227 protein-coding genes, 5 tRNA genes, 1 other RNA gene, 2 pseudogenes and 1 riboswitch (2 of these 236 cut by a window edge) are annotated in these 230,686 nt (G+C 31.9%); of the genes and pseudogenes, 120 read left to right on the forward strand and 115 right to left on the reverse strand.

What is annotated here, in order from left to right:
* Window positions 1-185, forward strand: the end of a protein-coding gene (locus tag M9Q43_RS03220; RefSeq protein ID WP_262317543.1) for a cysteine desulfurase family protein. It extends 937 nt beyond the left edge of the window; only the last 185 of its 1,122 coding nucleotides appear in the window; its start codon lies beyond the left edge, outside the window; it ends in the stop codon at window positions 183-185.
* Between the two features lie 49 nt (window positions 186-234).
* Here the strand turns inward: M9Q43_RS03220 and M9Q43_RS03225 are convergent, their stop codons facing one another.
* Complete coding sequence (locus M9Q43_RS03225; RefSeq protein WP_026725027.1) at window positions 235-627, reverse strand: hypothetical protein; 393 nt, start codon at window positions 625-627, stop codon at window positions 235-237.
* A 101-nt stretch (window positions 628-728) separates the two neighbouring features.
* On the reverse strand, window positions 729-1,376 hold the full coding sequence (gene pyrE, locus M9Q43_RS03230) for an orotate phosphoribosyltransferase (RefSeq protein WP_262317544.1): 648 nt from the start codon (window positions 1,374-1,376) through the stop codon (window positions 729-731).
* 7 nt (window positions 1,377-1,383) lie between these two features.
* On the opposite strand from pyrE, the gene M9Q43_RS03235 reads away from it, so the two are divergent.
* A complete protein-coding gene (locus M9Q43_RS03235) occupies window positions 1,384-1,983 on the forward strand; it encodes an NUDIX hydrolase (RefSeq protein ID WP_262317545.1) in 600 nt (199 codons plus the stop codon).
* Between the two features lie 20 nt (window positions 1,984-2,003).
* Here M9Q43_RS03235 and M9Q43_RS03240 read toward each other — a convergent pair whose 3' ends face one another.
* Together M9Q43_RS03240 and M9Q43_RS03245 are read right to left on the reverse strand one after the other, a co-directional pair.
* Window positions 2,004-2,657 carry a hypothetical protein gene (locus M9Q43_RS03240; RefSeq protein ID WP_262317546.1) on the reverse strand — a complete coding sequence of 218 codons (654 nt, stop codon included), beginning with the start codon at window positions 2,655-2,657 and terminating at the stop codon, window positions 2,004-2,006.
* A gap of 12 nt (window positions 2,658-2,669) precedes the next feature.
* Window positions 2,670-4,394 carry a M14 family zinc carboxypeptidase gene (locus tag M9Q43_RS03245; RefSeq protein WP_262317547.1) on the reverse strand — a complete coding sequence of 575 codons (1,725 nt, stop codon included), beginning with the start codon at window positions 4,392-4,394 and terminating at the stop codon, window positions 2,670-2,672.
* A gap of 95 nt (window positions 4,395-4,489) precedes the next feature.
* Between M9Q43_RS03245 and M9Q43_RS03250 the strand changes: the two genes are divergently transcribed.
* The 3 genes from M9Q43_RS03250 to M9Q43_RS03260 all read left to right on the forward strand — a co-directional run bounded on the left by M9Q43_RS03250 (window position 4,490) and on the right by M9Q43_RS03260 (window position 7,094).
* On the forward strand, window positions 4,490-5,887 hold the full coding sequence (locus M9Q43_RS03250; RefSeq protein WP_262317548.1) for a DEAD/DEAH box helicase: 1,398 nt from the start codon (window positions 4,490-4,492) through the stop codon (window positions 5,885-5,887).
* A 148-nt stretch (window positions 5,888-6,035) separates the two neighbouring features.
* The gene (locus M9Q43_RS03255) at window positions 6,036-6,440 is read left to right on the forward strand and encodes a hypothetical protein (RefSeq protein WP_262317549.1); all 405 of its coding nucleotides are present in this window, start codon (window positions 6,036-6,038) and stop codon (window positions 6,438-6,440) included.
* A gap of 21 nt (window positions 6,441-6,461) precedes the next feature.
* Window positions 6,462-7,094, forward strand: coding sequence for a class I SAM-dependent methyltransferase (locus tag M9Q43_RS03260; RefSeq protein ID WP_262317550.1), 633 nt, complete (start codon window positions 6,462-6,464; stop codon window positions 7,092-7,094).
* Window position 7,095: 1 nt separating this feature from the next.
* Here the strand turns inward: M9Q43_RS03260 and coaD are convergent, their stop codons facing one another.
* Together coaD and M9Q43_RS03270 are read right to left on the reverse strand one after the other, a co-directional pair.
* A complete protein-coding gene (coaD, locus tag M9Q43_RS03265) occupies window positions 7,096-7,554 on the reverse strand; it encodes a pantetheine-phosphate adenylyltransferase (RefSeq protein WP_262317551.1) in 459 nt (152 codons plus the stop codon).
* Window positions 7,555-7,557: 3 nt separating this feature from the next.
* The gene (locus tag M9Q43_RS03270) at window positions 7,558-8,532 is read right to left on the reverse strand and encodes a D-alanine--D-alanine ligase (protein ID WP_262317552.1); all 975 of its coding nucleotides are present in this window, start codon (window positions 8,530-8,532) and stop codon (window positions 7,558-7,560) included.
* Between the two features lie 179 nt (window positions 8,533-8,711).
* On the opposite strand from M9Q43_RS03270, the gene M9Q43_RS03275 reads away from it, so the two are divergent.
* Window positions 8,712-9,365 (forward strand): PASTA domain-containing protein, encoded by a 654-nt coding sequence (locus M9Q43_RS03275; protein ID WP_262317553.1) that lies wholly within the window; start codon window positions 8,712-8,714, stop codon window positions 9,363-9,365.
* The gene (locus M9Q43_RS03280) at window positions 9,352-10,389 is read left to right on the forward strand and encodes an RluA family pseudouridine synthase (protein WP_262317554.1); all 1,038 of its coding nucleotides are present in this window, start codon (window positions 9,352-9,354) and stop codon (window positions 10,387-10,389) included. The genes M9Q43_RS03275 and M9Q43_RS03280 overlap by 14 nt, the downstream gene beginning before the upstream one ends.
* A gap of 28 nt (window positions 10,390-10,417) precedes the next feature.
* Here M9Q43_RS03280 and M9Q43_RS03285 read toward each other — a convergent pair whose 3' ends face one another.
* Window positions 10,418-10,792 (reverse strand): YchJ family protein, encoded by a 375-nt coding sequence (locus tag M9Q43_RS03285; protein ID WP_262317555.1) that lies wholly within the window; start codon window positions 10,790-10,792, stop codon window positions 10,418-10,420.
* A gap of 3 nt (window positions 10,793-10,795) precedes the next feature.
* On the reverse strand, window positions 10,796-10,936 hold the full coding sequence (locus tag M9Q43_RS03290) for a hypothetical protein (protein WP_262317556.1): 141 nt from the start codon (window positions 10,934-10,936) through the stop codon (window positions 10,796-10,798).
* A gap of 108 nt (window positions 10,937-11,044) precedes the next feature.
* Here M9Q43_RS03290 and M9Q43_RS03295 point away from each other — a divergent pair, with 108 nt between their 5' ends.
* A complete protein-coding gene (locus M9Q43_RS03295) occupies window positions 11,045-11,563 on the forward strand; it encodes a hypothetical protein (RefSeq protein ID WP_262317557.1) in 519 nt (172 codons plus the stop codon).
* A gap of 39 nt (window positions 11,564-11,602) precedes the next feature.
* Here the strand turns inward: M9Q43_RS03295 and M9Q43_RS03300 are convergent, their stop codons facing one another.
* A complete protein-coding gene (locus M9Q43_RS03300) occupies window positions 11,603-12,166 on the reverse strand; it encodes a DUF1543 domain-containing protein (RefSeq protein ID WP_262317558.1) in 564 nt (187 codons plus the stop codon).
* Window positions 12,167-12,287: 121 nt separating this feature from the next.
* Here M9Q43_RS03300 and M9Q43_RS03305 point away from each other — a divergent pair, with 121 nt between their 5' ends.
* Window positions 12,288-14,474 carry a glutamine synthetase III family protein gene (locus M9Q43_RS03305; protein ID WP_133607648.1) on the forward strand — a complete coding sequence of 729 codons (2,187 nt, stop codon included), beginning with the start codon at window positions 12,288-12,290 and terminating at the stop codon, window positions 14,472-14,474.
* A 141-nt stretch (window positions 14,475-14,615) separates the two neighbouring features.
* Window positions 14,616-15,017 carry a hypothetical protein gene (locus M9Q43_RS03310; RefSeq protein ID WP_262317559.1) on the forward strand — a complete coding sequence of 134 codons (402 nt, stop codon included), beginning with the start codon at window positions 14,616-14,618 and terminating at the stop codon, window positions 15,015-15,017.
* Window positions 15,018-15,201: 184 nt separating this feature from the next.
* On the opposite strand, the gene M9Q43_RS03315 is transcribed toward M9Q43_RS03310, so the two are convergent.
* Window positions 15,202-15,762, reverse strand: a complete 561-nt coding sequence (locus M9Q43_RS03315; protein ID WP_262317560.1) for a hypothetical protein — start codon at window positions 15,760-15,762, stop codon at window positions 15,202-15,204.
* 109 nt (window positions 15,763-15,871) lie between these two features.
* Between M9Q43_RS03315 and M9Q43_RS03320 the strand changes: the two genes are divergently transcribed.
* Window positions 15,872-16,753 (forward strand): winged helix-turn-helix domain-containing protein, encoded by an 882-nt coding sequence (locus M9Q43_RS03320; protein WP_262317561.1) that lies wholly within the window; start codon window positions 15,872-15,874, stop codon window positions 16,751-16,753.
* A 33-nt stretch (window positions 16,754-16,786) separates the two neighbouring features.
* Here M9Q43_RS03320 and M9Q43_RS03325 read toward each other — a convergent pair whose 3' ends face one another.
* Window positions 16,787-17,524, reverse strand: coding sequence for a hypothetical protein (locus M9Q43_RS03325; RefSeq protein WP_262317562.1), 738 nt, complete (start codon window positions 17,522-17,524; stop codon window positions 16,787-16,789).
* A gap of 140 nt (window positions 17,525-17,664) precedes the next feature.
* On the opposite strand from M9Q43_RS03325, the gene M9Q43_RS03330 reads away from it, so the two are divergent.
* From M9Q43_RS03330 to proC, 13 genes are all read left to right on the forward strand, one after another.
* A complete protein-coding gene (locus M9Q43_RS03330; protein ID WP_262317563.1) occupies window positions 17,665-18,435 on the forward strand; it encodes an OmpA family protein in 771 nt (256 codons plus the stop codon).
* Between the two features lie 56 nt (window positions 18,436-18,491).
* Window positions 18,492-19,307, forward strand: a complete 816-nt coding sequence (locus M9Q43_RS03335) for an OmpA family protein (RefSeq protein ID WP_262317564.1) — start codon at window positions 18,492-18,494, stop codon at window positions 19,305-19,307.
* A 10-nt stretch (window positions 19,308-19,317) separates the two neighbouring features.
* Window positions 19,318-19,761 (forward strand): hypothetical protein, encoded by a 444-nt coding sequence (locus M9Q43_RS03340; protein WP_262317565.1) that lies wholly within the window; start codon window positions 19,318-19,320, stop codon window positions 19,759-19,761.
* Window positions 19,762-19,836: 75 nt separating this feature from the next.
* Entirely contained in the window at window positions 19,837-21,015 is a 1,179-nt protein-coding gene (locus M9Q43_RS03345; RefSeq protein ID WP_262317566.1) for an AIR synthase related protein, read from the forward strand.
* A 97-nt stretch (window positions 21,016-21,112) separates the two neighbouring features.
* A complete protein-coding gene (gene guaA, locus M9Q43_RS03350) occupies window positions 21,113-22,645 on the forward strand; it encodes a glutamine-hydrolyzing GMP synthase (RefSeq protein ID WP_262317567.1) in 1,533 nt (510 codons plus the stop codon).
* 99 nt (window positions 22,646-22,744) lie between these two features.
* Window positions 22,745-24,643: a PBP1 and LysM peptidoglycan-binding domain-containing protein gene (locus tag M9Q43_RS03355; protein WP_262317568.1), complete on the forward strand. Its 1,899-nt coding sequence runs from the start codon at window positions 22,745-22,747 to the stop codon at window positions 24,641-24,643.
* Window positions 24,643-25,047, forward strand: coding sequence for an OsmC family protein (locus M9Q43_RS03360; protein WP_262317569.1), 405 nt, complete (start codon window positions 24,643-24,645; stop codon window positions 25,045-25,047). The genes M9Q43_RS03355 and M9Q43_RS03360 overlap by 1 nt, the downstream gene beginning before the upstream one ends.
* A 122-nt stretch (window positions 25,048-25,169) precedes the next feature.
* Entirely contained in the window at window positions 25,170-25,676 is a 507-nt protein-coding gene (locus tag M9Q43_RS03365) for a hypothetical protein (RefSeq protein ID WP_262317570.1), read from the forward strand.
* Window positions 25,669-26,052, forward strand: a complete 384-nt coding sequence (locus M9Q43_RS03370; RefSeq protein ID WP_262317571.1) for a hypothetical protein — start codon at window positions 25,669-25,671, stop codon at window positions 26,050-26,052. Before M9Q43_RS03365 ends, M9Q43_RS03370 begins: the two co-directional genes overlap by 8 nt.
* 71 nt (window positions 26,053-26,123) lie before the next feature.
* Window positions 26,124-26,351 carry a DUF3820 family protein gene (locus M9Q43_RS03375; protein ID WP_262317572.1) on the forward strand — a complete coding sequence of 76 codons (228 nt, stop codon included), beginning with the start codon at window positions 26,124-26,126 and terminating at the stop codon, window positions 26,349-26,351.
* A 155-nt stretch (window positions 26,352-26,506) separates the two neighbouring features.
* Window positions 26,507-28,120, forward strand: a complete 1,614-nt coding sequence (locus M9Q43_RS03380; protein ID WP_262317573.1) for a CTP synthase — start codon at window positions 26,507-26,509, stop codon at window positions 28,118-28,120.
* A 40-nt stretch (window positions 28,121-28,160) separates the two neighbouring features.
* Window positions 28,161-30,047 carry a membrane protein insertase YidC gene (gene yidC, locus M9Q43_RS03385; protein ID WP_262317574.1) on the forward strand — a complete coding sequence of 629 codons (1,887 nt, stop codon included), beginning with the start codon at window positions 28,161-28,163 and terminating at the stop codon, window positions 30,045-30,047.
* A gap of 57 nt (window positions 30,048-30,104) precedes the next feature.
* A complete protein-coding gene (gene proC, locus M9Q43_RS03390; RefSeq protein WP_262317575.1) occupies window positions 30,105-30,905 on the forward strand; it encodes a pyrroline-5-carboxylate reductase in 801 nt (266 codons plus the stop codon).
* Window positions 30,906-30,967: 62 nt separating this feature from the next.
* Here proC and M9Q43_RS03395 read toward each other — a convergent pair whose 3' ends face one another.
* Window positions 30,968-31,918 carry a fasciclin domain-containing protein gene (locus M9Q43_RS03395; protein ID WP_262317576.1) on the reverse strand — a complete coding sequence of 317 codons (951 nt, stop codon included), beginning with the start codon at window positions 31,916-31,918 and terminating at the stop codon, window positions 30,968-30,970.
* Between the two features lie 183 nt (window positions 31,919-32,101).
* Between M9Q43_RS03395 and M9Q43_RS03400 the strand changes: the two genes are divergently transcribed.
* From M9Q43_RS03400 to pafA, 6 genes are all read left to right on the forward strand, one after another.
* Window positions 32,102-32,866, forward strand: a complete 765-nt coding sequence (locus tag M9Q43_RS03400) for a toxin-antitoxin system YwqK family antitoxin (RefSeq protein WP_262317577.1) — start codon at window positions 32,102-32,104, stop codon at window positions 32,864-32,866.
* 2 nt (window positions 32,867-32,868) lie between these two features.
* Window positions 32,869-34,056, forward strand: coding sequence for a tRNA 2-thiouridine(34) synthase MnmA (gene mnmA, locus M9Q43_RS03405; RefSeq protein WP_262317578.1), 1,188 nt, complete (start codon window positions 32,869-32,871; stop codon window positions 34,054-34,056).
* Window positions 34,057-34,109: 53 nt separating this feature from the next.
* On the forward strand, window positions 34,110-35,714 hold the full coding sequence (locus M9Q43_RS03410) for a S8 family serine peptidase (protein WP_262317579.1): 1,605 nt from the start codon (window positions 34,110-34,112) through the stop codon (window positions 35,712-35,714).
* Window positions 35,715-36,659, forward strand: a complete 945-nt coding sequence (locus M9Q43_RS03415; protein ID WP_262317580.1) for an NAD(P)H-dependent flavin oxidoreductase — start codon at window positions 35,715-35,717, stop codon at window positions 36,657-36,659. It begins immediately after the preceding gene.
* Window positions 36,660-36,671: 12 nt separating this feature from the next.
* The gene (locus M9Q43_RS03420; protein WP_262317581.1) at window positions 36,672-37,085 is read left to right on the forward strand and encodes a hypothetical protein; all 414 of its coding nucleotides are present in this window, start codon (window positions 36,672-36,674) and stop codon (window positions 37,083-37,085) included.
* 116 nt (window positions 37,086-37,201) lie between these two features.
* Window positions 37,202-38,815 carry an alkaline phosphatase PafA gene (gene pafA / locus M9Q43_RS03425; protein ID WP_262317582.1) on the forward strand — a complete coding sequence of 538 codons (1,614 nt, stop codon included), beginning with the start codon at window positions 37,202-37,204 and terminating at the stop codon, window positions 38,813-38,815.
* Window positions 38,816-38,866: 51 nt separating this feature from the next.
* Here pafA and lysA read toward each other — a convergent pair whose 3' ends face one another.
* A complete protein-coding gene (lysA, locus tag M9Q43_RS03430) occupies window positions 38,867-40,072 on the reverse strand; it encodes a diaminopimelate decarboxylase (protein ID WP_262317583.1) in 1,206 nt (401 codons plus the stop codon).
* A 236-nt stretch (window positions 40,073-40,308) separates the two neighbouring features.
* Between lysA and sucC the strand changes: the two genes are divergently transcribed.
* From sucC to priA, 5 genes are all read left to right on the forward strand, one after another.
* Complete coding sequence (gene sucC / locus M9Q43_RS03435) at window positions 40,309-41,502, forward strand: ADP-forming succinate--CoA ligase subunit beta (protein ID WP_262317584.1); 1,194 nt, start codon at window positions 40,309-40,311, stop codon at window positions 41,500-41,502.
* A 123-nt stretch (window positions 41,503-41,625) separates the two neighbouring features.
* Window positions 41,626-42,483 (forward strand): carboxylating nicotinate-nucleotide diphosphorylase, encoded by an 858-nt coding sequence (nadC, locus tag M9Q43_RS03440; RefSeq protein ID WP_262317585.1) that lies wholly within the window; start codon window positions 41,626-41,628, stop codon window positions 42,481-42,483.
* A 3-nt stretch (window positions 42,484-42,486) separates the two neighbouring features.
* Window positions 42,487-43,410, forward strand: coding sequence for a YihY/virulence factor BrkB family protein (locus M9Q43_RS03445; RefSeq protein ID WP_262317586.1), 924 nt, complete (start codon window positions 42,487-42,489; stop codon window positions 43,408-43,410).
* A gap of 21 nt (window positions 43,411-43,431) precedes the next feature.
* A complete protein-coding gene (locus tag M9Q43_RS03450; protein WP_262317587.1) occupies window positions 43,432-43,995 on the forward strand; it encodes a chalcone isomerase family protein in 564 nt (187 codons plus the stop codon).
* A 118-nt stretch (window positions 43,996-44,113) separates the two neighbouring features.
* On the forward strand, window positions 44,114-46,564 hold the full coding sequence (gene priA / locus M9Q43_RS03455; protein WP_262317588.1) for a replication restart helicase PriA: 2,451 nt from the start codon (window positions 44,114-44,116) through the stop codon (window positions 46,562-46,564).
* Here the strand turns inward: priA and M9Q43_RS03460 are convergent.
* Window positions 46,561-47,256, reverse strand: coding sequence for a LytR/AlgR family response regulator transcription factor (locus M9Q43_RS03460; protein ID WP_262317589.1), 696 nt, complete (start codon window positions 47,254-47,256; stop codon window positions 46,561-46,563). The two genes, priA and M9Q43_RS03460, sit on opposite strands and share 4 nt — an antisense overlap.
* A gap of 150 nt (window positions 47,257-47,406) precedes the next feature.
* Here M9Q43_RS03460 and rpsF point away from each other — a divergent pair, with 150 nt between their 5' ends.
* From rpsF to M9Q43_RS03500, 8 genes and pseudogenes are all read left to right on the forward strand, one after another.
* On the forward strand, window positions 47,407-47,748 hold the full coding sequence (rpsF, locus tag M9Q43_RS03465) for a 30S ribosomal protein S6 (protein WP_166235845.1): 342 nt from the start codon (window positions 47,407-47,409) through the stop codon (window positions 47,746-47,748).
* A 2-nt stretch (window positions 47,749-47,750) separates the two neighbouring features.
* Window positions 47,751-48,047, forward strand: coding sequence for a 30S ribosomal protein S18 (gene rpsR, locus M9Q43_RS03470; RefSeq protein ID WP_008253655.1), 297 nt, complete (start codon window positions 47,751-47,753; stop codon window positions 48,045-48,047).
* Between the two features lie 63 nt (window positions 48,048-48,110).
* Window positions 48,111-48,554, forward strand: a complete 444-nt coding sequence (gene rplI, locus M9Q43_RS03475; RefSeq protein ID WP_262317590.1) for a 50S ribosomal protein L9 — start codon at window positions 48,111-48,113, stop codon at window positions 48,552-48,554.
* A gap of 73 nt (window positions 48,555-48,627) precedes the next feature.
* Window positions 48,628-49,101, forward strand: coding sequence for a DUF6495 family protein (locus M9Q43_RS03480; protein WP_262317591.1), 474 nt, complete (start codon window positions 48,628-48,630; stop codon window positions 49,099-49,101).
* Window positions 49,102-49,103: 2 nt separating this feature from the next.
* Window positions 49,104-51,539: an NAD-dependent DNA ligase LigA gene (ligA, locus tag M9Q43_RS03485; protein ID WP_262317592.1), complete on the forward strand. Its 2,436-nt coding sequence runs from the start codon at window positions 49,104-49,106 to the stop codon at window positions 51,537-51,539.
* A pseudogene (locus M9Q43_RS03490) lies at window positions 51,536-51,979 on the forward strand (exonuclease domain-containing protein); the annotation flags it as partial. The gene ligA and the pseudogene M9Q43_RS03490, both read left to right, overlap by 4 nt.
* A 177-nt stretch (window positions 51,980-52,156) precedes the next feature.
* Window positions 52,157-52,378 (forward strand): annotated as a pseudogene (locus M9Q43_RS03495) (BRCT domain-containing protein); the annotation flags it as partial.
* Window positions 52,371-53,087, forward strand: coding sequence for a hypothetical protein (locus M9Q43_RS03500; protein WP_262317593.1), 717 nt, complete (start codon window positions 52,371-52,373; stop codon window positions 53,085-53,087). The pseudogene M9Q43_RS03495 and the gene M9Q43_RS03500, both read left to right, overlap by 8 nt.
* A 3-nt stretch (window positions 53,088-53,090) precedes the next feature.
* Here the strand turns inward: M9Q43_RS03500 and M9Q43_RS03505 are convergent, their stop codons facing one another.
* Both M9Q43_RS03505 and M9Q43_RS03510 read right to left on the reverse strand, forming a co-directional pair.
* Window positions 53,091-54,005, reverse strand: coding sequence for a bifunctional metallophosphatase/5'-nucleotidase (locus M9Q43_RS03505; RefSeq protein ID WP_262317594.1), 915 nt, complete (start codon window positions 54,003-54,005; stop codon window positions 53,091-53,093).
* Window positions 54,006-54,019: 14 nt separating this feature from the next.
* Window positions 54,020-54,805 (reverse strand): 5'-nucleotidase C-terminal domain-containing protein, encoded by a 786-nt coding sequence (locus M9Q43_RS03510; protein WP_262317595.1) that lies wholly within the window; start codon window positions 54,803-54,805, stop codon window positions 54,020-54,022.
* Window positions 54,806-54,850: 45 nt separating this feature from the next.
* Here M9Q43_RS03510 and M9Q43_RS03515 point away from each other — a divergent pair, with 45 nt between their 5' ends.
* The 13 genes from M9Q43_RS03515 (at window position 54,851) to M9Q43_RS03575 (ending at window position 70,500) form a co-directional block, all read left to right on the forward strand.
* A complete protein-coding gene (locus M9Q43_RS03515; protein WP_262317596.1) occupies window positions 54,851-55,369 on the forward strand; it encodes a DUF6913 domain-containing protein in 519 nt (172 codons plus the stop codon).
* 2 nt (window positions 55,370-55,371) lie between these two features.
* On the forward strand, window positions 55,372-56,250 hold the full coding sequence (gene dapA / locus M9Q43_RS03520; protein ID WP_262317597.1) for a 4-hydroxy-tetrahydrodipicolinate synthase: 879 nt from the start codon (window positions 55,372-55,374) through the stop codon (window positions 56,248-56,250).
* Window positions 56,251-56,346: 96 nt separating this feature from the next.
* Entirely contained in the window at window positions 56,347-57,141 is a 795-nt protein-coding gene (locus M9Q43_RS03525) for an outer membrane protein assembly factor BamD (protein ID WP_262317598.1), read from the forward strand.
* 9 nt (window positions 57,142-57,150) lie between these two features.
* Entirely contained in the window at window positions 57,151-57,465 is a 315-nt protein-coding gene (locus M9Q43_RS03530) for a DNA-directed RNA polymerase subunit omega (RefSeq protein WP_166235835.1), read from the forward strand.
* 6 nt (window positions 57,466-57,471) lie between these two features.
* Window positions 57,472-58,683: a bifunctional phosphopantothenoylcysteine decarboxylase/phosphopantothenate--cysteine ligase CoaBC gene (gene coaBC, locus M9Q43_RS03535; RefSeq protein ID WP_262317599.1), complete on the forward strand. Its 1,212-nt coding sequence runs from the start codon at window positions 57,472-57,474 to the stop codon at window positions 58,681-58,683.
* Window positions 58,673-59,563 carry a type IX secretion system protein PorD gene (porD, locus tag M9Q43_RS03540; RefSeq protein WP_262317600.1) on the forward strand — a complete coding sequence of 297 codons (891 nt, stop codon included), beginning with the start codon at window positions 58,673-58,675 and terminating at the stop codon, window positions 59,561-59,563. The genes coaBC and porD overlap by 11 nt, the downstream gene beginning before the upstream one ends.
* 22 nt (window positions 59,564-59,585) lie before the next feature.
* Complete coding sequence (recN, locus tag M9Q43_RS03545) at window positions 59,586-61,238, forward strand: DNA repair protein RecN (RefSeq protein WP_262317601.1); 1,653 nt, start codon at window positions 59,586-59,588, stop codon at window positions 61,236-61,238.
* Between the two features lie 62 nt (window positions 61,239-61,300).
* Complete coding sequence (gene fabV, locus M9Q43_RS03550; RefSeq protein ID WP_262317602.1) at window positions 61,301-62,491, forward strand: enoyl-ACP reductase FabV; 1,191 nt, start codon at window positions 61,301-61,303, stop codon at window positions 62,489-62,491.
* Window positions 62,492-62,654: 163 nt separating this feature from the next.
* Window positions 62,655-66,458, forward strand: a complete 3,804-nt coding sequence (locus tag M9Q43_RS03555; RefSeq protein ID WP_262317603.1) for a T9SS type A sorting domain-containing protein — start codon at window positions 62,655-62,657, stop codon at window positions 66,456-66,458.
* 80 nt (window positions 66,459-66,538) lie between these two features.
* Complete coding sequence (locus M9Q43_RS03560) at window positions 66,539-67,537, forward strand: glycosyltransferase (RefSeq protein WP_262317604.1); 999 nt, start codon at window positions 66,539-66,541, stop codon at window positions 67,535-67,537.
* A gap of 3 nt (window positions 67,538-67,540) precedes the next feature.
* Complete coding sequence (coaE, locus tag M9Q43_RS03565; protein ID WP_262317605.1) at window positions 67,541-68,128, forward strand: dephospho-CoA kinase; 588 nt, start codon at window positions 67,541-67,543, stop codon at window positions 68,126-68,128.
* A gap of 71 nt (window positions 68,129-68,199) precedes the next feature.
* A complete protein-coding gene (locus M9Q43_RS03570; protein ID WP_262317606.1) occupies window positions 68,200-69,783 on the forward strand; it encodes a sensor histidine kinase in 1,584 nt (527 codons plus the stop codon).
* An 18-nt stretch (window positions 69,784-69,801) separates the two neighbouring features.
* Window positions 69,802-70,500: a response regulator transcription factor gene (locus M9Q43_RS03575; protein WP_262317607.1), complete on the forward strand. Its 699-nt coding sequence runs from the start codon at window positions 69,802-69,804 to the stop codon at window positions 70,498-70,500.
* A gap of 92 nt (window positions 70,501-70,592) precedes the next feature.
* Here the strand turns inward: M9Q43_RS03575 and M9Q43_RS03580 are convergent, their stop codons facing one another.
* From M9Q43_RS03580 to M9Q43_RS03620, 9 genes are all read right to left on the reverse strand, one after another.
* Complete coding sequence (locus tag M9Q43_RS03580; protein WP_262317608.1) at window positions 70,593-71,318, reverse strand: acyl-[acyl-carrier-protein] thioesterase; 726 nt, start codon at window positions 71,316-71,318, stop codon at window positions 70,593-70,595.
* A gap of 2 nt (window positions 71,319-71,320) precedes the next feature.
* Window positions 71,321-72,247, reverse strand: a complete 927-nt coding sequence (gene miaA, locus M9Q43_RS03585) for a tRNA (adenosine(37)-N6)-dimethylallyltransferase MiaA (RefSeq protein ID WP_262317609.1) — start codon at window positions 72,245-72,247, stop codon at window positions 71,321-71,323.
* A gap of 1 nt (window position 72,248) precedes the next feature.
* Window positions 72,249-73,076 (reverse strand): ion transporter, encoded by an 828-nt coding sequence (locus M9Q43_RS03590; protein ID WP_262317610.1) that lies wholly within the window; start codon window positions 73,074-73,076, stop codon window positions 72,249-72,251.
* Window positions 73,077-73,094: 18 nt separating this feature from the next.
* A complete protein-coding gene (locus M9Q43_RS03595; RefSeq protein WP_262317611.1) occupies window positions 73,095-74,456 on the reverse strand; it encodes an exonuclease domain-containing protein in 1,362 nt (453 codons plus the stop codon).
* A 40-nt stretch (window positions 74,457-74,496) separates the two neighbouring features.
* Entirely contained in the window at window positions 74,497-75,153 is a 657-nt protein-coding gene (locus M9Q43_RS03600; RefSeq protein ID WP_262317612.1) for a YggS family pyridoxal phosphate-dependent enzyme, read from the reverse strand.
* Window positions 75,143-75,634: a hypothetical protein gene (locus M9Q43_RS03605; protein ID WP_262317613.1), complete on the reverse strand. Its 492-nt coding sequence runs from the start codon at window positions 75,632-75,634 to the stop codon at window positions 75,143-75,145. The genes M9Q43_RS03600 and M9Q43_RS03605 overlap by 11 nt, the downstream gene beginning before the upstream one ends.
* 66 nt (window positions 75,635-75,700) lie before the next feature.
* The gene (locus M9Q43_RS03610) at window positions 75,701-76,921 is read right to left on the reverse strand and encodes a DUF1015 domain-containing protein (protein WP_262317614.1); all 1,221 of its coding nucleotides are present in this window, start codon (window positions 76,919-76,921) and stop codon (window positions 75,701-75,703) included.
* Window positions 76,922-76,986: 65 nt separating this feature from the next.
* Window positions 76,987-77,877 (reverse strand): 3-hydroxyacyl-CoA dehydrogenase family protein, encoded by an 891-nt coding sequence (locus tag M9Q43_RS03615; protein WP_262317615.1) that lies wholly within the window; start codon window positions 77,875-77,877, stop codon window positions 76,987-76,989.
* 25 nt (window positions 77,878-77,902) lie between these two features.
* Window positions 77,903-78,874, reverse strand: coding sequence for a Gfo/Idh/MocA family protein (locus tag M9Q43_RS03620; protein WP_262317616.1), 972 nt, complete (start codon window positions 78,872-78,874; stop codon window positions 77,903-77,905).
* A gap of 98 nt (window positions 78,875-78,972) precedes the next feature.
* On the opposite strand from M9Q43_RS03620, the gene M9Q43_RS03625 reads away from it, so the two are divergent.
* The gene (locus M9Q43_RS03625) at window positions 78,973-79,614 is read left to right on the forward strand and encodes a protein-L-isoaspartate(D-aspartate) O-methyltransferase (protein WP_262317617.1); all 642 of its coding nucleotides are present in this window, start codon (window positions 78,973-78,975) and stop codon (window positions 79,612-79,614) included.
* Here the strand turns inward: M9Q43_RS03625 and M9Q43_RS03630 are convergent, their stop codons facing one another.
* Complete coding sequence (locus M9Q43_RS03630) at window positions 79,615-79,977, reverse strand: helix-turn-helix domain-containing protein (RefSeq protein ID WP_262317618.1); 363 nt, start codon at window positions 79,975-79,977, stop codon at window positions 79,615-79,617.
* Between the two features lie 10 nt (window positions 79,978-79,987).
* Window positions 79,988-80,440 (reverse strand): SsrA-binding protein SmpB, encoded by a 453-nt coding sequence (gene smpB, locus M9Q43_RS03635; RefSeq protein ID WP_133607514.1) that lies wholly within the window; start codon window positions 80,438-80,440, stop codon window positions 79,988-79,990.
* Between the two features lie 140 nt (window positions 80,441-80,580).
* On the opposite strand from smpB, the gene M9Q43_RS03640 reads away from it, so the two are divergent.
* The 3 genes from M9Q43_RS03640 (at window position 80,581) to M9Q43_RS03650 (ending at window position 82,249) form a co-directional block, all read left to right on the forward strand.
* On the forward strand, window positions 80,581-81,246 hold the full coding sequence (locus M9Q43_RS03640; protein WP_262317619.1) for an OmpW/AlkL family protein: 666 nt from the start codon (window positions 80,581-80,583) through the stop codon (window positions 81,244-81,246).
* A 177-nt stretch (window positions 81,247-81,423) separates the two neighbouring features.
* Window positions 81,424-81,705 carry a hypothetical protein gene (locus M9Q43_RS03645; protein WP_262317620.1) on the forward strand — a complete coding sequence of 94 codons (282 nt, stop codon included), beginning with the start codon at window positions 81,424-81,426 and terminating at the stop codon, window positions 81,703-81,705.
* Between the two features lie 22 nt (window positions 81,706-81,727).
* Window positions 81,728-82,249, forward strand: coding sequence for a hypothetical protein (locus tag M9Q43_RS03650; RefSeq protein ID WP_262317621.1), 522 nt, complete (start codon window positions 81,728-81,730; stop codon window positions 82,247-82,249).
* Window positions 82,250-82,278: 29 nt separating this feature from the next.
* On the opposite strand, the gene M9Q43_RS03655 is transcribed toward M9Q43_RS03650, so the two are convergent.
* From M9Q43_RS03655 to fahA, 9 genes are all read right to left on the reverse strand, one after another.
* Window positions 82,279-83,124 (reverse strand): aldose 1-epimerase family protein, encoded by an 846-nt coding sequence (locus tag M9Q43_RS03655; RefSeq protein ID WP_262317622.1) that lies wholly within the window; start codon window positions 83,122-83,124, stop codon window positions 82,279-82,281.
* Window position 83,125: 1 nt separating this feature from the next.
* A complete protein-coding gene (locus M9Q43_RS03660; RefSeq protein ID WP_262317623.1) occupies window positions 83,126-84,676 on the reverse strand; it encodes a chloride channel protein in 1,551 nt (516 codons plus the stop codon).
* 12 nt (window positions 84,677-84,688) lie between these two features.
* Window positions 84,689-85,831, reverse strand: coding sequence for an ABC transporter ATP-binding protein (locus tag M9Q43_RS03665; RefSeq protein ID WP_262317624.1), 1,143 nt, complete (start codon window positions 85,829-85,831; stop codon window positions 84,689-84,691).
* A gap of 5 nt (window positions 85,832-85,836) precedes the next feature.
* Window positions 85,837-86,397: a GNAT family N-acetyltransferase gene (locus M9Q43_RS03670; RefSeq protein WP_262317625.1), complete on the reverse strand. Its 561-nt coding sequence runs from the start codon at window positions 86,395-86,397 to the stop codon at window positions 85,837-85,839.
* A 12-nt stretch (window positions 86,398-86,409) separates the two neighbouring features.
* A complete protein-coding gene (locus tag M9Q43_RS03675; protein WP_262317626.1) occupies window positions 86,410-87,012 on the reverse strand; it encodes a DUF2238 domain-containing protein in 603 nt (200 codons plus the stop codon).
* A gap of 8 nt (window positions 87,013-87,020) precedes the next feature.
* Window positions 87,021-87,515, reverse strand: coding sequence for a DUF4199 domain-containing protein (locus M9Q43_RS03680; protein ID WP_262317627.1), 495 nt, complete (start codon window positions 87,513-87,515; stop codon window positions 87,021-87,023).
* A 102-nt stretch (window positions 87,516-87,617) separates the two neighbouring features.
* Window positions 87,618-90,221: an ATP-dependent chaperone ClpB gene (clpB, locus tag M9Q43_RS03685; protein WP_262317628.1), complete on the reverse strand. Its 2,604-nt coding sequence runs from the start codon at window positions 90,219-90,221 to the stop codon at window positions 87,618-87,620.
* Between the two features lie 214 nt (window positions 90,222-90,435).
* Window positions 90,436-91,617, reverse strand: a complete 1,182-nt coding sequence (locus M9Q43_RS03690; protein ID WP_262317629.1) for a hypothetical protein — start codon at window positions 91,615-91,617, stop codon at window positions 90,436-90,438.
* A 169-nt stretch (window positions 91,618-91,786) separates the two neighbouring features.
* Entirely contained in the window at window positions 91,787-93,073 is a 1,287-nt protein-coding gene (gene fahA, locus M9Q43_RS03695) for a fumarylacetoacetase (RefSeq protein ID WP_262317630.1), read from the reverse strand.
* A 112-nt stretch (window positions 93,074-93,185) separates the two neighbouring features.
* On the opposite strand from fahA, the gene glyA reads away from it, so the two are divergent.
* Window positions 93,186-94,460 carry a serine hydroxymethyltransferase gene (gene glyA, locus M9Q43_RS03700; protein WP_262317631.1) on the forward strand — a complete coding sequence of 425 codons (1,275 nt, stop codon included), beginning with the start codon at window positions 93,186-93,188 and terminating at the stop codon, window positions 94,458-94,460.
* 70 nt (window positions 94,461-94,530) lie between these two features.
* Here the strand turns inward: glyA and M9Q43_RS03705 are convergent, their stop codons facing one another.
* A complete protein-coding gene (locus tag M9Q43_RS03705) occupies window positions 94,531-95,550 on the reverse strand; it encodes a M28 family metallopeptidase (RefSeq protein WP_262317632.1) in 1,020 nt (339 codons plus the stop codon).
* A 162-nt stretch (window positions 95,551-95,712) separates the two neighbouring features.
* Here M9Q43_RS03705 and M9Q43_RS03710 point away from each other — a divergent pair, with 162 nt between their 5' ends.
* Both M9Q43_RS03710 and ytxJ read left to right on the forward strand, forming a co-directional pair.
* A complete protein-coding gene (locus M9Q43_RS03710; protein WP_262317773.1) occupies window positions 95,713-97,275 on the forward strand; it encodes a protein adenylyltransferase SelO in 1,563 nt (520 codons plus the stop codon).
* A 165-nt stretch (window positions 97,276-97,440) separates the two neighbouring features.
* Complete coding sequence (gene ytxJ / locus M9Q43_RS03715) at window positions 97,441-97,776, forward strand: bacillithiol system redox-active protein YtxJ (RefSeq protein ID WP_262317633.1); 336 nt, start codon at window positions 97,441-97,443, stop codon at window positions 97,774-97,776.
* Window positions 97,777-97,809: 33 nt separating this feature from the next.
* Here the strand turns inward: ytxJ and M9Q43_RS03720 are convergent, their stop codons facing one another.
* The 6 genes from M9Q43_RS03720 to M9Q43_RS03745 all read right to left on the reverse strand — a co-directional run bounded on the left by M9Q43_RS03720 (window position 97,810) and on the right by M9Q43_RS03745 (window position 106,653).
* Window positions 97,810-98,358 (reverse strand): PepSY-associated TM helix domain-containing protein, encoded by a 549-nt coding sequence (locus M9Q43_RS03720; RefSeq protein ID WP_262317634.1) that lies wholly within the window; start codon window positions 98,356-98,358, stop codon window positions 97,810-97,812.
* Between the two features lie 21 nt (window positions 98,359-98,379).
* A complete protein-coding gene (locus tag M9Q43_RS03725; RefSeq protein WP_316044623.1) occupies window positions 98,380-100,569 on the reverse strand; it encodes a TonB-dependent siderophore receptor in 2,190 nt (729 codons plus the stop codon).
* Window positions 100,570-100,968: 399 nt separating this feature from the next.
* On the reverse strand, window positions 100,969-102,726 hold the full coding sequence (locus M9Q43_RS03730; RefSeq protein WP_262317636.1) for an RNA-directed DNA polymerase: 1,758 nt from the start codon (window positions 102,724-102,726) through the stop codon (window positions 100,969-100,971).
* Window positions 102,727-102,920: 194 nt separating this feature from the next.
* Window positions 102,921-103,268: a DUF6686 family protein gene (locus M9Q43_RS03735; protein WP_073583815.1), complete on the reverse strand. Its 348-nt coding sequence runs from the start codon at window positions 103,266-103,268 to the stop codon at window positions 102,921-102,923.
* Between the two features lie 4 nt (window positions 103,269-103,272).
* Window positions 103,273-104,445 (reverse strand): PepSY-associated TM helix domain-containing protein, encoded by a 1,173-nt coding sequence (locus M9Q43_RS03740; RefSeq protein WP_262317637.1) that lies wholly within the window; start codon window positions 104,443-104,445, stop codon window positions 103,273-103,275.
* A gap of 63 nt (window positions 104,446-104,508) precedes the next feature.
* Entirely contained in the window at window positions 104,509-106,653 is a 2,145-nt protein-coding gene (locus M9Q43_RS03745) for a TonB-dependent siderophore receptor (RefSeq protein ID WP_262317638.1), read from the reverse strand.
* Between the two features lie 198 nt (window positions 106,654-106,851).
* Between M9Q43_RS03745 and prfA the strand changes: the two genes are divergently transcribed.
* Window positions 106,852-107,925 carry a peptide chain release factor 1 gene (gene prfA / locus M9Q43_RS03750; protein WP_262317639.1) on the forward strand — a complete coding sequence of 358 codons (1,074 nt, stop codon included), beginning with the start codon at window positions 106,852-106,854 and terminating at the stop codon, window positions 107,923-107,925.
* A gap of 48 nt (window positions 107,926-107,973) precedes the next feature.
* Here prfA and M9Q43_RS03755 read toward each other — a convergent pair whose 3' ends face one another.
* The 6 genes from M9Q43_RS03755 to M9Q43_RS03780 form a co-directional block, all read right to left on the reverse strand.
* A complete protein-coding gene (locus M9Q43_RS03755) occupies window positions 107,974-110,001 on the reverse strand; it encodes an FG-GAP-like repeat-containing protein (protein WP_262317640.1) in 2,028 nt (675 codons plus the stop codon).
* Window positions 110,002-110,029: 28 nt separating this feature from the next.
* The gene (locus M9Q43_RS03760) at window positions 110,030-111,112 is read right to left on the reverse strand and encodes a hypothetical protein (protein WP_262317641.1); all 1,083 of its coding nucleotides are present in this window, start codon (window positions 111,110-111,112) and stop codon (window positions 110,030-110,032) included.
* A gap of 78 nt (window positions 111,113-111,190) precedes the next feature.
* A complete protein-coding gene (locus M9Q43_RS03765) occupies window positions 111,191-111,748 on the reverse strand; it encodes an acyl-CoA thioesterase (RefSeq protein ID WP_262317642.1) in 558 nt (185 codons plus the stop codon).
* Entirely contained in the window at window positions 111,749-112,126 is a 378-nt protein-coding gene (locus M9Q43_RS03770; protein WP_262317643.1) for a 6-phosphogluconate dehydrogenase, read from the reverse strand.
* A gap of 3 nt (window positions 112,127-112,129) precedes the next feature.
* Entirely contained in the window at window positions 112,130-113,509 is a 1,380-nt protein-coding gene (gene rmuC / locus M9Q43_RS03775) for a DNA recombination protein RmuC (protein WP_262317644.1), read from the reverse strand.
* Window positions 113,510-113,558: 49 nt separating this feature from the next.
* Window positions 113,559-115,760 (reverse strand): TonB-dependent receptor, encoded by a 2,202-nt coding sequence (locus M9Q43_RS03780; protein WP_262317645.1) that lies wholly within the window; start codon window positions 115,758-115,760, stop codon window positions 113,559-113,561.
* Window positions 115,761-115,851: 91 nt separating this feature from the next.
* Between M9Q43_RS03780 and M9Q43_RS03785 the strand changes: the two genes are divergently transcribed.
* Entirely contained in the window at window positions 115,852-116,418 is a 567-nt protein-coding gene (locus M9Q43_RS03785) for a pseudouridine synthase (RefSeq protein WP_262317774.1), read from the forward strand.
* Here M9Q43_RS03785 and M9Q43_RS03790 read toward each other — a convergent pair whose 3' ends face one another.
* From M9Q43_RS03790 to M9Q43_RS03805, 4 genes are all read right to left on the reverse strand, one after another.
* The gene (locus tag M9Q43_RS03790; RefSeq protein WP_262317646.1) at window positions 116,419-117,204 is read right to left on the reverse strand and encodes an ABC transporter ATP-binding protein; all 786 of its coding nucleotides are present in this window, start codon (window positions 117,202-117,204) and stop codon (window positions 116,419-116,421) included.
* Window positions 117,205-117,206: 2 nt separating this feature from the next.
* Window positions 117,207-118,232 carry a FecCD family ABC transporter permease gene (locus M9Q43_RS03795; RefSeq protein WP_262317647.1) on the reverse strand — a complete coding sequence of 342 codons (1,026 nt, stop codon included), beginning with the start codon at window positions 118,230-118,232 and terminating at the stop codon, window positions 117,207-117,209.
* A 25-nt stretch (window positions 118,233-118,257) separates the two neighbouring features.
* Window positions 118,258-119,388: an ABC transporter substrate-binding protein gene (locus tag M9Q43_RS03800; protein ID WP_262317648.1), complete on the reverse strand. Its 1,131-nt coding sequence runs from the start codon at window positions 119,386-119,388 to the stop codon at window positions 118,258-118,260.
* A 281-nt stretch (window positions 119,389-119,669) separates the two neighbouring features.
* Window positions 119,670-120,173 carry an energy transducer TonB gene (locus tag M9Q43_RS03805; RefSeq protein WP_262317649.1) on the reverse strand — a complete coding sequence of 168 codons (504 nt, stop codon included), beginning with the start codon at window positions 120,171-120,173 and terminating at the stop codon, window positions 119,670-119,672.
* A 69-nt stretch (window positions 120,174-120,242) separates the two neighbouring features.
* A riboswitch (cobalamin riboswitch) is annotated at window positions 120,243-120,444 on the forward strand.
* 82 nt (window positions 120,445-120,526) lie between these two features.
* Here M9Q43_RS03805 and M9Q43_RS03810 point away from each other — a divergent pair.
* From M9Q43_RS03810 to M9Q43_RS03830, 5 genes are all read left to right on the forward strand, one after another.
* A complete protein-coding gene (locus tag M9Q43_RS03810; protein ID WP_262317650.1) occupies window positions 120,527-122,467 on the forward strand; it encodes a TonB-dependent receptor plug domain-containing protein in 1,941 nt (646 codons plus the stop codon).
* Window positions 122,468-122,580: 113 nt separating this feature from the next.
* A complete protein-coding gene (locus M9Q43_RS03815) occupies window positions 122,581-123,096 on the forward strand; it encodes an RNA polymerase sigma factor (RefSeq protein ID WP_262317651.1) in 516 nt (171 codons plus the stop codon).
* Window positions 123,077-123,520, forward strand: a complete 444-nt coding sequence (locus M9Q43_RS03820; RefSeq protein ID WP_262317652.1) for a hypothetical protein — start codon at window positions 123,077-123,079, stop codon at window positions 123,518-123,520. The genes M9Q43_RS03815 and M9Q43_RS03820 overlap by 20 nt, the downstream gene beginning before the upstream one ends.
* A 7-nt stretch (window positions 123,521-123,527) precedes the next feature.
* Entirely contained in the window at window positions 123,528-124,055 is a 528-nt protein-coding gene (locus M9Q43_RS03825; RefSeq protein ID WP_262317653.1) for a DUF4252 domain-containing protein, read from the forward strand.
* 4 nt (window positions 124,056-124,059) lie between these two features.
* Window positions 124,060-124,593, forward strand: a complete 534-nt coding sequence (locus tag M9Q43_RS03830) for a DUF4252 domain-containing protein (protein ID WP_262317654.1) — start codon at window positions 124,060-124,062, stop codon at window positions 124,591-124,593.
* A 25-nt stretch (window positions 124,594-124,618) separates the two neighbouring features.
* Here M9Q43_RS03830 and M9Q43_RS03835 read toward each other — a convergent pair whose 3' ends face one another.
* From M9Q43_RS03835 to M9Q43_RS03870, 8 genes are all read right to left on the reverse strand, one after another.
* A complete protein-coding gene (locus tag M9Q43_RS03835; protein ID WP_262317655.1) occupies window positions 124,619-125,062 on the reverse strand; it encodes a sterol desaturase family protein in 444 nt (147 codons plus the stop codon).
* Window positions 125,063-125,077: 15 nt separating this feature from the next.
* Entirely contained in the window at window positions 125,078-125,917 is an 840-nt protein-coding gene (locus M9Q43_RS03840; protein WP_262317656.1) for a phytoene/squalene synthase family protein, read from the reverse strand.
* A gap of 1 nt (window position 125,918) precedes the next feature.
* Window positions 125,919-127,379, reverse strand: a complete 1,461-nt coding sequence (locus M9Q43_RS03845; protein ID WP_262317657.1) for a phytoene desaturase family protein — start codon at window positions 127,377-127,379, stop codon at window positions 125,919-125,921.
* A 55-nt stretch (window positions 127,380-127,434) separates the two neighbouring features.
* The gene (locus M9Q43_RS03850) at window positions 127,435-128,334 is read right to left on the reverse strand and encodes a MerR family transcriptional regulator (RefSeq protein ID WP_262317658.1); all 900 of its coding nucleotides are present in this window, start codon (window positions 128,332-128,334) and stop codon (window positions 127,435-127,437) included.
* A gap of 144 nt (window positions 128,335-128,478) precedes the next feature.
* Window positions 128,479-128,561 (reverse strand) — tRNA-Leu (locus M9Q43_RS03855).
* 45 nt (window positions 128,562-128,606) lie between these two features.
* A tRNA-Lys gene (locus tag M9Q43_RS03860) sits at window positions 128,607-128,679 on the reverse strand.
* 31 nt (window positions 128,680-128,710) lie between these two features.
* Window positions 128,711-128,783 (reverse strand) — tRNA-Lys (locus tag M9Q43_RS03865).
* A 31-nt stretch (window positions 128,784-128,814) separates the two neighbouring features.
* A tRNA-Lys gene (locus M9Q43_RS03870) sits at window positions 128,815-128,887 on the reverse strand.
* 129 nt (window positions 128,888-129,016) lie between these two features.
* Between M9Q43_RS03870 and M9Q43_RS03875 the strand changes: the two genes are divergently transcribed.
* Window positions 129,017-129,532, forward strand: a complete 516-nt coding sequence (locus tag M9Q43_RS03875) for a shikimate kinase (RefSeq protein ID WP_262317659.1) — start codon at window positions 129,017-129,019, stop codon at window positions 129,530-129,532.
* On the opposite strand, the gene M9Q43_RS03880 is transcribed toward M9Q43_RS03875, so the two are convergent.
* From M9Q43_RS03880 to M9Q43_RS03890, 3 genes are read right to left on the reverse strand one after another with little or no spacing between them, the layout of a single operon-like run.
* Window positions 129,524-130,018, reverse strand: a complete 495-nt coding sequence (locus tag M9Q43_RS03880) for a phosphoribosyltransferase family protein (protein WP_262317660.1) — start codon at window positions 130,016-130,018, stop codon at window positions 129,524-129,526. The genes M9Q43_RS03875 and M9Q43_RS03880 overlap by 9 nt on opposite strands.
* Window positions 130,019-130,027: 9 nt before the next feature.
* On the reverse strand, window positions 130,028-130,594 hold the full coding sequence (locus tag M9Q43_RS03885; protein ID WP_262317661.1) for a TPMT family class I SAM-dependent methyltransferase: 567 nt from the start codon (window positions 130,592-130,594) through the stop codon (window positions 130,028-130,030).
* Window positions 130,595-130,993 (reverse strand): RNA-binding S4 domain-containing protein, encoded by a 399-nt coding sequence (locus M9Q43_RS03890; protein WP_262317662.1) that lies wholly within the window; start codon window positions 130,991-130,993, stop codon window positions 130,595-130,597.
* Between the two features lie 80 nt (window positions 130,994-131,073).
* Here M9Q43_RS03890 and M9Q43_RS03895 point away from each other — a divergent pair, with 80 nt between their 5' ends.
* Both M9Q43_RS03895 and M9Q43_RS03900 read left to right on the forward strand, forming a co-directional pair.
* Window positions 131,074-132,141, forward strand: coding sequence for an FKBP-type peptidyl-prolyl cis-trans isomerase (locus M9Q43_RS03895; RefSeq protein WP_262317663.1), 1,068 nt, complete (start codon window positions 131,074-131,076; stop codon window positions 132,139-132,141).
* A 63-nt stretch (window positions 132,142-132,204) separates the two neighbouring features.
* The gene (locus tag M9Q43_RS03900) at window positions 132,205-132,663 is read left to right on the forward strand and encodes a DUF1569 domain-containing protein (RefSeq protein WP_262317664.1); all 459 of its coding nucleotides are present in this window, start codon (window positions 132,205-132,207) and stop codon (window positions 132,661-132,663) included.
* Window positions 132,664-132,679: 16 nt separating this feature from the next.
* On the opposite strand, the gene M9Q43_RS03905 is transcribed toward M9Q43_RS03900, so the two are convergent.
* From M9Q43_RS03905 to tgt, 10 genes are all read right to left on the reverse strand, one after another.
* Entirely contained in the window at window positions 132,680-133,027 is a 348-nt protein-coding gene (locus M9Q43_RS03905) for a hypothetical protein (RefSeq protein ID WP_262317665.1), read from the reverse strand.
* Between the two features lie 336 nt (window positions 133,028-133,363).
* Window positions 133,364-134,641, reverse strand: a complete 1,278-nt coding sequence (locus M9Q43_RS03910; protein WP_262317666.1) for an asparagine synthetase B — start codon at window positions 134,639-134,641, stop codon at window positions 133,364-133,366.
* Between the two features lie 345 nt (window positions 134,642-134,986).
* Entirely contained in the window at window positions 134,987-135,670 is a 684-nt protein-coding gene (locus M9Q43_RS03915; RefSeq protein WP_262317667.1) for a response regulator transcription factor, read from the reverse strand.
* Window positions 135,671-136,465, reverse strand: a complete 795-nt coding sequence (locus tag M9Q43_RS03920) for a sensor histidine kinase (RefSeq protein WP_262317668.1) — start codon at window positions 136,463-136,465, stop codon at window positions 135,671-135,673.
* Window positions 136,466-137,086: 621 nt separating this feature from the next.
* On the reverse strand, window positions 137,087-137,395 hold the full coding sequence (locus M9Q43_RS03925) for a hypothetical protein (protein WP_262317669.1): 309 nt from the start codon (window positions 137,393-137,395) through the stop codon (window positions 137,087-137,089).
* Window positions 137,396-137,490: 95 nt separating this feature from the next.
* Window positions 137,491-139,041, reverse strand: a complete 1,551-nt coding sequence (dnaB, locus tag M9Q43_RS03930) for a replicative DNA helicase (protein WP_262317670.1) — start codon at window positions 139,039-139,041, stop codon at window positions 137,491-137,493.
* Window positions 139,042-139,183: 142 nt separating this feature from the next.
* The gene (locus M9Q43_RS03935) at window positions 139,184-140,137 is read right to left on the reverse strand and encodes an acetyl-CoA carboxylase carboxyltransferase subunit alpha (protein WP_262317671.1); all 954 of its coding nucleotides are present in this window, start codon (window positions 140,135-140,137) and stop codon (window positions 139,184-139,186) included.
* A gap of 70 nt (window positions 140,138-140,207) precedes the next feature.
* Window positions 140,208-141,095, reverse strand: coding sequence for a DMT family transporter (locus tag M9Q43_RS03940; RefSeq protein WP_262317672.1), 888 nt, complete (start codon window positions 141,093-141,095; stop codon window positions 140,208-140,210).
* Complete coding sequence (locus tag M9Q43_RS03945; protein ID WP_262317673.1) at window positions 141,082-142,170, reverse strand: LptF/LptG family permease; 1,089 nt, start codon at window positions 142,168-142,170, stop codon at window positions 141,082-141,084. The genes M9Q43_RS03940 and M9Q43_RS03945 overlap by 14 nt, the downstream gene beginning before the upstream one ends.
* A gap of 93 nt (window positions 142,171-142,263) precedes the next feature.
* Window positions 142,264-143,394: a tRNA guanosine(34) transglycosylase Tgt gene (gene tgt / locus M9Q43_RS03950; protein WP_133610747.1), complete on the reverse strand. Its 1,131-nt coding sequence runs from the start codon at window positions 143,392-143,394 to the stop codon at window positions 142,264-142,266.
* A 261-nt stretch (window positions 143,395-143,655) separates the two neighbouring features.
* Between tgt and M9Q43_RS03955 the strand changes: the two genes are divergently transcribed.
* From M9Q43_RS03955 to M9Q43_RS03965, 3 genes are read left to right on the forward strand one after another with little or no spacing between them, the layout of a single operon-like run.
* Window positions 143,656-144,501, forward strand: coding sequence for a transketolase (locus tag M9Q43_RS03955; RefSeq protein ID WP_262317674.1), 846 nt, complete (start codon window positions 143,656-143,658; stop codon window positions 144,499-144,501).
* Between the two features lie 4 nt (window positions 144,502-144,505).
* Window positions 144,506-145,150 carry a hypothetical protein gene (locus tag M9Q43_RS03960; RefSeq protein ID WP_262317675.1) on the forward strand — a complete coding sequence of 215 codons (645 nt, stop codon included), beginning with the start codon at window positions 144,506-144,508 and terminating at the stop codon, window positions 145,148-145,150.
* A 23-nt stretch (window positions 145,151-145,173) separates the two neighbouring features.
* Complete coding sequence (locus M9Q43_RS03965; RefSeq protein WP_133610751.1) at window positions 145,174-146,127, forward strand: transketolase family protein; 954 nt, start codon at window positions 145,174-145,176, stop codon at window positions 146,125-146,127.
* A 67-nt stretch (window positions 146,128-146,194) separates the two neighbouring features.
* Here M9Q43_RS03965 and M9Q43_RS03970 read toward each other — a convergent pair whose 3' ends face one another.
* Both M9Q43_RS03970 and M9Q43_RS03975 read right to left on the reverse strand, forming a co-directional pair.
* Entirely contained in the window at window positions 146,195-146,569 is a 375-nt protein-coding gene (locus M9Q43_RS03970) for a PUR family DNA/RNA-binding protein (RefSeq protein ID WP_262317676.1), read from the reverse strand.
* 67 nt (window positions 146,570-146,636) lie between these two features.
* The gene (locus M9Q43_RS03975) at window positions 146,637-148,403 is read right to left on the reverse strand and encodes an ABC transporter ATP-binding protein (RefSeq protein ID WP_262317677.1); all 1,767 of its coding nucleotides are present in this window, start codon (window positions 148,401-148,403) and stop codon (window positions 146,637-146,639) included.
* Between the two features lie 193 nt (window positions 148,404-148,596).
* On the opposite strand from M9Q43_RS03975, the gene M9Q43_RS03980 reads away from it, so the two are divergent.
* From M9Q43_RS03980 to yajC, 4 genes are all read left to right on the forward strand, one after another.
* Entirely contained in the window at window positions 148,597-149,700 is a 1,104-nt protein-coding gene (locus tag M9Q43_RS03980) for a Glu/Leu/Phe/Val family dehydrogenase (RefSeq protein WP_262317678.1), read from the forward strand.
* An 83-nt stretch (window positions 149,701-149,783) separates the two neighbouring features.
* The gene (nusB, locus tag M9Q43_RS03985; protein ID WP_262317679.1) at window positions 149,784-150,725 is read left to right on the forward strand and encodes a transcription antitermination factor NusB; all 942 of its coding nucleotides are present in this window, start codon (window positions 149,784-149,786) and stop codon (window positions 150,723-150,725) included.
* A gap of 11 nt (window positions 150,726-150,736) precedes the next feature.
* Window positions 150,737-151,213, forward strand: a complete 477-nt coding sequence (locus M9Q43_RS03990) for a DUF1573 domain-containing protein (RefSeq protein ID WP_262317680.1) — start codon at window positions 150,737-150,739, stop codon at window positions 151,211-151,213.
* A 5-nt stretch (window positions 151,214-151,218) separates the two neighbouring features.
* Window positions 151,219-151,488: a preprotein translocase subunit YajC gene (yajC, locus tag M9Q43_RS03995; RefSeq protein WP_262317681.1), complete on the forward strand. Its 270-nt coding sequence runs from the start codon at window positions 151,219-151,221 to the stop codon at window positions 151,486-151,488.
* Window positions 151,489-151,539: 51 nt separating this feature from the next.
* Here the strand turns inward: yajC and M9Q43_RS04000 are convergent, their stop codons facing one another.
* From M9Q43_RS04000 to M9Q43_RS04020, 5 genes are all read right to left on the reverse strand, one after another.
* A complete protein-coding gene (locus M9Q43_RS04000; RefSeq protein ID WP_262317682.1) occupies window positions 151,540-152,115 on the reverse strand; it encodes a YdeI/OmpD-associated family protein in 576 nt (191 codons plus the stop codon).
* 74 nt (window positions 152,116-152,189) lie between these two features.
* Window positions 152,190-154,430 carry a M20/M25/M40 family metallo-hydrolase gene (locus M9Q43_RS04005; RefSeq protein ID WP_262317683.1) on the reverse strand — a complete coding sequence of 747 codons (2,241 nt, stop codon included), beginning with the start codon at window positions 154,428-154,430 and terminating at the stop codon, window positions 152,190-152,192.
* A gap of 105 nt (window positions 154,431-154,535) precedes the next feature.
* On the reverse strand, window positions 154,536-155,777 hold the full coding sequence (gene pepT / locus M9Q43_RS04010) for a peptidase T (protein ID WP_262317684.1): 1,242 nt from the start codon (window positions 155,775-155,777) through the stop codon (window positions 154,536-154,538).
* Window positions 155,778-155,872: 95 nt separating this feature from the next.
* Window positions 155,873-155,954: transfer RNA gene (locus M9Q43_RS04015), tRNA-Tyr, on the reverse strand.
* Between the two features lie 165 nt (window positions 155,955-156,119).
* The gene (locus M9Q43_RS04020; protein ID WP_262317685.1) at window positions 156,120-157,244 is read right to left on the reverse strand and encodes a TlpA disulfide reductase family protein; all 1,125 of its coding nucleotides are present in this window, start codon (window positions 157,242-157,244) and stop codon (window positions 156,120-156,122) included.
* A 244-nt stretch (window positions 157,245-157,488) separates the two neighbouring features.
* Here M9Q43_RS04020 and rpsA point away from each other — a divergent pair, with 244 nt between their 5' ends.
* The 6 genes from rpsA (at window position 157,489) to arsB (ending at window position 162,462) form a co-directional block, all read left to right on the forward strand.
* Window positions 157,489-159,255, forward strand: a complete 1,767-nt coding sequence (rpsA, locus tag M9Q43_RS04025; RefSeq protein WP_262317686.1) for a 30S ribosomal protein S1 — start codon at window positions 157,489-157,491, stop codon at window positions 159,253-159,255.
* 105 nt (window positions 159,256-159,360) lie between these two features.
* Window positions 159,361-159,684: an ArsR/SmtB family transcription factor gene (locus M9Q43_RS04030; RefSeq protein WP_262317687.1), complete on the forward strand. Its 324-nt coding sequence runs from the start codon at window positions 159,361-159,363 to the stop codon at window positions 159,682-159,684.
* A 36-nt stretch (window positions 159,685-159,720) separates the two neighbouring features.
* The gene (locus M9Q43_RS04035; RefSeq protein ID WP_262317688.1) at window positions 159,721-160,197 is read left to right on the forward strand and encodes a DUF6428 family protein; all 477 of its coding nucleotides are present in this window, start codon (window positions 159,721-159,723) and stop codon (window positions 160,195-160,197) included.
* A gap of 1 nt (window position 160,198) precedes the next feature.
* Window positions 160,199-160,816 carry a class I SAM-dependent methyltransferase gene (locus M9Q43_RS04040; protein WP_262317689.1) on the forward strand — a complete coding sequence of 206 codons (618 nt, stop codon included), beginning with the start codon at window positions 160,199-160,201 and terminating at the stop codon, window positions 160,814-160,816.
* A gap of 1 nt (window position 160,817) precedes the next feature.
* Window positions 160,818-161,426, forward strand: coding sequence for an arsenate-mycothiol transferase ArsC (locus tag M9Q43_RS04045; RefSeq protein ID WP_262317690.1), 609 nt, complete (start codon window positions 160,818-160,820; stop codon window positions 161,424-161,426).
* Between the two features lie 4 nt (window positions 161,427-161,430).
* Window positions 161,431-162,462 (forward strand): ACR3 family arsenite efflux transporter, encoded by a 1,032-nt coding sequence (gene arsB / locus M9Q43_RS04050; RefSeq protein ID WP_262317691.1) that lies wholly within the window; start codon window positions 161,431-161,433, stop codon window positions 162,460-162,462.
* On the opposite strand, the gene M9Q43_RS04055 is transcribed toward arsB, so the two are convergent.
* The 7 genes from M9Q43_RS04055 to M9Q43_RS04085 all read right to left on the reverse strand — a co-directional run bounded on the left by M9Q43_RS04055 (window position 162,459) and on the right by M9Q43_RS04085 (window position 169,628).
* The gene (locus tag M9Q43_RS04055; protein WP_262317692.1) at window positions 162,459-162,959 is read right to left on the reverse strand and encodes a hypothetical protein; all 501 of its coding nucleotides are present in this window, start codon (window positions 162,957-162,959) and stop codon (window positions 162,459-162,461) included. The two genes, arsB and M9Q43_RS04055, sit on opposite strands and share 4 nt — an antisense overlap.
* 43 nt (window positions 162,960-163,002) lie before the next feature.
* On the reverse strand, window positions 163,003-163,260 hold the full coding sequence (locus M9Q43_RS04060) for a DUF6952 family protein (RefSeq protein WP_133606430.1): 258 nt from the start codon (window positions 163,258-163,260) through the stop codon (window positions 163,003-163,005).
* Window positions 163,261-163,262: 2 nt separating this feature from the next.
* Window positions 163,263-163,571, reverse strand: coding sequence for a thioredoxin family protein (locus M9Q43_RS04065; RefSeq protein WP_262317693.1), 309 nt, complete (start codon window positions 163,569-163,571; stop codon window positions 163,263-163,265).
* A gap of 74 nt (window positions 163,572-163,645) precedes the next feature.
* On the reverse strand, window positions 163,646-164,281 hold the full coding sequence (locus tag M9Q43_RS04070; protein WP_262317694.1) for a peroxiredoxin: 636 nt from the start codon (window positions 164,279-164,281) through the stop codon (window positions 163,646-163,648).
* A gap of 252 nt (window positions 164,282-164,533) precedes the next feature.
* Window positions 164,534-166,714 carry a catalase/peroxidase HPI gene (gene katG / locus M9Q43_RS04075; protein ID WP_262317695.1) on the reverse strand — a complete coding sequence of 727 codons (2,181 nt, stop codon included), beginning with the start codon at window positions 166,712-166,714 and terminating at the stop codon, window positions 164,534-164,536.
* A gap of 137 nt (window positions 166,715-166,851) precedes the next feature.
* On the reverse strand, window positions 166,852-168,309 hold the full coding sequence (gene nhaC, locus M9Q43_RS04080) for a Na+/H+ antiporter NhaC (RefSeq protein WP_262317696.1): 1,458 nt from the start codon (window positions 168,307-168,309) through the stop codon (window positions 166,852-166,854).
* A 116-nt stretch (window positions 168,310-168,425) separates the two neighbouring features.
* Window positions 168,426-169,628: an aminotransferase class I/II-fold pyridoxal phosphate-dependent enzyme gene (locus M9Q43_RS04085; protein ID WP_262317697.1), complete on the reverse strand. Its 1,203-nt coding sequence runs from the start codon at window positions 169,626-169,628 to the stop codon at window positions 168,426-168,428.
* Between the two features lie 183 nt (window positions 169,629-169,811).
* Here M9Q43_RS04085 and M9Q43_RS04090 point away from each other — a divergent pair, with 183 nt between their 5' ends.
* Complete coding sequence (locus M9Q43_RS04090; RefSeq protein WP_262317698.1) at window positions 169,812-170,267, forward strand: Lrp/AsnC family transcriptional regulator; 456 nt, start codon at window positions 169,812-169,814, stop codon at window positions 170,265-170,267.
* Window positions 170,268-170,364: 97 nt separating this feature from the next.
* Window positions 170,365-171,768 carry a dihydrolipoyl dehydrogenase gene (lpdA, locus tag M9Q43_RS04095; RefSeq protein ID WP_111567049.1) on the forward strand — a complete coding sequence of 468 codons (1,404 nt, stop codon included), beginning with the start codon at window positions 170,365-170,367 and terminating at the stop codon, window positions 171,766-171,768.
* Between the two features lie 73 nt (window positions 171,769-171,841).
* Here lpdA and M9Q43_RS04100 read toward each other — a convergent pair whose 3' ends face one another.
* The 3 genes from M9Q43_RS04100 to M9Q43_RS04110 are packed head-to-tail and all read right to left on the reverse strand — an operon-like array spanning window position 171,842 to window position 174,086.
* On the reverse strand, window positions 171,842-172,219 hold the full coding sequence (locus M9Q43_RS04100; protein ID WP_262317699.1) for a DoxX family membrane protein: 378 nt from the start codon (window positions 172,217-172,219) through the stop codon (window positions 171,842-171,844).
* Window positions 172,220-172,266: 47 nt separating this feature from the next.
* Window positions 172,267-173,133, reverse strand: coding sequence for a tetratricopeptide repeat protein (locus M9Q43_RS04105; protein ID WP_262317700.1), 867 nt, complete (start codon window positions 173,131-173,133; stop codon window positions 172,267-172,269).
* Between the two features lie 59 nt (window positions 173,134-173,192).
* Complete coding sequence (locus M9Q43_RS04110; RefSeq protein ID WP_262317701.1) at window positions 173,193-174,086, reverse strand: DUF4349 domain-containing protein; 894 nt, start codon at window positions 174,084-174,086, stop codon at window positions 173,193-173,195.
* A gap of 182 nt (window positions 174,087-174,268) precedes the next feature.
* On the opposite strand from M9Q43_RS04110, the gene M9Q43_RS04115 reads away from it, so the two are divergent.
* From M9Q43_RS04115 to M9Q43_RS04135, 5 genes are all read left to right on the forward strand, one after another.
* Window positions 174,269-175,552, forward strand: a complete 1,284-nt coding sequence (locus M9Q43_RS04115) for an anthranilate synthase component I family protein (protein ID WP_262317702.1) — start codon at window positions 174,269-174,271, stop codon at window positions 175,550-175,552.
* A 42-nt stretch (window positions 175,553-175,594) separates the two neighbouring features.
* Window positions 175,595-175,951: a four helix bundle protein gene (locus M9Q43_RS04120; RefSeq protein ID WP_262317703.1), complete on the forward strand. Its 357-nt coding sequence runs from the start codon at window positions 175,595-175,597 to the stop codon at window positions 175,949-175,951.
* Between the two features lie 33 nt (window positions 175,952-175,984).
* A complete protein-coding gene (tilS, locus tag M9Q43_RS04125) occupies window positions 175,985-177,289 on the forward strand; it encodes a tRNA lysidine(34) synthetase TilS (RefSeq protein ID WP_262317704.1) in 1,305 nt (434 codons plus the stop codon).
* Window positions 177,289-179,316, forward strand: coding sequence for a protein-disulfide reductase DsbD family protein (locus tag M9Q43_RS04130; protein ID WP_262317705.1), 2,028 nt, complete (start codon window positions 177,289-177,291; stop codon window positions 179,314-179,316). The genes tilS and M9Q43_RS04130 overlap by 1 nt, the downstream gene beginning before the upstream one ends.
* Window positions 179,317-179,400: 84 nt before the next feature.
* Window positions 179,401-180,936, forward strand: coding sequence for a YifB family Mg chelatase-like AAA ATPase (locus tag M9Q43_RS04135; protein ID WP_262317706.1), 1,536 nt, complete (start codon window positions 179,401-179,403; stop codon window positions 180,934-180,936).
* 54 nt (window positions 180,937-180,990) lie between these two features.
* On the opposite strand, the gene M9Q43_RS04140 is transcribed toward M9Q43_RS04135, so the two are convergent.
* The 7 genes from M9Q43_RS04140 to panB form a co-directional block, all read right to left on the reverse strand.
* A complete protein-coding gene (locus M9Q43_RS04140; RefSeq protein ID WP_262317707.1) occupies window positions 180,991-181,407 on the reverse strand; it encodes a DUF2452 domain-containing protein in 417 nt (138 codons plus the stop codon).
* A gap of 1 nt (window position 181,408) precedes the next feature.
* Window positions 181,409-181,699 carry a TIGR03643 family protein gene (locus M9Q43_RS04145; protein ID WP_262317708.1) on the reverse strand — a complete coding sequence of 97 codons (291 nt, stop codon included), beginning with the start codon at window positions 181,697-181,699 and terminating at the stop codon, window positions 181,409-181,411.
* Between the two features lie 72 nt (window positions 181,700-181,771).
* Entirely contained in the window at window positions 181,772-182,179 is a 408-nt protein-coding gene (locus M9Q43_RS04150; protein WP_262317709.1) for an SET domain-containing protein-lysine N-methyltransferase, read from the reverse strand.
* Between the two features lie 5 nt (window positions 182,180-182,184).
* Complete coding sequence (gene ypfJ / locus M9Q43_RS04155) at window positions 182,185-183,039, reverse strand: KPN_02809 family neutral zinc metallopeptidase (protein WP_262317710.1); 855 nt, start codon at window positions 183,037-183,039, stop codon at window positions 182,185-182,187.
* 38 nt (window positions 183,040-183,077) lie between these two features.
* Window positions 183,078-183,848 (reverse strand): DUF2189 domain-containing protein, encoded by a 771-nt coding sequence (locus M9Q43_RS04160; RefSeq protein ID WP_262317711.1) that lies wholly within the window; start codon window positions 183,846-183,848, stop codon window positions 183,078-183,080.
* A gap of 9 nt (window positions 183,849-183,857) precedes the next feature.
* Window positions 183,858-184,553 carry an RluA family pseudouridine synthase gene (locus M9Q43_RS04165; protein ID WP_262317712.1) on the reverse strand — a complete coding sequence of 232 codons (696 nt, stop codon included), beginning with the start codon at window positions 184,551-184,553 and terminating at the stop codon, window positions 183,858-183,860.
* 2 nt (window positions 184,554-184,555) lie between these two features.
* Window positions 184,556-185,374, reverse strand: coding sequence for a 3-methyl-2-oxobutanoate hydroxymethyltransferase (gene panB, locus M9Q43_RS04170; protein WP_262317713.1), 819 nt, complete (start codon window positions 185,372-185,374; stop codon window positions 184,556-184,558).
* A gap of 133 nt (window positions 185,375-185,507) precedes the next feature.
* Between panB and nhaD the strand changes: the two genes are divergently transcribed.
* The 7 genes from nhaD to M9Q43_RS04205 all read left to right on the forward strand — a co-directional run bounded on the left by nhaD (window position 185,508) and on the right by M9Q43_RS04205 (window position 191,743).
* Window positions 185,508-186,794 carry a sodium:proton antiporter NhaD gene (gene nhaD, locus M9Q43_RS04175; protein WP_262317714.1) on the forward strand — a complete coding sequence of 429 codons (1,287 nt, stop codon included), beginning with the start codon at window positions 185,508-185,510 and terminating at the stop codon, window positions 186,792-186,794.
* A 15-nt stretch (window positions 186,795-186,809) separates the two neighbouring features.
* A complete protein-coding gene (locus tag M9Q43_RS04180; RefSeq protein ID WP_262317715.1) occupies window positions 186,810-187,250 on the forward strand; it encodes a nuclear transport factor 2 family protein in 441 nt (146 codons plus the stop codon).
* 90 nt (window positions 187,251-187,340) lie between these two features.
* Entirely contained in the window at window positions 187,341-188,411 is a 1,071-nt protein-coding gene (locus tag M9Q43_RS04185; RefSeq protein ID WP_262317716.1) for a sensor histidine kinase, read from the forward strand.
* On the forward strand, window positions 188,404-189,087 hold the full coding sequence (locus M9Q43_RS04190) for a response regulator (protein WP_262317717.1): 684 nt from the start codon (window positions 188,404-188,406) through the stop codon (window positions 189,085-189,087). Before M9Q43_RS04185 ends, M9Q43_RS04190 begins: the two co-directional genes overlap by 8 nt.
* A gap of 13 nt (window positions 189,088-189,100) precedes the next feature.
* Window positions 189,101-189,361 (forward strand): hypothetical protein, encoded by a 261-nt coding sequence (locus M9Q43_RS04195; RefSeq protein WP_262317718.1) that lies wholly within the window; start codon window positions 189,101-189,103, stop codon window positions 189,359-189,361.
* Window positions 189,362-189,363: 2 nt separating this feature from the next.
* Entirely contained in the window at window positions 189,364-190,716 is a 1,353-nt protein-coding gene (locus M9Q43_RS04200) for a TrkH family potassium uptake protein (protein WP_262317719.1), read from the forward strand.
* Window positions 190,694-191,743: a porin gene (locus tag M9Q43_RS04205; protein WP_262317720.1), complete on the forward strand. Its 1,050-nt coding sequence runs from the start codon at window positions 190,694-190,696 to the stop codon at window positions 191,741-191,743. The genes M9Q43_RS04200 and M9Q43_RS04205 overlap by 23 nt, the downstream gene beginning before the upstream one ends.
* Here the strand turns inward: M9Q43_RS04205 and M9Q43_RS04210 are convergent.
* Both M9Q43_RS04210 and M9Q43_RS04215 read right to left on the reverse strand, forming a co-directional pair.
* Window positions 191,715-192,098 carry a ribosomal maturation YjgA family protein gene (locus M9Q43_RS04210; protein ID WP_262317721.1) on the reverse strand — a complete coding sequence of 128 codons (384 nt, stop codon included), beginning with the start codon at window positions 192,096-192,098 and terminating at the stop codon, window positions 191,715-191,717. The genes M9Q43_RS04205 and M9Q43_RS04210 overlap by 29 nt on opposite strands.
* Complete coding sequence (locus M9Q43_RS04215) at window positions 192,098-193,513, reverse strand: L-serine ammonia-lyase (protein WP_262317722.1); 1,416 nt, start codon at window positions 193,511-193,513, stop codon at window positions 192,098-192,100. The genes M9Q43_RS04210 and M9Q43_RS04215 overlap by 1 nt, the downstream gene beginning before the upstream one ends.
* Before the next feature lie 148 nt (window positions 193,514-193,661).
* On the opposite strand from M9Q43_RS04215, the gene M9Q43_RS04220 reads away from it, so the two are divergent.
* From M9Q43_RS04220 to M9Q43_RS04245, 6 genes are all read left to right on the forward strand, one after another.
* Window positions 193,662-194,570 carry an EamA family transporter gene (locus M9Q43_RS04220; protein WP_262317723.1) on the forward strand — a complete coding sequence of 303 codons (909 nt, stop codon included), beginning with the start codon at window positions 193,662-193,664 and terminating at the stop codon, window positions 194,568-194,570.
* A gap of 135 nt (window positions 194,571-194,705) precedes the next feature.
* On the forward strand, window positions 194,706-196,589 hold the full coding sequence (dnaK, locus tag M9Q43_RS04225; protein WP_111567106.1) for a molecular chaperone DnaK: 1,884 nt from the start codon (window positions 194,706-194,708) through the stop codon (window positions 196,587-196,589).
* A gap of 116 nt (window positions 196,590-196,705) precedes the next feature.
* Complete coding sequence (locus M9Q43_RS04230; protein ID WP_262317724.1) at window positions 196,706-197,338, forward strand: hypothetical protein; 633 nt, start codon at window positions 196,706-196,708, stop codon at window positions 197,336-197,338.
* A gap of 55 nt (window positions 197,339-197,393) precedes the next feature.
* Window positions 197,394-198,344 carry an NAD(P)H-dependent flavin oxidoreductase gene (locus tag M9Q43_RS04235; RefSeq protein WP_262317725.1) on the forward strand — a complete coding sequence of 317 codons (951 nt, stop codon included), beginning with the start codon at window positions 197,394-197,396 and terminating at the stop codon, window positions 198,342-198,344.
* Between the two features lie 34 nt (window positions 198,345-198,378).
* Window positions 198,379-198,759 carry a hypothetical protein gene (locus tag M9Q43_RS04240; protein ID WP_262317726.1) on the forward strand — a complete coding sequence of 127 codons (381 nt, stop codon included), beginning with the start codon at window positions 198,379-198,381 and terminating at the stop codon, window positions 198,757-198,759.
* An 84-nt stretch (window positions 198,760-198,843) separates the two neighbouring features.
* Window positions 198,844-199,314, forward strand: a complete 471-nt coding sequence (locus tag M9Q43_RS04245) for a hypothetical protein (RefSeq protein ID WP_262317727.1) — start codon at window positions 198,844-198,846, stop codon at window positions 199,312-199,314.
* A gap of 48 nt (window positions 199,315-199,362) precedes the next feature.
* On the opposite strand, the gene M9Q43_RS04250 is transcribed toward M9Q43_RS04245, so the two are convergent.
* A complete protein-coding gene (locus M9Q43_RS04250; protein ID WP_262317728.1) occupies window positions 199,363-200,406 on the reverse strand; it encodes a glutaminyl-peptide cyclotransferase in 1,044 nt (347 codons plus the stop codon).
* Window positions 200,407-200,494: 88 nt separating this feature from the next.
* Here M9Q43_RS04250 and ffs point away from each other — a divergent pair.
* The 4 genes from ffs (at window position 200,495) to fsa (ending at window position 203,310) form a co-directional block, all read left to right on the forward strand.
* Window positions 200,495-200,592: signal recognition particle sRNA small type (ffs, locus tag M9Q43_RS04255), an RNA gene on the forward strand.
* Between the two features lie 68 nt (window positions 200,593-200,660).
* Window positions 200,661-201,659, forward strand: a complete 999-nt coding sequence (locus M9Q43_RS04260) for an enolase C-terminal domain-like protein (RefSeq protein ID WP_262317729.1) — start codon at window positions 200,661-200,663, stop codon at window positions 201,657-201,659.
* Between the two features lie 37 nt (window positions 201,660-201,696).
* Window positions 201,697-202,500 carry an SDR family oxidoreductase gene (locus M9Q43_RS04265; RefSeq protein WP_262317730.1) on the forward strand — a complete coding sequence of 268 codons (804 nt, stop codon included), beginning with the start codon at window positions 201,697-201,699 and terminating at the stop codon, window positions 202,498-202,500.
* 153 nt (window positions 202,501-202,653) lie between these two features.
* Window positions 202,654-203,310, forward strand: a complete 657-nt coding sequence (gene fsa, locus M9Q43_RS04270) for a fructose-6-phosphate aldolase (protein ID WP_026726663.1) — start codon at window positions 202,654-202,656, stop codon at window positions 203,308-203,310.
* Window positions 203,311-203,432: 122 nt separating this feature from the next.
* Here the strand turns inward: fsa and M9Q43_RS04275 are convergent, their stop codons facing one another.
* The gene (locus M9Q43_RS04275) at window positions 203,433-204,836 is read right to left on the reverse strand and encodes a TlpA family protein disulfide reductase (protein WP_262317731.1); all 1,404 of its coding nucleotides are present in this window, start codon (window positions 204,834-204,836) and stop codon (window positions 203,433-203,435) included.
* A 155-nt stretch (window positions 204,837-204,991) separates the two neighbouring features.
* Between M9Q43_RS04275 and M9Q43_RS04280 the strand changes: the two genes are divergently transcribed.
* From M9Q43_RS04280 to M9Q43_RS04305, 6 genes are all read left to right on the forward strand, one after another.
* Window positions 204,992-206,611, forward strand: coding sequence for an ABC-F family ATP-binding cassette domain-containing protein (locus M9Q43_RS04280; RefSeq protein ID WP_262317732.1), 1,620 nt, complete (start codon window positions 204,992-204,994; stop codon window positions 206,609-206,611).
* A 94-nt stretch (window positions 206,612-206,705) separates the two neighbouring features.
* Window positions 206,706-207,245, forward strand: a complete 540-nt coding sequence (gene pyrR / locus M9Q43_RS04285; protein ID WP_166236036.1) for a bifunctional pyr operon transcriptional regulator/uracil phosphoribosyltransferase PyrR — start codon at window positions 206,706-206,708, stop codon at window positions 207,243-207,245.
* 29 nt (window positions 207,246-207,274) lie between these two features.
* The gene (locus tag M9Q43_RS04290) at window positions 207,275-208,204 is read left to right on the forward strand and encodes an aspartate carbamoyltransferase catalytic subunit (RefSeq protein ID WP_262317733.1); all 930 of its coding nucleotides are present in this window, start codon (window positions 207,275-207,277) and stop codon (window positions 208,202-208,204) included.
* 37 nt (window positions 208,205-208,241) lie between these two features.
* Window positions 208,242-208,574: a ribonuclease Z gene (locus M9Q43_RS04295; RefSeq protein WP_262317734.1), complete on the forward strand. Its 333-nt coding sequence runs from the start codon at window positions 208,242-208,244 to the stop codon at window positions 208,572-208,574.
* 66 nt (window positions 208,575-208,640) lie between these two features.
* Window positions 208,641-209,546: a ribonuclease Z gene (locus M9Q43_RS04300; protein ID WP_262317735.1), complete on the forward strand. Its 906-nt coding sequence runs from the start codon at window positions 208,641-208,643 to the stop codon at window positions 209,544-209,546.
* A gap of 110 nt (window positions 209,547-209,656) precedes the next feature.
* Complete coding sequence (locus M9Q43_RS04305; protein ID WP_262317736.1) at window positions 209,657-210,313, forward strand: HAD family hydrolase; 657 nt, start codon at window positions 209,657-209,659, stop codon at window positions 210,311-210,313.
* On the opposite strand, the gene M9Q43_RS04310 is transcribed toward M9Q43_RS04305, so the two are convergent.
* The 4 genes from M9Q43_RS04310 to M9Q43_RS04325 are packed head-to-tail and all read right to left on the reverse strand — an operon-like array spanning window position 210,310 to window position 214,277.
* Window positions 210,310-211,770, reverse strand: coding sequence for an FAD-binding domain-containing protein (locus M9Q43_RS04310; RefSeq protein ID WP_262317737.1), 1,461 nt, complete (start codon window positions 211,768-211,770; stop codon window positions 210,310-210,312). The two genes, M9Q43_RS04305 and M9Q43_RS04310, sit on opposite strands and share 4 nt — an antisense overlap.
* Window positions 211,771-211,808: 38 nt before the next feature.
* On the reverse strand, window positions 211,809-213,095 hold the full coding sequence (locus tag M9Q43_RS04315; protein WP_262317738.1) for a cryptochrome/photolyase family protein: 1,287 nt from the start codon (window positions 213,093-213,095) through the stop codon (window positions 211,809-211,811).
* Window positions 213,096-213,106: 11 nt separating this feature from the next.
* Complete coding sequence (locus M9Q43_RS04320; protein ID WP_262317739.1) at window positions 213,107-213,805, reverse strand: SDR family NAD(P)-dependent oxidoreductase; 699 nt, start codon at window positions 213,803-213,805, stop codon at window positions 213,107-213,109.
* A gap of 4 nt (window positions 213,806-213,809) precedes the next feature.
* Window positions 213,810-214,277 carry an SRPBCC family protein gene (locus tag M9Q43_RS04325; protein ID WP_262317740.1) on the reverse strand — a complete coding sequence of 156 codons (468 nt, stop codon included), beginning with the start codon at window positions 214,275-214,277 and terminating at the stop codon, window positions 213,810-213,812.
* 134 nt (window positions 214,278-214,411) lie between these two features.
* On the opposite strand from M9Q43_RS04325, the gene M9Q43_RS04330 reads away from it, so the two are divergent.
* A complete protein-coding gene (locus tag M9Q43_RS04330; protein ID WP_262317741.1) occupies window positions 214,412-215,263 on the forward strand; it encodes a DUF2911 domain-containing protein in 852 nt (283 codons plus the stop codon).
* A gap of 50 nt (window positions 215,264-215,313) precedes the next feature.
* Here M9Q43_RS04330 and M9Q43_RS04335 read toward each other — a convergent pair whose 3' ends face one another.
* The 7 genes from M9Q43_RS04335 to M9Q43_RS04365 form a co-directional block, all read right to left on the reverse strand.
* A complete protein-coding gene (locus M9Q43_RS04335) occupies window positions 215,314-216,999 on the reverse strand; it encodes a sodium:solute symporter (protein WP_262317742.1) in 1,686 nt (561 codons plus the stop codon).
* A gap of 113 nt (window positions 217,000-217,112) precedes the next feature.
* Entirely contained in the window at window positions 217,113-219,560 is a 2,448-nt protein-coding gene (locus M9Q43_RS04340; protein ID WP_262317743.1) for a PIG-L family deacetylase, read from the reverse strand.
* An 85-nt stretch (window positions 219,561-219,645) separates the two neighbouring features.
* A complete protein-coding gene (locus M9Q43_RS04345; RefSeq protein ID WP_262317744.1) occupies window positions 219,646-220,182 on the reverse strand; it encodes a mechanosensitive ion channel domain-containing protein in 537 nt (178 codons plus the stop codon).
* Complete coding sequence (locus tag M9Q43_RS04350; protein ID WP_262317745.1) at window positions 220,175-220,759, reverse strand: Maf family nucleotide pyrophosphatase; 585 nt, start codon at window positions 220,757-220,759, stop codon at window positions 220,175-220,177. Before M9Q43_RS04350 ends, M9Q43_RS04345 begins: the two co-directional genes overlap by 8 nt.
* Window positions 220,752-221,675, reverse strand: coding sequence for a geranylgeranylglycerol-phosphate geranylgeranyltransferase (locus M9Q43_RS04355; protein ID WP_262317746.1), 924 nt, complete (start codon window positions 221,673-221,675; stop codon window positions 220,752-220,754). The genes M9Q43_RS04350 and M9Q43_RS04355 overlap by 8 nt, the downstream gene beginning before the upstream one ends.
* 267 nt (window positions 221,676-221,942) lie before the next feature.
* Window positions 221,943-222,470 (reverse strand): KdsC family phosphatase, encoded by a 528-nt coding sequence (locus M9Q43_RS04360; protein ID WP_262317747.1) that lies wholly within the window; start codon window positions 222,468-222,470, stop codon window positions 221,943-221,945.
* Window positions 222,454-223,212 (reverse strand): Rossmann-like and DUF2520 domain-containing protein, encoded by a 759-nt coding sequence (locus tag M9Q43_RS04365; RefSeq protein WP_262317748.1) that lies wholly within the window; start codon window positions 223,210-223,212, stop codon window positions 222,454-222,456. Before M9Q43_RS04365 ends, M9Q43_RS04360 begins: the two co-directional genes overlap by 17 nt.
* Before the next feature lie 107 nt (window positions 223,213-223,319).
* On the opposite strand from M9Q43_RS04365, the gene M9Q43_RS04370 reads away from it, so the two are divergent.
* Entirely contained in the window at window positions 223,320-225,398 is a 2,079-nt protein-coding gene (locus M9Q43_RS04370; protein WP_262317749.1) for a T9SS type A sorting domain-containing protein, read from the forward strand.
* A gap of 89 nt (window positions 225,399-225,487) precedes the next feature.
* Here the strand turns inward: M9Q43_RS04370 and pheT are convergent, their stop codons facing one another.
* Window positions 225,488-227,917, reverse strand: coding sequence for a phenylalanine--tRNA ligase subunit beta (gene pheT / locus M9Q43_RS04375; RefSeq protein ID WP_262317750.1), 2,430 nt, complete (start codon window positions 227,915-227,917; stop codon window positions 225,488-225,490).
* A gap of 268 nt (window positions 227,918-228,185) precedes the next feature.
* Here pheT and M9Q43_RS04380 point away from each other — a divergent pair, with 268 nt between their 5' ends.
* Window positions 228,186-229,691 (forward strand): aldehyde dehydrogenase family protein, encoded by a 1,506-nt coding sequence (locus M9Q43_RS04380; RefSeq protein WP_262317751.1) that lies wholly within the window; start codon window positions 228,186-228,188, stop codon window positions 229,689-229,691.
* 76 nt (window positions 229,692-229,767) lie between these two features.
* Window positions 229,768-230,148, forward strand: a complete 381-nt coding sequence (locus tag M9Q43_RS04385) for a DUF779 domain-containing protein (RefSeq protein ID WP_262317752.1) — start codon at window positions 229,768-229,770, stop codon at window positions 230,146-230,148.
* A gap of 21 nt (window positions 230,149-230,169) precedes the next feature.
* Here the strand turns inward: M9Q43_RS04385 and M9Q43_RS04390 are convergent, their stop codons facing one another.
* Window positions 230,170-230,686: the 3' portion of an AraC family transcriptional regulator gene (locus tag M9Q43_RS04390; protein ID WP_262317753.1), read on the reverse strand. It continues 407 nt past the right edge of the window; the window shows 517 of its 924 coding nt (coding positions 408-924); the start codon falls outside the window, past its right edge; the stop codon is at window positions 230,170-230,172.

Raw genomic sequence — 230,686 nt, forward strand, 5'->3', positions numbered from 1 at the left:
ATATGAAAGGAATTGCCGTTTCTCGCGGAAGTGCTTGCCAAAGCGGAAGCATCAAACCATCTCACGTTTTAGCCGAGTTTTTATCACCAGAAGAAGCTAAAAAACCAAGTTTAAGAATATCATTCAGTCATTTTAATACGAAAGAAGATATTGATTTGTTAGTTGAAGCTTTGAAAACAGCATAAAAAAAAGTCCATTTTAAAACGGACTTTCATTTTTATTTAAATCAGAGAATTACAATTTCCCCATATTCTGAGCCAATGTCTCAATGAATTTGGTAATAGGTCCTTTGATCATCATTGCCATCATTGGGTTGAAATCACCTTCAAAAGCTAATTGAACTTCTGTGTTGTCAGCGTCAATTGCGTTTAAGTTTCCAGTTAAGGTAAAAGGTAATTTGCTTGAAGCCGCTCCTAAAACAATTTGTGAGTTTGGAGTTCCACCTTTTTTTACCAATTTAATTTCTGGCATACCTTTTAATCCGAATTCAAAGCAATTTTCGTCGATTACTTCAAATTTTGCGATATTTTCAGGCATTAATTTCTCGAAATTCTTTACGTCGTTCAAAGCGTTGAATAAATATTCAGCCGATTTTGCTACGTTTACTTTTGGACTTTCTAAGTTCATATTTTTTTGTTTATAAGTTTATAAGGTTAAGAGTTTAAAAGGTTATAGGAACAAGTTTAAAAGTTAGTTTTTACTTCCAACTCCCAACTTCCATCTCCCAACTAAACTTCCACGTTCCACTCCGCTGGATTCGCGTTCCAAGCGCTTAATGTTTCCATTTCATTTTCTGAAACATATTGTTTGTCTACCGCTTTTTGTAATAAGTTTTCGTAATTACTTAACGTGAAAACATCCAAATTAGCTGCTTCAAAACGTTCTTTTGAAACTGGAAAACCATACGTAAAAATTGCTGCCATTCCTTTGATGTTTGCGCCTTCGTTTCGTAAAGCTTCAACTGCTAATAAACTGCTTCCTCCAGTTGAAATCAAATCTTCTACGACTACCACGTTTTGTCCTTTTTGCAAGAAACCTTCCACTTGATTTTGTCTTCCGTGTTTTTTTGGTTCAGGTCTAACGTATACAAAAGGCAGTCCCATTGCTTCTGCAACAAGTATACCAATTCCAATTGCACCAGTTGCAACGCCTGCAATTACGTCGGGTTTGCCAAATTTCTCTTCAATATGTTTGGCAAATTCATCGCGAATATAATTTCTAACCGCTGGAAATGAAAGGATTATGCGGTTATCACAATAAATCGGAGACTTCCAGCCTGAAGCCCACGTAAAAGGATTTTTAGAATTTAATTTAATTGCGTTTATTTGTAAAAGCAATTCGGCTGTTTGTTGTGCTGTGTTGTTGTTAAAAATCATATTGCAAATGTATAAAGTTTTTGTGAACGATAAGCCACTTTTTTTGACAAATCAAGTTCAAAAGGAGACCGATTTCAAACTTTTTTTATTGGAAAGTGTTGATATCAAGAAGTTGATTGTTAAAATTTTTCAGAATAAAATTCAGAAAGCTTTTCTGTATCATCCCGATGAAAAGTTAATCATGAAAACACTTCGTGCCAAATTACCTGTGGAAAAAGCAGGTGGTGGATTGGTTTACAACAAAGACGGCGATGTGCTTTTTATTTTCAGAAACGGCAAATGGGATTTACCAAAAGGTGGCACTGAAAAAAATGAAACCATTGAAGAAACCGCCATGCGCGAAGTAGAAGAAGAAACAGGCGTAACGGGTTTAGTCATCACCGAAAAACTACAAAGAACCTACCATATTTTCAAACGCAACGGTCGCTACAAACTAAAAATTACACAATGGTTTGAAATGCGCACCAAATACAAAGGCACACCACAAGGCCAAGCCGATGAAGGTATTGAACGTGTAGAATGGGTGAATCCAAAGGATATTAAGTTTTTATTAGAGAACTCATACGAGAATATTAAGTTGTTGTTTGAAGCGGAGAAGGTGGTTTGAAAAATTAATTAAGTTTTTTATTATTCTTCTAAAACATAATATGTTTTAATTTCCTGTTTTATTGCTTCTTTTCTTTTTTTTCTATCTTTAATTAATGATCTGTCATCTACTAAAAAATAACCTGTTCCACTCGTATTTCTAACTATGAAAATGATAAGTCTTTTTTCTCCTTTTACTTTTTCAAAAGTAAATTCCCATATTTCATTGTTCTCGAATTCTAAGCATTTATAAAAATTAAACATATTTAATTTATCGTAGTTTGCAAATTTTATTTTTTCAATTCTGCAAGGAGTATTAATACTATCTTTATTGTAAAAAATAACTGTACTATCTGTGATTTCTATATATTCATAATTATAGTCATTGAATTTTAATTGTTTTAGTTTCCATTTTCCTTTCCATTTTTCTTTTTCAATTGCTTGATAGATTGGTAACAAAGAATCTACTTTTGTTCTTGCATATTTTTCATATTCAGTCATTGGTTCATTATCAAAGTTAAAGTTTGTTGCAAAATAAAAGGAATAAAGGGCATTTAATCCTTTAGATTTTGAAAGAAACTTATTACCTGAATTAATATATTCTAATTGATATGATTCTATGCTTTTTTCTTCTTTTTCTTGGGCAAAAAATGTGATTGAAAAAAATAATATAAAAAATGTAATTTTTGATTTCATGATTTCAAGTATTTAATTCACTCGATAAACCGGATACTGCAAATGCACTTTCTCATAGTAAGGCGATTGTCTGTACACCCAATCCAATTGCGCTGCACCATTTTCAGCGAAAGCTTTGTCGTTTTGTTTCTTTTGTTCTAATTCGGCTTTTATTTTTGGATTTTTATCTAAGAATTCTTTCGCCAAATCTTCAAAAACATAACTCGAAAAATATTCTTTTTGTTGTAAAATTGGGTCGAAGAAGTTCCAATTGAAATAACTATCAACTGCCTCTGGTTCTAATGTTTCTACTAAATATTTCACGCCTGGCTGATTCGTGTAAAATACATAATCACCATAATGAAACTGTACTTTTTGAGTTGATTTAGATACTTTCGTATTGTAATGTCCGTAATGTCCTTCGTATGGCGACTTTGAAGTTTGATAACTTTCAATTTTATACGATTCTACTTCAATAATTGTGTCATTTTGAAGACGATGCGCATTGATATTGTTCAATTTTAATATATCCAACACTTGCCATTGCGATTGCGGAATAATATACGCTTTCGGAATACTCACGAATTTCGTAGGTTTATAATTTCCATAAAACGGGATTTTCTTGGTAAACGGTTTGCTTTTGTCGTAAAACAATCGATCTTTTCCTGAAATAGTACTTGGTTTGTAACCGCCTTGATAGCCTTTAAAATCAATATAAGACACTTTCGTTGAGTCAATTGCCCAATCCAACGGGTATTGCATTCCAACTTGATATTCGTTCAAAGCTTCTTTTCGCATTTGCTTGATTTTTTGCCAATTCGTATCAGCGAAATTAATCGTGCTGACCATAAATTCGTAAGTCACTTTCACACGTTCTTTGTATACTTTCAACATGTGTGTTTCGGGAACAAATCCTAAAGTGTGGAATAAAGTCGAATAACCTGTCGCATATCTTGGTGTATCAGTAAATTGTTCAAAACCTTTGTCAGGTGTAGTACTGTGTACATTTACATACGGAACCACATCGATTTTCTTTTTGTTCATGTCTTTCACCACCGAAGGATACAATTCGTTGATGAAATAATTGCCTAATTTGTTTCCCAATCGTTCATGTTGGGTCGCAATGCAAGTAAACGTATACTGATAATCAGCACCGTTGGAAACGTGATTATCTAAGAAAATATCCGGATTTAATTCGGTAAATAACTTTTGAAAACTTCTCGAGTTTTTAGTATCTGATTTAATGAAATCACGATTCAAATCATAATTGCGAGCATTTCCTCTAAAACCATATTCTTCAGGACCGTTTTGATTGGCTCTGGAATGTGAATTTCTATTCAACATCCCACCAACACTATACACCGGAATAGCAGCAATTAAAGTGTTTTTAGCCGTTTTGATTTTTCCCATGGCTAAATCACGCATCAACATCATGGTAGCGTCAATTCCGTCAGGTTCACCGGCATGAATTCCGTTATTGATTAAAATCACAGCTTTATTCTTAGTAAAATATTCGTCAAAATCAAATTTTCCTTCGCTTGAAAAAAGTACCAAATGCAGAGGTTTTCCGCTATCGGTAGTTCCTTTGTGAATCATTTGGATGTTGGTAAAACTTTCGTCTAATTTTTCATAAAACGTAATACATTCTTCATAAGTAGTGGATTGATTGCCGTTGCCACGTTCAAATGGTGTGGTGAAATTGTTTTGCGAAAACACAGAAATCGAAAAGAAAAGCAAACTTATTTTTAAAAAACGCATAGGAGAATTGTATTTGATTTTCAAAAATAAAGAATCTTTTTGAGGTAGAATTTTATAATTCGTAATTTTTAATTAATTGGCTTTATCTTTGCCACATGAGTCAAAATCCATATTCCAACAATGTACTATTGAATCTTGGTATTCAAAGTTTAAACAAAATGCAAGAAGTAGCGCAACATGCTATTTTGAATGAAGATAATATTTTATTGCTTTCTCCAACGGGTTCGGGGAAAACATTAGCGTTTTTGTTGCCTATTTACCAATTATTAGAAGAAGATGTAAAAGGTGTGCAATGCTTAATTTTAGTGCCTTCGCGCGAATTAGGTTTGCAAATTGAACAAGTTTGGAAAAAAATGGGCACGCATTACAAAGTCAATACGTGTTATGGAGGCCATTCGATTGATATCGAAATTAATAATTTGAGTAATCCTCCAGCACTATTAATTGGAACACCTGGAAGAATTGCCGATCATTTAGACCGAGGAAGTTTTTCTACCGATAACATCAAAACATATGTTTTAGACGAATTTGACAAATCGTTGCAATTGGGTTTTCACGAGGAAATGTCCTATATCATTGGAAAAATTACCCGAGCCAATAAACGAATTTTAGTTTCTGCGACTTCTGGTGTGGAAATTCCGAAATACACCAAAGTAATTGATCCGAAAGTAATCGATTTTATTCCGAACCAAAAACAGAATGATAATTTAGATGTTCGTATCGTATTTTCAAAATCGAAAGATAAAATTGATTCGCTTTTTCAGTTGATTTGTTCTTTAAATTCAGAAGCTGCCATTATTTTTTGTAATCACAGAGAAGCGGTAGAACGCATTCATGAAATGTTAACTCAAAAAGGCATTATTTCCACTTATTATCACGGCGGATTAGACCAAGACGAGCGCGAACGTGCTTTAATTCAGTTTAGAAATGGAAGTGTTTCCTATTTGATTACGACCGATTTAGGGGCACGTGGTTTGGATATTCCAGAAATGAAACACGTAATTCATTACCATTTACCCGCAAAAGAAGACGAATTCACTCACAGAAATGGAAGAACCGCACGTATGTTAGCAACCGGAACCGCTTATGTGCTAATTCACGAAACCGAAAAGAAATCCGATTATTTTGATTATGGCAAACGTCGATTAGATGTTTCCAATGCGAAATCATTGCCGAAAGCGCCTTTATATCAAACGCTTTACATCAGCGGAGGAAAGAAAAATAAGTTGAATAAAATTGACATTGTAGGTTTCTTTTCGCAAAAAGGAAAACTAGAAAAAGATGATATTGGATTAATCGAAGTCAAAGATTTTATTTCGTTTGTAGCGGTGAAATATCCAAAAGTGAAATCGTTATTACAAAACATCAAAGAGGAGAAAATGAAAGGGAAGAAATATAAAATTGAAGTAGCGAGAAAGGTGATTAAGAAAGAGGAAGAAGAGGAAGAAAACCATCCAAAATTTACGTTACGTAAAGAGAATAATAGGAAATAGTGCTTTATTTTAATTAAAAATGAGATGAATTAGTTTTTTTGTCATTCCGACGCAAGGAGGAATCACATAATGTAGATTGAATTATGAGATTTCTCCTTAGGTCGAAATGACAATGTATTCATAAAATAATTGATTTATTAAAAATGTTATGAAGTATAATTATTTAGATGCTTTGATATTAAATTCAATAGTTAGTTCCGAAAAAGAAGATTGCGGAGCAGAATTAAGCAATATTATAGCTTATGCAGATTATGTAGATCATGCCATAATAACATTATCAGAATTGAATAATTCGATTGAAAAATTATATTTAGATGGTTTGGTAGAAACGTTAGACAATAAAAACTTATTTGTTAATGTAATCTACAAAAGTTGGTTAAATAAAAAGTTAGAAGGAAAATCAAAATTTTCAATTCTTAAAATAGTTGAAGAAACTGAAAAGTTTTTAATCAATTATAAAAATGAGAATAAATCTAATAATGAATTAAAAAAAGTAGTTCTATTCCAAGAATCTGAATATATTAAAGCAGTAGAAAGATATTTAAGTAGATAGTAAATTTGTGATTTTATATTTATGAACATGACCTGCCCATTATGTAATTCCACAGCAACGGTTTTTTGCGAAAAACCAAAGCATTTGTTTTATAAATGTACCAATTGCGAAGGCATTTTTAGACCCAAGCACACTTTTTTAACCGCTGAAGAAGAGAAAGAACACTACGAAAAACACAATAATGATGTTTTTGATGAACGCTACCAAGCGTTTGTTTCACCAATAGTCAACGCTGTATTGCACGATTTTACTGCAGAAGCTAAAGGTCTGGATTTCGGATCAGGAACGGGTCCAGTTATTGCTAAAATGTTGACTGATAAAGGTTTTCAGGTGCAGAATTACGATTTGTTTTTTGCGAATGAACTATCGCTTTTGAAAGAAAAATACGATTATGTTTCCTGTTGCGAAGTAATGGAACATTTTCATTATCCGTATCAAGAATTTGAATTACTGAAAAGCTTATTGCTTCCAAAAGGAAAATTATATTGCAAAACTGAGGTTTATACCAACCAAAAGCCTTTTGAAAATTGGTATTACAAAGATGATTTTACCCATGTTTTCATTTACCAACCCAAAACATTGGAATGGATAAAAAACGAATTTCACTTTTCGAAATTAGTAATTAAAGAGAAGTTGTTAGTTTTTGAAAACTAATCTATTTTTTATCCAAAACCGATTCTGGAACTAACTGCGAAATATCGCCGCCATTTCGCAATACATCACGCACAATACTTGACGAGATAAACGAAGTTCGAGCAGCTGTTAATAAGAAAACCGTTTCAATTTTTGACATCATTCGATTGGTGTGTGCGATGGCTTTTTCAAATTCAAAGTCGGCCGGATTTCTTAGTCCGCGTAATATGAATTCAGCATTTTCTTTTTTACACAAATCAATGGTTAAACCAGAATAAGTAATCACTCTAACTTTTGGTTCGTCTTTGAAAGCTTCTTCTATAAAACGTTTTCTTTCATCTAATGAAAACATGTATTTTTTTTCGGCATTCACACCAATGGCTACAATGACTTCATCAAATAAAGAAACGCCTCGTTTGATAATATCGAAATGTCCATTAGTAATTGGGTCAAATGAACCTGGAAATATTGCTTTTTTCATCTTTTACTTCTTTAAAGCCAATTCAATAGCGTTTTCAAATAATTCGGGTAACGAAATTCCAGCTTCACGAGCTTGTTGTGGTAAAATACTTTCGGTAGTTAAACCTGGAATCGTATTCATTTCTAACATGTGTGGTTCATTGTTTACAATAATGAATTCACTTCTCGAAAAGCCTTTCATTTTCAATACTTCGTAGGCTCTTTTGGCAACTGTTTCGATTTTTACTTTCAATTCTTCTGAAATTCTTGCTGGCGTAATTTCTTTCGATTTGCCTAAATATTTCGCTTCGTAATCAAAAAAGTCGTTTTCAGATACGATTTCGGTAATGGGTAAAACGGTAACCGTTCCTTTATAATTAATCACACCCACTGAAACTTCTGTTCCGTCCAAGAAACTTTCAATAATGATTTCGTCGTCTTCTTTATATGCGTTTTCAATAGCTGGAAGAAATTCTCCTGCCGTTTTTACTTTCGAAATTCCGAAACTTGAACCTGATTTATTTGGTTTTACGAAACAAGGTAAACCTACTTTAGCTAAAATGGTGTCTACGTTAATTTTGTCTCCCAAATTCAAATAATATGATTCAGCTGTTTTGATTCCGTAAGGTTTTAAAACCGACAACATATCTCGTTTGTTGAACGTTAACGCTGCTTGGTAATAATCGCACGAAGTTTGAGGAATATTTAATAATTCGAAATACGCTTGCATCAAACCATCTTCGCCAGGTGTTCCGTGAATGGCATTAAAAACGACATCAAAATTGATTTTTGAACCATTTACAGTTACTGAAAAATCGTTTTTATCAATAGGAAATTCGGTATCATTTTCATCCACATACACCCATTTTTCCTTGAAAATATGAATGCGATACGGATTAAATTTTGAACGATTAATGTTGTTAAACACTACATTTCCGCTAGTTAACGAAATTTTGTACTCGCTAGAGTAACCTCCCATGATAATGGCTACGTTTTTCATTGTAAATTTCAAATTGATATACACAAAATTACATTATTTATTGAGATTTTACGTTCTTTTATTTGTTTACCAAAGAAATATTTTTGCAATTCATTCGTTTTAAATGTGTGAAGAAATCAAAAAGAATTGCATCGTTATTTCTTTTTGAATTTTATATCTTTGTCAAAATATCATATTCTATGAGTTTATTTAAGTTTTTAACAAGTCGAACTTTTTTTATTCAAGCTTTTTTAGCATTGGCTATTGTAGTGGGTTTTACTTTTTTAGTAATTCAATTTTTAGATTTTAGAACCAATCATGGTCAGGAAATTAAGGTACCTGATTTATCTAAAATGAAATTGGAAATCGCGGAAGAGAAACTAAACGAATTGGATTTAGAAGTGTTTTTATTAGATACAGTAGAATTTAATGCCGATTTTCCTCCTTTTACTATTTTAGAACAAGATCCTAAAGCAGGAAGTTTAGTAAAAGACGGTAGAAAAGTCTATGTAAAATTGAATGCTGGTGAATTTACGGATATTACCATTCCAGAATTCAAAGACAAAACGTTCCGACAAATTTCGGCTACTATAAAATCATTAACCTTAAAAGAAGGTAAAATTACTTATAAACCGCATATTGCTAAAGATGTGGTATTACAAATCTATCAAGATGGTAGAAGATTAAGAGCAGGAGATAAGGTGAAAAAGAATTCTACTTTAGATTTTGTTTTAGGAGATGGAAAAGAAGTTTATAACGAAGAAACGTTTAGTTCAGAAGAACCATCAGATACATTGCCTCCAACTGAAGAGGTACAACCAGAAGAATTTAAAGAAGAAAATGGCGGAATATAAGGTTGAAAACGAACTCGAAGACGAGTTATATGAACATCATCGTTTTGAAGCAAGCAAAGGACAATCAGCTTTGCGTGTGGATAAATTTTTGATGAATATGATTGAAAATACTACTCGAAATAAAATACAGCAAGCAGCAGAAAATGGTTCTATTTTAGTGAACGATGTTGCGGTAAAATCAAATTACAAAGTAAAAGCAGGCGATGTCGTACGTTTAGTATTGGCACACCCAACTTATGAGCAATTGTTAACGCCTGAAAATATTCCGTTGGATATTGTGTATGAAGACGATCAGTTGTTGGTTATCAATAAACCAGCAGGAATGGTTGTGCATCCAGGTCATGGAAATTATTCAGGAACTTTAGTGAATGCGTTAGCCTATCATTTTAAGAATTTACCAATGAATAGTTCGGAAAGACCAGGTTTGGTTCACCGAATTGATAAAGACACTACAGGCTTACTAGTAGTTGCAAAGACAGAACATGCGATGGCTTATTTGACAAAGCAGTTTGCTGAGAAAACTTCGGAAAGAGAATATGTTGCTTTAGTTTGGGGAAATATCGAAGAAGATGAAGGAACTGTTGAAGGAAATATTGGACGACACGATACCAACCGAATGCGAATGGCAGTTCATGAAAGTGATGAAAAAGGAAAACCAGCAGTAACGCATTATAAAGTTTTAGAGCGATTTGGGTATGTAACCTTAGTTTCTTGTCAATTAGAGACAGGAAGAACACACCAAATACGTGTACATATGAAACATATTGGTCACACCCTTTTTAATGATGAGCGTTATGGTGGCGATTCCATTTTGAAAGGAACTACTTTTACCAAATACAAACAGTTTGTAGATAATTGTTTTAAAGTATTACCTAGACAAGCGCTTCACGCGAAAACTTTGGGTTTTGAACATCCTGTCACAAAAGAATTTTTACGTTTTGATACGCCAATTCCTCAAGATTTACAGGAATGTATCGAAAAATGGCGTGTGTATTCAAAAGCACAGACGTTTACAGAGGAATAAAAAAAAGCGAAAATTAATTTTCGCTTTTTTAGTTGTATTCACCATCTACATAAAACCAATTTCCATTTTCAAATTTAAAAGTAGAATGTTCATAATGAACTTGAGCCTTTAAATTTTCGTCTAAAAAATACGCTTTAAAAGTAACGGTCGTTTCAGTTGAAGTTATAACTTCTAATTTTAACCATTTATTATTTTTGGACCAAATTAATATGTCGGCTTTTTTATACAATTTTCGGGTTGTAAGGTGTGTAGTTGCTACCAAATAATCGACTTCAGTGGTAGCATAAGCGCTATATCTCGAACGCATTAATGCTTCACACGTTGGTGCTTTTTTGGTTCCTTTAATGTAAGGTTCACAACAATCTTGAAAAGAAAGTGAATTTCCGCAGTAGCAACCCGACATAGATTACGATTTAGATTCGTTGAATTTTCGTTGAATTTCTTTTAATTTTTCGGCACGAGCATTCTTTTTAGCTTTTTCTTTCGATTGCTCTTTGTGTAATTTATCGTTGTGCGCTTTAATATTTTTTGGATTATTTCTTCCCATTTTACAAGCTTTTTTAAAGTTTCAAAGATACGAAAATATAATTGGATAATTTTTGGCACAACAATTGGATAATGCATAAGTAAGTAAATAATTTAAAACTTTAAGATTATGAAAAAAATTACTTTATTGTTGGTTTTTATCGGGATGATAACACTACAAAGTTGTACAGTTAATGAGGTAAGAGATGAATATGATAACGATACTATTAGCGAAGTTTTTGAATACTCAAATGTCGATTTAACTTCTGGAAACGGATACAATCAAATTTTAGATTTTCCTCATACCATTTATTCATCTGATATGGTTTTAGTATATCGATTAGTTGGTGGCGGAAGCGCTGGTGATGTTTGGAAATTATTGCCAGAAACCTACTATTTTGATGATGGAACTTTAGATTTTGGTTATGATAGTGATTTTACTCAATATGATGCACAAGTAAGTTTATTTGGGTATGATTTACCAGGATTAAGCAATGCTAACAAATTAGACCAAGTATTTAGAGTAGTAGTTATTCCAGCTTATTTTGGAAATAAATCAGCTACTGATAAATTAGATTTTAAAGATTATAATGCAGTAAAAGAACATTACAAATTAGATACTGCTAAAGTAACTAAGGTTGAAATGTAATAATAACTAAAAGAGCTATCTAACCCGATAGCTCTTTTTTTATACCGATATTTTATCTATTTTTAAATAACCAATATGTTTTTCATCTTCTGAAATTGCATTGGTTTTTGTTATTTTTAAACGATACTGCGATTTGAATTTATCCGAAAGTATATCTTCAATATTGTGAATATCATCAACATCAATACCATATTTATCATCAATGTGCGATTCGGCTCCTTTGAAACCACAATGTTTGTAGAAAGTCGTTTGTTTTGCTTTTTTAATAGCTTCGGCTTTCGTTTTGGCAACCACTAATACTTTATAATGGTATTCTTCAAATTCTCCTTCTTTATAACCTCCCAAATTCAAAAAGAATAATTGCTCTTTTTGATTTAAACTTTCATTATTGGCAACTACTTCAATTGTAAATCCGTCAACAAAAGTAACTTTTTGCCAAGCATCAATATGAATTCTTCCTTTCGCTTCGGGCCAAAATGCATTCATGTCGGGAACTAATTCTTTCAAACTATTTCCAATACCAAAAAAGATATCATGTTGTTCGGTAAAACGTCCTTTTGGGGTACAACCCAACATAATCATATGTAAATTTACTGTTTTCATAGTGTAAATATAATAAAAAATATTTTTACCCCTAAAAAAATAGGGGTATGTGTAAAATTATTTAAAAAATTTATATATTTGCATAACTTTTCAAGGGTATAACTTTAAACACACACAACTTATGTCAACATTTCGTTTTCAAGCTTTAAGAAAAGCAACCGACAGAAAACCAGTTCATGTAGAAGAATTGGACAGAAAATCAGCTATTTTTGGTAGTAATGTTTTTGGCGATAAAGCCATGCGACAGTTTTTAACATCGGAAGCTTATAAAGCAGTTAAAGCGGCAGCTGAAGGCGTAAAAATCGACAGAAAAATTGCCGATTATATTGCTTTGGGAATGAAAGAGTGGGCATTATCTAAAGGAGTAACTCATTACACGCACTGGTTTCAACCATTAACTGGAACCACTGCGGAAAAGCACGATGCTTTCTTCGAAACATTTCCTGATGGAAGTGACCCAGTAGAAAAATTTGGTGGAAGTCAATTGGTACAACAAGAACCAGATGCGTCTTCTTTTCCAAATGGAGGAATTCGTAATACATTTGAAGCTAGAGGATATACGGCTTGGGATCCAACATCACCAGCATTTATCTTCGGAACTACATTATGTATTCCAACGGTTTTCGTATCGTACACAGGAGAAGCATTAGATAACAAAACGCCTTTATTAAGAGCGTTACATGCTATTGATTCAGCCGCAATCGACGTAGCAAAATATTTTGATAAAAACGTAAAAAGAGTAACACCAACTTTAGGTTGGGAACAAGAATATTTCTTAGTTGACACCGCTTTAGCCAACTCAAGACCTGATTTATTAGCAACAGGAAGAACGTTGTTAGGTCATACGGCAGCAAAAGGGCAACAATTAGACGACCATTATTTTGGTTCGATTCCGACACGAGTTTTAACGTATATGCGTGATTTGGAAAACCAATGTATGTTATTAGGAATTCCGGTTAAAACACGTCATAACGAAGTAGCGCCTAACCAATTTGAGTTAGCACCAATCTTCGAAGAAACGAATTTAGCGGTTGACCACAATTCATTATTAATGGATGTAATGCAAAAAGTGGCTGAACGTCACGATTTTAAAGTATTATTCCACGAAAAACCATTCAAAGGAGTAAACGGTTCAGGTAAACACAACAACTGGTCATTAGCAACAGATACTGGAATTAACTTATTAAGTCCAGGAAAAACGCCAATGAGCAACTTACAATTCTTGACTTTCTTTATCAATACGATTAAAGCGGTTCATGATTATGAAGAATTGTTAAGAGCGTCAATTGCTTCGGCAAGTAACGACCACCGTTTAGGGGCTAACGAAGCACCACCAGCAATTATTTCGGTTTTTATCGGACAACAATTGACTAAAGTATTAGCGGAATTAGAAGGTGTTTCTCAAGGGAAATTATCTCCAGAAGAAAAAACAGATTTAAAATTAAACGTAGTAGGAAAATTACCAGACGTTTTATTAGACAATACAGACAGAAACAGAACATCACCATTTGCTTTCACAGGAAACAAATTTGAGTTTAGAGCCGTTGGTTCTTCTGCAAACTGTGCGGTTTCTATGACGACTTTAAATACAATCGTTGCAAAACAATTAAAAGATTTCAAAATTGAAGTTGATGCTTTAATTGAGAAAAAAGATTTAAAGAAAGACGAAGCGATTTTTAATGTATTGAGAGAATATATCAAGCAAACAAAAGCTATCCTTTTTGAAGGTGATGGTTATAGCGATGCTTGGGAAAAAGAAGCTAAAAAACGTGGCTTAAGCAATCACAAAACTACACCAAAAGCATTAAAAGCAAAAGTTTCTAAAAAAGCAATTGAATTGTTTGGCGAAATGGGAGTAATGAACCATGTTGAGGTTGAATCACGTTACGAAATTGAATTGGAAGAATACGTGAAAAAAATCCAAATTGAAGGTCGTGTTTTAGGTGATATTGCACGTAATCATGTGGTTCCAACGGCTATTCGTTACCAAAATGTGTTGATTGAAAACGTAAAAGGATTAAAAGAAATCTTCGGAAAAGATTTTGAAAAAATTGCAAAAGAGCAAATTTCGTTAATCAAAGAAATTTCAGAACACATCGAAGGCATTAATACGAAAGTAGAAAAAATGACCGAAGAACGTAAAAAAGCAAACGCCTTAACTAGCACAGAAAAAATGGCAGATGCATACTGTGATAAAGTAAAACCTTACTTCGAAGAAATTCGTTACCACGCTGACAAATTAGAATTGTTAGTAGACGACGAACTTTGGACACTAACAAAATACAGAGAATTGTTATTTACGAAGTAATTAAAATAGAAATCCCAATCGAAAGATTGGGATTTTTGTTAAGTTTTTTTTAGATTTATGTGCCGTTTTTGTATAAATTGATTCAATCGTTGGCATAATGTTTGATATGTTTTATCTTATTAACTTTAAACTTGCTTAATTATGAAAACAAAACTCACATTTTTAATTTTAATTTTTTTTATTTCTCTTAGTTCATTTACAATTTTTGGAAATAGGGACTCAAATAAAAGAAATAGTGAATTTTATGAAGCAAAATTGGTTATTAAAAAGGAATCAGAATCGAGTAGTTTTTCATCGATGTTCTATAATGAGTATGTTCCAGTAAAAGTTGAAATGGATGAGAATAATAAAATTATTAAAGTTTCAAATTTAACAACAATTAAAGTTGATGAAATATTATTCAGTTTTGTTGGTGAAATAGTAAATTTTGATAAAAAAAATATTGCATTGTCTAAAGAGATATCTGTTTATGATGAAAAAACAAAAAAAATACAATATTTTTATTTAAAGATAGACAAAAGAATTTTAATAAAAAAAATATAAAATATTTTAAAACTTTTTATTGTTTGATTATGGACTTTAAATATGTTCTATCTTAATGTTTGTGAAATTTTCGTCATTAAATGAACTTTTCTGAATATGTAACACAAATTTAGAAAATTGAGTATAGCAAAAATCCCAATCTTTGGATTGGGATTTTTTATTTGATATAAATCAGTATTATTCCTTAACAATTGTCATTTTTACTTAAATCGCGTTCAAAAAGCACTTTGTTGTTGTGTTCAATATAGTTGCTTGATAAAATCAAATAAGGATGATTGTTGGAAAAGCCAGCGCTTCGGCTTTTGATAATTATTTTATCGTTAACTTTTAGACTATTCAATTTTTCAAAATCATTTGGAATAAATTGCATCATATAATTTTCGCCATTAATCTTCACAACTAGCCATTTTGGACTTGATGGGTTTGTGGTTGGAAATTGAAAAGTAACTGATGTTACAATGGCTTCCATTTCAGCAAAAGCATTTATTTCGTTTTTTATTTTCTCATAGCTGGCTTGTACTTTTTTGCCTTCGGGAGAATCTTTCCATTCATTAAATTTTATGCCATCTGGTGAAGCTTCCCATTTTTTTCTTTTCTCTAAATTGGATAACGGTTTTGAAGAAATTGTAGTGTCGTTTTTAATTTCACGATTAACATGTAACCCATTGGCAAAAGTTGAAAAGCTAAATACAAATCCACTTATCACAACCAATGAAAAGATTAGAACATAAATTGTTTTTTTCATAATTTTCACTTTTTTAAATTGATTACACGAATTTACATTCATAATTTTTTGTTAGAACAATTGGGATTGTAAATAAAAATGTAAACTTTGTAAATAATTAATTGACACAATGAATAGTAGACAAAAACTCCTTTCTGGGAAAACTAAATATGTAATTGCATTGTTATTACTAGTGTTAATTTCATTGGCTTTCTTTGTAAATACGAATAGCGATTTTGATCTTTCCAGAAGAGAAGTTTTACTGCGAAGAATTGGTCATGAAATACTTTTGCAATCTGGAGATAGTACTTCGAGAGTGCTTCCGATAAAAAAGATAGCTGAAAATGAATACCAAATTAGTTTTGAAAAAGAATTTTCATTTGTAACCGATTCGTTAGTAAATACTACCCAACGTTTACTAGCCAAAGATTATCACGTTTCCGATTATATTGTAAATGTAATTAATTGTAATAATTCTAGTGTAGCTTATGGATATGCAATTTCTAAAAACAAGAAAGAGGATGTTTTAGCTTGTGTGGGAAGAAAACAACCTATTGCTTGTTACAAGATAAATATCAAATTTAAACCAAGCGATGTAGTTACAGCAAATAGTAAATATTATTTAGTAGGATTAGCGATTTTATTATTGATTGGATTTGTTTTTTGGAAATTAAAACCTAAAAAACAATTATCTAAAATTGATAATAGCAAGCTTTTTACCTTTGGTTCAGTGGTGTTTGATGCGCAAAAGCGTCAACTAGAAATTAATAAGGAAACCATAGATTTAACAGCAACCGAAACACGTTTGTTGCTCATTTTTGCCTCATCGCCTAATGAAACAATAGAAAGAAGCCGACTACAAAAAGAGATTTGGGAAGACGAAGGCGTAATTGTAGGACGCAGTTTAGACATGTTTATATCAAAACTTAGAAAAAAACTAGAACTTGACCCGAATATTAATATTGTAGTGGTTCGTGGAAAAGGGTATAAGCTTGAGGTTAATTCTTTATGATTGTAGGCACGGATTCGGATTCCATACGAAGTATTATTTCAGACTAATTTTTTCTCCAGTAATTGTTTTGATTAATAATTCAGCAGTTTCAATTGATATTATACTTTCAAGGACTAAATCATTGAATTTACCTTTAATTAATTCAATCCAATTCTTTTTATTCAAACCATTTATAAGGTCTTTTATTTCGTCTGTTTCATTAAAAATAATTTCTTGCCCGAATTCTAATCGTTCTATTTGATTTTTTAGTAATTCAAAATTGTGATTGAAGAGACTGATTTCTTCTCTTGAGAAATAATCAATTTCATTTTTTATTTTGCTTTCTCTGAAGTACCATTCTATTAATTCAATAAATGGTTTAAAAAAATAGGTATTGAAAAATTCTTGAGATTCATTATAATTGCCTTCTACTTTGTACCATTTGTTAGAGAGTTCAATATAAGAACTGTTATATTTAGGTGATTTCTCAAACATATTTTTAATCTCAAAATATCCAAAAGCACCTTGTAATTCCCTTGTTTTTAGTAATTCAAGAACTTCTTTTTTTATTTTGTGATTATTAAAAGAACTTTTGGATTCTTGAAGTTTAATTTCAACTTCTTTGAAGTCTTCACCGATTCTTTCTAAAGTTCTTCTTGAAATAGGTTGTTGATGTAAGAAATTAAAGAATTGATCAATCTTGATTTCAAGATGATTTCTATCCGAATAAATAATATCTGATGAATAATCTGAAATTTTTTCAGTTATTTCGTCTAAGTCTAAGTTTCTCATTTTTTCAAAAATTTGCGCCTTATTCATTTATATATTTGAATAAGTTTTCGCTTTATTCTCCCAAAAATATAAAAAAAAGTGTACAAAAAATACAACGATTATACAATTTTTACTATTTTCGATAAACTAAAACCTACCCAATGAAAAAAATACTTTTTCTGTTTTTGTTGCTGAGTTCGATTTCTTTTGGGCAAAACAAGTTTACGGTGTATTTTGATACGGATTCTGACCAATTAAGATTAAATGAATTGACTCGTTTTGATGATTTTTTTAGAAATAAAAAGGTTAAATTCACTAAACTCATTGGGTATTGCGATTATCGTGCAACCAATGGTTATAACGATACTTTGGCGTTCAATAGAGCTAAATTTGTATCTCATATTATCGAAAAAGTTGCCGATCAAAAACAAATCGAAATCGAAAGTAAAGGCGAAAATTTCGAACAAAATTCCGATTTAGCCTTAAACCGAAAAGTTGAAATTTATTACGAAGAAACCCCAATTGAAGTTGTTGAAAAAGTAGCAACAAATAATTTAATAAATCAGGTTTCAAATGCAAAAGTTGGCGATAAACTCATTTTAAAAAACCTTTATTTTTATGATCGTTCCGGAATTCTTAGACCAGAATCTAAACCCGTTATGGAAGAATTGTTAGCGATTATGCGTGCCAATCCAAAACTAAAAATCGAAATTCAAGGTCATATTTGCTGTCAATTAGGTACTGATGTTGAAGACACCGCAAGAACAAGAGCGTTAACAGTTTATAATTATCTCATCAACAAAGGAATTGCAGTAAATAGATTGAGTTTTAAAAGTTTTGGAAGTACAAAACCAATTCATAAAATTCCAGAAAAAACAGAAGAAGAACGCAACGAAAACCGCAGAGTAGAAATTCAAATTATTGAAAATTAACTTTGGCATACTTTTGTATGTAGTATATTTGTTGTTATTTCGTAAAAAGTAAAAAAATGAAGTTTGTATTTTCAATAGTATTTTTCTGGTTCGGCTATTTTGCCTTTTCGCAAGAACAGGTTACGTTCTATTTTGACAACGATAAATTTGAATTAAACAAAGTAGAAGCCGCCAAACTTCAAAAGTGGATTGCCGAAAATACCACTTCTAAAATCCTTTCCATTACTGGTTCTACAGACGAAGTAGGAACTTCGGGTTACAACGATACCTTGTCGCAAAAACGTGTGAGTTATATTTTTAAACAAGTCAATGGTAAAATCAACATCAGACCCGATTTTAAAAGTATTTCTCTTGGCGAAAAAGGAGCAACATCAACCAATAAAGCAGAAAATCGAAAAGCGATAATTCACTATTTGCTTGAAAAAGATTTGGCAAAAGAAAATGAAATTTTAGGCATTAAAGAAGCAGTCGAAGTAATAATTCCGGAAAATGCAACGTTAGAAGAAAAAGTAAAGTTGTCTAAAGTAGGAACAAAGATTGTCTTAAAAAACATTAACTTTTACCAAAATACTTTTGCAACTATGCCCGAATCACAAGCAACATTGTATGATTTGTTGTTTATAATGCAAAATAACCAAAACCTAAAAATCGAAATTCAAGGACATATTTGCTGTATTGATAAAGATCATCGAAATTTATCTACCGATAGAGCAAAGCAAATCAAACGTTTTTTAGTGTATAATGGCATTCCTCAACATCGCATTCAAACCAAAGGTTTTGGTGTTTCGCAACCTATTTATCCAATTCCTGAAGCTAGTGAAGAACAAGCTGCTGCCAACAGAAGAGTTGAAATTGAAATTTTAAGCAAATAATTTTATACCAATGAAAAAGTATATTCCGTTTTTACTATTAACAATTACTTTATTAACTTCAAGCTGCGACAAATGTAACGAAGGCGATAAAGCAACTCCAGCATCAATATTTGTTGAGATTATTGATGAGACAACCTTAGAAAATGTTTTTGAAAACGAATCATTTACTGCTGCTCAAATTTCGGTTAAAGATTTAGAAGACGAACTTATTCCGTTTAATTTTATTCCGAATAATAATTTAATTCAGTTGTTTCCAAATACTGAGAATCCAATTGGCAACACATTCATCATTACACTAAATAATGAAACGACTTCAACAATGGAGGAAATTACAATTACACATGATGTTTCGGCTACCAATGAAGAGTGTTACACTACTTACAAAATTGAAAATGTACAAGTGCCAAATAATTCATCAGAATTAGTGAATGGAATTTATGTGATAAAAATGTAACAATTTCTAAATTCATACTTCTAAATTCTAAATTTTAGAACTATCTTTGCGCCACAACAACAACACACTACATACATGAGTTCTGATACGAGCAAACGCTACAATTTAAGAGGAGTTTCGGCTTCTAAAGAAGATGTGCATCAAGCTATCAAAAACATCGACAAAGGCTTATTTCCACAAGCATTTTGTAAAATCATCCCTGATTATTTAACAAACGATGGCCAATATTGCATCATTATGCATGCTGATGGCGCAGGAACAAAATCTTCCTTAGCGTATATGTATTGGAAAGAAACAGGCGATATTTCCGTTTGGAAAGGCATTGCTCAAGATGCTTTAATCATGAATATCGATGATTTATTATGTGTTGGAGCAACAGATAATATTCTACTTTCATCAACTATCGGAAGAAACAAAAATCTAATTCCAGGCGAAGTTATTTCGGCTATCATCAATGGAACAGAAGAATTAATTGCAGATTTAAAAAGTCACGGAGTTACCATACATTCAACTGGTGGAGAAACTGCAGATGTAGGTGATTTAGTTCGTACAATCATAGTAGATTCAACCGTTACGGCTCGTATGAAACGCGCTGATGTAATTGATAACGCAAATATTCAAGCTGGAGATGTTATTGTAGGATTGGCTTCTTTCGGTCAAGCTACTTACGAAAAAGAATACAATGGCGGTATGGGAAGCAATGGCTTAACTTCAGCTCGTCATGATGTTTTTTCAAAATATTTAGCAGAGAAATATCCAGAAAGTTTTGATGCTTCAGTTCCAAATGAACTAGTGTATTCAGGTCAAACCAAATTGACTGATTCAGTTGAAAATAGTCCAATTGATGCTGGAAAATTAGTACTTTCTCCAACGAGAACGTATGCTCCGGTTATCAAAAAGATTTTATCAAAATACAAATCAAATCAAATCCACGGAATGGTTCATTGTTCTGGTGGTGCGCAAACAAAAGTGCTTCACTTCGTAGACAACGTTCACGTGATTAAAGATAATTTATTTCCAGTGCCACCATTGTTCCAATTAATTCAAGAACAATCAAAAACCGATTGGAAAGAAATGTACCAAGTTTTCAACTGTGGTCACCGTATGGAATTATATGTTCCCGCCGAAGTAGCGCAAGACATTATCGAAATTTCAAAATCGTTCAACATCGAAGCACAAATCGTAGGAAGAGTTGAAAAATCAGATAGTAAGAAATTAACAATTACATCAGAATACGGAACATTTGAATATTAAAATATTTGTTTCAAGTTTCAAGTTGTTTTTGTTTCAAGTTGAACAGAAATAACCTGAAACTTGGAACCTGAAACAAAAAACACACAACAACAATAAAATGCAACACAACGTATTAATTTTAGATTTCGGTTCGCAATACACCCAATTAATTGCCCGAAGAGTTAGAGAATTAAACATTTTCTGCGAGATTTTTCCATTCGATAAAATTCCAGCAGATTTATCAACATATAAAGCCGTTATTTTAGGCGGTAGTCCTTGTTCGGTTCGTTCAGAAGAGGCACTTCACCCTGATTTATCTCAAATTAGAGGTAAAATGCCATTGTTAGCAGTTTGTTACGGAGCACAATATTTAGCCCATTTTTCAGGTGGAGAAGTAGCAGCATCGAATACAAGAGAATACGGAAGAGCAAATCTATCATACATCAAAGAAAACGAAGTGTTTTTGGAAGGTGTTTCTGAAAATAGTCAAGTTTGGATGAGTCATTCGGATTCAATCAAACAATTACCAACAAACGGAATTAAGATTGCAAGCACAAAAGACGTAGAAAACGCAGCTTATAAAATTGAAGGTGAAACCACTTATGCGATTCAATTTCACCCAGAAGTATATCATTCAACAGATGGAAAACAAATGTTGGAGAACTTCTTAGTGAAAATTGCTCAAGTACCTCAAAATTTCACGCCAAATGCTTTCGTAGAAGAAGTGGTTGCCGAAATGAAAGCTAAAATCGGAAACGATAAAGTAGTTTTAGGACTTTCTGGAGGTGTAGATTCAACAGTAGCAGCGGTTTTATTGAACAAAGCAATTGGAGAAAATTTATATTGTATTTTCGTAAACAACGGATTATTACGTAAAAATGAATTCCAAAATGTACTAAATCAGTACAAAGGAATGGGCTTAAATGTAAAAGGAGTAGATGCTTCGGCACGCTTTTTGGATGCGTTAGCAGGGTTAGATGATCCAGAAGCAAAACGTAAAGCTATTGGAAAAGCATTTATTGAAGTTTTTGATGATGAAGCGCACCAATTAACCGATGTAAAATGGTTAGGTCAAGGTACAATTTATCCAGATGTTATCGAATCGGTTTCAGCAACGGGCGGACCTTCAGCAACAATTAAATCGCATCATAATGTAGGTGGGTTACCTGATTTTATGAAATTACAAGTGGTAGAACCTTTACGAATGTTATTTAAAGATGAAGTTCGTAGAGTTGGAAGAAGTTTAGGAATCGACGAAGAATTATTAGGACGTCATCCATTTCCAGGACCAGGATTGGCAATTCGTATTTTAGGTGACATTACGCCAGAAAAAGTAGCTATTTTGCAAGAAGTAGATGCAGTTTTCATCAACGGTTTAAAAGAACACGGATTATACGATAAAGTATGGCAAGCAGGAGCAATCTTGTTACCTGTAAATAGCGTAGGAGTAATGGGCGATGAACGTACATACGAAAAAGTAGTTGCGCTTCGTGCAGTAGAATCGACAGACGGAATGACAGCAGATTGGGTACATTTGCCGTATGAGTTTTTAATGAAAATTTCTAACGAAATTATAAACAATGTTAGAGGTGTAAATAGAGTGGTGTATGACATCAGCTCAAAACCACCTGCTACTATTGAGTGGGAATAGTTAAGTTAATAACAATATAATGGCAATTACAAGTTTCAATTTAGATTTTTAGTACATTTGAGTTGAATTTTGAAATTGCCATTTTTTATATTTTATACTATGAAGAACGTATTTTTTATTTATATTTTTTTATTCGCATTTGCTGTACAAGCTCAAATTAAGCACACTGTAGCAAAAGGAGAAACTGTATATCAAATTGCTAAGAAATATCAAGTAACGCCTTTTGATATTTATAGGTTAAATCCGGATGCAAAAAATGGAGTACAAGAAAATACGACTTTATTAATTCCAAAAGCAGGTTCTAATGCATCAGGAATTACCCATAAAGTTGCACCAAAAGAAACGCTTTTTGGGATTGCTAAAAAGTATAATGTTTCTGTTTCTGATATTGAAAAATGGAATAAAGAAGCACTAAAAGAAGGATTAAAAATTGATCAAGAAATTTATGTTTCTAAGCCTTATGCTTCAAGCAAACCCATTATTCAAAAGGAAGTCAAACCCGATGTAAAAGTTCTAGATGTTGTAGAAGAAGAAAAAGTTAAAACTACAATTTCAACTTTTTCGCATACAGTTGTTGCTCAAGAAACCAAATATGGAATTGCTACAAAATATGGACTTTCAGTTGAGGAATTAGAAAAATTAAATCCGCAAATTGCAGAAGGATTAAAAGTAGGCGAAATCTTAAAAATTAAAACTACTCAAGAAAAGAAAGTTTCAGTTGTAGGAAAAGGACAATATGAAGTACAACCTAAAGAAACAATATTTAGTTTGTCTAAAAAGCTAAATGTTTCTCAAGAGGATTTATTGGATTTGAATCCTGAATTGAAAAATGGTTTAAAGGAAGGAATGGTTTTAAATGTGCCATCTCGAAGAATCATAAGAGATACCATTCTTTCTATAAAACCCAAAGTTGATTTGTTAAAAACAGTTGATAAGACAAAGCAAAAAGAGCTGGTCTTATTTCTTCCATTTAATATCAATAAAATAGAAAACGATTCGTTAAAAACAAAAGCAGAACATTTAAAAACCAATAAATTTTTAAACTTAACCTTAGATTTTTATGCAGGAGCTTTAAAGGCAGTTGACTCAGCAAAAGTATTAGGATTACCTGTCAATGTTAAAATTTATGATGTTGAAAGTTCAAAATATTCCTCTAATGTAACTTCTATTATTTCAAAAAATGATTTTTCAAATGTAGATGCTGTTATTGGTCCGTTTCAAAATTCACATGCTGAAAGTGTTGCACAATTGCTTTCAAAATATAATATTCCTGTAATTTCGCCACTTTCGAAAGAAAAAGGTTTGGCTTTGCCTAATTTATATTATGCGATTCCTTCGGAAGAAAAGTTGAAGGCTAATTTGTTTGCTTATTTCAAACAAAAAGAAGGTAATGTAGTGGCAATTATTAGTACCAAAAAGAATGCATCGAGAGATTATTTAAAGGCAAATTATCCAGAAACTAAGCATGCTATTTTTAATGATAAAGGCGCTTTGGATATGGTTTATTTTAAATCACAATTGGTTAAAGGAAAACCAAATTTTGTAATTTTAGAAATAGAAAAGGCAGGAACAATTTTGAGTATTACAAATGCATTAAAGAGTTTGCAAAAAGAATATGACATTCAATTGGTTGTTTTTGAAGTGTATGATGCACTTAATTTTGAAGAAATTCCGATTAAGAATTTAACCGCTTTAAAAATGATGTATCCTTCTGCAAATAAAATTATCGAAACACCTGAAGAGTTTATCTTTGCAAAAGAATTTAAAAAAGACAATAACATTGCGCCAAATGCAGCTGCTGTAAAAGGGTTTGATGTTACTTTTGATACTATTTTGCGCATTTGTCAGGAAGAAGGTTTTGTAGATTCTGTTTCAAAACACAAAACGGAATATGTTGGAAATAGTTTCGATTATTCGAATGAAAATGGCGCAAACAATAATAATGGTTGTTATTTATTATATTACGACAGCGATTTAACGATTAAACAAGCACAATAATGGCAACTTCAAAAGTGACTTACTTAGGTGATTTACGCACCTCTTCGATACATTTACAATCGGGTTCTGAAATTATTTCGGATGCACCACTTGATAACAACGGAAAAGGAGAAGCTTTTTCTCCAACCGACACCGTTGCCAATGGATTAGCCAGTTGCATGTTCACCGTTATGGGAATCAAAGCACGTGATTTAAACATAGATTTTTCAGGTTCTACCGCAGAAGTGACTAAAATCATGGGAACTGAACCAAGAAGAATTACAGAAATTCACGTAACTTTTAATTTCACCATTCATCCCGACGAAAAAACAAAAACCATCTTAGAAAGAACCGCAATGACTTGCCCAGTTTTTTATAGTTTACATCCGGATATTAAAAAAGAAATTGTTTTTAATTGGAAGTAAAAATAAGGGGTTTACAAATGATGAGTTTTGTTTTTTAGTATTGTTTTAACAAATTAATTTGTTTTTTACATATATTTGTATATATATTTGTCAACAATAGAATATTTATATTACTATTAATTATGATGATAAAAAAAGTAGACATTTCTAACGAAGAAAAGAATTGTTCTTTTAAAAATGCTCATATTTTAAATGAATTCGCCAAAGCTCTTCATAAAGTTGGTGATGATATTGAAAATAGTGTGGGAGTTTTTGATGCCATAGGAGAAAAAACAGAAATATTTTCAAAGTTAGAGGAAACAATTCAAAGACCAGCTATTGAGTCACTTATTCATATGCAAGATATTTCTCAAGGGCAAATTTATAACTTCGTTTTTAAAAGTTTTGAGGATACTTTTAAGAAGTATGAATCTAATTTTAATTTTATTCATTTTGCAAATTCTACAGATAAGGATTTAACATTCTTTATATCTGTAAAGGATGAGAAAATTAAAGAGACTTTGGAGAATCTTGAATATGATTATTTCACTAGTGAAATTCATAATTATCTTGATGTCAATTTTTGTTTTTTAGAGTTAGATATGGAAAATAATTTGTCAAACACTGAAAAACTAATTTTAAGTGCCTAAATTATACGAGAATAAAGCAGATCATAATCAAGATTTTTTGGATTGTATTAATAGCGACTATCCTGAAAGTTATTTTGATTGGAAGGTTACAGTTCAGTTTTATGTTGGATTACATAGGTGTTATTGTGTGTTGATTAATAAGGGGTTTTCAGTAACAAGTAGTCATCAAACAAATATTAATAATGTAAAAAGTATTGATGAAGATTTGAGTAGAAAATTATTTTTATTGTATAAAAACTCAAGACAATCAAGGTATGATGGGTTTGTTAATCAAGAAGCAATGGATAGAATAAATAAAATAAATTTTACAGCGGGTGTTTCTAATCTTAAATCAATAGTTAATTTAGTTTCTAATTACTATCCTGTAGCAGTTTAATTTATTTTTCAATATATTTAAAAAAGAATATAGATTTAACATATCTATATTCTTTTTTTTATCTCAAAAAAATGACCAACCAAGAACTTCTCGTAAAACTAGCACACACAAAAATGCCATTTGGTAAATACGAAGGCTATTACTTAATCGACCTTCCGGAGTATTATGTGGTTTGGTATGCTAATAAAGGTTTCCCTAAAGGACAATTAGGCGAACAATTAAAATTGGTCCACGAACTCAAGCTAAACGGCTTAGAAGAACTGGTTCGAAACATCCGCAGAAACTTTCCAAAAAAGTGATTTTTAAAGACATAAATGGGGCTTTATTAACTTTGTGTAAATCGGTATAAAATTTCTAATTTCTAATTTCTGAATTCTAATTTTATAACCTATCTTTGCACGATTTTATTACAGATAAAAGATATTTATCGCAACAACAACACAACAACAACACAATGAACCAAACTAAGTACATTTTTGTTACCGGAGGTGTGACTTCTTCTTTAGGAAAAGGGATTATCGCAGCTTCGTTAGCCAAATTATTGCAAGCCAGAGGATACCGAACGACCATTCAAAAGTTCGATCCATACATCAACGTGGATCCAGGAACATTAAATCCTTACGAACACGGAGAATGTTATGTAACAGACGATGGAGCAGAAACGGATTTGGATTTAGGTCACTACGAGCGTTTTTTAAACGTTCCTACTTCGCAAGCGAATAATGTAACTACAGGAAGAGTCTACCTTTCGGTTATTGAAAAAGAGCGTAGAGGAGAATTTTTAGGAAAAACGGTTCAAGTGGTGCCTCATATCACAAACGAAATCAAGGAACGCATGCAGTTGCTTGGAAAATCGGGTGATTTTGATATTGTAATTACTGAGATTGGTGGAACTGTTGGAGATATTGAATCATTACCTTATATAGAGTCAGTACGTCAATTGATTTGGGAATTAGGAGAAAATAACGGAATCGTAATTCATTTAACGTTGGTGCCATATTTGGCTGCTGCCGGAGAATTAAAAACGAAACCAACACAACATTCGGTGAAAACTTTAATGGAAAGCGGAATCAAAGCTGATATTTTAGTTTGTAGAACTGAACATGAAATTTCGCAAGATTTACGTCAAAAATTAGCGTTGTTTTGTAATGTAAAAAAAGAAGCGGTAATTCAATCGATTGATGCATCCACTATTTATGAAGTTCCAAATTTAATGTTGGAAGAAGGATTGGATAGAGTAGCGTTGAAAAAATTAGATTTACCAGAAAAAAACACACCAGATTTAAACAACTGGAACGAGTTCTTATTTAGATTGAAAAATCCTAAGTACGAAGTAAACATTGGTTTGGTTGGAAAATATGTGGAATTGCAAGATTCTTACAAATCGATTTTAGAAGCGTTTATTCATGCTGGAGCGGCAAATGAGACAAAAGTAAATGTTATTTCTATTCATTCTGAGTATTTAGATGCCAATTCGGCAGAAAGTCAGTTGAAAGATTTGGATGGTATACTTGTTGCACCAGGTTTTGGCGGTCGTGGAATTGAAGGTAAAATCGATACGGTTCGTTATGCAAGAGAAAATAATATTCCGTTTTTCGGAATTTGTTTGGGAATGCAAATGGCTGTAATTGAATATTCTCGTAACGTTTTAGGTTATGCCGATGCCAATTCAACCGAAATGAATGAAAATACAACTCATCCAGTTATTAACTTAATGGAAGAGCAAAAAAATATTGAAAACAAAGGAGGAACTATGCGTTTAGGCGCATGGAAATGTAGTATTAAAGAAAATACGTTAGCACAAAAAATCTATGGTAAAACTGAGATTATGGAGCGTCACCGTCACCGTTACGAATTCAATGGTGCGTATTTAAACGAATTAGAAAAAGCAGGATTAGTAGCTTCGGGAGTAAATCCAGATACGAAGTTGGTAGAAATTGTTGAAATTCCTACACATCCTTTCTTTATCGGCGTTCAATACCATCCTGAATATAAAAGTACTGTCGCTAATCCGCACCCACTTTTTGTGAGTTTTGTAGCTGCAGCGGTACAACATAAAACTAAATAAACTGTTCATTTAAAACGGAACACTGAACACTAATAAGTAGATGGAAGAAAAAAAATTAGACCTTAATTCGATTATCGGATTTGTATTGATTTCTGGAATTTTGATTTGGATGTTATATTCAAATGCTCCAACACCAGAAGAACAAAAGGAAAAAGAGAAAAAAGAGCAATTAGATAAACAAGCTAAAGAAGTTAAAACGGTAACTTCATCGGTTGCAGCAACGCCAGTAGCAGATTCTACTAAAAATGCAGCAGCACAAGCACAATTAGGTACGTTTGGATATTCTGCAACACTTCCATCGGCTACAGATGCTGTCACCGAAATCAAGAATGAAGTTTTATCGCTTAAAATTTCTAATAAAGGTGGATATATCGTTGATGCAACTGTTTTAGGATTTGATCAATTTGAGAAAAATTCTAAAAAAGCGGTTCAAATCATCAAAGATAAAAACGCTTCTTTAGACATCGCATTAAATACAACAGATAACAGAACGTTGCATACAAAAGACATGTATTTTGAACCTAAGTTAACTACTGAAGGTAAAAATCAAGTTTTAACGTTGCAATTAAAAGCGGGTCCAGATCAGTTTTTAGAATACCGTTATGTGTTGAAACCTAACGAATATATGTTAGATTTTGCTATCCGTTCTCAAGGTTTGGAAAAAGTAGTAAATACTTTAAAACCATTAGATTTAGAATGGCAATTAAAATCATACAGAAACGAGAAAAGTGTTTCGTATGAAAATCGTTATACTGAATTAGTGTTCGAATATGAAGATGGAAAAGACGATTATTTAAACGCTGCCAAAGATTCAGAAGATGAAGCAAATGATGTTTCTTACATCGCTTTTAAACAGCATTTATTTACTTCTATTTTATTGACGGATACGAAATTCAAAACAGCGAAATTTAAGTCAGATAATTTAGTTGATGATGAAAAAGTAGATACAGTTTTTACTAAAAACTTCACAGCTCAAGTTCCTTTAGAATTTAAAAATGGCGCTTTAAACTATAATATGAATTGGTATTATGGTCCAGCAAAATATGAAATTTTGAATGGTTATGAAAGAAATTTAGACGAAATCATGCCATTAGGTTGGGGAATTTTCGGATGGATTAATCGTTATATTTTTATTCCAGTTTTCGGATTTATTTCAGCATTAGGAATTGGTTACGGAATTGCGATTGTTTTATTCACGATTTTAGTTCGTATTGTAATGTCGCCAGTAACATACAAGTCTTATTTGTCACAAGCAAAAATGAAGGTTTTACGTCCTGAAATTACAGAATTGAATGAAAAATTCAAGGACAATCCGATGAAAAAGCAACAAGAAACAATGAAATTGTATTCTAAAGCAGGTGTAAATCCTATGGCAGGATGTTTACCAGCCTTGATGCAAATGCCAATTTTCTATGCGTTGTTTCAGTTCTTCCCATCGATGTTCGATTTAAGACAAAAATCTTTCCTTTGGGCAGACGATTTATCTTCATACGATAGCATTTATCAATTACCTTTCCATATTCCATTTTATGGAAGTCACGTGAGTTTATTCCCAATTTTGGCGTCTATTGCTATTTTCTTCTATATGAAAATGACAACTGGAGACCAAGCGATGAGTACACCACCACAAGAGGGTATGCCAGATATGGGTAAAATCATGAAAATCATGATTTACATTTCGCCTGTTATGATGTTGTTCTTCTTTAATAATTATGCATCTGGATTGAGTTTGTATTACTTCATCTCTAACTTAATTACTATTGGAATTATGTTAGTAATCAAAAATTATATTGTTGATGAAGCTAAAATTCATGCTAAAATTCAAGATAATAAGACCAAAGAGAAAAAGGAAAGTAAATTCCAGAGAAAAATGCGCGAAATGATGGAGCAAGCAGAAGCCCAAAAAGCCGCACAAAAGAAAAAATAATTTTATCTTAATACAAACCCTGTCTGCAAACGACAGGGTTTCTTTTTTATACTAGTAATGAAAATAGCGATTATCGGATTTGGTAATATGGGGCAAACCTATGCCAACAGTTTTATGAGCTCTGGATTTGTAGGAGCTTCAGATATTTTAATTTTAAATAAGACAAAAATTGAAGAAAAGAATAGTTTCGGAATTGATGTAATAAATTTTTATACAGAACCCAATTCCCAAATCTTCGAATCGGATATTTTGATTTTGGCAGTAAAACCTCAAGATTTTAAACAATTAGCTTCTGAAATAAAAACTTTCTTAAATCCAGAACATGTTATTTTATCGGTAATGGCTGGGATTTCAATTGAAGCTATGCAAAAGGAATTGGGTGTTTCTAAAATTGTACGATCAATGCCAAACATACCAACACAAATAGGCGAGGGAATGACGGTTTTTTGCGCTTCAAATGCTGTGGATAGAAAAGAGCTTTTTATTGTTCAGAATTTAATCAATACAACTGGAAAATCGATTTATATCGAAAAAGAAGAAATGCTTAATGCTGCAACAGCGGTTTCAGGAAGTGGACCAGCTTATGTGTTTTATTTTATGCAAGCTATGATTGAATCGGCTGTAAAATTAGGTTTTTCACCTTCTGAAGCAGAGTTTTTGGTAAGTCAAACTTTCTCTGGTTCGGTACATTTGCAAAACAGAAGTAAATTGTCAAATGAAGCTTGGATTCAACGCGTGGCTTCAAAAGGCGGAACTACAGAGGCTGCCTTGTCTGTTTTTAATTTTTTAGGAATGTCAGACATTGTTATTAAAGCTATCGATTCAGCAAATTTAAGAGCTGTTGAACTCGGAAAATAAAAAAAACGTCCACTTTTACAGCAGACGTTTTTAACCAAAAACAATATTAATAGAAACTATTATTAATCTAAATCTGGTAAAATTATATTATCTAAAACATGAATAACACCGTTTGATGCTTGTACATCAACGGCAACAATATTAGTTTGTCTTGCCGCTTCATCTGTAATCACAGTTCCAGAAACTGTAAAAGTTCCCGTTTCATAAGTTGTTATTGGTCCTAACGGAATGGCATTTGATAAAACATTTGCTCCAGCTACAACATGATAACTTAAAACTGATGTCAACTGTGCCGGTGTTAAACTTGCTAAAGTTCCTGGGTTTTCAGTTTCAAATGCTGTAAAAGCGGCATTAGATGGGGCAAAAACGGTAAAAGGAGAACTTGCAGTCCCAGATAAAATCCCAACAAAATCAGGTTGTCCTTCACTTGTCAAAGCATCAACTAAATTTGTGAAGTTTGGATTTGCTAGAGCGTGAGTAACAACTGTTGGTAATCCTATCACTGCATCAACAATGTGTACCACACCATTTGAAGCAACTACATCAGCTGAAGTGACACTAGAAACACCATTTAAACGTACACCTGATGATGTATTAACAAACATACTTAATGTATTTGTTGATGATGCACTTCCTTTGGCAAGCGTTTTGATGTAACCAGTTGATAGGCTGGTAGATAAATTAGTTCCGCTTACAACGTGATTAAGTAATATTTCTTTTAATGCAGCAGTAGGAACTGCATCAAGATTAGCATAACCATTAGCAGATAGAAAAGTTGTAAAAGCTGCATTTGTTGGTGCAAAAACAGTGTAAGGTCCTGTTTGGTCTAATGTTTCTACTAAGTCTGTTCTTTCAAGTGCATCAACAAGAATAGACAAGTTTGAAGTTTCTGAAGCAATTGCTACAATTGAATTGTTGTTGTAAGTTGTTCCATCATCATCAGAACATGAAAACATAATAGCAGTTGTAACCACTATTAAAGTTAATTTGATTAATTTTGCGTAGTTTTTCATAGTAAATAAATTTTTTGTTTAAGCAAATTTAAAAAAAATTAAACAAATAAAAAACTATTGTTGAGCGTTTTAAAGTACATTTAACGCATATTTATTTTTTGTTTAAGATGAAAAATAAATAATGTATTGATTTTGTTAAGTGTCTGGTAATTAAGTGATAATAAAAATTAAACAATATATAAAATGAAACAAGTTGTTGTCCTTTTTTTAATTTTGAGTTCTTTTTCTGGTTTTTGTCAAGACAAAATAAATCAGTTAGATGAACAAGGAAATCGTCATGGTTTATGGAAGGGTTTACATAAAGATACCAATCGTCCAAGATATGAAGGCACTTTTGATCACGGAAAAGAAACTGGTGTTTTTAAATATTTTGACGATACCAAAGCAGGAACTGTAATTGCTACTCGAGATTTTTCCAAAGGAGATGGTTCTTGCTATGCAATTTTTTATGATCAAAAAGGAAATAAAGTAAGTGAAGGAAAATTAGTCAATAAAATTACTGATGGAACTTGGAAATATTATCATTTTCAATCTTCGCAATTAATGACGATTGAAAATTATAAAGAAGGTAAACTTGACGGAAATCGAAAAGTGTATTACAAAGATGGTACTATTGCTGAAGATACTAATTACAAGGCAGGTATTAAAGATGGAATCGCTAAAACTTATTCTGAAAAAGGAAAATTAATTGATGAACACATATATAAAAATGGACAATTTGAAGGCTTAGCCTCTTATTATGATGGCAATGGTAATAAAATGTATGAAGGAAAATATGTGAATGGTAAACGAGTTGGAAATTGGAAATTTTTTGAAGATAACAAAGTTATTAAAGAAGTGAAAGCTATTAAATTCAGTAAAGAATTAATCAAATACGAACAACGCTACACTGAAAAAGTCTCAAAAACATTTGAGCAAGTAAAAAAAGAACAAGAGAAAGGAAAATAATTATGAAGAGAGTTGTTGTTGGGCTTTCAGGAGGAGTTGACTCTAGTGTAGCAGCTTATTTATTAAAAGAACAGGGTTATGAAGTTATTGGTCTTTTTATGAAAAATTGGCACGATGATTCAGTTACCATTTCAAACGAATGTCCATGGTTAGAAGATAGTAATGATGCACTTTTAGTTGCCGAAAAATTAGGGATTCCTTTTCAAACAGTTGATTTATCAGAGCAATACAAAGAAAAAATTGTCGATTATATGTTCAATGAATACGAAAAGGGAAGAACACCAAATCCAGACGTATTGTGCAACCGTGAAATCAAGTTTGATGTTTTCATGAAAATTGCGCTTTCGCTTGGTGCTGATTATGTAGCAACTGGACACTATTGTCGTAAAGGAATCATCGAAAAAGACGGAAAAGAAATTTTCCAATTATTAGCAGGAAAAGACGATAACAAAGATCAATCGTATTTTTTATGTCAATTATCACAAGAACAATTGGCAAAAGCTTTATTTCCAATTGGCGAATTAACAAAACCCGAAGTTCGTGAAATTGCTACAAAATTAGATTTAATCACAGCCGAAAAAAAAGATTCTCAAGGACTTTGTTTCATCGGAAAAGTGCGTTTACCTGAATTCTTACAACAAAAATTACAACCAAAAGAAGGAATTATTATTGAAATTCCTTCAGAGGCAACAATATTTACACAAGAAAAACCGCAATTTGATTCAGAAGAAGATACTTTTGCTTTTGAATCCAAACGAATTGATTATTTGAAAGTACCAGGTAAAGTGGTTGGAAAGCACCAAGGAGCTCACTATTTTACAAAAGGACAACGAAAAGGATTAAACGTTGGCGGTACAAAAGAGCCATTATTCATTATTGAAACCGATGTAGATAAAAATATTATTTACACCGGTCAAGGTAAAAATCATCCTGGATTATTTAAAAAAGCATTGTTCATTGCAAACGAAGAAATTCACTGGATTCGAAAAGATTTAGCTTTAAAAATGGGTGAAAAAATGGATGTTATGGCTAGAATTCGTTATCGTCAACCCTTACAAAAAGCAACTTTACACCAATTTGAAGACGGAATGTATGTTGTGTTTGAAAAACCGCAATCTGCAATTACCGAAGGACAATTTGTTGCATGGCATCATAACGATGAAATTTTAGGAAGTGGAGTAATTGCTTAAAAAGTTGTAATTTCTTCATTAAAAATGATTATTTTTGATAAAATTCTTAAGCTATGAAGAAAACGTTACTTTTATTATTGCTTACTTTTAATCTTGGCTTTTCGCAAGAAGATGCTTGGGTTTATTTTACCGACAAACCTGATGCAGAGACTTATTTAGCAAATCCACTATCAATGCTTACACAACGGTCTTTAGATAGAAGAACTGCTCAAGGAATAACATTAAGCACTACCGATGTGCCTATTGCACAAACCTATATTGATCAAGTAACTGCTTCAACAGGAATTACAGTAATGGCAAAATCTAAATGGCTAAATGCGCTTCACGTTAGAGGTTCACAAACCAGTATTCAGGCTTTAGCAAGTTTGTCTTTTGTGAGTTCGATTGAATTTGCAAATCAGACATTAAATGATAGATTTAGCTCAACCTCAGTGAGTAATCCTATCAATAAAAATATGAATGTAGAAGTTACATTTAATTACGGAACTTCGGCAAATCAAATTCAAATGTTAAATGGACATTTGTTGCACCAACAAGATTTTACAGGAGATGGGAAAATTATCGCCGTTTTAGATTCAGGTTTTTTAAATGTCAATACAGCAACTCCTTTTCAACGATTATTTACAAACAATTTAATTTTAGGCGGATACAACTACGTAAATCAAAGCACAAATGTTTACGCTCTTCATGATCACGGAACCATGGTACTTTCTTGCATGGGAGGTTATGTCGATGGACAATTAGTAGGAACTGCTCCTGATGCTCAATATTATTTATTTGTTACCGAAGATGTTGCTTCTGAAAATCCAGTTGAAGAAAGCTATTGGGTAGAAGCAGCAGAAGAAGCAGATAGGTTAGGAGTAGATGTAATTACTTCATCTTTAGGTTATTTTGGTTACGATAATCCAAATTATAGTCACACTTATAGTCAAATGACTGGAAATCAATCTTTTGCTTCAAGGGGTGCAAATATTGCATTTTCTAAAGGAATTATTGTAATTGCAAGCGCTGGAAATTCTGGATCAACAGCAAATCCATATGTTGGAGTTCCAGCAGAAGCTACAAATGTTTTGGCAGTTGGAGCAGTTAGAAGCGACGAAGTTTACGCAACATTTAGTTCTATCGGACCTTCTTTTGATGGACGTGTAAAACCAGATGTTATGGCTCAAGGGCAAGCTTCAGTTGTATCAAACACAAGCGGAAATATCGTAACTGCAAACGGAACTTCATTTTCTGGTCCAATTATGGCGGGAATGGTTACAAGTTTTTGGTCGGCAGTTCCTAATTTAACAGCTGTTGATGTTGTGCAGTTTGTAAAAGAATCTTCCGATAGATTTACATTGCCTACAAATCAATATGGTTATGGAATTCCAGATTTTCAATTGGCTTTAACAAATGCATTAAATTCAGAATCATTTGAAAACGAAGTGTTTTTAATTTATCCAAATCCAGTTAACAGTACAATTTTTGTAAAAGTGCCAGATGAATCTGTAAATTCAGTTTTTTATTTATATAATAATTTGGGTCAAAAAGTGCAAGAATCTACAATTATCAATACAAATCAAACTATCAATGTTGAAAATTTAGCTTCTGGAATGTATTTCTATGAACTTTCAACTCAAAATAAAACACTTCAAGGAAAATTATTGAAATTATAAATGAATAAAATCACGCAACTTTTCAACATAAAATATCCAATTATTCAAGGTGGAATGATATGGAATAGTGGTTACAAATTAGCAAGTGCAGTTAGTAATGCAGGAGGTTTAGGATTAATTGGTGCAGGATCAATGTATCCTGAAGTTTTAAGAGAACACATTCAAAAATGTAAAAGAGCTACCGACAAACCTTTTGGAGTAAATGTACCAATGTTGTATCCAAACATTGAAGAAATCATGCAAATTCTGAAAGAAGAAGGCGTAAAAATTGTTTTTACTTCGGCAGGAAATCCAAAAACTTGGACACCTTTTTTAAAAGAAAATGGCATAACTGTTGTACATGTAGTAAGTAGCTCAAAATTTGCCTTAAAAGCACAAGAAGCGGGTGTTGATGCTGTTGTTGCTGAAGGTTTTGAAGCGGGTGGGCACAATGGAAGAGAAGAAACCACTACATTGACATTAATTCCAATGGTGCGCGAGCAAATTTCAATTCCATTAATAGCTGCAGGTGGAATTGCAACGGGTAGAGGAATGCTTGCAGCCATGACTTTAGGTGCTGATGGCGTTCAGATGGGAAGTCGTTTTGCCGCTTCAACCGAAAGTTCTGCACATGATGAGTTTAAAAGAACAATCGTTGAAACGGGTGAAGGCGATACACAATTGACTTTGAAAGAATTAGCTCCTGTTCGATTAATCAAAAATAAATTTTACAACGATGTTCAGGAACTTTATGCAAAATGCCCATCAAAAGAAGATTTAGTTGAATTATTAGGTAAACGAAGAGCAAAACGTGGTATGTTTGAAGGGGATTTAATCGAAGGCGAATTAGAAATTGGTCAAATTGCAGGTTTAATTCACGATATTTTGCCTGTTGAAACTATTGTTGATAATATAATAACCGAATTTAATTTTGCTAAAAAAGAGGTTGCTACCTTTGAATTTTAAAATATAAATCAAATGAAATTTTTTAAATACTTATTATTTTTTCTTTTTATAACTTCGTTTTCGAGTTTTGCACAGCAATTTCGTTTTAAAACTACTCAAATGACGGTTTTAGAAAAAGACAACAAAAACAATTGGGGAAAATGGTCAACTCCTGAGAAAACAGAAATGTATGTTACTTTAGACTATGATAAAGATAAAATTGTAATTTATTCAAGAGAAATTCAGCACTATACAATTGTTGAATATTTGGATAAAGAAGTTACAAAAACAGATGAAATCAATTCGTATTTATGTAAAAATCAATTGGGAACACCTGTGAAAATTTCGTTTATGACAAGAATCGATCAAGGAAATAAACCACAATTGTATGTGTATTTTAAAGATTTTGTGTTTTGTTATGATATTGTAGAAGAAGTAACAAAATAAAAATTCAGCTATACTATAAAAAAGACTCTCAGTTGTATTCGCAATTTAGAGTCTTTTTATTTTCTTAACATAGTTATTCTATCAAAAATGTACTTTTGTATAAATTTATTCTAAAAATGAAAAAAGTCTTATTAATAATAGTATCGTTAATTGCAACAGCAAACTTTGCACAAGACAAACCAAAATTAGTTGTTGGAATCGTGGTTGACCAAATGAAAATGGAATACTTATACCGTTTTTCAAACGACTTTTCAGAAAATGGTTTTAAGCGATTAATGAATCAAGGCTACACGTTTCATAATACGCATTACAATTACATGCCAACATACACGGCGCCCGGACACGCTTCAGTTTACACCGGAACTACGCCAGCGGTTCATGGAATTGTAGGTAACGAATGGTTCAATAAAGCTACTGGAAAAGAAATGTATTGTACCGATGACGAAACGGTTTCAACAATTGGAGACGATTCAGATAAAGAAGGAAAAATGTCACCAAGAAACTTGCAAAGTTCTACTATTACTGACGAATTGAAGCTTTCAACCAATTTCAAAGGAAAAGTGATTGGAATGAGTATTAAAGATAGAGGTGCAATTCTTCCTGCTGGACATTTTGCCGATTGGGCATTTTGGTACAGTAAAACTGGAGCGTTTATATCAAGTACATACTACGGAGAAAAACTTCCAGATTGGGCAACGCAATTCAATGCTGAGAAAAATTATTTGAAATACGTAACCAAAGGTTGGGATTTATTAAAACCAAAAGAAACGTACAACGAAAGCTTAACCGATAACAATCCATACGAAGGAAAATTGTATAAAAAAGCGCCGTTTATGCCATACAATTTACAAGATATGTATGATGCAAACGATGCTGGAATCCTTCGTTCAACGCCATATGGGAATAATTTATTAGCCGATTTTGCTAAAAAAGCCATCGAAAGCGAAAATTTAGGAAAAGACAACATTACCGATTTTCTAGCAGTAAGTTTCTCTTCAACAGATTATATTGGACACGTTTTAGGTCCACGTTCGATTGAATTGCAAGACACATATTTACGTTTAGACGAAACTATTGCTGATTTCTTAGCTTACTTAGACAAAACGGTTGGAAAGGGAAATTACCTAGTTTTCTTAACGGCAGATCACGCTGGAGCGGAAAATGTGACGTATTTGAAAGACAACAAGTACAAAGTAGATAACATCAATTACAAAAACATTCAAAAAGAGTTGAAAGAATTTTCAGAAACTACTTTTGGAGATAATTTAGTGTTAGATTATTCGAATTATAACGTGTTTTTCGATAAAGCAAAAGTAAAATCAAAAGGCTTGAATTTACAAGAAGTAAAACAAACCTTCAAAGATTATTTACACAAACAAGACTACATCAAACGTGTTTACCTTGAAGAAGAAATCACCAACGGAAATCCTAGTGATTACTATTTAGACTTCATCACAAAAGGATATGACCCAACACAAAATGGTGAACTCATCATGATTTTTAAACCAGGTTATGTAGAATATTCTTCAACAGGAACAACGCATGGTTCGCCTTATTCTTATGACACACACGTTCCGTTAATTTTCTTTGGTTGGAAGATCCAAAAAGGAACAACCCACGATAGAAAAGAAATCACACAAATAGCACCAACAATCACACAAATGCTAAAAATCACTATGCCAAATAGTTCAGATGGTAAGGTTTTGTTGGAGGTTTTAAACACGAAATAAATCAAAAATCCCGAATTAAAACTAATTCGGGATTTTCTTTTAACAAAAAAACTAAATTTCAAGCATTACTTGATTTTTTAAAATATCATCAAACGTTTCGCGTTCTCTGATTAAGTGTCCTTTTCCGTCTTTCCATAACACTTCGGCTGGTTTTAGTCGTGAGTTGTAGTTAGAGGCCATTGAAAAGCAATATGCGCCTGCGTTTCGGAAACATAAAATATCACCTTCGTGAATTTCTGTAATTCTTCGGTTGCTTGCAAAAGTGTCGGTTTCGCAGATATAACCTACTACCGAGTAGTAACGTTCTTTTCCTTTCGGATTGGAAATATTTTCGATATGATGTTGCGCTCCATATAGCATCGGGCGAATCAAATGATTGAATCCCGAATCAATTCCAGCAAAAACTGTCGAAGTAGTTTGTTTTACTACATTTACTTTTGCTAGGAAATAACCAGCTTCGCTGACCAAGAATTTTCCAGGCTCAAAAGCTAAAGTCAATGGACGACCGTATTCTTTTTCGAAAGCTAAAAAGCGTTTTGTTAATTTTTTTCCAAATTCTTCCACATTAGTTTCAATATCTCCTTTTTTATAAGGCACTTTAAATCCGCTTCCAAAATCTATAAAATCTAATGCTGGGAAATTTTTAGCCGTTTCAAATAAGATTTCGGCTGCATATAAAAATACTTCTACATCTAAAATATCAGAACCTGTATGCATGTGGATTCCATTGATATGCATTTTTGTATTTTCAATAATTCTCAAAATATGAGGCAATTGATGAATCGAAATTCCAAATTTACTATCAATGTGTCCCACAGAAATATTAGCATTTCCACCTGCCATTACATGCGGATTAATTCGAATACAAACAGGAATAGTTGGGTGTTTTGTGCCAAATTGTTCTAAAATTGATAAATTATCGATGTTAATTTGAACACCTAAAGCCGCTACCGTTTCAATTTCTTCCATTGAAACACCGTTTGGTGTATAAATAATATGGTTTGGTTCAAAACCTGCATGTAATCCCAATTGTACTTCTTGAATAGATACTGTATCTAAAGCGGAACCCAAACTTTTTAAATATTTTAAAACCGAAACGTTAGACAATGCCTTAACAGCATAATGCACCTTAAAACGTTCAACTTTACTAAAAGCGCTTGTCAAACGTTGATATTGTGAGGCAATTTTTTCTGCATCATAAACATAAAGTGGACTTCCAAATTCTGTTGCTAATTGATGTAATACTTCTGATTTCATTATTATTTTATTTGGTGCAAAAGTAATTCAATATTTATTTCTTACAATTTTTACAACATTAAATAACAAAATATAACAAAATGTTTAATTTATAACATTGTATAATTTTATTCTCATCTTTTTTTTGTAATATATGTATACCAAATTCCCAAATTAAACCAAAAAAAGTTAGTCCATTAAAAATTACTTTGCTATTTTTGTTGCACTTTTTTAAACAAGATAAACGCATAACAATTATGAACATACACGAATATCAGGGTAAAGAAATCCTAGCTAGTTATGGAGTACGTGTTCAACGTGGTATTGTTGCAAACAATCCAGTTGAGGCGGTAGCTGCAGCAAAACAATTAACTACAGAAACAGGTACAAGTTGGTACGTAGTAAAAGCACAAATCCATGCTGGAGGTAGAGGAAAAGGTGGAGGAGTTAAGTTAGCTAAAAACTTAGACCAAGTAACTGAAATTTCTGAGCAAATCATCGGAATGCAGTTAATTACACCACAAACTCCACCAGAAGGAAAAACAGTTCACAAAGTTTTAATTGCTGAAGACGTTTATTATCCTGGTGAAAGCGAAACTTCTGAATTCTATGTTTCTGTTTTATTAAACAGAGCTACTGGACGTAATATGATTATGTATTCTACAGAAGGTGGAATGGATATCGAAGAAGTTGCTGAGCACACGCCACACTTAATCTTTACAGAAGAAATTGATCCTGCTTACGGATTACAAGGTTTCCAAGCTAGAAAAATTGCTTTTAATTTAGGTTTATCTGGAGAAGCTTTCAAAGAAATGGTGAAATTTATCGATGCTTTATACAAAGCGTATATCGGCTCTGATTCATCTATGTTTGAAATCAACCCTGTATTAAAAACATCTGACAATAAAATCTTAGCAGTTGATGCTAAAGTAAATATCGACGATAACGCTTTATTCAGACAACAAAAATATGCTGAAATGAGAGACGTTAGAGAAGAAAATCCAATCGAAGTAGAAGCTAAAGAAGTAGGATTAAACTACGTAGATTTAGATGGAACTGTAGGTTGTATGGTAAACGGTGCTGGTTTAGCAATGGCTACTATGGATTTAATTAAGTATGCAGGTTTTGAACCAGCTAACTTCTTAGACGTAGGTGGAACTGCTGATGCGAAACGTGTTGAAACGGCTTTCCGTATTATCTTAAAAGATCCTAACGTAAAAGCTATTTTAATTAACATTTTTGGTGGTATCGTTCGTTGTGATCGTGTTGCTCAAGGTGTTGTTGATGCTTACAAAAACATGGGTGACGCTATTACAGTGCCAATCATCGTTCGTTTACAAGGAACAAACGCAGAAATTGCTAAAGAATTAATCGATAATTCAGGTATGCCAATTTTATCTGCAGTTCAATTCCAAGAAGCAGCTGACCAAGTTAAAGCAGCTTTATCTTAATCGAATTTTAAATTCAATCATAAAGAAACTCTCAGATTTATCTGGGAGTTTTTTGTTTTTTACGGGCTCAATATTTTTTAAACTTCAAAGGATTTCTTACATTAGCAATTCAATTTACAAACCATGATTTCAGAAGCGCAATTTCAAAAAGAATTAGAATTAATCATTAGTAATGCCATTCGTGAAGATGTTGGAGATGGCGATCATAGTTCACTCGCATGTATTCCCGCTTCAGCTCAAGGAAAAGCGAAGTTATTAGTTAAAGATGAAGGCATTATTGCTGGAGTAGAATTTGCCAAAATGATTTTTCATTATGTAGATAAAGACATGAAAGTGGAAACTTTTATCAATGATGGTGAAAGAGTAAAATATGGTGATGTTGTTTTTCATGTTTCAGGAAGTTCGCAATCAATTTTGAAAGCAGAGCGTTTGGTGTTGAATTCGATGCAACGAATGAGTGCTATCGCAACAAAAACCAAAATGTTTGTTGATTTATTAGTAGGAACAAATACTAAAATTTTAGATACTAGAAAAACCACACCAGGAATTCGTGCCATCGAAAAATGGTCAGTGAAAATTGGTGGTGGAGAAAATCACCGTTTTGCGTTGTATGATATGATTATGTTGAAAGACAATCATAACGATTTTGCTGGTGGAATTCCACAAGCAATTGCAAAAACAAAACAATATTTAATTGATAAAAATAAAGATTTAAAAATCATTGTCGAAGCCAGAAATTTAGACGAAGTGCAACAAATTTTAAATGCTGGTGGTGTTTACCGAATTTTATTAGATAATTTCGATTACGAAACGACTAAGAAAGCTGTTCAAATGATTGGAACGCAATGTTTAACAGAATCATCAGGAAATATTAATGAAAAAACCATTCGCAATTATGCAGAATGTGGTGTAAATTATATTTCTTCTGGCGCATTAACACATTCGGTTTATAATATGGATTTAAGCTTAAAAGCACTATAATTAATGTCTGAAGAAATAGAAAATAAACTTAATAAAATTCCTATTGTAAAACAATTGGTTGTGCTTACTAAAGCAATAAAATTAAAAACTTTAGAAGGCTTATCGTTGTATGATATTTTGGAAATGTATGTTTTAGGAATTTTCAAAGGCGCTTTTTCATACAGAGCCAGTGCTATTGCATTTAGTTTCTTTATGGCATTATTTCCTTTTGCCTTATTTATTCTGAATTTAATTCCGTTTATTCCATTAGAAAATTTTCAAGCCGATTTTTTAGAATTTGTAGAAGATGGTGTTCCGCCAAATACGTATGATGCCATCGAAATGATTCTTAAAGATATTATGGGAACCAGTCACCAAGGTTTGCTTTCTTCGGGTTTTATTTTGTCTATTTTATTAATGACTAACGGAATCAATGCAATTTTAGGCGGATTTGAAATGTCGGAACATATAACGGTTACAAGAGGTTTTTTTAGACAGTATTTTATTTCCTTGGCGATTTCATTAGTGTTATCATTAATCTTAATTGTCACAGTTGCTGCTATCGTAATAGCCGAAGTAATGATTCAGAAAATCAATATTCATGGCTATATTGCAGATGTTGCTCTAATAGAATGGAGTCGATATATTTTCATTATTTTAATGATTTTAGTTACCACTTCGGTTCTTTATAAATTTGGCGCAAAAGAAACTTCTAAAATATCGTTTATTAGTTACGGTGCTGTTTTTACAACAATTTTAATTATCCTATCTTCTTATATATTTGGGGTATATGTTGAAAAATTTGCACGCTACAATGAATTGTATGGTTCAATTGGTACGCTTCTTGTATTAATGTTTTACATCTGGATCAATTGCATGGTTTTACTTTTAGGTTTCGAACTTAATGCGACTATTTCAAAATTGAAAAGAAAAAATTTATATATTTAACAAAAATTAAAACGAATTATTATGAAAAAACAAATTATCACCTTTTTAGTGCTTATTGCAACAACATTAACTGTTAATGCACAAAAAACTGTTTCAGGAGTTAAAGTAGATGAAAAGTTGTCTTTAGAAGGACAAAGTTTAGTTTTAAACGGAGCTGGAACAAGAGAAAAAATGTGGATAGATTTGTACGTTGGTTCTTTATATTTACCAAAAAAGAGTTCAAGTGCAAAAGACATTATGGACAGTAAAGATGCTGGAGCGATAAAATTAAATATCATTTCAGGAATGATTACTTCTGATAAAATGATTTCTGCTATAAACGAAGGTTTCGAAAACTCAACAGGTAAAAAAACAGCACCTTTAAAAGCTAAAATTGATAAATTCAAAGGTTTCTTTAAAGAAGAAATTAAAAAAGGCGACGTATTTATTATTATGAATGTACCAAACGAAGGTGTAGTAGTATTTAAAAACGGAGTTAAAAAAGGAACAATCGAAGGACACGATTTCAAAAAAGCTTTATTCGGAATTTGGTTATGTGATAAACCAGCCGATGCGGATTTAAAATCTGCTATGCTAGGGAAATAATTTTTCAATTAAAAATATAAAACAAAAGCGTTCTCAATAGAGGACGCTTTTTTATTGATGTATTTATCTTTTGTCTTTTTTCTTTTCTCTATTCTCTTTTTCCAACTATATTTGTTCTATGTTGTATTTTATCGAAGTTGTTTTACCTTTAGCCGTTTCTAAAACCTTTACTTATGAGGTTTCGGAAGCAGAATTTAACTACATTCAAATTGGAATGCGAGTAGCTGTTCCGTTTGGTAAAACAAAAATTTATACCGCATTAGTTTTAGATAAGAATAACACACCACCTCAATTATACGAAGCCAAAGAAATACATCAAATTTTAGATGAAAAACCTGTTGTAAATCTTCATCAAATCGAACATTGGAAATGGATTGCTTCTTATTATATGTGTTCGCTTGGTGAGGTTTTTAGAAGTGCATTGCCTTCAGGATACATATTGGAAAGTGAGACAATTATTTCGGCAAAAGAAAATACTGAAATAGATTCGTATGATTTAAAGGATGATGAGTATCTAATTTTGGAAGCCTTAAAAAGCCAATCATCAATTACAGTTCAAGATGTGATTAAAATTTTAGGCAAGAAAACGGTTTTTCCAATTATAAACAGACTATTAGCAAAAGGCGCTTTGGTGTTACAAGAAGAAATTTCGGAACAGTATAAACCGAAGTTAGTGCGATACATCAAACTACATGATTCTTTTTTGCAACAAGAACAATTAGCCGAATTATTAGAAGTTTTGTCCAAAGCCAAAAAACAACGCGAATTGGTTTTGCATTATTTTCAATTGCAAGCTCGTGAAAAAGTACCAATTTCAGTAAAAAAACTAATTGAAACTTCCGGAAGTTCATCTGCAATAGTAAAATCGTTGGTAGATAAAACGATTTTCGAAGAATATTACATAGCACAAGATAGAGTTACTTTCGATAAAGAAGATGATAGTCAATTCACGTTAAGTGAAGCCCAACAAGAAGCTTTCGATAGTATTCAAGAAAATTTTAAAACCTTTGATGTGAATTTATTACACGGCGTTACGGCTTCAGGTAAAACCGAAATTTACATCAAACTTTTAGAGCAATATATTAAGGATGGCAAACAAGTTTTGTTTTTATTGCCTGAAATTGCTTTAACCACACAATTAGTCCAACGATTAACAGCTTATTTCGGAAATGAAGTCGCAGTTTTCCATTCGAAATACACCAATAACGAGCGAATAGAGGTTTGGAATCAAGTGTTAGAAAATTCGCCAAAAGCAAAAGTTGTAATAGGTGTTCGAAGTGCTTTGTTTTTACCATTTTCAAATTTAGGATGTATTATTGTTGACGAAGAACACGAGCAAACCTATAAACAACATGACCCAGCGCCAAGATATCATGCAAGAGATGCAGCCATTGTTTTAGCAAAGCAACATAATGCAAAAGTGCTTTTAGGAAGTGCTACTCCAAGTTTAGAATCTTTTTATAATGTGCAATCAAAGAAATACGGTTTAACCGAATTAAAAGTACGTTATGGAAATGTGGTTTTACCTGAAATTTTGCTTATTGATATAAAAGACAAGTATTTTAGAAAAAGAATGACCGGACATTTTTCAGATGAACTTCTGGAAGCAATTACAGAAACGTTGTCTAATGGTGAGCAAGTTATTTTGTTTCAAAACCGCAGAGGATTTTCGCCTTATGTGGAATGTATGACATGTGGACATGTGCCACATTGTCCTAGTTGCGATGTGAGTTTGACCTATTACAAATTCAAAAACCAATTGCGTTGTCATTATTGTGGTTATTCGATTGCAAATCCTACGCATTGTCACAGCTGTCAATCTGTGGATTTAACTACCAAGGGTTTTGGAACTGAACAAATCGAAATGGAATTGAAAACGCTTTTTCCTGAGAAAAATATCGGAAGAATGGACCAGGATACGACTCGAGGAAAATTTGGTTTTGAAAAAATAATTGATTCGTTCAAAAATAGAGAAATCGATGTTTTGGTAGGAACTCAAATGCTTGCCAAAGGTTTAGATTTTGATAACGTTACATTAGTTGGAATTTTAAATGCGGATAATTTATTGAATCAACCAAATTTTAGAGCTTACGAAAGAGCATTTCAAATGATGACACAAGTTTCGGGTAGGGCAGGACGTTCTGAAAAAAAAGGTAAAGTATTAATTCAGACTTTTAATCCGTATCATAATACAATTCAGCAGGTTTTGAGTAATGATTACATGTCAATGTACAAGGAGCAAATTTATGAACGCCAAAATTTCAAATATCCACCTTTCTTTCGTTTGATAAAGCTGACTTTAAAACACCGTGATTTTGATAAGTTGAAAGAAGGTTCGCTTTGGTTTTACAATGTATTGGTGCAAAGTTTGCCTATTCCTGTTCTAGGACCAGAAGAACCAGCGATTAATCGAATTCGTAATGAATACATAAGAACGATTATGGTAAAAATTCCTGTAAATTCAAATTTGGGACAAACTAAAACCATTATAAACAAAATGCGAAATAGTTTTGAAGCTATTCCGCAATATCGTTCTATTAAGATTACTGTAAATGTAGATGTATATTAAGAATTTTCAATTGCTTTTACAATTTCTTCCTTCTTATTTCTGCTCAACGGAATTTTAGTTGTTCCTATTTCTGCAAATTTACTATTGAATTTTTCCACTCGATCTAAATTGATAATATAGGATTTATGTACTCGAATGAATTTTCCAACAGGAAGTTCTTTTTCAAAACCTTTCATAGTTGATAATACTAAATGACTTTCATCATCAGTAACTACTTTGATATAATCACCATAGGCTTCAATCCACTTAATTCGTGACAAATAAACTTTTAATTTCTTTAAATTACTTTTAATTACAATACTTTCGCCTTGGTCTTCGTGATTTTCATAACGAAGTGCGTGCATTTCAGTAGCTTTTTTTACAGCTTTATTAAAGCGTTCTTTTGAAATTGGTTTTTGTAAAAAATCGGTAGCTTCATAATCAAATGCTTTTACAGCATAATCAGCTTTTGATGTAATAAATATAATTTGTGGTTTCGTTTTTAAACCATCTAATAGGTCAAAACCATTAATAAGAGGCATTTCAATATCAAGAAATATCAAATCAATCGTATTGTTATTAATACAATTTTTAGCTTCTAAGGCATTAGCAAAGTCACCAATTAAGTTCAATAATGTTGATTCGTTTACTAATTTTGTGATAGTAATTCTTTGGATAGCACTATCATCAACAACAATACAATTCAACTTCATGGGCATGTAATTTTTATAAAGTTAAAAGTATAATAAATAATGTAACAAAACAAGTTTTTAAGCAGTAAAATTTTTATTTGATTTATACTTGATTATTTGAATAAAATTACTATTTTTGCACCCAATTTTATAACAATAAATATAAAGATTATGAATCATTATGAAACTGTTTTCATCTTGAATCCCGTTTTATCTGAACAACAGGTAAAGGAAACAGTAAGCAAGTTTGAAGATTTTCTTACTTCTAAAGGGTCTGAGATGGTATCGAAAGAAGATTGGGGCTTAAAAAAATTAGCTTACGAAATTCAACACAAGAAAAGTGGATTTTACCACTTATTCGAATTCAAAGCGCCAGCTGAAATCATTATTGCATTTGAAACTGAATTCCGTCGTGACGAGCGTGTTATGCGTTTCTTAACTGTGTCTTTAGACAAACATGCAATTTCTTGGGCAGAGAGAAGAAGAGCAAAATTAAAATCTAAAACAAACTAATCATGTCTACATTAGAGCAATCTGCAAAAGGGAAAAAAGACGGAGATATCAGATATCTTACGCCTTTAAACATTGATACAAACAAAACTAAAAAGTATTGTCGTTTCAAAAAATCAGGTATTAAATATATCGATTATAAAGACGCAGACTTTTTATTGAAATTTGTTAACGAGCAAGGTAAAATTTTACCAAGACGTTTAACAGGTACTTCATTAAAATACCAAAGAAAAGTTTCTGTAGCTGTTAAAAGAGCTCGTCACTTAGCTTTAATGCCATACGTGGCCGATTTATTAAAATAATATTTAACAAATAGTTGTTGCTTCGCCATTGGCGGGCTAACTTCTAATTAAAAGGACAACAACATGGAACTTATCTTAAAACAAGACGTTCAAAATTTAGGATTTAAAGATGATGTAGTAACTGTGAAAAACGGATACGGACGTAACTTCTTAATTCCTCAAGGTGCTGCTATTTTAGCTACTCCTTCTGCTAAAAAAGTTTTAGCTGAAAACCTTAAGCAAAAAGCACACAAAGAAGCTAAAATCGTTGCTGATGCAAAATCTTTAGCTGAAGCATTAAAAGCTTTAGAAATTAAAATTACTGCTAAAGCAGGTGGTGATAAATTGTTTGGTTCAGTTACTAACGCTAACATTGTTGAAGCATTAGAAGCTAACGGTCATTCAATTGATAGAAAATTCGTTACTAGCGGTGTAGTAAAACGTGTAGGTAAATATACTGCAAGCGTAAGATTACACAGAGATGTTATTGTTGAATTACCATACGAAATCGTAGGTGAAAAAGCATAATTTTTCTTAAAATATAAATTAGCTCCGATTTTATCGGGGCTTTTTTTTTATCTTTACTTTATAAAATTACTACATGAAGTACGCAAGATTAACCAAAGAGCAATTAGAAGAATTACATCCAGAATTCATTACTTTTTTAGCTACACAATCGATAGATAAAAAAGAATGGGATGAAATCAAACAAAATAAACCACACATTGCCGAACAAGAGATTGATGTTTTTTCCGATATGATTTGGGAAAAAGCACTGACGAATGTTACTCACATTGATCATTTTTCTAAAAACTATATTTTTCTTTTTAAATGTATGCAAAATGCGGTTTTCTCTTTCGTAATTAAAACCAATAATCCACAAATTGATTTTGTTTCTGCCGATGGAATTCATTGGTTGTCTGAAAATTTATTTTCCGATGATGTAGAAATTACAAGAGGTAAGAAAGACTTATCAAAAAACAGAAATGAATCGTTGTTTGAAATCATCAAACAAGGTGGAATCATCAGTAAAGGAGAATTGTTTACCAAATTAGACAGCCTAATCAATCAGTAAATATGAGCGTTTTAGATACTATTAAGAATTTAAGAGACGAATTAAATCAGCATAATTACAACTATTATGTGTTGGATAAACCCACAATTTCTGATTTTGAATTTGATCAAAAACTAAAACAATTACAAGATTTAGAAGCGCAACATCCTGATTTTTTTGATGAAAATTCGCCAACTCAAAGAGTAGGAGGAATGGTGACCAAAAATTTTGAAACCATAAAACACGAATATCGCATGTATTCGTTGGATAATTCCTATTCAATCGAAGATTTGCAAGATTGGGAAACCCGAATTCAAAAGGTTTTAGGCGATGTTCCGTTAGAATATACTTGCGAATTAAAATACGATGGTGCATCAATTAGTATCAGTTATGAAAATGGTCGTTTAGTTCGCGCAGTAACGCGTGGAGATGGTTTTCAAGGCGATGATGTTACGAATAATATCAAAACCATAAAAGCTGTACCAATTCATTTAAAAGGTGATTTTCCAGAGAAGTTTGACATTCGCGGAGAAATCATTCTTCCGTTTGCTGGATTTGAGAAAATGAATCAAGAATTGATTGAAATTGGCGAAACACCTTATTCAAACCCAAGAAATACCGCTTCCGGAAGTTTAAAATTGCAAGACAGTGCCGAAGTAGCAAAACGTCCTTTAGATTGTTTGTTGTACTTCGTAATTGGAAATAATTTACCATTCAAAACGCAATTCGAAGGTTTACAAAAAGCCAGAGATTGGGGATTTAAAGTGCCAAAACAATCTAAATTAGCCAAAAATCTTAATGAAGTTTTTGAATACATTAATTATTGGGATAAACACCGTCACGATTTACCTTATGAAACAGATGGAGTGGTTATTAAAGTCAATAATTTACAGCATCAAGATGAATTAGGTTTTACTGCAAAATCTCCACGTTGGGCGATGGCATATAAGTTTAAAGCCGAACAAGTAACTACGAAATTAAATTCGATTTCATATCAAGTTGGGCGTACAGGTGCGATTACTCCAGTTGCGAATTTAGAACCCGTACAATTGGCGGGTACAATTGTAAAACGTGCATCTTTACATAATGCTGACCAAATCGAGAAATTAGATATACGAATTGGCGATGAAGTTTTCGTAGAAAAAGGTGGTGAAATCATCCCGAAGATTATAGCAGTAGCTCAAAGAGGAAATCAAGCCGAGCCAACAAAATACATTACTCATTGTCCAGAATGCCAAACAGAATTGGTTAGAAGCGAAGGCGAGGCAAATCATTTTTGTCCAAATTTTTATGGTTGTCCACCGCAGATTATTGGAAGAATTAAACATTTCGTAAGTAAAAAGGCTATGAATATTGATAGCTTAGGTGGTGGTACTATAGAATTATTATACTCAAATAATAAGATTATAGATTATTCGGACTTATATTTCTTAAATTATGAAGATATTTTTGGTTTAGAGAAGTGGTTAGATAATGATGATGCGGGATTAAAGAATAATAATCAATTACAAGTTAAATTAGATAAAGCAATTTATGGTCTTTCAAAAAGTTGGGGTAATTTAACCTTAATTGAAGCAAATGAGATAGCTAAAAAAATAACATCATTAAATGATGTTTTTAATATTAATTATAATGATATTCAAGTTGAAACAAGAAAATTTAGAAAATTTTTAGATTGCTTAAATTCAGCAAAAAATTTTGTTGAAAAAGAAAGGTATTTTAGTTATAATGGTTATGTTTCACTCAACTATTTATTAGAATTAAAATTTCCTAATTATTTCTATAATGATATATTTTTAAAGGATGAACTTGATAAATTGAGGTTTATAGATAATTTATTAGACATCAAAGATTTAAGATTAGATTCAAAATTTGAAAGTTTTGTAGTTAGTATATCAGATAGGAATAGAGTTGGAATTAAGGAAAAATCTGCTATGGTCATAATTGAATCAATAGATAAATCTAAAGAAATGCCATTTGAAAAAGTTCTTTTTGCAATAGGTATTAAAGATGTGGGAGAAGTTGGAGCCAAAAATCTTGCATCTCATTTTAAAAATATTGATAATTTGATTAGTGCTAAATATGAAGATTTAATTCTAATACGCGATGTAGGAGGTTCCACTGCAAGAAACATTGTTGATTTCTTTGCAAATAATTTGAATTTAGCAATAATAAGAAGATTAATTGATACTGGTTTGGTTTTTGAAATTGAAGAAAAGGAATATGTTTCTAAAAAACTTGAAAACCTTACATTTGTTTACTCTGGAACATTTAGTATTAGTAGAGATGACCTAAAACAAAAAATTGAGGAAAATGGTGGAAAAGTTGTTTCAGGATTATCAAAATCTTTGTCTTATCTGATAGTTGGAGAAAGTATGGGACCTGCAAAAAGAGATAAGGCTTTAAAGGATAATATTAAAATGATTTCAGAACAAGAATTTTATGATTTATTAAAATGATAACGAATTTTGTAGCCATTGATTTTGAAACTTCTTATGGGCATATTCCATGTTCAATAGGCATAATTGAATTTATAGATGGTGTGCCTGTTAAAGAATATTATTCTTTGATAAAACCGATTGATTTAAAATTCAATCCTATCAATTCAAGGATAAATGGAATTTATTTAGAAGATGTTGTTAATGAGAGGGAGTTTAGTCAAATTTGGGATGAAATTAAATATTTTTTTCATGATAAAATCATTGTAGCACACAACGCAAGTACTGATATTTCTATTTTAGAGAAAACATTGGATCATTATCAATTACTTAAACCAAATTTTAAATCGTTTTGTACACTTACAATTGCGAGAAATTTATTAAATTTAGATAATTATAAATTATCATCATTGGCAGAATATTTTTCAATTGAGCAAAATAATTATCATAATGCACTTGAAGACGCTTTTGTTTGTGGTTTTGTATTTTCCAAATTTAAAGATAAGTTAGACTTAAGTAAAGTTGAACAAAGATTTGGAGAAGAAATAAATAAACAGAAAAGGAATAACTATTTTGTTCAAAATTTAGTTTCTAAAAGCAAAATAAACTATTCTGAAAATGAATCTGTATCGATTTCTGGAAAAACCTTTGTAGTTTCAGGAGTTTTTGAAATTTATTCGAGAGACGAACTCAAAAAAGCCATCGAGGATAACGGTGGAAAAGTAGGAAGTTCAATTTCATCAAAAACCGATTATGTAATTGCGGGTGATAATATGGGACCATCAAAATTAGAAAAAGCAAATCAATTAAAAATTGCAATAATTTCGGAAACCGATTTTAAAAATATGATAGATGGCTAATCTAAATTCGGCATTGGTTTTGTATTTTGGAGCACTTATTTTATATGTTGTTTCAATTTTTTTTGATAGCCCAAATTTAGAATTATTTTCAAGACCAATTATTATTCCATCAATCTATTATTTTTATTTTATTTCGGTTAAAGGAAGGGTTAATTTATTGTTTTCGGTTTCTATTTTATCTTTTTTTATTGGCGAAATATTGTATTTAATCAGCGCTTCAGATTTTTTGATTCCAGGTTTAATTTGCTTTGGAATTCCTTATTTCATTGTTACTTATTTCTTATGTCAAGATTTTTTATATTACTTAAAAAAGAAAAAATATAGTATAAATAATCTTTCCTTCTACATTGTTTTATTACTCTTATTCTACCTTTTGTACAATGTTTTATCGTTTATTAATGAAACATCTCAATTTGAATTTAGTATTTATATAATGTATGGAATTTTATTATTTGTAATGGGAATTATAACTTTTCTAATTCAGTTTAATTTCAATAACAGAACCATTTTATTTATGGTTTTAATGGTAACAAGTTTTATTGTTTCGGATTTGTTTTTTATTTTTTCTGAAAAAATGAAAGACGTTATTGCATTAAAATTAATTAATGTAATTTCACAACAATCATCTTACTTTCTATTTGTTTGTTATTTTATTTACAGAACTCGATTCAAAATTTATGGAAAAAGTGATTTTTTAAAAATGAATTAAAAATTACACCATAATATTTTTACCACTATTTTTTATCGTTTTATCATTAGAAAAATAAAAATCGATTTTACCTAAATTAATACCATAACAACCTACTTGGTTAATTAAAACATCTTTTCCTTCGCTATTTTTTTCAACCACAGGTTTTTCTAAAAAGGTGTGTGTGTGACCTCCAATTATTAAATCAATATTTTTTGTTTTCTTCGCCAATTCTAAATCGGAAACTTTGTAAGGTTCATTTTTATAGGAATATCCTAAGTGAGAAAGACAAATGACCAAATCGCATTTTTGTTCTTCTTTTAGAATTTTTGTCATGTCTTGTGCCACTTCAATGGGGTTATTGTAAACGGTTTCTTTGTATAGTTTTTTATCAACCAAACCATCAAGTTCAACACCTAAGCCAAAAATCCCAATCTTGATTCCGTCTTTATTGAAAATCTTGTAAGGTTTTACAATCTCGTTTAAAACAGTGTTTTTAAAATCATAGTTTGCAGATACAAATTCAAATTCTGCATGTGGTAACTGCGCATAAAATCCATCAATTCCGTTATCAAAATCATGATTTCCCATAGTTGCTAAATCATATTGCATCATGCTCATTAATTTGAATTCTAATTCGCCACCATAGTAATTAAAGTAAGGTGTTCCTTGAAAAATATCGCCAGCATCTAACAACAACACATTTTCTTCCTCTTTTCTAATGCTTTCAATTAAAGCCGCTCTTCGGGCAGCGCCACCCATATTTGCATTTCGAGGATGATCTGCTGGAAAAGGATCAATATGGCTGTGCACATCATTGGTATGAAGTATTGTAATTTTTTTGGTTTCTGGTGAAATAATAGTATTAATTCCTATATTACTTAACCCTAATACTACAGAGCTTGCAGCTGTTTTTTGGATAAAATCTCTTCTTTTCATGTTTTTAGGTTAAGTTATTCTAAAATAATCTTTTCATCAGTAATTACAGGTAATGTATCTACTTTTTTGAAATAGTCAATCAGCATATTTCGCAACTTGTAATCCATGTCAAATTTCAGTTCACTTTCTTTGAAAAAAGTCATGTTGTCACCGCCATTTGAAAGATAATCAGATGTTGCAACATAATATATTTTATCGTCTTCAACGGGTTTTCTGTTGATTTCGATTCGGTTAACATTCAAATTATCTTTGTTTACAAAAATTTTAATTCCATAAAGTGGATGTGGCTTTTTTTCGGTCATTAAATAAGTTGCCATTTCTTTCACCTTGCTACCTTTTAATCCCACAATAATTAGGCTGTTTTCAAAAGGCATTACTTCAAATGCAGTTCTTGTTGTTACATTTCCTTGTGGAATAATGGAACGAATGCCGCCATGATTTAAAAGACATATATCGATGGATTTATTTTCTCTTTTTTGAAAAATTGGGTTTCCAAAATCAAAAACTACTTGTGCTAATAAATTACCAATAGTGGTTTGCCATTTGCCTTTACTTTTATCTAAAGTTTCGGGCGAAAATGCTAAAACACTATCTAAATCTTTTTTAATATGTTCTCGATATGGAGCAATATAGCTTTCAATTTGAGTATTTTCTCCTTTTTCTGCAGTTACTCCAATTTTCTTACCTTCAACTTTATAATTATAATATTCATTAGTTTTACACGAAAAGAAACAACTAAATGTTAATAATATAACAAAATAACGAAAAGATATCGTATTCTTTTTTACATTTACAATCATAATAAAAGACTTAATTTATAATTTTGTCCGAGATGTAAAAATACTATGTTTTATAAGATTTTAAAGAATTTTTTCCTAAAAAAAAACGTTACTAAAAGGTTACAAAATCAGCAACCGCTTTTAGAACACCAAAAAATTGAAACAATTGGATTGTTAGTTGATGAAACTTATTTTTCAAATACAGCAAGTTTAGTTGAAGCGATTTTAAGTCAAGGTTTTAGAAAAGAGCAAATTACAATTTTAGTTTATAAAGATAAAATCAAATCAAAAGAAGTGATTAGTGAACCTTTTTTGTCGTTAAAAAACATTTCGCTTTCTGGAGAAATTAACAAGCCTGAAGTAGTTGACTTTTTAGAAAAACCATTTGATTTATTGATAAACTATTATGATGTAAATAAATATGGAATTTTACTTTTGTCTATTAAATCTAAGGCAAATTTTAAAGTAGGATTTGATACAGTTGATAAAAGAGTAAATCATTTTATTGTTAAAGAATTAGTTGATAATTATAAAGAATTTACATCGGAATTATTCAAATATTTAAAAATTTTAAACAAAATATAAAAATGCAATCATTTATAGGAACTGGTGTTGCACTTGTTACGCCATTTAAAAAAGATTTTTCGGTTGATGTTGAAGCCTTAACAAGAATTGTAAATTATGTAATTGATGGAGGAGTTGAATATCTTGTGGTTTTAGGAACCACTGCAGAAACAGCAACGCTTTCTCAAGATGAAAAAGAGTTAGTAATTGATACAATTGTTAAAGCTAATAACCGAAGATTGCCTTTGGTTTTAGGAGTTGGCGGAAATAATACCATGAAAGTTGTTGAAGAATTAAAAACTAGAGATTTTTCTAATTTTTCGGCTATTTTATCGGTTTCTCCATATTACAACAAACCTACGCAAGAAGGAATTTATCAGCATTTTAAAGCAGTTGCTGAAGCATCTCCAATTCCAGTAATTGTGTACAATGTTCCAGGTAGAACAGCAAGTAATATGTTGCCATCAACAGTAATTAGATTAGCAAATGATTTTAAAAACATCATCGGAATCAAAGAAGCTGCAGGTGATATTGTTCAGGCAATGAAATTAATTCAAAATAAACCAGAAGGGTTTTTAGTAATTTCTGGAGATGATATGATTACTTTACCAATGGTTTTAGCGGGTGGAGCAGGAGTAATTTCAGTAATTGGTGAAGGTTTTCCAAAAGAATTTTCAGAAATGGTACGTTTAGGTTTACAACGAAAAGTAGACGAAGCCTACAAATTGCATTATCTTTTAGCTGATAGTATTGACATGATTTTCGAACAAGGAAATCCTGGAGGAATCAAAGAAGTCTTTAAAACATTAGGCTTGTCAGAGAACACTATGCGATTACCTTTAGTAAATGTAAATGAAGATTTAGCTTTAAGATTGCATAATTTCACTAAAAAATTAAGTTAAAAAAAAGATTTTTATAGTAAGTAAATTATATCTAAATTTGCAGTTGCTTTTTTAGGTATCGATTTATGGGTATTTAAAAAGTTAAAAGTAAAACAAATGAATAAAATTTTTAGTTTCCTTCTTGTATCTGTTTTGTTTGCATCTTGCAGTCAATATCAAAAAGCGTTAAAGTCTGATGATGTTGCTGTTAAAAGTGAAGCAGCAAATAAAATGTATGAAGCAGGAAAATACACAAAAGCAATACGTTTATACGAGCAAATTGCTCCAGCATACAAAGGAAAACCAAGTGCTGAGCGCATGTTTTTTTTGTATTCAAATTCATTGTATAAATCAGAACAATATTATCTAGCAGGTTATCAATTTGAAAATTTTGTTGCAACCTATCCAAAGAGCGAAAAAAGGGAAGAAGCAGCATTTTTAGCAGCTGAATGTTTTTACAGATTATCACCTGTGTATAGTTTGGATCAAGTAGATACTCAAAAAGCTTTAGATAAATTACAGCGTTTCATTGATGTTTATCCAAGTTCTGAATATTTAGAAAAAGCAAACGTTTATGTAAAGGAGTTAAGAGAAAAACAAGAAAAGAAAGCATTTGAAATTGCAAAACAATACAATACTATTTCTGATTTTAAAGGTGCTTTAAAAGCATTAGAAAATTTTATTTCAGATTATCCAGGAACACCTTTTAAAGAACAAGCATTATATTACAGATTGGATTCGGCATACAAATTAGCAATAAATAGTATTGAATCTAAAAAACAAGAACGTTTAGCTTATGCTAAAACAACTCATAGCAGTTTGATGAAATTCAACAGCGCTTCAGAGTACAAAGAAGAAGCTGACAAAATGTTAGCTGAAATTGAAAAAGAATTACAACAATTTTCTAAATAAAACTAAATCATGGATTTAAAGAAAACAAATGCTCCTGTAAACACTATTACTTACAATAAAAGTAAATTAGAAGAGCCTACTGGAAACATTTATGAAGCGATAACTATCATGGCTAAACGCGCTAATCAAATTAATACCGAAATCAAAAAGGAATTAATCGAAAAATTAGAAGAGTTTGCTACTTACAACGATAGTTTAGAAGAAGTTTTTGAAAACAAAGAGCAAATTGAAGTTTCAAAATTCTATGAAAAATTACCAAAACCTCACGCTTTAGCAGTACAAGAGTGGGAAGAAGGTAAAATATACTACAGAGACTCTAAATAATTCAATATGTCTGTTTTAAGCGGTAAAAAAATCTTGCTAGGTGTATCTGGTGGTATAGCTGCTTACAAAACAGCCAATTTGGTTAGACTTTTTATAAAAGCAGGTGCACAAGTACAAGTTGTAATGTCGCCTGCTTCTTTGCATTTTGTTACGCCACTAACATTAGCTACACTTTCTAAAAATCCAGTGTATTCTACTTTTTATAACGAAGAAGAAGCTACAGGTGAATGGAATAATCATGTAGAACTAGGACTTTGGGCAGATTTGATGCTCGTAGCTCCAGCAACAGCTAATACACTATCTAAAATGGCAAATGGAAATTGTGATAATTTACTTATAGCAACTTATTTGTCTGCAAAATGCCCAGTTTATTTTGCGCCTGCAATGGATTTAGATATGTACAAGCATCCTTCAACTTTAGATAGTTTTCACAAACTTAAATCATTTGGAAATACAATAATTCCTGCCGAAAATGGTGAATTAGCAAGTGGTTTATCAGGCGAAGGAAGAATGGCAGAACCTGAAAATATCGTTGCCTTCTTAGAAAATGATATTTTAGAAAAATTACCATTAAAAGGTAAAAAAATATTAGTTACAGCTGGACCTACATTTGAAGCAATAGACCCAGTACGATTTATTGGAAATCATTCTTCTGGCAAAATGGGATTTGATATTGCCAATGAAGCAGCTAAAAATGGAGCAGAAGTAGTTCTAATTTCTGGGCCAACACATTTGAAAACAGAAAATTCTCAAGTAAATTTAATTAGAGTTACCTCAGCGCAAGAAATGTACGATGCTTGCCATCAATACTATACTGATGTTGATGTTGCTATTGCAGCAGCAGCAGTTGCCGATTATAAACCAAAAAATGTTGCCAATCAGAAAATAAAAAAGAATGATGCAACGTTTACTATAGAGTTAGAAAAAACAAAAGATATCTTAGCTTCACTAGGTGCAATTAAAAAAAAGCAGTTTTTAATTGGTTTTGCATTGGAAACAGAAAATGAAATTGAACATGCTAAGCTAAAAATTCAGAAAAAAAACTTAGATTTGATAGTTTTAAATTCATTAAATGATAAAGGTGCTGGTTTTGGTAAGCCAACAAATAAAGTTACTTTTATTGATAAAAATTTTCAGATTGAACCAATGGATTTAAAATCAAAAGAAGCAGTTGCTTTAGATATTATTAATAAAATAATCCAACATTATGATGCGTAATCTATTTTTACTTTTAGTCTTTTTATTCACTAATGTTGCTCTTTCACAAGAATTACGTGCTACTGTAGCTGTAAATTATGAGCAAGTAAATAATGGAAACCCTCAGTTGTTTAAGAATTTGGAAAAACAAATAACAGAGTTTTTAAATAATACAAAATGGACAGAAAATGAAGTAAAAGATGTTGAAAAAATTGAATGTAATTTTTTCATAAATGTTACATCTTATGGTTCAAATAATTTCGAAGCTACCTTACAAGTACAAGCTTCTCGTCCTGTTTTTAATTCAACGTTATCATCTCCGATTTTAAATGTAAATGATAAAAATTTCAATTTTCGATTTATTGAATTTGAAAACATGATTTATGATGCCAATAATTTTTCTTCAAATTTAGTTTCTGTATTAGCTTTTTATTCTAATTTAATAATTGGAATTGATATGGATTCGTTTTCAAAATTAGGAGGTACAGAATACCTAGGAATAGCTGCAAATATTGTAAATGTAGCTCAGTCAAGCGGTTTTAAAGGTTGGAGCCAATCTGAAAGCGGAAATAATAATAGAAATTTCTTGATTTCAGATATGCTTTCTAATACATTTGAACCTTTTAGAACGGCAATGTATCTTTATCACAGAGAAGGCGTAGATAAAATGGCTGAAAATATTTTGCAAGGAAAAGAAGGTGTTTCTAAAGCCATTCAAGTTTTAGAAGAGATTCAAAAAACACGTACAAATTCATTAATCACAAGAACTTTTTTTGATATAAAAGCAGACGAAATTGTTTCTATTTTTTCGGGTGGACCAAAAATGGATGTATCAAAATTAGTTGAAACTTTAAACAGAATTTCGCCACTGAATTCTCAAAAATGGAATAAAATAAGATAATTTTTTATTCAAAATAAATCGTATGCTACTTTCACTTTCCATAAAAAATTATGCGTTAATTGAATCGCTCGAAACTGATTTTTCCAATCAGTTTTCTGTTATTACAGGAGAAACTGGTGCTGGAAAATCAATTCTTTTAGGAGCTTTAGGGTTGGTTCTTGGAAATAGAGCCGATTTAACTTCTTTAAAAGATAAAGAACAAAAATGTATTATTGAAGCAAACTTTTCGATTTCAAATTATAATTTGAAACCTTTTTTTGAGGAAAACGATTTAGATTATGAAGATAAAACCATCATTAGAAGAGAAATTTTACCTTCCGGAAAATCGAGAGCCTTTATTAATGATAGTCCAGTAAATCTTCAAGAACTTCAAGCATTAAGTTCTTTTTTATTGGATATTCATTCGCAACAACAAACACGTGAATTAACTGAAGAAGCTTATCAATTAGAAATTTTGGATGCGGTTGCGAATAATCAGGATGCAATTTCTAATTACCAAAAAATATTAACTTCTTTCAAGTCAAAACAGAAAGAAGTAAAACAAATGATTGCCGAAAAAGAAACGTTGGAAAAAGAACATGAATATCATTCTTTTCTGCTAAACGAACTTTTAGCTGCTAATTTAACTAATGGAGAACAAGAAACATTAGAGCAAGAATTAGAGCAATTGAGCAATGTAGAGCTTATCAAAGAAAATTTTGAACGCATTTTAGTTATTGCTAATGAGGAGCAAGTTGGAACATTGGTAAATCTAAAAGAAATTAAATTAGCACTTCAAAAACTTTCTGTTTTTTCTCCAAATTACGCTATTCTTCATGAACGTTTAATGAGTAGTTTGTTAGAATTAGAAGATATTTTTAACGAATGCGAGCAAAATAACGAAAAAATAATTGCCGATCCCGAACGATTGGAATTGGTAAATACAAAATTGCAAACCATTTACAATTTACAGAAAAAGCATCAAGTTGATTCGATTGAAAAACTATTAGTGATTCAAAATGAATTAGATAGCAAAGTAATGAAAGTGGATGATTTGGAAAATGCTATTTTAAAAACACAAAAAGAACTACAGGAAATTACTTTAAGAATTGATGAAATTGCTTTAAAAATTTCAGAAAATAGAAAAAATGCAGTTCCAAAATTAGTAGATAAAATCAAACATATTCTTTCGCAATTAGGAATGGCAGAAGCTAATTTTCAGTTTGAGATTACAACTACATCTTCCTATTTTTTAAATGGAAAAGATGAAGTTAGTTTACTATTTTCAGCTAATAAAGGAACCAGTTTTGGACTACTTAAAAAAGTTGCTTCAGGTGGAGAAATGTCACGAATTATGTTGGCAATCAAAGCTATTTTGGCAAACTATTCAAAACTTCCAACTATAATTTTTGACGAAATTGACACAGGAGTTTCAGGTGAAATTGCTATTAAAATGGGTGAAATCATGAAAGAAATGAGTAAAACCATGCAAGTTTTTGCAATTACACATTTACCACAAATTGCAGCCAAAGGAAATTCACATTATAAAGTTATAAAAAGAAGTCAAGGCGAGACAACAATTTCAGAATTATTACTATTATCACCAGACGACAGAATTCAACAAATTGCAGAAATGCTTTCCGGAAAAGACGTTTCAGAATCGGCTTTACAGCATGCAAAAGCTTTGCTGAATTAAAATTTTAGCCTACTTTTGTTATTCAAATTAGAAAAATTACAAACCAATATAAAATTTACAAGATGATTATAGAACCAAGAATGAGAGGATTTATTTGTTTGACAGCTCACCCAAAAGGTTGCGAACAAAATGTAAAAAATCAAATTGCTTATGTACAATCAAAAGGAAAAATTAATGGACCCAAAAGAGTTCTTGTAATTGGAGCTTCAACAGGTTTTGGTTTAGCTTCAAGAATTACATCTGCTTTTGGTTCTGACGCATCAACAATAGGTGTGTTTTTTGAAAAAGAACCATCAGAAGGAAAAACTGCTTCACCTGGTTGGTACAATTCTGCGGCATTTGAAATGGAAGCTCAAAAAGCGGGTTTGTATGCAAAAAGTATTAATGGTGATGCATTTTCAAACGAAGTAAAACAACAAACCATCGATATGATCAAATCAGATTTAGGTCAGATTGATTTAATTATTTACAGTTTAGCTTCACCTGTGCGTCAACATCCGGTTACGGGTGTTTTACATCGTTCAACTTTAAAGCCAATTGGTTCAACTTTTACCAACAAAACCGTTGATTTTCATACGGGAAATGTAACGCAAGTTTCGATTGAACCAGCTAATCAAGAGGATATTGATAATACTGTTGTGGTTATGGGTGGAGAAGATTGGGCAATGTGGATTGATGCTTTAAAAGAAGCTGATGTTTTAGCTGATGGATTAACAACAATTGCATATTCATATATTGGACCAGAAGTAACTGAAGCTGTATATAGAAAAGGAACTATTGGTCGTGCAAAAGATCATTTAGAAGCTACCGCTTTTGAAATTACAGATAAATTAAAAGACATCAACGGAAAAGGTTATGTTTCTGTTAATAAAGCTTTAGTAACACAAGCAAGTTCGGCAATTCCAGTAATTCCATTATATATTTCATTATTGTACAAAATTATGAAAGCTGAAGGAATTCACGAAGGTTGTATTGAGCAAATTCAGAGATTATACGCTGAAAGATTATATACAGGAAATACAGTTCCAACAGATGAAAAAGGAAGAATTAGAATTGATGATTGGGAAATGCGTGCCGATGTACAAGAAAAAATAGCAAAACTTTGGCTGGAATCAACTACAGAATCTCTTGTAGAATTAGGTGATTTAGCGGGTTATAAACAAGATTTCTTAAATCTATTTGGATTTGGATTTGAAGGTGTTGATTACCTTGCAAATACTAATGAAATTGTAGCTATTCCTAGTATAAAATAATCACATTATAAAAAAAAAATGTTATAAAATCCTGACTTGTTCAGGATTTTGTGTTTTTTAGCGATTTTTTTTACTTTTTATCGATATTGAAAAAAGTATTACATTGTTGTTTATTAATTATTATTAAATTAGCAGTTGCTTAACAATTAATTAATTAATATTTATGAAAAAAATTACTTTATGGTTATTTGCTCTCTTTACGTGTTGGCAAATAAATGCACAAGTAGGTATTGTCCAAAGTTTTCCTAATACAACAACTCCTGCGGGTTGGAATGTAGGTTCTGGTGGATTGTCAACTACTCAGGCTTGTGCTTCAGCTTCATGGAGAGGCAATGTTTATAATGCAGATGCTAGAATTCTTACTTCTGAGGCTCAAGTGTCTAATGGGCAAGATTTAACAATCTCTTTTGATTACAAGATCGTAAACTGGTCGGCTGCAACTGTTGCAACAAACCCTTATAACGGAACTGTTACAACTCAAATTTCTCTTGACGGAGGAACAACATGGACTGTTACAGCTGGTGTAATAAACAATGCTAATCATGTTCCAGGAAATACTTGTGTTAACGTAAGTTATATTGTTCCAGGAGCAAGCGTTCCTGCAGCATCTAATGTTAGAGTTAGATGGAACTGTGTTTTTGGTACAAGTGGAGATTACTATGTTTACATAGATAATATTTCTGCTACACAACCTACATCAACACCTCCTTTATGCACAGTATTATCTTCACCTACTAATGGTGCTTTGAATGTTTCTAATACTACTATTACATGGAATGGAGCATCAGGAATTCCAACAGGTTATAAATTAAATGTTGGTACTACTGCTGGTGGAACAGATGTTTTAAATGGTTTTAATGTTGGAAATGTGCTTTCTTACAATTTAGGAGCTTTAGATTTAGATACAACTTATTATGTAACAGTTATTCCTTACAATGCAAATGGAGACGCTACAGGTTGTACAGAATCAAGTTTTACAACTTGTGGAGATATTGGTGATTTTTCAGAAAATTTTGATGCTTTAGGAGCTACAAATTTAATCCCAGCATGTTGGAGTAGAGTTTTAAGCAATGGTGTAAGTACTTTTGCTACAGTTGGGACATCAACAACTAATAACAGTGCGCCTTATAGTATTGCTTTATATAACTCTGATTCTCCTGCTACTTCAAATATTATGTTAGTTACTCCTTACATCAATAATATTGATGCAGGTACAAACAGATTGAAATTTTTTGCTAGAAATTCAACAGCATCAGAAGATATTCAAGTAGGAACGATGAGTAATCCTGCAGATGCTTCTACATTTACAGTTTTACAAACTGTTGATTTAAGCACAACTTTCCAAGAATATTCAGTAAGTTTTGCTGGTTATTCTGGTACAGATCAATATATTGCATTAAGAAGATTATCTACATCTACTTATACATATGTATATATTGATAATGTTGTTTGGGAAGCAATTCCTGCTGTTGCACCATCATGTGTGGCTATTACTTCTCCTACAGATGGAGCTATTAATGTTATGAACTCTAGTGTAACTTGGGCTAGTAATGCAGATGCAACTGGTTATTATATTAACGTAGGTTATGCAACTGGAACAACAGATGTATTAAACTTGCAAGATGTTGGAAATGTAACTTCATATTCATTCCCAACAGATCCTGACACAACTTATTTTGTTACAATTGTACCTTATAATGCTTTTGGATCTGCTACTGGACCTTGTACAGAGATTTCTTTTACAACTTGTGGATATTTAGCTGTTCCAAGTTTAGAAACTTTTGATACTTTCTTACCTTCTTGTTGGCAAGAAGCAGATAATGGTGATTTAGTATCTGGTCCAGCTACTTTTGGTGCTGCTGGTTGGTTTGCAGATGGATTTGGAAATGTTGGAACAACAGGTTCTATTGCATACGAAATTTGGTTAGCATCTGCTAATGACTGGATTATTTCTCCAGTAGTTAGTATACCTGCAACTGGATATGAATTAAAATTTGATGCTGCAGCAACTCAGTGGAATACTACTGCTGCTCCAACAACACCATGGGAAGCTGATGATTTTGTTCAAGTTCTTATTTCTACAACAGGTACAGATAATTGGATAGTTTTAGATACTTACAATAGTACAAATGTTCCAGCTACAACAGGAACAACAAATATTATTGATTTAGATGCTTATGCAGGAATGGATGTTCGTTTTGCATACAGAGTTGTTGAAGGTACTGCCGATGGTGGTGCTGATTTGAATTTCTATGTTGATAATTTTGAAGTAAGATTAACTCCTGCAACAGCACCATCTTGTGCTACTAATGTTGTAGCTACTCCTAATGCAACTTGTGGAAATTTCGCTAATAGTATTACTTGGGATGCAGCTTCTGGTGCAGATGGATATTTTATTACTGTAGGAACTACTACAGGAGGAACAGATGTTGCTAATAATGTTGATTTAGGAAACGTATTATCATACAATTTCACGGGTACAATAGGAACAACGTATTATTATACTATTTTACCATATAACGGGGTAGGTCCTGCAACTGGATGTACAGAAATGTCATTTACAACTAATGCAAACGGATGCTATTGTACTTCATCTCCGTCAGCTACTAATTTTGATGGTAATGGTATATCAAATGTTTTAATTGTTGCAACTAATATTCCAAATGCTGCAGTTCCATATACTGATAATACTGCTGTTCCAGTTGATATGTCTCAAGGTATTAGTAACAATGTTCAAATTACTTTTGAAACAGGTTTTACTTATGATGTAAATATTTGGATAGATTTTAATGATGATTTCGATTTTAATGATGCTGGAGAATTAGTTCAAACTGGTATTGCATCAACAAATGCAAACCCAACAACATTAGATGCTTCTTTTGTTATGCCTGGTTCTGCTCCTCTTGGTTTACATAGAATGAGAATTGGAACAGCTGATGGAGGTCAAGTTCCACCAAATGCATGTTACAGTGGAGATTGGGGTGTAACAATTGATTACACGGTAAATATTATTGCTGCTACTTGTACACCTGCTTCGGCAACTGCTACTGTAGTTCCTGCTTGTGGTACTGCTCAGTTCTCAGTTGATGTAAATGTTACAGCTTTAGGTAGTGGTACTCCTTCAATTTCTGATGGAACAACTACATGGCCTGTTACTGCAATTGGAGTTGTTAATGTTGGTCCATTTGCTGATGCATCTTCAGTAACTCTAACATTATTGCATGGTTCAGATTCAACTTGTAACTTACCTTTAGGTTCATTTACATACACTTGTCCAGCGGTAAATGATGATTTATGTAATGCAATTCCAATAACAGTTAATGCAACTTCTACAGGAACTGCATATGGAAATGTGGGAGCTACAGCTCAGGCTAATGAGCCAGTTCCTGGATGTTTCAGTGACAATATTAATGGTTCTGTATGGTTTAGTTTTGTTGCACCTGCTTCTGGTGAAGTAAATATTACAACAGATATCGCTGGCGCTACTTTAATAGATACTGAAATTGCTGTTTATGCTGCTTCAGGAGTTACTTGTTCAGATTTATCTACACTTGGGGCTGATTTAGGTTGTGATCAAGATGGTGGAACAACAATTAATTATAATTCATTCTTAAACTTAGCAGGTCTAACGCCAAGTGAAACTTATTACATTCAAGTTGATGATTATGGTTTTGGAGTAACACAAGGTTCTTTTGGATTAGAAGTTACTGAAGTATTATCTTCAGATTCTTTTGATAACAATAGTTTCGTAGCATATCCAAACCCAGTAAAAGATATCTTCAATGTATCTTATTCTTCTGAAATTTCTTCAGTTAGAGTATTGAATTTATTGGGTCAAGAAGTTATTACTAAAAACGTTGGTTCAACTTCAACACAAGTTGATATGTCTCAATTAAGTTCTGGTGCTTACATTGTTAATGTAACAGTAGGTGATACTATCAAAACAATTAAAGTTGTTAAGCAATAATTAGAGATAAAATCTAATATATTAAAAAGTCCCGCTTTGGCGGGACTTTTGTTTTTTGTTATATTTGTAAAAATTAGAATATGTATTTTTCTTTTATTATTCCTGTATATAATAGACCTGATGAAATTGATGAACTGTTAGAAAGTTTATCAAAATTAAATACTGACACCACTTTTGAAGTAGTTGTAGTTGAAGACGGCTCAACAATTTCATGTGAACACATCATTGAAAAATACAATTCAAAACTTGCAATATCATATTATTTTAAAGGAAATTCTGGGCCAGGCGATTCTCGAAATTATGGAATGCGAGTTGCAAAAGGAGATTATTTCATCATTTTAGATTCAGATTGTATTATTCCCGAGCAATATTTGCAACACGTAACCAAAAGTTTGCAAAGTGATTTTGTAGATTGTTTTGGTGGACCAGATGCTGCATTAGACTCTTTTTCGGATGTGCAAAAAGCCATAAATTTTACTATGACATCTTTTTTAACAACTGGAGGAATTAGAGGAGGAAGTGAAAAAGTTGATAAATTTCAACCACGAAGTTTTAATATGGGATTGTCTAAAAAAGCATTTGAAACTTCCAATGGTTTTGGAAATATTCATCCGGGTGAAGATCCAGATTTATCCATCAGATTGTGGAATTTAGGCTTTCGAACCAAATTAATTAAAGAAGCTTTCGTGTATCATAAAAGAAGAATTAGTTGGGAAAAATTCCAAATTCAAGTCAATAAATTCGGAAAGGCACGACCAATTCTAAATTCTTGGTATCCACAACATACAAAAATCACATTTTGGTTTCCAAGTTTATTTTTATTAGGATTCGTAGTTTCTTTTTTGTTGACCTTTGTAAAATTTCCTTATTTCTTAGGGTTGTATGTATTGTATTTTGGGCTTTTATTTGGCTCATCTTTACTGATGAATAAAAGCTTTAAAATCGCAGCTTATTCAGTGTATGCTGCAATTATTCAGTTTTATGGTTATGGAAAAGGATTTTTACTATCGTTTTATAAAATATTTGTTTTAAAACTAGAACCACAAAAAGCTTTTCCAGAATTATTTTTTAAAAAATAAATAATGACAAGAATTATTGGTTTAACAGGTGGAATTGGCAGCGGAAAATCGACTGTAGCAACTTATATTGCTTCAAAAGGTATTCCTGTTTATATTGCTGATGAGGAAGCCAAAAAACTAATGGATTCTAAACGAATTTCAACAAAAATTCAAGCTATTTTTTCTGAAAACATTCTTTCCGAAAAAGGAAAATTAGACCGAAAAAAAATAGCAACAATAGTTTTCAATTCTCCCGAAAAACTATCAGAATTAAATGCAATTGTTCATCCTGAAGTTAAAAAACACTTTGCAAATTGGCTCAAAAAACACAAAAATGCTCCTTTTGTTATTAAAGAAGTTGCTATTTTGTTTGAAACCAAAGGAAATTTATCATGCGATAAGGTGATTTTAATTACAGCTCCACAAGAAATTCGCATCGAAAGAGCCATGAAACGTGACAATGTGGATAGAGAAAGCATTTTGAAACGTATTCAAAATCAATTGCCTGAAGAAGAAAAAATCCAAAAAAGCGATTTTGTAGTATATAATATTGAGCTACAAAATACGTTTAAAGAAGTAGACCAAATTCTTAAAATTTTATCAAAAGCATAAAAAAAGGTTTTTATGTTAATCTTTGGTTAATGTATTTTAACAAGATATGTTAAAATGTTAAATTTGTGTCGATGAATAAATCAAGGTTTAGATTATTAGTCTTTTTAATGAGCTTGTCATTAATAGGAATTATTGTAGTTCAATTATATTGGATTACAACTTCTTTGAATAAAAATGAAGAAGAATTCAAATATCATGTACAGCAGGTGCTTGGTAATGTGTCAAATGCAATAAAAGACAAAGAATTGGTTTCCTTTTACAAACAATACAATAAAATTAAAGACAGTATTGGTACCGTTCCAAAAGAAGAAGATTTAAAAGAAATATACTTCTATGAACGCGATAAAAAAACTAATGAAACAATAATTTATTCTAACACACTTGTTGCCGAAAATTACGGAATTACAGGTTCGTTCTTTGATAAAAATACAAACTCAGTCAATTTTGATAAAGTTGTTTCTAAACGAAAAACAGAAATATACAATGGAAATTCAATCAACGATGGAAGTTTTCAAATGAATGCTCAACCGAATGTTACCATTAAAAAATCGGGAAGTTTATCCAGTTTAGATAAAGCTAATTTTGAAGTTGCTTTTAAAGATATTGTTTCTCAAAAGCCTTTGCAACAAAGAATTTCTAACGAAGAACTTGAAAAATTGTTAAAGACTGAATTAAACAAATATGGTGTTAAAACACCTTTTGAATTCGGTATTTATAGCAACGGTTTAGCAACAAAAATCCGTTCAGATAAATTCAAATACGATAAAAAAACAACTTATGGAATTCCAGTTTTTCAAGATAACGAAGGATTGTCTCAATACCAGTTATTAGTAGGATTTCCTCATAAAAGTAAATTTGTTTTTTCGTCATTAATTGGAATTACAAGTTTATCGTTATTGTTCACGTTGGTTATTGTTTTAACTTATTCAAGTGCATTGAATCAGTTGATAAAGCAAAAGCAAATTTCTGAAATTAAGACCGATTTTATCAACAATATGACTCATGAGTTTAAAACACCTATTGCAACTATAAATTTAGCTTTAGATGCTATAAAAAACCCTAAAATTATTGATGATAAGGAAAAAGTACAACGTTATCTTCAAATGATTAAAGAAGAAAACAAACGAATGCACGCTCAGGTTGAAAATGTTCTTAGGATTTCTAAATTAGAAAAAAACGAATTGGACATCTCTAAAGAACCAAGAGATGTTTCTGAAATTATTGAAGATGCAATTGATCATGTTAGCTTAATTGTCGAAGATAGAGAAGGAATTGTTAATAAGCATTTTAATGCACAACGAAATACCATTTTGTTAAACGAAGTACATTTTACCAATGTATTAGTTAACGTATTAGATAATGCTATAAAATATTCGCCAAACGCACCAATTATTGATGTTTTTACCGAAAATATTAAAGATTTTATCTTGATAAAAATTCAAGATCAAGGTGCAGGAATGAGCAAAGTTGCTCAAAAAAGAGTGTTTGAAAAATTTTATAGAGAACACACAGGAGATTTACACAATGTAAAAGGTCACGGGCTTGGTTTAGCCTACGTAAAACAAATTGTAGAAGATCATAACGGACAAATTTATGTAGAAAGCGAAAAAGGAAAGGGTAGTACCTTTATTATAAAAATGCCATTAATAAATTAAAATATACACACAATTACTATGGAAGGAAAAAAAATATTATTAGTAGAAGATGATCCAAATTTTGGAGCCGTTTTAAAAGATTATTTAATGATCAATGATTTCGATGTTACGTTAGCAAAAAACGGAATGGAAGGATTTGAAAAATTTAAAAAAGACACATACGATTTATGCATTTTAGATGTAATGATGCCCTATAAAGATGGTTACACATTGGCAAGAGAAATTCGTGAGAAAAATCAAGAAGTGCCAATCATCTTTTTAACAGCAAAAACATTAAAAGAAGACGTTTTAAAAGGCTATAAAGTAGGAGCAGACGATTATTTAAACAAACCCTTTGATTCTGAAGTGTTGTTAGTAAAAATCAAAGCAATTATTCAACGTAAAGCTTCAGAGGTAAAACCAGACACCAATCAGTTTGAGTTTACAATTGGTAAATTTCATTTGAATTCAAAATTACGTTTCTTAACTTTTCCAGGGCAAGAACCAATTAAGTTGTCACCAAAAGAGTGTGAATTATTAAAAATGTTAGCTCTTTTTGAAAACGATTTAATGCCAAGAGAATTAGCCTTGACAAAAATTTGGAGAGACGATAACTACTTCACATCAAGAAGTATGGATGTGTACATTGCTAAATTGAGAAAATTCTTAAAATTAGACGAAAACGTAGAAATCTTAAACGTTCACGGAGAAGGTTTTAGATTGCTAATCAAACAATAATTATAAATATATTTCATTCTGAACTTGTTTCGGAATCAAATATAAACGAAAAAAAACGCTATCAAAAATAAAAATTTTGATAGCGTTTTTTTTCATAGAATCAAATCTAAAGCAAAACAAATTTTATCTTCTTTAGCAATGGTATATGTTGTTTCGCAATTAGAAATTACGACTTCATCATTCAAATTTAATTCTTTCAAAAAATTCATTTCAAAACCTTTGATTTTTTGTCTTAAAATTAATTTTGAATCTATTACATTTAAGCACCATTCCAAATATTTTACATTGTTGGCGTGGTTCACAATATCAATATCAGATAATTGCACTTTGTAATTATTAATAGCTTTAAAATCAATATTCAAATTAATTTTTTGAACTTCTTTTTCGGTTGCATCATGTTCAGGAAATTTTGTAAAATGTTCGTGTTGCAAAGCCAAATTTTCTGGTCTTCGTGTTTGCGTATTCATAGCTACCCAATAGGTTTCACAACCTGCTAATTTTTCATCGCCACGATACAATTCTAAGCAACGAGTTGAACGCGAATTTTCTAACGATTTTATCCAAGTTTTTACGGTTACTTTCTCTTTCCATTTTGGCAAGCTGATAATTTCTAAACGCATTTTGCTCATTACCCAAGCCTGGTGATGTTCTTGCATATCGCTAAAACTAATTCCACCTAAATCGGCATGAATTCCGGCAGTAATTTGAAAAATATTACACAAATCGGTATATTTCAATAAACCATTTGGATAGCATTGCAGAAAATTGATTTCGTATTCTTGTTCTAAGATGGAAGTAAAGTTGGGTGAAATAGGCATTTTTATAGTTTTTGAATCTGTGATTCTATTGTTGTAATAATCTCTTTTCTATCGGTTAAATAATCAAACCAACTCACATTTTCTGTTCGTTTAAACCAAGTAATTTGGCGTTTAGCAAATCGTCTTGTATTCATTTTGATTTGTTCTGTTGCGAAATCTAATGTTGTTTTTCCATCAAAATAATCGAATAATTCTCTGTAACCAACGGTTTGTAACGCATTTAAATGTTTGTTTGGATACAAAGCTTGTGCTTCGGCTAAAAGTCCTTCATTTAGCATGATGTCAACGCGTTGGTTGATTCTGTTGTACATTACTTCTCTGTCCGCTACTAGACCGATGATAATAGGAGTGAAGTTTCTCACATTTTTGCGCTTTCCAATAAAACTCGAATACGGTTTTCCACTTCCAATACAAACTTCAACAAAACGTTTCATACGTTGTGGGTTTTGTAAGGTTTGCGGATTTTCAACAGAAAGTTTGTTGTAATATTCTGAATCTAATTTTTGTAATTGCTCTTGCAAATATTCAATTCCTAAATCATCGAATTTTGCATTTATTTCATCTCTAATCGAATTATCAATATCTGGAAAATCATCAAATCCTTTTAAAACTGCATCCAAATATAACCCTGAACCACCAACCATAATTTGAATGTTGTTTTTCTGAAACAATTCGTCCAATTTAGCCAAAGCTTCTTGCTCAAAATCACCAACAGAATACGATTCAAAAATCGATTTATTTTGGATAAAATGATGTGTTGCTGAAGCTAATTCTTCATCATTTGGAACAGCCGTACCAATTTTCATTTCCTTAAAAAATTGACGACTATCGCACGAAATAATATCGCAACCAAAATGTTGTGCCAAAGCAATACTTAGCGCCGTTTTTCCTATGGCGGTTGGCCCGATGATAGTAATTAGGTAATTCATTTTATAATTCGTGTCCACAATCTTGACAAAACTTCGCGTTTACATAATGTTCGTGACTCCCACAATTTTTGCAAACTTTGGTTTCACTTTCTTTTACTGTTGGTTTGTTTTTAGCAAATTCTGCTGAGACAATTCCGGTAGGAACTGCGATAATTCCGTAACCCATTATCATTACAAACGATGCTAAAAATTGACCAAGTGGCGTAACGGGTGAAATATCGCCATAGCCAACGGTTGTTAACGTTACAATTGCCCAATAAATTCCCATCGGAATACTTGTAAATCCGCTTGCTTCACCTTCAACAACATACATTATAGAACCAATAATAATGGTGCTAATTAACATAAAGTACATGAAAATCAATATTTTTCCTCGACTGGCTATTAAGGATTCTTTTAAATGGGTAGATTGATTATTGAATTGTGGATGGTTTAAAATTTTGAATAAACGTAACAATCTCAATGCTCTAATAACTGCAAATACACTAGTTCCAGTAATGAAAAAGGATAAATACATAGGTAAAATAGCAATCAAATCGATGATTCCGTAAAAACTTAAAATGTAGTTGATTGGTTTTTTAATGGTGATAATTCGTAAAATGTATTCTAAAGTAAAAAATACGGTGATAACCCATTCAAAAAACACTAAATAAGCGTGATATTTTGCATCAAATCCTTTTACGGTTTCTAGCATTACTAATACAACACTTAGTAAAATTAAGCCTAATAAAATTAAATCAAAAAGTCGTCCAGCAACGGTATTTGTGCCGTAGATGATAATGTGGGCTTTCTGTTTAAAAACTTCGTATTTTGACTTAATTTCACTCATAACAACAAAATTAAGCAATTAAAAATGAATTACTTTATACACTTTGTTTTTACGTAAATAGCTTTGAATTATCGTTTTTACATCACGATTGTTTTGCATTGGAATAATGATGTTTTTAAGAATTTCAATGTTACTTACTTGATAATTCAATTCGTAAAAACAATAGCCTTTATAAATTCCATTTTCAATTAAAACAGCACTTCGTTCATCAAAAGTTCTACCACGGTCGATAATGACCATATTGTTATTTTCAAAAGAAGTTTCTTCAATAAACTCCTTTACTCTTTCGTTGTAGCTTTCTGGAGTTTCTTCGCCAATACAAGCACCATTACATTCCTTAATTTTATGTTGAAAACAATCGTTTTTAGTTACATACAAACCATTTATTTTCTGACACAAATTGTGTTTTTCTGTAATTTTGAATAAGGCGTTTCTTCCTTCTTGTAAAGTAGTAAAAGAGGTGATTTCTTTTTTACGACCATCTGCTTTTTCTACGCTTAAAGCCAAATAGCCTTCTTCATTTTTATGCATGTACAATGCATATTGAAAGATGCTTTTGCGTTGTGCTCGGTTGTAAATAGGTTTATTAATTTTGATTTCTTCGCTTTCTTTTAAAAGTGAAATCAATTCGCTACCCGTTTCTTCAAAAGTTACAGCATATACATCGCGTTGTATTTTTTTACTCTTGCTAGATGTTCCAGTGAAATGTTGGTTAACACGTTTTTTGATGTTTTTACTTTTCCCAATATAAATCAAATCGCCTTTTTCGTTGTGAATGTAGTAAATACCTGTTTTTGAAGGCAAGCTTTCTACAATATCCAATAGTTTTGGTGAAATTCCCGATTTGATTTCCGTCTTAATGAAACTTTTTACGATTTCTTTTTCAACGTCTTTTGCCATCAACATTTTGAACAACTTTACAGTTGCCATTGCATCACCACTAGCTCTGTGACGATCTGCCATAGGAATTCCTAAAGCACGAACTAATTTTCCTAAACTATACGATTCTTGTTCCGGAATTAACTTTTTAGCTAATTCAACGGTACAAAGTGTTTGCTTTTTGAAATCATAACCCAAACGTCTGAATTCGGTTTTTAAAATACGATAATCGAATGACGCGTTGTGTGCTACGATAACGCAACCTTCCGTAATTTCGATAATTCTTTTGGCTACTTCGTAGAATTTTGGGGCACTTCGAAGCATGGCATTATTAATCCCAGTCAATTTCACCACAAAAGGTTGAATTGGCTTTTCAGGATTTACCAAACTAATGAATTGGTCCACCACCTCATGACCATCAAATTTATAAATGGCGATTTCGGTAATTCCTTCTTCGTTGAATTGTCCTCCAGTGGTTTCTATGTCGAGTATACAGTACAAGTTAGTGAATAGTGATTGGTAATTAGTGAATAGTTTTTTCTTATCTGGATCCAAAGATACTACTTCCTATTCGAACCATCGTACTTCCGCATGAAATTGCTAGTTGATAATCGCCCGACATGCCCATGGAGAGAATTGTGAATTGTGAATTGTGAATTGTGAATTTGTCAAAAATCGTTTTCAAATGTTTGAATTCTTTTTCGATTTGGTTTTTATTTTCAGTGAATGTTGCCATTCCCATTAAACCTACGATTCTGATGTTTTTATAGTTTTCTTTGTCATTCTGAACTAGTTTCAGAATCTCATCCAATTCTTGTTTGTCTAATCCAAATTTGCTTTCTTCTTCCGCTATATAAACTTGCAACAAACAATCAATTACACGATTATTTTTAGCCGCTTGTTTGTTGATTTCTTGCAATAATTTTAAACTATCCACACCGTGAATCAAACTCACATAAGGTGCCATGAATTTGACTTTATTGGTTTGCACGTGACCAATCATGTGCCATTCGATGTCTTTTGGCATGACTTCCCATTTGTCGGTCATTTCTTGGATTTTGTTCTCTCCAAAAATGCGTTGACCAGCATTGTAGGCTTCCATTAAATCTGCTACAGGTTTGGTTTTAGAAACCGCTACCAATGTAACGTGAGCTGGAAGTTGGGATTTTATGTTATTGAGGTTTTGTTTAATTTTCATTTGGATAATGATAATTTAAAAGCGCTTTATTAATTGTCTTAATTCTTTTTCTTAATTTCAGTTTGAATTTATTGTCTATTTCTCTGCTACTTTGTAGCTCTTTTTTATTTAATTCAATAAATATTGTTTCTCTTTCACTTGTATTTGGTAATACTTTATAAATAATCAATTTTAAATAGAAAGGCTTGTCATTATAATAGTAATATGAATACTTGTAACCAATTGTATAATCATTTACTTGCTTTTCTTCTTCAAAGAATTCACCTTTAATGATTTTTTTTGATATTGAATCTTTAGGATTAAAATAGGTTGTTACAAAAATAAAATCAACAAATCCATTTTTCCTTTTTGCACTCCCTTCAGCTTGAATCTGAATAGAGTTCATTTTTGATGTTATGCTATCAATCTTTGAAATAGATAATTTTACATTTTGCGAATAACAAAAGTTAACAAACAATAAAAAGAATATTATTTTTCTCATTTTATGTGATTTCTCCTTTGTCGAAATGACAAAATTGTGTTTTAAACTTGAAACATGAAACCAAACCTACAACTCATACACCACTAAACCACTTCTAAACTTCGGCTCAATGTACGTTGATTTTGGGGGCATAATCAAATTATTATCAGCTAAGGCTTTGATTTCGTTGATGTCGGAAGGGTAGAGCATGAAACCTACTTCAAATTCGCCTTCGTCAATTAAATCTTTTATTACCGAAATGGATTGTTTTCCTGGAATATAATCAATGCGTTCGTCGTTTCTTAAATCTTCGATTCCTAATATTGGAAATAATACTTTATCATATAAAATTTGGGCATCTAAATCATCTAAAACAGTGGTTGCAATGTGGTTTTCGTGTTTGTAAAATAAAGCATAAAAACTACCATCTAAATACATTCCAAATTCAAACTTGTTTTGGGGTTTCCAAATTTCTTGGTCTTTTGCTTTGATGATAAAGTTTTCGGATAATTTTTTGATGAATTCTTCTTTTTTTAAGCCATTCAAATCGCGAATCAATCGGTTGAATTCATAAATTTTGACATTACTTTCAGCAATTAAAAAACTCATAAAATAATTCAGATTTTCGTTGCCTAAATGCTTGTCTTGCTCGTATAACAATTCCGCTGAAGCCGAACGATGATGTCCATCGGCAATATATAAATTCGGAATTTTTTCGAAATGTTCTTCTAGCCAATCGATTTCTGATTGGGTATCAATTTTCCAAAGCGTGTGTTTTTCTTTATTGGTAGTCGAATATTCGTAAACAGGCTTACTCTTTTTTCGCAACGCAATAAACGTATTGATTTCCACACTATCAGGATAGGTGATTAAAACGGGTTCGGTGTTAAAATTCGTTTGATGTAAATAATCTTTGAACAATTCCACTCGATATTGCAAGGTGTCTTCGTGTTTTTTGATGACGTTATCTTGGTAATCTTTCACCGAAGTTCCGGCAATAATTCCGGTAAAAATTTGTCCTTTTGACTGGATTTCGTACAGATAAAAAACAGGATGTTCTTCTTCAATTAGAATTTGGTCGTGTTTAAAATCTTGATATTTGTTTGCAACGGCTTTAAAACGCTTTTCCAATGACACTTTTTGCGCATTTGCATAAGCAGGATGAATCACATGCAAAAACGAATACGGATTAAAATCCAACCAAGCGGCAAGCTCAGCCGAACTATAATCGTCGTACGTTCTGCAAGTAACTAAGGCAACTTTATCGGCTACCGGACGAACTGCTTTAAAAGGTTTTATTTTGGCCATTTTTGAGTGATTAGTAATTAGTGATTAGTAACTAGCTATTCACTAATTACTAATCACTTTTCACTTTATTTAGAAAATTGTTTCGAAACTTTCTCTGCTTTTTTACTTTCTGAGTAATCGTAGAAACCTTCTCCTGATTTAACGCCTAATTTTCCAGCCATTACCATGTTTACTAATAACGGACATGGTGCGTATTTTGGATTTTTGAATCCGTCGTACATTACGTTTAGGATAGATAAACAAACATCTAATCCAATGAAGTCAGCTAATTGTAATGGTCCCATTGGGTGAGCCATTCCTAATTTCATCACGGTGTCAATTTCTTGTACACCTGCAACTCCGTTGTATAACGTTTCAATCGATTCGTTAATCATTGGCATTAAGATTCTATTGGCTACGAAACCTGGATAATCGTTTACTTCTGTTGGAGTTTTTCCTAATTTTACCGATAAATCCATGATGATTTTAGTCACTTCATCAGAAGTAGAATAACCACGGATAATCTCAACCAATTTCATAATTGGCACTGGATTCATAAAATGCATTCCGATAACTCTTTCAGGATGTACTACTTGTGCAGCAATTTGCGTAATTGAAATAGATGAAGTGTTAGAAGCTAAAATTACGTTATGGTCACAAACATCGCTCAATTGTTTGAAGATGTTCATTTTTAAAGTTACGTTTTCTGTAGCCGCTTCCACAACTAAATCACAACCTACAACACCATCTTTGATGTCAGTGTAAGTAATAATATTTCCGATGGTTTTGATTTTATCATCTTCCGTAATAGTTCCTTTTGCAACCATACGATCAAGGTTTGCAGCAATAGTTGCCATTCCTTTTTCTAATGATTTGTCTGAAATATCGATTAATTTTACGGTAAATCCGCTTTGCGCGAAAGTATGAGCAATTCCGTTACCCATAGTTCCAGCTCCAATTACAGCTATTGTGTTCATTTTGTTATTTTAGGTTTGTTTGGTTTTATTTTCTAGCGTTCATACAATCAATAATCTGATACGCCACACGTAATGCTTCGGTTCCGTCTTCTAACGTTACGATGGGTGTGGTATTATTATTGATAGCATCAGCAAATGTTTCTAATTCATCTAAAATGGCATTGTTGGCATCTACATGTGGATTGTCAAAATAGATTTGTTTTTTTACGCCTTCTGCATTTTGTAAAATCATATCAAAATCACCTGGAACTTCTGGCGCATCTTGCATACGAACGATTTCACATACTTTATCTAAATAGTCAACAGAGATATAAGCATCTTTTTGGAAGAAACGCGATTTACGCATGTTTTTCATGGAAATACGGCTTGAAGTAATATTCGCTACACAACCGTTTTCAAATTCAATACGAGCATTTGAAATATCTGGTGAATCTGAAATTACAGCAACTCCGCTAGCATTTACTGATTTTACTTTCGATTTTACAACACTCAAAATAGCATCGATATCGTGAATCATCAAATCTAAAACCACAGGAACATCAGTTCCACGAGGATTGAATTCTGCCAAACGATGCGTTTCAATAAACATAGGATTGTTGATTTTATCTTTCACAGCAGTAAACGCAGGATTGAAACGTTCTACATGCCCAACTTGCCCTTTTACATTGTGTTTTTTAGCTAAAGCGATAATTTCTTCTGCTTCTGCTACGGTATTTGAAATTGGTTTCTCGATGAAAATATGCTTTCCAGCTTCGATAACTTGTTTTGCACAATCAAAATGTTGCATGGTTGGCGTTACAATATCTACTACATCTACCGCCGCGATTAATTCGGCAATAGAATCGAATTTTTTATAACCAAATTCGGCTGCTACTTTGTTGGCATTTTCTTCAAAAGCATCGTAAAAGCCTACTAATTCATATTTTTCAGATTGATTTAATAATCTCAAATGTATTTTTCCAAGGTGACCAGCACCTAAAACTCCAACTTTAAGCATAAAAAAGTATTTTCAACAAAAATAGAAATTAATTGATAAATCTTAATTGATAATTGACAATTTGTTTTCTATTTTTACAAAATAAATCCGTACCCAAATTGAAAGATACTAATAAGCATCAAGGACTTAGAAATCAGCTCGTAAAACAGTTGGAAGACAAAGGAATTACCGATAAAAACGTGTTAGCTGCTATTGGTAAAATTCCGCGCCATTTGTTTTTAGATTCTAGTTTTGAAAATTTTGCCTATCAAGACAAGGCATTTCCTATTGAAGCAGGTCAAACCATTTCGCAACCCTATACTGTGGCTTTTCAAACTCAATTATTAGAAGTAGAAAAAGATCATAAAATTTTAGAAATTGGAACCGGAAGTGGTTACCAAACGGCTGTTTTATGTTTGATGGGAGCCAAAGTATATTCGGTAGAAAGACAAAATAAATTGTTTAAAGTAACTTCAAATTTATTACCTAAGTTGCACATTCGACCTAAATTTTTATCTTTTGGAGATGGTTATAAAGGCTTACCCGATTACGCACCTTTTGATAGTATCATTGTAACAGCTGGAGCGCCATTTATTCCACAACCTTTGATGGCACAATTAAAAGTAGGAGGAAGGTTAGTTATTCCAGTAGGAGAAAAAGAGCAAATAATGACGTTGTTGATTCGTAAAAACGAAACGCAATTCGAGAAGCATGAATTTGGTGATTTCCGATTTGTACCGCTTTTAGAAAACAAAAACTAATTAGCGAAGATTCGTTAATTTTTGTTTCAAAACTTCCAATTCGTCTAAGATGGAAGTAATTTCTTTTTCTTTAGATGAATTCCCAACTTCAATGCCTTTTTCTTGAAGAATTTCAGTAATGGCTTGAATGGCAAATGGATTTAAATCGAAATTATGGTCTAGTTTCACTTTGTACCAAGCAACTAATAATGGTTTTATGTCGATTTCTAAAATTTGAGCTAGCGTTTGAATTTGTTTTTTTGTTGGAATGCGAAATCCGTTTTCAAACTTACTAATTAAAGCTTGATCAATTTTTGTTAGTTCCGCTAACTTTCTAGTGGAAAGACCTTTTTCTATTCGGGCTTGTTTTAAAATTTCTTTCATAAAAGTATGATTAGAAACTTTTCTTAATTCGGGCTATATCGCGTTTGGTATCTTGTTCTTTCAACGATTCACGTTTATCGTAATTCTTTTTACCACGACATAAAGCAATATCTAATTTAGCCAATCCTTTTTCATTGGTAAACAAACGAAGTGGCACAATCGTCAACCCTTTGTTATCAGAATCTTTGAATAATTTCTTTAATTCTTTCTTGTTTAAAAGTAGTTTACGCTCACTTTTCGTTTTATGATTGTAGTGCGTTCCGTATAAATATTCTTCGATGTGTGAGTTAATTACAAATAATTCACCATCATTAAATTCACAAAAACTTTCAGTAATAGCAGCTTTTCCCAAACGAATCGATTTGATTTCGGTTCCGGTTAAAACGATTCCAGCGGTGTATTTGTCTAAAATTTCGTAATCGAATTTAGCGCGTTTATTAAGTATGTTAACTGTCTTTTGCATAAGGACCACAAATGTAAATCAAAATTGTAGCATTTTAAAATCATAATTACAGATAAATATTTTTTAATCTATGATTTATATCAGTTTTTAGGTTTTTACATCTAAATATCTTTGATTCATAATTTTAAACTAATTAAAAAATGAGAAAAATAGTTTTTGTAATCATGGCGTTTTCTTTAATGGCAGTAAATTTTGTTAATGCACAAGATAAGGAAGAAAAATCGAATGAATTTAAAAGATGGCAAGTTCGTTTAAGAGGAGTAGGAGTTGTTACACCAAATCAAAGTGCTAAAATTGGAATTATTGGTGGAGATGTTCAAATTTCGGATGCATTTATTCCAGAGCTAGACTTTACTTACTTTTTTACTGAACATTTTGCTGCTGAATTAATTTTAGGAACTGCAAAACACGATGTAAAAGCAATTAATACAATTGCTGGTGATATTGATTTAGGAAGTGCTTGGTTATTACCTCCAACATTAACTGCACAATATCATTTTTATACTTCTGATAAAAAGATTTTCAAACCATATATTGGAGCAGGAGTAAATTACACATTGTTTTATAATGTAAAATCGGGAGCAGTTGCAGATGTCAAATATGATAATGCATTAGGATATGCAGCTCAAGTTGGTTTTGATTTAATGTTAGACGATACTTTTTTTATTAATGTTGATGCAAAACGTTTGTTTTTAAGCACAGACGTTACGGTTGATGCAACTAACTTAGTTCCAGGTTTAGTTGTTCCTGCTGAGGTAGATATCGATCCATGGTTATTTGGAATCGGAGTTGGAATGAAATTCTAATTTATATTTAAAGTTAATGAATCAAGAAGAGATTGTTTTTAAGAACAGTCTCTTTTTTTTTGGCATGTAAATTGATATTTGATTTATTAATTATATAAGGTTTATTTTATGTGCTAAAAAAATGAATTTGTCTTTGTTTTTTTAGTAATTTTATGAAACTAACCAACTAATTTAACTATGAATAACGAATTTCAATTAATAGACAAAGAAGCAATAGGTACTTTAAGCTTTCCTTCTAAAGAAGTTTTAGACGAAAAAGATGCCATTATACAACGAAAAAATGATTTGGACAGAGCTTTATCATTAGGAAATTTAGAGCATGTAAAAATTAAAATTTTCTTTGAAGATGACGCTTCTAAAAAAGCAGTTGAAACTACTATTTGGGGTGTTACCGATAGTAGAGTAATACTTAAACAGGGAGTTGTGATACCTGTAAATAGAATTCACAAAATTGTATAACTATAAAAAAACAAAAAAACGAATGAAAAAAATTGTTCTACTTGGATTATCATTGTTATTTTCACTTGGTGTTGTAGCTCAAGAAACTAAAGCAAAAACAACTAAAAAAGCGGCAACAGAAAAAGCTGAAAAAGCTAAAAAGGCTGCTAAAGAAGAAAAAGATGCGGCAACGGCTAAAGCTAAAAAAACAGAAAAAGAAGCAAAGGAAAAAGTAAAAACCACAAAAGAAAAAGCAACTTCTACCGCTGCAAAAGCAAAAGCGGATGCAAAAAAAGCGGAAAAAGACGTAAAAGCAAAAGTTGATGCAAAAAAAGATGCAGTAAAATCTAAAGCTGATGCAAAAACAACTGAAACTAAAACTAAAGCAAAAAAATCTGCTGCTGAAGAAAAAGAAGATTTAAAACAAACTGCCGCTTCTAAAGCAGCAGAAAAAAAAGTAGCTGATAAAGTTACTGGTGAATACAAAGGTAAAAAAGTATTTACTGGACCAAGAGGCGGAAAATACTACATCAATAAAAATGGTAATAAAACCTATATTGACTAAATCAAAAATCCCGAGAAATCGGGATTTTTTTATAACTCTATTTTAATAGTTCTTGAAAAAACCTCTTGCGGTTGCAATAAGTTAATACCTTCTTTTTCTTCGATATTTCCATTATGATTCGCATTATCTGCTAAACCACACCAAGGTTCAATGCATAAAAAGGGAGCGTTTGGTTTTGTCCAAATTCCCAAATATGGAAAACCTTCAAAAATCATTTTTAAAATAAATTCATTATTATGTTGAAGCGTGATTTCATTTGACTCCAATTCTCTAAAAACTAAAGCATCTTTTTCAAAAAGCGAATAATCTAAATTGATTTTTCCATTTTTTGCTTCAATTTCTCGGACAGAACCATCAAATTGTTCATTTTCTAATTGATGCGAAATCATTTTTTCAGATTGATTAAAAACCAAACTATAGTTATCAAATGCATTATCAATTGCAAATGCTGGATGTGCTCCAATAGAAAAAGGCATTACTTCATTAGACTTGTTACTTACCAAATAGGTAATTTCTAAGCCATTTTCGGTTAAACGATATTCCATTTTTAATTCAAATTCAAACGGAAATTGTTGTAACGTTTCTGCATTACTTTCTAAAGAAAAAAGTGCTGAATTTTCGGTTTGATTTTCTATTTTAAAATCAAAATTCCTTGCAAAGCCATGGCGTGGCAGTTCGTAACTTTTGCCATTAATCGAATACGAATCATTTTTTAATCTTCCAACAATAGGAAATAAAATCGGTGACGTTTTGTTCCAAAAAGCTTCATCAACTGTCCAAATGTAATTTTTGTTATTTTTCTCTAATCGAGATAATTCGGCACCAATTGTATTAATCGATGCCGAAATTTTAGTATTTGAAAGTGTAATTATCATGTTAATCTTCTGAAATTCCTTTCCAGTTTCTAATAATTTTTGATAAGAAGAAAAGTGTTAGAATGGCTAAGATAAAATTTATTGAAAACATATGAATTGTGTGATCTCTCATCCATTGATATTCTGGCGAAGTATAATTATAACCAATTCTATAATCATAACTTGAAGCATAATGTTCTTGAATTATGAAATAAATTAAAGGAATAATTCCTATGAATGACCATAAAAATAAATTCAATGCAATTCTACTAAGTTGCAAATTCTTTTTGTTGAAATAAATTAAAAAGAAATAAAATATAATTCCTAAAATGGTAAATAAAATTAAATAAGCATACATATTTCCTACGCCTGTAATTGCAGTAAAAATACCGTAAACAATATTAATAACTCCAGTTGTAACAACCGCAATTAACCAACTTTTTCCAGAAGTAACTCGGAAAGAAAAAATCAAAATAGATAATCCAAAAGCTCCATATAAAAACCCTAAAATCATTTCAATATTAAAAAACGAATCTGTATGTGCTTCAGAAACCGTGTCATACTTTTCTTTTAGTACATCTTGTTGTACAAAATATTTCGAATATTTTCGTTCTTCATTGCCAACTTTAGTTGCATAAACATAAGAATTATTATAAGATTCATCGGTTTCGTATTCTTTCAAATAAGGCTGAATGTATAAAAACTCATCAAATTCAGGCGCTTTGTATACAGCCTGAAACCATTTATCCAAAGTTAAATTAGTGGCTAAATTGTGTTCTCTAATTAATTTTAAATAATTATCCATCAGCTTTTTAACTTCAGCTTGATTGTCTTGATGTAGCCAATTTTGAACTTTTATTCTGTTTAACGAATCTTGTTCTGTTGAAAAAACAGTAAATTCAAACGTATTTCTATTTACTAATGAAAATTGATCGTATTTTTTCCCGTTAAAGATGATATGGTCTTTATAGGTGTATGCAGCAACTGCCTCAACTGCCATACTTTCTTTTTCAGTAGCATATTCAGCTGTATCTGCATCTTCAGGATTATAATTAAGAGCAATTTTATTTCCTAAACTATCAATTAATCCGGATGCTAAACTATCAATTTCTGTTTCTCCAAAACTTCCATCAATAAACATATCAGCAGTAGCAATAGTTTTGCAGCGATTGGTTGTTTCTTCAAGTGAATAATAACTTCTTTGATGTAATTGCTTTCCAACTGAAAATGGTAAATAAAACGTAATCAATAAGGTACTAACGACAAATATTTGCAACCATTCGTAAAATAAACTATATTTTGATTTACTATAAAATGATTTTAACGAATTGTTTTTAAAGTAGTTAACTAACCATAAAATAATTATAATTATAACAAGCAAAACACCAAATAGGATGCAAGTTACTTCAATATCTAAGTTGTTTCTGTTCGAAAAATCGATGGTTCCGTCTAAATAGCCTAAACCAAAAAAGATGAGGTGAAGTAGTAATCCAATAGCAACCATAGGAACGAATTTTGTGTTCCAAAGCAATGGATATTTTAGTAATAATTTTTTCTGTATATCTTTAAACATAATTTTATTTTTTTAGTTCACAAAAAAGCGACGAGTTGAATTTGAAATATTTCGCATATAAGTCATTGGAATCGATTGGTTTATAACCACTTTTAAGAAATCGTTCATTTCAATTTTTTCTGGAAAAGTTACAATAAATGTTCCGCCATTTTGTTCTAAAGAAATTACTTCTAAAGATGTAAAAGCTTGTTTTAAATCGCTTAAATTCAATGAACTTTCGAATTCGATAATGCAATTTTTTGCCACATCATTTTCTGCATTCAAATTCTTTTGTGAACCACGTTTTAAGAAAACCACTTGATTTGATGTTTTTTCCACTTCATACAATTGTTGCGAACTCAACACAATAGCGATTGGTCTAAAAGCCGAATTTGCGATGTTTCTAAAATCGTCTAAAATCGTTTGTTGTGCCAAAATATCTAAGTTAGCCAAAGGTTCGTCAATCAATAAAATCTTAGGTTTTCTAAGTAACATTCGAGCCAATTCAAAACGCATTTTGTAACCAGAAGATAAATTATTCCAGTAATGGTTTCTAAATTTTCGCAATCCTAAACGCGTGATTACTAAATCGACTACTAAATTATTTTCTTCTGGCGAATAGCCGTAGCAACTTGCTGTAAATTCTAAATTTTCGTACATAGAACCGCGCCAAGTGTCAGTTCGTTGAGGAATGTAAACTAATTTTGTTCGCAAATCATACAAATCATCATACTGAAATTGATAATTTATGGTTCCAGATGTTGGATGTAATTCGCCACATAAACTACGAAGTAAAGTAGTTTTTCCGTTCCCGTTTTCGCCAACTAAACCAATTATTTCGCCAGTTTTGATGTCTAAATTTATAGGACCTAACCCAAAAGAAGCATTGTAAACTTTTTGTAGATTTTTAACTGAGATAATAGTTTGATGATTGTGACATTCTTTTTTACTTAAAAAAGCGTGAAGTTCATCTAATAAAGCTTTTAAGCGTGTTTTTTTATCTTCTTCTTCTTTTTCATTATGGTCTAACCAATTTAAAAATTCATTGGTTTTGATGTAAAAATCAATGTTTTCGGTATCTAAAGTAAAATCGATTACTCGTTTTATGGTTTGATTGAAGTCGTTAAATTCGAGAAGTTCTTGAACTTCGTGGAATTGTTTTTCAAATTCGGTCATATATTTTATTTTGTAAAATTTCGTTTTAGTAAACCATACATTACGGTATCAGTAAATTCATTATTATAGTAAAAATCTTCTTTAAAATGAGCTTCTTTTACAAAGCCAACTTTTTGTAAAACACGTTCTGAAGCAATATGTCGTGAATCGATAACTGCAACAATAGAATGAAAATTTAATGTATTGAAAGCAAAATCTAATAATGTTTTCACTGCTTCGGTAACATAGCCTTTTCCCCAATGTTCAGGCGTAATCATATAGCCTAATTCGGTTCTGAAATTTTCGGGTTGCGTTCTGTAAAAACCCATAATTCCGATACATTTATTACTTCCTTTTTCGGTTACTGCCCAATTTATATCAAGATTTTCGTCTATTTTGTCGTTGATTATTTTTATATGTGCCAAAGCGCCTTCAGTATCTGTAATTAAAGGTCTTGGAATAAATTTCATAGTTTCAGGATTACCTCGAAGTACTAAAATTTCTGGAGCATCATCATTGGTTAATTTTCTAAAACGTAAACGTTCTGATTCTAGTATTGGAAAAGGAGAGAAGTTAAGTTGTAGCATTATTATATTTTGTTATTGAATTTGTTTTTGAATAGCTTTATCATGTTTCTTACTAAAGAAAATCAGCATACAAATGGCACCAATTGTTGCATATAACATATCAGATTGCGTGTCCCAAACATAGCCTTGTGTTCCTAAAAAAGCATCGCCACCATCACCTGTGCAAAGCGAAACGCCCCATTCTAACCATTCGTAAGCTGCACTAATTGCCAAACACACCGCAACAATAACGAAGTTAAAGAAACTAGGATTAGAAATCACGTTTTTACGAATAAATAATTCGCGTGTAATCATAGCTGGAACAAAACCTTGTGCAAAATGACCTACTTTATCGTAATTATTTCGACTTTGATTAAAAGTTTCTTTTATCCATTCAAAAGGTGGTACTTCTGCATAGGTGTAATGTCCGCCAAGAAATAAAATATAGCAATGAATGAGAATGAAGAAATACGTAAAATTTGTGAATTGAAATTTTTTGTAGGTAAAAACCAAAATCAATAATCCAATAATTGCTGGAGAAACTTCTAAAAACCAAGTAAAATATTCCTTTGGATTGATTCCTGATAGTATTAGTCCGATGAAAAATAATGGTATGAAAACTTGTGGTTGCTTCATAGGTAAATTTATTTTTTCTTTAAAATTAAAGCACTTATTAATGAAAAAACAATTCCCAATGGCAAAATTTCCATGTATGTAAATAAGATTACCCAAATTGGATTTTTGTACATTTCTTTAAAGGAATTCATTTCTTCGGTTACTTTAGTCAATTCATCCGGACTTGCTTTTGCAATAGCCATATCAGTATAATGTTCTGCAAAATTTGGGAAGAAGTTATACAAAATCACCAACCAAACTAAAACATAAATTGTCGAAATAATTAAAGTAATCCAGAAGCCTGTTAAAAAAGCTTTTCCAAATGAAATGAATCCGTTACTAGCATTTCTTTGTTGTTTAATTCCTAATGCAACAAATATGAAAGCAAGAAGCATTCCAGCAAATCCAATCATCATGCTTACTTCTTTTTCAGGATTTGATTTCATGTACATGGTTATTGATATTAGCAATGCCGAAACAATACTACTTCCAAGTAATCCATTTTTTACAATAATGTTGTTCATAATAATTAGTTTTTTGGTTAGTTACTCAAATGTAATAAAAAAACACCTAACATCAATTAAGATGCTAAGTGTTCAACTAATCAAATCTATGAAAAAAACTATTTACTTTACTAATTCACTTTCGTTTCTAAAAACCAATTGCCCATCAAAACTGTCTAACAAAATGATGCTGTCAATAGTAACTTTACCAGCTAATATTTCTTTTGAAAGTTGATTCAATACTTCGCGCTGAATAACACGTTTTACAGGTCGAGCACCATATTGTGGGTCAAAACCTTTCTGTGCCAAGTATTCAACTGCTTCTGGTGTTGCGTCCATTGTAATTTGTTGATGCGCCAACATTTTAATAACGCTTTTCAACTGTAAACCAACAATTTCTTTAATATTTGCATTTGTTAATGGTGTAAACATTACAATTTCGTCAATTCTATTGATAAATTCTGGTCGAACAATTTGCTTCAATAAACCTAAAACTTCCACCTTGGCAGCTTCGGTTGCGGCATCAATTCCACCTTTTAGATTTTCAAATTTCTCTTGTATAATAGCACTTCCCATATTTGAAGTCATGATGATAATCGTATTTTTGAAATCCGCCACACGACCTTTGTTATCGGTTAACCTTCCTTCATCCAAAACTTGCAACAAGATATTGAATGTATCAGGATGTGCTTTTTCAATTTCGTCTAATAATACTACAGAATATGGTTTTCTTCGAACCGCTTCGGTCAATTGTCCGCCTTCGTCATAACCCACATAACCTGGAGGCGCACCAACTAAACGACTAACAGAATGACGTTCTTGATATTCACTCATGTCGATTCTGGTCATTGCATTTTCATCGTCAAATAAATATTCGGCTAAGGCTTTGGCTAATTCGGTTTTCCCAACACCTGTAGTTCCTAAGAATAAGAACGAACCGATTGGTTTTTTCATGTCTTGTAATCCGGCACGACTTCTACGAACGGCATCGCTTACCGCTTCAATAGCTTCTTCCTGACCAACTACTCTATGGTGTAATTCTTCTTCTAAGCGAAGTAGTTTTTCTCTTTCGCCTTGAAGCATTTTCATTACGGGAATTCCGGTCCATTTGGCAACTACTTCGGCAATATCTTCACGAGTCACTTCTTCTTTGATTAAGGAAGTTCCTGCTTGGTTTTCAGCTAATTGAATTTGCAAAACATCTAATCGTTCTTGAGCTTCTTTAATTTTTCCGTAACGAATTTCGGCTACTTTTCCGTAATCACCATTGCGTTCGGCTTGTTCGGCTTCAATTTTGAAATCTTCTATTTCTTGTTTTACATTTTGAATATTGTCAACCACATCTTTCTCCGATTTCCATTTGGTGAAAATTTCGTTACGTTCTTCTTTCAAATTGGCTAAATCTAAGCCTAAAACTTTCAGTTTCGTTTCATCATTCTCACGTTTGATGGCTTCAATTTCGATTTCCAATTGCATGATTTTTCTATCCAAAACGTCTAATTCTTCAGGTTTTGAATTGATTTCCATACGCAATTTAGAAGCTGCTTCATCCATTAAATCGATAGCTTTATCTGGAAGAAAACGATTGGTAATATAACGTTGCGATAATTCGACAGCCGCAATAATAGCATCGTCTTTGATACGCACTTTGTGATGCGTTTCATATTTTTCTTTGATACCGCGCAAAATCGAAATCGCACTTTCAGTATCAGGTTCATCGACTAAAACTTTTTGAAAACGTCTTTCAAGTGCTTTGTCTTTTTCAAAATATTTTTGATATTCGTCTAATGTCGTTGCACCAATCGCACGTAATTCTCCACGAGCTAAAGCAGGTTTTAAAATGTTAGCGGCATCCATAGCACCTTCACCACCGCCAGCGCCTACAAGCGTGTGAATTTCGTCAATGAAAAGTACAATATCTCCTTCGGCAGAAGTCACTTCTTTAACTACGGCTTTTAATCGTTCTTCAAATTCACCTTTGTATTTTGCTCCGGCAATTAATGCGCCCATATCTAACGAATAGACGATTTTATCTTTTAGATTTTCAGGAACGTCGCCATCAACAATTCGGTGTGCTAAACCTTCGGCAATGGCTGTTTTACCAACACCAGGTTCACCAACCAACATCGGATTATTTTTGGTACGACGCGTTAAAATTTGTAAAACTCTACGAATTTCTTCATCGCGACCAATTACTGGATCGAGTTTACCATTTTTGGCTAATTCGTTTAGGTTTTTGGCATATTTGTTCAAAGAATTATAGGTTTCTTCAGCCGATGCCGATGTTACGCGTTCTCCTTTACGCATTTCGTCGATAGCAGCCTGCAAACCTTTTTCAGTTACACCTTGATCTTTTAAAATCTGTGCAACTTTACTTTTCGATTTGAAAATGGCTAAAATTAAATGTTCGATAGAAACGAATTCGTCGTTCATTTTTTTAGCAATAATTTCGGCTTCGTTTACTGTAGTTCCAGCCTCACGAGAAAACATAATATCGCCACCAGAAACTTTTGGAAAACTTTGAATCGTACTGTCTAATACTTTTTTGAAAAGCTCCACATTAACGTTGAGTTTTTTCAAAATAAAAGGTGTTACGTTTTCGTCTACTTCTAAAATTCCTTTGAATATATGTTCGTTTTCAAGCTGTTGTTGCCCAAAACTTTGTGCAATTTGCTGTGCTTGTTGCAAAGCTTCTTGCGATTTGATTGTAAATTTATTGATGTTCATTTTTTAAATTATCTTTTTAGTTTGTTGCTTATGTTCGGAATTGTTCAATATGTATTCCAATGTGAAAAATCGGTCAAAATGACTGATTTTAAATGGTTTTATATTTGAAACAATGTCAAAATGACTTAAAAACTGTCGGATTTGGTTTATTTGGATACTTCAAGACATAAAAAAAGACAGTATAAACTGTCTTTAATTTTTAAATAAGTAAAACTTACCTTCTAAACTTATTATTGGTAATAATTCCTTTTAGCTTGGCTTTTAAATCTTCGCCTGTATCATACACCATTTGTTCATTACTTGGGAACGGAACGGCTCTTCTATCAAAATATTGATAATAATTTTCTTCACAAGCACGTTTGTCACCATTATAATTGGCGTAGATATAATCAAAAATAAATTCGCTTGTTACTGGGAATGCATCTATTAGTTGATTAGTTCTAAAATCAATATAATCTACTTTAGCTGTTACTTGACACGATTTGAATTGTGTAAATTCGTAAATACTAACCGTAATAGTTTTCATGTTATCCACTTTAATTGGATTGCCCAAACTATCTTTTACTACATTTCCGTTGGCATCTAAAAGTGTTTTAACACCATCTTTGATTTGCTTTTCTTTGATGAATTGTTTTTCTTTTACTTGTTCTGGAGAGATGTTGATTTGTCTGAAATTTACAATCATACCAAAATCGTAATTGATATTTTTCTGTTTATTGTTGTGATAAACAGTCCATTTATCATTAATTCCATAGGTGCTAAAATCCAATAAATCATCCTGTAAACGAACTGGAATTACCATATTGGTTTCGTTTTTTGTGTAAACATGAACGAAATCAGTTCCTTTGAATTGAGCTTCGTCCATTAAAGCACGAACATCTTTATAACCAGGATTTAATTTATCCAAATACGCTAAATCATCAAAAGCTTGTCTAAAATCCATTTTGTTTTTAGAGGCCAATAACTTTTTAGCATTAGCATATAAAAATCCCGAAAGATTATTTTTACTACTAATTAACTCATCCGAATAATCGTCCATCGGAAAAATAGCATTTCGACCTTCTTTTAATAATTGAAGTGGTAAAAGTGGTTTAATACGTTCTTGACGATTGTGTAATTGATTATAAAGATTAAATATTCTTTCGTAGTTAGCCGGATTATTTTCTTTGATTAACAAATTCAATGATTCTAAATCGCGTTGTTTTGCTTTTGCGAAGGCTTCTTCTAATAAATAGACATAATCTTGTTTGCCTTTTGAGTTTTTGTTGGTACGTAAAGCATCTACTGCATTAATGATAGCGCCATCATAGTCACCATTACTTAGCATAGATTGCGTTTGCTTTACACCGCAAGAAAAGACGATTAGTGATAAAAATAATAGGGTAATTTTTTTCATAAAATTAAATATTTTGACAAAGATAAAATTTTTTTGGAGCTATGTCCTGCTGTACGTTCTATCTTTTTGTTTTTAAAGAAAAAACAAAAAGGATGCCACTTCCATCAGGGCTAAAAAAATAAAACTCCGAAATCGTCTTTCGGAGTTTTGAGTATTTTATAAATTTGAATTAAAATTTCAATTCTACTGCTGGTAACAATTTACTTGAAACTTCTCCAAAACCAATTCTAAGATTGTCTTTTTGACAATATCCTCTGATTATTACGGTATCGTTGTCGTTGATGAATTTACGTTCAGAACCATCATTCATTTTTAATGGTTTTTGTCCGCCCCAACTCAATTCTAACATCGAACCAAAAGAATCTTCTGTTGGTCCAGAGATTGTTCCGCTTCCCATCATATCGCCCGAGTTTACTCTACAACCATTAATGGTATGATGCGCTAATTGTTGCGCCATTGACCAATACATGTATTTAAAGTTAGAACGAGAAACCACAGTTTCTACTGCATTTTCTGGCTGAATCGCAACTTCTAAATTAATATCAAATGCTTTTGCCCCTTTTTGTTTTAGATATGGTAATGGTTCTGGTGATTGCTCAGGACCTTTTACTCTAAAGGGTTCTAAAGCATCCATTGTTACAATCCATGGTGAAATTGATGAAGCAAAGTTTTTCGCTAAGAATGGTCCAAGTGGCACATATTCCCATTTTTGAATATCGCGCGCACTCCAATCGTTAAATAATACCATTCCGAAGATGTGTTCTTCTGCTTCTTCTACTGGAATTGGTTCTCCCATTAAATTCGCATCAGTAGTAATAAAAGCAGTTTCCAATTCAAAATCCACTAATCTTGAAGGCCCGAAAACAGGAGTAGTCTCTCCATTTGGTAACGTTTGTCCGTATGGTCTGTGTACAGGAATACCTGAAGGAACAATCGTAGAACTTCTTCCGTGATAACCTACAGGAATGTGTAACCAGTTTGGTAACAACGCATTTTCTGGATCACGGAACATTTTTCCTACGTTAGTAGCGTGTTCTTTTGAACTATAAAAATCAGTATAATCACCAATTTGAACAGGTAAAAGCATTTCGATATCTTCTACTTTAAAGATAACAACTTCTCTGTGCTCTTTGTTGTCTCTTAATTTTGGGTTATTTTCATCGAAAAGTTCTGCTAAGCGATTTCTTACCAAACGCCATGTTTTTTTTCCGTCAGAAATAAAGTCATTAAGTGTGTCTTGCATGAACATATCATCTGTAAGTTCAATACCTTCAAAATAACCTAATTGTTGTAAAGCACCCATGTCGATAGCGCAATTTCCAATTCGGGTTCCTATGGTGATAACATCTTCTTTTGTAATGAAAACACCAAATGGAATATTTTGAATAGGAAAGTCACTATTTTCAGGAACATTTATCCAAGATCTTCTTAGGGGGTCGTTTGCTATATTTGGCATAATTGTATTGTTAGTTTGTTGTTGAAAAATTATGAATCAAATATAAAATTATCTATCAATGTAACAAACCTTTTTCGTAATTTTGACCTAATTTTAACGAATATTTATTGCAATGCAACGCGACGAACAAATTTTTGACCTAATTCTTGATGAACAAGACAGACAAATTCACGGAATTGAATTAATTGCTTCTGAAAACTTTGTTAGCGACCAAGTAATGGAAGCTGCAGGTTCATGTTTAACCAACAAATATGCTGAAGGATATCCTGGTAAAAGATATTACGGAGGATGTGAAGTAGTAGATATTGTAGAACAAATTGCAATTGACAGAGCAAAAGCTTTGTTTGGTGCTGAATATGTAAATGTGCAGCCTCACTCAGGTTCTCAAGCAAACACAGCAGTTTTTGCAGCATGTTTGAAACCAGGTGATACTATTTTAGGATTTGATTTATCTCACGGAGGTCACTTAACACATGGTTCTCCAGTGAATTTTTCTGGAAAATTATACAATCCTGTGTTTTATGGAGTAGAAGAGGAGACAGGAGTATTGAATTATGATAAAATCCAAGAAATTGCAACTGCAAACAAACCAAAAATGATTATTGCTGGAGCTTCGGCTTATTCTCGTGATATGGATTTTAAACGTTTCAGAGAAATTGCTGATAGCGTTGGTGCTTTATTGTTAGCCGATATTTCACACCCAGCAGGATTAATTGCTAAAGGGTTATTAAATGATCCAGTTCCTCATTGTCATATTATAACAACCACAACTCACAAGACGTTAAGAGGTCCTAGAGGAGGAATGATAATGATGGGGAAAGATTTCGAGAATCCATGGGGATTAACTACTCCAAAAGGGGATATCAGAATGATGTCTCACGTTTTAGACATGTCTGTTTTTCCTGGTAATCAAGGTGGACCTTTAATGCACATTATTGCTGCTAAGGCGGTTGCTTTTGGAGAATGTTTAACTGATGAGTTTTTCCGTTATGCTATGCAAGTGAAGAAAAATGCACAAGCAATGGCAGAAGCATTCAATAAAAGAGGTTACAAATTAATTTCAGGTGGTACAGATAACCACATGATGTTAATTGATTTAAGAAACAAAGGGATTTCAGGTAAAGATGCTGAAAATGCATTGGTAAAAGCTGAAATTACTGTAAATAAAAACATGGTGCCATTTGATGATAAATCACCATTTGTTACTTCTGGTATTCGTGTGGGAACTCCAGCAATCACAACTCGTGGTTTGGTTGAAGTAGATATGGAAACTGTCGTAGCTTTAATCGATAAAGTTTTAATGAATCATACTGATGAAGCTGTTTTAGAACAAGTAGCAGAAGAAGTAAATGATTTAATGAGCGAAAGAGCAATGTTTGTATTTTAATTTCAAACACAATATCATAAAAAAACTCCTGACTAATCATCAGGAGTTTTTATTTTTATAAGGTTCGGATTTATTTTCCGTCTCTATCTACTTTTATTTTTTCAGGACGATTTGCTAATTCCCACGCTAAGGCAAAAGCTAATTGTGTTCTTTTTGCTAAAGCATCGTATTCAATTTTATCTGGCGTGTCACTTGGTAAGTGATAATCTGCATGAATACCATTAAAGAAGAAAATAGAAGGAATTCCTTTTTTAGCAAAGTTGTAGTGGTCAGAACGGTAGTAAATTCTTTCAGGATCGTTTCTATCGTTGTATTTGTAATCAAAATCTAATTTGGTATATTTTGCATTTACTTCTTCATTAATGGTGTGTAATTCACTACTTAATCTGTCTGAACCAATTACATAAATATAATTATTTGTATTTGGATGTAATGTATCACGTCTTCCAATCATATCAATATTAATATCCGCAATAGTATTCGCTAAAGGAAATAACGGATTTTCTGAATAATATCTTGAACCATGTAAACCGTGTTCTTCACCAGTTACGTGTAAAAATAAGATAGAACGTTTTGGTCCGTGTCCTTTTTTCTGAGCTTCTTTAAATGCTTGTGCAATTTCTAACAAAGCAACCGTTCCAGAACCATCATCATCGGCACCATTATAAATTTCACCATTTTTCATTCCCACGTGGTCGTAATGCGCAGAAATTACTAAAATTTCATCTGGTTTTTCAGAACCTTTAATGAAAGCCCAAATGTTTTCTGAATCATTCAATTTTGGAGCAAATCCTCTTTTCATAAATTCAGATGGCACTTTTTGATACCAATCTGATGCTGCTTCTGGGTAAGAAACGCCCATTTTTTTATACTCTTCAATTAAGTATTTTCCTGCTTTTTTTTGTCCTTCTTCTCCAGTATTTCTTCCTTGCATTTCATCACCAGCAACAATATATAAGTGTTTACTTAATTCTGGAGCAGTAATTGTGTTAATGTAAGTGCCAAGATCTGCTTTTGTAGTAACCTTTGATGATGAGCAACTCATCAAAATCAAAGATAAAACAGCACCTGAAAACAATATTTTTTTCATAAAAAGTGGTTTTTGGTTTTTAATTCTAAAACAAATATAATTAGTTAGTAGCAGAAATGATTTTTTTATTACACTTAGCGAGTAATTTTAACAAAATTTGAAGATTATTGCTGTTTATTACAAATTTACAATGAGTAACTTTGCAAAGAACAAGCCATTTTTATAATGAAATTAAACCTTAACGATACTTTCAATAAAGAATTGCCTGCCGATTCAAATGTTTCTAATACAAGACGACAAGTATTTGATGCTGCTTTTTCGTTTGTATCACCTCGTGTTCCATCACATCCTAAATTGCTTCATGTTGCTGATGAGGTGGCTGAATTATTAGGGATTTCTCAAGCAGAAACACAATCTCTTGATTTTTTAAATTTGGTTTCAGGAAGTGCTGTTTATCCAGATTCAAAACCTTATGCTATGGCGTATGCCGGACATCAATTTGGGAATTGGGCAGGACAACTTGGTGATGGTAGAGCGATTAATTTGTTTGAGATGCTGCATAATAACCAACGTTGGACCTTACAGTTGAAAGGAGCAGGCGAAACACCTTATTCGAGAACAGCAGATGGTTTTGCTGTTTTACGTTCTTCTATACGTGAGCATTTGTGTAGTGAAGCGATGCATTATTTGGGTGTGCCTACTACTCGTTCTTTATCCTTGGTGACAACTGGTGACAAAGTTTTACGAGATGTTTTGTACAATGGAAATGCCGCTTATGAAGATGGTGCAGTAGTGTGCAGAGTAGCGCCTTCGTTTATTCGTTTTGGGAATTTTCAGCTATTTGCTGCTCGAAAAGATAGTAAGAATTTAAAAGCGTTAGCTGATTATACGATTGAGTATTTTTATCCTGAAATTACAGTTCCGGGAAAAGAAAAGTATTTGCAGTTTTATCAGGAAGTAGTTAATCGAACGGTGGAAATGGTGTTGCATTGGCAACGCGTTGGTTTTGTTCATGGTGTGATGAATACGGATAATATGTCGATTTTAGGACTTACGATTGATTATGGTCCGTATGGTTGGTTGGAAGATTATGATCCTGATTGGACACCAAATACTACCGATGCAGAAGGCAGAAGATATCGTTTCAGAAACCAACCCGATATTGCTTTGTGGAATTTAGTACAATTAGGAAATGCTTTGTATCCGTTGATTGAAGATATTGATTCGATGGAACAAGTATTGAATAGTTATAGTCAGCAATTTGATAGCCAATTTCCGATAATGCAACAGCAGAAGTTGGGATTACAAGCGGAATATGATGCCGATTTTCAAGATGAATTAATTACTTTGTTGACTGCTTCAGAAACGGATATGACGATTTTCTATCGCAACTTGGCCAATGTAGTAAAAACAGATACTTCTGATGAAGCGTTAGCTAAAATTACCATAGCGTTTTACCAACCCGATAAAATTGTAACGACATTAAAAACGAGTTGGTTGAATTGGATGGAATTGTATTTGGAGAAAATTAAAGCAGAAGTTCTTTCAGATGAAGAAAGAAAACAAGCTATGAATACCATTAATCCAAAATATGTATTGCGAAATTACATGGCACAATTAGCCATTGAAGCGGCAGAGAAAGAAGATTATTCGCTAATTAATGAATTGTATACTTTACTAAAAAATCCATACAACGAACAACTAGAACAAGAAAAATGGTTTGCCAAACGACCAGATTGGGCGCGACATAAAGTTGGGTGTTCGATGTTGTCTTGTAGTTCTTAGATTTTTACACAAAGGTTAATTTAACATATAAGTCATATAAAAAAATAAGTCAAGCCTCACGTTGAATAAAGTTCATAATAGATTTTAAAGATTACTCTTATTTTTACAATCTGTGTTCCAAAAACCTGAAACCTGAAACTTGAAACTTGAAACAAAAAATATACTATGAAAAACTGGAATCCCATCACAACAGAACAACAAGTAAGAGAAATTGTTGAGAAATCGAATGAAAAACCTCAAATTATCTTTAAGGATAGTGTGACTTGTGGTATTAGTGCTTATGCTAAAGAGCGCTTGGTTAGTGGAAATGATGTATTGATTGCTAAAGCCGATTTTAATTATTTGGATTTGCTTTTGTACCGAAGTGTTTCTAATTTTATTGCTCATGAATTGAGTGTAATTCACCAATCGCCACAAATTATTGTTTTAAAGAATGGGGAAGTGGTGTATCGTGTTTCACATCATAGTATTCAAGCGGATGAGATTGCTAAATGGTTATAAAATAAAAAGGTTCGCACTAGCGAACCTTTTCTATTAACTCAAAATAATTAAAACTAAAATTGGAAAAATTATTCCGGCTACGGCTAGTTTCCAGCCTCTTCGTTTAAAGGTGTTTTTGCCGTGGGTTACCATTAAAGTTCCCGTGATGGCAATAAGTATTAAGGAAATTCCAAAAATATCAGAGTAGTAAATCCACCAGTTCGAAGTAGTTTTATGCAACTTCATCGTTTGGCTGATAATTGGTGTTTTGTTGAAAGCAACAATTTCACCTTTACCTGTTTTCATGTCGATTTCTACATCGTGTTTTTCAAACGAAATTTTAAAAGTGCCTTTCTTTACATTGTGGCGACGCATTTTATCATCTATGCCCAATTGTTTTCCTAAATTTTCAGCAAATTCTTCTGTAATTTGGCTTTCTTCTGGTAATTTTACTTCGATGTTTTTGGTTTCGATGGTGTATTTTTCAGGATGCCAATGTTCTCTATGGTTCATTAAAATTCCCGAAAAAGCAAACGAAATAATCAATCCTACATAGAAGTAACCAAAATCGCGGTGAATGTCTCTAACTAATTTTTGTTTCATTTTTTTGTGCTGATTGAGTTCTTAAAATTTATAACGTAACGAAGTTAAAATTTGTCTTGGAGCAATTGGATTTACACTGTAATTTTCGTGCAATGTATAGTTTAACTCGTTTGTAATATTTGATAATTTACATAGTAATGTAAATTTTTTCCAATTGTAGCCCAAAGATACATCAATAGTTGTGTAGCCATTTACAGGAATTTCTCTATCCCAAATTCCGTTTGGTCGTGTTGGATCTACTTGATTGTTCCAACCACCAAATCTGTCTCCAATGTAGTTTCCAATAGCACCAACTGATACATTTTTGAACATTCCTGTTGGAACGGTATAGAAGAAACTTAAATTAGCCGTATGTTGTGGTGTTCTTACTAAACGATCGCCTTCGATAAAACTTCCAGTTAATCCAGTTGTTTCTGTATAACGCATGTCGTTGTAGCTGTAACCTGCCATAATATTGAAATCGTCTATTGGTTTGTACGTAATGTCTAATTCGATTCCTTTACTGGTTGTTTCACCGCTTAACGCTTTAAGGTTTGGATTTGTATTGATGTTTCCGTTTGCGTCAAATTCTGCCGTTTGAACTAAATTGCTGTTTACAATTTGGTATAAAGTAACGTTTGTAGTTAATTTTCCTTTCCAGAATTCGTTTTTAATTCCGGCTTCAATTTGGTCAATAATTGATGGTTCTAAAGCTTCGTTATTAATATCTATTCCAGTATTTGGTGTAAACGAATTCGAATAACTTGAGAATAAAGTAATGCTTTTTGTAGGTTGGTAAATCAATCCCACTTTTGGCGAAAAAGCTCTGTCGTTACGAATTTTTTCTTCAGTGATTGTGTTGTTAACTTTATCATGAGTTTCTGGTTTTGCTTCTTGGTACGAATAACGAATACCTAATAATGCTTTGAATTTGTCAGAGAACGAAATCAAATCTTGTGCATAAACTCCAAAACGAGTAGTTTCTGTTTTTACGATTCTTGTTACTTCAGATGGCATAATTGGACCATCGTAAGTTGCATCATATAAAGCAGGATCAAAGATGTTTACAGGGTTTCCATAAGTAGTTACGGTTACTGGATCACCATTTCCATCTAACACAGCAGGATTGAAAAATCTAAACGTGTACGCATCGGCATACGAAATTTCTGTATCGATTCCTGTGAACAATTGGTGTTTGATTTTTCCTGTTTTAAAGTTTCCTTGTAAACTAATTTGGTTAGCCAAAATTTGTTCTACTGCTTTATTTCTTCCATACGGACGATTCCAATCGCCACTACCGTCTGTATTTGGTTGAATACGTTCTGTACCAATAGATTCTCTGTCGTAATCTTGGAAAGAAGAATTAAAATTTAGTTTCCAATTTTTATTGAATTCATGATTTACTAATATAGAAGCGGTTGCTTGTTTTGTGTTTCCGTTTGACCATTTTGCTCCTAAATAAGCGTTTCTCGGTACATCAGCAATAATAGAACCTGTTCCAAAATCAGGTGTCCAATCGTCGCTTAAATAATCGGCTTGAAGCGTGATTTCTGTTTTATCGCTCACTTTAAAAAGTAGGGAAGGGTTTACGTAGTAACGTTCTTTAGTAACATAATCTCTAAAGCTTTCTGAATTTTCATACGAACCATTAAAGCGAAACGCAATCGAATTATTAAAAGCACCATACACATCAGCCGAAGGTTTGTAGAAATTATAGCTTCCAGCTTGCATAGTGAATTCGCCACCAGTTTTAAAGTTAGGTGTTTTGGTAACCATGTTCATAATTCCTCCAGGCGCTACATTTCCGTATAAAAGTGCTGCACTTCCTTTTAAGATTTCTACTTTTTCTAACGAAGAAACCTCTGGAATAGAACCGCTGTTGAAACGAAATCCATTTTTAAACATGTTGTTTGCCGACATATCGTAACCTCTTGACCAAAACGATTCTTGAGCGCCACCACGAGCCGAACCTACATAAACACCATTAGCATTTTTAACCACATCACTCAAACGAATGGATTGTTGTTGTTGAATGATTTCTGCTCCAATAACCTGAACCGCTTGAGGTAAATCTTTTTCTTTGATTCCTGCTCTGTTTACTGAAGATTTTGATGGATTATTTTTTGCGGTAACCACTACTTCTTTTAGTTTTTTTACGGTATCGTTTACGGTAAAATAGTTTTCGCTAACATCATTAGGGTTTTCTTGGGCAATTGCCTGTAGTGAAGACAATAGGACTATAGTTTTTAAAATGTTTTTATACATCTTATTTAGATTTAATTAAAATAATGATGCAAAAATATAAAGTCAAAATGAATTCACAAAGTTTATTTAGATTTATTTTAAATAAAATTTATAACGAATTGAAATTCAAATGGTAGGTTGAGAAGTTTTTTTAAGAGTGAAGAGAATGGAGAATGGGATAATGAGAAAATCCCGAGGAATTCGGGATTTTTTATGCTTTAGTATTGGCGAGTAGTAGTGAATAACTTTTTTTTACGTTTTGCCGGCTTTGCTAGGTTTGGGTTTATATTGCCCTAAACCATTCCATTTGGACTTAAGCTAAATATACAGAAATATCTTTCCATTATGCCCAATGTCTACATCAATTGTAGCGGCTGTTACGTGTTGTTAGTATTCTCCACCTTCATCTTCTTCTTCGTCTTCATCATCACCATCATCATCATGAAAATTTGGCCAATCTCCAAATGGATCTCCAAATTCTATTGGTGGATGAACTATAAACTCGGTTTTTAGCTGAAGATTTACATCATAAAATGAAATGTCATAGTAATTAAGAATATTGAAAAAGTCATTTGAGTTTAAAATATTCCGCCCTTTAAAGTCAAGCCAATTTTTTATATATGATTCATAAGCTAAAATCCAATGTTCATCAAATAGCGATTGAGAAGTTAAAGATTTAGCAAGTTCAGTTAATGTCGGCTTTTTGCCAAGGAATAGCTTTGAATCAATTAAATCTAAAGCAACTAATTTTGAGATTTCGTCATGAGATTTTAGTACAGATGAGATTGTTTCACTTTTACATTTGATGTTAAATGACTTATAAAACCAAAGTGACCACGAAACTTCAAAAGAATGATTAAGACTTATGTGTTCGGTTATAATTTTGTCTAAAACTGATGCAATCCTTTCTTTTGATTTAGGGTTGACATAGGTTTTATATGATAATATAATTTTGAATATCTGTTTGATATTACTCGGATCAATTAATATAGTTTGTAAAAGCAATGATAGAAATATCTGCCAATTCTCTTTTTTAATCTTTACATTTCCATATTCAAAACGCGTTAATCCATAGTTTATAATCCAAGACGAATTTGATTTATTACTATCAACGATAGAGTAAAGAATTGTAAAATAATTTCTAAGCTCGTATTTATCATTGTTTTGAAACTTAAAATTAGATAATGTAATTGACCAATTTTCAATATATCTTAATGGAATTTCTTTAATACCAACTTTATTTTCATTTGTTTCTAGTTGAAAATCATATAAAATTCGTTGAACAATTTTTAAAATATTTTCAGCTTCTCCGTGAGTATCCACATAAAAAAAATAATCGTCATAATATCTAATACATTCGTGAGAAATTTTGTTGATTTTATTATGAATTTCGAAGTCAATCCTGCATCCTATTAATTCAGCTAATAGAAATGAAGTATCTGGTCCAATAGGAATACCTATACTTTGCCTTTCGTTACAATTTCTAACTAATGTATCAATAAAATCTGCAACCCTATATGTTTGAGCTTTTGGGTCGATAGCTAACAATGTAGCCCATTGAGAAGGTTTTGAATTTTTAATTTTGAAATACTTTTTTGCATCAACTTTGCCAAGTAAGCCCCAAGGTATTGAATGAGTATATATAGTTGGATAAAAATTTGAAATATCTATTTTAAGTTCAACTTTTCTATTAAAAGATTTTTCAATAAGCTCAAATTTAAAGTTATTCCACGATTTACTTTTTGTTCTTATGGAGCGCTTTGCTTTGTGTAAAACAGGTTTACTTTCTGAGTAAGAGCTTATTTTATACGTATCACTAATAATTTTCCAATTATCAACTATGGCTTGTGATAAGTCAAGATATTGCTTAGGGTTTGGAATTTCAAGTTTTCTTCTAGAATATACACCTTTAGAAATACTATATTCAATCAATTTTGAGCTTCCATATTTTTGAGTGAAATTTTCATTAAATCTATTTTTTGCATCTTTTGGTAATTCACCTGGTTTTTGTAATTGCTCATCAGCTAATAATTTTTGCCATTTTGAAATTACAAACCTTGATTTTTCTCCAAAGGATTTTGTATGAAAAGGTGGTGGAAGTTCTTTTGGGAAATATCCATCCTGTAGAAGTTTTTTTAATTTCATAGTGAGTTCTTCTCTAATAACACATAATAAACATATATATGTCTGACAAAATCATACATAGCTACCCAATTTTGGGTGTATATGTCTGACAAACATCTGATTTATCTTTTTTCAAAAATAAGAAAAAAATCTTACAAATTATCAAATGAAATTTTAATCGGTTAAATAACAAAAAAAGCCCACCAAAGTGAGCTTCAATTCCAAAATATCCCATTTTTTAAATCGTTATAACTTAACATTTCGTTTGTGTTTTCGAAGTTGATGAGTACGAGTAATTCATACAATTCTAATCGATTAATGAGAATAATGAAATTGCTTTGCAACGTTGGTATGGGAATTTTCTTTTTATAAATGGAGTGTTCGTATTCCTTTTCCCAATAGTCGATATCAATACGTTTTAGGTAATTTGCAAACGCAATTAATTCGTCTTCGGTAAGGCTAAAGTTGAGGTTATTGAAGGTTAATTGGTAATTGCCACAACCTTTCAAGAAAATCAGCATGCCGTTTTGGGTTTGTTTTAAAATGGAATAATTGCAACACATAGTTTTACTTTTTATTTCGTTTTCCCCACCAAATTAAGAACCCTGTAACTGGTAATGACGCGCAAACTAAACTAATTATCAACGCTAAAATCTTGCTCCAAATACCAAAAATGGCTCCAATGTGAATATCGTAATTCGCAGCTACCGCTTTTTCGCCCAAGTTCTTGTCGTGATGTGAATGTTGGTGCAATAATTCTCCCGAATTTTCATCAAAAATCAAACTGTGATTCACGTGATACGAGTAGGAGAGTTGTTTCACAAACACATCATAATTCGGATGTTCGTGGTCGTCTAAATGTTCGTAACCAAAATCCAAACTGTATTGAAACGCATCAGGATATAATTCTTCGACTTTTTTACCAATTTTATCCAACGTGTGTTCGTTTCGCATTTCGATTGGTGCTTTGGTTTTAATGTGCGAAAAATCAGGATATGTTGTGCTTCCTCCCGAAAATACGAAGTATAAAATCGCTTGAATAAAGAAAAACGCATAAAACAATCCTGTAAAGGCAACCACAAAAGCTAATGAAGAAACATAAAATCCTAAAATGTTGTGCAAATCGTAGTTTTTACGTTTCCAACTTTTTACGTTTTTCCAATTGAAAGCAAAGCGTTGTTTTCTAGCGTTTTTGTTTTTCGGCCACCACAAAATTATCCCCGAAATCAGCATGAAAACAAAAATTAATGTCGGAATACCACAAACATACGTTCCCCAATCGGTTTTCAGCATAAAACTGAAGTGAATCGATTTAATGATGTTGAAAAAATCAGTCGTTTCATCATAAACACCACGAATTTCGCCCGTAAACGGATTCACATAAACCGATTTGTAAACGACATATTCTTCGTAAAAATTCCAACCTTCCGGATTTCTTTCGTAGTAATAGAAAATGTAGCTTCGGCTTTTATCAATAGGAACCGCTACCCAGTGAATCGGATATTTTTCATTGGTAAATGCATCTACTTTTTGCTCTAAAACTTTAAGCGAAAGCGTTTGTTTGTTGGCGATATTCGATTCGTGATGATAAATGGCATCTTTTCGAAGGTAATTCGTGATTTCTTCCTGAAATACATAAATCGCACCCGTAATCGAAATGATAAAAACGATTAAACCGGTTGATAAACCTAACCAAAGATGTAGTTTTCGAATGCCTTTTTTGAAACTTGATTTTTGCATGTGATTACGATAAAAACTCCCCACCGAAATGAGGAGCTTGCTTTAAACTAAACAGAAAATAAACTAAAATTTATAAGTAACACCAGCTGTAATACTGCGTAAACGTTGAGGTGTAACCGTTGACCAACCTGAATAATATTTCTCATTCAACATATTATTCAATTTTAAAGACACATTAAACTTGTCGTTGTCATACGATACAGCCGAATTTAAAACCGTGTAATCAGGTAAAGCGAAAGTTCCTGTGTTCGCTCTGTTCAAAGTTTTGTATTCGCTAGCGTAGTTACCGCCAAAACCAATTCCTAAACCTTTTAATTGTCCTTCAGTTACTGTATAATTAGCCCATAAATTCATTAACGTTTCTGGACCTGCTTCTTCTGGACGTAATCCTAAATAACCATCGCCAGGAGATTCTTTCGTAACTTCTGCCTCATTATGACTAAAACCTGCAATAACGTTTAATCCTTTAATTGGATTGGCAACAATACTTACTTCAACACCTTTGCTTTCTACTTCACCACCTTGAATCGAGTTATTGATGTTGTTTGGATCAGTAATTACACGGTCTTTCACTCTAATGTCATAATAACTCACCGAAGCTGAAATAATATCTTTATACAAACTTGTTTTTAAACCCACTTCAAACTGATTCGCTTGTTCTGGATCGAATTCTTTGATTCTTGGATTGCTTCCATCTAAATCGGCAACCGTTGTTGGAGCTACGTTTTTAAATCCATTCATATAATTTCCAAAAACAGATACTTTGTTTTCTACGATTTGATACACGGCACCAAATTTTGGAGATAAAGCTACTTGACCTTTTGTTTCTTCGCTATCATATTGAGACGTTTTTCCATCAAAATAATCCAAACGTAAACTTGCCATTACCGATAATTTATTGGTGATATTCAATACATCTGAAACATAAGCACTCATAATTTCTTGGTTGGCTTCTGTATTTCCGGCAAAACTTCCGGTTAAAAGAGCGTCAGTTCCAGCTTGTGTTAAAACTCCACTGTCTGTTCCGTTAACTAATGAAACAATTCCGTTAGAAACCCAACCTGAACCACCGTTAATCAATCTCGAATTGTAATAATCCAATCCTGCAACTAAACGGTTTCTCATGTTTCCGATTTTGAAATCGCCTATGAAATTTTGTTGGATGTCGGTAGTGTAAAACGTTCCATCAGCTTTAGAAATAAATCTTGTGAATTCATCACCATTTGCGGAATCCCATAAATAGTGATAATATCCGTTTGTTTTTGTTGAACTTTTAGATAAAACCGTTTGTAAAGTCCAATTGTTCGATAACTTATAAAGCGCTTGCATTTGCATGTTGAACGAGTTGTTGTTCATAGTTAAGTCATTTGATGTAAACGATCTTTTGTAATTTCTATCAAACAATTCCATTGAATCAAATGAAAGAGGTGAGTAGCGACTCAAGAAAATCATGCTCGCTTTTGCTGAAGTGTTGTTGTAAAATTCTGTGTTTACTAAGAAAGTCAATTTGTCGTTAACTTCATATTTTAAAGACGGCGCTAAAAAGAAAGAATTTGAAAATCCAGCATCTTGGAAAGATTCTTCTGTAGTGTAGGCTGAATTCACACGAATCGCAGCTTTCTCATTAAGTGGAAGATTTACATCTGCAGTAACACGATTGCTGCCATAGGTTCCGTTGTTGTAACTGATTTCACCACCAAAAACTTGATGTGGTTTTTTAGTTACTACGTTAATTAATCCACCATAGGAAATCACACTACTTCCAAACAATGTTCCTGAAGGACCTTTGATAACTTCAATGTTGTCGATGTTAATTGGATCAATTGTGGTATTCGTTAAAGCAGGTAATCCATTTACCATTGAGGGTTGAACAGCAAAACCACGCATTGAGTAATATTCAGCTCCATCACCATTACGACCAGTTGATTCCCAAAGTCTGGTTGCACCTGTTGCGTTTTTTAGTGCGTCGTTAAAGTTTGTTACTACTTGTTCTTTTAAAAGATTTGCAGGAATAGAATTGTACACTTGTGGATTTTCAATATCCTTCAAAGGCATTTTAGAAACGGTTGTACTGCTTTCTTTTTTGTACTTGTTTTCTCTTGTGCCTTCAACTGTAACTTCTCTTAAAACTTTTATTGAATCATTTTTTTCTTGACTAAAAGTTAGTACAGAGGTTAGTAAAAGTGATGTAATAATTATGTTTTTCATTCTTATTAAGATTAAATTAAAATAATATCACAAAAATATTGAGTCAAAATGAATTCACAAAATTTATTTAGACTTATTTTAAATAATATTTTTAACGAGTTGATTTTCAAGTAGAAACTTTATTCCTAAGTTTAGGAACTTAAATTTTTGAACTTTAAACTAAAATTGTAACTTTGCACTCCAAAATAAATAACAGCTATGTTAGATAGATTACAATATGTAAAACAACGTTTTGACGAAATTTCAGACTTAATTATTCAGCCTGATGTAATAGCGGATCAAAAGCGTTACGTACAATTAAATAAAGAATACAAAGACCTTAAAGGTTTAGTTGAAAAACGTGAAGAGTACATAACTCTTGATGGAAATATAAAAGAAGCTAACGAAATTATTGCAGATGGTTCTGATGCCGAAATGGTAGAAATGGCCAAAATGCAATTAGACGAAGCTAAAGAGCGTTTACCACAATTGGAAGAAGAAATCAAATTCATGTTGATTCCTAAAGATCCAGAAGACGCGAAAAACGTAATGGTTGAAATTCGTGCGGGTACTGGTGGAGATGAAGCTTCTATTTTTGCAGGAGATTTATTTCGTATGTACACTAAATATTGCGAAGCACGTGGTTGGAGAACTTCTGTAGTAGATGTTAGTGAAGGAACTTCTGGTGGATTCAAAGAGGTGATTTTTGAAGTAACAGGAGAAGACGTTTACGGAACTTTGAAATTTGAAGCAGGAGTACACCGTGTACAACGAGTTCCTCAAACTGAAACACAAGGTCGTGTGCATACTTCGGCAGCAACGGTAATGGTTTTACCAGAAGCAGAAGAATTTGATGTACAAATTGATATGAACGATGTTCGTGTTGACTTTTTCTGTTCGTCTGGTCCTGGAGGTCAGTCGGTAAATACTACCAAGTCTGCGGTTCGTTTAACGCATATTCCAACTGGATTAGTGGCGCAATGTCAGGATCAAAAATCGCAACATAAGAACAAAGATAAAGCAATGGAAGTATTGCGTTCTCGTTTGTACGAAAAAGAATTAGCCATCAAACAAGCGGAAGATGCTACTAAACGTTCTTCGCAAGTAAGTTCAGGTGACCGTTCGGCAAAAATTAGAACCTATAACTATTCTCAAGGTCGTGTAACTGATCATAGAATTGGTTTAGACGTTTTTGATATGGATGGAGTTATGAATGGTAAAATTCAAAAATTTGTTGACGAGCTTCAAATGGTAAACAACATGGAAAAATTAAAAGAGAACGAAGTTTTCTAATCATAAAAAAAGCCTCTTTAAAGAGGCTTTTTTTATGATTAGAAAACATTAATTTTTCTTTATAAAACTTTCAGCATATTTATTACCATCTTCAGTTTCTATTGATAAGATATATAATCCTTCTGCTAAATCTGACACATCGAAACTTCCATTATTTAAATTTCCTGTTTTAATTATTTTTCCTAAAGTTGAAAGAACAGAAATATTTTTAATATTTAGTACTTCACTATTAGAAAGTGTAATCAAGTTGGTTGTAGGATTTGGATATAAGATAATTTTAGAATTTCCATTATCAACTAAACTTAAAGGACTAGAACCTTCAATAACATTTAAAGCACTATTAACAGTAGGGTTGTTAATAACGTCAACTACACCTGATGGCCATAAAACCACAACTTGTGTTATTGCTGTTGCAGAACCAATCCCAAAATGAACATTTAAAGTACTCATATTTCTAAAACCTTCACCACTTCTAACATCTCTAATTTGTTTTCCCCAAGGGCCATATATTTCAATTCTTGCTCCTATACCATTTCTATTGCTTTGTATGCCTTGAAGGTTAAATTTTATCCAATTATTTCCATTTCCGTTGCTGTAATATATCGTTGAACCACTTTGAACATCAACAAATCCATCATTGTTAAAATCCCCTACTGGACCTGGTACAAAACCTATATTAAATGGAGAAAATGTCATATTACCATTGTTTCTCATGATTTTATTTCCACCACCCATTACATCTGTAAATCCGTCGTTATCAAAATCATAAGTTATATGTTCGATGTTTAAGCTTGTATTTGTATCCCAACCAGAACCAGCAGTTATATCAGTAAAAGTTCCATTGCCATTATTTCTCATTAATTTGTGATGTCCATCAGCGTTTGAACTTGCTCCAATTAATGCATCCATGTCTCCATCATTATCAAAATCATTCCAAGCTGAAGACCATGTTTGAACTGGGTCAGCCATATTTGAAGCTACAGAAACATTTGTAAAAACACCGCTTCCGTTGTTTTGGTGTAATTCGTTCACTTTTGCGGTTGAAGCTCCACCTCTACATTTTGCTATAAATAAATCTTGATCGCCATCATTATCATAATCTACCCATACAGAACCATAATTTCCTCCTTCTGAATGATCGCCTAATCCTCCTTGGTAAAAAGTTAAGTTTCCTGAACCATCATTTAGGTAATAAACATTTGGATCAACATCATGACAAACAAATGTATCTAAATGACCATCATTATTAATATCAACCATGTTAGATCGTTGTGAAAATACATATTGAGGTCCAGAAATTTCTGTAAATCCTGTTCCGGTTGCGTTAGCTTTCATAAAGGTAACACCACTTCCTCCTCCATAAACTAAATCGTTAAATCCATTTTTATCTAAATCACCTGCAGCGATACTCCATGAAGGAAGAAAATCAGCAGCAGTAGTAGTGATAGTGCTATTTGAAAATCCTCCAGAAGTTAATTGATAATGTATTTGAACATTTGTTGAAGATACTGCAACAATATCATCTAGATAGTCACCATTCATGTCAACTGCACAATTTAAATAGCTACCAGAAATTGTAGGAATGGCTTGTGCTGTAAAACTAACTGGCGCAGGTATTGGAGGTGTATATGTGTTTTCGATTAATTGAAAAGTAAAACCAGCAGCACTCCATTTATTATCAAAAGCAATATAATATGTGGTTCCTGCCATTGCAGAAAAAGTTGCAACAGAAAGATATCCTGTACCTACTGACCCGCTATCATCATCCCCAGAATGGCAAACTAAAGCACCACAACCACCAGAATAAACATTAAAATTAGTGTCTCCACCAGAGTTTATTGCTAAATCAGTTGTTATAGTAACAGTATAATTAATTGTAGGTGTATATCTGTACCATTCAGAGTATTTTGTAGTTTGTGTATTTACGTTCCCAGCACAAGCTAATGCAGAAGGGGTTCCGTCTAAAGTGCCTACAACATGTGATCCAGCTGAAACTACTACAGCAGTTTCGCAGGTGTTTTGAGAAAAGGAATAACTTCCGAAAAGTATTCCAATTAAAAGTAATGTTTTTTTCATAAAGTATTGGTTAGAGGGTTGTTTTTAATTAATCGCAAGGTTCTAATGTATTGATCCATTGTTCTAATAATTCAATACCTTCTGTATGGACAATGCTTCTACCTAGTAATGGCATTCTAACACTTTCGTCAGTGGCACTTAATCTATAATACATTACTGAACGATTTTTATTAGCTGGTGTAATAATATTAGTTAGAGCGCTATTAATGTCTTCTTGAGGCGGAATACAGACTCCTAAATTTGCAGGATTTGTTGTTTCATCAAATGCAAGTCGAATAGGTCTATAATCACAATGACTACCTTCATGATGGCAATGTGCACAATTCATATCTACATATGAGCGTACTCTTAGTTCTAACGGTTGACTAGTGTCGTTATAGTTTACAGTTGAATTGATTGTTTCGGGTAAAGTGTTTTCTAGTAGCCCATTTTCAATCCATTTTTGTAACTGATTTTTTGTTTCTACACCGTAATTGTAATTGAAATTTAGGTTTTGCGGCTTGATTCCAATTGGAATAGGTTGGTCATTTCTTTTGTGACAAGTCAAACATTCTGTTTCTGATGGAATTCTATAGTTAACATTTAACAAATCCCCATTTTCATTTACAAATTCAATATTTGTGAAACTTCCAGACATATCTAATGTTGCTTCAGTTTGTGCTTCATTCCATATGTATTCTGCAAAAATCCATCCCGTAGATTTTCTAATCATTATTCGAGTTTCAATGATTCGAGTTGTGTTTTCAGGCTGAACATTGTCATAATAAAATGTTTTTATAATTGCCGAACCCACAGGAAGTTCTAAAACATTTCCATCTCCATTATATGTTGATTTTACACCTTTTGGAATCCAAATGAATCTCTTTTTATGAGCATAATCTGTAAAAAGTGTACTTGCAGGAATGTAAGGTAAAACATCTAACGAAGGTTTTTGATCTTTCATTTCACCTTCAAAAAAATGATAATCCGATAAATTTTCGTAAGGAACTTGAGTTAAGTCAACAGTAACAGGAGATATTGGTATATATTCTTCGTCGTCATTATCTGTACAGGAAAACACAAAAAGTAGCGAAATAGCAAAAAAGGATAGAATTGCGTATTTTTTTGTCATATTAGTAGGTTTTGTTTGTTTTTGTAACAACAAATATAACTTTTTTTTTAAAATGACAAAATTTTTATAGTCTAATAACTAATTATTTGTTAGTTTTTCTGCAATTTCTACATTGTAATTTTTTAAATTATTGATTGCATCTTCTGAATGATAATCAAAAGTCATTTCCAATTCTTTGTATTTCTTTTTATTTTCAATACGATTGATACTGTCATAAAAACGACGAACTTCTTCCATGTTGGAAATAATCAATTTTGGAACTTTTACATTATTTCCCAATTCGTCTTTGGCAACCATTGTAAAATAACTCGAATTACAATGTTTTTTAATTCCTGTTTGAATGTGTTCCGATGTTACTCGAATGCCCACAACCATCGAAGTTTTCCCAACGTAATTTACTGAAGCTTTCAAAGTTACTAATTCGCCAATTTCCACCGGATTTAAAAAATCAACCGTGTCAACAGAAGCCGTTACGCAATAACATCCCGAATATTTTGAAGCACAAGCAAAAGCAATTTGATCCATAAGCTTCAACAAATAGCCTCCATGGATTTTTCCACTAAAGTTGGAGTGAGACGGCAACATTAATTCCGATAACGTAATTTTTGATGCTTTAACTGTATTGGCTGTTTCCATCTATTTACTATTAAAATATGGGGATTGTTCAGGGGTTACTTTTACAATAAAATAATGTGTATCTCCCCACCAAGGTAATGTCTTGATACGTTCTTTATATTCCAATTTCACATATTGACCTTGGTATTTTTTTAAATCTTCTATGACTTTTTCTTCACCATCTTCAACTGAAAATGGGAAAAATCGGGTAGCTCCAAAACCTTCATTTAGTTCGCCTTCCCAAGTTTTGAAAATAACACCTTTATTGCTAAATTTCGATAAAACGCCACTTCTAACACCATCGCTCAAGGTGAAATTGTAAATAAACAAGGTATAACCTATTAAACCTATGGTTACCGCCAATAGAAAGTAAACCAAAATTTTTCTTGCTGTGTTCATGTGTTAGTTATTTTCTTCTGTTAATAAATTTTCTTCGTTTTCAGCTCTTTTTAAAACCGATTCGGGTAATGCTTTTTTAGCTTTAGCCCCCATTTTCTTTAATTTTTCAACGCTGGTAATTAAATTTCCTTTTCCGTCAACTAATTTGTTCATGGCGTTACCATATTCAATTTTGGCTTCGTCCATTTTTTTTCCAATTTTAATCAAATCGCCAACAAATCCTTCAAACTTATCATATAAAGCACCCGCCTGACGCGCAATTTCAATTGCATTTTCTTGCTGTTTTTGATTTGTCCACATACTATCAATCGTGCGTAAAGTAGCCAAAAGGGTAGAAGGTGTAACAATTACAATATTCTTCTCAAAAGCTTTGTTGTATAGGGTTGTGTCTTCATTTAAAGCAACTGCAAAAGCTGATTCAATTGGAATAAAAAGCAATACAAAATCGGGACTTTCCATGTGGTATAAATCCTGATAATTTTTGTTGCCCAATTGTTCCACATGGCGATTAATTGAAACCACGTGTTCTTTTAAATGCTGATTTTTCAGGCTGTCATCTTCTTCGTTAATGTAACGTTCGTAAGCCGTAAGTGTTACTTTTGAATCGATAATCATTTTTTTACCATCAGGAAGATTGATGATTACATCTGGAAAAACACGACTTCCATCTTCAGTTGTGTGACTTTGTTGCACGAAATATTCTCTATCTTTCTCTAATCCTGATTTTTCTAAAACACGTTCTAAGACCAATTCGCCCCAATTTCCTTGCATTTTACTATCACCTTTTAAGGCTTTGGTTAAATTGATGGTTTCCTTACTCATTTGTTCGTTCATTTCGCGAAGTCCCAAAATTTGTTGGCGCAAGGCTGCGTGATAATCAATACTTTCTTTGTGGGTGTCTTCGACTTTCTTTTCAAAAAGTTGAATTCTATCTTGTAAAGGAGAAAGAATATTTTTAAGATTTTCCTTGTTTTGCTCGGTGAATTTTACCGTTTTCTCTTCTAGAATTTTGTTAGCTAAGTTTTCAAATTCTTTGGTAAATTTTTCTTGAAGTTCTTCTACTTCTTGCTTTTGTTCTTTATTTCGTTCCCAAAGATTGTCAAAATCATTTTCTTTTTTTGCCAATTGAATGGCTAACGATTCTTTTTCTTTCTGAAGGTTATCTTTTTCGGAAGTAAGTTGTAAAAGCGATTTTTCAAACTGATTTCGCTCGGTTTGAAATTGAATTTTTAATTGTTCAATTTGACCTAAAAGTCCGTTAATTCGTTCTTCTAAACCTGATTTTTCGGATTGTGATTTGGCAGTAAAAAGCAACTTTCCAAGGAAAATTCCAATGGCAAGTGCAACAATAAATGTAACTAAAATAAGCATTGATTCTGGCATAAATAATTTAAATATCTGAAGTTAAAAGTACTACTATTTTTCGGAATAATTAAAATTTATAACTCAAAACCGTTCTAAAATTAAATGGCGTTCCTGGCGTAAAATGAATTTCAGTAACTGATGAAGTTTCTCCTTGTAGTTGCGATTCGGTTTCAAATTGGGTTTCGTTCCATTTAGTATTAAAAATGTTTTCAATTAATATTCCTGCAGTGAAATTTTTAAATGTATAATTCAAATTCAAATCGGTAACAAAATAACCTTTTGCGGTTAAAGAATAATCTTCATTTGCAGGTCTATCTCCTAAATATCTGCTTTTAAATGAACCTGAAAAACGATTTTTAATCACACTCAAACTTCCCATAAAAGTACTTTTTGGTGCTAACGGAATATAATCATTTCCACTTGGCTCTTCAGTACTTTTGGCATCAGTATAAGTGTAATCAGCATTTAAGAATAACCAATCGGTAAACTGATAACGTAAACCAAAATCGATTCCTTTTCTTACGGTTTTTCCACTTGGTTCTACGATTCCAGCGTCGCCCACGTAAACAAATTCTTGTTCCAAAAATAAATACCAAACAGCCGAATTGAAAATTAATTTTGGTGTTGGTTTCCATACAAAACCTAAATCAGAACCATACGAAGCAGGTAATGTTTTTCTTCCACCATTTGCTACTTTTACACGTGTATCGTTACTGTGAAATCCTTTTCCTGATTTTAAAAATAGTTGAAGTTTGTCATTGTGTTTGTAAAGAAAGTTCAATTTAGGACTTAAAATTCCTTTATTTATAGCTTCATTTGAATAGGTTGGACTCAATTTATCATAGTAATCAAATTTAAAATAATCATAACGAAGTCCTGCATTAAGAATTAATTTGTCGAATTTGAATTCCGTATTTGCATAACCTGATAAATTAGTTTCATTAACATCGCCAAGCATAATGTTTTGTAGTGTTGTAACTCGATTTGCAGTATGAGAAAGTTCAATATCATCTACTTTATCTTGTCGTAAACCAATTCCTAATTGATAGTTAAAAGGTGTATTTTTGATAGAAGTATGTTTGTTAAATTCTGAATTCAATCCGAAAGTAGTTCGTTTTTCTTTTTGTCTAATTTGGTCACCATTAATTGGATCTTCCAAGAAAAAAGTAAAATTAGAATATAATTCAAAATCATATAACGAAACATAAGCATTGGTTTTCAAACTCGAGTTTTCAGACAATTGTTTTTCATGTTTCATATTTACAATACTTCGACTCGTGTTTCCACCTTCTGTGTCATCAATAGCACCAAATCTTCCAATTACACCTTGATCAACAGCTCTTTGTGGAATTTGCCCTGAAGCATTCCATTTGCTGTCAAAATGAAAAACAGAAAACGATAACTTAGAAGTTTCGTTATACAAAGTGTATTTAGAAAATAGATTAGTTCGATTGAAATTTTGAGGCGAATCAAAATAACTATCTGTTTGTAAAAAAGAACCTGAGAAGTACAAACTTTCTTTGTCAGAAGACAATAAATTGAACATTCCTCGAATACGTTGTGTATTAAATTGTCCAATTTCTATTGCCACTTCATCACTTTTTATTCGTTCTTTTGTATTGAAATCTACATATCCAGCGGTGGCTAAATTGCCTTTGTTTGCAAAATAAGAACCTTTGTCAAAATCAACATTATCTACGGTTTCCGGTTGTAAAAAGTGCAAATCAGCATAACCTTGTCCGTGTCCATGAGAAACCATGTTTACTGGAACTCCGTCAACATTGATGGCAATATCAGTTCCATGATCTATATCAAAACCGCGTAAGAAAATTTGTTCTGCTTTTCCACCACCAGCATGTTGTCCAATGAATAAACCTGGAACAATACGTAATAATTCCTGTGGTGAATTTACTGGATTTGTTTTTAAATCTATTTTAGAAATTTCGTGTAAATGATTTAATTCATTTGTAATAACTACTTCTTTCAAACTGACAGCTTTTGGAATTAATGTGTAAATTCCAACTTCTGAAAGAACAGTTCGCTTTTCGTCAAAATTTTTGTGAAGCAAACTAATACTATCACCAATTTTTGAGCTTTCTAAATTGAATTCTCCTTTATAATTGGAATGCGCATGCGATTTGTTTTGGATATTTTGTATGTAAACATCAGAAATAGCAATTCCCTCTGAATTTATTATTTTTCCTTTAGAAGTTTGTGCTTTAACCAATATTGATAAAACGATAAAAAGTAAGGTGTAATAGTATTTCATTTATTTTTGATTTAAAGAAGGCAAAGATATTACTTGTTACATAATTTTATTGTTAAATTTGGAAGCAGAAATTACAATTTATAAAAACCTGATGCATCATCATTTCCTTATTCATAAGCCTTACGGTTATTTGTCGCAGTTTATTTACCAATTAAAACGCAAGAAAAAGTTATTGGGCGAATTATACGATTTTCCCGAAAACACCATGGCAATTGGTCGTTTAGACGAAGATTCAGAAGGTTTACTTTTGTTAACCACTGACGGCATGATGAGTGAAATTGTCCGAAGCAAAAAAGTAGAAAAAGAATATTACGCTCAAGTAGATGGATTAATTACTGAAGAAGCCGTCGAACAATTGAGAAACGGAGTTGAAATCGGTTTACATGGTAAAAAATACAAAACCAAAAAGTGCAAATCTTTCAAATTAGAATCTATTCCCAATTTAGGCGAACGCGGCAAAAAGATTCGAGATGAACGTCACGGACCAACGTCTTGGGTTTCGATTACTTTGACCGAAGGAAAATTTCGTCAAGTTAGAAAAATGACATCAGCGGTTGGGTTTCCTACGTTGCGATTGGTTCGTGTGCGAGTAGGAAACATTCATTTGAATGACTTAAAAGCAGGAGAAGTTTTGGAAGTTAGTGGTTTTGATGTATAATTATTTGATTTTGAACTTACCAATGGAAGCATCAAAAGTTAAATGTTCGGTATCAAATAAGGTATTAAAAATCCCAGTTTGAATTAAATTACAGGGTTGGTCTTGTACAATTTGAGTTGGCGTAAACACAATCATTTCGTCTGTCATTTGAATCGCTAAATCAATATCATGCGTAGAGTAGAGGATGGTTTTTCCTGTTTCGTGCGTGAGTTTTTGCAACAATTTTAATAAAGTCGCTTTGTGAACCAAATCTAAATGCGTTGTAGGTTCGTCCAAAATAATAATCGAAGTATCTTGCGCTAAAGCTCGAGCAATCAAAGCAATTTGCAATTGTCCATCGCTAATTTCATCGTGTTTTTTATGAACTAAATTTTGGATTTCGGTTAACGAAATAGCTTCTTCAATTTTGATTGTATCTTCTTCGGATAAAGTACCTAACCAATTAGTATATGGCTGCCTTCCTAAAGCGATGATTTCGTAAACGGTTAAATTACTTGGAGGCAATTTTTCAGTTAACACGATGCTTAATTCTTGCGCTAAATCAAGCGGTTTATAACTTTGAAGTGACTTATGGAGTAAAGAAACTTCACCTTGTAAAGGTGGAATGATTCTTGTTAATGTTTTTAGTAATGTTGATTTCCCGATTCCGTTTTCACCAATTAAAGCAATTAATTTCCCTTTTTCTAAACCAAGATTAATGTTTTGAGCAATAGTAATCGTTTCCGATTTTGACTTATAGCCAATCGAAAGGTTTTGTACTTGTATGGTGAAATTTTGTTGGGTCATGATTAAAATCGTTTCTTTCTAACTAACAACCAAATCACTACTGGCGCTCCAATTACTGAGGTTATCGCATTTATTGGTAATGTAATATCATTTCCTGGAACTTGAGCAATCGTATCACAACAAAGCATCACAATTGCGCCAAGTAAAAGCGTACTCCAAAACAACACAAAATGATTACTAGTTTGAAACAACAATTTCGCCATGTGTGGCACTGCTAAACCTATAAATGCAATCGGACCAGCAAAAGCGGTGATGCTTCCAGCTAAAATACTGGTGGCGATAATAATTAAAAAACGAGTTTTCTTATAGTTGATTCCGATGCTTTGTGCATATTTTTCTCCTAAAAGTAATGCGTTTAAAGGTTTGATAACCATGAAACTAATTCCGATTCCGATAATAACAAAAACAGATAAAAGCGAAATTTCATTCCAGGATAAATTCGAAATACTTCCCATCGCCCAAAAAGTGAATTTCTGTAATTTTTCAGCCGAAGTAAAGTAGGATAAAACAGAAACAATGGCACTTGTAAAACTTCCAAACATTAATCCAACAATAAGAATTGCCATGGTGTCTTTTAGTTTTTTCGATACCAATAAAACAGCCATAAAAACCAATAAACTTCCTAAACTCGAAGCCAGAATTAATCCGTAATTTGATAAAAAGAAGGATGCGATGAAGGTTGGTAAAAATCCAGTTCCTAAAATTACAAACGCTACACCCAAACTCGCACCAGAACTCAATCCTAAAACGTAAGGTCCAGCTAACGGATTTCTGAACAGAGTTTGCATCAATAATCCACTCATTGAAAGTCCAATTCCTACTAAAATTGCGGTTATGGCTTTTGGAAAACGGAAATTCCACAGAATAATTTCCCAACTTTCCTTACTCATTTCTTGCGATAAAAGTCCGTTAACCACTTCTTTTATCGGAATAGAAACGGAACCTAAGCTAATATTCACCAAAAACGAAAACACCATTACTAAAAGTAAGATGGTAAAAAGAAAGTTTTGTTTTTTGGTTAATGGCATGTGTTGAATTTTTGGCTAAATTAGTTTATTTCAACTTCTCAAAAAAGAACAACTCATAATCCGGCAACACTTCAGGATGTAAAATCTTCACAATATCTTTTAAAACTAAATCTGGTCTATTTTGTGCTAATTCGTAATAAATTACGCCACCTGTTTTTCCTTTTTTTGTGCTAAACGAATAGACGTTTTTATTTTTTACTGCTTTAAAGTGAATGTAATTTGGGTTACTATTCAAAATTTCTTGTATCGAACCAAATTGCCCTGGACCAATCCAAAAATTAGCATCTTTGGCTTTATCTAAAACGCTTTCGAATGATAAAGCTAAACTTCCCGTTCCTTTGGAATCTTTCCATAGATAATTTCCGTTAGCTTCTTTTAAAAAATAGGCTGCCCAACTATCGCCTTGTGGTAAAAACCATTGATCTTCGTAGATTGAACCTGCAAAAATAGTTGGTTGAGTTTTTGCATTTTTAGCTAAAACTAGCACCGAATTGTATTCTTTTTCAATCGAATTGAATATTTCAGTTGCTTTTTCGTCTAAATCATATAAAGCACCAAAAAACTTAATCCATTCGGCTTTTCCAAGAGGTGTTTTTTCGGTCCAGTCTCCATTGAAGATGATTTTCTGACCGTTTTTTTCTAAGTTTTTATAGGTTTTCAAATCACCATCCACACTAAATCCAACGATTACATCAGGTTGAATATCTAAAATAACTTCGGTGTTTAATCCTTGATTGGAGCCTAAATCTCTTACTTTTTCAGCATCGATTAATGCTCTTGTTTTTTCAGAAGAAATATAATCCGTAGTTGGAAAACCAATTAAAGTGTTTTCTACTCCTAATGATTCTAAAGCCGGAATATGTGTAGTTGAGGTTACAATTACTTTTTTAATTGGTACTTCAATCGAAGTAAATTGTTGTAAACTATCTGGAATTTGAACGCCTTTTTTGTGAAGAATGTAAGTGTAATTATCTTTTGCTTCAGGATAAGCGTTAGAAACTTTTACAACCGAAAAACCATCGTATTTTTCAATAGAAAAGCCTTTTGCATGTTGAATGCTGTTTTGTACTGAAGTATTTAGATTTGCAGAACTTTCCGATTCTTTACATTGGATAAATCCTAAAAATAAAATGGCTAACAAGAAATAATGGCGCATGAAAATGTTTTTTGCAAAAGTAGTTTTTTAACCGCAAAGAGCACAAAGGTTTAAGCAAAGTTCGCAAAAAAGATAAAATTAGTAATAATTCGCTCCATCTACGTTTTGAAAATTGTGTAACAAAAATTGCAAAAAGAAATTTCCAAAACCATTAAATTTGCCATAAAAAAACATGAGAACAGATTCAAACGCTTTCCTTTATGCAGTGGCAACTATTATTTTAGCACATTTTGTAATTGGCTTTATTTGGTTGTGGCGCAAGATGAATAAGAAGAAGTAGATTACAATTTAAAATTTATTGGAATTCCATAAGTTACTTTAACAATTTTACCTCTTTGCGTTGCAGGAATAAAATTAGGCAATTCGTTTATTATTCGTTTAGCTTCTTCTTCAAAAAGTATTTTATATTCAGTTGTATTTTTTGAACGAACTTGAATGTTTGTTACTTTACCATTTTCATCAATGTCAAATGTGGTAAATATTTTACTTTGAATATTATTTTCTTTAGCTTTTTTAGGATATTTTAAATGTTTTTCAATGTGTTTTTTCATTTCTTCTTGAAAACATTCTCTTTGATTTGTTTTTTCGACATTTTTGCAAGAAATAAATAATGGAATTTGTTCAACTATGCTAAAAGGTACTGTTGCATCTTCATAATCATCTTCTCTATCTAATTTAGGTTCAGATGTTTTTATTGTATTTATATTTGATTCAACAACTTCAATTTTTTGAGCTTGTAAAAATGTAAAACTACTGATGAATAAAAATAAAATTAAAGTTCTCATTTGAATGTATTTGAAAGTTTGAAAATCAAAGATATAAAATTAAGATTGTAAACTTTTAAAAAATAATTACCTTTGTCACCGAATTTTGGTTGTTGTTTCTGAATTTTTCAAAACAACATTAAAAGGGAATTAGGTGTAAGACCTAAGCTGTACCCGCAACTGTAAGCTATAAAGCTTGTTATTATCTACATTACCATTGTCCCGAATTTCGGGATGAGAAGGTTGATAACAAGACGCAAGCCAGGAGACCTGCCACATTCATTGAGTAACAAACTTTCGGGAAAAAAAGTTTGAGTATGGGTAAATTCTGTGCTTTTCTCCCCAATTTATTAAAATTTTTTATTAAACTTAAAATGAACAAAAAGTTTATTGGCTTAAGTGTATTTACACTAGCTACTGCTTTTGCGTATGCTCAAGAATCAGATACGCTAAAAGTTACTAATTTAAAAGAAGTGGTCGTTTCCGACACTAAATTTGCGCAAAGCAAAGAAAAATCAGGTAAAATTATAGAAGTCATTACAGCTCAAGACTTGGAAGCTAAAAAAGGTCAAAATTTGGCTAACGTTTTGAGTCAAGTTGCTGGAGTTGAAATCAACGGAAATCAATCGTTCAATGGAAAAAACTTAGGTTATTACATTCGTGGAGGTCGTAATCGTCAAGTAGCCATTTATATTGATGGTGTTCCAGTTTCTGATGCTTCAGGAATCAATATCGAATATGATTTGCGTTTGATTCCAGTCGAACAAATCGAGAAAATTGAAGTAATGAAAGGCGCTTCGAGTACGTTATACGGAACAGGAGCTGCAACGGGAGTTATCAATATTACATTGAAAAAATCGGCTAAAAAGGAAATTTCAGGAAACGCGTATATCAATATGGGAACGCAAAATACTTCGAATACTTCTAAAACGAGTGCACAAGATTTCAATCAAGGATTATCGGTAAACGGAACGATTAATAAAGTTTCCTACATGACCACTTTAAACAGCACGGAAACTAAAGGAATGTCGGAAGCCGCTGGAGAAGATTTTGAAGAAGATACATTTTCGAGAGTGAATGTGTTACAAAAAATAGGTTTCAAAGCAAATGATAAATTAAGTTTTGAGTTTTTCGGGAATTACGACCGAATTAAAAATACATTTGACAATTCGTTTGACGGAATAATTGCTAATGCTGATGATTTGAACAACAATAGTTTTTCGGAACAATTTAGAATCGGATTCTTGCCAAAATATAAATACAATAAAGGAGAATTTGCTATCAATGCTGGAGCTTCAACTATTGATAGAGTTTTAAATATTTCAAATTCGTGGTCGGGAACTATTGATAATTATAATTATTCGGGTAGAAGTGTTTCGATTGATGCTTTCAATAAATACAATTTCAGCAAGCAAGTATATTTAGTTTTAGGTGCGCAATATCAATATTTCGATATGACGCAAAACACGAATGGAGTAGTAGATGTTATCAAAGAAAATGCTAAGTTCAATTTATTAGATCCTTATGCAACTTTAGTTTTTAATTCAGATTTTGGATTAAATATCAACGCTGGAGCTCGTTTCAATACACATAGCGAATACGGAAGTCAAGCAGTTTACAACTTCAATCCGAGTTATTCATTTGAGAACTTACCTTTAAAAGTTTTAGCTTCATATAGTACGGCTTTCATTACGCCAAGTTTATATCAATTATACGGACCTTATGGGAACTTAGACTTAACGCCAGAAGAAAATGCTACGGCAGAATTTGGTTTTGAATCGCAATTATTGGATAAGAAGTTGACTATTAATGCTGTTGGTTTTTATAGAGAAGAAGAAAATACTTTTGGATTCTATTACAATTCAGCAACATTTGAATCCTATTATATTAATATTGACGGAACTTATAATGCAAAAGGAATAGAAACAAGTGTTCGTTATACCTTATCAGAACGTTTCAACATTGGTGGAAATTATACATTTACTCAAGTGGAAGAGCAATTAAACCGTTTAATTCCAAAGCACAAAGGAAATGTTGATTTGAATTACAAATTTAAAAGAGGAACATTTGGAATCAATTATCAATATGTAGATCATAGAAGTGATGCGTATTATGATTCGAATATTTGGGCAACACAAGCTGTTAATTTAGCTGCTTATCAGTTGGTTAATTCTAATATTTCTTATGAGTTATTGCCTAATCGTTTACATGTTTTTGGAACTGTAACGAATATTTTAAACGATGATTTCCAAGAATTAATTGGATACAATACCAGAGGAAGAAACTTTAAATTAGGTTTGAATTTTCTGTTTTAAATAAAGTTAATTATTTGATTTTAAAAGGTTTTGGTATTTATTTATCAAAACCTTTTTTCTTTTTGTAACAAAATTAAATTACATTCGTCTTTATTATAAACCAACCAATTAAAATGAATCAAAACGAGTTTGTACAAATAATCACTCCTTTTAAGGATAAGTTATTTCGTTTAGCGAAGCGAATGCTCGTGAGTACAGAGGAAGCAGAAGATGCTACTCAGGAAGTGTTGGTAAGGTTGTGGAATAAAAACAGTGCTTTGGAACAATACAATAGTGTGGAAGCTTTAGCGATGACGATGACCAAGAATTATTGTTTGGATCAACTGAAAAGCAAAAGAGCTACAAATTTGCAAATTGTACATAGCAATTATCAAGACAAGCAAGCTAGTGTAGAAACACAAATAGAGCATCAAAATACGTTGCAATGGGCCGAAAAGTTAATGAACGATTTACCCGAACAACAACGATTGATATTACAACTTAGAGAAATTGAAGAATACGAATTTTCGGAAATAGCTCAAGTATTAGAAATGAATGAAACAGCGGTTCGAGTAGCTTTATCAAGAGCACGAAAAACCTTAAGAGAACAAATAGAAAAAACACATAATTATGGAACTCAAGTTAGTTGAACAATTATTGGAAAAATACTTTCAAGGAGAAACTACAATAGCAGAAGAAAAACAATTAAAGGCCTATTTTTATTCAAACGATGTGGCGCCACATTTGGCAAAATATCAAGCGCTGTTTGGTTACTTTGAAACACAAAAAGGAACGCAATTCGAGCAAAAACTTCCATTACAACCTAGAAAACAAAGTACTGTAAAATGGATAGGTATTGCAGCAAGTTTTGTAATGCTTTTTGGCTTAGCAACCTTCTATTTTTATCCATCAGAACCTAAGCATGAAGATTTAGGAACGTATGATAATCCAGAAGAAGCTTTTGCCGCTACACATAAAGCTTTGTTAATGGTTTCAGAACAAGTAAATGTTGGCATGGAAAGTGTAGTATATTTAGAGGAATACGAAAAAACAACAAAAACAATTTTTAAATAAAATAGATATGAAAAATTTAGTAGTAGTTATAGCTTTTTTAATGGCATCAACAGTTTCTTTTGCACAAGGAGCTTTTGATAAATTTGAAGATAAAGAAGGAGTAGCATCAGTTATTGTAAATAAGAAGATGTTCGAAATGATGAGTAAGGTAAAAGTAGATGCAAAAGATAAAGAAATGCAACAATACATGAACTTGCTTAAAAAATTAGATAACTTAAAAGTGTTTACCACAAGTAACGCAAAATTAGGTGCCGATATGAAAGCAACTGTAAATAGTTACTTAAAATCAAATCCTTTAGAAGAATTAATGCGTGTTAATGGCGACGGTAAAAATGTAAAGATTTACGTAAAATCAGGAGCTAATGAAAACATTGTAAAAGAGCTTTTAATGTTTGTTGAAGGTTCTAATATTAAAGATGCAGGAACAGTAGTTTTATCTTTAACAGGGAACTTTAGTTTAGATGAAATTTCTATGTTAACCGAAAAAATGAATTTACCTGGTGGTGACGATTTGAAAAAGGCTTCTAAAAAGTAATACTATGAAAAAGTTATTGTTACTTGTCTCATGTATGATTATGCTTTACAGTTGTGAAGACAAACCTACACTTCAAAAGTATTATGTAAAAAATACAGAATCACCTAAGTTTATTGCATTAGATTTAGCTTCTAGTATCATCAAAACAGATAAAATTTCCTTAACTGAAACAGAGAAAGCGGCTTTAGAATCGTTTGATAAAATGAATATTTTAGCTTTTAGAACGGATTCTACAGATATTACGGGATATGATAAAGAAATCAAAGAAGTAAAAGCCATTTTGAAAGATGAAAGCTATCAACAATTAATGAAAGCAGGTTCTGGTAACGATGGTGCCGCTATTTATTTCGTTGGAAATGATGACGAACACATAGAAGAATTTGTTGTTTTAGCCGGAAAGAAAGAAAACGGTTTTGCAGTAGTTCGCGTTTTAGGAAACGATATGAATCCGACACATATTATGAATATGCTGAGTTTACTCCAAAAATCACAAGTAGATATGGAGCAATTGAAACCTTTACAACAACTTATGAAATAAAAAAATCCCGCAGAAGCGGGATTTTTTAGTTTTTATAATATTTCAAAGGAACGATTAACATTCCAAAACATTCTCCATGTTCTTTTCCAATGTGTTTGTGATGCATTTTGTGAGCGCGTCTTACGGCTTTAGCATAACGATTATTGGCATTTCGGAACAACTTAAAGCGTTGGTGAATAAAGATATCATGAACAAAGAAATAAGCTAATCCGTAAGCGAAGATTCCAATACCAATTGCTAAACCAATTTCTAAGATTTCGTATTTCCAAAGTAAAAAACAACCAATACTAACTAATGCATAAAAAATAAAGAATGCATCATTGCGTTCAAACCACGAATCGTGATCTTTTTTGTGATGATCGGCGTGTAAATGCCACAAAAATCCGTGCATGATGTATTTGTGACTAAACCAAGCCATAAATTCCATGAAAAAAAATGTTGTAAAAAAAACTAAAACGTGTAACCACATAATTATAGTATTAAATTAAATAATATTTAATCTGTATTTGACATAGCATCTTGCTAATAATTCTACTTTTTGATAATCAGAAACACGAATTCGCGTGTTTTTAATTTCTAAAGATGGTGTTTTTTGAAGCTTTTTTAATAACTTCTTATAATATCTGTAAGCGGTGTAAACTCCAAATTTAGCTTCTAAAGGTAAGTTTTTAATGCCTTCAAACGCGGCTTCAAAATCACTTTCAATATCAGCAATAATTTCTTGCTTCGATTTTTCATCTAAATGATTTAAATCGGTATTAGGAAAATAAGTTCTACTTAATTCTTCAAAATCAGCTTTCAAATCTCTCAAAAAATTCACTTTTTGAAAAGCTGAACCTAGACGCATAGCTGAATCTTTTAATTCATTGTACTTTTCTTCATTTCCGTTAACAAAAATTTTTAAACACATTAAACCTACTACATCTGCCGAACCATAAATATATTCTTGATATTCTTCTGTAGTTTTGTATTCACTTTTACTCAAATCTAATCTCATACTTTTCATAAAAGCATCAATCATTTCCTGTGGGATATTATATTTATTCACAGTATATTGAAACGAATTCAAAATTGGATTTAAACTTATTTTATGTTCTAAAGCATCTGCCAAATCTTGTTCAAATTTTGAAAAAAGGAATTCTTTATCATAATCATGAAATGAGTCCACAATTTCATCCGCAAAACGAACAAAACCATAAATATTGTAAATATCTTGTCGAATGGTTGGTGCAAGCATTTTAACAGCAGACGAAAAAGAAGTGCTGTAGGCTTTTGTAACTTTCATGCTACAGTCAAACGAAACGTTGTCAAAAATCGATTTCATACTATTTATACTTTTCTATTAAATCTGAAACTAATTTACCCGAAATTAAAGCAGGAGGAACACCTGGTCCTGGAACAGTTAATTGTCCAGTAAAATACAAGTTTTTTACTTTTTTACTTTTCAATTTTGGTCTTAAAAAAGCAGTTTGCAACAAAGTATTTGCCATACCATATGCATTCCCTTTATATGAATTATAGTCTTTGATGAAATCATTCACGCAAAACGATTCTTTAAAGATAATATTATTTTTTACTTTTTGATTAGTTAAGAATTCGAAGCGAGTAATAATTTTTTCAAAATACAAATCTCTCAATTCTTGTGTGTCTTCTAATCCTGGTGCTAACGGAATTAGAAATATGCCTGCTTCTTTACCATCTGGAGCTGAGTTTGTATCGGTTTTTGATGGAAAACTTGCATAAAAAAGTGGTTCTTTGGGCCATTTTGGAGTATCGTAAATAGCTTGTGCATGAACATCAAAATCAACATCAAAAAATAAAGAGTGGTGTTCTACATTTTCTATTTTTTTATCAAACCCAACATAAAATAGGAGTGAAGATGGAGCAAATGTTTTACTCTCCCAATAATTTTCTGAATACTGACGATAATTTTTATCTAATAAAGTTTCAGAGTGATGATAATCGGCACCGCTTAAAATTACATCACCTGTTACAATTTTATTATTGACTAATATTCCAGTTGCTTTTCCATTGGTAACATCAATTTTTTCAACATTAGCGTTGGTTTCGATTTTTACACCCAATTCTTTTGCTAAAGATTCCATTGCTAGAATAACCGAATACATTCCGTTTTTTGGATGCCATGTGCCCAATCCAAAATCGGCAAAATTCATAAAACTATAAAATGAAGGTGTATCGCTTGGTTTTGCTCCTAAAAACAAAACTGGAAATTCTAATATTTGAACTAATTTGGTGTTCTTGAATCGTTTTCTGACATCTTTTGAAATGTTACTAAAAAACTGATTTACTTTTTTTGCTGTTTCCAAAGTGATTAATTCCAATGGTGATTCACCTGGACGATAAACCAAATCTTTAATTGCAATGTCATAATTGCTTTTGGCTTCAGCCATAAATTGTTCTAGTTGCTTGCCACTTCCTTTCTCGATTGATTCGAAATTTTTTACAATTTCGGGAAGATTATCAGCAATGGTTACAAAATCTAAGAGACCAAAATATACTTGATACGCTGGAGAAAGTTTTATCAATTCGTAATAATCGGAAGGTTTTTTGTCAAAGTCAGCAAAGAAACGCTCAAAAACATCAGGCATCCAATACCAAGTTGGTCCAATATCGAAAGTAAATCCTTCTTTTTTAAGTTGACGAGCTCTTCCACCTATTGTACTGTTTTTTTCGTAAACAGTTACTTCATTGCCTTGTTTTGCTAAATAGCAAGCAGCAGCTAAAGAAGAAAATCCTGAACCAATTATTACAATTTTTTTATTCACTTGTTTTTATTTTGTTTAACAAAAATAATAAAAAAGTTAAACAAAACAAATCTTTTTATAAAGTATTTGAAAGTTCTTCTATACTATTGAAAATATGTATGTTTTTTGATAGTGTTTTAGATGTGATAAATTGTGTCAATCTACCTAATAAAAGTAATTCGTGATTCGTGTTATCTAATAATTTTGTTTGAATATCAGAAATATAATTATCTATTTCATCTTGATTAGGTTCTACAGTTAAGTAACTAACAAAAGTTATTTTTTCGTAGTAATTTTTTAAATCTAATAAACTTTCTGTAGGAATACTTTCTCCTAAATATATTGTTTGGTAACCTTTTAATAAAATTTCATAATTCAAATACATTAATCCAAGTTCATGAACTTCGTTTAATGGAAGAAATAAAACAAATACGTTATCTGTTTTAGTAGGTTCTAAAATCTGAACTTTTTCGGTATTAATTAAAAGTTTTTGCTTTATGAGGTAACTTATGAAATGCTCATGTGCCGGAGAAATAGTCTGTGTTTGCCATAAAAATCCAATTTCTTGCATTAATGGAATAAATACGGTGTAGAAAACTTCTCTAAATGATTTCTCACTTAATAATTGATTATAAGTATTAAAAAATAATGATTGATCAAAATTCATCATAGCCATTTTAAATGTACTAATGGCGTGATTTTTAGCACTTTTTTCGGAAATAATATCGTTAGCAAGTTTATTAATTTGCTCCTGATTCAGGGTGCCAATTTTAGATATTTTATATCCATAATTATGAAGTAATACGATGTTTAATAACTTTTGTAGGTTTTTTATATCGTACGAACGTATGTTAGTATCAGATCGCATAGGTTCTAAAACATTATAACGTTTTTCCCAGATACGAATAGTATGTGCTTTTATGCCAGAAAGATTTTCTAAATCTTTGATACTAAATACATTTTTAACGTTGTTCATCTTTTTCCTTATTTTGTTTAACAAAAGTAATAAAAAAAGTAAACAAAAAAATTTTTATGAGAAAAAATGTTTAACTAATAAGAAAAATAATCAAACAATTTTTTTTAAAGAATAAGAAAAGAGTTTGTAGGAAGTAAATATTTGTGACCAAGGAGGGATTTGAACCCTCACGCCCTTACGAGCACCACCCCCTCAAGATGGCGAGTCTACCGTTTCTCCACTTGGCCTTAAAACAACAAAGACGTTGCATTGCAACGTCTTTTAGATTTTTGTGACCTGGCTGGGGCTCGAACCCAGGACCCCATCATTAAAAGTGATGTGCTCTACCAACTGAGCTACCAAGTCGTAGCAATCAAGAAAAGTTTTTTTATTTTTGTGACCTGGCTGGGGCTCGAACCCAGGACCCCATCATTAAAAGTGATGTGCTCTACCAACTGAGCTACCAAGTCGTAGCAATCAAGAAAAGTTTTTTTATTTTTGTGACCTGGCTGGGGCTCGAACCCAGGACCCCATCATTAAAAGTGATGTGCTCTACCAACTGAGCTACCAAGTCATTTTCTTTTCTTGAATGCGGGTGCAAATATATAAACATTTATTTATTTTCCAATGGGAATTTATTATAAATTTGTCTTTTTTTATAATTAATTTCTTAACCCTTTAATTTATAGAGGATTATTTAAATATGAAAGTAGTACTGTTAGGTTACATGGGTTGTGGTAAGTCGGTAATTGGTGATTTTTTAGCAAAAAAGTTACAAGTATCTTTCTATGATTTGGATGAAGAAATTGAAAAAGTAACTCAAAGTTCTATCTCCGAATTGTTTCAAACAAAAGGTGAAATTTATTTTAGAAAAAAGGAAAATGAAGTTTTGAAAACTTTTCTAGATAAAAAAGAAAACTTCGTTTTGAGTTTGGGTGGTGGCACGCCTTGTTATTTTAATAATCATGAATTGTTGCAACAAGATGACGTTTTTTCAATTTACTTAAAAGCTTCTACGGATACTTTAATAAATCGATTGATAAACGAAAAAGACAAGCGTCCGTTATTACACAATCAAGATGAGGTTACTTTGAAAGATTTTATCAATAAGCATTTATTCGACCGAAACTTTTATTATCATCAAGCTACTAAAATTGTAACAGTTGATAATAAGTCGGTAGAGCAAATTGCAAATGAAATAGAAGCTTTATTAGCTTAAATAAGCGTACGAGTTATTTTCTTCAAAAACCACTTGAATGTGTTCTTGTAGCGAAGTTGAAAGCGAAATTCCTTTAAAATCAGCTTTAACGGGATATTTTTTATGATTTCTATCCACTAAAACGGCTGTTTTAAACTTACTTAATGGTACTTCTAAAAAGTGTTTTACACCATAAATTAAAGTAGTTCCAGTGCTCAGTACATCATCAATTAAAACCAATGCTTTGTTTTGATATTCGGCTGATGGAATTGAGGTAGTTACAAGAGATTGCGGATTTTGTTTATTAATTTTAACTTCACAAAGCGTCACTTTTAAATCGGAAATCAAAGCTAATTCTGCCGCTATTTTTTGAGCAAACAGGTAGCCATTGTTGGCAATTCCAGCTAAAATAACCTCTTCTTCATTAACAAAAGTTTCGAAGATTTGGTAAGCAATTCGTTTGGTTTTGTGTGCAATTTCTTTGTGCGTTAAAATAATATTTTCCATGTGTTGTTGTTATTTGACCTCAAAGATAAAAAAGAGTTCTTTATTTTCTCGTGGCTTTATCGAATTATATGCGCGTTCTAGTTTTTTAATTTCAAATTTTGGAGCAAATCGGTTGATATATTCTTCTTTTGAACCTCCAAACGGCGGACCTTCATTAGTTAATGGAAAATCAAAAAGCAATCCTGCTAATTTTCCTTTAGGAAGTAAAAGCTCTGCCATTTTTTCAACATATTGAAACCTCATTTCGGGAGGTAAAGCACAGAAAAATGTTTGCTCTAAGATTAAATCAAATTTGGTTTCTAATGAAAAGAAGTCGGCATGCAATAAATGCGATGCAAATTCTGGTTTTCTTTTTTTAATATTTTCTAAAGGCGTTTCTGCAATATCAATGACATACACATTTTGAAAACCTTTTTCAATTAAATAGTCAAATTCATAACCATTTCCGGCTCCAGGAATTAGAATTTTTAGATTCTTATTAGTTAATTGGTCAATGTATTCTTTTAATGGAGTAGTAATTTGACCTGCGTCCCAACCTGTTTCTCCTTTTTGATAGCGTTTTTCCCAGTAATTCATTTATTCGGTTTTATTGATATCATCGGTTTCATCACTTTCCCATAAATAATCGTCGATTTCTCTTCGGTCTTTTTTGGTAGGTCTTCCGGTTCCGTTGGCTCTGTAATGTTCTTTTGATAATTTTAGTAATTCTAGATGTTCAAAAGCTTCTTTTGGTGTTTCGTCTTTTCTATACATGTCGACCAATTTTGCTCCCAATCGATTTTGAGGCATATCTAAGATGGTTAATTTGTAGTTGATTTGGTCTTTGCGAAGCGTGATTTTATCGGTAGGAAAAACTTCTCTTGAAGCCTTCGCTACCTGACCGTTAACTGTTATATGTCCTTTTTTTACAGCTTCAGTGGCTATACTTCGGGTCTTATAATATCGTAAACACCATAAAAGTTTATCTATTCGCATAATATAATTCAAAAAACCATGTTAATATTTCTACAAAAATAAATGAAAATTGTATCTTGCGCCCTATAAATTTTATAATAATGAAAAGCCTTTTTAAAATAGTTTTAAGTGTTGTTTTAATTTCAAGCATATTCTCTTGTCAGAAAACAGATGATGTAACAGCACCACCTGCAAGACCTTATGCAGATGTTTATCCAGAAGATTTAGCAAAAATTGAAGAATTCCTTGATACACACTACGTAACTGTTGATGCAGATTATAATACAACTTTTACTCAAATTCCAGCGGGAGGAACTCAACAACCAATTTCTGAAATGGCAGAATTAAATTTTGTTGAAAGAGATTTTCATGATATAAAATATAAAATTTATTATTTAAAATTGCGTGAAGGTATTGGGGAAACTACTACCCGTGTTGACTCAGCTTTTGTTTCCTACAAAGGAAATACTTTCACTAAAACCACTGCTGATGGAGTCGATACCTATACCCAAAATGTTTTTGATCAATCAGAAACTCCTGTGTGGTTTGCCTTAGAAGATGTTATTAAAGGTTGGGGTGAAATTATTCCAGAGTTTAAAACTGGTACATACACATCGAATCCAGATGGTACCGTTTCATTTGATGATTATGGGGCAGGAGTAATGTTTATACCATCAGGTTTAGGTTATTTTAATACGGCAACAGGTAATATCGCTTCTTATTCGCCATTGATTTTTAATTTTAAATTATACAAACAAAGAAGTAGAGATCATGATTTAGATAAAATATTATCAAAATATGAATATGGGCTACCAGAATTACCAAATGGAGAAGTAGATTATGTTAATGGAAAAATAAATTATAATAAAACAGCTTTAGATACTGATGGTGATGACATACCAGATTATTTAGATGTTGATGATGATGGCGATGGTTTTTTAACTAAATTTGAGGTTAAGAAACCAACAACATTTTTAGGATTAAGTTTATATTACCCTTTTAATCCTGTAGCTGATGATCCTTCAACTCCAGAAAATGAATTTGAGCCAAAAGGAATTCCTAGTAAGGATATTATTGATATTGATACAAATGAACCTGACGGAACAACATTAACAAGGCTAAGACGACATTTAGATAAAACCGCAAAGCCTCCTTATAATGTTTACTAAAATAATAAGAATCCCGATTTTAAATTGGGATTTTTTTATTTTTACGATATAAAAACTTCAATTATGCAAAACTTATACCTATTAGTTAATCAGTTAGAATCTAATATTTTACGATTTGAAACTACAAATCATTCAGTTTCTGGAGGTAGTGTAGGTTGGCATATTGAACATAGTTTAAAAACAATTGATCAAATTATAACGGCTTGTAAAAATTCTAATCCGGTAAATTACCAATGGCAATTTAATTTCAAACGTTTTTTGATAATGTCAATTGCTAAAAAAATCCCAAGAGGAAAGGCAAGAGCTCCAAAAATTGTTCGACCTGAAGGCGAAATCAATCAAAAAACTTTAACTGTAAGCTTTTCTAAAGTGAAAGAAAATATGAAAAATTGGGAAAGTTTAGATAAAAACACTCATTTTCCGCATCCATTTTTTGGAATTTTAAACAAAAAAGAAACCGAAAATTTTTTAGTACTTCATACGAAACATCATTTGATGATTATTAATGATATTTTAGCATAATTTGATTTTAAAGAAATTATAAAAATTCTTCTTCTTCTTGTTCTATTCCTTTGGAAGCTACAGTAGTTAAAAAAGCATATTCTCTTAGTATCATGTATTGAAATATAATGTAAAATATTGTATTAAAAATCCAAATATCAATGTATGGATCTTCTAACAATACTAATTCAAAATTTCCATATAAAAATATTGAAATACTACACAACAAATACATTATCAATCCTATAGAAAAATTATAATAAAAATGAACCTTGTCAAATTCCTTATAGATAAAATACAAGGCATAAAAGACTAAGATAAGCGATGTTGCAATTATTTCGTAATGATTAAATTTCCAAAACAAACTTGCATCTGTATAATACATATATGCTAAAACAATAATTTGAGAAATATATATAACAATAATAGTCTTCTTAAAAGATTTGCTTTCAAATAGGGTATAATATAAATAACTTAAAAAAGTGAATTGAAAAATAAAATAAAAATGAGATATAAAAAAGTTTGAATTTGGTTCCAAAATACCAATAATATGACAAGCTGTTTCTATAATACAAAGTGATACCAGATAAATTATAAACACTTTTGAAACGTGTTTATGTATTTCTTTCTTGCGTAAAAATAAAAATGTATTAAAAAATAAAAAGAACAATCCCAAAAGGCTTATTCCGAAAAAAAATAAGTGCTTGCTTTCCATACTTAATTATGTCTTTAGTTTTTTCTTTCTAGCAGCAGGAAACAAAACATTGTTCAAAATTAAACGATAGCCGGGTGAATTTGGATGCAAATCTAAAACTGTTGGAGCATCACCAACTCTGTGTTGATAATCTTCTGGGTCGTGTCCTCCATAAAACGTAAACATTCCTTTGCCTTTAGTTCCGTGAATATATCTCGCTTCTCCATTAATTTTACATTCTCCCATTACTAAAACATTGGATTTTATTTTTTCGGCAGAAAATGCTGTTGTTTGTCCCATGAAACCTTTAACTAATTGTGTGTGATTTTGGCATAACATAGTAGGAATTGGATCCCATTTTGCAGAATATTCCATTAAAGTAAAATAATCTTTATCCATTGAAAATGATCCTTTTCCATGTTCTTCTGTAGTATCAATATCGGAAAACTCATAAACCATCGGTTGACGCTCTAATTTGTAATCTTTGAAAGCAAAAGTGTTTGAATAATCTATTTGTGCTTGATAATTAGCATCTGAATCGTCTCCATCAAACATTGGTTCACATATATCAACACCTTCTGCCGAAAGCGCAATATCAAAACTATCAGTAGCTGAGCACATGGCAAACATGAATCCACCACCAATAACAAAATCTCTAATTTTTTTTGCAACTGCTAACTTTTCTTCAGAAACTTTATTATATCCTAATTTCTTTGCTAATGCTTCAGAATCAGCTTTTTGTTGAATATACCATGGTGTATTTCTGTAATTTCCAAAAAATTTCCCATATTGTCCGGTAAAATCTTCGTGATGTAAGTGTAACCAATCATATAAAAGTAATTGATCTGATAGAACTTCCTCATCATAAATTTCAGTATATGGAATTTCGGCATAGGTTAAAACCATGGTTACAGCATCGTCCCAAGGTTGTTTTCCTTTTGGGGTATAGACAGCAATTTTAGGCGCTTTTTCTAAAACTACTGTTTCCATATTTTGAGATGGTGCACTTATTTCATCTAAAATTGAATTTGTTGAAGCATCTGAAAGTATTTCAAATGTTACTCCACGAATTTGACATTCTTTTCTAATTTCGGGAGCATCGGGTAGTAAAAAAGAACCTCCTCTATAATTTAATAACCAACTTACTTTGTAACTTTTGTCTAAAGCCCAATATGTGATTCCGTATGCTTTCAAATGATTTTGTTGCACTTCTGCTTCCATCGGAATTAATACAAAAGCTGCCTTACTTGACCAAGATATAAGTAAAATAAGGAGTAAACAACAATATTTAAGTTTTGCTTTCATTCGATTGAATTAAAATTTGGTCTAATTTAAAACATTTCTTTTTAATTCTATTTTTTGAAATGTTAAAATGGTACCCCCGTAAAAATACCTGGTTGACCCCGTAAAAATACCTGATTTTAAAATCAGGTATTTTTACGCTTACACAGGATTTATTTTTGAAGTAGTTTTGACATGTATCAATAAATAATTATAAAAATGAGTACATCTAAAAACAATTCTTCGTTATTAAATTCAAGAGAAATGAAATTATTAAAAAAAATTGGGTACGTAGTTCTTGTAGTGACTATACTTGTATATTTTATTTTAGTATTTCAATTTTGTAGAAGCTACTAAAATCAATAAGGTTTATGAATTATTATATTCGTCTAGTTTCACAATTTTATTTTGAATAGCGAATATTACTAATCCAGCAACATTTTTTGATTGCGTTTTTAGCAATAAGTTATTTCTATGACCATCAATAGTTCTAGTGCTAAGACACATCATATCAGCTATTTCAGTTGAACTGTATTGCTTGCAAATTAATTCTAAGATTTCTTTTTCGCGAAGCGTTAAAAAATCATCATCTAAAATTGTTCTTGAGCTTCCACTTGATAAAACATCTTGATGAATAACTTCCATTACACTTTCACTGTAATAAAATCCTTTTTTAGCTACTTCATTAATTGTTTTCAACATATCATGCGGTGTTGAACTTTTTACTAAATAAGAAGCCGCTCCAACATTAATCATATTTGCAATGAATGACTTTGTATTGTAACTTGTTAATGCAATAATTCTAATTTGAGGAAAATCTTTATGAATAATTTTTGTTGCTTCCACACCATTGGTTAAAGGCATTTTTAAATCCATCATAATAATATCTGGCAAATTTTCCTGAGTAGATTCTTTCAGTTTATCAATTAACTCTTTTCCGTTTGAAGCTTCAAAAAGAATTTCAATATTTTCTTCTCTGTTCAATAAAAAATAAATCCCTTTTCGGAATAATTCTTCATCGTCAGCTAGAAATATTTTTATTTTTTCGTTCATTTATTTAAAATTAAATACAATTTTAACGCCACCATTTGGTTTTGAATCAATAGAATATTTTCCGCCAATAAAGCTAATTCTACTTTCTATGTTTCTCATTCCCAAACCTTTTTGATTGTCTGTGTTATTCAAATCAAATCCTAATCCGTTGTCTGAATATATACAGACTTTTTGGTCATCTAATTTAATAAATTGGATTGAAATATCAGTTGCATTTCCGTGTTTAATAGAATTATTTAATAGCTCTTGCAAGATTCTAAAAACATGTAAATGTTTTTCAATATTAGAACTATCAAAATTGATTGTGTTTTCAAAAACTACTTTAACTTTTTTAGTGCTATTATATTCTTCAACGAGTTCTTCAATACCTGCATTTAAACCAAATTTTTCTAAAACTGGAGGCAATAAATTATGTGCAATTCTTCTCGAACTTTCTAAAGCATTTTGAGTAAAATTGATGATATTATTAGTAATTTCTTCAACTTCATCTTTTGTTAAATTTGGAGTTTTTAACAAATGACTATTTATTGAAACGACATTTAGTTTAGAGCTAATATCATCATGTAAGTCTTGAGCAATTCGTTGTCGTTCTTCTTCTTGAGTAACAATTACCGATTTTAATAATTGTTTTTGATGTTCAATTTCTAACTTTTTTTTATCGACTTCAATTTGTACAATTTTTTTTCTTGAGAAGTAAAAGAACAAAACTAAAATTAAAAACATAGAGATAAAAGCCAATAGTATAAAAAAGACGGCTTTAATTAATTCGGTATTTTCTAAGCTAATTGAGTTCATACTTTTTAAAATAAATTACTTTCCACTGTATAAAGAAAAAGCCAAATTTTATAAATTGAAGGATAATATTAGTATTAATCAAAGCATTATCAAATTCGTTGAATTTAAAAACATTTTTTAATTCAAATAATAAAAAAATGAAAGTACTACAAAACAAGTAAAGTAAAATACCAATATTGGCATATTGAAATTCTTTTTTCTCATTCAAATTATTGTATAAATGCATAACACCATATATAATTATTGGTAAAGTTGTAAGATACGTTTCTAACAAGCTATATTGAAAAAACATTTGAGGATTAAATAAATATCTTGACAAAAGAAAAATTGGCAATATAATTAAGAGTGAGTATAGGATATATAATTGCTGTTTAGTTTTTAAAAGAGTTGCGTAAAAATAACTCAACATTACAAACTGAAAAAGTTCGTAAAAATGAGAAGTAAAAATATTATATATTTTAAACCAGCTATATAATCTTGAAGATATAAAATCTATTATTAATACTCCTGTAATATAAATAGTAAAAATTTTATAGGCTTTTCCATTTCTGAAAAAACCTATAAAATACAACAAACATAAGATTGCTGAAGTAATGTATAAATAATAAGAAAGTTTCAATATTATGGGTTAAATAAAGGACTACTTGTGTCACAAGAACTTGGACAAGGCATTGTATGATCATAAATTAAGTGTCCAGCATCAATCATATCATTTCCTGCTGAATTTACACCCACTAACATTAATTTTTGAGTTCCCGATTCGTCAACTCCCATATAAGCCCTCACATCTACAACACCTTCTGCTCCCAACAATTCTGTTAATGCTTGTCCTGTAATTAAATGTCCCTTGGCTAAATCTTTTGGTGGATTATTTCTCCACGACTTTGCCCAAGCTTTTGCTTGGTCAAGTGTAATAGTTAAATCTGGCATAATTTGTTAATTTTTTTAATTGTTTACATAAAAGTAAGAAAAATATTGTATTAACAAAAAAAAACAGACCAAATGATCTGTTTTGTCGTCGAACGTTAAAATGGAACGTCTGAATCGTCTTCTTCAAAAGAATTCATATTACTTCCAAAGGCTTCATTTGGTGTTGGTAAATTTGGTGTAACAAAAGGATTGTTATCATCCAAATTCATTTTAGAAGGTAATGAATCAAAAGGCGAACTAAAATCATCTAAATTTTCAAATTTACCAAGATTTCCCACGAATTTTAATCGGATTTCATCTAAACCACCATTTCTGTGTTTTGCAACTATAAATTCGGCTTGACCTTGAGTTGGCGTACGTTCTTCGTCATCCCATTCATCAATTTTATAATATTCTGGTCGATAAATAAACGATACAATATCGGCATCTTGCTCAATCGCACCCGATTCACGAAGGTCGGAAAGCAAAGGTCTTTTACTAGAACCACGAGTTTCTACCGCACGCGATAGCTGAGAAAGTGCAATCACCGGAACGTTTAATTCTTTTGCTAATGCCTTTAAGTTTCGAGAAATAGTAGAGATTTCTTGCTCACGATTTCCACCGCCTTTTCCATTTCCACCTGCTGTCATTAACTGTAAATAATCAACTACAATCATTTTTATACCATATTGCGATGAAAGTCTTCTTGCTTTTGCACGTAAATCAAAAATGGATAATGAAGGTGTATCATCAATATATAAAGGTGCTTTCTCTAAATTTTTTACTTTGATAGAAAGTTGTTCCCATTCGTGTTTTTCTAATTTTCCGGTACGAAGTTTTTCTGATGACAAACCCGTTTCAGATGAAATTAAACGAGTAATTAACTGAACAGAAGACATCTCTAAAGAGAACAAAGCTACAGGGTGACCATAATCAACCGCCATATTTCGTGCCATCGAAAGTACAAACGCGGTTTTACCCATACCTGGGCGAGCGGCAATAATAATTAAATCGGATGGTTGCCAACCCGAAGTTAGTTTGTCTAAATTGTGAAAACCAGTTGCAACACCACTTAAACCTTCTTTTCCAGCAATTTCTTCAATTCTTTTTTTGGCTTGAATTACTAAACTTTGTGCGGTTTCAGAACTACGTTTAATGTTTCCTTGCGTTACTTCATATAATTTTGATTCGGCTTTATCTAATAAATCAAATACATCAGTAGCATCGTCATACGATTCTTCGATAATTTCACTTGAAATTTTAATTAAACTTCGTTGAATAAATTTTTGAAGAATAATACGTGAATGAAACTCAATATGTGCAGAGGAAGATATCTTTTGGGTTAACTGAATCAAGTAGAAATCACCACCCGAAAGTTCTAATTTTCCGCTTTTCTTCAATTGTGCCGAAACGGTTAATAAGTCGATTGGTTGTGTTTCGTTAAACAACTGTACAATTGCCTCAAAAATGTGCTTGTGAGCATCTTTATAAAAGGCATCTGGCTGTAAAATATCAATTACTTCATCTACCCCTTTTTTATCAATCATCATGGCACCAAGCACTGCTTCTTCAAGGTCTAACGCTTGAGGAGGTAGTTTTCCTTTTTCCAAATTGATAATTGTAGTTTTATCTACTTTTATCGGGTTCATATTTCTGACATTTTCCATAGTGCTAAGGTAACCTTTTTTTATAAAATTCTTATTTGAGTTCTCAATACTCAACTGTTAATAACTAAATTTTATTGTTAATAAGCCAAAAAAAATCCGAAACTTTTAGGCTTCGGATTTTATAGTATTTTGAAAACAAACGCTATTCTTTGAATTCGCCCATCTTGCTATATTTATCCATTCGCTGAGATACCAAATCTTTTGTTGATAAATCTTTTAATTCATTATATGCTTTAATTACATATTGTTCTACTGTTTTAAAAGTAGTTTCTTTATCATAATGAGCTCCACCAAGTGGTTCTGGAATAATATCATCAATTAGCTTTTGCTTTTTCATGTCGTAAGACGTTAATTTCAATGCTTCAGCTGCTTGCTCTTTGTATTCCCAACTTCTCCACAAGATAGAAGAACAAGATTCTGGTGAAATTACAGAATACCATGTGTTTTCTAACATGTATACTCTATCTCCAACACCAATTCCTAATGCTCCACCTGAAGCTCCTTCTCCAATAATTACAGAAATAATAGGTGTTTTTAAGCGAGCCATTTCAAAAATATTTCTTGCAATTGCTTCTCCTTGACCTCTTTCTTCTGCTTCTAAACCTGGATAAGCTCCTGGTGTATCAATCAAAGTTAAAACAGGAAGATTAAATTTCTCTGCCATTTTCATCAAACGCAATGCTTTACGATATCCTTCAGGGTTTGCCATCCCAAAGTTTCTATATTGTCGCATTTTTGTATTGATACCTTTTTGTTGTCCAATAATCATAAATGATTGTCCGTCAATTTGACCTAAACCACCAATCATTGCCTTATCATCTTTGAAATTTCTATCGCCAAAAAGTTCTAAAAAAGTCCCTTTAGTTAAATTTGTGATGTGTTCTAAAGTGTAAGGACGGTTTGGATGTCTTGAAAGTTGAACGCGTTGCCAAGCTGAAAGGTTTTTATATATTTTTCGCTTTGTTTCTTCTAATTTTTTTTCAATTTGTTTGCAGGTGTTTGATACATCTACATCTGACTCTTGACCTATAATTTGGCATTTATCTAATTGGTCTTCAAGCTCTTTAATTGGTAATTCAAAATCTAAATATTCCATAATCGGTTTATTTGGGTTTGTGTTTGTTGTTACAAAGATAAAATTTTCATTGAACTTTATAAACTTATCTTTAATTTGTTGGTAACTTTTTACGACTTTTCATTATTCCATTAGCAATAACAGTCGCTAAAATTATGATTGCACCAATGTAGAACATGGGCGACATTTTCTCGTTTTCGGGAAAAATTAGAAGCACTAAAATGATTCCATAAATAGGTTCTAAATTGATGGTAAGCATTACTGTAAATGGGCTTAAAAACTTCATTACTTTGACAGATGCCGAAAATGCATAAGCCGTACAAATTGAAGATAATAAGAATAACCACAACAAATCATTTGACGAAAGTGCAAAAAATGCTGGTGTGAAACTATCGGCAAAAAACAAGTAAATGCTTAAGAATAAAAATCCACTTGATAATTCATACACTGAAATTACATTTGGACTGTACTCTTTAGCGTATTTTCCGTTGATTACCGAAAAAAGCGCCGATAAAAATGCTGAAGTTACAGCTAAGTAAATTCCGGTGGTATATTGGGTTTCTACTTTAAAAATAATTCCAAGTCCGAAGATTACGATTAATCCGAAAAGCACTTCATACCAAATTATTTTTCGTTTGTAAAAAATAGGTTCTAAAATGGAAGCAAAAAAAGCTCCAGTTGACAAACAAGCTAATGTTATAGAAACATTTGAAACTTTAATGGCTTGATAAAATGTGAGCCAATGCAATGCTATAATAATTCCGGAAACAATAAATCCGATTAAAACATTAAAAGGAACTCTGATTTTTTCTTTGTTAAAAAGCACAACAAAAGTCATAATTACCGACGCAAAAAGCATTCGATACCAAACCAAATCTAAGGCTTCAAGCGAAATTAATTTTCCTAAAACAGCAGTAAACCCCCAAATAAATACAATTACATGAAGATGTAAGTAGCTTTTTAAATTATCGTTTTGCATTGCGAAGTAAGTAATATGCTAATATTCCGAATACAAAATTAGGCAACCACACTGCAATAAATGGTGGAATACTTGATTTTTCGGCTAAGGTTCCAAATACTTTATCAAAAAAGATGAAAACAAATGCTATTACAATTCCAATGGCTAAATTGATTCCCATTCCACCTCTTCTTTTCATAGAAGAAACTGCAACAGCAATAATGGTTAAGATAAAAGCAGAAATTGGTAAACTGAATTTTTTATAGAAAACTACTAAATAGGTGTTGATATTTCCGTTTCCTCTAGCTCTTTCCTTATTGATAAACGAATTTAATTGACCAATTGTCATTGTTTCTGCCACATAAATTACTGGAGTTAAATCATCTGGTTCAAAATTATAATTAACATCAATTTTATCAATTGATTGAATGTTATCATTGATTGGACCAACTATTCTTTTGTTGTAGTTATATAAGGTATATTTTTTAGTTTTTTCATCATAACGAATTCTATTCGCATTCACTTTTTCTATCAAAAGATTATCATTAAAACGTTCGTAAGTAAAATTAAAACCCGTTTGCGATAAATAATTGTAATTACTTACATAGATGTTTTCTTCAATTTTACCTTCTTTTTTAATTTGTCTAAAAATGTCTGAAGTTTCTCTAGTTTGAGAGTTTCCTTTTAAGTTTTGATATCTAAAGTCGTTAAATCCTTTACTTGCTTTTGGCACTAAGAAAAACCCCATTAACAAAGCGAAAATGGAAACAATTACGGCACCATAAATAAACGGTCTTAAAAATCTTGAAAACGAAATTCCAGAACTCAAAATCGCAATAATTTCAGTATTGTTTGCTAATTTCGAGGTAAACCAAATAATCGATAAGAATAAAAATATTGGAAATAATAGATTGGCAAAATACACGGTAAAATCTCCATAATAGACTAAAATATCTGTTAATGGAATTTTCTTTTCGATCATTTTGTTTACTTTTTCCGAAACGTCAATGGTAATTCCAATTGGAATAAACATAATCAACATCACCGAAAAAGTGACCAAATAGCGTTTTAAAATGTATTTATCTATTATTTTCATCCTAAATTTAGAATTTAGAATTTAGAATTCAGAATTAGAAACGAATAGCTTTTAAACTTTAAGTTTCTAACTTCTAAATTCTAACTTCTTATTTTATAATCGTTGACTCATTTGAATCACCATTTTATCTTTCCATTCTCTGAATGTTCCGGCAATAATTTGTCTTCTTGCTTCGCGCACTAACCACATGTAAAAACCTAAATTGTGAATGGTTGCAATTTGTTTTCCTAAGAATTCATCTGCTGCAAATAAGTGTCTAAGATACGCTTTTGAATATTCAGTATCAACCCAAGTGTGTCCCATTTCGTCAATTGGCGAAAAATCAGCTTCCCACTTTTTGTTTTTCATATTCATCGTTCCGTGTGCCGTGAATAACATTCCATTTCTAGCGTTACGTGTTGGCATTACACAATCAAACATATCAATTCCTAACGCAATATTCTCTAAAATATTGATTGGTGTTCCCACACCCATTAAATATCTTGGTTTATCTTCTGGAAGAATTGCTGTAACAATTTCGGTCATTGCGTACATTTCTTCAGCTGGTTCTCCTACAGAAAGCCCACCAATAGCATTTCCTTGTGCACCAGCATTTGCAATATATTCCGCCGATTGCTCTCTTAAATCTTTATAAGTACTTCCTTGAACAATAGGAAAAAATGTTTGTTCGTAACCGTATTTAAATGGTAATTTTTCTAAATGATTGATACATCTATCCAACCAACGGTGCGTCATGTGCATCGAACGTTTTGCATAGCGATAATCGCATGGATAAGGTGTACATTCATCGAAAGCCATAATGATATCAGCACCAATAGTACGTTGAATTTCCATCACATTTTCTGGAGAAAAGAAATGATACGAACCATCAATGTGCGATTTGAACTTAACACCTTCTTCTTTAATTTTTCTGTTTGAAGAAAGCGAATACACTTGATAGCCTCCGGAATCGGTTAAGATATTTCTATCCCAATTCATGAATTTATGTAAACCTCCAGCCGCTTCTAAAATTTTGGTTTGGGGTCTTAAATATAAATGATAGGTATTTCCTAAAATAATATCTGGATTAATATCGTCTCTAAGCTCGCGTTGGTGTACTCCTTTTACAGAAGCCACGGTTCCTACGGGCATAAAAATTGGGGTTTCAATAACACCATGATCGGTAGTTATTTTTCCAGCTCTGGCTTTACTTTTTGGGTCTTTGGTAATTAAATCAAACTTCATATTGTGCTTTTACGAACCGCAAAGATAAATTAATTTAGAAATAAGAATTTAGAATTTAGAATTATTTATGATTTAAGTAAAAGTCAAAATCAAGGGCAAGTTCAAGTTCAAAAATCAAATTATAATCTATCTCAAACTTCCAGCTTCCATCATCCAGCTCCCATCAGAAATCAATTCTTAATAACTTCTAACAAAATGATTTGTACCACCAAAAAAATAAAATTACTTTTGCATCCAATTAACACATATATATCTTTTATAATGTCTAACACACAACAACTACAAGATTTTACAACACAAGTTCGAAGAGATATTCTTCGTATGGTTCATGCCGTAAATTCAGGTCACCCAGGAGGTTCTTTGGGATGTGCTGAGTTTTTGGTTACCCTTTACCAAGACGTTATGAAACGTAACGAAGGTTTTGATATGAACGGAATTGGTGAGGATTTATTCTTCTTATCAAACGGACATATTTCTCCAGTTTTTTATAGTGTTTTAGCTAGAAGCGGATACTTTCCAGTAGCTGAATTAGCAACATTCAGAAAATTAAATTCAAGATTACAAGGTCACCCAACAACTCATGAAGGTTTACCTGGAATCAGAATGGCTTCGGGTTCGTTAGGACAAGGAATGTCGGTTGCAATTGGAGCGGCTCAAGCTAAAAAATTGAACAACGATAACCATTTTGTTTTTGCACTTTTAGGTGATGGTGAATTACAAGAAGGACAAAACTGGGAAGCAATTATGTATGCTTCAGCAAAAAAAGTAGACAACTTAATTGCAACTATCGACTTAAACGGGAAACAAATTGATGGAACTACAGACGAAGTTTTAGCAATGGGAAGCGTAAAAGCAAAGTTTGAAGCTTTTGATTGGATTGTATTAGAAATCAAAGAAGGAAACAACATTGACGCTATCAAAGCTGGTTTAGCAGATGCAAAATCAAAATCAGGTAACGGAAAACCAGTTTGTATTTTATTACATACAGAAATGGGTAATGGAGTAGATTTTATGATGCACACACACGCTTGGCATGGTAAAGCGCCAAATGATGAACAATTAGAAAAAGCGTTAGCACAAAATGTTGAAACTTTAGGAGATTATTAATCATATGAACCTTTTTAAAGTAACATTTATTATATTCTTTTTCTTCTTTGGGCAAAATCTATTTTCACAAAAATATTCATTTAAAATTCAAGGACAATATTCCCATTACGAAAATGAAAATTCAGAAAAAGCGGATAGTAAAATAGTTTTTTTATGTAATAATGAGGATGATACAACAATGAAGTTTTTTGTTGTTAATGATACTGTTAAAAACATTTCTATTTTCGATAAAAAATCAAGTAAAGTGTTTTTTTCTGAAGGTGGATTTATTTTAGACAATAAAACGAATCTCAATTACAAATTATCAAATTGTAAATTTGATGCAAGAGAATTATTTTATGAAGAGAAAACGAATAAAAATGTAACGGTTTCTACAGATGCAATTGGTGAAGAAAACATCATAAACATTAGAGAAACCAAAAAGAGGAAAACCATATACGATTTATATATAAAAACAGTTAAAAACTCAAAATACATAAACACTCAAAATTTCACTATTGGGATGATTACACATCATAGAATATGGGACATATATAAAATTAATAGTGAAGTTGTTTTAGAAAGTTACTATCTAAAGAAGAATATCAAAACTGATATTTATAAATTAGATAATATTGAAGACGTTAATTTTGAGATTACATTAAAATAATCTCTACTAAAGAAAATAATATTATGAAAAAATATACCAACACAGGCAGTAAAGATACCCGTTCAGGATTTGGAGCTGGAATGACTGAATTAGGTCAAAAAAACGAAAACGTAGTAGCACTTTGTGCGGATTTAATTGGATCATTAAAATTTGATGATTTCAAGAAAAATCACCCAGAGCGTTTCTTCCAAATCGGAATTGCAGAAGCAAATATGATTGGAATTGCAGCTGGATTAACGATTGGTGGAAAAATTCCTTTCACAGGAACTTTCGCTAACTTTTCTACGGGAAGAGTGTATGACCAAATTCGTCAATCGGTGGCTTATTCTGATAAGAATGTAAAGATTTGTGCTTCTCACGCAGGATTAACGCTTGGAGAAGACGGTGCAACACACCAAATCTTAGAAGACATCGGTTTGATGAAAATGTTACCTGGAATGACAGTTATCAATACTTGTGATTACAACCAAACCAAAGCAGCCACTTTAGCATTAGCGGATCATCACGGACCAGCTTATTTACGTTTTGGTCGTCCAGTGGTGCCTAACTTTATGCCAGCTGACGAACCTTTCGTAATTGGAAAAGCAATTATGTTAAACGAAGGTACTGATGTTACGATTATTGCAACTGGACATTTAGTTTGGGAAGCATTAGTAGCAGCAGAAGCTTTAGAAGCAAAAGGAATTTCGGCAGAAGTAATTAACATTCACACGATAAAACCGTTAGATGAAGAAGCGATTTTAAAATCGGTGAAGAAAACTGGTTGTGTGGTTACAGCTGAAGAGCATAACATCATTGGTGGTTTAGGAGAAAGTGTTTCAAGAACTTTGGTTCAAAACCATTTAGTACCACAAGAATTTGTAGCAGTAAACGACAGCTTTGGAGAAAGTGGAACACCAGACCAATTAATGGAAAAATACAAATTAAACAATCAAGCGATTGTTGAAGCTGTAGAAAGAGTTATCAAAAGAAAGTAATTACAATTTCTTTATCATAAAAAAAACCCGAGTTCAATTGAACTCGGGATTTTTTATAGATTTATAATTAAATATCGTCAAAATCGATATTTGTAAAACTTTCAGCTGATTTTATTTCTTCAACATCATCAGAAAAAGATTCTCTTTTGAAATCTTTTTGGTGTCTTTCAGAAATTACTTCTTCACCTTTTTGATCTAAAACAAAATCTGTCATTTCGTCTAAGATTTCTCTAAAAGCAGCAAAATCTTCTTTGTATAAATAAATTTTGTGTTTTTTAAAGTGGTATGAACCATCTTCTTCTGTAAATTTTTTACTTTCAGTAATTGTAATGTAGTAATCTTCCGCTTTTGTTGACCTTACATCAAAGAAGTAAGTTCTTCTTCCTGCACGCAATACCTTAGAAAAAATTTCTTCTTTTTCTAACATTTCATTTTCTCTCATAATCCTACTCAAATTAATTAGTTATAGCTTTCCAAAAATCTAAAAAAAAATTGGATTAAACAAAAAATTAGTCGATTTCTTTTTCTGAAAGTTGTTTTAGATACAATTGTTTGTAATAACCGTTATTGTCTAATAGTTGATTGTGAGTGCCTTGCTCAATTATTTTACCTTCTTCAAGGATTATAATTTGATCTGCGTTTTTAGCAGATGAAACTCTGTGGCTTACAATTATTGTTGTTTTGTCTTTGCAATAGGCTAATAAATTGTTTAAAATTGTTTCTTCAGTTTCGGTATCTACAGCACTTAAGCAATCGTCTAATAGTAGAATAGGAGCATTTTTTATTAACGCACGAGCAATAGAAACACGCTGTTTTTGTCCGCCTGAAAGCGTTATGCCTCGTTCACCTAAAACAGTTTCATATTGTTCGTTAAATGTGATAATATTTTCATGAACTACAGCTTTTTTTGCAGCTTCAATTACTTCTTCGTCTGTAGCATTTTCATTGCCAAACTTAATATTATTTTTGATACTATCAGAAAATAGAAAAGCATCTTGTGGCACTACACTAATCTGATTTCGTAAATCGTATAAATTAACTTCTTTAATGGATTTGTTGTCCATCAAAATATGACCACTAGTAGTATCGTATAAACGACTAATTAAGGTAAGAATAGTTGATTTTCCAGAACCTGTTTTTCCTAAAATGGCTAATGTTTTTCCTTTTTCAATGCTGAAAGAAATATTGTTTAAAGCTTGAATATTTGTATCCTCATAAGTAAACGATACATTTTCAAAGGCTATAGTTCCGTCTATTTTTGTATGTTCAGTTGTGGTATTTTTAATTTCGGGTTCTTCTTTTAAAAATTCATTGATACGTTTTTGTGATGCTTCAGCTTCTTGAACTAATGATGAAACCCAACCTAATGATGCTACTGGCCAAGTCAACATATTAATGTAAAGAATAAACTGAGCAATTACACCAATACTTGCAATTTCAGGATCGCCATTGATGTACATAGAACCACCAACAAAAACGACAACTAAATTACTCAACCCAATAAGTAAAATCATTAACGGACCAAAAAGCGAATTTACTTTTGCCAAATCCATTGCTTTGGTTTTGCTTTGTTGCGTTAAATCAATAAACTCTTTTTGTTTTTTAGTTTCAATCGCGTAAGCTTTTATCACACGAATTCCCGAAAAAATTTCTTGAGTAAACGAAAACAAATTGGATAAATTTTGTTGAAAAGCTCCACTTCGTTTATGAATTTCAGAACTAATTTTAAAAATGCTGTACGATAATAATGGAAGCGGAAGCAAAGAATATAAAGTTAGTTTTGGCGAAATATTATACATGTAAATTACCACAATAGTAAATCGCATTAACGTATTTAGCGAATACATTACTGCCGGACCAACATACATTCGTACTTTTCCAACATCTTCACTAATACGATTCATTAAATCACCAGTGCGATTGCGTTTGTAGAAACTTTGCGATAAATTTTGATAATGATTGAAAATTTCATTTTTTAAATCAAATTCTACATAACGCGACATCACAATCAATGTTTGACGCATTAAAAAAGTAAAAAAACCAGCTATAATTGTGGTAATCAGGATGTAAAAAATATTTTTTAGTAATGAAACTTTTAATAAATCAACATCTTTTGTAGACGATTTCACATAATCTTCAATTACTTTTATGGAATTTCCAATAAGCTCTGGAGTAAATAATGAAAAAATTTGTGCGATTATAGTTATAAATAAGCCAAGTAAGAAGCGATATTTATATTTGATAAAGTATTTGTTTAAATATTGTAATTCTTTCATAGTATTTTTAGTTGTTGTAACATTTTCGTATCTATACCATTAAAAAGCTAACGTATTGATAGTGAAGGATTCTGATTTATTACAACATTTCATTGCTAAATTATTAAAAAAAATATAAATTATTGATTCATTTTAAAATTATTCGTAATATTGTAATTAAATATTGAATAATTTTCAACCCAATTCATATCACATGACAGCAGATTTATTAAAAGCAAGTGAGCTTCATAAAGTAGACCCAGTTTTTGGTCAAGTTTCTTTTGATGGTCATGAACAAGTTGTATTTTGTAACGACAAAGATACAGGTTTAAAAGCAATTATTGGAATTCATAACACAGTTTTAGGACCAGCTTTAGGTGGAACAAGAATGTGGAATTACACAAACGAATGGGAAGCTTTAAATGATGTACTACGTTTATCTCGTGGAATGTCTTTTAAAAACTCGCTTTCTGGTTTAAATTTAGGTGGTGGTAAAGCCGTAATTATTGGCGATGCAAAAACGCAAAAAACACCTGAGTTAATGACAAAATTTGGACAATTTGTAGATTCATTATCAGGTAAATATATAACTGCAGAAGATGTAGGTATGGAAACAAAAGACATGGATATTGTTAGAGAAGTAACAAAACACGTGGCTGGAATTTCTGTAGAAAAAGGTGGTTCAGGAAATCCTTCTCCTGTTACAGCTTATGGTGTTTTCGTAGGTATGAAAGCAGCTGCTAAATATAAATTTGGTTCAGATAATTTAGAAGGTAAAAAAGTATTAGTACAAGGAATTGGTCACGTAGGAGAGGTGTTGGTTCAACATTTAACAGAAAGTGGGGCAATTGTAACCGTTACAGATATTAATGACGAAAGAGTTCACCAAATTGGAGCTAAATATGGCGCTAAAATTTTTACCGGTGCTGATTTGTATAGTGCTGATGTAGATATTTATGCACCATGTGCATTAGGAGCAACAATTAATGACAATACAATCCACAACATTAAAGCGTCTATTATTGCTGGTGCGGCTAATAACCAATTAGCAAACGAGGCAGTTCACGGTAAAATTTTGAAAGAAAAAGGAATTTTATATGCTCCAGATTTCTTAATCAATGCTGGAGGTGTTATCAATGTATATTCTGAATTAGTGAATTGGTCAAGAGAGCAAGTAATGCAAAAAACAGAAAACATCTATAATACAGCATTAGAGATTTTCAAATTTGCTGATGATAATAATATTACAACCCATCAAGCGGCTTTTTCAATGGCTCAAAAACGTATTGATGATACAAAAAATGGGTTAAACAAGTAATTCGTTTTAAATAAAATTGTATTTTTGCAGAGCGAAAGGAGCTATTCTTTCGCTCTCTTAATTTTATAAAGTTCTTAATTAGTATGTTAAACAGAAGACATATCCGAGTAAAAGTGATGCAAAGTATTTATGCAATGCACCAACATCAATCTGATAATTTAGATAAAGAAGAAAAATTCTTGTTTCAAAGTATCGAAAACACACAAGATTTGTATTTATTATTGCTTTCGGCACTAATCGAAATCAAGAAAAAAGAGTCAGCCTACATTGATTTGGCTTCAAAAAAACATTTAGCTACTAAAGAAGAACGTAATCCAAGCTTAAAATTTATTCAAAATAAAGTTTTGATTCTTTTATCAGAATCAGAAGCGTTAGAAAATGCTTTAGAAGATAGAAAAATCAAAAACTGGAAAAATAATGACGATATTATTTTATCTTTACTTGAATCGATAAAAGCAAGTGATTTGTATAAAAATTACATGCAAAAACCTGAAGGTAGCTTTGAAGACGATAAATTTTTTATTGCAGATTTGTACACAGAAGTTATTGCGCCAAGTGACAAGTTATATGATTATTTAGAAGATTATAAGTTAACGTGGGTAGATGATTTGCCAGGAATCAATACGTTGATTTTAAAGCAGATTAAACAACTAAAATCGGTTAATGATACTTTGGTTTTACCAAAAGTGTACAAAGACGAAGACGATAAAGAATTTGTAAAAAACTTATTTAGAAGAACGGTTTTAAACGAAGTAGAATTATCAAAAGAATATATTGATAAAACCCCAAATTGGGATGTAGAACGTATTGCAGAAATTGATACGATTATTCTTAAAATGGCTATTTGCGAATTATTAAAATTTCCATCTATTCCAGCAAAAGTAACAATTAACGAATATTTAGAAATTGCAAAAGAGTATTCTACGCCAAAAAGTAGTATTTTTATCAACGGAATTTTAGACAACTTAGTCAAAGAATTTGAAAAAGACAACAAATTAAAAAAATCGGGTAGAGGTTTATTATAAAATTATAAATTATGATAAGAAAATCAATTGGGTTATTAGCCCTTACGTTAGTAGTATTAACAACAGCTTGTAAACAAGAAAGTGCTGCAGACAAAATTACAGAAGCAGACCTTAAAGCAATTGAAGCAGAAAAAGCTTTAGTTGGAAAAATGCCAAAAGTTAAATTAGATAAAGAAATTCATGATTTTGGAACTATTGTAGAAGGTACAGTTGCTGAGACAGAATTTATTGTAACCAATACTGGTGAAGGCGATTTGTTAATTGCTGATGCTAAAGGTAGTTGCGGTTGTACTGTTCCTAAACCACCAAAAGATCCAATTAAACCAGGCGATTCTGCACCAATAAAAGTATCTTTTGACTCTAAAGGAAAACCAGGCGCACAAGAAAAAACAGTAACATTGACTACCAACTCAGAAAATGGTAAAGAAATGTTCAAAATAAAAGCAAACGTAACACCAATGGCTGGAAATTCAGCTACAACTAAATAATTATTATGAATCCAAGTTTAGCAATACAAATTGTATTAATGATTGCCGTGTTTTATTTTTTATTAATAAGACCGCAACAACAAAGAGCAAAAAAAGAAAAAGCATTTGAAGCAGCTTTAAAAGTAGGTGATAAAATCATTACTAAATCTGGTATTCATGGAAAAATTGCTGAAATGAATGAAGATACTATCGTAGTGGAAACTATGGCAGGGAAAATCAAAATGGAAAAGTCAGCTATTTCGTCTGAATTAAGTGCGAAATTAGCAGCTAAATAATATTTTTTCAATTTATAAAAAGCCGAATTTCAACTAAGAAATTCGGCTTTTTTATCTATATTTATCATTCAATCCTTTTCCTTCTAAAATCATCGCAATTACTTTTTCTAATCTTGCTAATTGTGTTTTTTCTTGCTTTGCTGAAGTAATATGTTCGATAAATTCTCTTTGTTTATAAGGTGAAAATTCATTGAATTTTTTATTCAAATCAACTGATTTATCTAATTTATTTTGAAGAAGTTCTGGAATTATAGTTTCTTTTTTTTCTTTTGGGATAACCAAACCTTTTTCTTCTATTTCAATCGCTTCATTAATATAATATAAAATTAGTTTTTCATCTATTTCATTGAACGAGGTAAATCGCATTTGGCGCAATGATTTTGTATTTTCTTCATTAGCATTAATGAGTAGTTTTTTTTCATCTTTCAGAAAAACACCATTGTAAAACCAAATTCCAAAATAAGATTTAAAACCACCAATTCCAACCACATTTTTATTCTGGTATGTATAAACAGAACCACCCCATTTAGTAGTTTCAACTAAAGAAGTTTTGCGAATAATTGCATGCAATTGCTCAATTTCATTTTCCCATTGATTGGTTTTATTCCACTTGTTTTCTTTTTCCAAGTTATTCAGTTTTAGATTAACAAATTTAAAAAAAGCTGTATAAAAAAAGAGGAACATTGTCCTCTTAATTTATCTTAGAATTTCACTTTCATTGTTATTGGTTTACCATTTCGCATTACGGTTACATCTTTTTCATCGCCAACCGTTAATTTGGCTAAACAATCCATGTATCCATACACTTCTTTGATTTCGCAATCACCAATTTTTACTAAAATATCGCCTTCTAGTATACCAGCCACATGTGCAGGACGATTTTCTGTTACACCATCAATGTGTAAGCCATCACCGTGGTCGGTATAATCAGGCATAATTCCTAAAGTTACTTTATATTTTGGAACTGTTTTCCCTGCATTCATTGCTGTTTGAGTAAACTCGATTTTATCTAATGATGCAATTTCATTGGATACTCTAAATACATAGTCCACAATGTTTCTTACACCATAATAATTGATTTTATCTTCGTCATCACTTGGTTTGTGATAATCTGCATGTGTTCCTGTAAAGAAAAATAAAACGGGAATATCTTTTAAATAAAATGAAGTATGATCAGAAGGACCTTGACCTGCATTGTCTAAAGTAACGTTGAAACCAGCGGGTTTGTTTTTGGTTATAATAGTTGAAAATTCTGGAGCAGTTCCAATTCCACCTACGGTTAAACTTTTGTCTTTATCTAAACGACCAATCATATCTAAATTTATCATGGTAACAACATTTGGATATAAATTTTTCAGTGTTTCTGCCATATGTTTTGAACCAATTAAACCATCTTCTTCTCCCGAAAACAATGCAAAAAGGTAGTTGACATTCTCTTTTGTTTTATTTTGCGAAAACATACGTGCTAATTCAAGTACTGCGGCAACACCTGATGCATTATCATCAGCTCCATTATGAATCTCTCCATGTGAATTCGGCTTCGAAGAATGATTGTGTTCGTTTAATCCTAAATGATCGTAATGCGCTCCAATTACAATTGTTTTTGAAGCTTTATTATCTAAAAAGGCAATGACATTTGTTCCACTATTTGCTTTATCGCTTGAAGGATCTGTGCTGTGTGGATTTATTTTTACTTTATAATTGAAAGTTTGTAAATACGATTGGTTTGCATAAGGCTTTAATCCCAAAGATTTAAATTCTTTTACAATATATGCTGCTGCTTTTTTTTCTCCAACCGAACCAGTCAATCTACCTTGTAATTCATCCGATGATAAATAAGAAATATGTTTTTTTAATGTTTTTGGTTGAGCAATTTCAGTTTTGTCACCTTCAATCCAATCGGCAATAAAAACATTGGTTTCTCTAGGCTTACTTTGCATTCTATTACTCGAAAAAACTAATTTTTTTCCATCAGGAGAAAACATCGGAAAAGCATTAAATTCACTTTCATAGGTAATTTGTTGTAAGTTTTCGCCATCAGTATCAATCATAAATAACTGAAAATCATAACCTCTTGTTGAGTGATGATTAGACGAAAAAATAATTTTTTTATCAGTAGGATGGAAGTAAGGTGCCCAATTGGCTTTTCCTAAATTCGTAATTTGTTTTAAATCGGAACCATCAATGTTGCAAGTATAGATTTCCATTTCAGATGGAGCAACCAAATTTTGTGCTAATAAATCTTTATATTCTTTAACAGCTTCAGCGGTTTTAGGTCGAGATGAACGAAAAACAATTTTTTTACTATCGTGCGAAAAGAAACAACCGCCATCATATCCTAATCCAAAAGTAATTTGTTTTAAATTACTACCATCGATATCCATAGTGTAAATTTCTAAATCGCCGCTTCTAATACTAGTAAAAGCAATTTTTTTACCATTTGGAGAAACAACAGCTTCAGCATCATAACCTGGCGTATTTGTTAACTGTTTTGTGATGTTTCCTTTTAAATCGGCAATATAAATATCAAATTCGGGATAAATCGCCCATAAATATTTTCCTTCAATTGGCTTTGGAGGAGCAGGACAAGCGTGGTCTGATGCATGTGTGGAAGCATATAAAATGTGTTTTCCATCGGGCATATAATAAGAACAAGTGGTTCTTCCTTTTCCAGTCGAAACCAATTGTAAGCTTTTTTCATTGAATTCTTGTGCTTTTAAATCTAACATGAAGATTTGGTCACATGAAACACCAAATGCTTTGTTGGTAACTTGAAGTGTTAATTTATCTCCTTTTGGACTAAAGTAGGCTTCTGCATTGTCGCCACCAAAAGTGAGCTGTTTGATGTTTTTTAAATGTTTTTCTTGAGCTGGAGCAAGTACTGAAAAAGATGTAATTAGTACGAGTAAAAACTTTTTATTAAAATTTATTGTTTGAAACATAAATGGTGTTTTTATTTATAATGAATAAAAATGAATTACGAATATACAAAAAAGACAAGTCATCAAAAACCTGTCTTTTATAATTGTTTTCTTTGCTGAAATAGATTATTTAGGAGTTGCAGTGATTTCTGCAATTTTTACAATTACTTCTGTAGCTTTAACCATACTTTCCACAGGAACATATTCATATTTTCCGTGAAAATTATGACCACCCGCAAAAATATTTGGACATGGCAAACCTTTGTATGATAATTGGCAACCATCTGTTCCACCACGAATAGGTTTGATTAATGGTTTTATACCTAATTCTTTCATTGCTTTTTCTGCAATTTCAACGATATGAAATACGGGTTTTACCTTTTCTTTCATGTTGTAATATTGATCTTTTACTTCCGCAATTACAATTTCTTCACCAAATTGTTTTTTCCACTTTTTATTGAATTTATTTGCTAATTCGTGAATAAATTCTTTTCTCTCTTTGAATTTTTTTGCACTATGGTCACGAATAATTAGTTCAACTACAGTTTCTTCGATACTTCCTGAAATTCCTACTACATGATAAAATCCTTCATAACCTTTCGTTTTTTCTGGAATTTCATTCTTGGGTAATTTAGAAATAAATTGATTGGCTAAAAGCATTGAATTTATCATTTTTCCTTTAGCATAACCAGGATGAACGCTTTTTCCTTTAAAAATAATTTTTGCACCAGCAGCATTAAAATTTTCATATTCTAATTCACCAATTTGGCTTCCATCCATAGTGTAAGCCCATTCGCAACCAAATTTTTCAACATCAAATTTGTGTGCACCACGACCAATTTCTTCATCTGGAGTAAAACCTACACGAATTTTTCCGTGTTTGATTTCGGGATGTTGAATTAGATATTCCATTGCCGACATAATTTCGGTAATTCCGGCTTTGTCATCAGCTCCTAAAAGGGTTGTTCCGTCTGTTGTGATTAGGGTCTGACCTTTATATTGTAATAAATCTTTAAAATAACTTGGCGATAAAATGATATTTTGTTTTTTATTTAAAACAATATCACCTCCATCATAATTTTTTACAATTTGAGGTTTTACGTTAGCACCAGTGAAATCTGGAGTTGTATCATAATGCGAAACAAATCCAATTGTTGGAACTTTGTGTTTTACATTACTTTCTAAAGTAGCCATTACATAGCCATTTTTATCTATGGATACTTCTGTCATTCCCATTGCTTTTAGTTCTTTAACTAAAAGATTTGCAAGGTCTAATTGTTTTTTGGTACTTGGTGTAGTGTCTGAATTTGGGTCAGATTCTGTATCAATAGTTACATAGCTTATAAAGCGATCGATTATATGTTGCATGAATTTTAAAATTTATACAAATATAGGAAATTGAATAGGTTTTTAAAAGTATGATTTGGGTAAATAAAAAAAGCACTTCGATTGAAGTGCTTTAGTGGGGAGAGCAGGATTCGAACCTGCGAAGATGTAATCAGCGGATTTACAGTCCGCCCTCGTTGGCCGCTTGAGTATCTCCCCAAGCCATCTTGCTTATTTGACTAAGCGGTTGCAAATATAGAATTGTTTTTTGTTCCTGCAAAGATATTTTCTACTATTTTACAGACTATTTTATAACTTTCTGTAAATGAAAAACATAAAAAAATCTTCCGAAGAAGATTTTTTAAAATATATTTTGTATTGGAATTATTTAACTCCTAAAAGTTCTTTTACTTTTGCTTTTAAGGCATCACCTCTAAGATCTTTTGCAACAATATTTCCTTTAGCATCTAAAATAAAAGTTGCTGGAATTGATTGCACATTGTATTGTTTTGCAATTGGTTCATCCCAAAATTTTAGATTTGAAACATGAGCCCAAGTTAATTTATCTTTTGCAATAGCTTCTTTCCATTTTGTAGCATCTTTGTCTAATGAAACTCCAATGATATTTAAACCTTTATCATGTAGTTCATTGTACATTGCTACCACATTAGGATTTTCTGCTCTACATGGTCCACACCAAGAAGCCCAAAAATCAATAATAGTTACTTTTCCTAAAGATTCTTTTAATGAAATAGTTTTGCCTTCAGGAGAAGGAGCAGAGAAATTTGGTGCTGGTTTTCCAAGTGTATTCCCTGTCATAGAATCTAATACTTTTTTTATGTTTTTAGCACTTTTAGTTTCCAATAAACTTTTGTCTAATTTTTCATAGTAACCTTTAACTTCTTCAGGCGTTAAATATTGTCTCATTAAAAAGTTTTCTAGTAAAAGAACTGATAGGTATGCGTTTTTATTTTCTTTAATAAATTTAACTGAAACCTTATTCATATCCTCCTGAAAGCTATTGTATTCTTTCATTATTTGATTTACTCTTGCAGTGTCGTTTGCTATTTTTGCAGCTTTTATTTTTTCTGCATTTGCCTTCTGAAACTTACCGAATTTTCTTGCAACAATTTTAGATTGATCATTATATGATTGAAATTTATCATTGTTAAGTGTTCCACTTACAATTGAGTTTTGAACTGTGTCGGTCTTAATAAGAACGTTAATTTTTCCATTTTCTAGAATTAGTGGTAAATTAATATTTTCATTTTCAATTCTAATAAAGGCTAAATCAATTTCATTTGTTTCTCCTTTAAGTTCAAACTTTCCATTTTCAACCACACCTGTATCTTTTACAGTAAATCCGGTTTCAGTTTGCACTTCTATAAAAACCTTTTTACCATTTTCTATCCCAGAAGCTTCCCCATTGATAATGAACTCATTGTCTTTAAGTTGGTTACAAGCAAAAGTTGTTAATGCGGCTGCAACGATTAATGTTATTTTTTTCATTTTAATAAATTAAATTTTGGCAAATGTATTTAAAATTACTCATTTATAAAACATAAATAAATGTTAGGATTTGAATAAAATCTCGCAATTAAAGTTTTGTCAATCAAAAATATAGTTGTAATTTTGCGCACCTTTTGGCGAATAGCGTTTCCATTAGGTATCAATCATTTATGTAAAATACTGCTGTTGTTTTCTATTCGCATTAAGAAACGCTAGAATCACGGCATACAAATTTTTAATCAGCATGTCTGAAATTAACAAAACACAAGAAGAGTTTTTAGCGAATTTTAACTGGCATAACTTCCAAGAAGGAATTGACCCAGTAGATGAAAAAAACTTACAAGAATTCGAAGAATTAGTAACTAAAACATTCATTGCTACTGATCAAGAAGAAGTTGTAGAAGGAGTTGTAGTTAGAATTACTGAAAGAGACGCAATCGTTGATATCAACGCTAAATCTGAAGGTGTTATTTCTTTAAACGAATTCCGTTACAATCCTAACTTAAAAGTTGGTGATAAAGTAGAAGTATTAATCGACGTTCGTGAAGACAAAACAGGTCAGTTAGTATTATCTCACAGAAAAGCTAGAACTATCAAAGCATGGGATAGAGTTATTGCAGCTAACGAAACAGGAGAAATCGTTAACGGTTTCGTTAAATGTAGAACTAAAGGTGGTATGATTGTAGATGTTTTCGGAATTGAAGCATTCTTACCAGGATCACAAATTGATGTGAAACCTATCCGTGATTACGATCAATATGTGAACAAAACTATGGAATTTAAAGTTGTGAAAATCAACCACGAATTTAAAAACGTAGTAGTATCTCACAAAGCGCTTATCGAAGCTGATATTGAAGTACAGAAAAAAGAAATCATTGGTCAATTAGAAAAAGGACAAGTATTAGAAGGTGTTGTTAAAAACATTACTTCTTATGGTGTGTTTATTGATTTAGGTGGTGTAGATGGATTAATCCATATTACAGACTTATCTTGGTCAAGAATCAACCACCCAAGCGAAGTTCTTGAGTTAGACCAAAAATTAAACGTTGTAATCCTTGATTTCGATGATGAGAAAACAAGAATCCAATTAGGTTTAAAACAATTAAACGCTCATCCTTGGGATGCTTTAGGAACTGAATTAAAAGTTGGTGATAAAGTTAAAGGGAAAGTTGTTGTTTTAGCTGATTACGGTGCTTTCATCGAAGTTGCTGAAGGTGTAGAAGGTTTAATCCACGTTTCTGAAATGTCTTGGTCAACTCACTTAAGAAGTGCTCAAGATTTTATGAAAATTGGTGATGTAGTTGAAGCAGTTGTTTTAACTTTAGACAGAGACGAAAGAAAAATGTCTTTAGGTATTAAACAAATGACGCAAGATCCATGGACTGATATTACTGCTAAATACCCAGTAGGTTCTAAACACACTGGAATCGTTAGAAACTTTACAAACTTCGGAATTTTCGTAGAGTTAGAAGAAGGTATTGATGGTTTAGTTTATATCTCTGATCTATCTTGGACTAAGAAAATTAAACACCCATCTGAATTTGTAAACGTAGGTGAAAAATTAGACGTTGTTGTGTTAGAATTAGATGTTGAAGGACGTAAATTATCTTTAGGTCACAAGCAAACTACTGCTAATCCTTGGGATAAATATGAAGATGCTTTTGCTGTTGGAACAATTCACAATGGAACAATTTCTGAAATCGTTGACAAAGGTGCTACTGTAGAATTTGGTGACGATATCGTTGCTTTCATTCCTACACGTCACTTAGAAAAAGAAGACGGTAAAAAATTGAAAAAAGGAGATACTGCTGACTTTAAAGTTATTGAGTTCAATAAAGAATTCAAAAGAGTAGTAGCTTCTCATACAGCTATCTTCAGAGAAGAAGAAGAGAAAAACGTTAAAACTGCAGTTGAAACTACATCAAATAGTTCAGCTCAAACATCTACTTTAGGTGATAACAACGATATTCTTGCTGAATTAAAAGCTAAAATGGAAAAAGGAGGTAAATAATCTCTAATTTTCTAAATATTTTAAATCCCGAAAGAAATTTCGGGATTTTTTATTGCGTATTATATTTGTTTATCGTAATATTGCAATATAATAATTAAAATAATTATGGGAGCATCAAAATCAGAATCCTTTTCAGTAGAACAAAACGAAATAGCAACGTTGTTTAAAGCTTTGTCGCATCCGGCTCGAATTGCTATTGTGGATTATCTATTAACTGTTGATTCTTGTATTTGCGGCGATATTGTAAACGAATTGCCATTAGCGCAACCTACAATTTCACAACATCTAAAAGAATTAAAAAACGCTAACATCATTAAAGGAACCATCGAAGGAACCGCTATTTGTTATTGCATTAATCCAGATACGATTGATAAAATAGAAAATCACTTTGGTATGATTCGTCATAAGTTAAAGAATAAATGTTGTTAGCTAATTACTTTTTACTAATCACTAATTACTCAAAAAATGAAATTATCAGAAATCAAATCCGAATTAAAAAAGCTAACAACAATAGCTTTTCAATTACCAAATGGCGATTTAGTACCAAATCATTTCCATGTAACGGAAGTAGGTAAAATCACTAAGCATTTCATCGATTGCGGTGGAGTTGTTCGTACAGAAGAAGTCGCAAACTTCCAACTTTGGGAAGCAAACGATTACGATCATAGATTACATCCTGAAAAATTGGTTCACATTATAGAATTGTCAGAAGCTAAATTGCAAATTCCAGATTTAGAAATTGAAGTCGAATATCAAATGGCGGCAACTATCGGAAAATTCAGTTTAGATTTTGACGGAACTAACTTCCAATTGAAATCAAAATTAACCGATTGCTTAGCAAAAGACAATTGCGGTATTCCACCAGAAAAACTAAAAGTTAAAATAGGCGAGTGGAAACCAAAAGAAACTTCTTGTTGTACACCAGATTCGGGTTGTTGTTAATATGGAAAACACTAAAAAACAACATTGGGAAACTGTTTTTACTACAAAAGCAGAAAACGAAGTAAGTTGGTATCAAAACGAACCGAAGACTTCAATTCAATTAATTCAAGTTTGTAAAGTGGCTAAAGATGCCAAAATAATAGATATTGGTGGTGGCGACAGCTATTTGATTGATAGTTTATTAGAATTGGGTTACACGAATTTATTCTTGTTAGACATTTCAGCTGCTGCTATTGAACGCGCTAAAAAACGATTAGGAGATAAAGCTAAGAACGTGACTTTTATAGTTTCCGATAGTTTGCATTTTCAATCAGATAAAAAATTTGATGTTTGGCACGATAGAGCATCTTTTCATTTTTTTACAGAAGCTAGCGATATTGAACAATACAAAGCTAATGTAATTGCGAATACCAATCAAAACGCACATTTTATTATCGGATCTTTCTCGGAAGATGGTCCTTTAAAATGTAGTGGTTTACCAATAACGCAATATTCGGTTGAAAAAATGGAAGCAGTTTTTGGCGAAGATTTCGAATTAGAAAATTGCTTTACTGAAGACCACGAAACACCCTTTGATACGGTTCAGAATTTCATTTTTTGTCATTATATAAAGAAATAATATGTTAGAAAATTTATCAAAAACTATCGAATCTATTGCTAAAATTGTAGTTACGGAGGAAAGAAAAGAGGTTTTGCAACCTTTAGTAGATTACATTCAAAATAAAGTCAATGCTAATGAAGAAATTCGATTAAACTTCATTTGTACGCACAATTCAAGAAGAAGTCATTTGTCTCAAATTTGGGCACAAACGATGGCATTTCAATTCGGAATCAAGAATGTTTTTTGCTATTCTGGCGGAACGGAAGCAACAGCAATGTTTCCAAAAGTTGGCGAAACCTTAGTAAATCAAGGATTTCAAATTCAAAAGTTAAGTCAAGAACAAAATCCAGTTTACGCAGTGAAATTCTATGACAATCAACATCCAATTATTTGTTTTTCAAAAGCGTATTTTGATGATTTTAATCCAAAAACTAACTTTGGAGCCATCATGACGTGTAATAATGCCGACGAAGGTTGTCCAATGGTTTTTGGTGCAGAAGCTAGATTCCCAATCAAATACGATGATCCAAAAGCATTTGATGGAACCGATTTAATGAACGAAAAATACACAGAGCGTAGTTTACAAATTGCAAGTGAAATGTATTTTGTGTTTTCTCAAATAAAATAAGAATATGAAGAAAAGACTAGGATTTTTAGACCGATTTTTAACGCTTTGGATTTTCTTAGCGATGTTAATTGGAGTAGGAATAGGTTATTTTATTCCCAATTCAGCTGATTTCATCAATTCATTTTCATCAGGAACTACGAATGTTCCGTTGGCAATTGGATTAATTTTAATGATGTATCCGCCCTTAACCAAAATCGATTTTTCAAAAGTGCCTCAAATGTTTGAAAAACCTAAGTTATTATCGGCTTCGTTTTTCATCACTTGGATTGTAGGGCCGTTTTTAATGTTTTTATTAGCGACTTTCTTCTTGAAAGATTATCCAGAATACATGATGGGCTTAATTATCATAGGAATTGCGCCATGTATTGCTATGGTAATCGTTTGGAATGAACTTGCCGAAGGTAACCGAGAATTAACAGCAGGTTTAATTGGAATTAATAGTTTGTTACAAGTATTTTTCTTCAGTTTATATGCTTATTTTTATTTGGAAATCATGTTGCCTTTATTCGGAATTAAAGGCTTGGAATTAAATATTACCATTGCTGAAATCGCTCAAACGGTTGGAATTTATCTCGGAATTCCGTTTGCCTTGGCTGTGATTAGTCGTTTTGCTATCAAAAAATATTTTGGTGATAAATTTTTTAATCAAAAGTTTATTCCTTTTGTTTCGCCAATTACATTGGTTGCTTTACTTTTTACAATTGTAGTCATGTTCAGCTTAAAAGGCGAAATGATTGTCGATTTACCAATGGATGTGGTTCGTATTGCCATTCCATTAGTGATTTTCTTTACTATTATGTTTTTCTTGATGTTTTTTGTTGCCAAGAAAATCGGAGCCAATTATCGCGATGCAGTTGCGTTATCGTTTACAGCTTCGGGAAATAATTTTGAATTAGCAATAGCAGTTTCAATTGGCGTATTCGGGATCAATAGCGGGCAAGCATTTGCTGGTGTAATTGGACCTTTAGTAGAAGTTCCTGCTTTGATAATTCTGGTAAATGTGGCTTTTTGGTTGAAAAAAAAGTATTTTGACTAAAGTGTTTCTTTATGAAATTCTCGATATTTAAAACCAGTTTCTTTTTGGAATTCGTATTCTAATGTACTATCAGATGGAAAAATATTTATTTTAATATTTGGATTTTTCTCTTTTAGCCATTTAATGAATTCAATTGTGTTTTTATATTCCAAAGAAGAAAATGATTTTTTTCCAGATATATATATAATATGATCAGTGTTACTTTTACTCGTTCGAATGAAATGATATTCTAATAAATCTGAATATTTTAATTTTTCGACTTTCTTTATATATGAGTAAATAATTTCGATTTGATTATCATAAAAAACAATTTCAAATATACTTTCTCTTGTTTTTTTTATAATGTAAATTAGAAATGTTAATGAAAAAAGAATGCTTAATACAAAAATAAAAAGATTACATTCATCATAAATAATTTTTAATGGTAGTATCATTATTACAATTACCAAAAGTGGTAATAGAACTTCTTTAGAATTATTTGAAGAATATTTTTTCATTTAGTAAATATAAAAAAAACTCTCAATTTCTTGAGAGTTTCGTTTATTTATCAATCGAACCTAAAACACGCTTCATAAAATCGTTTAAAGCAGTTTTTTTGTCAGCTCCGTTTTTGATGGCTTGATGCACTTCAAGTGCTCCATACATGTTCGAAATTAACTCAGCAATTACATCTAATTCTTCATCTTTTAAAGAAGAAACTTCGCAAAGGTTTTCTAAAACTTCGATAGTTTCCACTAAATAATCCTGATCATTATCCTCAATAAATTGAGTTAACTGTTTTATTACGGGTAATTTCATAATTAAACTACTTCATTTACTAATTCGGCTAAAACTTCAGCTTTATTAGTTTGTGTTTGATTAACTAATACAGCATTTTTGAAAGTAGCAAACGTAGGTAAATTATCCACTTTTGCTAATTTTCTTGATTCTGGAAATTTTTCTGCATCAACCATTATGAAAGGAATTGATTCATTTTGTGAAGCCATCATTTTGAATTTTGGTTTCATAATACGACAATTTCCACACCATGATGCTGAGTATTGAACAACAACTGTTTCGTTGTTTGCAATTACTTCAGCTAAATTATCTTGTTCTATTTCTGTAAACATTTTTTTTAGTTTAAAGTTTCATGTTTCAAGTTCCAAGTTGAATAACCTGAAACCTGAAACTTGAAACAAAATTATTAATGAGAAGCTAAATAAGCAGCAGTACTGTTTCTATCAGCACTCATTGCTTCTTTTCCTTCTTCCCAGTTAGCTGGACAAACTTCACCTTTAGTTTGTACGTGAGTGTAAGCATCAATTAATCTTAAATACTCGTTTACGTTTCTTCCTAATGGCATATCGTTAACGCTTTCGTGGAATACTTTTCCTTCTTCGTCAATTAAATATGTTGCTCTGAAAGTTACATTTGAACCTTCTAAGATTTCATCATTTAAATCTTCATTGTAAACCCATTCTGCATCTAAAATATCTAAAGCAGCAGCCAAGTTTCTTGTTGTATCAGCTAAAAGTGGGTAAGTTACACCTTCGATGCCTCCGTTATCTTTTGCTGTGTTTAACCACGCAAAGTGTACTTCGTTAGTATCACATGAAGCACCAATTACTGTAGTGTTTCTTTTTTCAAATTCTTGTAAAGCTGCTTGAAAAGCGTGTAATTCTGTTGGACACACGAAAGTAAAATCTTTTGGGTACCAAAATAAAACTACTTTTTTCTTGTTGTTAACCGCTTCTTCTAAAATATTGATTCTTAAATTATCTCCCATAAAAGAGATTGCGTCAACTGTGATGTTTGGGAATTTTTTTCCTACTAATGCCATGATTTATTATTTAAAAATTATTATTGTTTTTCTGAGTGCGAAATTACAAATACAATAGTTAATAAAACATGATATTTATTATATTTTCAAATATTTGAATAGATAAAATTTATGATAAAAAATCTTATGAAATTTACTTATTTCGAAAAATGATTTTAAAATTAAGTAAAGTGAAAAATTTAATGGTATAAAAAATAATACCATCAAAAAAATGATGGTATTATTAGAAAAACAATAATAAATATGGAAATTTTATTTTAAATCAAATCGGTCTAAGTGCATTACTTTTGTCCAAACATTGATAAAATCTTTTACAAATTTTTCTTTGTTATCATCTTGAGCATAAACTTCTGCATAAGCTCTTAAAACGGAATTAGAACCAAAAATCAAATCAACTCTTGTTGCAGTCCACTTTGTTGCTCCTGATTTTTTATCTACAATATTGTATAAGTTTTCGCCAACAGGTTTCCAACTATAACTCATATCGGTAAGATTCACAAAGAAATCATTAGTTAAAACGCCTTCGTTATGTGTGAAAACACCGTGTTTTGTTCCGCCGAAGTTAGTACCAAGAACACGCATTCCTCCAATTAAAACAGTCATTTCTGCTGCAGTTAATCCAAGAAGTTGCGCTTTGTCCAACATTAATTCTTCTGGTTGAACTACATATTTCGCTTTCATAAAGTTTCGGAATGCATCGTTTGTTGGTTCTAAAACTTCGAAAGATTCTGCATCTGTCATTTCTTGCGAAGCGTCACCTCTTCCTGCATGGAAAGGAACTTTTACATTGAATCCACCTTCTTGAGCCGCTTTTTCAATTGCAGCGCTTCCTCCCAAAACAATTAAATCTGCAATACTTACTTTTTTACTTAAACCAGACTGAATTTCGACTAATTTATTCAAAACTTTTTGTAATCTTTCAGGTTCGTTGGCTACCCAACTTCTCTGAGGTTGTAGACGGATTCTTGCTCCATTTGCTCCACCTCTAAAATCAGAACCTCTAAACGTTCTTGCACTATCCCAAGCCGTGTTGATTAATTCTGCTCTTGTTAATCCGCTATTTAATAATTTAGTTTTTAATTCTTCAATTTCTGAATCGGACAAAGTGTAATCTACTTTAGGAATTGGGTCTTGCCAAATTAAATCTTCTGCAGGAACATCAGCACCTAAATAACGCTCTTTTGGACCTAAATCTCTGTGTGTTAATTTGAACCAAGCTCTGGCAAATACATCTGAAAAATAAGCAGGATCTTTATAAAAGCGTTCCGAAATTTCTCTGTAAGCAGGATCCATTTTCATTGCCATATCAGCATCGGTCATAATTGGATTTCTTCTTACAGATGGATTATGAGCATCAATTGGCATGTCTTCTTCCTTAATATTAATAGGTTCCCATTGCCAAGCACCAGCTGGACTTTTCTTTAATTCCCAATCGTAATTTAATAATAAATGGAAATATTCGTTATCCCAACGAGTAGGGTGGGTTGTCCAAGAACCTTCTATACCACTTGTTACAGCATGTGCACCGCCGCCGTTTGGATTTAACCAACCAAAACCTTGGTTTTCAATAGCACCTGCTTCTGGTTCTGGACCTAATGTAGAAGCATCACCATTTCCGTGAGCTTTTCCTACCGTGTGACCTCCAGCGGTTAAAGCAACAGTTTCTTCATCGTTCATTGCCATTCGTTTGAATGTGATTCGAACATCATGTGCTGTTTTTAATGGGTCTGGTTGTCCGTCAACACCTTCTGGATTTACATAAATTAATCCCATCATTACGGCTGCCAATGGATTTTCTAAATCTCTTTCTCCTGAATATCTACTGCCTTCGCTTCCTGATTTTGCTAACCATTCTTTTTCAGCTCCCCAATACACATCTTTTTCAGGATGCCAAATATCTTCACGACCACCTGCAAATCCGAAAGTTTTCAATCCCATTGATTCGTATGCCATATTTCCGGCTAAAATCATTAAATCTGCCCAAGAAATTTTATTTCCATATTTCTTTTTGATAGGCCATAATAATCTCCTAGCTTTATCTAAGTTTCCGTTATCGGGCCAACTATTTAAAGGTGCAAAACGAATGTTTCCAGTTCCTGCGCCTCCACGACCATCTGAAATTCTATATGTTCCAGCAGAATGCCAAGCCATACGAATCATTAATCCACCATAGTGTCCCCAATCGGCTGGCCACCAATCTTGACTATTGGTCATAAAGGTTTTTAAATCATTCTTTAATGCTTCTAAATCTAATTTTTTAAATTCTTCGGCATAATTAAAATTTTCACCTAACGGATTGGTTTTGGTATCGTGTTGGTGAAGAATATCTAAGTTTAGTGATTTTGGCCACCAATCTTGATTCTTTACACCATCACTTAATCCTTTTTGGTTTTGATGAAAAGGGCATTTACTAATGTCGTTTGAGTTTTCCATATTCAATAATTTTAATTTATGTTGTAAGTGTTTGTTTTCTAATTTTCTACACTTGCTAATTTACAAATAAAAAAACCACTACTTGATTTAAGTAATGGTTAAATTTTATTTAAAAATAGATTTTATTGATAGTTTATCTATTCTTTGATATTTGAAACTAATTGTTTGATTTTGATATTGAATGCTGCAAAAATTAAAGTCATAAACGGACTGATGATATTGAAGAAAGCATAAGGTAAATAATCAAGAGTTGAAACACCAAGAGTTCCTGCTTGATAAGCCCCACAAGTATTCCAAGGTACCAATACTGAAGTTACTGTTCCAGTATCTTCTAGTGTTCTACTTAAATTTTCAGGTGCTAATCCTTTATCTCTATAGGCTTTTGCAAACATTTTCCCAGGAACTACAATCGCTAAATATTGATCAGAAGCTGTAATGTTTAAAGCTAAACAACTTCCAACAGTTGAAGCGAATAAACCAAAAGTTGTATGTGCTAATTTTAATAATGATTCACTAATTCTTGCTAAGGCACCAATTGCATCCATAATTCCACCAAAAACCATAGCACAAAGAATTAACCAAATTGTTGGTAACATTTTAGCCATACCACCTGAAGTAAATAAATCTGCTAAGGTTTTGTTTTCTGTAGGAACAACCACTTTTGATGTAATTGCATCCATTACACCTTTATAAGCTGACTTAAAATCCATTGTTTCAACACCAGCAATTTGATTTATAATTTGAGGTTGAAAAATTACAGCAAAAATTCCGGCTAATAATGTTCCTACCAATAAAGCTACTAATGGTTCTGTCTTTTTTACAATTAATCCAATTACGATTACTGGAACTAAAAATAACCAGCCCGAAACATTAAATGAAGTGGTAATTGCTGTTAATAGTTCATTTGTATTTACATCGCCTTTTACTTCAATAGAAAGTCCTAAAATAATGAATAAAATTAGTGTTATAATGTATGTTGGAATAGTTGTTAATGTCATGTATTTGATGTGCGTAAACAAATCTGTTCCAGCCATAGCAGGAGCAAGGTTGGTTGTGTCTGACATTGGTGATAATTTATCTCCAAAATAGGCTCCCGAAATTACAGCTCCGGCCACCATTCCTAAATCAAAGCCTAAAGCGCCTCCAATTCCAATTAAAGCAATACCAACAGTTGCCGATGTGGTCCAAGAACTCCCTGTTGCAATTGAAATTACCGAACAAATAATTAATGTTGCTGGTAAAAAAATTGCTGGACTTAATATTTGTAATCCGTAATAAATCATTGAAGGGATAATACCGCTAACCATCCAAGTTCCAGCAAGTGCACCTACCATTAGAAGTATTAATATTGCACCAGCAGTAGACTTAATGTTATTTGCTACTTCATCTAACATTTTATGAAAGGAAACTTTATTAAAATAGCCTACAATTGCAGCAACTGCACCACCTAAAAGTAAAACAAATTGATTACTTCCTCCTAAAGAAGCATCTCCATAAATATATACGTTAAAAGCTAACATTCCAATTAATGCGACTACTGGAATTAATGCTTCCCAAAGTTTTAATTCTTTATTATTATTGATTTTTGTATCCATTTAGTTTTATTTGAGCTCGCAATATAGAAAAATCATATTTTACAACAAAGTATCGTTAAAATAAAAAATCCGATTCATTGCTAAATCGGACTTTTTTAAAATTTATTTTGATTGAATTATAAAACTCCTAATTCTATCATACATTGTTTCATCATTTGATAGGTTCTTTCGATATCGTTATCTAAACCAATTGAAAAACGAATTAAACCATCAGTTAAGCCCATTTCTGCTTGTTCTTCTAATGGAATTTCTGATGAAGTTGAAGTTCCAGGAGCACTGAATAATGTTTTGTAAAATCCTAAACTTACAGCTAAGTAACCTAAGTTTCTTTCTTGCATTAATTCCATTAAAGCATTGGCTTTGTCTAGACTTCCCACGTCAATTGTCATCATTCCTCCAAAACCATATTCTGGATTAATCATGCTTTTGTAGATTTCATGACTTGGATGACTTGCTAAACCTGGGTAAACCGTTTTAATTCCGTCAGCTTCAAATTTATTAGCCAAATACATTGCGTTGTAGCTGTGTTGTTTCATTCTGATGTGTAACGTTCTTAGGTTTTTCATTACAGATGCCGAACGTAAACTGTCCATTGTTGGACCTAAAAGCATACTTGCTCCGTCGTTTACATTTTTCAAGCTGTTGATGAACTCTTGAGAAGCACATGTTACACCACCAACTGTATCGCTACTTCCGTTAATGTATTTTGTTAGAGAATGAATAACAATATCAGCACCTAATTTCGCTGGAGCAACAGATAAAGGTGAAAACGTATTGTCAACTACTAATTTGATATTGTGTTTTTTAGCAATTTTAGCCAATGAAGTAATATCAGCTACTTCTAATAAAGGATTACTCACGGTTTCGCAGTATAAAACTTTCGTATTTGGAGTAATAGCTGCTTCAACTACGTCTAATTTTGTGATATCAACAAAGGTAGTTTTGATGCCCATTCTTGGAACGAAATTCTTTAAAAAGGCATAAGTTCCACCGTAGATAGTTCTACTTGAAACAATATGGTCGCCATTTCCACATAATTGCAAAAGAGTAGGAGTGATAGCGCCCATTCCAGAAGCAGCAACATTTGCCGATTCTGTTCCTTCCATTGCAGCTAGTGCTTTGTCTAAGTATAAATTACTTGGCGATGAATGACGTGAATATAAATAACAACCTTCTGCATTACCTTCGAAAGTATCGAACATCGTTTTTGCGGAAAGAAAAGTGTAAGTTGAACTGTCTGAAATAGATGGATTTACACCACCAAATTCTCCGAAATATTGTAAATCTTGTATACGATCTGCAGGATTGAATTTTTCCATATTTTTAAAGTTTAGTTGTTTATTTTAAATCAAAAATATAATTTGGTAAACTATTATTCAATACTTGAAATTAAAATTAGATTTTTATTCTAAATTTAGTTAAAGTTGTAGTTTTTATTTCTGTTATTTATTCGTTTTAGTTACATTTGCTGACAACTAAAAAACAAACAACACAACTAACCAATGGACGCAATCGACAAAAAACTTTTAGGTTTTCTGCAAGAAGACACTAAAAGGACAACTAAGGAGCTTTCCTTATTATTAAATCTTTCCGTAACCGCTGTTTACGAACGTATTAAAAAACTAGAACGTGAAGGAGTGATTACCAAATACGTAGCGCTTTTAGACCGTGTTAAATTAGACAAATCTTTCGTGGTTTTTTGTCACATCAAGTTAAACCAACACACAAAAGACTACATCACTACGTTTGAAAATGAAGTAGTGAAATTAACTGAAGTTTCAGAATGTTATCACGTAAGTGGTGATTACGACTATATTTTAAAAGTGAACGTTAAAGACATGGAAGAATACCGTGAATTCATGGTTACGAAGCTTACCGGTTTGCAACATATTGGAAGTACGCACAGTTCATTTATGATTGGAGAAGTAAAATATACAACCGCTTTTACTTTAAACTAAGCTATAATAATTTACCAAAAAAGTAACAAAGAATTAATTCAAAAAGCGTTACTTTTGTATCCGAATTTAAGTCAAACAACAAACTTTATATAAAATCATGAGTCAATTTGATGTAACCATTATAGGTTCTGGACCTGGAGGATATGTTTCAGCTATCCGTTGTGCCCAATTAGGTTTTAAAACTGCTATTATTGAAAAATATTCAACTCTTGGAGGAACTTGTTTAAACGTGGGATGTATTCCATCGAAAGCATTACTAGCATCTTCTCATCATTATGAAGAGTTACAACACTTTGCTGACCACGGAATTGAAGTTTCTGGAGATGTAAAAGTGAATTTAGAAAAAATGATTGCTCGTAAACAAGCAGTTGTAGATCAAACTTCGGGTGGTGTAAAATTCTTAATGGATAAAAACAACATCACAGTTTTCAACGGAGTAGGTTCGTTTGAAAGCGCTACTTCTGTAAAAGTGACTAAAGAAGATGGTTCTTCGGAAATCATCGAATCTAAAAATATAATTATTGCTACAGGTTCTAAACCTTCAAGCTTACCTTTTATCAAATTAGATAAAGAAAGAATCATCACGTCTACTGAAGCTTTGAAACTGAAAGAAGTTCCAAAACACTTAGTAATTATTGGTGGTGGTGTTATCGGTATCGAATTAGGTCAAGTATATTTACGTTTAGGAGCGCAAGTTTCTGTAGTAGAATTCATGGACAGAATCATTCCAGGAATGGACGCTGCTTTATCAAAAGAATTGACTAAAGTATTGAAAAAACAAGGAATGAAATTCTACACGTCTCACAAAGTGCAATCGGTAGAAAGAGCTGGAGATGTTGTAACGGTAAAAGCAGAAAATGCTAAAGGAGAAATCATCACGTTAGAAGGAGATTATTCATTAGTTTCTGTAGGTCGTCGTCCTTACACAGATGGATTAAACGCTGAAAAAGCAGGAGTAAAAGTTGCCGATAGAGGTCAAATTGAAGTAAACGATCATTTACAAACTTCAGCTTCAAATGTTTATGCAATTGGTGATGTAGTTCGTGGAGCTATGTTAGCACACAAAGCGGAAGAAGAAGGAGTAATGGTAGCTGAAATCTTAGCAGGTCAAAAACCTCATATCGATTATAATCTAATTCCTGGTGTAGTGTACACTTGGCCAGAAGTTGCCGCTGTTGGAAAAACAGAAGAGCAATTAAAAGCAGAAGGTGTAGCTTACAAAGCAGGAAGTTTCCCATTCAAAGCATTAGGAAGAGCTAGAGCAGGTGGCGATACTGACGGATTTGTAAAAATCTTAGCTGATGCCAAAACAGATGAAGTTTTAGGAGTTCATATGATTGGTGCAAGATGTGCTGATTTAATTGCAGAAGCTGTTACAGCAATGGAATTCAGAGCAAGTGCAGAAGATATTTCAAGAATGTCTCACGCACACCCAACGTTTGCAGAAGCTATCAAAGAAGCAGCATTAGCAGCAACTGATAACAGAGCATTACACGTGTAAAAAGAAAAGTCATTATATGAAAAATCCCAAATTCAATTGAGTTTGGGATTTTTTTATTAGTTTTATTTTAAAATTATGGTTTTACAATTTCTTTAAAACCATCCCAATTAGCATAAATTAAAAACACATTAGCAAATAAAATGGCTGCTGCCATTGGAATATCTGCACCTGTAACAACTACGTGAATTAGAAAAATATTGATGCTTATGGGTAACAAAATGATAGTTCCTAGTCGAACAAATTTACCACTTACTAACATTAATCCTGCTACTAATTCAATAGCTTTTGCTACAGGAAAAATGTATTTTGAAGCCATAAATCCAGCCATTAATGTAGCCAAATCTCCAGTTGGTTCAGGTTGTTCTCCCATTAGGTTGAAAAAATAAGAAATAGAAGCAAAAAGCATCATAGCTCCTAAAAGTACTCGAACAATAATAGTTGCAATTTTCATAATTTGAATAGTTTTTGGTTAGTAATTTCAAATATAGCGAAATATTTTTACCTTTTACTATTCCATTCTTTTTCAAAAAAATCAATATACTGAGCATATTGAGAACCTTTTTCGGCATATGTTTTAGTTATTTTTGCCCATTCATCAAACTTAGCTTTATTCTTAATTAAGAAATATCCTTGAGCCATATTTACTGCCATCTCCGATTTTTCAAAATTACTATCAGACAAACTAATTCCTTTTTTATATGTTTTTTCCGCCATGTCTAATTTATTTAGTTTAGAATAGGCATATCCTAATTCTCTATAAAAAGAATAATTTTTAGAATCGTTTTTTAAAGCCTTTTCTAAAATTGGAATTGATTTATCATATTGTCCTAAATGATTGTGTGCATAAGCAATTTCGAATTCTAAACCTTTATGATGGGGTTCTTTTTGATAACCTTTATTTAAATACAATAAAGCTTTTTCACAAGCACCAACATGATTAAAGTGGTAGCCTAATTGTTTTAAATTTTCAACTGAATCCTCTGAAAACTTATAACTACTTAACCAATCAGGTTCTTTAGTTAGATTAAGTTCTTTAACTTTATCATCACCCAAAATTGACATTTTTACAATGTTTGGATTATCTAATCTTTTTATTATCATCTGATAGGCTGGCTGTGCCTCACCAATGTATTTATTGTTTTTATCAATAAAAAAGCTTCCACCTAAATTAAATGTAATTCCAGCAGAAATATCAATATAAATAAAACCATAAGTATATAAGCTATCATTATCCTTTTTAGGTAAAACAACCCATTTATTTATGGCATCGTAAAAATTGGTTTCAAATTTAAGCTCACTGTTTTCTTGAGCATTAGCATTAGTAAAAAATAGAATACTTAGGCAAATGATAAATAGTTTTTTCATAAATAAAATATTAGTATTTCAAATATATAAAAAACCATCAGGAAACTGATGGTTTTTTCTTACTTTTTTAAAAACTTCTTATATCCAAAGAACCCTAAAAACCCAATCAAGGCAAATGGCCAAAGAACAATAACAAAAGAAATAATGTTTTCCAACATAAACCAACCCGTTTTTAAGCTATCCCAAATTTGTAAACCAATATTTGGTCGGTAAGCGTTGATGCTTTTTTCATTAGCTACCATTTCTTGTTTGATGCTTTCGTCTTGGTAAATGTTTAGTGTTAAAGTACTAAAATTAACTTGATATTGAAGCGATAAATTCTGCAATTTTGAAGCGTCATTTTGTTCTTTTTTAGCATCTAACGTTTCTTCTGCTTTTACAACTTGATTCAGTTTCTTTCCTTTAGAATCAATTGCATTTTCCAAACGCTTTTCAGATGAATTACTTCTTTTTTGGGCTAATTCATTGGATAACATTTGTAACGAAACATCATCTGCTTTGATAATGCGATAATCTAAAAAATGAATTTGTTTTGCAATGGTTTTAATAACTGTATCCATTTTCGTATTCGGAACGCGAATGGTGATATTGTTATCTACTTTATATTTTGTAGTTACTAAAGTACTATCCTGACTAACTTTGGTTCGGTCTTCGCTGTGAATATTACTTTGTAGATTGGTATAAGTTACAAATCCACCAAATTTCGTAGTTGCATCTTCAATAGCATAAGTTGATTTGGCAACATTCTTGACTTTAAATTTTACATCAGCGGTTCGGACAAATTGTCGATTGCTGTTTTTGTTTTCAACGGCTGCCGAAGAGGAAACAACACTTGTGCTATCGGTTGCAGCTTCTTCTTCATAATTTGCATCTTCTGACGCAGCAGATTCTTTACATGCGAATACTAAACCAAGCGCTAGTAAAGTCAATACGATTTTGGTGTTTTTGTTCATAAAAATTCATTTTAAGTTATTGATTAATTGTTTTTAATACGTGTAGTTTTAGAATCAATACAAATGAATTTTTAATGGGTTAGTTGTAGAGGCAAGAATAAAAATCGTGCCAAATTTTAACATTTGAACCATTTTCCAACAACTATTTTTTTGTTGTACTTTTACGAAGTAAATTTTCCAATTTGAGAACAGTAATTACAAAAGATATTTCGCGTTTTTCCGACTTTAAAAACCAACTTTTACATTGGGCCAACCAACACAGAGAAGTTGTTTTTTTAGATTCGAATTCCTATCATCAAAAGTATTCGAGTTACGATGCGGTTTTGGCGGTGGATGCTTTTACTTCGATTAAAACCGATTACGAAAATGCGTTTCAAGATTTGTATCAGTACCAAAGTCAAATGAAAGATTGGTTGTTTGGTTACTTATCCTACGATTTAAAAAATGATACCGAAGTTTTACATTCCAACAATTTTGACGGATTAGAATTCCCCGATTTATTCTTCTTTCAACCTAAAAAGTTGTTTCTAATCAAAGAAAATCAAGTCGAAATTCAATATTTAAGAATGTGTGATGACGAAATTGAAGCTGATTTCGTAGAAATCTTATCTATCGCATCCATCAAAAATCACCCATCAATCATCAATATCCAACAACGCATCTCAAAAGAAAATTACCTTTCCAAAGTTTCAAAAATGCTCGAACACATTCATCGTGGCGACATTTACGAAGCCAATTTCTGTATGGAATTTTTTGCCGAAAATGCTGAAATTGAACCTTTAGAAATTTATCAAAAGTTGAATGCTATTTCGGAACCACCATTTGCATTGTATTTCAAAAATAATTTCCAATATTTACTTTCGGCTTCACCCGAACGTTATTTGCGAAAAGAAGGAAATAAAGTCATTTCCCAACCGATTAAAGGAACAGCCAAAAGAAGTCTCGATTTAGAACAAGACGAACAATTAAAATCTGATTTAGCTCAAAACGAGAAAGAGCGTTCGGAAAACATCATGATTGTGGATTTAGTTCGAAACGATTTATCTCACACTGCTACAAAAGGAAGTGTTCAAGTGGAAGAATTGTGTCAGATTTATACTTTTAAACAAGTCCACCAAATGATTTCGACCATTGTTTCCGAAGTAGAAAATACCACTTCGCCTGTAGAAATTATTAGAACTACTTTTCCTATGGGAAGTATGACTGGCGCACCCAAAATTTCAGCTATGCAAATCATTGAAGAATTAGAAGAAACAAAACGCGGTTTGTACAGTGGAGCGGTGGGTTATTTTACACCAACTGGCGATTTCGATTTCAATGTGGTCATTAGAAGTATTTTGTATAATTCAAAAAATCAATATTTATCTTTTTCTGTTGGAAGTGCTATTACTTCTCAAGCTATTCCTGAAATGGAATACGAAGAATGTTTGTTGAAGGCAAAGGCAATGTTTGAGGTTTTAAGCTAGGAAAAAGAAATAAGGGATTAGGGAAAAGTAAAAACAATAAATATGAAAAGTTATAGAGATTTAATAGTTTGGCAAAAATCGATGAGTTGGGTTACAATAGTTTATTCTCTAACATCAAAAATTCCTGAAAGTGAAAAGTTTGGATTAATTTCACAAATTAGGAGAAGTTCAGTCGCTATTCCTTCAAATATTGCTGAAGGTTATGGCAGAAATTATAAAAAAGATTATTCAAGATTTTTGCAGATTTCAAGAGGTTCTTTGTTTGAATGTCAAACGCAAATAGAAATTGCAATAAATTTAGGTTTTATTTCAAGTGAAGATTGTAAAGAAATCAATGATTTGTCTATTGAAATTGAAAAAATGCTAAATTCACTAATAAATAAATTATCAGAAAACTAATCCCTTTTCCCTTTTTACTAATTACTTTTGATAATGCTTACAAAATTCCAATATCATATCGAACAAAATTTCGCCCAACTAAAAGACAAGAAATTGCTCTTAGCAGTTAGTGGAGGCATTGATAGTATGGTTTTGTTGGATTTGTTTTACAAGTTGAGGTTTGATATTTGCATAGTACATTGCAATTTCCAACTTCGTGGAAAAGAGAGTGATGCAGATGAAATGTTGGTTAGGGAAACTTGCCAAGACAGCTATATTCCTTATTTTATTGAGTCGTTTGACACACTCGAATTTGCTAAAGAAAACAAACTTTCCATTCAATTAGCCGCTCGAAAGTTGCGTTACGATTGGTTTCAAGAATTTATTTCACTTGGATTTGATTATGTTTTAACTGCACATCATTTGGATGACAATGTAGAAACGTTTTTAATCAATTTTACAAGAGGAACTGGCTTAGAAGGTTTAACGGGAATTCCAGCTCAAAATGGAAACATTATTCGTCCATTGTTGCCTTTTTCACGAGAGGAAATTGAAAATTATGCGCTAGAAAATAAAATTCAATGGAGAGAAGATTCTAGTAATGCTTCAGACAAGTATTTTAGAAATAAATTACGTCACAATATTGTTCCCACTTTAAAAGAATTGAATACAGGATTTTTAGATTCGTTTCAAAATACCTTACATCATTTGCACCAAGCAGAATCTTTGGTTAACGATGCTTCAAAATTGGTTTATGAGAAAGTTGTTGAAGAGAAGAAAAATCAAGTAGAAATTCATTTGAATTCATTGCTTCAATTCAAAAATTACAAAGCATATTTGTACCAATGGCTTAAAAATTACGGATTTTCAGCTTGGAATGATATTTATGATTTGGTGGAAGCACAATCAGGAAAACAGGTTTTTTCTGAAACCCATGTTTTGTTGAAAGATCGAGAGAAATTAATCCTTTCCGAGAGAAAATCATCAAATAATTCGGAAGTTTTGATCATAGAATCGATAGAAAGTAAAGTTAATATTCCCTTAAAACTTAGGTTTTGTAAAGCAGTTAACATTTTTGAAACAGTTTCCAATTGTATATTTGTAGATGAAAGTAAGATCAAATTTCCATTAACGATTCGAAAATGGCAAGAAGGAGATTATTTTTATCCATCAGGAATGAATGGAAAAAAGAAATTGAGCAAGTATTTTAAAGACGAAAAATATTCGCTTTTAGATAAAGAAAATCAGTGGTTATTATGTTCGGAAGATCAAATTATTTGGGTAATTGGAAAACGAGCAGACAATCGCTATATTGCAAACGAAACAACACAAAATAGTATAAAAATCGAATTAAAATAATGAAAAAATTAACCTACATTTTATTATTACTAACCTTTTTTGCTCAAGGTCAAATTATAAATCCTGTAAAATGGAAAACCAAAATAGTTCAAAAATCAGCTACCGAATTTGAATTGGTTATGGATGCTACCATTGAAAACGAGTGGCACATGTATTCGCAATTCACACCAGAAAATGGACCACTTCCAACCGTTTTCAACTACAAAAATGCAAAAGGAAACTTCGATTTAGTTGGGAAAACCAAAGAAAGTCCATACAAAAAAGTATACAACGATATTTTTGAGGTAGACGAATATTATTTTGCTAAAACGGCTCAGTTCAAGCAAATCATAAAAGTTACCAATCCAAAATTAAAAGAAGTAAAAGTTTATGTGGAATACCAAGTTTGTAAAGAACAATGTATTCAGCAAGATGCTACGTTTACGTTTAAATTGCCAGAAATTAAGGTGGAAGATGTAGCGTCAACAAATGTAATTTCGACTGATACAACAACAATAACTACCGATACAGCAACTGTTGAAACAGCAGATGCAGAAAAACCAATTAAAGAAGTTACATCAACTTTGGCTCCGAATGAAGAAAAAAAGAATGGATGGTTATTATTTCTTGCAACTCTATTAGCTGGAATATTAGTTACATTCACTCCTTGTGTTTTTCCAATGATTCCAATGACAGTAAGTTTTTTCTTAAAGCAAAGTGCTCACGGAGATAAAAAGAAAGGACGATTTAATGCGTTAATGTATGGTTTCTTTATTGTATTGATTTATGTATTGATTTCATTACCATTTCATATTTTTGAAGGAATTAGCGAGGATGTTTTTTACGAGGTATCAACAAATCCCTATTTGAATTTATTCTTTTTTGCAGTTTTTACCATTTTTGCGATATCATTTTTGGGTGCATTTGAGATTACTATTCCATCTAGTTTAGCTAATAAAGTTGATAATGCCTCAAATAAAGGAGGTTTGATAGGAATCTTCTTCATGGCATTAACTTTAATAATTGTTTCTTTTTCATGTACGGGACCTGCTTTAGGGTTAGTTATTGGAGGTGCTTTATCTACTGATGGTGGCGCAACTTTATTAACAATTGCCATGTTAGGATTTGGAGTTGGTTTAGCTTTTCCATTTATGATTTTTGCTTTATTCCCAAGTATGATGGGTAATTTGCCAAAATCGGGTGGTTGGTTAAATACCGTTAAAGTTGTATTTGGTTTTATCGAATTGGCTCTAGCTTTCAAATTTTTCTCAATGGCTGATTTAGTTATGGATTGGCATATTTTAGAGAGAGAAACTTTTATTGCTATTTGGGTGGCATTATTTTTAGGTTTAGCATTATATCTTTTTGGAAAAATTACATTGCCACATGATAGCCCTCTTTCACATATTTCTGTTGGAAGATTATTATTAGGTTTATTGTCTTTAACCTTTGCAGTTTATTTAATTCCAGGTTTATGGGGAGCTCCATTAAATGTAATTAGTGGTTTTCCACCACCAATGTCATATAGTGAAAGTCCAAACGGAGTAGGAGCAAAAAATAGTATCGAATCAAATAGTAGTTCAGGAGAAGAATTACCAGAGCATGCTCAATATGGGCCTCATAAAATCGTTGCTTTTCATGATTATGATGAAGGTTTAGCATATGCAAAAAAAGTAAATAAACCAGTTTTAATTGATTTTACAGGTGTAACTTGTGTAAATTGTAGAAGAATGGAAGAATTAGTTTGGGCAAAACCAGAAATTTTAAATATTCTTAAAAACGATGTTGTACTTATTTCTTTGTACGTTGACGATAGAAAAGAGTTACCTAAAGATGAAGTTTATACAACTAAATCAGGAAAAGAAATTACTACATATGGTAAAAAATGGAGTGATTTAGCAATTACAAAATATAAAGCTAACATTCAACCATATTACATCTTAATGGCACATGATGAATCCAATTTAAACCAACCTGTAGGTTATACACCAGATGTTGAAGAATATAAAACTTGGTTAAAAGAAGGTATCTCAAAATTCAAAAAATAAATCAAATCCCGAGCAATCGGGATTTTTTATTTCAAAAACTTTTCTATATTTGCATCTATATAAGCCATTTAAATAGTATAAGCCATGTTAGTAAAAGTATTCGGAAGCGCCGTTTTTGGCGTAGAAGCGACTACCATTACGGTAGAAGTAAACACAGAAAAGGGAATCGGTTATCATTTAGTTGGTCTTCCAGATTCCGCAATAAAAGAAAGCAGTTTTCGAATTGCAGCCGCACTTAAAAACAATTCCTATCAATTTCCCGGAAAAAAAATTATTGTAAATATGGCACCTGCCGATTTACGAAAAGAAGGTTCTGCTTACGATTTAACTATTGCAGTTGGAATTTTAGCGGCATCTTCCCAAATTACCTCTAAAGAAATCGAAAATTACATCATCATGGGCGAATTATCGCTCGATGGTACTTTGCAACCCATAAAAGGAGCATTATCTATTGCTATTAAAGCCAAAGAAGAAGGTTTTAAAGGTGTGATTATTCCGATTCAAAATGTTAAAGAAGCAGCTATTGTAGAAGATTTAGATGTTTACGGAGTTTCTAACGTTACCGAAGTAATCGAATTTTTTGAAGGAAAAGGAAATTTAGAACCCACAAGAATTGATACAACCGAAGAATTTTCAAAAACCTTAAATTTTCCAGAACACGATTTTAGTGATGTAAAAGGTCAAGAAGGAATTAAACGTTGTATGGAAATAGCCGCAGCAGGTGGACATAATATCATTTTAATTGGTCCTCCAGGTTCAGGAAAGACCATGTTAGCCAAGCGATTACCAAGTATTTTGCCGCCAATGACTATGCGAGAGGCTTTAGAAACCACCAAAATCCATTCAGTAGCTGGAAAGACTAAAGATGTTGGTTTGATGGCACAACGTCCTTTTAGAAGCCCGCATCATACCGCATCAAGTGTAAGTTTAGTTGGTGGTGGAAGTTATCCACAACCGGGAGAAATTTCTTTAGCACATAATGGTGTTTTATTTTTAGATGAATTACCCGAATTCAAAAGAGAGGTTTTAGAAGTAATGCGTCAGCCATTAGAAGATAGGGAAGTCACGATTTCCAGAGCGAAATTTACAATTACATATCCATCATCATTTATGTTAGTAGCGAGTATGAATCCGAGCCCGGGTGGTTATTTTAATGATCCGAATGCGCCTGTGAGTTCTACTCCTCAAGAAATGCAACGCTATTTGAGTAAGATTTCGGGACCTTTGTTGGATAGAATTGATATTCATATTGAAGTCACACCGGTTCCGTTTGAAAAATTAACTGAAACTCGAAAAGCTGAAAGTAGCGTATCTATTAGAGAACGAGTAACCAAAGCTAGAGAAATACAATCACAGCGATTTGAAAATTATGAATATATTCATTACAATGCGCAAATGAGTAGTAAATTAATTCGTGAATTTTGTGCTTTAGATGAGGTTTCGTTACAATTATTAAAAACGGCTATGGAGCGATTGAATTTATCCGCAAGAGCGTATGATAGAATTTTAAAAGTTTCAAGAACAATTGCCGATTTGGAGGATTCTGAGTCTATTCAATCGCATCATATTGCAGAGGCAATTCAGTATCGTAGTTTGGATAGGGAAGGGTGGTTAGGCTAGTTTGAGGTTTAAATTATTGAATTCTTCTTATTAATGCTAGAAGAATTCAATAATTTAAACAGTATCTTGTTTGGAATCGATATGAATCCATTTTTTGTTGCTATTCAGTTTAAAGGAACCAATGTGTTCTTTATTCCAGAAATCTGGATGAATTAGTGAAAGAAAATTTGAACCATCTTTAGCTAAATACAAATGATAGGTTTCACCAATTATTGGTTCAAATGAATATTTAGCATTGTATAAAATTTCATTCCATTCATATTCTTGCATTAATTTTTCATATTCGGCTTTAAGTTCATTAAACTTACTTTCGAATTCTCTATTAACGTTTCTAATACCAATATTTTTCCAATCTACAACGTTATCCAATTTAATTGCTGGCGAACCAACACTAGTAGGATAAGCGAGTACATTTGCATTGTATCCATTTTCTTCAGAAAAAACTACATTATCAGGAATTTTATTTTTCATTTTATCTTTTTGAAATTTTGTTGTTAGTAATAGCTCTTTGAAGTTTGCACTTGAATCTATCAATACCTTCAACTCGTTTGGCTAAATGTTTCGTTTTGCAATTTTCAACTCTTTTTCTCCATAGTTTGTAGCTACTGAATTTAAGTTCTTTTTTCATTAACGCTTTTACATCAGCCTCATTTAGAGAAAATTGAAATTTTATTGCATCAAATGGCGTTCTGTCTTCCCAAGCCATTTCAATTATTCTATCAATTTCAATATCAGTGAAGTCTTTTTTGCACGAAACATCCATTTTGTTTAAAAATTAATTAAAAAAGTTAAACAAAATTACAAAAAAAATAGTTTAAAAGGGAATAGATTTGAATTATTTATGTTTTTTCCAATATTTTACACCATAGCTACAAAAAATCTCTTGTTGGGATTTGATTTTCTTTGTAGCTACGATGCAAACATTATCATCATCGTCTAATGTGATTTTGGAATTATTTTTGAATTCTAATTTAAAGAAAGCTTCTGCATCATTAGCATATTTAGCAAAACAATCCACATTCATAGAATCCAATATGGAACCATCTAACATGTTAATGAAATAGCGGTCTTTACCTTCAAAAACTCTTTTTTGAGCTTCTTTATCGGTTAAAATTTCTCCTTTAAAAAGTGAAATAATTTCATTTGGATAAATGTCAATTGCTGTAAATAAACCTTTTCCAGCATTTGTTATTTGAGAATCTTGAATGTACAAATAGTCAGATTCTGGTGCTTCAATTTTCAAAATGATTATAGTTCTTCTGCAAAAGTATCGCCTAATCGAATATCGCCAGATTTAAAGCCTTTCATAAACCATTTCATGCGTTGTTCTGATGAGCCATGTGTAAAAGAATCCGGAACAACATGACCTTGCATTTTGCTTTGAATAGCATCGTCACCTACAGCATGTGCAGCACTTAACGCTTCTTCAATGTCACCTTCTTCTAAGTATTTTTGGTTGTAATGTGCCCATAATCCACCATAAAAATCGGCTTGTAATTCTAAACAAACGGATAATTTATTAGCTTCGGCTTCGCTTTTAGTTTGTTGTAATTTTCTAACTTTTCCTGAAGTCCCAAGAATTGTTTGAACATGATGCCCCACTTCGTGAGCAATTACATAAGCTATAGCAAAATCGCCACCTTTTGCTCCAAAACGAGTACGCAGTTCTTCAAAAAAGGCTAAATCCATGTACACTTTTTTATCACCAGGACAATAAAATGGACCTGAAGCAGAACTTGCACCTCCACAAGCAGTTTCAACTGAACCTGTGAACAATACCATTTTTGGTTGTTCGTAAGTTCCTAAATTGTTATCTTCAAATATTTTGGTCCAAATATCTTCTGTGTCAGCAAAAACGGTTGAAACGAATTCGCCCATTTCTTTTTCTTCAGGAGTAAGTTCTCTTTGTTCAACTTGTTCTGTTTGTTGAGCACCTTGACTTTGTTGAATGGTATCAACAAATGGTGCTGCTTCTGGAAAAAACATTTTTACAAGAAAAAAAACAATTGCGATAGCACCACCACCAGCAATTACTTTTCCACCGCCCGACATTCCTCTTCTGTCTTCTACGTTGTCACTTTGACGTCTACCTCTCCATTTCATAATCTAACTATTTTTGTTTAATCAAATATATAAAAAAATTATTCTAATCCAATCTCATCTATTGGAGAGTTTTCTTCTAAGCCTATTCCGTTTTCATAAGTAGCATAAACAATTGAAAAATAATATGGTAAGGTAAAAAATAATCCAATACAAAGTACTATAAACCCAACCATTGAACCAATGACTCCAATTAAGAACGCAACAAAAATTATTAATGGTTGTTTAAAAAAAAGCTTTGTACTTTTTAATATTGCATCCATATAATTTTGTTCGCCAAAAATAATTAGAGGCATTGTAAAATATGTTAATAAGTAGATGATTAATTGCACAAAAAAAGCAATAAATTGATGATTTGTAATTATTAATAAAGTGGCAATTGCATTAAGAGCAACGGTTATTATAACTTGACTAATAATAATATCTTTTAAAGCGGGGCTTTTATAAAAATCAAAAAAAGTTGATATTCCAAATTCTTTATTTGTTTTGGCAAGATGATTCACATAAATAAAACCAGCTAAAATAGGAGCAAACAGAGCACCAAATAAAGCACCTACAATACCATTTATAATTTGAGTTGTTGTATTTAGGGCATTTGCTTCAATTTGTGTCATTGTTTCAGTAAAATTTCCAAAACCATACAGAATACCAAAATAGCCAGCATATAAAATTATAGCTACAATACCAATTAGTATGATTGCAACCCCAGAGATTAGAAATGTTTTTTTGTAAGTTTCAAAACTATTTTCAATGATTTTTCCTAAATCTAATGAATATCCATTTTGGACTTTTTGGTCGATACGATCTTTCATATTTTTGAATTAAATTGAATTCCAAATAACATCTTTGGGAGGATTTGCTATAAATGTAAAAATTTCTTTTGAAACAGGGTGTGTTATCACTAATTTTCTAGCATGAAGATGAATACCTCCATCAGGATTACTTCTGTCAAAACCATATTTTAAATCGCCTTTTATTGGACAACCTATTGCTTGTAATTGCGCTCTAATTTGATGGTGTCTTCCTGTGTGCAAATCAATTTCTAGAACAAAATAATTATCTAATTTTTTGATAATTTGATAACTTAAACTTGCCTTTTTGCTATCGGGAACTTCTTTTAAATGTGCTTTTGAAGTATTGTTTTTAGTATTTCTTTTTAAGAAATGTACTAATGTGTCTTTTTCTTTTGGAGGACAATTTTTTACCACTGCCCAATAGGTTTTTTGCGTTTCTCTATTTTTAAAAGTTTCGTTCAAACGAGTTAAAGCTTTTGAAGTTTTCGCAAAAACTACAATTCCAGTTGTTGGTCTGTCTAAACGATGTACCACTCCTAAAAAAACATCTCCAGGTTTATTGTATTTTTCTTTGATGTATTCTTTTACTACATGAGAAAGTGGTTTGTCACCCGTTTTATCACCTTGAACAATATCGCCTACACGTTTATTGATGACAATAATGTGATTGTCTTCGTGTATGATTTGAAGATTATCTTTTGTAGAAATTTCTTTGGTAGACACAATTAATATTGTTCGTTAGCATTAGGAAAATCTTGCGATTTCACATCCGTAACATATTGTCCTATGGCTTTTGTCATTTGATCGTATAAATCTAAATAACGACGTAAGAATCTTGGACTAAACTCGTTATTCATGCCTAACATGTCATGGATTACTAATACTTGTCCGTCAACGCCACCACCAGCACCAATTCCAATTACAGGAATTGAAATACTTTTAGCTACTTTTTCTGCCAATGCAGCAGGAATTTTTTCTAAAACTAAGGCAAAGCAACCCAATTTTTCAAGCATTTTTGCATCTTCCAATAATTTTTCGGCTTCAGCGTCTTCTTTAGCTCTAACTGTATATGTTCCGAATTTATAAATAGATTGTGGTGTTAAACCTAAATGTCCCATAACGGGAATTCCAGCATTTAATATTTTTTTTATGGAATCTTTAATTTCGCTTCCACCTTCTAGTTTTACGGCATGTCCGCCACTTTCTTTCATAATTCTGATGGATGAACGTAAAGCTTCTTTAGAATCAGATTGGTAACTCCCGAAAGGTAAATCAACCACAACTAAAGCTCTTTCACATGCTCTAACTACACTTGATGCGTGATAAATCATTTGATCTAGAGTTATAGGAAGAGTTGTTTCATGTCCTGCCATAACATTACTTGCAGAATCTCCTACTAAAATAACATCAACACCTGCAGAATCTACAATTTTTGCTATTGTAAAATCATACGAAGTTAACATGGAGATTTTTTCTCCATTTTCTTTCATTTCAATTAATGTTTTTGTTGTGATTCTTTTATAATCTTTCTTCGCTACTGACATGTTTTTATAGTATTTGAAAGACAAAGGTAATAAATGTTGTATTCTTTTTGGTGCACTTGAAAAATATTTATCAAATATTAAATTTATGTTAAATTATTGCAGTAATTTAGTGCCGTTTTTAAACTATGCTAAAATGATATCTATATTACTTGCTGTTGCAATTTTGGGTTATTTATCGGTTATTCTAGAATCTCCTATTAAAATAAACAAGACAATTACCGCTTTATTAACTGGAACCATTTGTTGGGTTGTTATTGCTTTATATAGTAATGATGATCAGCATTTAGTTACAGAAAGATTGATGGAATATTTTGGTGAAATTTCTTGCTTGTTGATATTTTTGATGGGAGCAATGACTATTGTAGAATTAATCGACATACACAAAGGTTTTACGGTAATTACAAATAGAATTAGAACAACATCGGTATTGAGGTTATTATGGATTGTTGCTTTTATAACCTTTGTTCTTTCTGCTTTATTAGACAACTTAGCTACAGCTATCATTATGGTTACACTTTTAAGAAAGTTAATGCCAAAAGGGGAAATCAGAATGATATTAACCGGAATTGTTGTTATAGCAGCAAATGCGGGTGGAGCTTTCAGTCCGATTGGAGACGTTACCACAACTTTATTATGGATTGGCGGACAAGTAAGTTCTTTTGGAATTGTGAAAGCCTTGATTTTACCTTCTATCATGGTATTATTAGTTCCTGTAATTATCGCTAGTTTTAGAATGAAAGGTTTTGCAGTTCTTCGTGCTCAAGTTTCTATGGCTCAAGTGCGTCAGGAAGAAAAAATGAGAGGAAGTATGAGTGTTTTTATTGCAGGTGTTGTAGGTTTAATAATGGTACCAGTTATTAAAACTTTGACAGGATTACCACCTTTTATAGGAGTCTTAATTTCGTTATCAATGGTTTCTTTAGTTTCAATTATGTATCATAGAAAGAAAACTCAAGAAGAGAAAGATAAATTTTCGGTTGCATATGCATTAACCAAAGTAGATATTAGTTCTATTCTATATTTCATGGGAATTTTATTAATGGTTTTTGCATTACAAGAAGTAGGTGTTTTAAAAGAAATGGCGAGTATTTTAATTGCAAATTTACCAAATACAAATTCAATGGTTATAGCAATAGGTGTTTTATCATCAATTGTAGATAATGGAAGTTTAGTTGCAGCTACACAAGGAATGTTCTCATTAGCAGATTATCCAATGGATCATTCTTTATGGGAATTTATCGCTTTATGTGCAGGAACTGGTGGAAGTATGTTAGTAATTGGATCTGCGGCAGGAATTGCTGTAATGGAAAAGGAAAAAATTACTTTTATGTGGTATTTAAAGAAGATAACACCATTAGCAGTAGCTGGGTATATTGCCGGAATTGTAACATATTTAGTTCAAGTGCTACTAATGCATTAATTATAGCATTTTGCAATGAAAAAGTTTTTGATTATCATAATCGTTTTAGTATCAAATTTAATTTTTGCTCAAGAAAAAACTCCTAAAGCAATTGTGGAAGATTTTTTTATCGCATTTCATACTAAAGATACTGTTGCTTTAAGAGAATTATGCCATCCTGAAATTGTGCTTCGAACAGTTACCAACACAAAAGAAGGCTATAAATTAGAAGCAGAAAATTTCGATGATTTCTTAAAATCTATTGCTACAATTCCTGCCAATCTAAAAATATTTGAAAAACTAATTGATTATAAAGTAGAAATAGATGGCAATTTAGCACATGTTTGGACACCGTATGAGTTTTATGTGAATGATAAATTAAGTCACATTGGTGCAAACGCTTTTACCTTGTATAACGACAACGGAAAATGGCAAATTATTCATTTGATTGATACCAGAAGAAAGAAATCTTTATAAAATCTTTATACTTATTAGCATTTCTTTTATACGCTATTTATAAAACCCAACTTATCTTTGCCAAGTAATTCAATGATAAAGTTTTAAAGCGTGTTTAGTAGAACATCAAATCCTAACAATCAATATATTTTCAGCATAATATTAGTAGTGCTGATTTCCCTTGTTTGCTTTGCTTTTAAAGATATTATTGGTTATAAAGTTATTGCCTTTATTCTTTTGGTTACCGTTTCTTTTGTAGCCATGTTTTACAGAATTGTTCCTACATTATTAGCTGCTGTTTTGAGTGCTTTAATTTGGAATTTCTTTTTCATCAAACCTTATTATACGTTTCATATCGGAAATACTGAAGACAAATTTATGTTCTTTATGTATTTTGTAATTGCATTGATTAATGCTGTTTTGACCTTCAAAATAAGACAAATTGAACGAATTGCGAATGAAAAAGAGTCAAAATTACAATCAATAAAACTTTACAACACACTTTTAGATAGTTTATCTCACGAATTAAAAACGCCTATTGCTGCCATTATTGGTTCAACTGATGCGCTTCAAAGCAATGCAATTATGACCGAAAATCAGAAAGAAAAATTATTGGAAGAAATTTCAATTGCTTCGTTGCGACTGAATAATCAAGTTGAAAATTTATTGAATATGTCGCGATTAGAATCGGGTGTTATTGTTGCAAAGATGGATTGGGTTGATGTGAATGAAATTGTTTATGAAGTAATTAGAGCGCTGAAAATTAAATCGTACACACAAAAAATAGTAGTTACTGCTACCGAGAATTTACCGCTTTTTAAATTAGATTACGGTTTAACAGAGCATGTTATTTATAATTTATTGAACAATGCCATAATTTATACGCCTGAAAAAAGCACTATAACAATAAATTTATCATATTCAGAAAACACATTGCAAATTATAATTTTAGACGAAGGAAATGGTTTTCCAGAAGATGAAATTGCCTTTGTTTTTGATAAATTTTACCGACTTAAAAATTCGCGACCAGGTGGTTCAGGTTTGGGATTATCAATTGTAAAAGGTTTTGTTGAAGCGCAAAACGGAACTGTAACTTTAGAAAATAGAGTAGAAGGTGGTGCAAAATTTATAATCAAAATTAAAACCGAAGTTTCAAAATTTAATCCGACAGAAAATGAATAAACGCCAAATTTTAGTCATTGATGATGAATCGCAAATCAGAAAGCTTTTAGAAATTACTTTAAGCACAAATGATTTTGATGTAAAATTGGCCGAAAATGGATTAGAAGGTATTCGTTATGCGGCAACTTTTCAACCCGATTTGATTATGCTCGATTTGGGTTTACCCGATATTGACGGTCAAAAAGTATTGCAACAATTGCGTGAATGGTATTTGAATCCTATTATGATTTTATCGGTTAAAAGTGAAGAATCGGAAATTGTAAAAGCATTAGATAATGGAGCTAATGATTATTTAATTAAACCTTTTAGAACACAGGAATTATTAGCAAGAGTGCGTTCTCACATGAGAAATCACATTAAAGAAGCTTCGGAACCAGTTATTACTTCATCTAATTTTTCAATTGATTTGATAGCCCGAATCGTAAAAGTGAATAACGAAGAAGTCAAATTAACACAAACAGAATTTAATTTATTAGCCATTTTGGCAAAAAACGAAGGAAAAGTATTAACTCATCAATACTTATTAAAGGAAATTTGGGGAAAAAGTTATAGCGACCAAACCCAATATCTACGCGTGTTTGTAGCGCAATTAAGAAAAAAAATTGAGAAAGATGCCAATCATCCGGAAATGATTCTTACCGAAAGTGGAATTGGTTATCGATTTATTCTGACATAAAAAATCTTTACATATGGAAAATTTAGACAGCAACACAGCTAATGTGCCAAGCAACAGCGATAGTTTGTCTTTAAATAACGCAATTTGTCCACCGAAATCTAACTCAAATTCAGATTATTGGCTTCGAGAATTTATCAAAATTAATCAATGCCCACAACGAGAAGACGCCTTAGAAAATCAGCTCAACGATTTGGGTTTGGTAGCTGAAAAACTTGGATTATTTCATGCTTCGCACTTTATTAAAAACTATTATAAATTTAAAATTGAAAAATAATAATGCCTAAAACTTTATTTCAAACCGTAAGACGCGAATACTTAAAATTTCATTTGCGATTAAATCCCCAACAGAGTTTGTTTTTTGGATTTTTCATGTACATGGTCTTGGGTTGGATTTTTCTATCCTTGCCATTTTCACAAAAAATCCCAACAGATTTCATTGACACACTTTTTACATCTACATCAGCGCTTTCCACTACAGGATTAGCAACGGTGAGTACGTTTGATAATTATACCTTTTTTGGACAATTTATAATTCTAACATTGATTCAGATTGGCGGAATTGGTTATATGACCTTAACAACTTATATTTTACTTTCTACCACAAAACAGATTACGCATTGGCATAAAAAAATCTTGTACAACGAATTTACTATGCCAAAAGAATTCAAAATTCAGGATTTCTTAAAATCGGTTATTGTATTTACGTTTACTGTTGAAATTATTGGAGCTATTTTGTTTTATTTTGCTTTTAGACCTGTTCATTCTGATACTTTTTTTACAATTTGGACAAGTATTTTTCATAGTGTTTCTTCTTTTTGTACTGCTGGATTTAGTTTATATAATACCAGTTTTGAAGCTTATGCAACCAATACTATTTTAAATGGAATTGTACTCTTTTTAACAATTTCTGGAGGATTAGGGTTTATTGTGGTAACTGATATTTGGTATTATTTTTCAAAAAAATCGAATTCCATTTCGTTCACTACAAAAATGATTTCATTGTCATTTTTTGGTGTTTTATTTATTGCTTTTTTGATTCAATTTTTTGGAGATACGACCATTCAGCACTATGATATAGTTAACCGAATCCAAATTTCATTATTTACAACGGTTAATGCAATTACAACTGCTGGATTTAATTCCATTCCTTTAAGTAATTTGACTTTAGGAGTTTTACTAACCATTATTTTCTTAATGTATGTTGGAGCAGCGCCTTCAAGTACCGGTGGTGGTATGAAAATTACAACTTTAACAGCTGTAATTGCCATTGTAAAAAGCAAAGTAAGAAACCAAGCAAAAGTGACTTATTTAGGTAAAAAAATTCCAGCTGACCGATTAGAAATGGCAGTTTCAACCTTTATTTTTTACACAGCAATTTTATTTTTTAGTGTATTTTTGTTAAGTTTTACTGAAAATCAATCGTTAGAAAAGTTACTATTTGAAGCTACTTCAGCTATTGGAACAGTTGGTTTAAGTATGGGAATTACCGGAAGTTTATCGGTTTGGGGAAAAATAATTTTAATTAGCATAATGTTTATTGGAAGGGTAGGAGTTATTACTTTTGGATTAGCCATTTTAGCTAAAAAACAACATAAAAAAATTGACAATGAAACAGATTTGGCTGTATAGTATAGTGCTTTTATCCTTTTTAGGAAACGCACAAGAAAAAGATTCTCTAAAAATTAAAGTCTCAGGTTTTTTAGAAACGTATTATGCGTATGATTTTAGTAATCCAACCACAGATACTAAACTGCCATTTATGTACAATTACAATAGACATAATGAGTTTAATGTGAACAATGGTTTGATTCGAGCGCAATTACAATACGGAAATGCTTATGCGTCAATTGCGGTTCATGCAGGAACGTATATAGACGATAATTATGCTTCGGAAGACATCAAATTATTTAGCGAAGCTTATGTAGGAATGTACTTGAATGACAATAAAAAATCATCAATTGAAGTCGGAATCATGCCAAGTTACATCGGATTTGAATCGGCAACAACGGCTTCTAATTTGACTTTAACACGTTCTATTTTAGCTGAAAATTCGCCTTACTTCATGACCGGAATCAAATACAATTATAAACCAAATGACAAATGGACTTTTTCGGGATTGGTAACTAATGGTTGGCAACGCATCAACAAACCTGACAAAACCGTTGCACCAGCTTTTGGAACGCAAATAGTATACAAACCTTCAGAAAAATCCACTTTGAATTGGAGTACTTTTATTGGGAAAGAATTTTATGGAACTGAATTAGCAATGCGTTATTTCAGTAATTTGTATTGGGATAATCAGTGGAATTCAAAATGGCGCACAATTTTAGGATTTGATTTTGGCATTCAAGATAGTTCTTCTTTGAATGACAAACATTTGTATTGGATGAGTCCGGTTTTAATTGCACAATATTCGATAAGTTCAAAATGGCAAACCGCATTTAGAGTGGAATATTATCAGGATGAAGATAATGTGATTGTTACTACTTCAGATGCGTTTAAAACCTCAGGAGCTTCCATAAATTTTGATTATTTACCCAATTCAAAAGTAAAATTAAGAACCGAAGCCCGTTATTTCGATTCAAAAGAGGCTATTTTCTTTGACAATAAATCGAATAACTTTTTTGTTACAACGAGTTTAAGTTTTGAGTTTTAATGAACTTCCAATCGATTAGAAAAGTTATCAAAGCCCCAATTACATAGCAAAGTAAATCTAACCAGAGGAAGCCTTCGCCCAAAATATAATGACCTAAAGTAGTTTTCCTAATGGCAATTAACCAATCAATTTGAACCAATTGTAAGATTTCGATACTAAAACAAAAAAGTAAACACAGTAGGAATGTTTTGTATGTTTTCAAGTTTATAAGAAGGAATCTCAATCCAAAATAAATCAAAACAGCATACAAAACATCTCCTATAAATAAAGGAATGTCAGATATTTTCCTTGAAAGTATTCCAAGAATTAAAACGAATAAAATTAAGATGAAATAATTTAACAGATTGCTTTTCATTAACAATCCGACATATTTACAGCAACAGCTAAGCCACCTTCAGAAGTTTCTTTGTATTTCGAATTCATATCTTTTGCAGTTTGCCACATCGTATGAATCACTTTGTCTAAAGGAACTTTTGCGTTTAAAGCATCGGTTTCTAAGGCTAATTCGGCTGCGTTGATGGCTTTTATCGCACCCATAGTATTTCTTTCAATACACGGAATTTGTACCAAACCACCAATCGGATCACAAGTTAATCCTAAGTGATGTTCCATTGCAATTTCAGCTGCCATAGCAACCTGAGCTGGAGTTCCGCCCATTAATTCACATAAAGCTGCTGCTGCCATAGCACTTGAAACACCAATTTCTGCTTGACAACCACCCATAGCTGCTGAAATAGTTGCTCCTTTTTTGAAGATAGAACCTATTTCACCCGCCACCATTAAAAATTGTTTGATTTCTTTTTCGCCCGCTTCGTGATTTTCGATTACCAAATAATACATCAAAACGGCTGGAATAACTCCGGCACTTCCATTAGTAGGAGCAGTCACTACACGACCTAACGAAGCGTTTACTTCATTTACTGCCAATGCAAAACAACTTACCCATTTTAAAATCTGACGGAATTTAACTTCGGTTTGTCTGATGATTTGCAACCATGAATATGGGTCTTCATAAGGCAAAACACCAATTAAGTTTTTGTGCATGTCATACGCTCTTCTACGAACATTAAGTCCTCCTGGAAGAATTCCTTCCGAATGACAACCAATGTACATGCATTCTAACATCGTATCCCATATGCGAAGTAATTCGTTGTGAATTTCTTCTTCGCTTCGCATGGTTTTCTCGTTTTCGTATACGATTTCCGATATTTTTTTATTTTCGGCTAAACAGAAAGCTAATAATTCATCTGCTTTTTCAACAGGAAATGGAAAAGTATGCAAAATTTCTTCTTTGTGATGATCTTCTTTTTCTTTTACGACAAATCCACCACCTATAGAATAATAGGTTTCAGAAAAAGTTTCGGTGTCGGTTTTGGCTGTAAAGGTTAATCCGTTGGCATGAAAAGGTAAAAAGTTTCTGTTGAAAACAATATCGGTTTCAAAACAAAACGGAATTAAGATTTCATTCCCTAAGAAAATTTCTTTCTTGTTTTTGATAGCCGAAATAATCACATCAATACTTTCTACTGGAATATATTCAGGATCAGCTCCACTCAAACCTAACATTACAGCTAAATCTGTCGCGTGACCTTTTCCGGTTAATGATAAGGAACCATATAAATCTACTTTGACACCAATTACGGTATCAATTAGATTGCGATTGCGCAATTCTTTTAAAAATTGTTCGGCAGCACGCCATGGTCCAAGAGTGTGTGAACTCGAAGGTCCAACACCAATCTTTAACATGTCAAAAACGGATATACATTCCATAAACATTTCTTTAGTATAGCAAAGATAGTTTTTAAAATTGAAATTATGCAACACGTAAAAGTGTTCGATTGTTATAAATTAAACGAATTAATAACATAAAATTGGGATTTGATTTCCTTCTTTTTTAGTTCTTTTGCAAAAAAAAGTAATGCCAATAAATAAGTATTTTTTAGCTGCTCTTATTGCCTTTGTTATTTGGGGATTTTTCAGCTTAGCTTTGAAGCCTTTAACGGATTATGCTTCACTAGATATTTTATTCTTCCGAGTTTTCATTGCTACGGCTTTCTTATTGGGAATTAATTTAATGTTTAGAAAATCAGTTGTTGTTGAAGCGAAGAAAACGTTCAAAGAACTTTCTAAGAAAAAACAAAAATCAGCAGTAATCATGACACTTGTTGGCGGACTTTTGCTAGTATTGAATTGGTTTTTATTCATTTATGCGGTGAATCATGTGAGTTTGCAATCGGCTTCGTTTGCCTATATAATTTGCCCCATTTTAACTACGGTTTTAGCTTTTATATTATTGAAAGAAAGAATCGATGTTTGGCAATGGATTGCAGTTGGTTTGTGCGTAATTAGTTGTGTGATATTATCTTATGGGAATTTTAAAGATTTGATTTATAGCGTCATAATCGCATTAAGTTTTGGATTGTATTTGGTTTCCCAAAGAAAGAATAGTGATTTTGATAAATTCTTGATATTAACTATTCAAATGGTGATTTCATCAGCTATTTTATTACCGTTTTATCCGAGTTATGGTGGAGCAGTTCCAACCGAATTTCTGTTTTATTCACTACTTCTAATCATTGTAATTGTCTTCACGATTATTCCTTTATTCCTGAATTTATATGCTTTGAAAGGATTGAATTCCTCAACTGTTGGGATTTTGATGTACACTAATCCCTTGATTCATTTCTTTTTAGCTATTTTCTATTTTAAAGAATCGGTTTCTGTAGCCCAAATCGTTTCCTATTCTTTGATTTTGATTTCTATCTTGGTTTTCAACACTGCTAATTTTAGAAATTTAAGACAGAATAGAATAAAAAAGTCGGTATAAAACGACATTTTGTCAGTTTAAAAAACCTGACAAAAGCTGTTTTCTGTCAATTTTCTGTATTTTTCGTTATGGCACAATCATTGAATTAGAGTCATCGAGTTTAAAATTGAAATTTAAAATCTAACAAGTATAAAAATGAGCAAAATTATTGGAATCGACTTAGGAACAACCAACTCATGTGTGGCTGTAATGGAAGGTGGAGAACCTGTTGTAATTGCAAACGCAGAAGGAAAAAGAACAACACCATCTGTAATTGCATTTGTAGAAGGTGGAGAAATTAAAGTTGGAGATCCGGCAAAAAGACAAGCAGTAACTAACCCAACAAAAACGATTGCTTCTGTAAAACGTTTTATGGGTAACAAGTACACTGAAAGTGCAAAAGAAGCTTCAACAGTAGCTTACAAAGTGGTTAAAGGAGACAACGATACTCCTCGTGTTGATATCGATGGTCGTTTATACACACCACAAGAATTGTCTGCAATGACACTTCAAAAAATGAAAAAAACAGCTGAAGATTATTTAGGTCATTCAGTTTCTGAAGCAGTTATTACTGTTCCAGCTTACTTTAACGACGCGCAACGTCAGGCTACAAAAGAAGCGGGTGAAATTGCTGGTTTAAAAGTAATGCGTATTATCAATGAGCCTACAGCAGCAGCTTTAGCTTATGGATTAGACAAACAAGGAAAAGACCAAAAAATCGCAGTTTACGATTTAGGTGGAGGTACTTTTGATATTTCTATCTTAGAATTAGGAGACGGAGTTTTCGAAGTATTATCTACAAATGGAGATACACACTTAGGCGGAGATGATTTTGACCAAGTAATTATCGATTGGTTAGCTAATGATTTCAATGCTGCTGAAGGTGTTGATTTACGTAAAGATCCAATGGCATTACAACGTTTAAAAGAAGCAGCTGAGAAAGCTAAAATTGAATTATCAGCTTCTGCTCAAACAGAAATCAACTTACCATACGTTACAGCTACGGCCTCTGGACCAAAACACTTAGTTCAAACATTAACAAGAGCTAAATTCGAACAATTAGCTGAATCTTTAGTAAAACGTTCTATGGAACCAGTTGCTAAAGCGTTAAAAGATGCTGGTTTATCAGTTTCTGATATTGACGAAGTTATCTTAGTAGGTGGTTCAACTCGTATCCCAGTTATCCAAGAACAAGTAGAGAAATTCTTCAATAAAAAACCATCAAAAGGAGTAAATCCTGATGAAGTAGTAGCAATTGGAGCTGCAATTCAAGGTGGAGTTTTAACTGGTGAAGTAAAAGACGTATTATTATTAGACGTTACTCCACTTTCATTAGGTATTGAAACTATGGGAAGTGTAATGACTAAATTAATTGAGTCTAACACAACTATCCCAACAAGAAAATCTCAAGTTTTCTCAACAGCAGCAGATAACCAACCATCGGTAGAAATCCATGTTTTACAAGGAGAAAGACCAATGGCAAATGATAACAAAACAATTGGTCGTTTCCATTTAGATGGTATTCCACCAGCACCAAGAGGAGTTCCTCAAATTGAAGTAACTTTCGATATTGATGCGAATGGTATCATCAAAGTTTCTGCTACTGATAAAGGAACAGGAAAATCACATGATATTCGTATTGAAGCTTCTTCAGGATTAACTCCGGAAGAAATCGAAAGAATGAAAAAAGATGCTGAAATGAATGCAGAAGCAGACAAATTAGCTAAAGAAAGAGTAGAAAAAATTAATGAAGCTGACTCTATGATTTTCCAAACAGAAAGTCAATTAAAAGAAATTGGTGATAAATTAACTGCTGAGCACAAAACTGCTATCGAGTATGCTCTAACTGAATTAAAAATGGCTCACGAAAATCAAGATTTAGAAGCTATTCAAAAAGGTTTAGACAACGTAAATGCAGCTTGGAAAACAGCTACAGAAGAAATGTACAAATCACAAGAGCAAGGAGCTTCTCAAGCTGAGCCACAAGCGGCTGCTTCAGGAGACCAAACGCAAGATGTAGATTTCGAAGAAGTGAAATAATTTACAAATTGTAAATAAATTTTAAAACCGAGTCAGAAATGATTCGGTTTTTTTATTTAACAGTGGTTCGTTTTATTTTTTTTGTATATTGGTAACCTAATTAACAACCTACTATTATGAAAAAACTATTTTTACTTCTTATTTTACTAGTATCAACCATTGGATTCGCTCAAAAAGGAAAAACAAAAGCAAAACCAGCAGCCGCAAAAAATGTTGTTTTAACAAAAGTAGATAACATTTCTGCCGAAGTTATTTCTGAAAAATCTGGAAAGAGAGTTGTTCTTTTTGTAAAGAATGAAGACAAAGTTGATACATTAGAAGTAAAAAAACTTGAAAAAACTGATTTTAAACCAACAGGTTTTGTTGTAAAAAGTTTTTCAACTCAAGGGAAAAAGTTTTATCATGTAAACTGGAAAGAAGAAATTAAAATTGATACTAAATTAAAAAAGGAAAATGGAGTAGTTACAGAAGACCAACTTTGGGATACTGAAACCAAGACACTTTTACTAGGGAACACTCATAAATCTTCTCATATAAAAGAGACTATTTTTTTGGATGCTAACAAAACAGCTTCACACGATGTTGAAAAGAATAGAAGTGAAGGTTTTGAATTTTTATTAAATGCTGACGGTAGTTTTGTTTTGAAAACAAAAACTCAAAACAGTACTTACACATATAATGTTGCTTCAGCTAAATATGAAATAAAAGGTACACCAAAAGCTTCATCTGCACCCAAAAAGAAAAAATAATATGCATGCATAGTATTTAAAATTTTCTTATATTTGAAAATAAATTCAAATAAAAATGGAAAAACAATCGTTGACTTCGCTTTTACAAATTACGCATCCTGTAATTATGGCTCCTATGTTTTTGGTATCGAATACTAAAATGGTTATTGAAGGAATGAAAAGTGGTGTTGCCGGTTGTATTCCAGCATTGAATTATAGAACTTTAGAAGAATTAAAATCCGCAATTCAAGAATTAAAAGCTGCGAAAGTTCCTGGAGGAAGTTTTGGATTTAATTTAATTGTCAACAAATCTAATGTAAAATACAAAGAACAATTACGTATTTTGTGTGAAGAAAAAGTTGACTTCATTCTAACTTCATTAGGTTCACCAGAAGAAACTATTAATGAAGCACATAAAGTTGGAATCAAAGTATTTTGTGATGTCACAGATTTAGCTTTCGCCAAAAAAGTAGAAAGTTTAGGTGCTGATGCATTAGTAGCAGTAAACAACCAAGCTGGTGGACACAGAGGAAATATTAGTCCAGAAGAACTTATAAAATCACTAAATGAAAATACTTCTTTACCTGTAATTTCTGCTGGTGGAGTAGGAAGTAAGGCTGATTTAGATAAAATGTTAAGTTATGGAGCCGTAGGTGTTTCCGTAGGAAGTCCTTTTATTGCTTCAATTGAATCAGGTGTTTCTCAAGAATACAAACAAGCCTGTGTGGATTATGGTGCTAAAGACATCGTAATGACAGAGCGTATTTCTGGTACACCATGTACCGTAATCAATACACCTTATGTTCAAAAAGTTGGAACTAAACAAACTTGGTTAGAAACGCTATTAAATAAGAATAAAAGCCTTAAAAAATGGGTCAAAATGATTCGTTTTTACATTGGGATGAAAGCTACCGAAAAAGCAGCAACGCAAGTAACCTATAAAACGGTTTGGGTAGCTGGACCAAGTATAGAAAACACAAAAGCTATTTTGCCTGTAGCAGAAATTGTTGCTAAATTAGTTAAGTAACACATTTATAATTACCTTTGTAAAAAATATTTAATTGAAGAAAATCATACACTATTTTACTACTATTATAACCGTTTTTGTATTCGGTTATTTGTTGTGGCATAGTGCGGATGTTTCTGATGTTGAAACAAATGATTTATCAAAAGAAATTGGTTTTCAATTTCAGCAAAATGACTATCATTTTAATGCTGAAGGAATTCAAAAAGAATCTATTTCTTTAAAATCCAATCAAAATCAAACAAATGTAAGCGAAGTAGTTAGAAAACAATTTCATACACTTTTTATTTTTACTTCTTTTGCTCAAATTGAATTATTACAAAAAAATAGTTTTGAAGTTTTTTTCGAAAATAAAAATCTTTTAAACCTATTTTTCACTACTACAAGAATCATTTTTCCGTTTCATTATTTCTGGTAAAATTTATTTTATTTTTTAGTTAATCTCAAGTAATACTTACTTGGGAAGTTTCATTATACACTCAATTTAAAATAAATTTAAAAAATGGATACCACAAACACTATAATTGGAATTGTATTTTTATTATTAATATTAGTTCCTATTTATGTTATTAATAATAATGTTAAAAAAAGAAAAAATCAATTATTGAAAACCTTAAACGAATTATCGTCAGACAAAAACAATAAGTTTTCAGAAACTGATTTTTGGACAAATAACTCAGGAATTGGAATTAAAGGAGATGAATTGTGTTTCTTTAGAAATGGAGAAGAGCATTCGATGAAAGAAGTCATCAATCTTAAAGATGTTAAGAAATGCTCACTTTTTCAATTTGATAAACACGAAAATGTGCCTAAAAGCAATCACGAAATCAATAAATTATCATTACATTTAACGTTTAGCAATCACAAGGAAATCAATTTAGTTTTCTTCCACATCGATGCTAAAAACTTCATTATTGGAGAAGAATTTAGAATTGCTAAAAAATGGCAAGATATAATTACCAGTAAGATCTAAAATAAAAAGCCTCAGAAATGAGGCTTTTTTTATGAATTTCGAGCAAACTTACTCAACTACAATTTCAAAAGTTTTATCCCAGTTTTTACCTGTTACAAAATATGTTTTGGTTGCAGGATTGTAAGCGATTCCATTTAAAACATCTATTTCTACATGTTTTGTAACTTTTGTTTTTAACTCACTTAGATTAATAATAGCTTCTATAGAACCATTCTTAGGATTGATAATAGCAATAGCATCTTTTTGATACACGTTTGCCCAAATTTTACCATTAATCCATTCTAATTCATTAACGGCTTCAATCTTAGCTCCGTTCGTGTAAACATTAATGTAATCCTCAACTTTCAAAGTTTCTGGATTTAAAATGTAGATTTTTTCAGAACCATCACTCATGTAAAGTTTTTCACCATCATTCGTAATTCCCCATCCTTCCATTTCGTAAGGAAATGTTTTTTCTAATTTAAAAGTTTTTGCATCATACACAAAACCTGTTTTTTCTTTCCAAGTCAATTGATAGATTTTGTCTTTTAAAACCGTAATTCCTTCACCAAAATACTTGTCTTCTAACTTAATTTGTTCGGTTACTTTTCCTGTTTTATAATTGGTTTTTCTTAAAGTTGATTCTTTGTATTGTCCCGTTCCTTCTAATAAAACACCATTATAGAATTCAAAACCTTGTGTGTACGCATTGATATCGTGCGGATAAGTGTTTATAATTTTATAGTTCAAAATCTTTGGTTCAGTACTTGCATAAATTGAAAATCCAGAAGTAATATCAATATTTTGCCCTTCAAAATAAACTAAGGCTTTAATAGTTTGGTTTCCCAATTTCTGATTGCTCAATGCAAAAGGCAATTTTTCATTTCCTTTTACCGAACCAATTTTAACTTCGTTAATGTAGTAAACAACAGAATCTATTGTCTTGTTTTCTTTGTTTTGAAGAACCAAATCGATGCTTTCTTCAAGCTTAAGAATAGGTTTTATCGTAGGATTTTCAATCGAAAATAAATTTTTTAATGCATTTTCATCATCTTTACACGAAGTAGAAATTACACCTAAAACAATGAAAGCGAATAGCTTAACTTTTAACATGGTTGAAATATTTAATAAGGTAAATATACAATGATTTTTTATACTCACAATTGCCTTGCAAAAATATAAAAAGGTTGTATATTTGCATCGGCAAGTCCTACACGACCAGCTCCTGCAGACTCCTCCAGGGTGGGAACACAGCAAAGGTATGTGGTTGTAGCGGTGCGATGTAGGTCGCTTGCCATTTTTTATTTCTTTTGAATTGTGGTCCCGATTGTTCGGGATTTTTTATTTTTACACCAATTCTAATTCCTATGCAAATCACTTGGCAAATTGTTCGCTTACAACTAAAAGAAACGTTTTCAATTAGTTATGGAAGTTACTCATTCAGAGAAGCCTTAATAATTTCGCTTTCCAAAAACGGAAAAATAGGTTATGGAGAATGCACAGCGATTGATTACTACGGAATTAATTTAGCCGATTTCACTCAGAAATTAGCCGAAATTCAAATCCAAATCGAAAAACATTCCCTAAAACATCCTTCTGAATTTTATGCATTTTTGGAAAGTTTACAATTGCATTCTTTCTTACGTTCGGCTTTAGATTGTGCGTATTGGGATTTATTCGGAAAGTTAGAAAACAAGAGTTTCTTAGAATTAAATTCGATTGAAATACAACAATTACCCGAATCTTCCATCACAATAAGTGTGGCACCTATCGAAGAACAATTGCAAAAAATCGCAAAATCCGATTGGAATAAATTCAAAGTAAAATGGAATCATTACGATGAAAAAGCATTGAATTTATTACTGAATTGCGAAAAAGAAATTGCTTTAGATGCTAATGGAAGCTTCTCTATTTCCGAATGTCAGCAATTGGAAGAAAATCCGTTATCAGCTCAATTTATTTACATTGAACAACCAATGAAAATCGGAATTTCAAATTATTCCCATTTGAATGCATCTAAATTTGCGAATTGGATGGCAGACGAAGATTGCCAAGAACAAACCAAACTTTCCGATTTAAAATCGCATTATAAAACCATCAATATCAAATTAGTCAAAACAGGCGGATTAACTCCAGCTTTACAACTAATCAAAGAAGCACAAGCCAACAATTTCAAAATCATGATTGGTTGCATGACCGAATCTACCGTAGGAATTTCAGCCGGAGCCGTTTTAGTTCCGTTAGTGGATTATGTAGATTTAGATGGTGCGAATTTAATTGGTAACGATATCGCTTTTGGAAGTACCATCGAAAAAGGAAAAGTGCTGCTTTCGGAGAAAGTTGGGTTAGGAATTTCCTTGAAATAATATAAAGCCGTATTTTCGCACTATAATTCACACTAAAATGAGTAAAGTAGTATTAATTACAGGTGGTTCATCAGGAATTGGAAAATCAATAGGCGAGTTTTTGCATCAAAAAGGTTTTGTAGTGTATGGTACGAGCCGAAATCCTGAAAAAATCACGAATTCGATATTTCCATTAGTAGCTTTGGATGTTCGCGATAAGCAAAGTATTGTGAATTGTGTAGCCGAAGTTATCCAGAAATCAGGACGATTGGATATTGTAATTAATAATGCTGGAGTTGGAATTACAGGTCCAATTGAAGAAATCCCAACCGAAGAAATACGAAATAATTTCGAGACGAATTTATTTGGGCCAATCGAAGTAATGAAAGCGGTTTTACCTCAAATGCGAGAACAAAAATCAGGTTTAATCATTAATATTACCTCTATTGCAGGATATATGGGATTGCCTTATCGTGGCATTTATTCGGCTTCAAAAGGCGCTTTAGAATTAATTACCGAAGCTTTACGAATGGAAGTAAAATCGTTCGGAATCCAAATTACCAATGTAGCTCCAGGTGATTTCGCTACTAATATTGCGGCAGGACGTTATCATGCACCAGTGGTACAAGGTTCGGCTTACGAAGTTCCTTACGGAAACACCTTAAAAGAAATGGATTCGCACGTGGATAGTGGTAGCAATCCAAACGAAATGGCAGAAGCTATTTTTGCTGTCATCCAAACTAAAAAACCAAAAGTACATTATAAAGTTGGGGCTTTCATGCAAAAGTTTTCCATCGTTTTAAAACGCATTTTGCCTGATAAGGTCTATGAAAAAATGTTGATGAATCATTATAAACTTTAATAACATCAAAATTCAATATCAAGTTCATTATCAATTATTTAACAAAAGTATTTTATTTTTTAAATTGATTTTTGAAATTGTCATTGTCATTGCATTTTGAATTCTTACTTTTGCATTTCAAAACAACACACAATACTTTAAAATTTAAAAAAGATGAAATTTTTTATTGACACAGCTAATTTAGAGCAAATTAAAGAAGCACAAGAATTAGGAATTTTAGATGGCGTTACCACAAACCCATCGTTAATGGCTAAAGAAGGCATTACAGGAAAAAACAATATCCTAAAACACTACGTAGATATTTGTAACATTGTTGACGGTGATGTAAGTGCAGAAGTAAATGCAATGGATTTAGAAGGTATGATTAGAGAAGGTGAGGAGTTAGCTGACTTACACGAACAAATCGTAGTGAAATTACCTATGACTAAAGAAGGTGTAAAAGCATGTAAATATTTCTCAGATAAAGGAATTAAAACGAATGTTACTTTGATTTTCTCTGCAGGACAAGCTTTATTAGCTGCAAAAGCTGGAGCAACTTATTGTTCGCCTTTCTTAGGAAGATTAGATGATGTTTCTACAGACGGTTTAAATTTAATTGATGAAATTCGTCAAATTTATGATAACTATGGATTCGAAACTCAAATTTTAGCAGCTTCTGTGCGTCACACAATGCACGTGATTAACTGTGCTAAAATTGGAGCTGATGTTATGACTGGACCTTTATCATCAATTACGGGGTTATTAAAACATCCTTTAACTGATATCGGAATTGCTCAGTTTATTGCAGATTACGAAAAAGGAAATAAATAATTTCTCAAGTATATAAAAACAAAAAAGCGTTCTAATCAGAACGCTTTTTTTATGAGGAAGTTCTTGAGTACTCGCGAACGTATCACATTTTAAAAATATAGAACATTTTTTAAATAACAATATTATTTCAAACTTTCTTCAAAATTCACATCAAAGAAATTTGCAAACCCATTTTTGATAGTTCCATCAGCATTAAGTATAATCACACGGTGTACTTTTGTAATTACCCATTGTTTTTTTAGGGCTTCAAAATCAACAGCATGGAGTTCCTTGTTGGAAGTTAAATTGTGCTTTTTAATTGCATTTTTCCATTTAGAATCGGTATCATTTATATTGATAGCAATAAAATCATAATTTGGATACTTTGCTTTAAATTCTTTTGCTTTTTTGTGAGCAGCAGTAATGTGTGATTCAGCTGGTGTTGTCCAAAAGAATAAAACAGTTGGTTTTTTTAAAGATGTTTGTAAATCATAAACTTGATTGTTGCTGTCAATCAAATCAATTTTTGGTAATTTGTTACCTACTTTTAAGTTTTGTACCGAATTGTAAATTTCCGAAATTTCTTTTTCTTGTTCAACATCAGTTGACAGTTCTAAATAGCGTTGAATGAATTTTTGATTATTGTACATGTTTTGATCTTCCAACAAGTACATCATGGCAACATTGTTTAAAACTACATTTTTCACCTTTTCACTTTTAATCAAAGTATCGGTAATGTTTAGTTTTGTAATGTTATTTTCTAATGAATTTTCATTCAAATCTTGCGTATTACTTTGTAAAGCAACATTATTTAACATTGAACTTACAAATTTTATATACGGAGAATAATTTGTTAGAACAGCATTATTAAAATCAACTTCTTTACGATGTTCATAATAGTTCTTTGGTAATTTGGTTCTAATATTTTCACCCGTTCTAAATTGGTGTGCGTAAGGATAAATTTCTTTTTTTGTAATATGATGAAAATCTAAAGAAGCTTTTGCAATTAAATCGAAATTCTCGTCCCAACCAATTTCAGCCTTTTTCTTTAAGTAAAATGATTTTCTAATTGCAAAACTCGAATCTATATTTTTTTCAAAACCTTTTACATCTCTGTCAAATACATCAAACATCAATGATCTATCGGCTTCATTTTTAAGGTATAATTCCATTAAAAAATTATTCTTTTCATCACCTCTTCCACAAAAAACAACAGAATTATCAAAATCAAATGTATTTACTCGAACCATCAAACTATCGTTCTTGTCAAAATAAATATATTGATATTCAGGATTGTGCTTAAAAGTATATAAACCTGGAGCTAACGAATCAAATTTGTGCATAAAACGATTATTTTTATCTAAAAAAATAGTATCGATTACTTCGTTATCTTTCATGAATAATATAAACTTATCTTGCGGATTTAAAATTTCTCCACCAAAATAGGCAATATAGTTGTCCTCTTCAAATACCTTTTTACAAGAGGTTAAAGTAGAAAAAAGAATAATAGATAGGGGCAAAAAGTATTTTATGTAATTCTTAATCATTAAATAGATTATTAAATTCTAAACAAATGTATTAGTTATAATCAAATTAGCTTGTTAACAATCAGTTAAAATAAACCTATATAAATTATAAATAAAGCGTTCAAAAATCTACTATTTTTACTACTTTTGCAACAGTTTTATAAAAAAATACAAAAATGTTAACAGTTTCAAATTTATCGGTTCAATTTGGGAAACGAATTTTATTCGATGAAGTAAATACAACGTTCACACAAGGTAACTGCTATGGAATCATTGGAGCCAATGGTGCTGGGAAATCTACCTTTATGAAAATTATTGCAGGTGAGATGGAACCAACGTCTGGAAGGGTTATTCTTGAGCCAGGAAAACGTATGTCGGTTTTAAACCAAAATCACAACTTATTTGACGAACACACTGTTTTAGAAACAGTTTTGATGGGAAATAAAGTATTGCATGCTATTAAAACAGAAATGGATGCTTTGTATGCCGATTATACCGACGAAAATGCCAACAGAATTGGAGAATTGCAATTGCAGTTTGACGAAATGAACGGTTGGAATGCAGAAAGCGATGCTGCCACTATGTTATCTAACTTAGAAATTGGCGCAGAACATCATTATACTTTGATGGCTGATTTGGATGGTAAACTAAAAGTTCGTGTCTTATTAGCACAAGCTTTATTCGGAAATCCAGATGTGTTGATTATGGATGAGCCTACCAACGATTTGGATTTTGAAACCATCGGTTGGTTAGAGAATTTCTTAGCAAATTATGAAAATACGGTTTTAGTGGTTTCGCATGACCGTCACTTTTTAGATGCGGTTTGTACACATGTTTCAGATATCGATTTTGGAAAAATCACACATTATTCTGGAAATTATACGTTTTGGTACGAGTCTTCGCAATTAGCAGCCCGTCAAAAAGCTCAACAGAATAAGAAAGCTGAAGAGAAAAAAGCTGAATTAGAAGAATTTATCCGTCGTTTTAGTGCGAATGTGGCAAAATCGAAACAAGCTACTTCTCGTAAAAAAATGATTGAAAAATTAAATTTAGACGAGATTAAACCTTCAAGCAGAAGATATCCAGCAATTATTTTCGATGTAGAAAGAGAAGCAGGAGATCAAATTTTAAACGTGCAAGATTTATCAGCTTCAGTTGATGGAGAAACTTTGTTTAAAAATGTAGATTTAAACATGGCGAAAGGCGATAAAATTGTAGTTTTCTCTAAAGATTCGAGAGCAACAACTGCTTTTTATGAAATCCTAAACAATAAAATGACTCCAGATTCAGGAACATTTGATTGGGGAATCACTACAACACAATCGTATTTACCAGTAGATAATCATGAATATTTTGATGGAGTTGATTTAAACTTGGTAGATTGGTTACGTCAATGGGTAAAAACCGAAGAAGAGCGCGATGAAGTTTATGTTCGTGGATTCTTAGGAAAAATGATTTTCTCTGGTGAAGAAGCCTTAAAAAAATGTAACGTTTTATCAGGAGGAGAAAAAGTGCGTTGTATGTTGTCTCGTATGATGATGATTAGAGCAAACGTTTTGATGCTAGATGAACCAACGAATCACTTGGACTTAGAATCGATTACGGCTTTTAATAATTCATTGAATAATTTCAAAGGTTCAGTATTATTTACTACACATGACCACGAATTTGCGCAAACCGTAGGAAACAGAATCTTAGAATTAACACCAAATGGCGCAATCGACAGATACATGACATTTGATGAATATTTAGAAGATGACAAAATCAAAGAATTAAGACAAAAAATGTATTCTTAATATCATTCCCGTTGCTAGTTTTAGTAACGGGATTTTTTTTACAATACAATTGCTATTAGAAATATAAATTCTAAATTTGTACAAACAACACACTATGAGTCAAAAAGTTTTGCTCACTTCAAAAGAAGTACACATTATCTTGCATCGATTAGCTTGTCAACTAATTGAAAATCATTTAGATTTCTCAAATACTATCTTAATCGGTTTACAACCTCGAGGTAAATTTTTAGCCGAAAGAATCAAACAAATTTTAGAATCAGAATACCAAGTTTCCAACATTCAATTGGGATTTTTGGACATTACGTTCTTTCGCGATGATTTTAGAAGAGGTGAAAAGCCATTGGAGGCCAACAAAACCCAAATCGATTTTTTAGTTGAAGATAAAAAAGTAGTTTTTATTGATGATGTTTTATATACTGGAAGAAGTATTAACGCTGCTTTAACAGCCATTCAATCCTTTGGAAGACCATCAGAAGTGGAACTTTTAACCTTAATTGATAGAAGATTTAGCCGCCATTTACCTATTCAACCCGATTATAGAGGAAGACAAGTAGATGCTATAAATAATGAAAAAGTATTAGTAAAATGGCTAGAAAACGATGGAGAAGATGCCGTTTACCTAATCACAAAATAACATAACTACAAACACACAACTACATATAAATGAAAGAATTATCAGTAAATCATTTAATCGGAATAAAACACATTACAAAACAAGATATCGATTTAATCTTCGAAACGGCTGACCATTTCAAAGAAGTAATCAATCGACCAATTAAAAAAGTACCATCATTACGAGATGTTACGATTGCCAACATTTTCTTCGAAAACAGTACGAGAACCAAATTATCTTTCGAATTAGCTCAAAAACGACTTTCGGCGGATGTCATTAGTTTTTCGGCAGCACAATCTTCAGTTAAAAAAGGAGAAACTTTGATTGACACAGTAAACAATATTTTATCTATGAAAGTAGATATGGTGGTTATGCGTCATAGCAGTCCTGGAGCGGCTCACTTTTTATCTCAAAACGTTAGTGCAAGTATTGTAAATGCTGGAGATGGAGCTCACGAACATCCAACACAAGCCTTGTTAGATAGTTTTACGATTAGAGAAAAATTAGGCGATGTTGGCGGAAAGAAAATCGTAATTGTGGGTGATATTTTACATTCAAGAGTAGCGTTATCCAATATCTTCGCTTTACAAATGCAAGGCGCAGAAGTAAAAGTTTGCGGACCAAAAACATTGATTCCTAAATACATTGAATCACTTGGAGTAACGGTTGAACCAAATTTACGTAAAGCTTTAGAATGGGCAGATGTAGCTAATATGTTACGCGTTCAAAACGAACGTTTAGATGTGAGTTATTTTCCAACCACAAGAGAATACACGCAACAATATGGTGTAACCAAAGAATTATTAGATTCACTTAATAAAGAAATCGTAATCATGCACCCAGGACCAATCAACAGAGGAGTAGAAATCACTTCAGATGTAGCCGATTCACAGCAATCCGTGATTTTAAATCAGGTAGAAAATGGAGTTGCGGTTCGTATGGCGGTAATTTATTTATTGGCAAGTAAGATTAAGAATTAATTTATTATATTAGCAGTATATCAGTAATACCACCAAAATGAAAGTAGATCAAAAAGGACATACCACCATCATCAAAGATACACAAAATAATGTGGAAGCCTTTGTGGGTAAAATCACCAATGAATATCATGTGTTTCAAGGTCAGAATTTAATTTTGGATGTATCGCACAATAAAACCCTTGCTAATGCTGATTTAGTTCATTTTAAAGAATTAGCTAAAACACATAAAAAAGCAAAAAAATCAATGATTGTCGTTTCTGACGAAGTTGATTTTGATAAAGTTCCCAATTATTTAAACGTAGTTCCTTCCGTTTTAGAAGCCCACGACATGATTGAAATGGACGAAATTGAACGCGATTTAGGATTTTAATGATGGATGCTGGGTGATGGAAGTTGGAAGAAAAACTTGAAACCTGAAACTTGAAACTTTTTAACCTTGAAACTACAAATACTCGGCTGTTACGCAGCTACTCCAAGAACCATAACCAACCCAACATCACAAGTTTTAGACATAAAAAACCATTTGTTTCTAATCGATTGTGGCGAAGGAACGCAAGTGCAATTGCGCAAGCATAAAATCAAGTTTTCTCGTATTAATCATATCTTTATTTCGCATTTACACGGCGATCATTTTTATGGATTAATAGGTCTAATTTCGACTTTTATGTTGCTAAATCGCGAAAATGATTTGCACGTTTATGGTCCAAAAGGAATCAAAGAAATTATTTTGTTGCAATTGCGTGCTTCAGGTTCATTTACGGGTTACAATTTGTATTTCCATGAATTAGAATCCAAAGAAAGTGAAGTGGTATTTGAAGATGATGCCGTAATTGTAAAAACCATTCCGTTAAATCATCGTGTGTATACAAACGGATTTTTATTTCAAGAAAAGCTAGGAAAACGCCATTTGAATATCGAAGCGGTTGCGAAATACAAAATTGAGAAAGTGTATTTTGATAAAATCAAATCAGGAGGTAATGTAACCTTAGATTCGGGTGAAGTGATTGATAATGAATTACTTTCGTTTCCACCAGATGCACCTATGAGCTATGCTTTTTGTAGTGATACTTTGTATGACGAATCCATTGTTCCAATTATTAAAGATGTCGATGTGTTGTATCACGAATCTACTTTCTTGGACTCTGAAATGCAATATACTGAGAAAACCAAACATGCTACTGCAAAAGAAGCGGCTCAAATTGCGAAATTAGCCAATGTAAAGCAACTGATTTTAGGACATTATTCCACAAGATATGGTTCCATTGAACCTTTTAAAACAGAGGCACAAACTATTTTTGAAAACGTACTTTTAGCCGATGACGGCAAAGAATTTGAATTCTAATTTTCAATGATATAACTTGTTAGGAACACAGATTGGAGAAATTTTAAAAATTTTCATAATTTCTTTAATCTGTGTTCCAAAAAATATTTTAGATTTTAACGATTATAATAATGATACAAACTGTAATTTTTGATATGGATGGCGTAATTGTAGATACCGAACCGGTTCACCATTATGCCTATCACCAACATTTTAAGCAATTAAACATTGAAGTAACTTCCGAAATGTATGCTTCGTTTACCGGAAATTCAACTCGTAATATTTTTCAGAAATTAAAAGCACAATTCAATTTAGTAGAAGAGGTTGAAGATTTGATTTTAACCAAGCGAAATCTTTTTAATGATGCTTTCGATTCAAAGGAAGATTTGTATTTGATTGATGGAGTAGAAGATTTAATCAAAGATTTACACGACAACGGAATCCAACTAATTGTGGCTTCTTCAGCTTCAAATGTTACGATTAACCGAGTATTTACTCGTTTTAATTTGCATCAATATTTTACCCATATTGTCTCGGGAGAAGATTTTCCAAAATCAAAACCACATCCTGCTATTTTTGAACATGCTGCGAGTTTATCAATTGCTCCAAAAGAAAATTGTATTGTAATTGAAGACAGTACAAACGGAATTCAAGCTGCAGTTTCAGCTGGAATTTTTTGTGTGGGTTACAATAGTTTTCATTCTAAAAATCAAGATTTATCAAAATCAAATGTGGTGATTCAGCACTTTAACGAATTGAATTTTGAGAAAGTTCGTGATTTAAACTAACTCATTTCTCTATCTTGAAACGTGTGTTTTTCGACTATTCGTTTGCTATCTTTTTTGACGGATTCGTCTTTTCGCATCGACCAAAAGAAATCACTCGAAAATTTACGTGCTTCTTCCAAATTCACAATTGGAATTGGATAATCTCTACCTATCTGAAAATCATACAACATTTGTTCAATTGGAGTTAATTTCCATGGTTCATGAATAAATTCTGCTGGAATATTTGCTAATTCAGGAATCCATTTTTTGATAAAAGTGCCATCAGCATCGTGTTCGTAAGAGTTTTTTACGGGATTATAAACGCGCAACGTATTAATTCCAGTCACACCTGCTTGCATTTGAATTTGCGGATAATGAATTCCAGGTTCAAAATCCAAAAATTGTTGTGCCAAATGCGGACTGCAATTTTGCCAAGGTTGGAACAAATGATGCGTGTAAAACGAAACCACCAAAGCGCGCATTCTAAAATTCAAATAACCAGTCGTATTCAAACAGCGCATGCAAGCATCAACTAATGGAACACCTGTTTTTCCAGTTATCCACGCCTTGTGATATTTTTCGTTAACTCTTTGATTCAGATTGCGATAGCCTTTATTTACTGCAATAAATTCCATAGTACTTTCCATTTCAAATTTCTGAATAAAATGAGCTTGCCAACGCAAACGAGAAGCAAAATTAGAAATCTGACGTTTGAATTTTCCTTGTTGATGAATTTCCCAAGCTTTGGTATACACTTGTCGAATAGATAAATTTCCCCAAGCAATATAAGGCGATAATCGACTACAACCTTTTCTGCCTAATTCGGGTTTTGAAATGTGAATGCTATAATTTTGCACACGTTCTTCAAAGAAAGAATGCATATAACGTATTGCCGTTGGAACGCCACCTTTTTGAAAATTAGTATTGTTAATTGTTTTAATCGAAGGAACATCAAAAGCATTTTCTAACTCTTCAATTTCAATATATTTCACAAAACTTCTTGGCGTTGGTTGAAATGGTAAACAATCTTTATCCATGTAATCATACCAATCTTCTTTCCAAGTTTTTCGGTTTTTGATGCCACGAATGACACCATTTGTAATGTATTCTTTCCAGATGATTCCTTTTTCTTTAAGCAATTCAGCTACAGCTAAATCTCTTTCGTAAGTGAGTTTTATACCTGTTTCTTGATGAGAATAAATTTCTCGAATTGAAATTAGTTGTGTCAGTTTTTCAAATACAGGCACAGCTTCGCCTTGAACAATTAAAATTTGTGTGTGATATTTTTGCAATTCTTTTTGAAGCGCTTCTAACGATTGTTTTATAAAATCGAAATGACGTTGACTATAATGATAATCTTTCATCAGCGAAGGTTCAAAAATATAAAGCAATAAAGTTTTGCCCGAAGTCGATAAGGCTTCATGTAAGGCTTCATGATCGTGCAAACGCAAATCTCTCTTGAACCAAACAACTTTCATTTTTAGGTTTTTTTATAGTGTTTAGGGCAACGCTATTTTTATCCAACCGCTTCTTTATACACTTTTAAGCAACGTTCTCGAGCTTCTTTGTGGTCTACAATTGGTTTTGGATAATATTGGGTTTCCAATTCAGGAACCCATTTTCTAATATATTTTAAGTCTTTATCAAACTTCTTGATTTGTTCTGTTGGGTTGAAAATTCGGAAATATGGCGCGGCATCTACACCAGAACCAGCGGCCCATTGCCAATTTCCAACGTTACTAGCCATTTCGTAATCTAATAGTTTTTGAGCAAAATAAGTTTCGCCCCAACGCCAATCGATTAATAAATGTTTGCATAGAAAACTTGCTACAATCATACGCACGCGATTGTGCATGTGACCAGTTGTGTTTAATTCGCGCATTCCAGCATCTACAAAAGGATAACCTGTTTTTCCTTGACACCATTTTTGAAATAAATCTTCATTGTTATCCCAAGTAATGGCATCGTATTTTGGTCGAAAACTGGCATTTTTTGTATGTGGAAAATGCCATAAAATTTGCATGAAGAATTCACGCCAAATCAATTCATTCCAAAAAGTTTCGTTCTTTTCTGCAATGGCTTTTGCAATCATTTTTCGAATAGAAACCGCACCAAATCTCAGGTAAATTCCTAAATAAGAAGTTTTATTTAAAGCTGGAAAATTCCGAGTTGCTTCGTAATTCTGAATTAAATTCTCGGAAACATCAAAATCAGAAACTTTTATATTCGATTTTTCAAAACCAATGTCTGCCAACGATAAAAAAGGGTAGGAGTGATTCACAATCTTATCCAATTTGTCTTCCGAATTGTAATGAACTAACTTGATTTTTCTAAAATTCTCCTTCCATTTTTTAGAATAAGGAGTGTAGACTACGTAAGGCGTTCCATCATCTTTTACGACTTCACTTTTCTCAAAAATCACCTGATCTTTGGAAGTTAAAAATGAAATTTCATTGGCTACAAATAATTGATTCATTTCCTTATCGCGCTTGCGAGCGTAAGGTTCGTAATCGTGATTGGTATAAACGGACGTAATTTTATTTTCGGAAATTAATTTGGTAAAAACTTCAATTGGATTTCCATTAAAAACTGCTAATGATTTACCAATTTTATTCAATTCTGACTGAATTTTTTCTAATTGTTCGTGAATAAAAGTAACGCGAGCATCATCTTTTGGAAGTTGCGATAAAATAATTTCGTCAAAAATAAAAATAGGTAATACTTCTTCATTACTATTCAAAGCATGAAAAAGTCCTACATTGTCTTCTATTCTTAAATCGCGTCTAAACCAAAAAATGTTCATATTTTAAATTGTTATCCGTTTACTAATAATGTTGACATACCGCCATCAACATGGAAAATTTGTCCTGAAATCCAACTGCTTTTATCACTTAATAAGAAGCTTGCCATTTGTGCGCTGTCTTCTGGTTTTCCAAATCGTTTTAACGGATGACGTTCGGCCGATTTTTCTTGTTTGGTTTCGTTGTTTAAGAATTTGTCGGCTAAAGGAGTATCGGTTAATGATGGCGCAATTACGTTAACTCTTATTTTTGGAGCATATTCTGCTGCTAAAGCTTTTGCAAAACCTTCAATTGCACCTTTTGCCGCTGCCACACTGGTATGAAATGGCATTCCCATAGAAGCAGCAACGCTACTAAAAAGTACAATGCTCGATTGTTCATCAGCTGTCAAATTCGGTAAAACCGCTTGAATTACTTTTACTAAACTAATGAAATTAATTTGTAAATCGGCTTCAAAAGCTTCCGGTTTTAATCCTCTAAACGGACGTAAATTAATACTTCCAGGACAATATACCAAACCATCTAAAATTGCAGGTAATTTTGATGTATCTAAAGTATCTGTCGAAGCGTCAAACGGAATATGTGTAACGTTTAAACCTGCTAAATTTTCATTGGTTCTGGAAGCTACAAAGATGTTATTTTCGTTTTGTAGTTCTTGTACAATTGCTAAACCTATTCCGTAGGAACCGCCTATTAATAATATGTTTTTCATGATGTTATCCTTTAAATTCGCCAAATAATTCAATTAATTTTTTTCTTCGGTATTCAAATATTTCTTCTAGTTTAGGTTTCACTAAAATAGGATGAATAAGTTGACCAAAAATTCCCATAGGCACTTTATAATCTACAATATCTTCCATTTCAACACCACCAGGAATTTCTTTGATGAAATGTTTGTGATGCCATAATGCATAGGGACCAAAACGTTGTTCGTCTACAAAATACTGTTTGTCAACCACATGAGTAATTTCTGTTACCCATTTCGTTGGAATTCCTAAAACTGGAGTCACTATATATTGAATAATTTGCCCAGGAAACATTGGTCTGTCTGCTCCAGAAAGAATTTTAAATCCCATGTAATCAGGAGTAATTAATTGCAAATTTTTAGGATCAGATAAAAGTTCCCAAGCTTTGTCGATGCTGATTGGTAAATTTTGTTTGGTATGCAATCTATATATTTTCATATTTATTTTTTTGTAAAGATATAAATTTGTTTAATCTTTGTTGTATTAAATTAAACAAAAAATATTCATTTAAGTTTAAATTAACATTTGATTCTAATACAATTTGTAATTTTGGAAATCTAAAAACAAATCCTATGAGAAAAATTATTGTTATGTTGGCTGTTGTACTAGCCAATTTTGTTGTGGAAGCACAAGTAAAAACGCCTCAATCGAGTCCATTAGCAAAAGTTGAACAAGTTGTTGGACTTACAACTGTACAAGTAGAATACTCTAGACCGAGTGCAAAAGGAAGAACCGTTTATGGTGATTTAGTTCCTTTTGGAAAAATGTGGAGAACAGGTGCAAATGCAAATACCACGATTTCTTTTAGTGAAGATGTAAAAGTGGCTGGAAAAGATCTTAAAAAAGGAAAGTATGCATTATTTACAACTCCAAAGGCAGATAGTTGGGATGTCATTTTTTACAAAGACATTAATAATTGGGGGTTACCTGAAAATTGGGACGAAACAAACGTGGCTTTGAAAGTTAGTTTGAAGCCAGAAACATTAAACAAATCGGTTGAGTCATTTTCTATTTTCTTGAACAATTTAACGAATGATACTGGAGTTATTGAATTATCTTGGGAGAGAACATTGGTAGCTATTCCATTTTCTGTTCCTACTCAGGATATGGCAATGAAAAGTATTGAAAAAACGTTAGCTGGTCCATCTGCAGGTGATTATTTTTCAGCGGCTCAATATTTTTACCAAACTAATGGTGATATGACAAAAGCGTTGTCTTGGGTAAATAGTGCTATTTCTAATTCTCCAAAAGGACAAGATGTTCCTTTCTGGTATTTGAGATTAAAATCGTTAATTCAGGCAAAATCTGGTGATAAAAAAGGAGCTATTGCTACAGCAAAAGAATCGTTAGCATTAGCAACAAAAGCAGGAAACGGTGATTATGAAAAAATGAACAAAGACAGCATTGCTGAATGGTCAAAATAATAGTTAATGTTAATTCAAAAAAAAAGTCCCGAAATATTTCGGGACTTTTTTTATATATCTGATTTGTTAAATATTTTCTGAAGAACTAGTGATAACCCGATTGTAAGTAAAGCTCCAATAAAATTCAACCACAAATAACCAACAACATCTAAATAAAAAATATAGAAAATTGCTGACTGACTAATGCATGCTGCAATAAAAACAGCCTTGCCTTTTACATAATTGATATAGAATCCAATTAAGAAAATCCCTAAAACTGTTCCGTAGAAAATAGAACCAATGATATTTACCAATTGAATTAAGTTTTCAAACAACGAACTAACACAAGCAAATCCGATTGCGACGATTCCCCAAAATACGGTAAAATATTGCGTTGCATACACATAATGTTTGTCTGATTTAGCATTGACATTTCGTTTGTAAATATCAATAGCTGAAGTTGCTCCTAAAGAATTTAAACCCGAAGCACTCGAAGACATGGCTGCGCTAAAGATTACAGCTAAAAGCAAACCTAAAAGTCCTTTTGGAAGATAGTTTAAGATAAAATACAGAAAAACATAATCTTTATCGTTGGTTTCAGTTTTCTCATCTACTTTAGAAATGACCACTTTGGCTTTTTCTCTCAAATCTTTCTCCTTTAAAGAAAGCGCTACCATTTGTTTTTTTAGAATCGGATTGTCGTATTCGTTATGTTTTAATTGTTCAATATAGATTTGATTGACAATTTTTTTATCGGTGTTTAATTCCGTTAATTTTTTTTCTAAATTTTCGTAGGCTTCTTTTTGTTCAGATGTTTTTACTTTTTCAACATTAGTTGGGTTAAAATGCAAAGGCGCATCGTTAAATTGAAAGAAAACAAACACCAAAACTCCAGTTAAAAGAATAAAAAATTGCATCGGAACTTTCAACAATCCGTTCATGATTAATCCCATTTGGCTTTCTTTTACAGATTTTCCAGAAAGATAACGACCTACTTGCGATTGATCGGTTCCAAAGTAGGAAAGCATTAGGAAAAATCCTCCTGTAATTCCGCTCCAAAAGGTATAACGTGTTTCTGGATTATAAGAAAAATCTAAAATATCCATTTTTCCATTGGCACCAGCAATGTGCAACACATTTGAAAGATCAACTTCTTGAGGTAAATTCGCTAAAATGTAGAAGAAAATGATGAACATACCACTCATAATCACAAACATTTGTTGTTTTTGAGTCACATTCACTGCTTTTGTTCCACCTGTTACGGTGTAAACAATCACTAAAATTCCAATGATAATGTTTAGCATATTCAAATTCCAACCTAATAATGCTGACAAAATGATAGAAGGAGCATACATAGTGATTCCAGTTCCTAAACCTCTTTGGATTAGGAATAAAATAGCAGCTAACGTTCGAGTTTGAATGTTAAAACGTTGTTCTAAATATTCGTAAGCCGTATATACTTTTAATCTGTGATAAATTGGAATAAAAGTATACGCAATTACAATCATAGCTAATGGAAGACCAAAATAGAATTGCACAAATCCCATTCCGTCATGATAGGCTTGCCCAGGTGTGGATAAAAAAGTAATCGCACTTGCTTGCGTAGCCATGACTGAAACACCAACTGTAAACCATGGGGTTTCGTTGTTGTCTAGTAAATAGTCTTTTACATTGGCGCTTCCTTTGGTTTTCAAAGCACCATAAATCACGATAAAAAATAGGGTAGTGGATAATACAATCCAATCTAAAACTTCCATATTAGTTGTATATTTCCATTAGTAAATAGAAAATTAAAATGTATATAGCATTTAGTATCAATACGATGCTATAACTTTTTTTCCATTTGTGTTTTTGTTGTTCCATCGCAATTTTATTTGTCTAATGCAATCATGTTTGCTAGTAATCGATAAGCGCCACTAACGCCTTCTGGTAATTCTCTAAAGAAACTCAAACCTGTATAAATATAATTTCCTTTACCAAATTTTGCAATTACTAAACCACCTGTTTTTGAAGATTCACCTTCATCATTGGAAGCTAAAATAGGAATAAATTCTGAACTCCATTTGTTTGGATAGTATAAACCTTGTTCTTGTACCCAACCAGTGAAATCTTTTTCAGTGATTTTATTCGGTTGATTAAGAACTTTATGACTTGGTGCTAAGAAAGTAACTTTAGCATTTTCATCAGTAACTCTATCTCTTGAAAGCTCTAAATTATATGGAGCTATTTCTTTGGTAACCAAATTATTAGTCGTGTTGTATTGAATAATTAAATTACCACCTTTTTCTACATATTGAAACAAAATTTTATTCTTATATTTTAATTCATCAACAACGTTAAAAGCTCGGATTCCTAAGATTACAGCATCAAATTGTTGTAGTTTTTCTATTGAAATTTCGTTCGGATTAATCGTAGAAACTTTAAATCCAAGATTTTCTAAATTCTTGTTTACTTCGTCGCCAGCGCCCATAATGTATCCAATATTTTTGCCTTTAGTTTCAATATCTAATTTTACTAATTTAGATTCAGAAGGCACTAAAATGGTTTGTTTTGGAATATGTGGATATTGAATCGCAATTAATTTATCATCAAATGTTTGATTGCCAATTTGAGCTTTTGCACTCAACTTTGTAGCAATTTCGGGTTTGGTTGGATAAAGTGTAAACGTGAATTTTTTCTCTTCGTTTTTGGTGGTAATTTCAAATGGAATTTCTTTTGGATTTACTTTCCAATCATTCGGAATATTCAACGATAAAACGCCTTTTGCATTGGCTTTATGCGCTTTTACTGAAACTGTAATTTCTTTAGATTGAGTTCCGTTAAAAATAATGACTTCAGGTTCAATTTTAGTCGTAACATCTGGTAAAACGGTAAAAGGAACATAAGTTTCTCCGTCATCAGGATTATTGAATTTGTAGCAAATGTTCTTTACGAATTCAATTGTTTTTCCTTCAATTTCAATGGTGAAAACGACCGGAAAATTAGATGAAACTTCAGGTAAAATTCGAATGGATTTATCCGAAACACGATACATTCCTTCAGTTTGTTGTTCTTTTAGCCAAAACAAGTTGGAATAATCAACCGTTTCTCCAATAATTACATTTTTAAGTTGCAAACTTGTTTTTTCATTATTTTTTAAAACGGCATTTTTTGTTTCGAGTGGAAGTTGTAATGCTTTTACAGAAATCAATTTTGCATTCGATTGACTTCGGTTAATGACTTCGATATTGATGTTGAAATTACTATCTTTCGTTGTCGTTTCAGTATCGGCAACGGCTTCCATAAACAAACCGCTACACGCTTCAATAATCTTAATAATTTGTCTCGATTTGATGTCTTTCCAATGTGAATCTTCTAGTTTTTGAATCAAATCATACGCTTTAATCAAATTTGGAATATGAACTGACGGATTTCCAAAGTTGAAATTCTTTTCAATTTCGTAGAGAATTTTTCCAATTTCATTGCCACCTTTTACTCGATTCCACGAGGTATCAATTCCTTCGAAAAGATTGGTATTACTTGGTAAATCACCTTTTAAAAGTTCTAAATATTCGGTTTCATCGCCACGACTTCCAAGTGTTCCAAAACCTTGACATTTGTGCTGACTTCTACTCAAAGCGGCAATTTCGTTGTTACTTTTTCCTTTTAACGGATAATAAACATTGGAATTAATGGCTAATAATTTTGATTTATCGGCAGCATCAAACGCTTCTTGACTTCCATAAAACCACCAAGACGTGTTGAAAAAAATGCGTTTTGGTTGGTGTTTTACTAAATCATACGCTTCTAAACTCAACATAGCCGAAGCTGTGTGATGTCCGTGTGTTGTACCTGGTGTGTTGTGGCTAAAACGATTTACAATGATATCAGGACGGAAAGTTTCAATCACTTGAATAACATCTTCCATGACTTCGTTTTTGTTCCAAATGGCGAAAGTTTCATTAGGTTCTTTTGAAAATCCGAAATCGTTGGCGCGTGTAAAAAACTGCTCGCCACCATCGATTCTTCTGGCAGCTAATAATTCTTGAGTTCTAATTGCTCCTAATTTTTCTCTTAATTCGGTTCCAATTAAATTTTGACCGCCATCGCCACGAGTTAAAGATAAATAGGCGGTTTGTGCGTGATAATGATTGGAAAAATAGGTGATAAGCTTCGTGTTTTCATCATCAGGATGAGCGGCAACATACAGCACTTTACCTAAGAAATTTAGTTTTTGAACTTGTTCATAAATTTCAACTGAATTCAGTTTTTGTGGCGCTTGAGCGAATGCTATTATTGAAACAAAAAATATAAATATTGAAGTAAAGCTTCTGTTCATTACAATGGTTTTGTTTCAAAAATAAGGAAATAAAAAAAAGGAAGTTTTAGTTGCTTCCTTTTTTAACACTATTTTATAAGTTGATTTAATCAAAAAATTCTTTTTCTTCTGGATTATTTTTCAGTACCGAAATTCCTTTTTGCATCAATAAATTGTTTGGATAGGTTATCATTTCTCCATCTGAAGATTTTAAAATGACATAAAAAGCTTTTATATCGTCTATTTCTCCTTCCACAGGAAAATCTTTATCATGGATTTTAATTCTGTCTCCAATTTTAAAAGGATACGAAAAGAATAAAATAATTCCCGCTGTAATGTTACTCAAAATGGACCATTGTGCAAACGAAGCAACTCCCACAACTGCAAAAACAGAAGAGATAAAAAGTAGAATTTGGTCTTTTTTTACACCCCAAATAATTACAATTGAAATCAAAGCTAAAATACCTAATAGTAAATTTATGTATTTGATTACTAGGTTGGTACGATGTTCTAAAACTTCGTTTAAAGTAGCATATTTTCTAACTAATTTATTTGAACTAAATCGTAAAATAAAATAGACCACTAACACTATTAATGTTGCTATTTCTTGATCTAAGTATGGATTTTGAATAAGTTTAAGCATAATTCATTAATTTTTGAAATAACATTTCGGTTGGTAAACCTACTACATTCGTATAAGAACCTTCAATTTTTGAAATTCCGACCAAACCAATCCAATCTTGAATTCCGTAACTTCCAGCTTTATCAAAAGGTTGGTAATTATCTAGATAATATCGAATAGCTTCATCTGATAAATTGGCAAAAGTAACTTTGGTCACACAATGAAAAACATCTGTTCTATCAATTGATTTCAAGCATACTGAAGTGATTACTTCATGCGTTTGGTTGGCTAATTGCTGCAGCATTTTAAACGCATCGTCATAATCTTTTGGTTTGCCCAAAGCTTTTCCGTTTAACCAAACAATCGTATCACTAGTGACTAAAACATCGTTTTCTTTCAATTCATTTTCGAATGTACTCACTTTTAATTTGGCTAAAAAATTAGTGATTTCTTCTGCTTGTAAATGTTCGGGATAAATTTCTTCAATTTCTTTTAGGCGAATGGTATAATGCAAATCCATTTCTTTAAAGAATTGTTGTCTCCTTGGTGAACCCGAAGCTAAAATGATGTTGATTTTATTTAGTTTATCTTTAAGCATTAGCTAATTTTAAATTGTAAACAATTACTGCAACTGATAAAATTCCGAAAAATAATATGATTTTCAAAACCAAACTCAAGTGATGGAATTCTTTTTTAGTTGTAGCATTTAGTAATTTCACTCCGAAATAAATTAGTGGGCCAACAATTAAAATCATCGCATAATACACTACGTAATCCAATTCGAATAAATAAGAATTTACATAGTAAGCTAAAATACCAATTGAAATTACTGTTAAAACTCCAACAATTATCTTAGTTTTTTGAACTCCGATAGTAATAGGCAGCGTATTAATTCCTGATTGATAATCGCCATCCATATCTTCCATGTCTTTTACAATTTCACGAATTAAATTGATGATAAAAGCGAAAATAGCATAATGCATTAAAATATCGAAAGCTTCTTTCATTCGGAAACGATTATCAGCATCAATTGCTGGTAAAATATCGAATAATCCAATGATAATAATACTTGTAGAAAGCATCAATGCCACTACAACATTTCCAAGAACTGGAATTTGTTTAAAACTTGTAGCATACATATAGAGCAACGTAGCGACCAAAATAAACATGGAAGCAAAAGTAGGTTTGTAAATCACATTGGAAAGATAAAATCCAATTCCAACACCCACAATTGTTAAACCAATGTACCAATTATACGCCACCGTTTCAGTTACAGAAACACCAACCACACGATTTTGAGGTTTCGCAATTTCGTCGGTATCTTGATCCATAATATTATTGATGACATAACCACCTGCGGCAATGCACACTGTTGCAAAGATTAACAAGATGTAATTAAAATCGGTTAAGGCTAAATCTACATACGATTGTGCTAAAAATAAATAACGAAATACCAATTGCATAAAGGCTAGCATTAGTAAATTTTGGTATCGAATTAGTTTTAAGTATTTCATGTTTGTTTTTTTGTTTCAGGTTTAAAGTTTCAAGTTTCAGGTTTTTCGGAACACAGATTAAAGAAATCTTTTATGAACTTTAATTGAAGTAAAATATAACTTAAATTTTACTTACATGACTTATATGTTTTAATTTTTGTTTCAAGTTTCAGATTTTTACACAGAGCTTCACAGAGATTTTTTGATTTGGATTGAGTTGAAATAGATACACTGAGACGTTTCACTTTTAAGAAAAACTTCCATCTTCCAGCATCCAACTTCCATCAATTAATCAAACTTAGCATCAAAATGTTCCATCCATTTGCCTTGTACTTTCATCACTTGTTCGATTACATCACGAACGGCTCCTTTTCCGCCTTCTACGTGTGAAATGTATTTGGATATTCCTTTGATTTCTGGAACTGCATTCTGCGGACACGTTGGTAAACCTACCAACTGCATTACGTGATAATCTGGAATATCATCTCCCATATATAACACGTTTTCGGGTTTGATATTGTAAATCTCTGTGAATTCTTTGAAGGTTTCTACTTTGTTTGGAACGCCTAAATGGATATCTGTAATTCCTAAATTTCTCAAACGAACACGAACACCTTCGTTGCTTCCGCCTGATATGATACAAACAGTGTAGCCATTTTCTACAGCGGCTTTCATGGCATAACCATCTCTAATATTCATGTTGCGAAGCATTTCGCCTGTTGGGGTTACGTGAATAGTTCCGTCAGTTAGCACTCCATCTACGTCGAAGATGAAAGTAGTGATTTCGTTCATGAGTTCTTTATAACTTTTTGACATGTTGTATCGATTTTGTAAGTAATTGATATAGGTTTTTATATTCTGGATTTTCTAAGAAATCCAAATGTTTTTCAATGGTTTTAGTATCGTTTCGTAAGGCAGGACCTGTTTGTGCTTCTTTCGGAGAAAGTTCCGTTATTTTATGAGCCGTTTCCTGAATTAACGGATGTAATACTTCAAATGGAACATTGTTTTCTTCACAAATTTCATTTCCGATTTGGTACAAATGATTCACAAAATTACAAACAAAAACGGCAGCCACGTGCAAACTTTTTCGTTGTTCGGAATTAATTCGGACTACTTTTTGCGAAATACAATTGCCTAATTTTTCTAAAAGTTGGTAATCGGCTTCATTTTCAGCTTCTAAACAAATAGGAATAGGAGCGAAGTCGATTTCTTTACCTTTAGTAAAGGTTTGTAACGGATAAAAAACACCTTTTCGATTCTTATCATTTAAAACAGAAAGTTCCGACGAACCCGAAGTATGTACTACCAAACGATTTTCAAAAGGTAATTGCTCAGAAACTTCTGCAATAGCATTATCAGAAATTGAAATAATGTACAAATCAGCCTCCGTAATTTTTTGATAATCAGCTGTGATTTTGTCCTCAGTAAGCAAATGCGACAAATGACTTGGGCTACGAGCAAATGCTTGCACCAAATCCACATTTTTAGCTTGCAACAGTACTTGAATTAAGTGTTGCGCCACATTTCCTGAACCGATTAAAATGACTTTTATCATGGCGCTAAAATAGTGAATTTTGAGGAAATTTCTTGCTTAAATTATTTTTAGATTATGCTTTGATATTTAGTGATTTATCTTACTTTTGCTTCTTTAATTTCCTACAAATGAAAAAACTTTACTTTTTATTCTTTTTGATGATTAATTTTTTAGCTAATGCGCAGATTATTAATTTTCCTGATGCTAATTTTAAGGCTAGGTTATTGGCGGCGAATACTACTAACACTATTGCCTCAACATTCGCTGTTCCAAATGGAACATATCATAGAATTGATCAGAATAATGATAATGAAATATCAGTTGATGAAATACAGCAAACTAGATATTTAGATTTAAGTAGTTCAAATATTACAAATCTAGGAGGGATTGAGTATTTTATAAATTTAACTCAACTTAAATGTGGTTATAATCAATTGACAAGTTTAAATGTTTCAATTTTTCCTAATTTAACAACATTAAGTTGTCAAAATAACCAATTAACTAGTTTAAATCTTTCGGGTTTGACAAATTTAACTACTTTGTATTGTGAGAATAACCAATTAAATAGTTTAGAACTTTTAGATTTATCTAATCTGATTATGTTATCTTGCTTCAATAATCAATTGACTAGTTTAAATCTATCAGGTTTGTCAAATTTACAAACTTTATGGTGTTATAACAACCAACTAAATTATTTATTACTTAAAAATAATAACGCAGAATTGTTTTTTTATGGAAATCCTAATTTGCAATATATTTGTGCTGACGAAGTTAATTTCCCTTCAGTACAACAAAAAATTAATGAATACGGTTATACTTCAACTTGTCATGTAAATTCCTATTGTTCTTTTACGCCAAGTGGTACTTTTTATGAAATTTCAGGAAATACAAAATTTGATTTAGACAATAACGGTTGCAATATATCAGATATCAACTATTCTTATTTAAGATTTAGAATTACAAATGGAACAAATATAGGTTCATTAATTTCAAATTCTTTAGGAGTTTATTATGTTCCAGTTCAAGCAGGTACCTATAATATAAGACCAGTTCTTGAAAACCCTACTTATTTCAATATTTCACCGTCCAATTATTCAGTGAATTTTCCAACAAATGCAAGTCCGTTTATTCAGAATTTTTGTTTTACGGCTAATGGTTTAAAATCTGATGTTGAAGTTGTTTTATTACCAACTAATCCTGCTCGTCCTGGTTTTGATGCTGATTATAAATTAGTATATAGAAATAAAGGGAATCAAATTGAAAACGGTTCTGTAAGTTTAACTTTTGATGATGTAAGATTGGATTATGTTTCTTCTAATCCTGTTTATAATAGTTCTGCCTCGAATAGTTTTACTTGGAATTATACTAATTTACAACCTTTCGAAACTAGAGAGATTAAAATTGTTTTTAATGTAAACTCTCCAATGGAAATACCAGCTGTAAATAATGGGGATGTTTTGAATTACACAACTACAATTACAACAACAAATACAGATCGAACACCAACTGATAACATATTTGCGTTAGATCAAACAGTAGTAGGTTCTTATGATCCAAACGATAAAACGTGTTTACAAGGAACAACGATTACACCAACTGAAGTGGGGAATTATGTACATTATGTCATTCGTTTTGAAAATACCGGAACATATCCTGCAGAAAATATTGTGGTGAAAGACATGATTGATTTGGTTAAGTTCGATATTGCAACTTTAGTTCCTTTAAAAAGCAGTCATGAATTTTACACAAGAATTAACGAAAACAAAGTAGAATTCATTTTTGAAAACATCAACTTAGATTTTAATGACGCTACTAACGATGGTTATGTAGTGTTTAAAATTAAAACGAAACCAACTTTAGTTTTAGGTGATACTTTCACCAATAATGCTAATATCTATTTCGATTATAATTTCCCGATAACAACGAATACATACACAACAACTGTTGCTGCTTTAAGCACTCAAGATTATGATTTTGGAAATTATTTTACTTTATATCCAAATCCAGCAAAAAATGTTTTGAATATTCAAGCGAAACAAGGTTTAACAATCAATTCGATTGAAATTTACAATCAATTAGGGCAAATTGTTATTGCAACTACAAATGCTTTAAATACAATAGATGTTTCCAACTTAGCTGCAGGAACTTATTTCGTAAAAATAAATACTGAAAAGGGTAGTGCTAATGCGAAATTTGTGAAGGAATAGTTTTTAGATAATAATGTAAAAACAAAAACTCCCGATTCATTTTAATCGGGAGTTTTTTTATACTGTAAACGGTGACTGTAAACTGAACACTAGCGCAAGCACGCTCCTAACTGACTTTCAAAATTACCTTGTAACTTACTCATAATTTTATCAATTTGAGTGTCGGTTAGCGTTTTAGAATCGTCTTGTAAAATGAAACTTACGGCGTATGATTTTTTACCTTCTGGTAAGTTATTTCCGGTGTAAACGTCGAATAAATTTACGTCTTTTAACAAGCCTTTTTCAGTTTGTTTGGCAATGTTGTAGATTTGTTCGAATGGTACGTTTTCATCTAACAACAAAGCTAAATCTCTACGAACTTCAGGATATTTTGGAATATCGGTGAATTTAATTTTCGTAGAAACGTATTTTTGAATTTTATCCCAAGAAAAATCTGCGTACAATACTTCTTGTTTTATATCGAAATGTTTTAAAACTGATTTTTTAACCGTTCCAAATTCTACAATTACTTCTTTCCCAACCGCTAAAGCTAATCCTTCTCCGAAAACATCATTTTCAAATGGTAATGAAGTCACTTTTTTATCTAATCCTAAACGACTTAAAATGGTATTGATATAACCTTTAAACAAGAAGAAATCGGATTTTGATTGTGCATTTGTCCAACTTTCGTTTTGTCTATTTCCAGTTACTAATAACGTTAAGTGTTTGTTTTCTTCGTGACCGCCTGGAATTTTGTGGTAACTTTTTCCAAATTCGAAGAATTTTAAATCACTTCTTCTTCTGTTGATGTTGAAAGAAACCGCTTCTAATCCAGAAAATAATAACGATTGACGCATTGCCGATAAATCTCTACTCAATGGATTTAACATCATTACATTGAATTCTTCTTTCAAGTTTTCAGAAAGTTTTACGTAATCTGGCGTAGTTAATGAATTTGCCATCATTTCGTTGAAACCTAATGAACACAACTGGTTCGCAATGATATTTTGTACTTTATATTCTTCCGTTCTTGATGAATTGGCTGTGGTAGCATTCACTTTAGAAGGAATTTTGATGTTGTTATATCCGTAAACACGTAAAATTTCTTCAATAACATCAATTTCTCTCGTAACATCTACACGGTAAGAAGGAATTGTTAATCCTAAACCGGCTTCGGTAATACTATTAACTTTGATATCTAATGAAGCTAAAATCTTCTTAATCGTTTCTGGTTTGATTTCTTCACCAATGATTTTATTCACTTTATTAAAATGAATAAACACACTGAAATCTTCAATCTTTTTAGGATAAATATCAACAATATCCGAAGTAATTTCACCACCAGCCACTTCTTGAATCAATAAAGCCGCACGTTTTAAAGCGTATTCGGTAATACTTGGATCGATTCCTCTTTCAAAACGGAAAGAAGCATCAGTACTTAACGTATGTCTTTTTGCTGTTTTTCTAACCGAAACCGGATTGAAATAAGCACTTTCTAAGAAAATAGCCTGCGTTTTTTCAGAAACTCCCGAAGTTTTTCCTCCGAAAACACCGGCAATACACATTGGGCCACTTTCATCACAAATCATTAAATCTTCTTCGTGCAATGTACGTTCGATATCATCAAGAGTAACAAATTTAGTTCCAGCAGGAACCGTTTTAACTACTACTTTATTTCCTTTAATTTGAGAAGCATCAAACGCATGTAAAGGTTGACCTAATTCGTGTAAAACGTAATTTGTAACGTCAACAATATTATTTTTTGGAGTTAATCCAATTGCTTTCAAACGGTTTTGTAACCAAGTTGGAGATGGTTTTACCGTAATTCCCGAAATGGTAACACCACAATATCTTGGTGCTAATTTGTCGTTTTCAACCTTAACATCAATTTTTAAGGTACGTTTTTCTACTTTAAATTTACTTACGGATGGCGTAATCAATTCAGAAGTAGTTCCTTTTTGTAATAATCCAGCACGTAAATCGCGAGCAACTCCCATGTGTGACATAGCATCAGCACGGTTAGGTGTTAATCCAATTTCGAATACTTCATCGGTTTCAATTTCGAACACTTTTGAAGCTGGAGTTCCTGGTTTTAAATCTTCGTTCAAAATCATAATTCCGTCATGACTTTCACCTAATCCTAATTCGTCTTCAGCGCAAATCATTCCGTGACTTTCTTGCCCGCGGATTTTCCCTTTTTTAATTTCGAATGCGTTTCCTTCTTTATCAAATAACTTAGTTCCAATAGTCGCCACAGGAACTTTTTGTCCAGCCGCCACGTTTGGAGCACCACAAACAATTTGAACAGGTGCGTTTCCATCACCTAAATCAACCGTTGTGATTTTTAGTTTATCAGCATCAGGATGTTTTTCGCATGTTAACACATGACCAATTACAACGCCTTGTAAACCTCCTTTTAAACTTTCGTATTTGTCAACGCCTTCTACTTCCAAACCTAAGTCGGTAAGAATGTCGGCAATTTCTTCAGATTTTAAATCGGTTTTAATGAATTGTTTTAACCAATTGTAAGATATACGCATTTTGTATCGAATTTTAAACGGCAAAGATACTTTATAAAATTAGAATTTAGAAATTAGAATTTAGAAATTTTGAACAGCCTTTTGGTGATAAGTTTAGAAAGGCAATATTATTAATTCGATAAATAATTGAGTAAAAAATTAATAGAAATGTAATTTTTAGATGTTAAAATTGGGCCTATATCAGTTTTGTGCTATTAAATGAAATAATTGTGCTATTCTAAAATAAGAATTGAATCTAAATTTGATAAACAAACCTAAAATCAAAATTATGAGTAATTTAATTCAAAGACCTCAACTAAAAGAAAAGTACGATAATTATATCAACGGAAAATGGACAGCACCTTCAACAGGGCAATATTTCGAAGTACTTTCTCCAGTAGATGGAAAATTAATGGCAAAAGCAGCACATTCGGCTAAAATGGATGTTGAAATGGCTGTAAATGCAGCTGATGAAGCCTTCAAAACGTTCAGTCAAACTTCGGCTACAGAAAGAAGTATCATGTTGAATAAAATTGCAGATCGAATTGAAGCTAATTTAGAATACATCGCTGCGGTTGAAACGTTAGATAATGGTAAAGCCATTCGTGAAACTATGGCTGCCGATATTCCATTAGCAATTGACCATTTTAGATATTTTGCAAGTGTAATTCGTGCCGAAGAAGGTTCAATTACCGAATTAGATAAAGATACGGTTTCTATCATCGTTCATGAGCCAATTGGAGTTGTAGCACAAATTATTCCTTGGAACTTCCCAATTTTAATGGCCGTTTGGAAATTAGCTCCAGCTTTAGCCGCAGGAAACTGTGTAGTGTTGAAACCAGCAGAAAGCACGCCAATTTCAATTATGGTTTTGATGGAAATTATCGGAGATTTAGTTCCAGCAGGAGTTATCAATGTAATTAATGGTTTTGGAGCGGAATTAGGAAGAACTTTGGTAACGAATCCAAAAGTTTGTAAAGCAGCATTTACGGGTTCGACTGCTACTGGAAGAATGGTAATGCAATATGCTACTGAAAATATTATTCCAGTTACGTTAGAATTAGGTGGGAAATCTCCAAATATTTTCTTCCCATCGGTTATGGATGCTGATGATGCCTTTTTAGATAAAGCTTTAGAAGGAGTTGCTCTTTTTGCCCTAAATCAAGGAGAAGTTTGTACGTGTCCATCAAGATTGTTAATTCATGAATCGATTTACGACAAATTTATTGAAAGAGTATTAGAACGTGTGAAATCAATCAAAATGGGGAATCCATTAGATCCAACGGTTATGATGGGAGCTCAAGCTTCACAAATCCAAAAAGATAAAATTCTTTCCTACATTAATTTAGGGAAAGAAGAAGGTGCTGAATTGTTATGCGGTGGTGATGTAAATCATTTAGGTGGCGATTTAGAAGGCGGATATTACATCCAACCAACTTTATTTAAAGGACACAACAAAATGCGTATTTTCCAAGAAGAGATTTTCGGTCCAGTATTAGCGGTTACGACTTTCAAAACTACGGAAGAAGCATTAGAAATTGCTAACGACACTATGTACGGATTAGGAGCAGGCGTTTGGACACGTGATGCACATGAATTATATCAAGTTCCAAGAGCTATTCAAGCAGGACGTGTTTGGGTAAACCAATATCATGCTTATCCAGCAGGAGCACCGTTTGGAGGTTATAAACAATCGGGAATTGGTAGAGAAAACCACAAAATGATGTTAGACCATTATCGTCAAACTAAAAACATGTTGATTTCTTATAACAAGAATAAATTAGGTTTCTTTTAGTAGATAATTTTTAATTTAAAGTCGCGATTCATGATTAATGTTATTTTGAACTCGCGACTTTTTTTATTTGTAAACAATGGAAAAAATAAAACGATTAGAAGCTACCAAAAAAGCTATAGAATTAATCAAAATGCTATCAGAAAAGTTTGGCGATTTGATGTTTTATCAAGCGGGTGGTTGTTGCGAAGGAACGCAGCCACAGTGTTTTGAAAAAGGCGGATTTTATTTGCGTTATGGCGATGTTTGTATCGGAACTATTCAAGGATTTGAATTTTGGGTGGACAAAGATTTATTCGAATATTGGAAACACGCGCATTTTACGCTAGATGTAACTGATGGAATAGGAGCAGGCGGTTTTTCATTAGAAACACCTTACGGTAAAACTTTCAAAGTAAATTACAGATTATTTACCGAAGAAGAAGTTCAGAATTTGGAAAAAATTAGATTAAACGAGTAATACTATTCACTTTTCACTATTTTACCCATTATAATTCATCAACTGATATTGTTTCGGAGTAACACCTTCATATTTTTTAAATAACCTTATAAAGTAATTGCAATCTTCAAAACCTGTCGCATACGAAACTTCATTGACTTGAATATTAGGATTGCTCAATAGTCTTTTGGCGTATTTTATCTTTTCATTCAAGATATATTCAATCGGGCTCATGCCTAATTCTCTCTTGAAATAGCGATAAAATGAAGTGGTACTCATACATGCTTTATCGCTCAAATCTTTCAAATTGATGGTTTCTCGAATATTACTTTTAATGTATTCAATCGCTGGAGTAATCGGGCTATTGCTATCGATGAATTTTTCGTTTTCAAAACGTTTGGTGGTTTGCGTTTGAATAATTCGGATAATCAATTCTTGAAGCGTTAAATCGGCAAGAGCGTCTTTGGTTAACGAATTGCCCATGCATTCTTTAATCAACTTGTTGATAGTTCCTGCTAATTCAACATTGTTATAAAAGAAATAATTTTCGTGGTCTAAT

Origin of the sequence: Flavobacterium odoriferum (assembly GCF_025499515.1) — a bacterium.
In the GTDB taxonomy this organism is placed as follows: domain Bacteria; phylum Bacteroidota; class Bacteroidia; order Flavobacteriales; family Flavobacteriaceae; genus Flavobacterium; species Flavobacterium odoriferum.

What these genes read in the sequence shown, in the direction of transcription:
- M9Q43_RS03225 (WP_026725027.1), bottom strand. Translation starts at nt 627, where the DNA reads ATGAACTTAGAAAGTCCAAAAGTAAACGTAGCAAAATCGGCTGAATAT.
- pyrE (WP_262317544.1), bottom strand. Translation starts at nt 1,376, where the DNA reads ATGATTTTTAACAACAACACAGCACAACAAACAGCCGAATTGCTTTTA.
- M9Q43_RS03235 (WP_262317545.1), top strand. Translation starts at nt 1,384, where the DNA reads ATGTATAAAGTTTTTGTGAACGATAAGCCACTTTTTTTGACAAATCAA.
- M9Q43_RS03240 (WP_262317546.1), bottom strand. Translation starts at nt 2,657, where the DNA reads ATGAAATCAAAAATTACATTTTTTATATTATTTTTTTCAATCACATTT.
- M9Q43_RS03245 (WP_262317547.1), bottom strand. Translation starts at nt 4,394, where the DNA reads ATGCGTTTTTTAAAAATAAGTTTGCTTTTCTTTTCGATTTCTGTGTTT.
- M9Q43_RS03250 (WP_262317548.1), top strand. Translation starts at nt 4,490, where the DNA reads ATGAGTCAAAATCCATATTCCAACAATGTACTATTGAATCTTGGTATT.
- M9Q43_RS03255 (WP_262317549.1), top strand. Translation starts at nt 6,036, where the DNA reads ATGAAGTATAATTATTTAGATGCTTTGATATTAAATTCAATAGTTAGT.
- M9Q43_RS03260 (WP_262317550.1), top strand. Translation starts at nt 6,462, where the DNA reads ATGAACATGACCTGCCCATTATGTAATTCCACAGCAACGGTTTTTTGC.
- coaD (WP_262317551.1), bottom strand. Translation starts at nt 7,554, where the DNA reads ATGAAAAAAGCAATATTTCCAGGTTCATTTGACCCAATTACTAATGGA.
- M9Q43_RS03270 (WP_262317552.1), bottom strand. Translation starts at nt 8,532, where the DNA reads ATGAAAAACGTAGCCATTATCATGGGAGGTTACTCTAGCGAGTACAAA.
- M9Q43_RS03275 (WP_262317553.1), top strand. Translation starts at nt 8,712, where the DNA reads ATGAGTTTATTTAAGTTTTTAACAAGTCGAACTTTTTTTATTCAAGCT.
- M9Q43_RS03280 (WP_262317554.1), top strand. Translation starts at nt 9,352, where the DNA reads ATGGCGGAATATAAGGTTGAAAACGAACTCGAAGACGAGTTATATGAA.
- M9Q43_RS03285 (WP_262317555.1), bottom strand. Translation starts at nt 10,792, where the DNA reads ATGTCGGGTTGCTACTGCGGAAATTCACTTTCTTTTCAAGATTGTTGT.
- M9Q43_RS03290 (WP_262317556.1), bottom strand. Translation starts at nt 10,936, where the DNA reads ATGGGAAGAAATAATCCAAAAAATATTAAAGCGCACAACGATAAATTA.
- M9Q43_RS03295 (WP_262317557.1), top strand. Translation starts at nt 11,045, where the DNA reads ATGAAAAAAATTACTTTATTGTTGGTTTTTATCGGGATGATAACACTA.
- M9Q43_RS03300 (WP_262317558.1), bottom strand. Translation starts at nt 12,166, where the DNA reads ATGAAAACAGTAAATTTACATATGATTATGTTGGGTTGTACCCCAAAA.
- M9Q43_RS03305 (WP_133607648.1), top strand. Translation starts at nt 12,288, where the DNA reads ATGTCAACATTTCGTTTTCAAGCTTTAAGAAAAGCAACCGACAGAAAA.
- M9Q43_RS03310 (WP_262317559.1), top strand. Translation starts at nt 14,616, where the DNA reads ATGAAAACAAAACTCACATTTTTAATTTTAATTTTTTTTATTTCTCTT.
- M9Q43_RS03315 (WP_262317560.1), bottom strand. Translation starts at nt 15,762, where the DNA reads ATGAAAAAAACAATTTATGTTCTAATCTTTTCATTGGTTGTGATAAGT.
- M9Q43_RS03320 (WP_262317561.1), top strand. Translation starts at nt 15,872, where the DNA reads ATGAATAGTAGACAAAAACTCCTTTCTGGGAAAACTAAATATGTAATT.
- M9Q43_RS03325 (WP_262317562.1), bottom strand. Translation starts at nt 17,524, where the DNA reads ATGAGAAACTTAGACTTAGACGAAATAACTGAAAAAATTTCAGATTAT.
- M9Q43_RS03330 (WP_262317563.1), top strand. Translation starts at nt 17,665, where the DNA reads ATGAAAAAAATACTTTTTCTGTTTTTGTTGCTGAGTTCGATTTCTTTT.
- M9Q43_RS03335 (WP_262317564.1), top strand. Translation starts at nt 18,492, where the DNA reads ATGAAGTTTGTATTTTCAATAGTATTTTTCTGGTTCGGCTATTTTGCC.
- M9Q43_RS03340 (WP_262317565.1), top strand. Translation starts at nt 19,318, where the DNA reads ATGAAAAAGTATATTCCGTTTTTACTATTAACAATTACTTTATTAACT.
- M9Q43_RS03345 (WP_262317566.1), top strand. Translation starts at nt 19,837, where the DNA reads ATGAGTTCTGATACGAGCAAACGCTACAATTTAAGAGGAGTTTCGGCT.
- guaA (WP_262317567.1), top strand. Translation starts at nt 21,113, where the DNA reads ATGCAACACAACGTATTAATTTTAGATTTCGGTTCGCAATACACCCAA.
- M9Q43_RS03355 (WP_262317568.1), top strand. Translation starts at nt 22,745, where the DNA reads ATGAAGAACGTATTTTTTATTTATATTTTTTTATTCGCATTTGCTGTA.
- M9Q43_RS03360 (WP_262317569.1), top strand. Translation starts at nt 24,643, where the DNA reads ATGGCAACTTCAAAAGTGACTTACTTAGGTGATTTACGCACCTCTTCG.
- M9Q43_RS03365 (WP_262317570.1), top strand. Translation starts at nt 25,170, where the DNA reads ATGATGATAAAAAAAGTAGACATTTCTAACGAAGAAAAGAATTGTTCT.
- M9Q43_RS03375 (WP_262317572.1), top strand. Translation starts at nt 26,124, where the DNA reads ATGACCAACCAAGAACTTCTCGTAAAACTAGCACACACAAAAATGCCA.
- M9Q43_RS03380 (WP_262317573.1), top strand. Translation starts at nt 26,507, where the DNA reads ATGAACCAAACTAAGTACATTTTTGTTACCGGAGGTGTGACTTCTTCT.
- yidC (WP_262317574.1), top strand. Translation starts at nt 28,161, where the DNA reads ATGGAAGAAAAAAAATTAGACCTTAATTCGATTATCGGATTTGTATTG.
- proC (WP_262317575.1), top strand. Translation starts at nt 30,105, where the DNA reads ATGAAAATAGCGATTATCGGATTTGGTAATATGGGGCAAACCTATGCC.
- M9Q43_RS03395 (WP_262317576.1), bottom strand. Translation starts at nt 31,918, where the DNA reads ATGAAAAACTACGCAAAATTAATCAAATTAACTTTAATAGTGGTTACA.
- M9Q43_RS03400 (WP_262317577.1), top strand. Translation starts at nt 32,102, where the DNA reads ATGAAACAAGTTGTTGTCCTTTTTTTAATTTTGAGTTCTTTTTCTGGT.
- mnmA (WP_262317578.1), top strand. Translation starts at nt 32,869, where the DNA reads ATGAAGAGAGTTGTTGTTGGGCTTTCAGGAGGAGTTGACTCTAGTGTA.
- M9Q43_RS03410 (WP_262317579.1), top strand. Translation starts at nt 34,110, where the DNA reads ATGAAGAAAACGTTACTTTTATTATTGCTTACTTTTAATCTTGGCTTT.
- M9Q43_RS03415 (WP_262317580.1), top strand. Translation starts at nt 35,715, where the DNA reads ATGAATAAAATCACGCAACTTTTCAACATAAAATATCCAATTATTCAA.
- M9Q43_RS03420 (WP_262317581.1), top strand. Translation starts at nt 36,672, where the DNA reads ATGAAATTTTTTAAATACTTATTATTTTTTCTTTTTATAACTTCGTTT.
- pafA (WP_262317582.1), top strand. Translation starts at nt 37,202, where the DNA reads ATGAAAAAAGTCTTATTAATAATAGTATCGTTAATTGCAACAGCAAAC.
- lysA (WP_262317583.1), bottom strand. Translation starts at nt 40,072, where the DNA reads ATGAAATCAGAAGTATTACATCAATTAGCAACAGAATTTGGAAGTCCA.
- sucC (WP_262317584.1), top strand. Translation starts at nt 40,309, where the DNA reads ATGAACATACACGAATATCAGGGTAAAGAAATCCTAGCTAGTTATGGA.
- nadC (WP_262317585.1), top strand. Translation starts at nt 41,626, where the DNA reads ATGATTTCAGAAGCGCAATTTCAAAAAGAATTAGAATTAATCATTAGT.
- M9Q43_RS03445 (WP_262317586.1), top strand. Translation starts at nt 42,487, where the DNA reads ATGTCTGAAGAAATAGAAAATAAACTTAATAAAATTCCTATTGTAAAA.
- M9Q43_RS03450 (WP_262317587.1), top strand. Translation starts at nt 43,432, where the DNA reads ATGAAAAAACAAATTATCACCTTTTTAGTGCTTATTGCAACAACATTA.
- priA (WP_262317588.1), top strand. Translation starts at nt 44,114, where the DNA reads ATGTTGTATTTTATCGAAGTTGTTTTACCTTTAGCCGTTTCTAAAACC.
- M9Q43_RS03460 (WP_262317589.1), bottom strand. Translation starts at nt 47,256, where the DNA reads ATGAAGTTGAATTGTATTGTTGTTGATGATAGTGCTATCCAAAGAATT.
- rpsF (WP_166235845.1), top strand. Translation starts at nt 47,407, where the DNA reads ATGAATCATTATGAAACTGTTTTCATCTTGAATCCCGTTTTATCTGAA.
- rpsR (WP_008253655.1), top strand. Translation starts at nt 47,751, where the DNA reads ATGTCTACATTAGAGCAATCTGCAAAAGGGAAAAAAGACGGAGATATC.
- rplI (WP_262317590.1), top strand. Translation starts at nt 48,111, where the DNA reads ATGGAACTTATCTTAAAACAAGACGTTCAAAATTTAGGATTTAAAGAT.
- M9Q43_RS03480 (WP_262317591.1), top strand. Translation starts at nt 48,628, where the DNA reads ATGAAGTACGCAAGATTAACCAAAGAGCAATTAGAAGAATTACATCCA.
- ligA (WP_262317592.1), top strand. Translation starts at nt 49,104, where the DNA reads ATGAGCGTTTTAGATACTATTAAGAATTTAAGAGACGAATTAAATCAG.
- M9Q43_RS03500 (WP_262317593.1), top strand. Translation starts at nt 52,371, where the DNA reads ATGGCTAATCTAAATTCGGCATTGGTTTTGTATTTTGGAGCACTTATT.
- M9Q43_RS03505 (WP_262317594.1), bottom strand. Translation starts at nt 54,005, where the DNA reads ATGAAAAGAAGAGATTTTATCCAAAAAACAGCTGCAAGCTCTGTAGTA.
- M9Q43_RS03510 (WP_262317595.1), bottom strand. Translation starts at nt 54,805, where the DNA reads ATGATTGTAAATGTAAAAAAGAATACGATATCTTTTCGTTATTTTGTT.
- M9Q43_RS03515 (WP_262317596.1), top strand. Translation starts at nt 54,851, where the DNA reads ATGTTTTATAAGATTTTAAAGAATTTTTTCCTAAAAAAAAACGTTACT.
- dapA (WP_262317597.1), top strand. Translation starts at nt 55,372, where the DNA reads ATGCAATCATTTATAGGAACTGGTGTTGCACTTGTTACGCCATTTAAA.
- M9Q43_RS03525 (WP_262317598.1), top strand. Translation starts at nt 56,347, where the DNA reads ATGAATAAAATTTTTAGTTTCCTTCTTGTATCTGTTTTGTTTGCATCT.
- M9Q43_RS03530 (WP_166235835.1), top strand. Translation starts at nt 57,151, where the DNA reads ATGGATTTAAAGAAAACAAATGCTCCTGTAAACACTATTACTTACAAT.
- coaBC (WP_262317599.1), top strand. Translation starts at nt 57,472, where the DNA reads ATGTCTGTTTTAAGCGGTAAAAAAATCTTGCTAGGTGTATCTGGTGGT.
- porD (WP_262317600.1), top strand. Translation starts at nt 58,673, where the DNA reads ATGATGCGTAATCTATTTTTACTTTTAGTCTTTTTATTCACTAATGTT.
- recN (WP_262317601.1), top strand. Translation starts at nt 59,586, where the DNA reads ATGCTACTTTCACTTTCCATAAAAAATTATGCGTTAATTGAATCGCTC.
- fabV (WP_262317602.1), top strand. Translation starts at nt 61,301, where the DNA reads ATGATTATAGAACCAAGAATGAGAGGATTTATTTGTTTGACAGCTCAC.
- M9Q43_RS03555 (WP_262317603.1), top strand. Translation starts at nt 62,655, where the DNA reads ATGAAAAAAATTACTTTATGGTTATTTGCTCTCTTTACGTGTTGGCAA.
- M9Q43_RS03560 (WP_262317604.1), top strand. Translation starts at nt 66,539, where the DNA reads ATGTATTTTTCTTTTATTATTCCTGTATATAATAGACCTGATGAAATT.
- coaE (WP_262317605.1), top strand. Translation starts at nt 67,541, where the DNA reads ATGACAAGAATTATTGGTTTAACAGGTGGAATTGGCAGCGGAAAATCG.
- M9Q43_RS03570 (WP_262317606.1), top strand. Translation starts at nt 68,200, where the DNA reads ATGAATAAATCAAGGTTTAGATTATTAGTCTTTTTAATGAGCTTGTCA.
- M9Q43_RS03575 (WP_262317607.1), top strand. Translation starts at nt 69,802, where the DNA reads ATGGAAGGAAAAAAAATATTATTAGTAGAAGATGATCCAAATTTTGGA.
- M9Q43_RS03580 (WP_262317608.1), bottom strand. Translation starts at nt 71,318, where the DNA reads ATGCCTATTTCACCCAACTTTACTTCCATCTTAGAACAAGAATACGAA.
- miaA (WP_262317609.1), bottom strand. Translation starts at nt 72,247, where the DNA reads ATGAATTACCTAATTACTATCATCGGGCCAACCGCCATAGGAAAAACG.
- M9Q43_RS03590 (WP_262317610.1), bottom strand. Translation starts at nt 73,076, where the DNA reads ATGAGTGAAATTAAGTCAAAATACGAAGTTTTTAAACAGAAAGCCCAC.
- M9Q43_RS03600 (WP_262317612.1), bottom strand. Translation starts at nt 75,153, where the DNA reads ATGAAAATTAAACAAAACCTCAATAACATAAAATCCCAACTTCCAGCT.
- M9Q43_RS03605 (WP_262317613.1), bottom strand. Translation starts at nt 75,634, where the DNA reads ATGAGAAAAATAATATTCTTTTTATTGTTTGTTAACTTTTGTTATTCG.
- M9Q43_RS03610 (WP_262317614.1), bottom strand. Translation starts at nt 76,921, where the DNA reads ATGGCCAAAATAAAACCTTTTAAAGCAGTTCGTCCGGTAGCCGATAAA.
- M9Q43_RS03615 (WP_262317615.1), bottom strand. Translation starts at nt 77,877, where the DNA reads ATGAACACAATAGCTGTAATTGGAGCTGGAACTATGGGTAACGGAATT.
- M9Q43_RS03620 (WP_262317616.1), bottom strand. Translation starts at nt 78,874, where the DNA reads ATGCTTAAAGTTGGAGTTTTAGGTGCTGGTCACCTTGGAAAAATACAT.
- M9Q43_RS03630 (WP_262317618.1), bottom strand. Translation starts at nt 79,977, where the DNA reads ATGAAAGAAATTTTAAAACAAGCCCGAATAGAAAAAGGTCTTTCCACT.
- smpB (WP_133607514.1), bottom strand. Translation starts at nt 80,440, where the DNA reads ATGCAAAAGACAGTTAACATACTTAATAAACGCGCTAAATTCGATTAC.
- M9Q43_RS03640 (WP_262317619.1), top strand. Translation starts at nt 80,581, where the DNA reads ATGAGAAAAATAGTTTTTGTAATCATGGCGTTTTCTTTAATGGCAGTA.
- M9Q43_RS03645 (WP_262317620.1), top strand. Translation starts at nt 81,424, where the DNA reads ATGAATAACGAATTTCAATTAATAGACAAAGAAGCAATAGGTACTTTA.
- M9Q43_RS03650 (WP_262317621.1), top strand. Translation starts at nt 81,728, where the DNA reads ATGAAAAAAATTGTTCTACTTGGATTATCATTGTTATTTTCACTTGGT.
- M9Q43_RS03655 (WP_262317622.1), bottom strand. Translation starts at nt 83,124, where the DNA reads ATGATAATTACACTTTCAAATACTAAAATTTCGGCATCGATTAATACA.
- M9Q43_RS03660 (WP_262317623.1), bottom strand. Translation starts at nt 84,676, where the DNA reads ATGTTTAAAGATATACAGAAAAAATTATTACTAAAATATCCATTGCTT.
- M9Q43_RS03665 (WP_262317624.1), bottom strand. Translation starts at nt 85,831, where the DNA reads ATGACCGAATTTGAAAAACAATTCCACGAAGTTCAAGAACTTCTCGAA.
- M9Q43_RS03670 (WP_262317625.1), bottom strand. Translation starts at nt 86,397, where the DNA reads ATGCTACAACTTAACTTCTCTCCTTTTCCAATACTAGAATCAGAACGT.
- M9Q43_RS03675 (WP_262317626.1), bottom strand. Translation starts at nt 87,012, where the DNA reads ATGAAGCAACCACAAGTTTTCATACCATTATTTTTCATCGGACTAATA.
- M9Q43_RS03680 (WP_262317627.1), bottom strand. Translation starts at nt 87,515, where the DNA reads ATGAACAACATTATTGTAAAAAATGGATTACTTGGAAGTAGTATTGTT.
- clpB (WP_262317628.1), bottom strand. Translation starts at nt 90,221, where the DNA reads ATGAACATCAATAAATTTACAATCAAATCGCAAGAAGCTTTGCAACAA.
- M9Q43_RS03690 (WP_262317629.1), bottom strand. Translation starts at nt 91,617, where the DNA reads ATGAAAAAAATTACCCTATTATTTTTATCACTAATCGTCTTTTCTTGC.
- fahA (WP_262317630.1), bottom strand. Translation starts at nt 93,073, where the DNA reads ATGCCAAATATAGCAAACGACCCCCTAAGAAGATCTTGGATAAATGTT.
- glyA (WP_262317631.1), top strand. Translation starts at nt 93,186, where the DNA reads ATGCAACGCGACGAACAAATTTTTGACCTAATTCTTGATGAACAAGAC.
- M9Q43_RS03705 (WP_262317632.1), bottom strand. Translation starts at nt 95,550, where the DNA reads ATGAAAAAAATATTGTTTTCAGGTGCTGTTTTATCTTTGATTTTGATG.
- ytxJ (WP_262317633.1), top strand. Translation starts at nt 97,441, where the DNA reads ATGAAAAACTGGAATCCCATCACAACAGAACAACAAGTAAGAGAAATT.
- M9Q43_RS03720 (WP_262317634.1), bottom strand. Translation starts at nt 98,358, where the DNA reads ATGAAACAAAAATTAGTTAGAGACATTCACCGCGATTTTGGTTACTTC.
- M9Q43_RS03730 (WP_262317636.1), bottom strand. Translation starts at nt 102,726, where the DNA reads ATGAAATTAAAAAAACTTCTACAGGATGGATATTTCCCAAAAGAACTT.
- M9Q43_RS03735 (WP_073583815.1), bottom strand. Translation starts at nt 103,268, where the DNA reads ATGTGTTGCAATTATTCCATTTTAAAACAAACCCAAAACGGCATGCTG.
- M9Q43_RS03740 (WP_262317637.1), bottom strand. Translation starts at nt 104,445, where the DNA reads ATGCAAAAATCAAGTTTCAAAAAAGGCATTCGAAAACTACATCTTTGG.
- M9Q43_RS03745 (WP_262317638.1), bottom strand. Translation starts at nt 106,653, where the DNA reads ATGAAAAACATAATTATTACATCACTTTTACTAACCTCTGTACTAACT.
- prfA (WP_262317639.1), top strand. Translation starts at nt 106,852, where the DNA reads ATGTTAGATAGATTACAATATGTAAAACAACGTTTTGACGAAATTTCA.
- M9Q43_RS03755 (WP_262317640.1), bottom strand. Translation starts at nt 110,001, where the DNA reads ATGAAAAAAACATTACTTTTAATTGGAATACTTTTCGGAAGTTATTCC.
- M9Q43_RS03760 (WP_262317641.1), bottom strand. Translation starts at nt 111,112, where the DNA reads ATGACAAAAAAATACGCAATTCTATCCTTTTTTGCTATTTCGCTACTT.
- M9Q43_RS03765 (WP_262317642.1), bottom strand. Translation starts at nt 111,748, where the DNA reads ATGGAAACAGCCAATACAGTTAAAGCATCAAAAATTACGTTATCGGAA.
- M9Q43_RS03770 (WP_262317643.1), bottom strand. Translation starts at nt 112,126, where the DNA reads ATGAACACAGCAAGAAAAATTTTGGTTTACTTTCTATTGGCGGTAACC.
- rmuC (WP_262317644.1), bottom strand. Translation starts at nt 113,509, where the DNA reads ATGCCAGAATCAATGCTTATTTTAGTTACATTTATTGTTGCACTTGCC.
- M9Q43_RS03780 (WP_262317645.1), bottom strand. Translation starts at nt 115,760, where the DNA reads ATGAAATACTATTACACCTTACTTTTTATCGTTTTATCAATATTGGTT.
- M9Q43_RS03785 (WP_262317774.1), top strand. Translation starts at nt 115,852, where the DNA reads ATGCATCATCATTTCCTTATTCATAAGCCTTACGGTTATTTGTCGCAG.
- M9Q43_RS03790 (WP_262317646.1), bottom strand. Translation starts at nt 117,204, where the DNA reads ATGACCCAACAAAATTTCACCATACAAGTACAAAACCTTTCGATTGGC.
- M9Q43_RS03795 (WP_262317647.1), bottom strand. Translation starts at nt 118,232, where the DNA reads ATGCCATTAACCAAAAAACAAAACTTTCTTTTTACCATCTTACTTTTA.
- M9Q43_RS03800 (WP_262317648.1), bottom strand. Translation starts at nt 119,388, where the DNA reads ATGCGCCATTATTTCTTGTTAGCCATTTTATTTTTAGGATTTATCCAA.
- M9Q43_RS03805 (WP_262317649.1), bottom strand. Translation starts at nt 120,173, where the DNA reads ATGAGAACTTTAATTTTATTTTTATTCATCAGTAGTTTTACATTTTTA.
- M9Q43_RS03810 (WP_262317650.1), top strand. Translation starts at nt 120,527, where the DNA reads ATGAACAAAAAGTTTATTGGCTTAAGTGTATTTACACTAGCTACTGCT.
- M9Q43_RS03815 (WP_262317651.1), top strand. Translation starts at nt 122,581, where the DNA reads ATGAATCAAAACGAGTTTGTACAAATAATCACTCCTTTTAAGGATAAG.
- M9Q43_RS03820 (WP_262317652.1), top strand. Translation starts at nt 123,077, where the DNA reads ATGGAACTCAAGTTAGTTGAACAATTATTGGAAAAATACTTTCAAGGA.
- M9Q43_RS03825 (WP_262317653.1), top strand. Translation starts at nt 123,528, where the DNA reads ATGAAAAATTTAGTAGTAGTTATAGCTTTTTTAATGGCATCAACAGTT.
- M9Q43_RS03830 (WP_262317654.1), top strand. Translation starts at nt 124,060, where the DNA reads ATGAAAAAGTTATTGTTACTTGTCTCATGTATGATTATGCTTTACAGT.
- M9Q43_RS03835 (WP_262317655.1), bottom strand. Translation starts at nt 125,062, where the DNA reads ATGTGGTTACACGTTTTAGTTTTTTTTACAACATTTTTTTTCATGGAA.
- M9Q43_RS03840 (WP_262317656.1), bottom strand. Translation starts at nt 125,917, where the DNA reads ATGAAATCGATTTTTGACAACGTTTCGTTTGACTGTAGCATGAAAGTT.
- M9Q43_RS03850 (WP_262317658.1), bottom strand. Translation starts at nt 128,334, where the DNA reads ATGAACAACGTTAAAAATGTATTTAGTATCAAAGATTTAGAAAATCTT.
- M9Q43_RS03875 (WP_262317659.1), top strand. Translation starts at nt 129,017, where the DNA reads ATGAAAGTAGTACTGTTAGGTTACATGGGTTGTGGTAAGTCGGTAATT.
- M9Q43_RS03880 (WP_262317660.1), bottom strand. Translation starts at nt 130,018, where the DNA reads ATGGAAAATATTATTTTAACGCACAAAGAAATTGCACACAAAACCAAA.
- M9Q43_RS03885 (WP_262317661.1), bottom strand. Translation starts at nt 130,594, where the DNA reads ATGAATTACTGGGAAAAACGCTATCAAAAAGGAGAAACAGGTTGGGAC.
- M9Q43_RS03890 (WP_262317662.1), bottom strand. Translation starts at nt 130,993, where the DNA reads ATGCGAATAGATAAACTTTTATGGTGTTTACGATATTATAAGACCCGA.
- M9Q43_RS03895 (WP_262317663.1), top strand. Translation starts at nt 131,074, where the DNA reads ATGAAAAGCCTTTTTAAAATAGTTTTAAGTGTTGTTTTAATTTCAAGC.
- M9Q43_RS03900 (WP_262317664.1), top strand. Translation starts at nt 132,205, where the DNA reads ATGCAAAACTTATACCTATTAGTTAATCAGTTAGAATCTAATATTTTA.
- M9Q43_RS03905 (WP_262317665.1), bottom strand. Translation starts at nt 133,027, where the DNA reads ATGTATTATACAGATGCAAGTTTGTTTTGGAAATTTAATCATTACGAA.
- M9Q43_RS03910 (WP_262317666.1), bottom strand. Translation starts at nt 134,641, where the DNA reads ATGAAAGCAAAACTTAAATATTGTTGTTTACTCCTTATTTTACTTATA.
- M9Q43_RS03915 (WP_262317667.1), bottom strand. Translation starts at nt 135,670, where the DNA reads ATGAACGAAAAAATAAAAATATTTCTAGCTGACGATGAAGAATTATTC.
- M9Q43_RS03920 (WP_262317668.1), bottom strand. Translation starts at nt 136,465, where the DNA reads ATGAACTCAATTAGCTTAGAAAATACCGAATTAATTAAAGCCGTCTTT.
- M9Q43_RS03925 (WP_262317669.1), bottom strand. Translation starts at nt 137,395, where the DNA reads ATGCCAGATTTAACTATTACACTTGACCAAGCAAAAGCTTGGGCAAAG.
- dnaB (WP_262317670.1), bottom strand. Translation starts at nt 139,041, where the DNA reads ATGGAAAATGTCAGAAATATGAACCCGATAAAAGTAGATAAAACTACA.
- M9Q43_RS03935 (WP_262317671.1), bottom strand. Translation starts at nt 140,137, where the DNA reads ATGGAATATTTAGATTTTGAATTACCAATTAAAGAGCTTGAAGACCAA.
- M9Q43_RS03940 (WP_262317672.1), bottom strand. Translation starts at nt 141,095, where the DNA reads ATGCAAAACGATAATTTAAAAAGCTACTTACATCTTCATGTAATTGTA.
- M9Q43_RS03945 (WP_262317673.1), bottom strand. Translation starts at nt 142,170, where the DNA reads ATGAAAATAATAGATAAATACATTTTAAAACGCTATTTGGTCACTTTT.
- tgt (WP_133610747.1), bottom strand. Translation starts at nt 143,394, where the DNA reads ATGAAGTTTGATTTAATTACCAAAGACCCAAAAAGTAAAGCCAGAGCT.
- M9Q43_RS03955 (WP_262317674.1), top strand. Translation starts at nt 143,656, where the DNA reads ATGTCTAACACACAACAACTACAAGATTTTACAACACAAGTTCGAAGA.
- M9Q43_RS03960 (WP_262317675.1), top strand. Translation starts at nt 144,506, where the DNA reads ATGAACCTTTTTAAAGTAACATTTATTATATTCTTTTTCTTCTTTGGG.
- M9Q43_RS03965 (WP_133610751.1), top strand. Translation starts at nt 145,174, where the DNA reads ATGAAAAAATATACCAACACAGGCAGTAAAGATACCCGTTCAGGATTT.
- M9Q43_RS03970 (WP_262317676.1), bottom strand. Translation starts at nt 146,569, where the DNA reads ATGAGAGAAAATGAAATGTTAGAAAAAGAAGAAATTTTTTCTAAGGTA.
- M9Q43_RS03975 (WP_262317677.1), bottom strand. Translation starts at nt 148,403, where the DNA reads ATGAAAGAATTACAATATTTAAACAAATACTTTATCAAATATAAATAT.
- M9Q43_RS03980 (WP_262317678.1), top strand. Translation starts at nt 148,597, where the DNA reads ATGACAGCAGATTTATTAAAAGCAAGTGAGCTTCATAAAGTAGACCCA.
- nusB (WP_262317679.1), top strand. Translation starts at nt 149,784, where the DNA reads ATGTTAAACAGAAGACATATCCGAGTAAAAGTGATGCAAAGTATTTAT.
- M9Q43_RS03990 (WP_262317680.1), top strand. Translation starts at nt 150,737, where the DNA reads ATGATAAGAAAATCAATTGGGTTATTAGCCCTTACGTTAGTAGTATTA.
- yajC (WP_262317681.1), top strand. Translation starts at nt 151,219, where the DNA reads ATGAATCCAAGTTTAGCAATACAAATTGTATTAATGATTGCCGTGTTT.
- M9Q43_RS04005 (WP_262317683.1), bottom strand. Translation starts at nt 154,430, where the DNA reads ATGTTTCAAACAATAAATTTTAATAAAAAGTTTTTACTCGTACTAATT.
- pepT (WP_262317684.1), bottom strand. Translation starts at nt 155,777, where the DNA reads ATGCAACATATAATCGATCGCTTTATAAGCTATGTAACTATTGATACA.
- M9Q43_RS04020 (WP_262317685.1), bottom strand. Translation starts at nt 157,244, where the DNA reads ATGAAAAAAATAACATTAATCGTTGCAGCCGCATTAACAACTTTTGCT.
- rpsA (WP_262317686.1), top strand. Translation starts at nt 157,489, where the DNA reads ATGTCTGAAATTAACAAAACACAAGAAGAGTTTTTAGCGAATTTTAAC.
- M9Q43_RS04030 (WP_262317687.1), top strand. Translation starts at nt 159,361, where the DNA reads ATGGGAGCATCAAAATCAGAATCCTTTTCAGTAGAACAAAACGAAATA.
- M9Q43_RS04035 (WP_262317688.1), top strand. Translation starts at nt 159,721, where the DNA reads ATGAAATTATCAGAAATCAAATCCGAATTAAAAAAGCTAACAACAATA.
- M9Q43_RS04040 (WP_262317689.1), top strand. Translation starts at nt 160,199, where the DNA reads ATGGAAAACACTAAAAAACAACATTGGGAAACTGTTTTTACTACAAAA.
- M9Q43_RS04045 (WP_262317690.1), top strand. Translation starts at nt 160,818, where the DNA reads ATGTTAGAAAATTTATCAAAAACTATCGAATCTATTGCTAAAATTGTA.
- arsB (WP_262317691.1), top strand. Translation starts at nt 161,431, where the DNA reads ATGAAGAAAAGACTAGGATTTTTAGACCGATTTTTAACGCTTTGGATT.
- M9Q43_RS04055 (WP_262317692.1), bottom strand. Translation starts at nt 162,959, where the DNA reads ATGAAAAAATATTCTTCAAATAATTCTAAAGAAGTTCTATTACCACTT.
- M9Q43_RS04060 (WP_133606430.1), bottom strand. Translation starts at nt 163,260, where the DNA reads ATGAAATTACCCGTAATAAAACAGTTAACTCAATTTATTGAGGATAAT.
- M9Q43_RS04065 (WP_262317693.1), bottom strand. Translation starts at nt 163,571, where the DNA reads ATGTTTACAGAAATAGAACAAGATAATTTAGCTGAAGTAATTGCAAAC.
- M9Q43_RS04070 (WP_262317694.1), bottom strand. Translation starts at nt 164,281, where the DNA reads ATGGCATTAGTAGGAAAAAAATTCCCAAACATCACAGTTGACGCAATC.
- katG (WP_262317695.1), bottom strand. Translation starts at nt 166,714, where the DNA reads ATGGAAAACTCAAACGACATTAGTAAATGCCCTTTTCATCAAAACCAA.
- nhaC (WP_262317696.1), bottom strand. Translation starts at nt 168,309, where the DNA reads ATGGATACAAAAATCAATAATAATAAAGAATTAAAACTTTGGGAAGCA.
- M9Q43_RS04085 (WP_262317697.1), bottom strand. Translation starts at nt 169,628, where the DNA reads ATGGAAAAATTCAATCCTGCAGATCGTATACAAGATTTACAATATTTC.
- M9Q43_RS04090 (WP_262317698.1), top strand. Translation starts at nt 169,812, where the DNA reads ATGGACGCAATCGACAAAAAACTTTTAGGTTTTCTGCAAGAAGACACT.
- lpdA (WP_111567049.1), top strand. Translation starts at nt 170,365, where the DNA reads ATGAGTCAATTTGATGTAACCATTATAGGTTCTGGACCTGGAGGATAT.
- M9Q43_RS04100 (WP_262317699.1), bottom strand. Translation starts at nt 172,219, where the DNA reads ATGAAAATTGCAACTATTATTGTTCGAGTACTTTTAGGAGCTATGATG.
- M9Q43_RS04105 (WP_262317700.1), bottom strand. Translation starts at nt 173,133, where the DNA reads ATGAAAAAACTATTTATCATTTGCCTAAGTATTCTATTTTTTACTAAT.
- M9Q43_RS04110 (WP_262317701.1), bottom strand. Translation starts at nt 174,086, where the DNA reads ATGAACAAAAACACCAAAATCGTATTGACTTTACTAGCGCTTGGTTTA.
- M9Q43_RS04120 (WP_262317703.1), top strand. Translation starts at nt 175,595, where the DNA reads ATGAAAAGTTATAGAGATTTAATAGTTTGGCAAAAATCGATGAGTTGG.
- tilS (WP_262317704.1), top strand. Translation starts at nt 175,985, where the DNA reads ATGCTTACAAAATTCCAATATCATATCGAACAAAATTTCGCCCAACTA.
- M9Q43_RS04130 (WP_262317705.1), top strand. Translation starts at nt 177,289, where the DNA reads ATGAAAAAATTAACCTACATTTTATTATTACTAACCTTTTTTGCTCAA.
- M9Q43_RS04135 (WP_262317706.1), top strand. Translation starts at nt 179,401, where the DNA reads ATGTTAGTAAAAGTATTCGGAAGCGCCGTTTTTGGCGTAGAAGCGACT.
- M9Q43_RS04140 (WP_262317707.1), bottom strand. Translation starts at nt 181,407, where the DNA reads ATGAAAAATAAAATTCCTGATAATGTAGTTTTTTCTGAAGAAAATGGA.
- M9Q43_RS04145 (WP_262317708.1), bottom strand. Translation starts at nt 181,699, where the DNA reads ATGGATGTTTCGTGCAAAAAAGACTTCACTGATATTGAAATTGATAGA.
- ypfJ (WP_262317710.1), bottom strand. Translation starts at nt 183,039, where the DNA reads ATGAAATGGAGAGGTAGACGTCAAAGTGACAACGTAGAAGACAGAAGA.
- M9Q43_RS04160 (WP_262317711.1), bottom strand. Translation starts at nt 183,848, where the DNA reads ATGAAAGATCGTATCGACCAAAAAGTCCAAAATGGATATTCATTAGAT.
- panB (WP_262317713.1), bottom strand. Translation starts at nt 185,374, where the DNA reads ATGTCAGTAGCGAAGAAAGATTATAAAAGAATCACAACAAAAACATTA.
- nhaD (WP_262317714.1), top strand. Translation starts at nt 185,508, where the DNA reads ATGATATCTATATTACTTGCTGTTGCAATTTTGGGTTATTTATCGGTT.
- M9Q43_RS04180 (WP_262317715.1), top strand. Translation starts at nt 186,810, where the DNA reads ATGAAAAAGTTTTTGATTATCATAATCGTTTTAGTATCAAATTTAATT.
- M9Q43_RS04190 (WP_262317717.1), top strand. Translation starts at nt 188,404, where the DNA reads ATGAATAAACGCCAAATTTTAGTCATTGATGATGAATCGCAAATCAGA.
- M9Q43_RS04195 (WP_262317718.1), top strand. Translation starts at nt 189,101, where the DNA reads ATGGAAAATTTAGACAGCAACACAGCTAATGTGCCAAGCAACAGCGAT.
- M9Q43_RS04200 (WP_262317719.1), top strand. Translation starts at nt 189,364, where the DNA reads ATGCCTAAAACTTTATTTCAAACCGTAAGACGCGAATACTTAAAATTT.
- M9Q43_RS04205 (WP_262317720.1), top strand. Translation starts at nt 190,694, where the DNA reads ATGAAACAGATTTGGCTGTATAGTATAGTGCTTTTATCCTTTTTAGGA.
- M9Q43_RS04210 (WP_262317721.1), bottom strand. Translation starts at nt 192,098, where the DNA reads ATGAAAAGCAATCTGTTAAATTATTTCATCTTAATTTTATTCGTTTTA.
- M9Q43_RS04215 (WP_262317722.1), bottom strand. Translation starts at nt 193,513, where the DNA reads ATGGAATGTATATCCGTTTTTGACATGTTAAAGATTGGTGTTGGACCT.
- M9Q43_RS04220 (WP_262317723.1), top strand. Translation starts at nt 193,662, where the DNA reads ATGCCAATAAATAAGTATTTTTTAGCTGCTCTTATTGCCTTTGTTATT.
- dnaK (WP_111567106.1), top strand. Translation starts at nt 194,706, where the DNA reads ATGAGCAAAATTATTGGAATCGACTTAGGAACAACCAACTCATGTGTG.
- M9Q43_RS04230 (WP_262317724.1), top strand. Translation starts at nt 196,706, where the DNA reads ATGAAAAAACTATTTTTACTTCTTATTTTACTAGTATCAACCATTGGA.
- M9Q43_RS04235 (WP_262317725.1), top strand. Translation starts at nt 197,394, where the DNA reads ATGGAAAAACAATCGTTGACTTCGCTTTTACAAATTACGCATCCTGTA.
- M9Q43_RS04245 (WP_262317727.1), top strand. Translation starts at nt 198,844, where the DNA reads ATGGATACCACAAACACTATAATTGGAATTGTATTTTTATTATTAATA.
- M9Q43_RS04250 (WP_262317728.1), bottom strand. Translation starts at nt 200,406, where the DNA reads ATGTTAAAAGTTAAGCTATTCGCTTTCATTGTTTTAGGTGTAATTTCT.
- M9Q43_RS04260 (WP_262317729.1), top strand. Translation starts at nt 200,661, where the DNA reads ATGCAAATCACTTGGCAAATTGTTCGCTTACAACTAAAAGAAACGTTT.
- M9Q43_RS04265 (WP_262317730.1), top strand. Translation starts at nt 201,697, where the DNA reads ATGAGTAAAGTAGTATTAATTACAGGTGGTTCATCAGGAATTGGAAAA.
- fsa (WP_026726663.1), top strand. Translation starts at nt 202,654, where the DNA reads ATGAAATTTTTTATTGACACAGCTAATTTAGAGCAAATTAAAGAAGCA.
- M9Q43_RS04275 (WP_262317731.1), bottom strand. Translation starts at nt 204,836, where the DNA reads ATGATTAAGAATTACATAAAATACTTTTTGCCCCTATCTATTATTCTT.
- M9Q43_RS04280 (WP_262317732.1), top strand. Translation starts at nt 204,992, where the DNA reads ATGTTAACAGTTTCAAATTTATCGGTTCAATTTGGGAAACGAATTTTA.
- pyrR (WP_166236036.1), top strand. Translation starts at nt 206,706, where the DNA reads ATGAGTCAAAAAGTTTTGCTCACTTCAAAAGAAGTACACATTATCTTG.
- M9Q43_RS04290 (WP_262317733.1), top strand. Translation starts at nt 207,275, where the DNA reads ATGAAAGAATTATCAGTAAATCATTTAATCGGAATAAAACACATTACA.
- M9Q43_RS04295 (WP_262317734.1), top strand. Translation starts at nt 208,242, where the DNA reads ATGAAAGTAGATCAAAAAGGACATACCACCATCATCAAAGATACACAA.
- M9Q43_RS04305 (WP_262317736.1), top strand. Translation starts at nt 209,657, where the DNA reads ATGATACAAACTGTAATTTTTGATATGGATGGCGTAATTGTAGATACC.
- M9Q43_RS04310 (WP_262317737.1), bottom strand. Translation starts at nt 211,770, where the DNA reads ATGAAAGTTGTTTGGTTCAAGAGAGATTTGCGTTTGCACGATCATGAA.
- M9Q43_RS04315 (WP_262317738.1), bottom strand. Translation starts at nt 213,095, where the DNA reads ATGAACATTTTTTGGTTTAGACGCGATTTAAGAATAGAAGACAATGTA.
- M9Q43_RS04320 (WP_262317739.1), bottom strand. Translation starts at nt 213,805, where the DNA reads ATGAAAAACATATTATTAATAGGCGGTTCCTACGGAATAGGTTTAGCA.
- M9Q43_RS04325 (WP_262317740.1), bottom strand. Translation starts at nt 214,277, where the DNA reads ATGAAAATATATAGATTGCATACCAAACAAAATTTACCAATCAGCATC.
- M9Q43_RS04330 (WP_262317741.1), top strand. Translation starts at nt 214,412, where the DNA reads ATGAGAAAAATTATTGTTATGTTGGCTGTTGTACTAGCCAATTTTGTT.
- M9Q43_RS04335 (WP_262317742.1), bottom strand. Translation starts at nt 216,999, where the DNA reads ATGGAAGTTTTAGATTGGATTGTATTATCCACTACCCTATTTTTTATC.
- M9Q43_RS04340 (WP_262317743.1), bottom strand. Translation starts at nt 219,560, where the DNA reads ATGAACAGAAGCTTTACTTCAATATTTATATTTTTTGTTTCAATAATA.
- M9Q43_RS04345 (WP_262317744.1), bottom strand. Translation starts at nt 220,182, where the DNA reads ATGCTTAAACTTATTCAAAATCCATACTTAGATCAAGAAATAGCAACA.
- M9Q43_RS04350 (WP_262317745.1), bottom strand. Translation starts at nt 220,759, where the DNA reads ATGCTTAAAGATAAACTAAATAAAATCAACATCATTTTAGCTTCGGGT.
- M9Q43_RS04355 (WP_262317746.1), bottom strand. Translation starts at nt 221,675, where the DNA reads ATGAAATACTTAAAACTAATTCGATACCAAAATTTACTAATGCTAGCC.
- M9Q43_RS04360 (WP_262317747.1), bottom strand. Translation starts at nt 222,470, where the DNA reads ATGTCAAAAAGTTATAAAGAACTCATGAACGAAATCACTACTTTCATC.
- M9Q43_RS04365 (WP_262317748.1), bottom strand. Translation starts at nt 223,212, where the DNA reads ATGATAAAAGTCATTTTAATCGGTTCAGGAAATGTGGCGCAACACTTA.
- M9Q43_RS04370 (WP_262317749.1), top strand. Translation starts at nt 223,320, where the DNA reads ATGAAAAAACTTTACTTTTTATTCTTTTTGATGATTAATTTTTTAGCT.
- pheT (WP_262317750.1), bottom strand. Translation starts at nt 227,917, where the DNA reads ATGCGTATATCTTACAATTGGTTAAAACAATTCATTAAAACCGATTTA.
- M9Q43_RS04380 (WP_262317751.1), top strand. Translation starts at nt 228,186, where the DNA reads ATGAGTAATTTAATTCAAAGACCTCAACTAAAAGAAAAGTACGATAAT.
- M9Q43_RS04385 (WP_262317752.1), top strand. Translation starts at nt 229,768, where the DNA reads ATGGAAAAAATAAAACGATTAGAAGCTACCAAAAAAGCTATAGAATTA.